This window comes from Mesorhizobium sp. WSM4810 (assembly GCF_055811235.1).
Window position 1 is genome coordinate 1 of the sequence record NZ_JBVVQV010000006.1, and the last position, 194,851, is coordinate 194,851.

Below are 194,851 nucleotides of genomic sequence, written 5' to 3' on the forward strand. Positions count from 1 at the left end.
ACGACCGCACAGCCGATTCGGCGGTCGGGCGTAGGTCGGGATTGCCAACGCTCCGTGAATGTCGGCAAATGGCGCACCTGGCTCATTCCAGCGAAATACACATGACGGCTCCCTACCCGAAATAGCTGCGCCGAGGCAGCCGGGAATTTTAGCTCCGTCGCAGGCGTGTCGACTCTGACGAGCTGGTCGTCGGGGAGGGGCGCTGCAATGTCTTCGCCTCGCTCCATGGCGCCCGCAGTCAGGTGTCGATCTCTTCGGGCATGGTGAGGACCATCGGCATTGCCGTTTCATGGATAGGCATGGCATCACGACGTCGTGGAGCTGTAGTGAAGAACCATACAATTCATCATCTTGCGGCCCGTCCTGGACTTGCGGTCGTCGTGCCAAGGTCTCCAGAGCCCGGCGAAGACGAACGGTGGCCGGCTCTCGTCAAGCGCGAACCAGAAATTTCGCTGGATGCTTGTCTCTGGATCCTTGTCATTGGGCGTCGGGCTGGGCTCGCCAAAGCTGGTCATCGGCGCCAGTGCCCGTAGGTCAGATCCCGAATGCTCGTGGTCCCGCGATCTGCGTTGCCCTTGATGCGTTCAGGGGCGTCGGCGCTCTAGCCATCCAGACCCTTTAAAGCTGAGCCCGGCGAGCCATCAAACAGGCGACTTGCGCTCAGTTGAAGCCACGGACTCTGGCTGCTCAGGTGGTTCTACCTCGGCTTCATTGCCGGGGGCTTCTGCGTCCTTTTCGAACTGCGTTGCGGATGCCAGAGGACTAAGCCAGCTTTCGCGACGTCCGGTCCAGAGCTCGTATTCGGGTGTTAGGTCCGTTGGTACCTCGTCGAGGGCCCCGATCATAACCTCCACTTCGTCGTCGCGGATCGACGGCACGCGTCCGCCGCAAGTCGAGCAGAAGCTTCTGCCCGCGTACGCACTGGTGAAACCCGTCATTTGCTCAAATGCCTCTCGGGGCCACACTGCAAACGCAGAGAAAGTCGACCCGCTGGCCTTGCGGCAGTCTGTGCAGTGGCAAATGCCAACCCGGAGCGGATCGCCGGTCACGCGAAACGTTACGCCGCGGCAAATGCAGCTACCAGTTCGAACTTGCGCGACTTGGTCAACCACGAGCGTTCTCCCGACCGCTTCAACGGCAAGGAGGGCGAAAACGTTCCACCTTCCCCAAAGGGGGCCGCCGACCGGTCTCTCAACCCGGCTCCTTCCGTCGGCGCTCGCTAGTCCCACGACGGTGTTCGCAGTCATTCATGAATTGGCCGTCTGTTGCTCACAGGCGATGTGTAAGCGCCGGCTGAAGCTTACGTAAGCCTAACGACGACCTATTCCCGGCCGCGCGTCCATTGCTGTGCCAGGTTGACCTGAAACTCGAACGGCCAAGCTTTCACGGCGCGCCAGTGGCCAGATAGCGTTCAATCATCTCTAGCGCTCCGTCGGGCGATAGGTGGGCAGTGTCCAACAGTAAGCGCTCCGTTTGCCACGGCTCGTATTCATGTTGTTGGACGGATTGCCACGTCGGAGGGATCAATCCAGCGACGTCGGCGGTCCGCGCCTCCACCCTCCGCCGATGCGGTCGGATCGGAACAGACAACTTCGATATCATCGCGGACGTGGCACGGTCTGCAGTCGAGCAGGGGTCGGACGGCTTCAACGTGATGTTCCCGTTCCCGCCAGCCGGGCTCGACGATGTCCTCGAAAGGTGGTGCCAGAACTTCAACGGCGCGGGCTGTCCCGGCGCAAATATGAGGCGCCGACGCGGCGCGAAAATCTCGGCCTGGCGCGTCCCAGGAATCGGTTTTTCGAATAGCGAACCGGATCATGTCCGGCGATCGAGACGGGCAACTAGCCGGTCGCCGATCCACTGGATGCCGCTAACGAGGATGATCAGCACGATCACCACCGCGACCATGATGGTGGTCTCGAAGCGTTGGTATCCGTAGCGGATGGCGAGATCGCCCAGCCCACCGGCGCCGATCGCGCCGGCCATGGCCGAAGCACCCACGAGCGTGACCAGCGTCACGGTGAAGCCGGCGACGATGCCGGGCAGCGCCTCGGGCACGAGGACTTCACGGACGATCGTCCAGCGGTTGCCGCCCATGGCGCGTGCCGCCTCTATCAGCCCGTGATCCACTTCGCGCAGCGAGACCTCGGCGATGCGCGCGTAGTACGGAGTCGCCGCGATCGACAGCGGCACGATCGCCGCCCATGTGCCGATAGAGGTGCCGACGATCAGCCGCGTCACCGGGATCAGCGCAACCAACAGGATAATGAAGGGAACTGACCGGAAACCGTTGATCAAGGCGCCCAAGACGCGATTCAGCCAAAGTTGCTCGGCGATGCCACCACGATCGGTGGCGACGAGCGCCAGGCCGAGCGGCAGGCCGGCCACCAGCGAGACGAAGCCGGACGCGGCCGTCATTAGCACCGTTTCCCAGAGCGAGCGGAAAAGCAGTTCAATCATTACCGGCGACATAGCCAAGCACCTCCACGCGGGCGCCGCGGCCCTTCAGAAAATCGAGAACCCGCCGCACGTGATCGGCGGCGGAGGGAACACCGAGAAACAGGCTGGCGATCGGCTGCCGCTGCACATGGTCGATGCCGCCGTGAACGAGGCGGAAGGCGCCCGGCACCGCCGCTGCCAGATCGGACAGCAGAGGTCGGCTCGCGGCTTCGCCGGCGACATCCACTCTGAGGATCGCTTCGCGGCCTCCCGATTGCGAGAGGCGCGCGGCGATCTCGCCCGGAAGCTGCGGGCGGATGCCGCCGAGAAGGCTCTGCGTGATCGGCGATTTCGGATCGGCAAATACCGACCACACCGGGCCTGCTTCGACGATGCGCCCGGCGTCGATCACGGCGACCCGGTCGGCGATCGAACGGATCACCTCCATCTCGTGGGTAATGAGCAGGATCGTCACCCCGAGCCGCCGGTTGATGTCCTTGAGCAGCGCCAGGATCGAGCGGGTGGTCTCCGGATCGAGCGCCGATGTCGCCTCGTCCGAAAGCAGCAGCGCAGGCCGCGCCGCGAGCGCCCTCGCGATGCCCACGCGCTGCTTTTGCCCTCCCGAAAGCGATGCCGGATACGCCTTGGCCTTCGCCGACAGTCCCACCAGCTCGAGAAGCTCGGCGGCGCGGTGAAGCCGCTCAGCCTTCGGCCGCCCCTCGATCTTCAACGGCAGGGCGACATTGTCCTCGACGGTCTTTGCCGAGAGCAGGTTGAAGTGCTGGAAGATCATGCCGATGCGGCGGCGAAGCGGCTGCAGCTCGCGTTCGCCGAGCTGCGCAATGTCGCGGCCTTCGATGAAGATCTCGCCGGAGTCGGGTCGCTCCAGCCCGTTGAGGCAGCGGATCAGCGTCGATTTTCCAGCGCCGCTGCGTCCGATAATGCCGAGGATCTCGCCCTTGCGCACGCTGAGCGACACGCCGTCGAGGGCGGCCGTCGTGCCGAACCGGCGCCTGACGTCGGTCAGCCTGACGACATCCACCGGCGTCCGTACATCGGCGACCTGTTGCACAGTTGCGGAGAAATGCTGGTTCACGATGCTCCTTTCCGATCTCCCCGGCGCCTCCCTTCAGATACGACGCGGCGGCCCGCCGTCGATGCGGGCCGCCCGTCATTCGGGAATGCCAATCTGTCCGCTCAATAGGCGCTGAGGCCGGTACCCTTGTAGACGCGATCGAACTCGGCCTTCACCGTCTGGTTCTGGTAGGATTCGACCAGTGTCTTCACCCAGGGCTCGTTCTCCGTCCCGGCCTTCACCGCGATGAAGTTGCGGTAAGGGTTGTCGACGATCGGCTCCTGGGCGATGCGGTTCTCGGGCGTGAGCCCGCTCTTCAGCGCCCAGTCGGTGTTGACGACGGCGGCATCCAGGTCGTCGATCGAACGGCCGACGATGCCGGCATCGAGTTCCTTGATCTCGATGTTCTTCGGGTTCTCGACGACGTCTGCCGTGGTGGCGAGAATGCCGGTGCCTTCCTTCAGCTTGATGAACTTCTCGCTCTCCAGCACCCGCAGCGCGCGGCCCTCGTTGGACGGATCGTTCGGCACGCCGACGATCGCCCCGTCCGGCAAGTCGGCGACCTTGGCATGCTTCTTCGAATAGAGGCCGATCGGCCAGACGCCGGTGTAGCCGACCGGCACGATGTGATAGCTCTGCGTGGCGATCTGGTTGTCGAGGTACGGCTTGTGCTGGAAGGCGTTGGCGTCGATCTCGCCGCGTTCCAGCGCCTCGTTGGGTTGCGTGTAGTCGTTGAACACGACAGTCTCGATCCTCAGGCCGCGCTTGTCGGCCTCCTGTGTGACGACACGCCAAACGTCCTCGTCCTCGCCGGAGATGATGCCGACCTTGATGACCTTGTCCTCCGCAACAGCCGGTTGGGGCCCGGCGAGGGCCGCTAGCGTGACGGCCGAGGCAAAAAGTGCGGCGAGGCCCGTGCGCCGGGTGATCAATCTGGAAACAAAGTGGCGACCAAAGGCAGCCATCGCTTCATCGACAAAGTCCATGTACGCTATGTTGAAAAGGAAAAGCGGCACTGGGCCTCGCTTGAAAATTTTAACTCCCAGCGTATCGCCATCGGCGAGAAATTCTACCGTGACAATGACCGTCTCCTTGAAGGCGGCATCTGGGCGGAGGTCACTCTCACCCACAACGATATCGAGGAAGACAACTACGCCTTCTATATCGAGGATTTGCGTCCCATCCAATTGTCGCGCTTTGATTTCAGCCGCTATACCGCTGGTCGCGGAGAATTTACACGGGACGAGTGGTTAGACGCCATCATGCGCTCGGTCGGTTTAGAGCCGTCCAAACTTTCTCACCGGACCAAGCTGCACTACGTGGCGCGTTTAGCGCCCCTCGTTGAGCCGAACTACAACTATATCGAACTCGGACCACGCGGCACCGGCAAGTCCTATTTCTTTAGCGAATTTTCTCCCTATGCCACCCTGATCTCGGGAGGCCAAGCCACCAAGGCGACCCTTTTCTACAACAACGCTCGTCGCAAGGTTGGTCTGGTTGGCTATTGGGATACGGTGGCATTTGATGAGGTTGGTGGCATCAAAGTCCGTGATCCTGACACGATCCAGATCATGAAGGACTTCATGGCGAACGGCCGCTTTTCGAGGGGCGCCGAGGTTATCGCCGACGCAAGTTTGAGCTTCGTTGGCAACATCGATTTGTCGGTTCAGCAGGTTGTGAATTCGACAGAATATGACCTTTTCCAGCCCCTCCCGCCCGAACTCGACTTGGCTGTCATGGACAGGTTCGCCGCCTACATACCTGGCTGGGAGATGCCGAAAAACAGCAGTGCGTTTCTGACGAACCGCTACGGCTTCATCACAGATTTTCTTGCGGAGGCATTTCACTACCAGTTTAAGCACACCAACAGATACGAGGAGGTGAGCCGTCGCGTGCGCCTCGGAAAGGCCGTCGAAGGACGAGACGAAAAGGGCATTAAGAAAACAGTCTGTGCGTTCTTGAAGGTGCTGCACCCGAATGGTCCACCTAGCGACCAAGAGTTTGATGAATACGTCACCTATGCGATCGAATGTCGCCGACGGGTGAAGGAGCAGATGAACAAGCGCAAGCCCGACGACGAGTTTGCGCGTATCGATCTGTCATTTGTTAATTCTGCGGGCGATGATGTTGTTGTGTTCTGCCCTGAGTCAAAGGACGCCATCGCCACGCAACAGCCGGCAAGGCGTCGTCTGCGCCGAAATGAAGGCGAAGTCGCGCCGAGCGAAACCGGGGAGCCGCAAGTGCAGCCCGCTTCGGAAGCGGATGCGTCGCCTGTTGACGAACCGGTCGCGAGTTCGCCAACGCCCATTGTCGCAGCTGCCGAGCCTGCCGCTCTCAAGGAGCAGCATTTTACGATTTTGTACGGGGATACTGGACATAGTTACGAGTCGATCATGGGCGACTATCTACGCGGCGCCAAGGCGGTCGTCATCGAAGACCCGTATATTCGAATGCCCCATCAGATTCACAACTTCGTTCGTTTTTGTGAAACGGTTCTAAGATTCAGCGTTGCCAAGCGCATCACGCTCATCACAGGTTACGACGACAAGACCCAATTTGCTGACATCTCCGAGAAACTTGAGGAACTCAAACAAAGTCTGCTTGAGATGGACGTTGTCTTAGACATAGTGCTCAACTCGAAAATGCATGATCGAGAAATTCGTATCGACAATGGATGGACCATAAAAATCGGCCGTGGTCTCGATTTCTATCAAAAGCCGGCGGGCTGGTTTGAGGTAGGTTCGCATGACCTGAGTCTCCGCAAGTGTCTTGAGACAAAAGTCGACATTTTCCGTGCGTAGAGCGCCTTAGATCTCGGTGATTCTCGCGTTGCCGTTGGCTCAATCAATGACGCCATGACGGCCGGGCGGGCCGCCCGGTCAACGACCTGCCCGCACCACCCCGGCTGAGCCGGGCCGTGGCCGTACCCGTTTGCAGCAGTGACCCGGCAGCTTGTCCGCCCAGCCTTTCTCCCTAAACTCGTCGCCTGGGACGGCAATGTCCGCAAAGGGCTGCCAGCCCGCACCTGGTCCAAGATGAAAATGCCGATCTCGCGGCGCTGGCCGCCTGGGAATTGACCAGGACCGGCTGGCTTCCGGAGGTGCTGCGTTCCAGCGTTGCCGACGACCCCGCGCTGGCCGCGTAGCCGACACTGCGACCGGCCGTGCCCGTGAGGGGTGCGGCCGGTTTCATTTTATTTGTTTGGAGTTTTTTACCGTTCCCGGCCGGGATCTTCTTCCCGGGTGCGGGACCGATCCGAGCGGCTGATCCTGATAGGGCGCTCGTCTTCGGCGGGGTGATGCCTGTCAGGTGAGCTTCACGGATGGCGGTACGGTCCTCCGTGTTTTCAGCCTCGTCCGGCAGGCCGCCGCCGCGCTCGATCTCGGGCGCGGCCGGGGAAAGCGCGGCCCGCTGCTCGCGCGGCGTCGCTTCCTGCACCGCGGCCAGTGTCGCGGCGCGGGCTTCTAAATCCGCGGGAGCGTTAGAACGGCGGTGATTTCCGGCTCAGTGGCGCTCGGGCCGTCTCCCTCAGGCGGGGCGTCCCAGCTTAGGTTTGTCCGGACACCAGGAGGACGGGCCCGGTGATCGAACGCGATTGGGTTGCCTCCCGGCGCGCTTGTTCTCAACCCGCTGCTGTCTGGCATGCTTCCAAGACCATGCCATGCGATGTATTCGAATACGGATGACCGGCCACAACCATTATTCCAACTGCACCTGCGGGTGGTGCGTCAACTATGGCGGTGCTCGCATTGACCGGTCGCAGGTCGCTGCCGACCTGCGCTTTCGCGATGCGCGCCTGCTGCTTGGAAGAAACCTCGTCCGGACAGTCAGCGCCTGCTACGTCAACCCGAACGCGCGCTGCCCGGTGTGCGGTGCCGCTGTTTTCTTTTACGCCAACCGGCACGGCAGCCGGGTCTATTTCGACGAGCTGGGGCTTCCGTGGACCAAGCATCCCTGTACCGACAACCCGGTACGCAGGATTGCCGCTGGTCCGGCCGTCGTCGCCCCGCCGGTCAGAAGACCGCGGGGACTCGCCCTGGAGCTGGTCGCCGCAGCCGGCACCGCGGGGTTGTTCGATGCCCCCGGAAGTGGACATGCGGGCTGGCGGCTGATGGTGGTGGTTTCGACGGAGAGCCGGGACAAACGCCATTTCGCCGTCGCGGAAGGTGTTGACCGTGACCATGTGCAGGGGGCGTTCCGCTATCTGGCGCCGGACGCGTTGATCGCCGCCGGCGACTTCGTCAGCGTGAAAGGAGACCTGATCTCCTTCCTTCACCCTGAGACCTTGTCGCATGTCACTTTTAAGGACGGCGCGGCCATAGACCCAGCTGTGAATGCCCCCGCCGCCAACCATCGGCCCGCGCCGGAACTGGCGCGTCCGGTGCCGAACACCGTCATCAGCAAGTCGCGGCTCATCAAGAATCCGGCCAGGAGGAGGGACGATGGGCAAGACATGACCGAGGCGGAAACGGTCCACTTCCACGGCCCGAAGATCAATGTCGCGCAACTTTGCGATCAGCTGGGGCCGGTGGTGAAAACCTACGCCCGGTTGGGAACGCGAAAGCCGCGGGATGTGGCTATCCGGCTGAATAAGGACGGGCACAGGACCGCCGCCGGCGTCCCGTGGACGCCGCGCCTTGTCCATTTTCTTCTGGCCCTGGTCTTTTCCGACACGTCTGGGCGTGCTGGCAAAGAAGCGCCGCCGGCACCGCCATCACCGCGCTCGCAACCGCGCGTCGACCGTAGCCTGGAGCCGCTTACCCAGGCCGATATCGCCAGCCGTCTATCGGCTCTTGGGCGTGTGACCGTAAGAGGAAAGTAGGGCGCACTGCCTGTTCAATGCCGCCACGCATTCTACGGGCTTCACGCTGTCAGCCCGAGGTCGGGACACACCACCAAAGCAGGCCCAGACTGTTCGCTGTTTCCGCCGTCGCCCTCGCCTTGGTGAGGCGACGGACGGCTCCAGACGAAGCAGGCTTTTCAGGGATGGCATTTACACGCTACGCAATCGATTGCGACAGGTCGTCGTGTTCGAACGCGGACGCCATGCGGTTTATTTCGGCCTTGCCGATGCCGGCATCGGCAGCGACGCCGCGCCAGTTCGCAACGGCGTCACCGACTTGCCGCGCGATCGCGCGCGCATCCTTTGTCTTGAGGCCGAATGTCGGCAACGGAGAGCGCAAGGTCCAGCGAGGCGGTGGCGTCTTCCCTCGTTGATGGCGGTCGTCAGAATGCCTCCTTCACCTCCACCGGGACAGGGTTCACGTCGTAGACCGGTGAAAGCCGCCAGCCTCCAGGCCCCGCAAACAGGAAGCCATGATTGCGCAGGTGATCGTCGGTGTTTGAAATCAGGATGCTGAACACGATGCGCCGCCAGAGCTCGGCGCCGTCAGCGTCCGGCGCTGCCCGACACTAAATTCCATGTGGGCTATGGAAAATGAACGAAGGGCGATTGCGTCCATTTCCAAAAAACGGATTCAGTGTCGGTAGTTAGCCACTTGCCGCCGCCGCAACGATCTCACGAAACATGGCGAGGGCAGCAGACGCGCCTAGCGATCGAATGATTAATTCAGTTGGAATACTCATGACTTTACAGGATGACGTCTATCGAAAGGCCGGGGCAGCGCTTGAACTCGCCCAGACGCTGGAAGATTCTCTGACGATCCCTATCATGATGCTCTTCTTGATAGAGTCGGGATGGCAGAAAGATTTTGACTTGGACGAAATGGTCAAACGGGCGGAGGATTCTGGCCTCGATCTAGAGAAGCACCTCAAGAGTAAGCCTTTTTACGAAAAGATGAAGCAGAACCTGCGTCTCCAAGTCGGGCAGATTAAACTCCTAGTTCAAAATGGCACAATGGGTGAACTGAAGCGAGCGCTCGGTGCGCGTCTTCACATCAGCCCTGGCGGTCCGTCCCTGCATCTAGATGTCCTGCAAGAAGCCATCGATGCGCGGAACTACCTATGTCATGAGTTCTTCAAAGCGCCCGTAGCCGGTTCGCTTGGGCAGAAGGGCCAGTTCGATCCCATCGCAAAGCTGGAAGAAATCAAAGTTAGCCTTCGCAAGGCCATTTCCTTTGCCAGTGGACTCGCGGAGTCCCTACGCCAGCAATTTCCCCGCACATTTGCAGAATATGAACTCAGCGTGCATTGAACTGTCACGCCTTTGCGCTTCGGTAGCCTCGGCGGGTACGAGATCGCCTATTTGTTCCGCGCGAATCGTGCAAGGAGGCGGGCCCGCAGACGCCCCGGATCAGCTTCCATGATGAGTATCCTGCCGACACTGACCGATGCTGACATCGAGCTGGAACTCAAAAGTCCAGATGCGCTGCGTCTTTATCCGCCCCCGGGAGGAAGCGACGCGCATAGCGTCGGGATCCTATGGGCTCCTTTTGACTATATAAACCGGCATGCCCGGCTGGTGATCATTGGCGTGACGCCGGGACCGAACCAGGCGCGGCGCAGCTACAAGGCCGTGCAGAGGGCGATAGCCAGCGGCAAAGACCCCCAGGCGGACCTCGAACGCATCAAGGCCGAATCGTCATTTCGCGGTGAGGTCATCGAGCCGAATTTGAAATCCCTTCTTGAACATAGCGGCATCGCGGAGCGCGCCGGTATTGAGGACATTGATGAACTCTGGACGGCAGAAGCCTTCAAGGTGCATTTCACCTCGACCATTCGCTACCCCACTTTCATCGGCCGCGAACTCTTCAACAACCAGATCGACTCGCTCGCACACCCAGAGCTGAGAAAACACGTTGAAACCTGCCTTGCCGAGGAGCTGGCCGATGTGTCCGCCGATGCCGTGATCGTCGCGCTCGGGCAAAAAGGGCCGCGGATCGTCCGTCACGCAGCACGGGTTGCAGGGATCGATACGAAGCGCATTGTAGCGCTGCCTCATCCATCAGGCAGCGCCACCGGCGCCGTTCGCGACTTCCTGTCGATGAAAAAGACGGGCAGCATCCGGCCCTGCCGCTGCATGCTTTGCGACCGCGCCCGCATCCCCCAAGGGTGGGACCTGTCCAACCGGTTTCAGATGCATGACGAGACGCACGGCAAGGGCGGAGGAAAGGGCTCCGCTACGATGCCGTCTAGCCCTGCGACCAGCGGGGAGGAGGAAGGCTGCGATCAATGCTCACCCTGGAATTCATTCAGGCCGTAAGCGACTGGCAGCGCGGCGGCGACGCAAAGCAGAAGAAGCGGCGTGGCGCCCGCCTGAAAGAGCTGTCCGCGGGCATCGACGAGCGGTTCCGACAATGCGGCCTTGTCACATATCGGCAGATCGCGCTGGAGCAGGGCTCCATCTGGAATCTCATCGCCGAGCGCAGTCTCCCGGAAACCATATCGGCGTGGACTCTCTCCCCGGCAGTCGCCAAAACATTTAAGCGCGGCGTGCCGCCGGAAGGATGGCAGGGCGTCATCGTAGCACTGAAGCCGCCCCCCGGCAGCGTGATCCTCAATCTCGATACGCTCTACCGGTCACAGGATTTTCTGGACGCGCTCGAACGCGAGAAGGGTAGCATCACCGGGTATGGCGACGGCGCGGGAAGCTACGGCAACACGCAATCCGAAGTCGTCCTTGAAATCGGGACTCTTGCAAACAGTGATATACACGCCCTGGGCGGTTATTCCGCCGAACGTGATACGCTTATCCGTATGATGTTCGATCAAGAACCGACGCCCGATCTGGTCGCGTGGTTTGATCATCACAGCAGCAAGGCCGGCGTTGGCCCCGGACCGATGTGGCTCGAAGGCGATCCGTTGGGGCGAGTCATGGAGCGCGTGCAGCCGCACATCGAGCGGCTGATTGCGATCAAGGCCGCGCAGGCGGCGAGCGCCGGGACTGTTCCGCCTGCGGTTGGCGACAGCAAAGTCTAGACCAGCTCCTAGCCTCAACCGTAAATAGCAGCAGTTTATATAAGAGTGCCCAGTTTCATCTCGTCCGGCGCGCCAAACTTGCGTGGGTCCATTCTGGACAGTCGAAATCCAGTCGCGCCCGCCCATCACCCCTTCGATCTCAGCCATGCTCTGGAACCCAATCCGCCTCGAATGACTTGTTCGTGGTAGATCTCGAAGGAGAAGCCATGTCCGCACCTGACGAAATGGATGTCGTTCTCGAAAAGCTGCCTTTGAGGATCGGCGCCTACGTGCCCGACGACTTGCTGGATGACTGGTTCGCGCCGGGAACGGGCATGAACCCGGTCAGCAAGGAAGCCCTGGCCGCCGCCAAGACTTACGGGTGGCGCTTCGAATGCGAGTTCAAATACTATCCCGAACGGATGGAGGGCGTGTTCTGGAAGTGGGTGCCGGCGATCTGATCCGCGCAATTTGCATCGGCCAGATTCGTCGGCGCTTCGGTGATCGAAATTGCCGCGAAACGTGACCCTTATCCTGACCGCCTCAGCCTATCGGCGTCTTTCCGGTTCCGCCGCATTCGGGGCAGGTGCGGCCGTCGATCATGCCTGTCCCGGCGCAGCGGCGGCAGATAATCACGCCGGCGCCAAAAATGCCTGGCGCGTCGGGATTGGCTTCGCCAATGCCTTGCAGCTGCTTTCCCGGCAGGCCTTCGCCGGATTGGCCTATGGTCTCGTTGCGCGGCCGGTCGTTCGTGCCTGTCGTTATCTTCTGAGCCATGGCGGTACTCTTTTTGCGGTGGCGCAGCTCTCAACTTTGCGGTCGAACGCCTCAGCTCCGCAGAGGTTCCGGTTGGCAATCGTTCGCCGGCGGGCGGGACGGAAGTGGAAACGGCCGGCGAGCTTCTCAAGCATCGGAGATCCCTTCACTGGCGCCGCGCCGCTTTTGGGCCAGCGCTAGGACAGCTGCTCCGACCGCACGTTCACATCGTTGCTCAGCTGCCGCACGACCTCGGCAGTCTTGCGGATATCGGCTTCGTCGAGAGCGACGCCCATGGTCGTGGCGATCGCCAGGAGCTGGGCGTTCAGCTCGCCGTAGCGCGCGGCGCCTTTGCGCGTCAGCTGCACAAGCTTCGAGCGCCGGTGTTTCGGATTGTCGATGAATTCGACCAGCCCCTCGGCCGCAAGCTCATCCGCCAGCCGCTGTATGCGCTGGCGGCTGGTGGGACGCATCTGGGCGATCTGCGGCACGGTGAGCGGGCCAAGCAGCGCGAGGCTTCGCATGAAGCCGAACGCACCGCCGCCCCAACTGGTGATGAGCCCTGTCTTCTGGCCGAGAGCCCGTATCCTGAAGAAGCACTGGGCCACTTCGAGCATCAACTCGGTGATCGCCTCGGCCTTGCTGTCAACGATGGGGTCCGTCCCCGTCGTTCGGTCAGTCCCGTGTCGTGCCGACGCCATCGCTTCAGTTCCCTTTTGCCGGTGCCATTTCGGCGATTGACACCTACGTTGTCAACTTTTAGAATGACACCTTAGTTGTCGTTTCTAGGCGGCTATGGGCTTCGTAGCCCTAGGCATCTGCGGGAGCAGACATGGCAATGGACCAGGCTGGGCAAACCGACAGCGGAACCGCAGGTGTCATCGCGAGACCGCCGCTGCTGTTTCTCGCTGCTTTCCTGATTGGCTTCGTGCTGGATCGCCTGCTGCGCTTGCCGTTCCCCGGTCCGGGGCTGGTTAGCTGGATCATCGGCGGCTCGCTGATCCTGATCGGTTCTGCGCTTTTCGCCGCGGGCATTCGCAATTTCTCCCGCGCGGCGACGCCGGTGCCGACGAATGAGCCGACGCGCGTGCTGGTGACGACCGGCATCCACGGCTGGACGCGCAATCCGATCTACCTCGGCATGTTCCTCATCTATGGCGGCGTCGGCGTGGCCGCGCAGAATATCTGGATCCTTGTCCTCACGCTGCCGCTTGCGATCCTGATCCGCTACGGCGTCGTCGCCCGCGAGGAGGCCTATCTCGAGCGGCGATTCGGCGATGCGTATCGCGGCTACAGGCAAACCGTGCGGCGGTGGCTCTGAGCGTCGCAAGAATGCCGACAGTTGCGCACGTCAGGAAACTGCAACGAGATGACCGTTGCCAAGATCCCTCAGGGCCAGTTTCGGCGGCTCTTCGCCGATTTTTCGGGTCGGGCTCGGAATCTCCTGATCGAGACGCGCGAAACGCGGCCGGCGTCTTGCCGGATCGGGCACCGGCACGGCCTCGATCAAGCGCTTGGTGTAGGGGTGGCGCGGGTTCGAAAAGACCTGGTCGCGGGTGCCCATTTCGACGATCTGGCCGAGATACATGACGGCGACACGATTGGAAATGTTCTCGACCACCGCCATATCGTGCGAGATGAACAGATAGGCGATGCCGAATTCGCGCTGCAGTTCCTTCAGCAGGTCGAGCACGCGGGCCTGGACCGACACGTCGAGCGCCGAAACGCTCTCGTCGGCGATGATGAGTTTGGGCCTGAGCGCGAGAGCGCGCGCGATGCAGATGCGCTGACGCTGGCCGCCCGAGAATTCGTGTGGATAGAGCTCCATCTGATCGGCCGACAGGCCGACGCGCTCGAACAGCGCCGCCACAAGCTGGCTACGCTCTTCCTTCGAGGCGATGCCATGGATCAACAGCGGCTCGGCAACGAGGTCGCCGACGCGCATGCGCGGGTCGAGCGAGGCATAGGGATCCTGAAAAATCATCTGCACATCGCGGCGAACCGCCTTGCGCTGGTCACGGCCAAGGCCCGCGAGATTGCGCCCGCCGATCACGATATCGCCGTGGTAGGGCACAAGCCCGGCCAACGCCTTGGCGGTGGTCGACTTGCCGCAGCCGGATTCGCCGACCAGCGCCAGCGTCTCGCGCGGCGCGATCGAAAAGCTGATGCCTTCGACGGCATGGACACGGCGGTTCACTTGGCCGAAGAAGCCACCGCGCAGGTCGAAGCGGACATGCAGATCGTTGACTACCGCCACGCTTCCGGACATTTCCGCTTCGACCGACTTTTGTTCCGCGGATTTTTGGCGGCCGACGCCGGTACCAATGCGCGGCACGGCAGCGAGCAGCTCGCGCGTGCAGTCGGCTTGCGGGCGGGCAAAAATATCGGCGGCTGTTCCCTGCTCGACCATGCGGCCGTGCCGCATGATGACGACGCGATCGGCCATTTCGGCGACCACGCCCATGTCGTGGGTAATAAGGATGATGCTGGTACCGTGTTCGCGCTGCAGATCACGCAGCAGTTCCAGCACCTCGCCTTGCACCGTGACATCGAGCGCCGTCGTCGGCTCGTCGGCGATCAGCACATCCGGTTTCAGCGCCAGCGCCATAGCGATCATCACGCGCTGGCGCATGCCGCCGGACAGTTCGTGCGGAAACTGTTTTAGCCGGCTTTCGGCTTCCGAGATGCGGACGGCCTTCAGCGCCTCGACGGCGCGCCGGCGCGCCTCGGCGCGAGACAGACCGGTATGGGCCTCGATCGACTCGACCAGCTGCCGGCCAATCGACAGCACCGGATTGAGCGATGTCATCGGCTCCTGGAAGATCATCGCGATGCGGTCGCCGCGAATGCGGCGCATCCGACGCTCATCGAGGACTGCCAGATCGATGTCGCCCCGATCCATGTCGTGAAGCCGGATCATGCCTGACGATATGCGGGCGGCAGGCTGCGGCAAGAGCTGCATGATCGCCAGTGCGGTCATCGATTTGCCGGAACCGGATTCACCGGCGATGCAAAGCGTCTCGCCGCGTGCAATCGAGAACGACAGGTCTGATACAACAGGCCGCTCGCCGTCTTCGCCGCGCACGCTGACGGTCAGGTTGGCAATGTCGAGGATGGGTTTTGTTTCGCTGGTCATTGCAGGCGCAGCCCTGCGAGGGATTTATTCCGTCGCACCCCCCTCTGTCCTGCCGGACATCTCCCCCTCAACGGGGGAGATTGGCCGTCACCAAGGTCGGCTCTCCCCATTGCAAAGCTGGGGGTTGGCGAAATCCTGCGCACAGTCGGATCTCCCCCCTTGAGGGGGAGATGTCCGGCAGGACAGAGGGGGGTGCGGCGTCGACCCGACGTCATTCGAAGACGCAGCACGGGAAGTAGAACGACACCACCCAGTTCGGCATGTCGACGATCTCGCTGATCCGGAGATCGCCGCAGACCGAAACCAGCATGTAGGCCTCGACCGGGTCCATTGCGTAGCGGCCGGCAAGCAGGTCGATCATCTGCGAGACCGCTTCCCTGGCGCCCGTCATCAGGTCCGGTCCGATGCCGGTCGTCACCTCATAGCCCTTGGCGTCGAGATGGCGCGTCACCGGACCCGGCGTGGTGAAGCGCGGTGTCTTCAACCGCGCATTTTTAACCAGGTCGAGCTTGAGCACGACATCCATCGGGCTTTCGATCGCCGTGCCGCACACTTCGCCGTCGCCCTGCGCGGCATGCGTATCGCCGACCGAAAACAGCGCACCGGCCACCTCCACCGGCAGATAGAGCGTGGTGCCGGCCGCGAGATCGCGGATGTCGAGATTGCCGCCGACGCGCCTTGGCGGCACCACCGAGTGGAGGCCCATTTCAGCCGGCGCGTTGCCGATGGTGCCGGCAAAGGGTTTCAGCGGCACGCGGGCCTGCTTGCCGAACAGCGCCGGCTCGAGCGAGGCGGCGTCGTATGTCCAGATGTTCAGCGCCGGCTCCGGAAAATCGTCGGCGAGCAGGCCGAACCCCGGAATATTCGCCGTCCAGCCGAAGCCGGACGGCCTGAACATCTCGATCGTCACCTTCAGTGCATCGCCCGGCTCGGCACCTTCGACATAGATGGGCCCGGTGACGGGGTTCACCTTGGCGAAGTCGAGCAAAGCGACGTCGTCCACAGTGCTGTCCAGCGTCAACTGGCCTCCGGACGAGTCCAGGCACTGGAACTCGATCGTCGAACCGGGCGCCACCCGCTCGGTCGGGACAAAGGAATTGTCCCAGCCGAAATGGTGATGGCGCCCGTGGATGGTGTAGTCGCAGTTATTGCACATCGGTCACATACACATTGTCGTAGTTGATCGGGATATGGACAGGGTCGACATAGAGATTGTCGGCGCCGCCCATCCGGGGCGATTTCATGGTGAAGCGCTGCTCGTTGAAGACCGGCACCCAAGGCGCGTCTTCCATGATCTTGCCGTAGATCGCGCTCCACATCCTGGCACGTTCGCCTGATTTGGCCGGATCGACGATCGAGTCAGCCTCCGCCGCCTTGGCGTCGAGATCCTTGTTGCAGTACCACGACCAGTTCCAGCCGCCCGGAACCGCGCCGGCGCAGCTGAGGATCGGCCCGTAGAAATTCGACGGATCGGGGAAATCGGCGATCCAGGCCATGCCGCCGGACCAGATCATCGGCGCGCCGGCCTTGTCGCCGCCGGCCGCGATGACATTGGCCTGCGCGAGCGACTGGATGCTGGCCTTGATGCCGACTGCCGCCAGGTCCTGCTGGATCGCCTGGGCGATGCGCGGGTTGGGATCGGTGTTCATGGCGAACAGCTGGGTGTCGAAACCATCGGGATGACCGGCCTCGGCAAGCAAAGCCTTGGCCTTGGCCACGTCATAGGGATAGCCCTTGAATTCCTTGTCGTAGCCGGGCATCGACGGCGGCAGCGGCTGGTTGGCCGGCACCCCGCGGTTGTTGATCAGCTGGACGATACGGTCCTTGTTGATCGCCATGTTGACCGCTTGCCGCACCTTCACATTGTCGAAAGGCGCCATGGTGGTGTTCATGGTGATGTAGCCGGTGTGCAACTGGCCGCCCTCGACGACACGGGCCTTCTGCTCGGGATCGGCCATCACCTCCTGGAACTTGGCCGGCGGAATAACGTCGCCGAGCACGTCGATCTCGCCCTTCTGCAGCCGCAGCAGCGCCACGATCGGCTCCTGCCCGATCTCGAAGGTGACCTTGTCGAGATGCGGCAGGCCCTTGTGCCAGTAATCCGGGTTCCGCTCGAAGACGACGCGCTGGCCGAGCGTCCATTCGGCGAACTTGAAAGCCCCGGTGCCGACCGGATGCTTGCCAAAGTCCGCGCCGTGTTTCTCGACCTCCTCTTTCGGCACGACATGCGAGAAGTTGATGGCCATGACATGCAGGAAGGTGGCGTCGGGCCGGGTCAGTTCGAACTTGATGGTGTAGGGGTCGACGACGGTGACGCCCGCCAGGCTTTCCGCCTTGCCTGCAGCTACATCCTCATGGCCCTTGATCGAGCCAAAGAAGCCGGCGCCCGGGCTCTGCGTCTTCGGATTGGTGACGCGATCGAGCGAATATTTCACGTCGTCGGCAGTCATCTCGCGGCCATTGTGGAACTTCACCCCTTGGCGCAGCTTGAAGGTGAAGGTCTTGCCGTCGGGCGCAATCTCGTAGCTCTGGGCGAGGTCGGGCCGCAGATTGGTGGTGCCCGGCTCGTAGTCCATCAGCCCGTCGAACAGGCTCTTGATCATCGACCAGTTCTGCCAGTCATAGCCGATGGCCGGATCGAGCGTGGCGACGTCGTCCTTGTAGGTGATGGTGATCGCGCCGCCCTGCCTGGCGTTCGGATCGACGGCGTGTTCGGCGCGGGCGCTTGTCATGCCGAGCATCAGCGCGAGCGCCGATACCGCAACGGTGGAGGTCAAGAATTTCTTCATCTCATGTTCCCTTTCTCTGGTTGTTACCGGTCTTTTTTTGGCCTTCATCTGAGCTTGATGCGCGGATCGATGAACGGCGCGACGGTGTCGGCCAGGAGATTGCCGAGCACGATGGCGAAGGCCGAAACCAGGGTGACGCCCATGATGATCGGGATGTCGACGCGCTGGATGGCCTGCCAGGCAAGCTGGCCGATGCCGGGCCAGCCGAACACGCTTTCGACCACCACGATGCCGCCCATGAAGATGCCGATGTCGATGCCGATCATGGCGATGACCGGCAGGATTGCGTTGGGCAGTGCATGGCGGAAAATGATGGCGCCGCGCGCAAGGCCCTTGGCGCGGGCGGTCCGCATATAATCCTGGCGCAGGACGTCGATCATCGACGAGCGCATCATGCGGGCGTACCAGCCGGCGCCGAGTATTCCCATGGTCAGGGACGGCAGCACCAGATGGCGCCAGGTGCCGTAGCCGCCGATCGGAAACCAGCCGAGCTGCACGGCGAATACGTAAAGGAGCAGCAGGCCGACGACGAATTGCGGCGCCGAGACGCCGACAAAGGACGCGACCATCAGCGTCTGGTCGGTGGCGGTGCCGCGCCTCACGGCGGCAACAAGGCCCATCGTCAGGCCGATCGCCAGTTCGCAAAGGATGGCGCCGACCATCAGCAGCAGGCTTGCCGGCAGCCGCGAGACGATGAGCTCCGTGACCTCGGAACGCTGGATGTAGGAGCGGCCGAGATCGCCGCTGAGCAGGCTGATCAGATAGTGCCAGTACTGGATGAAGAAGGGCTGATCGAGGCCGAGCTGCCGGCGGATGTTCTCGACCGTTTCGGGCGTGGCACTGCGGCCGGCGATCTGGCGGACGGGGTCGGCGGGCAGCAGGTAGAGCAGTGCAAATGTGATCAATGAGACGCCGAGCAGGATGAGCACGGACTGAATAACGCGGCGGCCGAGATAGGCGATCATGCCCGGCCCCTTTGCGTCGGATCGAGGATGTCGCGCAGCGCATCGCCGATGAGGTTGAAGGCCAGCGCCAGCGCCAGGATCGCCGCACCAGGAAAGAAGACCAGCCAGGGCGCTGCCTGAAAATATGTCTGGTTCTCGAAAATGATGTTGCCCCAGGATGCGGTCGGCGGCTGCACGCCGATGCCGAGATAGCTGAGCGTTGCTTCGAGCAGCACCGTGGTCGAGATGCCGAGCGTGCCCCAGACGATGATCGTCGGCAGCAGATGCGGCAGGATATGGCGAAACAGGATGCGTGGCGCGCTGGCCCCGATCGTACGCTCGGCGTCGATGAACTCGCGCTCGGCGAGCGAGCTGGTCTCGGTGTAGATGACCCGCGCGGTCTGCACCCAGTTCACCAGAGCGATCACCATGGCAACGATCCACAGGCTCGGCTGGAGCACCGCCGCCAGGCAGATGGCGAGCAGCAGCGCCGGAAAGGCCATCATCAGATCGGTGAAGCGCATCAGCGCGCCACCGATCCAGCCGCGGAAATAGCCCGCGGTGACGCCAACCAGCGTACCGATCAAAAGCGCCACGCCGTTGGCGACGATGCCGATGATCAGCGAGGTGCGTGCGCCGAAAAGGATGCGGGTCAGCAGATCGCGACCGAGCAGATCCGTGCCCAGCCAGAAGCTGGCATTCGGCGGCAAGGGCGCGCCTTCAAGCGTCAGCCCGTCGAACATCTGCTCGTTCGGATCGTAGCCGGTCAGCCACGGCGCCAGGATGGCGCCGGCCACGACGACGGCAACGATCACTAGGCCGATCAACGCCAGGGGACGCTTGACCAAGCGCCGCCAGACGCCGGCGCGCGGCCTGGCCGGCATGCGCCCGGTTGCCGGAAGATCAGGCGCGATGGGATTGGTCATCGCCGCCTTCTTCCGTCATCGCCACGATCCTGCGCGCGGCCTCTTCGACACTGATCTGCCAGCTCATCGCCAGCGACCGGAGCTGCGCATAGGCGCGGCCGTCCTCAGCGCCTTTCGACAAGGCCTCCACCGCGCGCACGATGGTCTGGCGCTCTGCGACGCGCAGGCGAAGCGACGATATCTCACTTGCCAAAAGCTTGCGCGCCTCGAAACTCTGCCGTGCGATCAACAGGGCGCTGTAGACGCCGGCATTGCCGACCGGCTTCAGCAACTGGGCGTCGGCCTTGTGCGACAGCGCCCACTCGATGCGGCCCGGCGCTTCGGAGCCGATCAGCGCCACCAGCGGCATCGGCGCCTCGCCCGGCGCCCAGGGGAATTGTTCGTCGAAGCCGAGATCGGCATCGAAGAAAACGAAGTCCGCCGCCAGCGCCTCGGCAGGCAGTTCCGGCCAGCAGCCGACCGTCTCGAGGCCGATGGCCGACAATTGCCGCGTGATCGCCTGCACCGTCGGATGCGGACGATGCAGGACAAAGGCCCTGGCGCCGCCGAGATTCGGGATGCGCGGGACCTTGCTCACGAGACCACCCTCAAGCGTGGCCGGCCGAACGTCTCGGTCCGGTCATAGCGGGACAGATAGGGATCGGGCGCGACACCCTTGGTCAGCGTGACGGTCTTGAACGCGGTCCCCTCGATGCGCCCGATCTGCACCGGCAAAGTGGCGTGCTGGGTTTGCGGATCGATAGAGATGTCGCCCAGCGGGGTTCGAAACGAGGTTCCGGCAAAGGCCTGGGGAAGGTCCGGCCATTGTGCGCCGGGATTGCGAGCGAGGATCTCGGCAAGCGTCCGCACCGAGGCATAGGCCGCGGCCTCGAAGGACGAGGCAGGCATGATGGAGGGCGCCGCCGAATTGCCCTGGCGATCCGCTGCCGAGATATCGTGAAAGTATGGCCCCACGGAAAGGTGGCCATTGCCCGCCCCGTTGATCGCCGGCAACTCGCATTCGGTGAGATTGCAGGACAGGATCGGGCAGCGCTCCGGCCTGAAATGCGGGTCGCGTTCGGCGAGCTCGGCATAGGCAGCGAGGAAGGCGTAAGACGACGAGCCGATCAGGTTGTTCAGGACGAAATCCGGCCGGGTCGCCTGGATCTCGGCGATCAGCCTGGAGACATCGACCTCGCCGAGCGGCAGATAGCGTTCGCCCAAAACCTTGCCGCCGGCGTCGGCGATCAGGTCGCGGGCGACACGGTTGGTCTCCCAGCCCCAGATGTAGTTCGAGCCGAGCAGGAAACCGTTGGCGCCGAAGCGCGGCACGACATGGGCCAGCAGCGGAACGAGATGCTGGTTTGGGCAAGCGTGCATGTAGACGACATGCTCGTTTGCTTCGAAGCCCTCATAGGGACAGGCATACCAGAGCGTGCCGCCGGCGCGCTCGAGGATCGGGATGACCTCCTTGCGGCTCCATGACGTAATGCAGCCAATGATGTGACGCGCGCCGCTGTTGGCGAGAATGTCGGCGCATCCCGTCGCGTAGCCGTCGATGTTGCCTTGCGGGTCGCGCTCCACAGGAACGAATTCGATCGGGATGGCGGGATCGGCATTGATGTCAGCGATGGCCGTCATCGCACCGGAACGGCAGGATTCGGACAGCAGGCGGTAGTTGCCAGACCGCGAGTAAAGGATGCCGATTTCAATACGCCGTCCCAAGCAAATCCCCAAAATAACAATGCCCCGCAGCCGCCGCCGCGGAAGGCGAGGCATACGAGGCATTTTTGCCGCCCGGCGGTCGGAGCCGGTATTTTCTCCATTAGCGTATTCGGTACGGCGGGTCAGTCAAGCGGGAAAGTGGGGGCCGGCCCGACGATGCTGCTCTAGAAGGGGGAGCGCCGTTCGGGCTTCACCAATTGTCGATGTTGGCGCTGCCCCTCATCGCCCTGCCGGGCACTTCTCCCCGTATAGTGACGGGGAGAAGGACGCCGTCACCGAGGATTTCGCCAATCGGCAGCGGTGCAGGAAATCCCCTTCTCCCCGTCACTATACGGGGAGAAGGTGCCGGCAGGCGGATGAGGGGCAGCGCAAACCTGAGGCGATTGCCCGGGACTCGCTACTCGCCGTAGACGTCGAAGGCAAAATACTTGTCGTTGATTTCCTTGTATTTGCCGTTGGCGCGCAGCGCGTCGATCGCCGCGTCGAGTTTTTGGGCCAACTCCTTGTTGCCCTTCTGCAGCGCGATGCCGACACCCGGTCCATGGATGGCCGGGTCTGGCGCCAGGGTGCCGAGCAGTTTGCAGCAGGCGCCCTCGGGCTTCTCCAGCCATTCGGTCAGCAGGATGGAGCCGTCCATCACCGCGTCGAGACGGCCATTGACCATGTCGGTGCGGGCGTCGTCGCCGGTCGGATAGGGCTTTATGGTCGAGCCTGCGTATTTCTGCTCGGCGAAATTCTGGTGGATCGTGGCGCTCTGCACGCCAAGCGCCTTGCCTTTCAGGTCCTCGGGCGAGGTGCCGGTGACGGTCGAATCCTTCGGCACCGCGATGGCCGGCGGCGTCTGGTAGTATTTGTGGGTGAAGTCGACCTTCTCGGCGCGTTCCGGCGTGATGGTGATGTTGATGATGGCATCGAACTTGCCGGCCTGCAGGGCCGGGATCGAGCCGTCGAAATCCTGCACGACGAACTCGCACTCGGTCTTCATCTCGCCGCACAGCGCCTTGCCGAGATCGATGTCGAAGCCGCCCAGCGTGCCATCGGCATTGGCATAGTTGAAGGGCGGATAGGCGCCCTCGGTGCCAAGCCTGAGTTTCTTGTCCTGGGCGGAGGCGGCGCCGGTGGCGAGCGCCATGGCGACGGAAGCGGCAGCCAAGAAACGACCGAAAAGGCGCATGATCCAGATCTCCGTTGTGTAGCCCGAGTCTACGGGGTTTTGTGGGCGCGGCGGAGACGGAAACGACATGGCCTGCGGCGATCACGGCGCGGCAAGGCCGATTGGAGGCTTCGGCGGTCAGCCGGCTGCTCGTGCCCGCCCGGTGGCGGCCTGGTCGATCGCCGACCCGTCCGCGGAAAGAGCGACGCCAAATTTCTCGCCGGCCTGTTCGGGCGTATAGTACCCCAGCCTGACATCCCGCAGCACCAGTTCCGGGTCGCGCTGCAGGGGATCACCATAGCCGCCGCCGCCCGGCGTGCCGACACGCACGCGGTCGCCGGCCTGCAGCGCGATGTCCTGCTCCTTCGAGAGGTGCGGCGGCACATGCTGCGTGCCGTCGCGAAACACGGTCACCGTGTTGACCGCGCCGTCCTTGCCGCCGAGCGCGCCCTGCGGGCCGAAGCGGCCATGGTCCATGACGAAAGAAGCGCGGGCGTCGCCGCGCAGGATCTCGACCTCATAGGCGAGACCGAAACCGCCGCGATGCCTGCCGGCACCGCCCGAGCCTTCGCGCAGGGCATAGTGGCGGTAGAGCACCGGAAACGCCTGCTCCATGATCTCGACCGGCGGCGATTTGGAGATGCCGATGGTCGAGCAGCCATTGCTCAGGCCATCATGACCGGCATTGCCGCCATAGCCGCCGCCGGAGATCTGGTACATGACGTAGTCGCGGCCGCGCGCCGGGTCGTTGCCGCCGAGCGCGAAATTGCCGCTGGAGCCGGCGGGAGCCGCCGTCACCTGGTCCGGCAGCGCCTGCACCATCGCCGCGAACACCGCCTCGGCGATGCGCTGCGAGACCTCGGCCGCGCAACCCGAGACCGGGCGCGGGTATTTGGCGTCGAGAAAAGTGCCTTCCGGCCGCTTTACGATCAGCGGCTCGAAGGCGCCGGCGCTGATCGGCACGTCGGGGAAAATGTGGCGCATGGCGAGATAGACCGACGACAAGGTCGTCGCCAGAACGCTGTTCATCGGCCCGGCGCAAGGTTTTGACGAGCCTGAAAAATCGAAGCTGAGCGTGTCGCTGTGTTTCTCCACCGCCAGCGCGATGGTCAGCGGCTCGTTCACCACCCCGTCGGAATCGACGAAGGCTTTGGAGCGATAAATGCCGTCGGGAATGGCCGATATGTTGGCGCGCATCTGCTCGGCGGCGCGGCGACGCAGTTCGGCGATCGCCTCGACGACCGTTTCGTCACCGTAACGATCCAGGATTCCGGTGAGCCGGTCCTGGCCGATCAACAGTGCCGCCGCCTGCGCGCGAATATCGCCGATGCGCTGGTCGGCAACCCTGATGTTCGAGCAGATGATGGCGTAGATTTCGCGGTCGAGCACGCCCCGCTTGAACAGTTTCACCGGCGGCAGCCGCAAGCCCTCCTGTTCGACCGCCGTTGCCGAGGCGGAAAAGCCGCCCGGCACCGAGCCGCCGATATCGGGCCAGTGGCCGGTGTTCGACAGCCAGCAGAAGATCTTGCCATCGCGGTAGACCGGCATGGCGAACCGTACATCCATCAGATGGGTGCCGCCGAGATAGGGGTCGTTGACGATGTAGATATCGCCTGGCTCGGGCGGCAGGCAGCGTCCGTCGGCGATCATCTCGATCACCGTTTTGGTCGAATACTGCATCACGCCGACGAACACCGGCAGCCCCTGGCTGCCTTGTGCGATCAGCGATCCATCGACCGCCGAATAGATGCCGTCGGAACGGTCATTGGCCTCGGCAATGACCGGCGAAAAGGCAGCGCGCGAAAACGTCAGGTCCATCTCGTCGCAGACCTGCTGCAGCGCCGCCTGGATGACCGAAAGCGTGATAGCGTCGAGCTTTTGCATCTCAGGCCTCACCAATGTCGATGATGATGTTGCCGTCGGCGTCCGAGCGCGCCCGGTCGCCAGGCTCGAGCACGGTGGTGGCGTCCATCTGTTCGAGGATCGCCGGCCCTTCTATGGCGGCGTCGAGCGGCAGATTTTCCCTGCTATAGACCGGCGTGTCGTGCCAGCGCCCGCCATACCAGACCGGCCGGATTTCGCGACGCGCCTCATCAAGTGTTCTGGCGCGGCCAGCCGGGTCGATCAATCGCGAAAGATCTATCGCCGGCCGCACGCCGGTGACCGAGGTGTTGAGGTTGACCAGATTGGCGCGGATTTCCGGCAGCTCGACCTTGAAGCGGGCGAAATAGGCTTTTTCGAACAGTTGCTGCAGTACCGCGCGCGTCACCGAAGACGACGGCAGCGGCACGTTGATGATGTGGGTCTGGCCGACGAACTGCATGTCGGCGGAATGGGTGACGCGGATCGTCTCCGGCTTCACCGCTTCCTTGCCGATCAGCTCCTCGCCTTCGTTTCGGTGCCGTTCCAATATCGCGTGAAGCTGGATTTCATCGAGCCCGGCTACCGGCTGGTTGACGGTGTTGACGAAATCGTGCCTGAGATCGGCGACGACACAGCCGAGCGCATTGGTGATGCCCGGCCGCGCCGGCACCAGCACTTTGGGCAGGCCGAGCTCGCGCGCCAGTGCTGTCGCATGCAGCGGACCGGCGCCGCCAAAAGCGAACAGCGCGAAATCGCGAGGATCGTGGCCGCGCGACACCGAGACCATGCGGATGGCGCCGGCCATCTTGATGTTGCCGAGCCGCAGCACCGCACCCGCCGCCTCGACGCCGGACAGGCCGGTGGGGCGGCCGATCCTGTCTTCAAAAATGCCGGTGACGTGCTCGACGGTGACCGGATTTTCGACGGCAAGCAGCTTTTTCGGCGCCAGCCGGCCGAGCACCAGATTGGCATCGGTGATGGTCGGCTCGCTGCCGCCGCGCCCGTAGCAGATCGGCCCGGGATTGGCGCCGGCGCTTTCCGGGCCGATCTGGATCAGGCCGGCCGCATCGACGCGGGCGATCGAGCCGCCGCCGGCGCCGACCGTGTGCACCGCCACCATCGGCACGTGGATCGGCATCGCATATTCGATCTCGATCTCGTTCGACACCGCCGGTTCGGCGTTGCGGATCAGCGCCACGTCGGTCGAGGTGCCGCCCATGTCATAGGTGACCAGGTTTTCGAAGCCAGCGCGTTTTCCCGTATAGGCGGCCGCGATGACGCCGGAGGCCGGGCCGGACATCACGGTCTTGGCCGATTCGCGGGTGACAAAGCGGGCCGAGATCATGCCGCCATTGCCGTTCATGATCAGGAAGTCGCGGGCGTAGCCTTTTGATGCCAATTCCTTGCGCAGCCGCTCGACATAGCGCTCGAGGATCGGCTGCACCGAGGCGTTGACCGCAGCGGTGACGCCGCGCTCGAATTCGCGCGCTTCCGACAGCAGCGCATGGCCTGTCGTGATGTAGCTGTTCGGCCAAAGCGCGGCGGCGATCTCGGCGGCGCGCCGCTCATGCGCCGGATTGGCGTAGGAATGCAGGAAATGGATGACGAGCGATTCGCAGCCCGCCTCGATCAATTGTGAAACCGCCGCGCGCATCTCGACCTCGTCGAGCGGAATGCGCACCGCGCCCGAGGCTTCGACGCGCTCCGACACTTCAAGCCGCAGATTGCGCGGAATGATCGGGGCGAAGCTGCCGGTCATGCCATAGGCCTGCGGCCGCGTCCGCCGGCCAAGCTCGATGACATCGCGAAAGCCGCGCGTGGTGACCATGCCGGTCTTGGCCAGCCGGCGTTCGAGCACTGCGTTGGTGGTGGTGGTCGTGCCGTGCACGATGAGGTCGATGCCGCGGATGGGAAAACCGGTGGCGTCGAGAGCCGAAACGACCCCAAAAGCCTGGTTGTCGATGGTGGTCGGGGTCTTGGCGATATGCACCTTGCCACCGTGACGGCCGTCGATCAGAAGCAGGTCGGTAAAGGTTCCGCCGACATCGATGCCGGCGACGACGCTGCCCGAGGAATCCAGCGTCTGCGCCGAAAAATTCTCTTCCATTGTCGAAACCCGAAATGTCAGGACTACAGATATGTCTCAGTTTGGAAAGGTGTTTCAGCCTGGCGTCTTGACGCAAATATCATTTGTATACTAATAAATTCCGGACACAAGAGCTTACCGCTTGGCAGTGTGCGAACGGCACGCCGGAACCTGATCGGTTCGGGCGCGCAGCAGAAGATTTGGCGTCAGCGTCCTCGGGTTGGCCAGAAGGTTAGGTTTGATGAACACCACATCCGCGCTCAACACCGCCGGCGCCCGGCCGCTGCAGTTCCCAATTCCGGCCAATGTCTATGCCGAAACCGTCGTCTCGGTGAAGCACTATACCGACCGGCTGTTTTCGTTCCGCATCACCCGGCCGCAGTCGCTGCGCTTCCGCTCCGGCGAGTTCGTCATGATCGGCCTGCCCAATGCCGAGAAGCCGGTGTTCCGCGCCTATTCGATCGCCAGCCCGGCCTGGGACGACGAGCTGGAGTTTTTTTCGATCAAGGTGCCGGACGGCCCGCTGACCTCTGAGCTGCAGAAAATCGAGATCGGCGACACCGTCATCATGCGGCAAAAATCGACCGGCACGCTGGTGGTCGACGCGCTGACCCCGGCCAAGCGCCTGTTCATGATCTCGACCGGCACCGGCATCGCGCCCTTCGCCAGCCTGCTGCGCGATCCCGACACTTTTGAGAAATTCGAGCAGGTCGTGCTGACCCACACCTGCCGCGACAATGCCGAACTGACCTACGGCCAGGAGCTGGTCGCAGAGCTGGAGAACGACCCGCTGATCGGCGAACTGACCGGCGGCCGCGTCACGCTCTACAATTCGACGACGCGCGAAACCTCCGAGCGCATGGGCCGCATCACCGCGCTGATCGGCTCGGGAAAATTCTACGCCGATCTCGGCATCGACAAGCTCGACCCGGAGACCGACCGCATCATGATCTGCGGCTCGATGCACATGCTCAGGGATGTCAAGGAATTGGCCGAAAGCCTCGGCTTCGAGGAAGGCTCGCTGCACCATCCGGCAAGCTTCGTCGTCGAGCGCGCGTTTGTCGGGTAGAGCCTTGACACAGTTCGGTCGAGCGCCACGACGGTGCTGAACCTTTGACGCCGGCAGGACAGAGGGGGGCGCCAAGGATCGCTGCAGATCAGCATTTTATCCTGAGCCGCTGCATTCTCCGGCTGGCGTAACGGCATGGATCCTAGCGTCTGCGCCGCGTCGCTTCGCTCCTTGCTTCGCCCTAGGATGACGAAGGCATGGGGGCTTACGGCTAATCGCAAATGTTGCAGGCCTTTTTGATGCGGTGGGAAGGATCGCTACTGCTTTCATTCTACGCCGCCGCGCTGTTCGGCTGATGTCACAGCAGGCTTTTTCCGCTATGACCGCCTGAAGGACTCGTGAAGCGCTGCTTCACGGTCTATCTTCGACCGCAAGTCGTCGAACAAAGGGGCAGGAGATGAGCAGCACCAGCCGCGAAGCAGAGCGCGGACCTTCGAAGATCATGCCGCTGCCGGCGCGCACCGCTGCCAATGCGCCGGCGCCGCAAGCGCACGGCATTGCCCGCAACCCCGGCATGACGCTCGATCTCGGCTTCATGGAATCGATGCGCAGCGTCAACCGCTCGGCGCTGGAACGGCGTGTCGCCAGCCTGACCAAGCGGCGTTCGATCAAGGCCGACAACCAGGCCGCCTGGCTGCTGCGCGCCGTTGCCTGCATGGACCTGACCACGCTGAACTCGAACGACACCGACGAGCGCGTGCGCCGGCTCTGCGCCAAGGCGATCAATCCGTTCCGCCGCGACATCGTCGAAGGCCTCGGCATTGCAGGTGAAAAGATCCGCCCGGCGGCGGTCTGCGTCTATCATCCCTTCGTCGCCACCGCCGTCGATGCGCTGCGCGGCAGCGGCATCCATGTCGCCGCCGTTTCCACCGCCTTCCCGCACGGCCTCACGCCACTGTCGACGCGGCTGCAGGAGATCGAAGCTTCGGTGAGCGACGGCGCCGACGAGATCGACGTGGTCATTCCGCGCGGCCTGGTCTTTGCCGCGAAATGGCAGGAACTCTATAACGAGATCGTCTCGATGCGCGCCGCCTGCGGCGAGGCGCATCTGAAGGTGATCCTCGGCACCGGCGACCTCGCGACGCTGCGCAACGTCATGCTCGCCTCGATGGTGGCGATGATGGCGGGCGCCGATTTCATAAAGACGTCGACCGGCAAGGAAAGCGTCAACGCGACGCTGCCGGTCGGCCTTGCCATGGTGCGCGCCATCCGCGCCTATTTCGAGGAGACCGGCTACCTCATCGGCTTCAAGCCGGCCGGCGGCATTTCGACCGCCAAGGCTTCGCTCGACTGGCTGGTGCTGATGAAGGAAGAGCTTGGCCGGCGGTGGCTGGAGCCGGACCTGTTCCGCTTCGGCGCGTCGAGCCTTCTGACCGACATCGAGCGCCAGCTCGAGCATCATTTGACCGGTCATTATTCGGCCAATCATCGCCACGCGATGGCGTGACTATCGGGAGCGCTCCATGAACATTCTCGAACGCTATCACGCCATGGACTACGGTCCGGCTCCGGAGGCCCGCAATGAGGCCGATGCCTGGCTTGCCGCTCGTGATTTCTCCAAAGCGCTGTTCATCGGCGGCGACTGGAAGGCGGCCGCCAGCGGCAAGACCTTCGATACCAGCGACCCGTCTTCGGGAAAATTGCTGGCCAAGGTGTCGGATGCCGGAGCTGCCGATATCGACGCGGCGGTTTCGGCCGCGACAAAAGCGCTGCCGAAATGGGCCGCAGCCACCGGCTACCAACGCGCCAAAGTGCTCTATGCTATCGGCCGCGCCATGCAGCGCCACCAGCGGCTGTTTGCGGTGCTGGAATCGATCGACAACGGCAAGCCGATCCGCGAAAGCCGCGACATCGACGTGCCGCTGGCCATCCGCCATTTCATCCACCATGCCGGCTGGGCGCAGGCGCTGGACAGGGATTTCCCGGATCAGAAGGGCGTCGGCGTCGTCGGCCAGATCATCCCGTGGAACTTTCCGCTGTTGATGCTGGCCTGGAAGATCGCGCCGGCACTGGCCGCCGGCTGCACGGTGGTGCTGAAGCCGGCCGAGTTCACGCCGCTTACCGCCATCCTGTTCGCCGAGATTTGTGAGCGCGCCGGCGTGCCGAAGGGCGTCGTCAACATCGTCCACGGCGGGCCGGAGGCAGGTGGGGCCATCGTCAACCATCCCGGCGTCCAAAAAATCGCCTTCACCGGCTCGTCCGAGGTCGGCAAGATCATCCGCAAGGCCACTGCCGGGTCGGGCAAAAAAATATCGCTGGAGCTTGGCGGCAAGTCGGCCTTCGTCGTCTTCGAGGATGCCGACCTCGACAGCGCCGTCGAGGGACTGGTCGACGGCATCTGGTTCAACCAGGGCCAGGTCTGCTGCGCCGGCTCGCGCCTCTTGGTGCAGGAGGGCATCGCCGAGGCCTTCATCGCCAAGGTCAAGGCGCGGATGAGCCGGCTGCGCGTCGGCAGCCCGCTCGACAAGAACACCGATATCGGGCCGCTGGTCGACCTGACCCAGCTCGATCGCGTCAAGGGCCTGGTCGCCGAAGGCGCCAAACAGGGCGCCGTCTGCTGGCAGCCGGACGTGGCGCTGCCGTCCTCCGGCTATTACCATTTGCCGACGCTGGCGACAGGCGTTTCGCCGGCCAACATCCTGGCGCAGGAAGAGGTGTTCGGCCCGGTGCTGGCGACCATGAGCTTCCGCAACACCGAGGAAGCGGTCGAGCTCGCCAACAACACGCGCTACGGGCTGGCCGCCTCGGTGTGGAGCGAGAACGTCAACCTCGCGCTGCACGTCGCGCCGCAATTGAAGGCCGGCGTCGTCTGGGTCAACGGCACCAACATGTTCGACGCCGCCTGCGGCTTCGGCGGTTATCGCGAGAGCGGTTTTGGCCGCGAAGGCGGGCGCGAGGGCATGCTCGAATACCTCTCGGCAAAGCTGCCGCTCGGCCCGGCCATCAAGCCGGCACCGGCTACGGCTCAGTCGATCGAGCGGTCGGAAAGCGATGCCATCGACCGCACGGCAAAGCTGTTCATCGGCGGCAAGCAGGTCAGGCCGGACGGCAATTATTCGCTTGATATAGCCACTGCCAAGAGCAAGCTTGCCGGCGAGGTCGGGCTCGGCAGCCGTAAGGATGTTCGCGATGCCGTCGCGGCCGCACGTGCCTGCAAGGCCTGGCCGGAGGCGACTGCCTATAACCGCAGCCAGGTGCTGTACTATCTGGCCGAAAATCTTTCGGGCCGTGCCGGAGAATTCGCGGCGCGTTTAACGGAGCTGACAGGCGCCACCGCCAAGGCCGCGCGAGACGAGGTCGAGCAATCGATCGAGCGGCTGTTCCTCTATGCCGGCCTGGCCGACAAGTTCGAGGGCCGTGTCCACCAGCCGCCGGCCCGCGCCGTCACTTTGGCGCTGCACGAGCCGGTCGGCGTCGTCGGCATCGTGGCACCCGACAATGCGCCACTGCTTGGCCTGATCTCGCTGGTGGCGCCGGCGCTGGCGATGGGCAACACCGTGGTCGCGGTGCCGTCGGAAAAATATCCGCTGCTTGCCACCGATCTCTACCAGGTCATCGAATATTCCGACGTTCCGGCCGGCGCCATCAACATCGTCACCGGCCGCAGCGCCGAGCTCGCCGGCGTGCTGGCCAGGCATGACGATGTCGACGGGCTCTGGCTGTTCGCCGATGCCGAGACCTGCGCTAGGGCCGAAGCCGACTCCGTCGGCAATCTCAAGCGCGTCTGGACCGGCAACGGCCGCAGCCTCGACTGGGCGTCGGCCGAGGCCGCCGGCGATGCCTTGCTGCGCCGTGCCGTCGAGGTCAAGAACGTCTGGGTGCCCTACGGCGATTGAGCGTGTGTAGATTGTCGACGTCGGCGCCGCCCCTCATTGCCCTGCCGGGCATTTCTCCCCGTATAGTGACGGGGAGAAAGACGCTGCCTCGGCGCCGGGCTTGACGGGCTAATAGATGTTCTTTACCGAGAAAAAACATTTGCCGCCCTAGGCACCCGGGCGGCCACAAGGAGAAAAAAAGCATGGCGGATCTGGGAGGCAAGATCGTTGTCGTCACGGCGGCGGCACAAGGCATCGGCCGGGCGAGCGCGCTGGCTTTCGCCAGGGCGGGCGCTGTCGTCCACGCCACCGACATCAACGAGGTGCTGCTCGCCGACCTCGGCAAGATTGCTGGCATCAAGACCCGCAAGCTCGACGTGCTGAACGACGAGGCTGTGACGTCGGCCTTCGCCGAGATCGGCGCTGTCGACGTGCTGTTCAACTGCGCCGGCTTCGTCCACTCCGGCTCGATCCTCGAGATGAAGGACGCCGATCTCGATTTTGCCTATGATCTCAACGTCCGCTCGATGATCCGCACCATCCGCGCCGTGCTGCCCGGCATGCTGGAGCGCGGCGACGGCTCGATCATCAACATGGCGTCGCTTGCCGGCTCGACCAAGGGCGTGCCCAACCGCTTCGTCTATGGGCTGACCAAGGCGGCGGTCATCGGCCTGACCAAATCGGTCGCCGCCGACTATGTCGGCAGGGGCATACGCTGCAACGCCATTTGCCCGGGCACGGTCGAAAGCCCGTCGCTGGAGGACCGCATGCATGCGCAGGGCGACTACGAGGCGGCCCGCGCCGCCTTCATCGCCCGCCAGCCGATGGGCCGCCTCGGCACAGCAGAGGAAATTGCCGATCTCGCCGTCTATCTGGCCGGCGCCACCTATACGTCGGGACAGGCTTATAATATCGACGGTGGCTGGTCGATCTAAGAGGCCATTTGAAAACTCTGAGTTTGCAAACGGCCTCTGCGCCGCAATCAGGAGAAAAAGAATGAAACTGCTGCGCTATGGCGAAGCGGGGAGCGAACGCCCCGGCCTGCTCGATGCGGATGGGACGATCCGCGACCTCTCCGCCCATGTCACCGACATTGCCGGCAAGGCGCTCGACCCGGCATCGCTCGAAACATTGTCGAAGCTCGATCCGAAATCGCTGCCGGCGGTCTCCGGCAATCCGCGCATCGGCGCCTGCGTCGCCGGCACCGGCAAATTCATCTGCATCGGCCTGAACTATTCCGACCATGCCGCCGAGACCGGCGCCACCGTGCCGCCGGAGCCGATCATCTTCATGAAGGCAAGCTCGGCCATCGTCGGGCCTGACGACGACGTGCTGATCCCGCGCGGCTCGGTCAAGACCGACTGGGAAGTCGAGCTTGGCGTGGTCATCGGCAAAACCGCGAAATACGTCACCGAGGCCGAGGCGCTAGATTATGTCGCCGGCTACTGCGTCGCGCACGACGTGTCCGAGCGCGCCTTCCAGGCCGAGCGCCAGGGCCAGTGGACCAAGGGCAAGTCCTGCGACACGTTCGGGCCGATCGGCCCGTGGCTGGTGACCAAGGACGAGGTCCAGGATTCGCAGAACATCCCGATGTGGCTGAAGGTCAACGGCAAGACGATGCAGAACGGCTCGACCAAGACCATGGTCTATGGCGTCGCCTACCTGGTTTCCTATCTCAGCCAATTCATGTCGCTGCATCCGGGCGACATCATCTCGACCGGCACGCCGCCCGGCGTTGGGCTGGGCATGAAGCCCCCGGTGTTCCTGAAGCCCGGCGACGTCGTCGAGCTCGGCATCGAAGGGCTGGGCATGCAGAAGCAGACGTTCAAGGCGGACGAGTAGCGGCGCTCTGCCTTCTCCCCTTGTGGGAGAAGGTGGCCTCGCCCACGGGTCTTGCCTTCGGCAAGCCCGAGGACAGGCTCCGCGAGGTCGGATGAGGGGTGCTCCAGCTTGGCACCGACAGCACTCCGTCCAACACCCCTCTTCCGTCTCGGCGCTGCGCGCCGATCCACCTTCTCCCACAAGGGGAGAAGGAAAAAGGGGCGCTACTTCAGCACCTTGCCGTCAGTCCCGAACCGATAAGTCTTCGCCGGATCCGGCGTCGCGTAGAGCGTGGCGCCCGGTTCGGCGTTGTAGACGCCAAAAATGCGCACGGTGATCAGCCCGGCCTTCTCGCAGTCGAGATAGAGGTTGGTGTCGGCGCCGAGATGCTCGGCGTGGACGACCGTGCCTTTCCAGGCGCCGGATTTCGCATCGACGGTCAGATGCTCTGGGCGGACGCCGATGGTCTTGGCCGTCTCGCCAAGCCTGGCGCCGTCGACGAAATTCATCTTCGGCGAGCCGATGAAGCCGGCGACGAACTCATTCGCCGGCGCATTGTAGAGCTCCATCGGTCCGCCGATCTGCTCGATCCTGCCCGCGTTGAGCACGACGATCTTGTCGGCCAGCGTCATCGCCTCGACCTGGTCGTGGGTGACATAGATCATCGTCGCCTTCAGCCGGCGATGCAGTTGCGCGATCTCCAGCCTGGTGTTGACGCGCAGTGCGGCATCGAGGTTGGACAAAGGCTCGTCGAACAGGAAAAGCTTGGGCTCACGCACCACCGCGCGGCCGATGGCGACGCGCTGGCGCTGGCCGCCGGAAAGCTCGGCCGGCCGCCTGGCGAGATAGGGCTCCAGCGACAGCATCGACGATGCGATGCCGATGCGGCGGTCGATCTCGGCCGCTGGCGTGCCCGCCTGCTTGAGGCCAAGGCCCATATTGTTTTTCACCGTCAGATGCGGGTAGAGCGCATAGGTCTGGAACACCATGGCGATGCCGCGCTTGGCCGGCGGGGTGGCGGAGACGTCCGCACCGTCGATGACCACACGCCCCGAGGTCGAATCCTCCAGCCCGGCGATGACCCTGAGAAGTGTCGATTTTCCGCAGCCGGAGGGGCCGACGAAGACGACGAATTCGCCATCGGTCACTTCGAGGTTGATGCCTTTCAGCACCTCGACCGGCCCAAACGCCTTCTTCACATTCTCGATATTCAGCGAGCCCACGGCGTTCCTCCGGATTGGAATGTGGGGGCGCTGTAGAGCGCTATCCCTGACGAAATTTCCCCTGTCACAATCGCACCGCCTTCCCGCTGCGGACGCTTTCGTCGGCGGCAAGGCAGACGGCGAGCGACTTCACGGCGTCGTCCATGTGGCGGGTCAGATCAATATCCTCGCGGACCGCCTTGAGCAGAAAGGCCTGTTCGCGATCGCAGAGTTCCTGATGGCCGGGTTCGCCTTCCATCGACAGTATCTCATCCGCCCTGGCGAATTTTCCGTCCGCGCCGGTCGCCGCGCTGTGCAGGCGGAGGGTCGAGGTCCTGGTGTGGGTGTCGATGTCGTCGGATCTGACGCCCTCCTTCATCACGATCGACACACAGCCATTGGGCGAGATCACGTCCTTCACGAAAAAGGCGGTTTCCGAGATCATCGGCCCCCAGCCGGCCTCGTACCAGCCGACCGAACCATCGTCGAACAGCACCTGCAGATGCCCGTAATTGTACATCGTGGGCGCAATCTCGTCGCTCAGCCGCAGCCCCATGCCGCGCACCTCGACCGGCCTGGCGTCGGTGATCTGCAGCATCACGTCGAGATAGTGCACGCCGCAATCGACGATCGGCGACGTCGTCTGCATCAACTGCTTGTGCGTCTGCCAGCTATGGCCGGAGGATTGCTGGTTGAGGTTCATGCGGAACACGTAAGGACCGCCGAGCTTGCGCGCCTCGGCGATCAGCCTGATCCACGACGGGTGATGGCGCAGGATATAGCCGATTACCAGTTTTTTGCCGTTGGCCTTAGCTGCGGCAACGACACGTTTGGCATCCGCCACCGTCGTCGCCAGCGGCTTTTCGACAAAGACATGGCAGCCGGCCTCGAATGCCCTGACGGCATAGTCGGCATGGCTGTCGGAATAAGTAGCGATACAGGCGATATCTGGTTTTTCGTCGCGCAGCGCCTCGTCGAAGGAGCGCCTGATGCCATAGCCGGAAAGCCCGGCCGGCAGCGGCACGTCCGAACGGTTGACCAGCGCGGCGATCTCAAAACCCGGATTGGTGTGATAGGCCAGCGCATGGCTGCGGCCCATATTGCCGAGCCCGGCTACGACGACGCGAAGAGGTTTTTCCGAACTCACTTGACCGCTCCCGAAGTAATGCCGCGGATCAGCTGCCGCGAGAAGATGACGTAGAGGATCAGCACCGGCATGATCGCCAGCGACAGCGCGGCCAGGATGGCGTTCCAGTTGGTGACGAACTGGCCGAGGAACAGCTGGGCGCCGAGCGTCACCGTCTTGGTCTCCTCCGACGGCGCCAGGATCAGCGGAAACCACAGATCGTTCCAGATCGGGATCATGGTGAAGACGGCGACCGTCGCCATCGATGGCCGCACCAGCGGCAGCACCAGCCGGAAGAAGATGGTGTATTCGGACAGACCGTCGATGCGTCCGGCATTCTTCAGATCGTCGGACACCTGCTTCATGAATTCCGACAGGATGAAGACGGCGAGCGGCAGGCCTTGCGCTGTATAAACCAGGATCAGCGCCGTCAGCGTGTTGACCAGCCCGCTCGCCACCATCAATTGCAGGATGGCGACGGTGCCGAGGCGGATCGGGATCATGATGCCGAGGGCGAGATAAAGCCCCATCAGCGAATTGCCGCGAAAACGGTATTCCGACAGCGCAAAGGCGGCCATCGCGCCGAACAGCAGCACGAAGAACAGCGAGGCGACGGTGACGACAAGGCTGTTCTGGAAGTAATGGATGAAATCGCCCTGGCCGATGACGGTGGTGTAGCCGATCAGGTCGAAGGTTTTCGGGGTCGGCGGCGTCAGCGGCGCGCCGAAGATGCCGGCGCGGGATTTAAACGAATTCATGATGACGATGATCACCGGAAACAGCGCGATCACCGTGTAGGTCAACAGCACCGCATGGGCGCCGATGGTGCGGGGCAGGGAGTGGGTTGCCGTGCTCATATCGCCCCCTAAAACTGATAGCGACGCAGGCGCGTCTGGACGAGGAACAGGTAGACGCAGACGCCGCCAAGGATGATCAGGAACATCATCGTGGCGATCGCCGCGCCCATGTTGGGATCGCCGACCTGCAGCTGGAAACCGAAGAAGGCGCGGTAGAGGAAGGTGCCGAGGATATCGGTCGAGTAATTCGGTCCGGCCAGCGCGCCTTGCGCGGTGTAGATCAGGTCGAAGGCGTTGAAATTGCCGACGAAGGTCAGGATCGAGATGATGCCGATCGACGGCAGGATCAGCGGCAGCTTGATCTTCCAGAACTGCGACATGCCGGTGATGCCGTCGCATTCGGCGGCTTCGATCACCTCCTCTGGGATCGACAGCAATGCCGCATAGATCAGCATCATCGGGATGCCGACGAACTGCCACACCGAGATCAGGCTGAGCGTGGTCAGCGCATATTGTTCTTTGCCGAGCCACGGCGTGAACAGGCTTTTGAGGCCGACGAGATCCATCAGGTTTGGCGCCACGCCCCACAGCGGCGACAGGATCAGCTTCCAGGCGAAGCCGACGATGACGAAGGACAGGATCGTCGGCACGAAGATCGCCGTGCGGTAGAAGGCGGAGAATCTCAGCCGCGGGCTGGACAGCAGTGCGGCCAAAAGCACGCCGATCGGATTCTGCACGATCATGTGGATTATGAAGAACCAGACGTTGTTGCGCAGCGCGTTCCAGAAATTGACCGACCAGTTGGGATCGCCGAACAGCCTGCGGAAGTTTTCGAACCCGACGAAGACCTGGGCCTGGTCGATGTTGCGGAACAGCGAGAGCTGCAGCGTGCCGGCCAGCGGCAGGATCATGATCGCCGTATAGACCAGCACCGCCGGCGCCAGGAAGACGACGATATGCCAGCGGAACGGTCGTTTCGGTGCTGCGGCCATGCGTTCGGTCCCCGCCGATCAGGTTCTTGCAATTGCCGCCAAGGGTGCGGCACCTCCCTCCCCCTCGAGGGGAGGGTGCCTCGCGAAGCGAGGCGGGTGGGGTCGGCTAAGGCCGCGCGATCGTGACTTCGACCGCGCCTCCCGGCAACGATCAAGTCGCAGCCTGCCTTTACCGACCCCCTCTGTCGCCTCCGGCGACATCTCCCCCTCGAGGGGGGATAGCGCTCGCTCTTACTTCGCCGGCTTATACCAGCTGTCGAGGCCGTCCTGCAGCTTCTTGGCGGCAGCTTCCGGCGTGACGGTGCCGTTGATGACGTTGGCCGATTCAACCCATGTCTCGTTTTCGAGATTCGGCGTGCCGCGCGACAGGATCTGGTAGGTCGAGCGGATGGTCGACTTGCACTTGTCGCGCCAAGAAACGAATTCCTGGGCCAGCGGGTCTTCCATCTTCACCGGGGTGTTGTTCAGGCTGAAGAAGCCCGGCAGCGCGTTGGCGTAGATGGTGGCGAAATCCGGCGAGGCGACCCAGGTCAGGAAGGTCTTGGCCGCATCCGCATTCTTCGACGCCGCATTGAGGCCCATGCCGATGTCGGTGTGGTCGGAGATGTAGCAGGCGTCGCCGGCCTTCTGCACCGGCGGCGGGAACGCGCCCATCTTGAACTGCGCCTGGGTGTTGAACAGGCCGATTTCCCACGAGCCGGCCGGGTAGATGGCGGCGCGGCCGAGGGTGAACAGGTTCTGGCTGTCCGGATAGGTCTGCGCCTCGAAGCCGTCGCCGAGATAGGGCTTCCACTTGGCGAGTTCGGCAAACGGCGTAACCCACTGCGGATCGGTCAGCTTCTGCTCGCCCTTGATCAGCGCCAGACGGCCTTCTTCGCCCTTCCAGTAGTTCGGGCCGATGTTCTGGTAGCCCATGGTCGCGGCTTCCCAGAGATCCTTGGTGCCCATCGCCATCGGGATGTAGGTGCCGTCGGCCTTGATCTTGTCGAGCGCGGCGTAGAACTCCTCATTGGTCGTCGGCACCTTGATGCCGAGCTGGTCGAAGGCGTCCTTGTTGTAGATGAAGCCGTGGATGACGGAAGCCATCGGCACGCAGAAGCTCGACTTGCCGTCGTCGGTCTGCCAGGCGGCCTTGGCGACGTCGGAAAAATTCTCCATGCCAGGCAGCGTCGAGATATCAGCGAGATTGCCCTTCTTGAACAGTTCCAGCGACTTGTCGAACGGGCGGCAGGTGATCAGGTCGCCGGCCGAGCCGGCGGCGAGCTTGGCGCCGAGTGCTGCGTCATATTCGGTCGGCGCCGACGGCGCGAACACCACCTTGATGCCCGGGTTCTTGGCCTCAAAAGCCGGGATCAGCTTGTCCTTCCAGATGGCAAGGTCGTCGCCGCGCCAGCTTTCGATGTTGAGCGTTACGTCCTGGGCACAGGCCATTCCGGCCGAGCCGAGAATGCTGGTGCCGAGAAGCAGTGCCGTCAGTAGTTTGGTTGTCATGCTCAGTCTCCCTGTTGACCTTTTTCAGGTTCGGTTTTGAGAACAGGGGCTTTCCGCCCCATGCTCCCCTCGATCGCGGAAAGCGCCGGACGCAGCTTCTGGCCGGTGCCTTCCAGTATCTTCTGCGCCGCGTCGGCGCTGGCGGCGCCGGCGGCGAGCAGAATGGCGGTCTTGACGTTGCCGCCGCTGTTCTCGAGCAGGCGCGCCGCATCGTCCCTGTCGCGTCCGCTGATCGCGGCGACGATGCGGGCGGCGCGGTCGCGCAGCTTGATGTTGTCGGCCATGAGATTGACCATGTAGCCGTCATGGACATGGCCAAGGTGGATGGCGGCCAGCGTCGACAGCATGTTGAGCGCGATCTTCTGGGCGGTGCCGGCACCCATGCGCGTCGAGCCGGCGATCAGCTCCGGCGGCGTTTCGAGCAGGATGGCGATGTCGGCCAGCCGAAGCAGCGGCGCATCCTTGTTGTTGGCGATGGCGATGGTCGCCGCACCGCGGCGCCCGGCGTCCTCGATCGCCCTGACCGCATAGGGCGTCGAGCCGCTGGCCGAGACCGCGATCAGGCAGTCGCCCTCGCCGATGCCGGCAGCGGCAACCGCCGCCGAGGCTTCTTCGGTGTCGTCCTCCGGCCCGCCGGCCAGTGTCTTGAAGGCATCGTCGCCACCGGCGATCAGGATGGCGATGCGGTCGCGCTGAATGCCGAAGGTGCCCGGCAGCTCCAGCGCATCGGCCAGCGCCATCAGGCCCGAGCTGCCGGCTGCCGCGTAAGCGAGCTTGCCGCCGCTGTTCAGCCGGCTGGCGATGATCTCGGCGGCTTTGGCGATGGCCGGAACGGCGCCGCGCACCGCCTTGGCGGCCTCGATCTGCGCGTTGGCCAACGAGGAAAGGATGGCGTCCGGAGCCTGGATGTCCAGCCCCTCGGCATTCTGGTGAAGCGCTTCGGTGCGCGTTTCGGCCATTTGCTTTCCCTCCAATCCCCAAAACAATACCAAAAAAATACCACTTGTCCATATGCATTAGCGATTTCCATGCCTCGGAACTGGCCTTTCGTCAAAATGCACAGGTTTTTCAATAAAATACACCTTAATCTTTTTGAAACGAAAATTAAGCCTTGGCTATTGGTATTTTATTGGTATTATCCGCCCGGAGGAGAAATCGTGTGAAATTTGTGCTTGGCATCGATGGCGGCGGCACCAGCTGCAGGGCGGCTCTTGCAACGGCGGACGGCACTGTCGTCGGCCGCGCCAAGAGCGGTGCCGCCAACATCCGCACCGATCTCACCGGCGCCAGGGCCAACATTGTCGAGGCGGCAAGGCAGGCCTTTGTCGCCGCCGGGCAGGATCCCGAACTGATCCCGCAGACGCCGGCCGTCCTCGGCCTCGCCGGCGCCAATGTCGGCACCTACAGGCAGCAGCTCGAAGCGATCCTGCCGTTCAGCCAAAACCGTGTCGAGACCGACGCCGAGATCGCGCTGGAAGGCGCGGTCGGCTCCGGTGACGGCGCCATGGCCATCCTCGGCACCGGCACCGCCTACATGGCGCGCAAAAACGGCAAGTCGCGCGCCATCGGCGGCTGGGGATTCCAGGTTGGCGACCAGGGCAGCGGCGCCCGCATCGGCCGCGACCTGCTCGAGCAGACGCTGCTCGCCTATGATGGCATCCGCCAGGGATCGCCGCTGACGCAGGCCATGCTCGCCATCTTCCGCGACAATCCCGAGGATTTGGTCGAGTTCACCACCAACGCAAAACCCGGCGATTTCGGTGGCTTCGCGCCCAAGGTCTTCGAGCATGCCGAAAAGGGCGACGCCGTCGCCAACTGGATCCTCGACAAGGCAATCGCCGACGTCGAGGCAGCACTTGGCGTGCTCGATCTCGGCGACGACGATCCGCTCTGCCTGCTTGGCGGGCTGGCGCCGCTCTATGCACGACGCCTGTCGGCGCGCTACCGGGCGCTGCTGAAGCCGCCGCTCGACGACGCGCTGGGCGGCGCCGTGCAGATGGCGGTGCGGGTTTTCTCGAGTGCGACGGAGGCGGCGCGATGAGCGAGGCCGCCGACCAGATCTTCGCCACGCTGAAACAGTCGGCGCAAAGCGGCGCGCCGCTCTATCTGCAGCTCAGGAAGAGCATCGAGGACGCGGTCAATCGCGGCCTGATCGGGCCGGGCGACGCGCTGCCGTCCGAGCGCGACATCGCCAGCAAGGCCGACATTTCGCGGGTCACCGTGCGCAAGGCGGTGCAGGATCTGGTCAAGGACGGCATCCTTGTCCAGCGTCACGGCTCCGGCACCTTTGTCGCGCCGCGGATGGAGCGCGTCGAGCAGTCGCTGTCGCGGCTGACGTCCTTCACCGAGGATATGGCGCGGCGCGGCATGGCGGTGCGTTCGGCCTGGCTCGACCGCGGCCTCTATGCGCCGTCGCCGGACGAGATGATGGTGCTCGGCCTGTCATCGAACGAACTGGTGGCGCGGGTGGCGCGCCTGCGCATCGCCAACGAAACGCCGCTGGCGATCGAGCGCGCGGCACTGTCTGCCAGCGTGCTGCCCGACCCGGCGGCGATCGGTTCGTCGCTCTACGCGGCGCTTGAAACGACCGGCCATCGGCCGGTGCGGGCGGTGCAGCGCATCTCCGCCGCCAATCTCGGCGACGACGACGCGCGCCTGCTCGAAGTGCCGCCTGGCATTGCCGGCCTGCACATCGAGCGTATTTCCTATCTGGCGAGCGGCAAGGTGATCGAATTCACCCGCTCGATCTACAGGGGCGACGCCTATGATTTCGTCGCCGAGCTCCGGCTGAGCGGGCCGGGCGAAGAGGGCCGGCCATGAGCGCGACAATTACCCATATGCGGCGCGAGATCGAGGAGATCCCGGAGGCGACCGCGCGCCTGCTCGACGGCTCGGCAGCGGTGCTGACCGAGGCCGGGCGCGGCATTCGCGAGCGCGATCCAAACTTCGTCGTCACCGTAGCGCGCGGCTCCTCCGATCATGCCGCCACGTTCATGAAGTATGCGGTGGAACTGACCGCCGGCCTTGCCGTCGCGTCGGTCGGCCCGTCGATCGCTTCGATCTATGGCGCCAGGCTCAAGCTGGCCGGCTCGGCCTGCCTGGCGATCTCGCAGTCGGGCAAGAGCCCGGACATCGTCGCCATGGCGCAAGCCGCGAGAGCCGGCGGTTCGCTGACCGTCGCCATCACCAACACCGCCGATTCGCCGCTGGCGCGGGCCTGCGACTACGCCATCGACATCCTGGCCGGCCCGGAGCGCAGCGTCGCGGCGACGAAGACCTTCGTCAATTCAGCCGTCGCCGGCCTCGCCTTGATGGCGCATAGCACCGGGGACGACAAGTTGCTGGCGGCGCTCGCCCGTTTGCCAGAACATTTCCGCAAGGCGATCGCCTGCGACTGGATGGCGCTGGCCAGCGCCCTTGAGACGCAGAAGTCTCTGTTCATCCTCGGTCGTGGTCCGTCCGCGGCGATCGCCAATGAGGCGGCGCTGAAATTCAAGGAAACCTGCGCCATGCACGCCGAGGCCTATAGTGCTGCCGAAGTGATGCATGGCCCGCTGGCGCTAGTCGGGCCTGACTTTCCGGTGCTGGCGCTCGCCGCCCGCGATGCTTCCGAGCCGTCGGTCGCAGAGGCCGCCGACAGCCTGGCGGGCAAGGGCGCGGCCGTCTTCGTGACTTCGGACAAGGCGACAAGCGCTCAGCACCTGCCGCATGTCGCCACCGGCCATCCACTGACCGACCCGCTGGCGCTGATCGTGTCGTTCTATGGCTTCGTCGAGGCCTTTGCCCGCCATCGCGGTCTCGATCCGGACACGCCACCCAATCTTCGCAAGGTGACGGAAACCATATGAGCGACCGTTTTGCCCTGACTGGCGCCCGGATTTTTGACGGCGACGACTGGCACGACGACGCTGCCCTTGTCGTGCGAGACGGTCTCGTCGAGGCCATCGTCGCCGCCGGAGCCGTTCCGTCCGGCGTCGAGCGTATCGAAACCGGCGGCGGCATGCTTGCACCGGGCTTCGTCGACCTGCAGGTCAATGGCGGCGGCGGCGTCATGCTCAACGACCACCCCGATGTCGCCTCGATCGAGACCATCTGCCGGGCACATGCGCCGTTCGGCACGACGGCGCTGCTGCCGACGCTGATCACCGACACGCCCGCCATCACCGCAGCGGCGGTTGCCGCCGGGGTCGAGGCCGCGCAGCAGAAGGTGCCGGGCTTTTTGGGCCTGCATCTCGAAGGCCCGCATCTGTCGATCGCCCGCAAGGGCGCGCATGACCCGGCGCTGATCCGGCCGATGCTGGATGCCGACCAAGCGGTGCTGGTTGCGGCGCGGAAAACCCTGCCGGTGCTGCTGACGACTGTAGCGCCGGAATCCGTCGACCCGGAACGCGTTTCGGCGCTGGTCGAGGCCGGCATCGTCGTCAGCCTCGGCCATTCCGACACCTTCTATGCCAAGGCGCGCGCGTTCGCCGATGCCGGCGCAACAATGGTCACCCATCTGTTCAACGCCATGAGCCAGATCGGCAACCGCGAGCCGGGGTTGGCGGGTGCTGCCATCGATACAGGCACATTGTTTGCCGGCATCATCGCTGACGGCATCCATGTCGATCCCGCCACCATGGCCATCGCGCTGCGTGCCAAGCAGGACCCGGCAAAAATTTTCCTGGTCACCGACGCCATGGCGACGATCGGCACCGATATGACCTCGTTCACGCTGAACGGCCGCACCATCTATCGCAAGGACGGCAGCCTGCGGCTCGCCGACGGGACGCTGGCCGGCGCCGATCTCGACATGATCGCCGCCGTCCGCTTCGTCCACCGCATCGTCGGACTGGACCTGTCGGAGGTCCTGCGCATGGCTTCGCTCTATCCGGCGCAGGCGATCGGCCAATCACACCGGCTCGGGCGCTTCGCCAACAGCACCGCCGCCGATATCGTTGCACTCTCGGACGAATTGGACGTCAAGGGCGTCTGGATAGAAGGCAAGAGGGTTTTCGAGGTCGGTGTCGCAAAGGGTGCCTAAGATATCAGCCGTTTGGCCCGCAGCCTGAAGCGGCTGGTTGCTCAACTGTCCCTCTTGTCCCCAATCACCTGGGCTGGCGCCGGAAGCCGCGGTGCAGACGGTCTCGTCGGTTTCGGCAGCAGGCGGCGCACGGCGGGCGCGGCCGCCACATCGTTCCTGGCGGCGAACAGCTCGTGGTTCTTCTCGATGTCGTCGAGCTTGTAGCGATAATTGACCATCAGGCCATGCGCCTGACGCAAGGCGCGGGGCGACAGATCGCCGAAAAGGTCGATGCGCTCCAGCCGCGCGCCATTGCCGAGATGGAAGCGGGCGACCGGGTCGATCACCTTGCCGGAGGCGGTGCGAGCTTCGAGGAAATACTGTGCCGCAAGCGGAAGCAGGGCTTGGCCTGCGCGGTCGCGCACGGCAGCATCTGCACGCCAGCCCTCGTCGGCGACGAGATCCAGCGCCTCAGTGGCGGAGGGGATGGTTTCGGCCTGCTCGGCCAGCCAGCGGGCAAAGCCCGGCACTGGCGACAAGGTGACGAAATCGGTCAGGCCGGGAAGGTCGCGGCGCAGGTCCTCGACCACCTGCTTGATCAGAAAATTGCCGAAGGAGATGCCGCGCAGGCCCTCCTGGCAGTTGGAAATGGAATAGAACACCGCCGTCGTAGCCTGCCGCGGCGGCACCAGCGGCCGCTCGTCGGCGAGCAGCTCGGCGATCGTCGTCGGCATCGCCCGGGTGAGCGCGACTTCGACGAAGATCAGCGGCTCGTCGCCGAGCTGCGGATGAAAGAACGCATAGCAGAGCCGGTCGGCGGGCTCGATCCGGCGGCGCAGATCATCCCAGGTGTGGATGGCATGCACCGCCTCGTAGCGGATGATTTTCTCCAGGATGTTGGCCGGCGTCGACCAGTCGATCCGCCGCAGCACCAGGAAGCCGCGGTTGAACCATGACGACAGCAGGTGCGTGAAGTCGGCATCGACGATGGCGAGATCGGGCAATGTGGGCAGCCGGGCAAGCAGATCCTCGCGCATGCGCACCAGCGTCTCGATGCCGCCGGGCGCCAGGTTCAGGCGGCGCAAAAGCTCCTGCCTGGCCGGCTCGGCGGCGTCGTGCAGGGCAAGTGCCGAACGATCGTCCGGCGCGGCGCGATAGGCATCCACCGCGGCGGCAAGCCTGGTGTGATCGGTGCCGAAACGATCGCACAGTACATGCAGGAAAGCCAGCCTGCCATCGGCGCCGAGAGTTCGCCAGCGATCGAGTATTTCTCTTGCATAGGCGACGCCCGATGCCTCCCCCTGGCTGGAAAGCAGACGGACGCACAAACGTGCCAGGCTGTCGGCCGAAACCGGCTCGTCACCGCGCACGAGGTTCAGCATCATCCGGCCGCGGTCGGCGATGGTGTTCAGCAGGTCAGCGAAGAAGGGGCTGCGATTCATCGATCCGACCGTCGAAGGGGAGCCTGCGGGAGGGTCCGGAGAGGCATCATGGTGAGACAGAGAATATGGATGGTAGTTTTGGATATGCCAATAAAATCGCCAAAAATGGACAAGGCCATTTTGGCTGGGGATCGCATGTCACGAGCGCAGGCGCACCGGCGTCGGCCAACGAATTCCTGACCGGCTGGGGAGAACAGCGCGTGCCGGTGACGTCGCGCCGGCAGCGTCAGCCGGCCACCTGGTCGGCCGCTGTCCTGATCGCCTCGATGTTCGCCCGATAGGCTTCGACGCTGCCGCCCTTGAAGATAGCCGCACCGGCGACCAGCACGCTGGCGCCGGCGGCGGTGACCAGTGGCGCGGTTTCGGGCGAGACGCCGCCGTCGATCTCGATCCGGATCGGCCGATTGCCGATCAGCGCCTTCACCCGCTTCACCTTGTCGATGACCTCCGGGATGAAGGCCTGGCCGCCAAAACCCGGATTGACGGTCATGATCAGGATCAGATCGAGCCGATCGAGCACGTATTCGATCGCCGTTTCCGGCGTCGCCGGGTTTAGCGACACGCCGGCCTTCTTGCCCAAGTTCCTGATCGTCTGCAGCGAACGGTCGAGATGCGGCCCGGCCTCGGCATGCACCGTCATGCCGTCGCAGCCGGCTTCGGCGAACGCCTGCAGATAGGGATCGGCCGGCGCGATCATCAGATGGCAGTCGAAAAAGGTTTTGGTGCGGTTGCGGATCGCCTTGATCACCGGCGGGCCGAAGGTGATCTTGGGCACGAAATGCCCGTCCATGACGTCGAGATGGATCCAGTCGGCGCCGGCCGCCACCACCGCCTCGACCTCGTCGCCGAGCTTCGAAAAATCCGACGCCAGCACCGATGGCGCGATCAGGGTCTTTTGAGCCATGTTCGCTTCCCGTTCTCGAGCCCGCCTTCGCCGTAATCGTCTCAGCGCTGCTTGTCGACAGGAATCCGGTGCCAGCGCGAAAGGAGAGAGGCAGCATCGGCCACCTCTCTCCCCTGTTCAAGCGTCGCGATTTCAGTTCACGGGATGCCGCGGCCTGGCCGGTCGTGGCGGCAACACCTTGCCGCTGCCTTGCTTCACTTTCTGCAGGTTGAGCTTCTTCACAGGGTGCTTGGGCACGCAGTGTCCACGCAGCAGTTTTTCGGTTGCCCGGCAGGCGGTGACGATCACCGGCTTCTTGACGCATGCATTGCCGACCAGATGATAGCCGCGCTTGCAATCGACAATGATGGAGGGCTTGTGCACGCATCTCCCATCGATGCGCTGTTCGTCGCGCTTGCACCTGTCGGCGATCACTGCATTGCGCACGCATTTCAGGCCGACCTGATGGTGACCGGGCAGGCAGTGGATGCTGACCCCAACGCATTTGCCGTCGACACGCTTTTCGGTGCTGCGGCAGGCAGCCACGACCGGCCTGTCGACGCATTTGCCACGGATCAGCCTTTGGCTCGGCAGGCATGTGCGGCCGGCATCGATGACGACCGGCGGAAGTTGCGGTTTGCCGGGATTGGGTCGCGTATCGACCGCCAGACCATCGGCATTCGGATCAAAATTGCGCTTGATGCAGGTAAAATCCTCCGTGCTGTTGTCGACGGTGGCGATCGAACCGTTCTGCTTGATCTCCTGCAGGGTGCACTGGATCGAGCGGGTTCTGACGATGCTAAGTTCGTGTGCGGCACTCGCCTTGAACACACCGCCATTGTTAAAGGCGGCTGTCGTGCCGGTGAAGAATGCGCCGTTCGAGCAACTGATGCGGTAGTGAAACGCACCCGGCGCATCGCGCTCGACCTCGAACGCCACCTGGCCTTTGCGCGGGCAGAGTTTTTTGAAGCCAGCGCTGTCCGAGACGGTGACCTCGCCTTGCCAGTCCGAATGCGCCGGCGGGTTTTCGGGGTTATCCTGAGGTGCGTCGGTGAAGCCGCCCCCACCCGCGCCGGTGCAATGGACGGTGATGTCCTTCCAGCCGTCGAAAGGTTCGAACGGGCCGTTGCCGATGATCTCGGTCTTGTACTGGAAATAGGCGGTGGCGCCGACGTCCTCCCATTTCTCATAGGTGGCGAAATAGCCATTCTTGGTCGCGTCGTATGACGCCCACGCCTGCTGCACCTCGGAGGTGATCGGCCCGTCGTTCTTCTGGCGCCAGATGCGCATCGACACCGGCCCGGCCTGGTTGGCCTGCGCCCGGCTCGTGACCTTCAACGACGGGCAGACCGTACCGGGCGTCGAGCCGGCCTGGTTCGACTGGTAGGTGGTCAGGAACAGCTTGACGTTTTCGACGTCGAATTCGCCGAAATCATTGGCGACGTCCTGAACCGGCGGCTTGATGACGGGGTCGCAGACGATTTGGACGTCGAACGAGCCATGCTCGGCATAGTGCGAGTCGTACAGCGGATGGGGCCAGCTGCCGCCCTGGGCCTCGCTGACCGCATTGTCCATGTCGAGCGCCGTGTCGGTGAGTGCCGAGAAGCTCGCATGAAAACTGTGCGTGAACGAGTAGGATTTTGTCGGCCCATCGGGCTGGAGGTGCTGGTTGCACCTGGCGATGATCTGGTCGCCGTAAGGCACGACGGCGATACCGCTATCTGAGGACAGCGGCATGATTGAGGGGTCGAAGGAGAAATTTTGCTGGTGATCGTAGTCGCGGCTGACAGGCGAGGCGCTCCAGATCGGAGGAAACGCGCCGCACTGGCCCGGTCCACAAACGCCGAGCGCCACGCCGACGTCCTGCACATAGCCTGGCCACCGTGTGTTGAGCTTCATGTGGCCCCAGAACTGGACGTTGCCGCTTTTCAGCGTGTCCCATTTTTGCTTGTCGCTCGAGCCGACATGGATTGTCGTGTTGGCGCTTTCGGTGTTGAACGACATTGACTTGATGTTCGCCTGCTTGGCGAAGGCCGGCGTGGTGGCGAGCGCAGCTGCGATCAGGGCAGCGGCCGCTGCCGTGTTGCGGAAAGCATGTTTGGCTGAAGACATTTTCTCTCTCCCTGAAATGTTGCTTCGGGGAGTTTGTCGCCGACTGCGGCGATAAGGTTCACGCAGCGGCTGAAACACGTCCGACGGACGAAAAAACCCCGCCGGATTGCTCGGGCGAGGTCTTGGTGCTGGGCTGAGCCCGGGACCCTACTGGAGAGCCCGCGGCCTGCGCCTCGGCTGCTGCAGGATGCTCGGGTTCAGCAGCAGGTTCGGATTGATCTGCAGCGTCGGCGCCCTGCGGATCGGAGTGCAGTCTGGGTACCGTCCGACTGTCCCGACCGGGCAGCGCCGCCTGATGATCGGCTGACACCGGCCGTTGATCAGCCCGGAGCCAGGCGCGCACTCCAGCTGTGCCCGGCGGCATGCGCCTCTGATCACCTCGGTCCCGCGCGGGCAGACACAGGCGCCACGTTTGTTGTGAACTTGGCCGCGGATGGTGCACTGTTCAACGGTCGGCTTCGTGACGATCGGCATGCAGGCCCTGCCCCTCAGTTCCGTCCGTCTTGGACAGACGCAATCGCCGCTCTTGGTGCGGATCTGGCCAGGCAGCAGCTTGCACAGGCGTGCCGGCGGCTCGTCGGTCGACACGCACCTGCGGTTATCCAGCTCGGTTCCGCGCTGGCAGACACAACGCCCGTCGGAGGTACGGATCTGGCCCTTGAGCAGCACGCAGCGCTCCTTCGGCTTCGGTATGATGACCGTGCCGCCAGCCGACGAGCACTGGCCGTTGCGGAAAGTGGTGCCTTGCGGGCAGACGCAGCGGCCGGCGTCGTTCATGACGAGGCCCTGCGAGCACGCCTTCTTCACCTGTTTCTTGATGGTGAAGGGATGGCAGGCATAGGCCTTGCCGCGATCGCCCTGCACATTGGCCGACTCGCGGGAGAGCATTTTGCCGGCACCTCGCACCGGCGTATCGGGCGACAGCACGCCGACACAGTTCTGGCCGCTGACGGTGCCCTGCAGATTGGCCAGGCGGCCGTCGTCGGGAATGATCACAGTCACTTGGTGAACGTGGCTTTCCCCGGCGCCGAGCGTCAGGTTGGCGATGCAGGATGCCGGCAAGGTCGCCGGTTCCGGCGCACAGCCGAAGGGCGGGTCGATTGGGGTGATCGCCACGCCTTCCAGCCGGCCAAGGCCTTCGACACCGATCGCATCACCAATGCGAACCGGACCGGAGAAGGCGTTTTTCCCATCATTCGCGATGGTGATCTCGAACGAGCAGGGCTGGCCGACCCGGCACTCGGCATCGCCGGTTTTCTCGACACGGATGGTCGAGGCGCCGCCGCCCTTGGCGCAGGCCCTGCCGATCGGATGGACGACGTCGTCTCCTGGCGCCGGGCCGTAGGAGCCGCGTGCGCAGTTCTCGAATACGCCATTCGCTGCAAGCGCCACGTCGAAGTGACGGCTGGTTCCGGGCGTCATGACGGCGCCGGGAATCTGGCACGACAACGCATTGGCCGGAACCGGTCCGCACGTCCATTCCGCGCCGTCGGGAGTGACGGTCTGGATCTGAACGGGCCTGCCGCCGGGCACCAGCGTCGCGGCATCGTTGACCCGCAGCGGACCGGTGGGGGCACTGGTGCCGGTGCTGATGACGGTGATGCGGCAGGTGACGACCGCAGCACCGGCCAGTGCTCCCCTGCACATCTTGGTGATGCGCATGGCCGGCTTGCCGCTGTCGGGATGACGGATGCGTTGCCTGGCGCAGGCCCTGTTGTTGGTGAGGTTGTTCTCGCCGGGGATGGCTTTCACCTCGGCGCAGTTCTCGACCGTGTTTGGCCGGTAACCGGCCGGCATCACCGCCTTGACGAAGATCGGCGTCGAAGCGCCCGGCGAGAGCACGATGCCGGCATTGTCGCAACGGAACTGGCCGGGGCCGTTCGGTCCGCATGTCCATGGCGGGGTCGGGCCGAAGCTCGACGATGCCGGCACGCCACCCGGATAGGTGTCGGTAACCGTCAGCGGCCCGTCGTAGCGGACGTTGCCGTTGTTGATGATATCGATCACGAAGGTGCAGACACCATCTGCCGTGCAGACCGGGGTGCGGGCACGCTTCTTCAGGATCAAATCGACCTTCTTTTCCACCGGCGGCCGGCAGTCGCGGCCCCGGTCGCCACGCCGGCAGATCGGGATCGAGGCGCAGTCGCGGTCGTTGTCGAGGCAAGGAGGCATGCCGCCGGGCCGCGGAAAATCAGGCGGATAGAAAGGCGGCAGGTAACCGCCGCCCGGTATCTGCTCATTGTAGCCGGCACGGCCTTCGCAGGGATGCCAGACTTCGACGTCGCCGACATGCCCTTCTGCCTCAGGGCCTTCTACCTCGGGGTCTTCGAAATGGCCGTCAAAGTCGACGAACCACGCGCCGAAAGGCGGCACGTTGGCTGGCTTGACCAGCGCCGTCGGCGTGATCTGCACACCGTGCACGGCGAGCGGCCCGCCGCCGGCAAGCCGTTCGGCAAGCGCGGGGTTGTCGCGCAACTTGTCTGCGGTCTTGACCAGCGTCTCGGTGCAGATGCTCGCGTCGAGATTGCCGTCGGCGTCATAGCCATATTGCAGGTCGAGGCCGCCAGCCGACTGCCGGTTGTCTTGCGGGAAGCCGACCGCATAGTCCTGCGGCATTTCCACCCAGATTGATTCCGTCGCCGGATCGTCCGGGTTTTCGCGCCCGTAGCGGAAGACCTCACCCGTGCCGGTATCGGCGAACCGGCTGTAGTCGTAGCGGTTTTCCACCGGGCCGCGCTGGGCCAGGTACATGAAGCCGCTGATGTCGAAAGCGATGTCGGTGACGGCGTGGCCGTTGTCGGCCTTGACCGTCAATTCCCAGCGCGGGTCGCCAGCAAAGCTGCCGTCGCGGGCAACGCCCACCGACCAGAGATCGGCCTTTTCAGCGACGGAATAATAGAGGCGGCCGCCGTGATAGGCGACGGACCAGACGCGACGCTCATCCTGCGTATAACCCCAGCTGTCGGGGTCCTCGCTGTCGAAGGCAGCATCCTCGATGTCCATCACCAAGCCATCGTCGGCAAGCGGGGCCAGCCCGTGCGCCGGGCGTCCGGCAACGCCATGGTCGAACCTGTCGACCAGCGTGCCGTTGGCGTCGATGCGGTGGATGAGACCGGTGTCGAGGTCGCTGGCGAAGAACTGGCGGCGGATAGTGTCGAAGGTGACGTCGCCGATGCTAGGGCCGCTGTTGGTTTCGAGGTCGGCGAATTTGCTGACCTGGCCGGTGATGCCGTCGATCTTCCAGATCGTGCCCGGTCCGCCACCGTTCTCGGTGCCGAACTGGCCGTCCATGAAGGTGGCGCCGGCAGCACCATGACGCTGCCGCTCGGGACGACCGTCCGCATCTTCGTCTGACGTGACGATGCGGGCGCCATGCAGCGAGGTGGCGCCGGCATAGAGGTTCGCAATGCCCGAGGGAGCACCGTCGCGTACCCCGTCGTCATAGGTGATGCCGAACACCTGGCCGATCTGCCCGGCCGTCACTTCGAAGGGCGGCGGCGTGAAGACGAGTTGGCCGGAGGCCCGCCCGCCCAGCCTTGAAACGTCAAAGACGCGCAAGGTTGCGCGCGTCGTGTCGATAAAGGTCTCGTCGACCGGGTCGACGCTGGGCGGCAGGCCCTCCTCAGGATCACGAATGACGGTACCGGAAAATCCGGTCACCGCCATCGAGCCTGGATAGATGATCTGCGTTTCCTGCGCCTGCACGGCACCGCCAAGCCACAGGATGGTGGCGAGCGCCAACGCCGGAAAGCCGCTGGCTGTTTGCATCGCACGGCGCAAACGGCCAGCACGAGAGCGTACGAACGCGCCGTGGTCGCAAGACATGGAATTCCCCCCGCGGGCGACGGGAGAAACATCCGGTGTTTCCGCGCAAACCAGGGCAAGGCGCGACGTTCCGGCACGTTTTCCCTGATCGAATTTGTCTGCTTTCCTCGTGATCACGATATGCCGGCTCTTACGCATGGTCAACGGAACCAGCGGAACGCCTGGCATAGCGACCCCACCCCGAAAGCGGTGGTCGCGCTGAGACTGGATTTCCAGTCATGGCCTTTCCTTTCCAGGGCCGCACCACGCAGCGCATCTGGATGTCAGTGCGAACCGACGCTGAAAGGTTCATGGGCCGGAGAACCCTGGCCGGGCCGAGAAAAGGATGTGTTGGATGCCTTGCGCAGAATGCTTGCGCGCCGCGCAGCCTGTTCTTATATACGCGCCAAGCCGTTCGGCGCCGGAATGCCGGTTGCCGAAGCGGAATTTCTTGTGAACAGGGGCTTTCGGCGGAACGCCTGTATGGGTCCTGAGAGCCTGCTTAGCGGAGAGATTAGAAAAATGGCAAAAGTAATCGGTATCGATCTGGGGACCACCAACTCTTGCGTCGCCATCATGGACGGCAAGGAATCGAAGGTCATCGAGAATGCGGAAGGCGCGCGCACGACCCCTTCCATCGTCGCCATCAACAGCGACGGCGAGCGCCTCGTCGGCCAGCCGGCCAAGCGCCAGGCGGTCACCAACCCTGAAAACACCATCTTCGCGGTCAAGCGCCTGATCGGCCGCCGCTATGACGATCCGGTTACGGAAAAGGACAAGAAGCTTGTCCCCTACCAGATCGTCAAGGGCGACAATGGCGACGCCTGGGTCGAGGCCGGCGGCAAGAAGCAGTCGCCCAGCCAGATCTCGGCAATGATCCTGCAGAAGATGAAGGAAACGGCGGAAGCCTATCTCGGCGAGAAGGTCGAGAAGGCGGTCATCACCGTTCCGGCCTATTTCAACGACGCCCAGCGCCAGGCAACCAAGGATGCCGGCAAGATCGCCGGCCTGGAAGTGCTGCGCATCATCAACGAGCCGACCGCGGCCGCACTTGCCTACGGCCTCGACAAGAAGGAAGGCAAGACCATTGCCGTCTATGACCTTGGCGGCGGCACGTTCGACATTTCGGTGCTCGAAATCGGCGACGGCGTGTTCGAGGTGAAGTCGACCAATGGCGACACCTTCCTCGGCGGCGAGGATTTCGACATGCGTCTGGTCGAATATCTGGCGGCCGAGTTCAAGAAGGAACAGGGCATCGACCTGCGCAGCGACAAGCTCGCGCTTCAGCGCCTCAAGGAAGCGGCCGAAAAGGCCAAGATCGAGCTGTCGTCGACGACGCAGACCGAGATCAACCTGCCCTTCATCACCGCCGATGCCACCGGCCCCAAGCACCTGACGTTGAAGCTGACGCGGGCGAAGTTCGAGAGCCTGGTGGAGGATCTCGTCCAGCGCACGATCGAACCCTGCAAGGCGGCGCTCAAGGATGCCGGCCTGAAGGCCGGCGAAATCGACGAGGTCGTCCTGGTCGGCGGCATGACCCGCATGCCCAAGATCCAGGAGATCGTGAAGCAGTTCTTCGGCAAGGAGCCGCACAAGGGCGTCAATCCGGATGAGGTCGTCGCATTGGGCGCCGCCATCCAGGCCGGCGTGCTGCAGGGCGACGTCAAGGACGTGCTGTTGCTTGACGTGACGCCGCTGTCGCTCGGCATCGAGACGCTGGGTGGTGTGTTCACGCGGCTGATCGAGCGCAACACGACGATCCCGACCAAGAAGAGCCAGGTGTTCTCGACTGCCGAGGATTCACAATCGGCCGTGACCATCCGCGTCTTCCAGGGCGAGCGTGAAATGGCCGCCGACAACAAGGCGCTCGGCCAGTTCGACCTGGTCGGCATTCCGCCGGCGCCGCGTGGCGTGCCGCAGATCGAGGTCACTTTCGACATCGACGCCAACGGTATCGTCAACGTCTCGGCCAAGGACAAGGGCACCGGCAAGGAGCACCAGATCCGCATTCAGGCGTCTGGCGGCCTTTCGGACGCCGACATCGAGAAGATGGTGAAGGACGCCGAAGCCAATGCCGAGGCCGACAAGAAGCGGCGCGCGTTGGTCGAGGCCCGCAACCAGGCCGAGGCGCTGGTGCATTCCTCGGAAAAGTCGCTGAAGGAATATGGCGAGAAGGTTTCCGAGGCCGACCGCACGGCGATCGCCGATGCGATCGCGGCGCTGAAGACCGCTGCCGAAGGCGACGACGCGGCCGAGATCGAAGCCAAGACGCAGGCGCTCGCCGAAACCTCGATGAAGCTCGGCCAGGCCATGTACGAGGCTTCGCAGAAGGAAGCCGCGGAAGCTGACGCCAAGGCGGACGCGGCCAAGGACAGCGACGTGGTCGACGCCGACTTCGAGGAAATCAACGAGGACGACGACAAGAAGAAGTCGGCCTAAGCGGCCTGCCGGCAGGTTTAGGCGCATGACCCCGAAATCGGAATCGATTTCCGGAAAGAATCATGCGCAAAAATCAAAGTGCTATAGCGTCCTTTGCGTGTCCAACAGGACGCGCGGCGCTGTAGTAAAGCCCGGCGTAAAGCCGGGCTTTTTTGCCACTCTGGCCGAAAAAGTGCGTGCCTGATCGAAAAAGTGCGGGCAAGCCCGTATCAACACTGGCATCCCGGCTCCATCGCACCTAAATCGGAACAGCGTGCCGGCGAACGACGCAAAGTGCTTCAAGACGTTGAATATCCGGACTGCGGGAAAAGATGAAAGCTGATTTCTACGAAACGCTGGGCGTGCAAAAGGGGGCCGACGAGAAGGAGCTCAAGAGCGCTTTCCGCAAGCTGGCCATGCAGTTCCACCCCGATCGCAATCCCGGCGATCATGCCTGCGAGCACAAGTTCAAGGAAATCAACGAAGCCTACGAGACGTTGAAGGATCCGCAGAAGCGGGCGGTCTACGACCGTTTCGGCCACGCCGCCTTCGAACAGGGCGGCATGAACGGCGGCGCACACGGCTTCGGCGCCGGCGGTTTCGCCGACATCTTCGAGGATATTTTCGGCGACATGATGGGCGGGCGCCAGCGCCGCTCGTCAGGCGGACGCGAGCGCGGTGCAGACCTGCGCTACAATATGGAAATCACGCTGGAGGAGGCGTTTGCCGGCAAGACGGCGCAGATCCACGTGCCGGCCTCGATCTCCTGCATGGAATGCTCCGGCAGCGGCGCCAAGCCCGGCACCCAGCCCGTCACCTGCTCGATGTGCAACGGCCACGGCAAGGTGCGCGCCACGCAAGGCTTCTTCTCGATCGAGCGCACCTGCCCGCAATGCCAGGGACGTGGCCAGACCATCAAGGAGCCGTGCGCGAAATGCGCCGGCCAGGGCCGCGTCACCGAGGAGCGCTCGCTGTCGGTCAACATCCCGGCCGGCATTGAGGACGGCACCCGCATCCGCCTTGCCAATGAGGGCGAGGCCGGCCTGCGCGGCGGCCCGTCGGGCGATCTTTATATTTTCCTGGCGGTCAAGCCGCACGAATTCTTCCAGCGCGACGGCGCCGATCTCTACTGCAAGGTGCCGATCTCAATGACGACGGCTGCCCTTGGCGGTTCCTTCGAGGTGACGACGCTGGACGGCACCCAGACGAAGGTCAAGGTGCCGGAAGGCACCCAGAACGGCCGCCAGTTCCGCCTCAAGGGCAAGGGCATGCCGGTGCTGCGCCAGCACAATGTCGGCGATCTCTACATCCAGACCGCGGTCGAGACGCCGCAGAACCTATCCCGCCGCCAGCGCGAGCTGCTGGAGGAGTTCGAGCAGCTTTCCTCGAAGGATAATTCGCCGCAGTCGAGCGGCTTTTTCGCCCGCATGAAGGACTTTTTCGAGACCTTCAGCGAGCGCTGATGGCGACTCTCGCCAATCGGATGTAGAATACAACCGAGCGGAAGCTCCCCTAGCGTCATCAACACCTTATACCGGCGTCCGCCTTGCCTTGAAGCCCGTAGCTGCTAAGTAGCCACTCGGGGGACCGTTCAGGAGAACTTGCATGGCACATGGTCCCGGACTGCGAAAGACGCTGGCAGAGAAGTTCGACGACGAACTGAAGTTCTTCAAGGGCTGGATCGACAAGCCGAAGGCGGTCGGTTCGATCGTGCCGACCAGTTCCATCACGGCCCGCAAGATGGCCTCCGTCGTCAACCCGATGTCGGGCCTGCCGGTGCTCGAAGTCGGGCCCGGCACCGGTGTCATCACCCGAGCCATCCTCGCCCACGGCGTAAAGCCTGAAAATCTCTACGCAGTCGAATACTCCCCCGATTTCGTGCGCCATCTGCGCCAGCTCTATCCCGGCGTCAACGTCATCGAGGGCGATGCCTTCAATCTCGATGCGACGCTCGGCGACAAGAGCGGCCTGACCTTCGATTCGGTCATCTCCGGCGTGCCATTGCTCAATTTCCCGGTCGAACAGCGCGTCGCCTACGTCGAAAGCCTTCTCGACCGCATCCCGACAGGCCGCCCGGTCGTGCAGCTGACCTACGGCCCGCTGTCGCCGATCCCGCCCGGCCGCGGCGACTACACGGTCGAGCATTTCCATTTCGTCATCCGCAACATCCCACCTACGCAGCTTTGGATCTACCGGCGCGGGGCGAATTAGGGTGTGCCGATATTCAGGTGAGACCGGCCTGCAAATGGCAGCTTCCTGCGCTTCCGGTGCTCACGTACTTCAAGTACGCTCCGCTCCGGTTCTCGGAACCAACCATTTTCGGCTCGGCCTGACCTGAATCTCAACACACCCTTCACTCATGTGCCCCCAAGATCCCTTTTCGATTTTTGCGCCGGTGCGTTGATTTGACAGATCCCTGGCTGTACCTGTCCGGGAACAAGGGGGCCGATAGCAGTGATCGCGAAAATTCTCGTCTTCGCCGGTTCGAATCGCTCTGGCGCCTACAGCGGCAGGACCGCCGATGTGGCGCAGAAGGAACTCGCCCTGCACGGCGCCGAGGTGACCCGCATCTCGCTTGCCGACTATCCGCTGCCGATCCTCGACGAGGACCTGGAAAAGGAGAAAGGCATTCCCGAGAACGCCATCAAGCTTGCCCGGCAAATCGCGGCCCATGACGGGCTGCTGATCGCGACGCCCGAATATAACGGCTCGATCCCGCCGCTGCTCAAGAATACAATCGATTGGGTGAGCCGGGTGCGCACAGATGACGGGCGGTCGTTCAGGCCGTTCACCGGCAAGCCCGCCGGCCTTTGTTCGTCTTCCAAAGGACATTTCGCCGGGGTACGCTGCATCAACCATCTGCGCGCCGTGCTGGTGCGCTGCCAGATGGAGGTGGTGACGCCGGAGTGCTCTGTCCCGGAGGGCGGCAACGCCTTCGACGAGGACGGGAATTTCAGGGACGAGCGACTGCACAGATCGATGGAGCACCTATGCCGCACGCTGATCGAAACCTCGCGCCTGCTGTCGACGCGGATCGAGGCGTGATCCAGGAGCGCGCCAGCACCATGCAAGACAGGCTGATCGTCGGCCTCGACGTGCCGACGCTGAAGGACGCCGAGACGGTGGTGCGCGAGCTCGACGGGGTCGTCTCCTTCTACAAGATCGGCTATCAGCTCGCCTTCGCCGGCGGCCTCGACTTCGCCCGCGAGCTCGCCAGCGGCGGCACCAGGATCTTCCTCGACATGAAGCTGCTCGACATCGACAACACGGTAGCCAAGGGCGTCGAGGCCATTGCCAGGATGGGCATGACCATGCTGACGCTGCACGCCTATCCGAAGACGATGAAGGCAGCGGTCGCGGCCGCCAGGGGCAGCGATCTCTGCCTGCTTGGCGTCACCGTGCTGACCTCGATGGACGAGCGGGACGTGATCGACGCCGGTTATGAGCATGACCCGCATACGCTGGTGCTGAGGCGCTCCGAGCAGGCGCTGCATGCCGGCATGGGCGGCATCGTCTGCTCGGCCGAGGAAGCGGAGGCGGTGCGCCGGATCGTCGGCCCCAACATGGCCGTCGTCACGCCGGGGATACGGCCCAAGGGCAGCGACCATGGCGACCAGAAACGCGTCGTCACGCCGGCGCAGGCGATCCGCAACGGCTCCAGCCATCTCGTCGTCGGCCGGCCGATCGTCAGCGCCGCCGACAGGCGAGCGGTCGCGGAAGCAATTCTTGACGAAATGCGCTCGGCCTAACAATTCGGAGAACAAGCATGCCGAAGGGATACTGGATCGCCCGCGTCGATGTGCGCGATGCGGAAGGCTACAAGGACTATGTCACTGCCGCCAAACCGGCTTTCGATCGTTTCGGCGCGGTTTTCCTGGCACGAGGCGGTGCGCATGAAAAAGCAGAAGGGCCGGGCCGCGACCGCAACGTGATCATCGAGTTTCCGTCATTGGCTGCGGCGCACGATTGCTATCGCTCGCCCGAATACCAGCGCGCCGTCGCGATCCGGCAGAAGGTGGCCGACGGCGAGATCGTGCTGGTCGAAGGGGTCTAGTTTAGTTCAGCGGCCACTGCCGTACCGTCGCGAACGTGCCCGCGGCGTTCAGATCGAATGCAGGATGTAAAGCTTGCGCGTTTTATCATGGATGGTCCATTCGCCCTCCCAGCCAAGCGGCAGGACGAGCAATTCGCCGGGTCCGACATCTTTGGCTGCGCCACCAGGACCGTGCAGCGTCACGCGGCCGGACACGATGTGGCAAATCTCGGAATTCGTGTCACGGCGCGCGGTGAACCGGCCTTGCGAACATTCCCAGACACCGACTTCGATCTTGCCATCCTCGGAAGTCCAAAGCGTGTTGGCTGCTTCCATCTGATCGCCTTCCAGCGAGGTGGGCTTCGGCTGGGGCTCACCGAGGTCGATATGCGCCAGGTGGGCGAAGGTCTTGAAGTCGATCATTGCTAAATTCCTGAAGTGATGCGGTTCAGTGCCCGGTGATGCGATCGGCCAGGGCGGCCAGCCGCGACGTGCGCGGCAGCCCCTTTGCTTCCCGCTCGTCGGCAATTCGATAGAGCTGATACATCGAATGGACGCCAAGCCAGCGCAGCGGCTCTGGCTCCCACTTGCGCACGGTTCGATTGACCCAGGGAAGCCGCGTCAACTCGGTGTCGTTGCCCAGCAGCAGATCGCGCAGAGTGCGCCCCGAGAGGTTCGAGGTGGAAACGCCGAGGCCGACATAACCGCCGGACCAGCCTATTCCGGTCTGCCTGTCAAAGCCCACCGTCGTGCACCAGTCGCGCGGCACGCCCAGCGTTCCACACCACGCATGGTCGAGCTTGAGCCCCTTGGTCTGCGGCAGAAGCGTCGTCAGGATTTTATGCAGCTTGTCGATCGTCGCCTGCTGGGTGACGCCTCGAACGTCGGTCTTCGAGCCGAACCGATAGGGCACCCCGCGCCCGCCCATGGCAATGCGTCCTTCCCGGGTGCGCTGGGCGTAGCAGTAAGTGTGCGCGGCGTCGCCGAGCACCTCGTAGCCATCCCAGCCGATTTCGCTCCACAGCTTGTCGGAAAGCGGCTCGGTGACCACGATGGCGCTGTTGAGCGCCAACCACAGTCTTTCGTGGCCGGCGATTCCCGCGGTAAAACCCTCGGTCGCCCGAACGATCTTTTCGGCCCGCACCACGCCCCGGTTGGTTGCGACCTTGCCGCTCTCGATCGACAGCACGGTCGTCTGTTCGTAGATCGGGATGCCGAGCCGCTCCACTGCCCTGGCGAGCCCCTGCACCAGCTTTGCGGGCTGAATCCGCGCAACCTTCTTGATGACGAAGGCGCCGCGGGCGTTGTGTACCGCTATGCGCCGACGCATCTCGGCTGCATCGATATACCCGACGCGCTCGTCGGTCAGCGCCCAGGATCTGGCATGGGCATACATCGCCTTGGCGCGCTGCTCCTGCGCCTCGTTGGTTGCGACCAGCAGTTCGTCGGTGCGACGAATGTCGGCGTCGATGCCTTCAGCTTCCGCAACCGATATGACCTCGTTCACCGTGCCCATCATTGCCGCCTGCATGGCGATGACTCCAGCGCGCGAGGTTGCCTCCTCATATTTTTCGCGCGACCATGAGAAGCCGCCGGACAGCCAGCCGCCATTGCGCCCCGAAGCACCGAAGCCGGCGAACTCCTTCTCGATGACGACAATATTGAGATGCGGGGCTGCCTGCTTCAGATAATAGGCGGTCCAAAGGCCGGTGTAGCCGGCCCCGACGATACAGACGTCGGCCACGATATCGCCCTGCAGCGGCGGCCGATAGCCGGGCACGCCGCCGATGTCGGCATACCAGAATGAAACGTCGCCGTTCTTCTTCACGTCCATTGTCGCGATTTTTCCCAGACAGGATTTTAGGTCAGCGTGAAATCGGCATTCTCGTCGTCGGCCAGCAGCTTCACGTCGTTGCCCGCGAATACGAGGTCGACCTCGTCGCCGATGGCGAAGGTTTCGGCCTCCAGCGTCGAGCGCACGATCGCCTTCGAGGTGTCGGCCAGCACGACCTCGTATTTGGAGCCAGATCCGAGATAGATGGCCTCGCCGATGCGCCCGGGCAGGGTGTTTCGATCTTGTCCGCCCTTTCCCCGCCTGGCGAGGCTCAGCTTCTCCGGCCGCAGCAGCATCACCGGCTTGGCGCCGTCGGCAAGGCGTTTGGCGGCGGCCACTTTCCGTCCGGCTACGTCGATGGCGGTCTCGTTGCCGGAGGTGGAGGCTGCACCACGCAGTATCGTCGAGTCGCCGACGAACTTTCCGACGAACAACGTCTCGGGCTCGTCGTAGAGTTGGCGACCGGTGCCGATCTGCTCGATGCGTCCCTGGTTGAACACGGCGATGCGGTCCGAGAGGACCAGGGCCTCCTCCTGATCGTGCGTGACGTAGACGAAGGTGGTGCCCAATTCCCTGTGGATCCGTTTGATCTCGAGCTGCAGCCACTCACGCGGCTTCTTGTCGAGTGCGCCGAGCGGCTCGTCCATCAAGAGCAGCGGCGGGTCGAATACGATGGCACGTGCCAGCGCGACGCGCTGCTGCTGTCCGCCGGAGAGCTCGCTGGGGAAGCGGTGGCCGAAATCGGCCATCCTCACCATGTCCAGCGCCTTGCGCACCCGGGCCGCGCGATCGGGATTGGCGATGCTGCGCAGGGTCAGCGGATATGCGACGTTCCTGCTCACCGTCATATGCGGGAACAGCGCGTAGTGCTGGAAGACGACGCCGATATTGCGTTTGTGCGCCGGTACGCCGATGACGCTTTTGCCGCCGACATCAAGCGAACCCGAGCTGACTTCGGTGAAGCCGGCGATGACGTTGAGCGTGGTCGTCTTGCCCGAACCGCTGGGTCCGAGCAGCGTCATGAACTCCCCCGGCTCGATGCGCAGCGAGACCTTGTCGAGGGCGATGAAGCTGCCATAGTGCTTGCTGACGGATTTGAGATCTATGGCTGCGCCGCGGGTCGATGGTGAGGCCATGTCAACGTTTTCCCTGTCTCGAACCGATCAGCAGCCCCGCCCCGATCACTAGCGACGTCACGATGAAGAGCAGCGTGCCCACTGCCGCAACGGTGGGGTCGGCGTCCCGGGTAATGCTCGAGAATATCTGGACCGGCAGTGTCTTCAGATACGGGCTGGTGATGAACAGCGCGACGATGATCTCGTCGAATGAGGTCACGAACGCAAACAGCAGCCCCGACAGGATGCCCGGGCGCGATCAGCGGCAAGGTCACCGTCCTGAACGCCGTCAGCCGGGTCGCGCCGAGGCTGGCCGCAGCAGTCTCCAGCCGTTTGTCGAAGACTTCCAGGCTGGCGGAGACGGCGATGATGACGAAAGGAACGGCGAGCATCGTGTGGGCCAGCACGAAGCCGGTCATGGTGCCGACCAACCGCGTATCGAGATAGACCGCGTAGATTCCGACGGCGAGCACCACCCCCGGCACGACCATTGGCGTGATCAGCAGCGCGCGCAGCACGCCGCTGACGCGACTTTTCATGCGATCGAGGCCGAATGCCGCCAGCGTGCCGATGACCGTGGCGAACAGCGCCGTGACGACGGCAACCTTGAGCGAGCCGACCAGGCTCGCCGACCATTCGGGGTTGGTGAAAAAGTTCTGGTACCACTGCCAGGAAAAGCCGGATGGCGGAAAGGCCAGCGACTTCTTGTCGTTGAACGACATCGGCACGACGACGATTGTCGGTGCGACCAGCCAGACCGCGACCAGCAGGCAGTACAGACCGAGCAGGATTCGACCGGGCTGTTTCATCAGCGCCTCGAGCCCATCTTGTGCGGTTGACGCGACAGCGGCGCTGCGAGCGCGAGCAGGACGAAGGTGGCGATCAACAGCACCACACCCATCGCACCGCCGCGGCCCCAGTTGAGCAGGCTGAGCACCTGGTTCTGGATCAGGGTCGAGAGCATGGTCGACCGCGGACCACCGAGCAGCGCCGGGGTGATGTAGAACCCGAGTGCAAGAATGAAGACGATGATGGCGCCCGCGTAGACGCCCGGAAGCGAGAGCGGCAGATAGACCTGGGCAAAGGCGCGTGCCGGGCTCGCGCCGAGGCTCCGTGCCGCCTGCATGAGCCGCAGGTCGATCGTCTTCATCACCGAATAGAGCGGCAGGATCATGAACGGCAACAGCACCTGCGCCATGCCGATCACCACGCCTGTCTGCGTGCGGATCAGCTTGACCGGGCTGAGGCCGACTGCCCTGATGACGGAGTTGATCACGCCGGAATCCTGCAGCAGGATGACCCATGCCAGAGTGCGCACCACGCCGCTCACCCAGAACGGCACCAGCACGCACAGGATGAGGACGAGCCGCATCCTGGGTCCGACCGCGGTCATCACATAGGCATAGGGATAGCCGGCGATGAGACATACCAGCGTCACCCAGGCGGAGATCGCGAAGGTCCGCTGAAGCACCGTCAGATTGACCGGTGTGCCGAAGAACCAGGCATAGTTCTGCCATCCCCATTGCGGCTCGGAAAAGCTGCGCAAGGTCACGATGGCGAGCGGCAGGCCCAGGCAGATGACGAGCAGCAGCAGCGCCGGCGCGACGAGCCAGAAAGCCTGTCCACGAAACCAGCGCCGCCGGCCGTCTGCCGCGACAGCCGGAACAGTGTCCCGGCTGTCGATTGCTCTCGTTGCCACGGCGGCGGACCTAATTGCCGGCCATCAACCCATTCCACTTTTCGTTCGCCACCTCGAAGTTCTCCACCCAGAACTTGATGTTCTGCTGATAGCCAAGCTTCAGCTTGTCCGGCGTGTTGGTCATGAACGCCGCGGTGATCTCGTCCACTTCGGGCTTCGCGTCCTTGTGGATCGGGGTATACGAGGTGGTTTTTGCAAGCGTCTCCTGCGCGCTCTTGCCGAGGTAGGCGTTGATCAGCGCATGCGCCGCGTCGGGGTCCTTGACGCCCATCGGAATGGTCATCTGGTCCATCACCACCAGCCAGTCCTGCCACGCCGGCGTGTACTTCGCGCCGTTCTTCACCGCGGTCATGGCACGTCCGGTCCACATCGCGATCATGTCGGCTTCGCCGGATTCGGCGAGCTGCTGGGAATCGGCGCCGGTCTTCCAGAAGATCGTGTCCGGGCCGAGCGATTTCACCTTCTCGATAGCTTTATCGATATCGGCCACCGTCATGTTTTCGACCGACCCGCCGGCGGCGAGCAGTGCCTGCTCGATCATGCCGCCGGACAGATCCCCGCTGCCCTCCAGGGCGCGCGAGCCCGGGAATTTCTCGATGTCGAAGAAATCCTTCCAGCTCTTGGGCGGGTTATCCTTGTACTTTTCGGTGTTGTACATCAGCACCACGCCATAGTTCATGGCCGGCACGCTGCATTCGCTGATCTGGCCCTCCGGAATGTTGGACGTATCGATTTTTGAGAAGTCCAGCTTCTGGAACAGCTTGCCGCAATAGACGTAGGGCGGGAAATCGCCGGTATCGACAACGTCCCAGGTGACATTGCCGGACTCGACCTGCGCCTGCAATTTCGAGATCTCGGTTGGCCCGTCGCTGAGCAGCGTCACGCCTGACTTGTCGACGAACTCTTTCAGCGCGGCGATCTGACCATCCTGATAAATGCCCCCATACGAGACGAAGGTGAGCGTCTTGCCCTTGAGCGAGCCCTCTGCTACCTCGCCCGCCACCGGCTTGCCCTGCGCAAGCGCTGCTGTGGTGATCATCAGCAGCCCGAGCGCGCCACCTGTCCGATCTTGGTCTTCATGTTTTATCTCCCATTTATGTGCGCCCGCATCAGTTCGGTCCGTCCGGCTGCGAGCCTTGTCCGGACGTGTATCGATTGAGTTCCGCCGCGCCACTGGTCGGGGGCGCGATGATCCAGAGCACCTGCGCCGGCTTCTTGCCGACATTCTCTGTACGATGCGGCGTCGAGGTGGCGTATTCGATGCTGTCGCCTTCGTTCATGACGAAGCGCTCGTCTGCCAGCGTCAGCTCGACAGTGCCCTTCAGGACGACGAACATCTCGTGCTTGCCGCCATGCGTGTAAGCTTCGTCGCCGGTCGAGCCGCCGACGTCGAACTCCCCCGAATAAACCTCGAATTCATGGATCGGCCGACGCGACAGCAGCGTCTTTCGGCAACCGTGGCTGATCGGCAGCAGGGGGCGGTCGGCTCTGGTAAGCACCTTGTGGAACCCACCTTCAGTCTGCTCGAACAGCTCGTTGATGCCGAGATCCAGGGCTGCCGCGATCCGCATCAAGGTGCTGGCGCTGGCGCCGCTCAGATTGCGCTCGAGCTGGCTGATGAAGCTCGCCGTCGTGCCGACCATGTCGGCCAGCTGGCGAAGCGAAATGCGTCGGGCCATGCGAATGGCCTTGATCCGGCCGCCGACATGCTTGGCCTTGCCGGCTTCCGTCGTCGCCAGCGCTGCTACCTCCGGGAATGTCGCAGGGTCGACTTTCACCGAGTGCCTCCTTCACTTAACACCCTATTAAGTGAAATCTCGGAACGCAAGCCGTTTGTCGAGGCACGGTCCTGGCCCGTCGGCGCGGCTGCGTACGCGGGCGCTGCTCATTTCGTGGGCGAGGCGAAAAAACGGCTCGCGGCGGTCGCGGCCATCGCATCGGCGAGGCCCATCTCCCATTGCGTGCGGCAATAGGCGCGGAAATCGAAGCAAGGCAGGCCCGGGCAGACCTCGAACTCGATGAGGTGGATGCTATCGTCGGCTTCGATCCGGAAATCGACGGAAAACACATCCCGCAGGCCAAGCCCGGCGATCAGGCTTTGCGCGATCCGTCGGATCCTTGCATTGGCTCGCGGCTGGCTGGCGGCAACCGGCAGCAGCACCGGCTCGGCATATGTTCCCGCCGCCCTGGCAGCCTCGCCGGTGTCGCCGTAGAGCGCCAGGCTGTCTCCCATAGTCTGGAAATCACTTCCGGAATCGACAAAGACGATGCCGAGCGCTTCGACGCCGGTGTCCGGCTTCAGACCGAGAAAACTGGCGCGCGCATTGCGCCCGGTGACGTAGGGCTGCACGACGACATCGTCGCGATAGGCAGCGAAGACGCGCCGGCTAAGCTCAAGCGCGTGGCCGAGATTTCTGCTGCGCGAATCCGGCCAGATGCCGATCTTGGCGCCGAGCCGGTTCGGCTTGACGAACCAGCCGGCTGGCGCAGCCGGTGGCTCGACCAGCCAGCGTCCGTCGCGTGCCAAACCGGATTGCGGCACCGGCAGGCCGAGTGCGCCGAGCACAGCGCCGGAGCGGAACTTGTCCTGGCAGAGCGCAAACAGCGCATCATCGGCGCCGAGCAGCTTCAGGCCGTTCAGCCTTGCCAGCGCCGGCGCCGCACCGCCGCGGAAATAGGCGATGCCGTCGGTCAGCGTCCACACCAGCGTCGTCTTCGGATCCTCACCGGCAAGCAGATTTGCGGCATCGTCGAGCGCCACCGGCGCGAAGGACAGGCCGCGCGTCTGGCAGGCTGCGGCCAGCGCGTCGAACTCAGGGGCGATGTCGGTCGATTGCGCCAGATAGGAGGCGATTTCGGCGGCGCGCCCCGGCACGTGGCCATCGGCAACCAGCCGCTCGAAGCAGGCGTTTTCCGGCTCGTAGACTAGGATCAGCTTCGGCCTGCGGCTTGACATGGCATCAACGATTCCTGGCGATGAACGGGGCCTGGCAGCGCGACTGCCTACCATCGCATGGCGGATGTATCAGGCTTTCGCGAAATCGACGTCAGCCTAGGCAATCAGCACGCGCGGCTCGAAGCGGCCGTTGACCGGAATGTCGAGCAGAAACGTCATGCCGGCTTGCGGGTCCAGCAGGCGCTGTTTCTCATCCTTGCCCGACCAGGCGGAGGTGACCGCCAGCCGGTCGGCATCCCTGCCGACAAAGGCCGGGCAGGACGGCTGCGTCACCGGCATCGCGACCGAACGGATGAGCTTGCCGTCAGGCCCGTAGGCTTCAACGACGCTGCCGCCCCAGCAGGCGTTCCACAGGACACCGTCGCGATCGAGCACCGAACCGTCGATATAGCCCTTGGCCTTGCGGTGATCGACGAAGATTTTTGGCTCGCCAGCCGGCAGGCCGGTCGCCGGATCGCAGCCGACGCGCATCAACAGGCCGGTGCTGGTATCGGTGTAATGGGCAACGGTTCCATCTTCGGAAAAACAGATCGAGTTCGACACCGTTATGTCTGAATAGAGCCGGCGCAATTCACCCCTGAAGAACCAGTAGATCGAGCCAGCGGCCTTTGCCTCGCCCTTGCCCATCGTGCCGACCCAAAAGGCGCCGGAGGGATGGACGCGCGAATCGTTCGAGCGCGTCGCCGGATTGTCGGCCTCGATGGCCGTATGCAGCGTCATTTTGCCGGTCGCCACGTCGCGGACATGCAGGCCGGTTTCGGTGGCGATCAACTGTCTTTTGTCGTCGACGACGGCGATCGCGCTGGCCATTTGGCCAAGCTCGTGGATTTTGACGGCACCGCCGGACAGGGGCTTTTCCAGAAGCTGGCCGTTGACGATGTCGAACCAGTAGAGCGTGTCGGTGGCGGGGTCATAGCTCGGGCCTTCGCCGAGCTGGCAGACATGGTCGGAAAAAACCGAAACGATGTCGTCGCTCATGGCGCTGCTCCAAACGCTGCGTCCCAGGCTACTGTGGCAGCGCGGGCCCGCACGGCCACCTCGTCGACGCTCATACCAGGCTTGAACAGGCTGGAGCCGAGGCCGAAGACGCTGACACCGGCCGCCTTGTAGCCGGCAAAGTCCTTCTCCGACACGCCGCCGACCGCGCCGACCAGCGTCTCAGCCGGCAAAACGGCGCGCATCGCCGCGATCCCGGCCGCGCCGAGCACCCTGGCCGGGAAGAATTTCAGCGCCGAGGCGCCGAGCCGGATGGCCTGGAAGGCTTCGGTCGGCGTGAATACGCCCGGCATCGTCACCATGCCGTAATTCATGGCGCGACCCATGACCTCCGCATCGATGTTGGGGCTGACCAGCAGCCGCCCGCCGGCCTTGTTCAGTCCGTCGACATCGGCTGCGGTCAACACAGTCCCCGCGCCGACCAATGCCGTCGCCGGCAGCGCCTCAACAATTCTCGCGATGGAGACAAACGGATCCGGCGAATTGAGCGGCACTTCGATCGCTTCGATGCCGGCCTCGAAGATCGCCCGGCCGACGGCCACCGCCTCGTCCGGCTTCAGGCCACGCAGGATGGCGACAAGCCCGCGCTCGAGCTTCGGAAACGATGCGGTCTCGGTCATGCGGCAACTCCGCTGTTGTCGATCATGTCTGGGCAATCATGCCATTTTCGCGCGCCGCCTCGATGAGGCCGGCACGCACCGCCTCGTCGGCATCGACGGCTCTCACCGCAAGCCCGGCAAGACCGAGCGCCTCAGTGTAGAGCGTGCCGAGCGCGCCGGATGCGACCAGCACGATCGACGCCGCGCCTTTTCGATAGCGGCGGCTGGCCGAGGCGATCTCGCCGCCGATCAGCAGGCCGGACAGGCAAGCAGCGGCATCGTCGGGTTTCAGGTCCTGCAATAGGCCCGCAGCGCGGATCGAGAACAGCCTCGATGTGACATCGCCGCCCTCGGCCAGCGCGATCTCGCACCAGCGCTGGAAAAACGGATTGCCTGGTGCAACCGGCTTGGGCTGCTCGCCCAGCGAATGGCGCAGGATCGAATGCGCCGCCAGCACCGAAAACAGCTCGCCGGTCGGCCAGGTGCCAAAACCGGCAACGGCGCTGTCCTCGACCAGCACCCATTTGGAGTGGGTGCCGGGCATGCAGACGAGATGGCGGCTTGTTGCCGGCAAACCGGCGCCGGCAAGCTGCGTTTCCTCGCCGCGCATGACGTCAGGCGCGTCGGCCTGGCGCTGGGCAAGGCCCGGCACGATGCGGATGTCGCGGCGCTGGCCGGGAACGCGCGCAGCACCGGCAAGGATGGCGCCGATCGGCGCCGGCACGCTGACATAGGGCGCCTCCAGCCAGCCCTGGCGAGAGCCGGCCATGCCGCAGATGATCACGGGCATCGCTTCCGGCGCGCCCATCGCCGCCAGATGTCCTTCGAGGATGGTCGAAAACCCGGCCGCCTGCGCGGTGATCAGCCCGTCGTCGCCGCGACGCTCGGCGAGGACATTTCCGGCCTCATCGACCAGCCAGACCCTGAGACGGGTGGTGCCCCAATCGACGGCGGCCACAGAAGGCACGTTGCTCGCTGAGTTCACAGGAAGCCCCCGTCGACGATCAGCATCTGCGCGGTCAGCATGCGCGAAGCGTCCGACGCCAGGAACAGCACCGTGCCGACGACGTCTTCCGGCTGCATCACCTGCTTGATGCATTGCTTGGCCACGTGGGCGGCGAGCGCCTGTTCGGTGACCCAGAGCTGCTTCTGCCGCTCGGTGATCACCCAGCCGGGTGCGATCGCATTGACGCGAATGCCGTCGGCGCCGAGCTTGCCGGCAAGCCCCTTGGTCAGGCCGACGATCCCCGCCTTGGCGGCGGTATAGGCCGGCATGTCGGGGTGGTTGATCAGGAACGACGTCGACGTGAAGTTGATGATCGAGCCGCCGCCGGCCCGCTTCATGCCCGGCGCCACCGCCTGTGCGGAGAAGAAATGCGGACGCAGGTTGACCGCCTGGTTGTTGTCCCAGAACTCCACGGTGACGTCTTCCACCGCGTGGCGATCGTCAAGTGCTGCATTGTTGACCAGCACGGTGACGTCGCCATGCGCCTCTGCCGCCCTGGCGGCCGAAGCCCGCAGCGCCTCGACGTCGCGTATGTCGGTCTTGAGATAGAGGGGGCGGCGGCCGAGATCCTTTTCGATGCGGTCGGCCAGCGCCAGGCTCGGGCCGTCGGCGATGTCGATGAAGGCGACCTTTGCCCCCTGGCGGGCAAAACCCTCGGTCAGCGCCGCGCCAATTCCGGAGCCGCCGCCGGTAATCAGCACCGAAGCGCCCTCAAGGTCGGCAAAGCGCGCCGATGGCATCATTTTTTTCTCCCTGCGCGTGGCCCCGAAAATCGATTTCGATTTTCGGAAGGACCATGCGCAAAATCAAAGTGCTACAGCGTCATTTGCGCATCCAAAAGGACGCGCGGCGCCGTAGGCTCGGTCGGCGCGCATCCTAGCCAGACCGGTCGGGGGAGCAAGGGAGAAAACGCAAATTCGCGGGCTTATGTCTGACAAGTCGCTCGTCAGATCGCCTTGAGCGCAAGGTGCCACGGAGGGAATTTCTGAGATAGCCGAGCGTGGCATCGAAACCAACCGGCCCGCCGAACAGGAATCGTTGCTGCCGGCGCAGCCGAACTGGGCAAGGCGCTCCGCCTGCGCCTCAGCTACGCCCAGCAGGCAATCCTCAAAATGTCGCGATTGGCAGATGACCGGGGAGGTTGTAAGGGCAAGCAGCCCATCCGATCCGCCGGAGATCCGCCATGCCTCTGAAAATCGCTGTCCAGATGGACCACATCTCCACCGTCTCGATTGCCGGCGACACGTCGTTTGCGCTGTCGCTGGAAGCGCAGCGACGCGGCCACCAGTTGTTCCATTATACGCCCGACCGGCTGTCGCTGCGCGACGGCAAGGTGTTTGCCGGCGTCGAGGAAATGCAGGTCCGCGACGAGAAGGGCAATCACTATTCGCTCGGCGAGAAAGTGCGCACCGACCTGTCGGAGATGGACGTCGTCCTGCTCAGGCAGGACCCGCCTTTCGACATGAACTACATCACCACGACGCATATCCTCGAGCGCATCCATCCCAGGACGCTGGTGGTCAACGACCCGGCCTGGGTACGCAACAGCCCGGAAAAGATCTTCGTCACCGAGTTCCCCGACCTGATGCCGGAAACGCTGATCACCAAGGACAGCCAGGAGGTTGCCGCCTTCCGCAGGGAGTTCGGCGACATCATCGTCAAGCCGCTCTACGGCAATGGCGGCGCCGGCATCTTCCACCTGCATGAGGCCGATCGCAACCTCGCCTCGCTGCTCGAAATGTTCGGCCAGATGTTCCGCGAGCCCTACATCGTGCAGCGCTATCTGAAGGAGGTGCGAGCCGGCGACAAGCGCATCATCCTGATCGACGGCGAGCCGGTCGGCGCCATCAACCGGGTGCCGGCCGAGCATGATTCGCGCTCCAACATGCATGTCGGCGGCCGCGCCGAAAAAACCGAACTGACGGAGCGCGAACGCGAGATCTGCGCCCGCATCGGCCCGTCGCTGAAAGAGCGCGGCTTCATCCTCGTCGGCATCGACGTGATCGGCGACTACATGACCGAGATCAACGTGACGTCGCCGACCGGCGTGCGCGAGGTAAAACGCTTCGGCGGCGCCGATATCGCCAGCCTGTTCTGGGATGCGGTTGAGGACAAGCGCAAGTAGCACCCATGCTTGCCGGAACAGCGGTTTCCGATCCGTAGCCGATGCGACGCCATCAAGGCACCACGTTCGATTGTTCCCGTAATGTTCTTGCCTTTGCCCAAAATCTGTGGTTGTCTCAGAAGACGCCGTTCGCGGCATGATCGCATGGGCTTCGGGCGGGCCCATGTCCGGGGGCAGAAAAGATGGTTGCGCGGGTCCGTACGGTCGCTTTCCAGGGCATCGAGGCCGTGCCGGTCGACGTGCAGGTGATGATCGCGCCCGGCAAGGTCAACATGCACATCGTCGGCCTCGGCGACAAGGCGGTGGCCGAAAGCCGGGAGCGGGTGCAGGCGGCGCTGCACGCATCGGGCCTGTCGATGCCGTCGAAGAAGGTCACCGTCAATCTGGCGCCCGCCGACCTGCCCAAGGAAGGCAGCCATTACGATTTGCCGATCGCGCTTGGCCTGATGGCGGCGCTTGGCGCCATTCCAGGCGACATGCTGGCCGGTTATGTCGTGCTTGGCGAGCTGTCGCTCGACGGCACCATCGCCGCCGTGGCCGGCGCGCTGCCGGCGGCGATCGGCGCCAATGCCGAAGGCAAGGGCCTGATCTGCCCTTTCGCCTGCGGCCCGGAAGCGGCTTGGGCCGGCAAGGATTTCGACATTCTGGCGCCGCGCAGCCTGATCGCCATCGCCAATCATTTTCGCGGCACGCAGGTGCTGTCGCGGCCGGAGGCCGGCATCCATGCCTCGGCGCGCGACCTGCCGGATCTTGCCGACATCAAGGGCCAGGAGACCGCCAAGCGGGCACTCGAAGTGGCGGCGGCCGGCGGCCATAACATGCTGATGATCGGTCCGCCAGGATCGGGAAAATCGATGCTGGCGCAGCGGCTGCCGTCGATCCTGCCGCCGCTGGCGCCGCGGGAATTGCTCGAAGTCTCGATGATCGCCTCGGTGGCAGGCGAGCTTGGCGAAGGCAAGCTGACCGACCGGCGGCCGTTCCGCGCGCCGCACCATTCGGCCTCGATGGCGGCGCTGGTCGGCGGCGGCCTGCGCGTGCGGCCGGGCGAGGCCTCGCTGGCCCATCACGGCGTGCTGTTCCTCGACGAGTTTCCCGAATTCTCGCCGCAGGCGCTAGATGCGCTGCGCCAGCCGCTGGAGACCGGCGACTGCATGATCGCCCGCGCCAATCATCGCGTCACCTATCCGGCGCGCATCCAGCTGGTCGCGGCGATGAACCCGTGCCGCTGCGGCATGGCCGGCGAGCCGGGCTATCGCTGCCTGCGCGGCGACCGCTGCCGCACCGACTACCAGGCGCGCATATCAGGCCCGCTGCTCGACCGCATCGATCTCCGGATCGAGGTGCCGGCGGTCTCGGCCAGCGATCTGATCCGGCCGGACCGGGCGGAGAAAAGTGCCGATGTGGCGCTGCGCGTGGCCCGCGCGCGGACAACCCAGCGCGAACGTTTCGAGCGGCTCGGCGCGACCTCCGTCACCACCAACGCGCACTGCTCCCCCTCTGTCATCGAGGAGATCGCGATGCCGGATGCATCAGGCTTGTCGCTGCTCAGGGATGCCAGTGAAAAGCTCGGCTTTTCGGCGCGGGCCTATCACCGGGTGCTGAAGGTGGCGCGGACATTGGCCGATCTCGAGGCCAGCGAGACTGTCGGCCGCATCCATCTGGCCGAGGCGATTTCGTACCGCATGAGTTCGGAGCGAATGGCGCAGGCGGCGTGACACGTTCCCCCCCTTGAGGGTCCCTTGAGGGAGGGTGACCGGCCCGGCCCGCCGCGGCAGCTACTTAACCGGGATCATGAGATGTGCGTAGGGAGTGCCCGCCCACATCACATATGGCCTGGACGTGTCAGGTTTGGGGTCAGCCGGATAGCCCTGCATCATATCCATTGCGTTGACGATCATCACGTGCGGTCCAGTCTCCACCCAATTGTTGCCTTCCTCGGGCTTCGTCGCATAAGGATCGGTGTTGCTGCCATCGGTGCCGCCGGCCAGCATATACATGAAGCCGACCTTGCCCTTGGGCGGTTCCTTTTTTCCAATCCACGCCATCGCCCATTCCATCGCGTTGGCATCGCCACACATTGGATCCGGGCCAGGTGTGGCCGGGTTGTCCGGCATGCACCAGAAGCCGTTTGTGCCCTCGCGCAGTGTGCGCATTGCACCCTTCTCATCCATGGCGTGGATCGCAGCGCCGCTTGATACAGCGGGGGGTGCGGCGGATTCAGCGCTCTTGATCATCGCAGCGTCATCGGCGGCTGCGCCTTGCATCGCAACCAAACTGCCCGCCGCCACAAGGGCAGCGACCGTCAGAAGCCGTGTCATGGCCGTTCTCCGGTTTTGAGTTCTTGTGCATGAAGTCGGACCCACGGCCTCCCAGAGCCGTTTGTCGGTGGTTAAATCGTAGCAGATCGCGTGCACCGGGACAACGATGTTTAGCAATTGCTAATATCCGTCGGGTTATACTAGAACTCTGTGCGCGCTATCGAGGGTCTTTCCTTTGCCTTCAGCTCCAACCGCCGCGCGTGCAGCACCGGCTCGGTGTAGCCGTTGGGCTGGACCCGGCCCTTGAAGACGAGGTCGCAGGCGGCGAGGAAGGCAATCGACTTGTCGAAGTCAGGGGCCATCGGCCGGTAGAGCGGATCGCCTGCGTTCTGGCGGTCGACGACGCCGGCCATGCGCTTCATCGTCTCCATCACCTGGTCTGAGGTGCACACGCCGTGATGCAGCCAGTTGGCGATGTGCTGCGAGGAGATGCGCAGCGTCGCGCGGTCCTCCATCAGGCCTATGTCATTGATGTCAGGCACTTTCGAGCAGCCGACGCCCTGGTCGATCCAACGCACGACATAGCCCAGAATGCCTTGCGCGTTGTTGTCGAGCTCGTTCTGGACCTCCTCCGGCGACCAGTTCGGCCGCACCGCTACCGGCACCGACAAGATGTCGTCGAGCTTTGCCTTGGGGCGGCTCTTCAGCGCCGCCTGCACAGCGTCGACGTCGACCTTGTGGTAGTGGGTGGCGTGCAGCGTCGCCGCTGTCGGCGACGGCACCCAGGCGGTGTTGGCGCCGGCCCTGGGATGGGCGATCTTTTCCGCCAGCATCGCCGCCATCAGATCGGGCATCGCCCACATGCCCTTGCCGATCTGGGCGCGGCCGGCCAGCCCGCATTCCAGCCCGGTGTCGACGTTCCAGGCTTCGTAGGCGGCAATCCAGGCGGCCTGCTTCATGTCGCCCTTGCGGATCATCGGGCCGGCTTCCATCGAGGTGTGGATCTCGTCGCCGGTGCGGTCGAGGAAACCGGTGTTGATGAAGACGACGCGATCCTTGGCGGCGCGGATCGCCTCCTTGAGGTTGACGGTGGTGCGCCGCTCCTCGTCCATAATGCCCATCTTGATGGTGTTTTTCGCCATGCCGAGCAGCGCCTCGACACGGTCGAATATCTCGACGGCGAAGGCGACTTCCTCCGGCCCGTGCATCTTGGGCTTTACGACATACATCGAGCCCGCGCGGGAATTGGCGCGTCGTCCGTTCGGGCCGACATCGTGCAGCGCGATCAGCGCCGTCATCGCCGCATCCATTATGCCTTCCGGCACTTCGTTGCTGTCGCGAACTGTAATCGCCGGATTGGTCATGAGGTGGCCGACGTTGCGGATCAGCATCAGCGAGCGGCCAGGCAGGGACAGCGCGCCACCATCAGGCGCGGTGTACGACCGGTCGGGATTGAGTTTACGCGTAAACGTGCTGCCGGCCTTGGTGATCTCCTCGGCAAGGTCGCCCTTCATCAGGCCGAGCCAGTTGCGGTAGACCAAAACCTTGTCCTGCGCATCGACCGCCGCGACCGAATCCTCGCAGTCCTGGATGGTCGTCAGCGCCGATTCCAGCACGACATCGGCAATGCCGGCCGGATCGGTCTTGCCGATCTGGTTGCTGCGGTCGATCACAATCTCGATATGCAGGCCATTGCGGGTGAGCAGGACGGCTTCGGGATTATCGGCGTCGCCGCGATAGCCGGCAAACTGTTTGGGATCGGCGAGCGTGGTGGCGCCGGCGCCCTCGCCCAGCCGCAGCATGCCGTTGGCCACGGCAAGCCCGTTCACCCCTGCCCATTTGCCGGTCGTCAGCGGGACCGATTCGTCGAGAAAACCCTTCGCCCAGGCAATGACCCTGGCGCCGCGCACGGGATTGAACCTGGCGCCCCTCTCGGCGCCGTCGGTCTCGGGAACGGCATCGGTGCCGTAGAGCGCATCATAGAGCGAGCCCCAGCGCGCATTGGCGGCATTCAGCGCGTAACGCGCGTTCATCACCGGCACTACCAATTGCGGCCCTGCAACCACCGAGATCTCGGGGTCGACATTGTCCGTCGCGACGGAGAAGGACGGCCCTTCCGGCGCGAGATAGCCGATTTCCCTCAGGAAATCCTTGTAGGCTTCCATGTCGGCGGGCGCGCCATTGTCGCGATACCACTGGTCGATCTGGCCCTGCAGCGCGTCGCGTTTTGCGAGCAGAGCCCGGTTCCTCGGCGCCAAATCATGCACAATGGCCGAGAAGCCGGTCCAGAAGGCGTCGGCTGCAATGCCGGTGGCCCGCAGCGCCTCGTTCACGACGAAATCATAAAGCTCGCGGGCAATCCGCAATCCGGCGATTTCGACGTGATCGGTCATCGGGGCTTCTCCAGACGAAAGGCTTTGGCCGGGCCTTTGACATGTCAAGGTGGCAGGGTCAATTCAGCTTAGGGTGAAGGGGACGCATTTTGCAGCCGTCTCTCCCCTTGAGGGGGAGATGGCCGGCAGGCCAGTGGGGGTCGCCGCGCGTGGAGCGCGACCCCTTTTTGCACCAAATCGCGTCGCGCTTCATGCGCGGCTACCCCCTCTGTCGCCTTAGGCGACATCTCCCCCTCGAGGGAGGAGATTACCCGCCCTACACCGCGATCCTTGGCCTGCCCGACGCCACCGCCACCACATGCGCCTCGATAAACATGCGCTGGCCCTCGACGGTCGAGACGCGGAATTCGCTGGCGATCTCGATTTCGGCGCTGTCGGTGCCGGCGTCCCTGGCCCGCCCGGCGGCAATGGCGCGGACATCGGTTTCCGCTGCCGCGATCGCCGCCGCCTCGTCATTGAAGTCGCGCACGCTTTCGCCTGAGGCGACGCGAAACAGCCCTTCCTGGGGCTGGCTGACGCGCGCCTCCGCCGAAACCCTGACCTGGCCGACGACGGCGCCGAGCGCATTGGCGACATCGGTATCTTCGGGCACCACGCAGTCATGGCCGACCAGCGGTGGCAGCCCGGCATAATGCAGCGGCGCCGAGGCGCCGAGGCCGATGACCGGGCGGTCGAGCGCGACGCTCAGCCGTGCGATGCCGGGATGGGAATCGACGGCGCGCTGGACCAGCGCGTGCGCCACGGTCGCCGCGCCATCCAGCCCGTCCTCGGCAAAGGCGGTTTCGAGGATGACTTCCGCCGACAGCCGGGTCAGTGTGGTCAGCACCCGTTCCGAGATCGCCTCCGGCGTGGCGGCGATCGCCTGTCCGCGGCCGTCGCGCTTGCGGGCGAACAGCTCGGCACCGAGCCGAGCCGTGGCGGCATCCCAGTTGGCCTGCTTGCCCAGCACATGGGCGGCGTCCGACGGCGTAAAGCCGGCGACATGCACCAGCCCGCGCGACACCAACCGGTTCAAGGTGGCGTTCTGAGCATTTGATGTCAAAAGCCGGTCGACGGCGAGCGGGGTCGCGCCGATCAGCTCATAAAGCTTGGCCTCGGCGCCGGTCAGGCCGGCAGCCAGCCGCTCCGGCACGCCGGTCCTGACCGCCAGCCGGCCATCCATGCGGCTGGGGTTGGCCGCGCGGATCTGGCGTTCCAGTTCGACGGTCACCGCTTCGCCATGCATCATGCCGGCCAGCGCCAGCGGCACCAGGCGGCGCGGCCCGAGCAGGATTCTTGGGTTGAGCGCGCCGTCCTCCAGCGTCACTTCGGAATCGCCGCCGAGCCCAAAGGTGCGCATGGCGACCGCCTCGACCATGGTGCGGAAGCCGCCGACGGTGGCGCCTTCCGGGTCAAGCCTGGGACGGCCCCGGTCGAGCACGGCAACGTCGGTGGTGGTGCCGCCGATGTCGGAGACGACTGCATTGTCGAGGCCGGTCATGTGGCGAGCGCCGACAAGGCTGGCGGCCGGGCCTGAAAGAATCGTCTCGATCGGCCGCTGGCGGGCGAAGGCGGCGGAAACCAGCGCGCCGTCGCCGCGCACCACCATCAGCGGGGCGGCGATGCCGCGCGCGGCAAGAAAGCCCTCGGTCGCCGCCACCAGCCGGTCGATCATCGAGATCAGCCTGGCGTTGAGCAGCGTCGTCAGCGCCCGGCGCGGGCCGCCGAGCTTGGCCGAAAGCTCGTGGCTGGCGGTGACCGGCAGGCCTGTTATGCCGCGGATCAGGTTCCGCGCGCTTAGCTCATGCGCCGGGTTGCGAGTGGCGAAATAGGCGCAGACGGCAAAGCCGGACACCGAGGCGCCGAGTTCCGGCAGCGCTGCCTCCAGCCCGGACAGATCGAGTTTTGCCGCATTGCCGTGGACATCGTGGCCGCCCGGGCAGAACACCACAGGGTCGGTGCCGAGCGCGGTCTTCAGCCCGTCGCGGGCAAGGTCGCCCTCGGAAAAGCCGATCATCACCAGCGCGACGCGGCCGCCCTGACCCTCGACCAGCGCGTTGGTGGCAAGCGTCGTCGACATCGACACCAGTTTTATTGCTGCCGGATCGGTGGCGGCTTTTTGCAGCACCGCATCGACCGCGCCCGAAATGCCGACCGCCAGATCGTGACGGGTGGTCAGCGCCTTGGCCTTGGCCAGAACCTTTCCGTTAGCGCCACCGGCTTCCGACCACAGCACGGCATCGGTATAGGTGCCGCCGGTGTCGATGCCGAGGAACAGGGGGGAGGATTTGGCGGTCATTGGCGGATCCGGGATTTTGCTCCCCGCCCTTAGCCGATACGCGCCGGCGGATAAAGCCGCGAGCGCTGGGCCACGAAGCCTGATCCCCCTCAGCTACGCGCGGACGGCTTCTCAATCGCCCATCTTCAGCGCCTGGATAAACGCCTCCTGCGGGATGTCGACCTTGCCGAACTGGCGCATCCGCTTCTTGCCCTCTTTCTGCTTGTCGAGCAGCTTGCGCTTGCGCGAGACGTCGCCGCCGTAGCATTTGGCCGTGACGTCCTTGCGCAGGGCCGAGATCGTCTCGCGGGCGATGACCTTGCCGCCGATTGCCGCCTGGATCGGGATCTTGAACAGATGGTTCGGGATAAGTTCCTTCAGCTTCTCGCACATCAGGCGGCCGCGCTTTTCTGCCGCCGTGCGGTGGACCAGCATCGATAGCGCGTCGACCGGCTCCTCGTTGACCAGGATCGACATTTTCACCAAATCGCCCTCGCGATAGTCGGTCAAATGATAGTCGAAGGAGGCGTAGCCCTTAGAGATCGACTTCAGCCGGTCGTAGAAGTCGAAGACGACCTCGTTGAGCGGCAGATCGTAGGTCAGCATGGCGCGCTTGCCGACATAGGACAGGTCGGCCTGGATGCCGCGCCGGTCCTGGCAGAGCTTTAGGATGCCGCCGAGATACTCGTCCGGCGTGAGGATGGTGGCGCGGATCCACGGCTCCTCGATGGCCGATATCTTGACCACGTCGGGCATGTCGGCGGGGTTGTGCAATTCCTTGGTCGTGCCGTCGTTCAAAAGCAGCCGGTAGACGACCGACGGCGCCGTGGCGATGAGGTCTAGGTTGAACTCGCGCTCCAGCCGCTCCTGGATGATTTCCAGATGCAGCAGGCCGAGGAAGCCGCAGCGATAGCCGAAACCGAGCGCGGCACTGGTTTCCATTTCAAAGGAGAAAGAAGCGTCGTTGAGGCGCAGCTTGCCGACTGCGGCGCGCAGATCCTCGAAATCGGCGGCATCGACCGGGAATAGGCCGCAAAACACCACCGGCTGCGCCGGCTTGAAGCCGGGCAGGGCCTGTGCAGTCTGGCGCTTGTCCTCGGTGATGGTGTCGCCGACGCGGGTATCGGCGACTTCCTTGATCGAGCCGGTGAAGAAGCCGAACTCGCCGGGGCCGAGCTCGTCTACATTGATGCGGGCCGGCGTGAAGACGCCGGTGCGCTCGACCAGGTACTTGGCGCCGGTGCCCATCATGCGAATGGTCTGGCCCTTCTTCAGCACGCCGTCGATGATGCGGACCAGCACGATGACGCCGAGATAGGCGTCGTACCAGCTGTCGACCAACATCGCCTTGAGCGGGGCAGCAATGTCGCCCTCGCGCGGCGGCGGCAAATCGTTGACGATCGCCTCCAGCACATCGGGAATCCCGAGGCCGGTCTTGGCCGAGATCAGCACGGCGTTGGAGGCATCGATGCCGATCACCTCCTCGACCTGCTCGCGGATGCGCTCGGGCTCGGCGGCCGGCAGGTCGACCTTGTTCAGCACCACGACGATCTCGTGGTTGTTGTCGATGGCCTGATAGACATTGGCCAATGTCTGCGCCTCGACGCCTTGCGAGGCATCGACGACCAGCAGCGAGCCCTCGCAGGCGGCCAGCGACCGCGACACTTCATAGGCGAAGTCGACATGGCCGGGCGTGTCGATCAGATTGAGGATATAATCCTCGCCATTGCTGGCGTGGTATTTCAGCCGCACCGTCTGCGCCTTGATGGTAATGCCGCGCTCGCGCTCGATATCCATCGAGTCCAGCACCTGCTCCTTCATGTCGCGCAGCTCCAGCCCGCCGGTCAGCTGGATCAGCCGGTCGGCAAGCGTGGATTTGCCATGGTCGATATGCGCGACGATGGAGAAATTGCGGATGTTCTTGATCGGCGTGGTCATGTCGGGCGCTTTAGCAGGGGCAGCTTGCCCGGGCAAGCGGCCGGGCGCCGCATGAGCCGCCGGCGATCGCAGCGTCGTTAAACTTTGCTCCATCAGATTAGGGCATAATTCGCGGCATGTTCCGAGAGCGGCTCCTTAGCGCCGATACTCGCCATCATGCTTATCCCGATGTGTGCCGCTCTGGGCCTCTCGGTCGACTATAACGCGGCCATTGCGACCAAGGGCTCGATGCAGAATGGGCTCGATGCCGCGACCCAGGCGATCACCACGCTGCCGACCAGCACGTCATTGGCGGAACGTCAGGTGAAACTGCAGGAGTCGTTTGCGGCCAATAGCGGGCAAGGCACCGCCAAGCTCGACGGCTTCGTCGTCGCCGCCGACGGCACCGCCAGCATCAATGCTTCGGCCAGCTTTGCCATGCCGACGAACTTCATGCAGATCGCCCGCGTCGACACCGTGCAGATCGGCGTCGCTTCGGCGGTGCGCAAGAGGCCGGCGCTGGTGCAGACCACGTTCAAGGTCCAAAAGGTGTCGGGCCATTGGAACAAGACGGTGTCGCTCTACGGCACGAAATTTATCGAGACGGCGGTCAACCCGTTGATGAAGATCACCTATGTCTACAACAACTTTGGTGATCCGAAAGGCTACGGCACGTCGACGGTCTATACGGTCAATGGAGCGACGGAGACGAAGGTCCAGGAACAAAAATGCACGACCAAAACGGTGCAGAATTTCAACAACCTGCCAACCGGGGCGATCACACAGGTTAGCGGCAACAAGAAATACCTGACCACCTGCACCAACACCATGTACCCGGCGAACGGCGCCGGCGCGGTGATCGATGTTAGCCTCATGGATTCACTGTTTCTGCAGATGGATGTGCCGGATGCCGCAAGAGCAAATCCGCCCAAGCCACCCGTGCTCAGATCCAACGATTCGGCGACATCGAACCGGCTGTACATCGACGGCGTCGAGATCGCGAACGGCGAGAAGGTGGACATCTTCACCGCGGTGCCGTGCGGCCAATCCAGCCAGCAGGCCTGGGAGGACGGCGGAAATCCCGTCCCGGCTCCGGTGTCCAACGCCGACTTCTTCTACACCGTGGTCGGGAAATGCGACTTCAATCAACGGCCTTCGCAAACAGTGCTTACCCAGTAGCTGGACGGGAAACGGCGCAACGCTCGACCTTGTCGAAGCAAAGCATTCATAACGCCGCCTGCCACCGGGCGGCGTTTTTATTTGTGGGCCAATTCGAGGAGGGGCGGAGGGGGGAGATCACGAAGCGGTGATGGCTGTAACGAAGGCCCAGGCGGCGGCGAAGAGCTGATGTGATCGCCATTCCGGCGCGCCACCAACTCTGGGAGACCATCATGACCGCCTTCACCCGCCTGACCTTGCCGGCACTTGCCTTCGCGCTTTGCTCGACCGCGCTTTTTGCCGGCGGCATTGCCCGCGCCGATGCGATGAAGCCGGCCAATGCGATGGCGACCAATGCCATGAAGCCGGCGACCGACGCGATGAAGCCCGCGGATCCGATGGCGGTCGAAAAGCTGAAGGGCTGCATGGACAAGGCTGCCATGGAAACCGACGCGATGAAGAAGGACGAGGCGACCAAGACCTGCGACGCAATGGGCACGGCCAAGTAGGCCACGTCCGGAACGGTGTCGGGCCAGCCGACGCACACGCCCGCACGGCAATGTGAAACCGCGACGAACCTAACTGTCGTATAGTCGAAAACCTCATGCAGGAGAGATCAGAGATGGCCGGCATTGAAAGAACCGCCGCGAAACGATTGACCAACGTCGCCTGGGGCGCGCTTGCGGCGCTGATGCTCGCGGCGGCTGGCGCCGCCTTGTGGCAGACGCCGGCGATCTCGGCCGAGGCGGCGGTGGTGATCCCGCCACCGGCGATGGACGAAAAACCCGCCGCCGGCACCGCCAGGGCGATCTTCGCCGGCGGCTGCTTCTGGGGCGTGCAAGGCGTGTTCCAGCACGTCAAGGGCGTGACCAGCGCCGTCTCCGGCTATGCCGGCGGCGACAAGGACACCGCCGTCTACGAGACGGTCGGCACCGGCCGGACCGGGCATGCCGAGGTTGTCGAGATCATCTACGAGCCGTCCAAAGTCAGTTACGGCCAGCTGCTGCAGGTGTATTTCTCGGTCGCGCACAACCCGACGCAGCTGAACTACCAGGGTCCGGACCGCGGCCCGCAATACCGTTCGACGATCTTTGCCGAAAGCGACGCGCAGAAGAAGATGGCCGAGAGCTATATCGCCCAGCTCGACAAGGCCAACGTGTTTCCGGAGCCGATCGTGACCACGCTGGAGACGGGGAAAAAATTCTATCCGGCCGAGGACTACCACCAGGACTTTTTGACGCTGAACCCGACCTATCCCTACATCGTCTACAACGACCTGCCCAAGGTCGAGAATTTGAAGACGCTGTTTCCAGACCTCTACAGGGACAAGCCGGTGCTGGTGCTGGCCGGCAACAAGAGCTGATCTTTTGCCAGTGTGTACTTGGTGCGTCCTAATGGACGCATGTCGGCGTCGGGTGTGGTGAGGTACTAGGTCAGGCCGCGCCGAAAATGGTGGATTCCGAGAACCGGAACGGAGCGTACTTACGGTTACGCGAGTAGCGCCGGTTGCAGGCCGGCTGAATATCAACACAGCTTATTGCACGCCCAGAAACTGCCGGAGCTCCGGCGTCCTGGGATTGGAAAAAACGTCCTCGGGGGCGCCGATCTCATGGACGCGGCCCTGATGCATGAAGACGACGCGCGAGCAGACGTCGCGGGCAAAGCGCATCTCGTGGGTGACCATCACCAGCGTCATGCCTTCCGCCGCCAATTCCTTGACGACGGCCAGCACTTCGGCGACGAGCTCGGGATCGAGCGCCGAGGTGATCTCGTCGCATAGCAGCGCGATGGGCTGCATGGCGAGCGCCCGGGCGATCGCCACGCGCTGCTGCTGGCCGCCGGACAATTCGTCCGGCAACGCATCGAACTTGTGGGCGAGACCGACGCGGTCGAGCATTTTTCGCGCGACCGCCTCGGCGTCCTTCTTCGGCGTCTTCTTCACCACCATCTGCGACAGCATGACATTGCCACCGGCGGTGAGATGCGGGAACAGGTTGAATTGCTGAAAAATCATGCCGACCTTCAGGCGCAGCGCCTTGAGATGCACCTCGTCGGGCAGGAACTGGGCGCCGGCGACGACGATCGAGCCTTCATCGATGGTCTCCAGCCCGTTGATGCAGCGCAGCAGCGTCGACTTGCCCGAACCGCTCTTGCCGATGATGGCGACGACCTCGCCCGGCGCGACGTCGATGGAAATCCCCTTCAGCACCTCGTTGTCGCCGAAGCGCTTCTTCACCTCAGTGATTGCGATGAGCGACATTGAGCTTCCTTTCCAGGAGCTGGCTGGATTTCGACAGCGGCCAGCACAAAGCAAAATAGATGAGCGCGACCAGGCCATAGACGGTGAACGGCTGGAACGTCGCGTTGGTGACGATCGAACCGGCCTTCGACAGTTCGACGAAGCCGATGATCGAGGTGAGCGCGGTGCCCTTCACCACCTGCACCGAGAAGCCGACGGTCGGCGGCACCGCCACTTTCAGTGCCTGCGGCAGGATGACGTAGCGCATCTGCTGGAGATAACCCATGCCGAGGCTGGCTGACGCCTCCCATTGGCCCTTGGCAATGCTCTCGACGCAGCCACGCCAGATTTCGGCGAGGAAGGCTGCGGTCCACAGGATGAGCGCGACACAGGCGGCAAGCCAGGCGGGAACGTCGATGCCAAACAGGCCAAGCCCGAAGAAAGCCAGAAAGAGCTGCATCAGCAGCGGCGTGCCCTGAAACAGCTGGATGTAGCCGCGTGACAGAAACTGCATCCCACGCCGGCCGCCGATGCGCAAGAAAAGCAGGGCCGCGCCGACGATGCCGCCACCGATGAAGGAGACCAGCGAGAGGACAACGGTCCAGCGGGCGGCCAGAAGCAGGTTGCGCAGGATGTCCCAGAAGCTGAACTCGGTCATGGCGCCTGTCTCATCGCGACGCCTTCCTCGGGAACAGCATCCCGCCCAGGCCGGCCAGCAGCTGGCGCAGCAGGATGGCGAGCGCCAGGTAGATCAAGGTGGAGACGATGTAGGTTTCGAAGGCCCTGAAATTGCGCGACTGGATAAAATTGGCGGCGAAGGTCAGGTCCTCAGCGGCAATCTGCGAAACGACGGCCGAACCCAGCATGACGATGACGATCTGCGACGACAGCGCAGGCCAGATGCGCTGCAGCGCCGGGACCAGAACCACGTGCCAGAAGGTCTGGAACGGGGTCATGGCGAGGCTGGCGCCGGCCTCGAACTGGCCGCGCGGCGTGGCCTGGATGCCGGCGCGGATGATCTCGCAGCTGTAAGCGCCGAGGTTGACGATCATGGCGAGGTTGGCGGCGGTCAGTTCCGACATCCTGATGCCAAGCGACGGCAGGCCGAAGAAGATGAAGAACAGCTGGATGAGGAAGGGCGTGTTGCGGATCAGCTCGACATAGGTCGCAACGACGGGTTTTAGCCATTTCGGCCCCAGCGCCCGCACCCAGGCGCAGGCAATGCCCAATGCCACGCCGAACACCGCGCCGATCAGGATAAGCTGCACGGTGATCCGGATGCCCTTGAGCAGCACCGGCAGAGATCCGATCAGCCAGCTGAAATCGAACTGATAGGTCATGGCTTGCTATCCGACCTCCCACACGCGGCGGGCGGCGATCACAGCTCAGCCGGCAGGTCCACCTTCAGCCATTTTTGCGAAATCGCGTTGAGGGCGCCATCGGACCTGGCGGCGGCGATGATCCCGTTGATCTTGGCCATCAACGCCGGCTGCTCCTTGTTCATGCCGATGTAGCAAGGCGAGTTCTTGATCAGGAACTTGAGCTCCGGCCGCTTGGGCGGGTTCTTTTCGAGGATGGCGGCGGCGACGACATTCCCGGTCGCGATCACCTCGACCTGGCCCGAAAGGAAAGCCGAAATAGTGCCGTTATTGTCCTCGTAGCGCTTGATCTCGACGCTCGCGGGCACAACCTTGGTCAGTTCGAGATCTTCGATCGCGCCGCGGGTGACGCCAACGGTCTTGCCGGCGAGGTCTTCCGCTTTTGCGACGGCGACGTCTGCCGGAGCGAACACGCCGTTGTAGAACGGAGCATAGGCTTCGGAAAAGTCGATGACCTTCTCGCGATCGGGATTCTTGCCGAGGCTGGAAATGACCAGGTCGACTTTGTTGGTCTGGAGATAGGGAATGCGGTTGGCGCTGGTGACCGGGACGATCTCGACCTTGGCGCCGAGCTTTTCGCCAATCAGATTGGCGATGTCGACGTCGTAGCCTTGCGGCGTCATGTCGGCGCCGACACTGCCGAAGGGCGGGAAATCCTGTGGAACGGCGATGCGGACGGTGCCGCGCGCCGCGATGTCGCTCAAGGCGTCGGCCCGCGCCTGCGGAGACGAAGCCATGGCCATTCCAACGGCGGCGGCGAAGGCCAGCATGCAGACATTGCGACGGTTCATTATCTTTCCCTTTGACTGGACAAAACCAATTGGTTGCCAGGGCAAAGCAACAGACATGCCAAACCATCGAAATCGCTGCGAATCGGACTTTCCCGGCGGGATTGGCAAGGTGGGATTGGCAAGGCAGTCTTCACGAGCCGCTGCCGCCCGAGCAATCGACTGCCTAAATATTGTGCAGTTCGGCGGTTTGCCAGTCAGTCGTAGGTCAGATCCGTCGCCTTGCCGCCGAAGACGCGGTAGGCATAAAACGAATAGAAAATGATGATCGGCAGCACCACCACCGTGCCGGCCAGGATGATGGCGAGGCTTTCCGGCGCGGACGCCGCCTGCCAGATGGTCAGCCTGTCGGGCACGACGAAGGGATAGAACGACCAGGCGAGGCCGGCAAAGCCCAGCGTGAAGATGGCGGCCAGCGTCAGGAACGGCGTCAGCGCATGGCGGTCGCCGGCCTTGGGCAGATGGAAGGTCTGCCGCCACAGCCATGCGAACAGCACCGCCGACAGGACCGGCAGCGGCGACAAATAGAGCATGGCCGGCCAGACGAACCATTTGTCGAAGATGCGCGGACTGGCGAGCGGCGTGGCCAGCGACACGGCGACCATGCCGAGCGCGGTCAGCACCAGCGCCCGGCGCAGCCATAGCACCGCCTTCTTCTGCAATTCGCCTTCCGTCTTGTAGATGACCCAGGCCGCGCCCATCGCCGCATAGGCGGCGGCAAGGCAGAGCGCCACCAGCGCGCCGAAGGCCATGCCGCCGGGGCCGACATCAAGGCCCAGCACATAGATCCCCAGCATGTAGCCCTGCGCCAGCGAAGCGATGACCGAGCCCAGGAAGAAGATGCGGTTCCAGCGATGCTTGTGACCGGCCGGCACCTTGGCCCGGAAATCGAAGGCAACGCCGCGCAGGATCAGGCCGACAAGGAGCAGGAAGACCGGAATGTAGAGCGCGGTGAGGATGGTGCCGTGCGCCAGCGGGAAGGCGACCAGCAGCAGGCCGACGGCCAGCACCAGCCAGGTCTCGTTGGCGTCCCAGAACGGGCCTATTGCCGCGATCATCGTGTCCTGCTCGGCGTCCTCGGCCGCTGCGAACAGGATGCCGATACCGAGATCAAAGCCGTCGAGGATGACGTAGATCAGGATGGCAAGGCCCATCAGGCCGGCGAAGATGAGGGGGAGCAATGTCGGCCAGTCGAGGGTCATCGCCGTTCTCCTATTTCGCCGCCGGCTGCGACAGCGGAGCGTCGAGAACGCCCGGCAGCGGCGAGGCATCGCCGTCCTTCGCCGCCTTCAGCGCCAGATAGACCAGCACGCCGAGATAGGCGATCAGAAGCAGCGCATAGAGGATGAGATAGACCGCGAGCGACAGCGCGACCTGGCTGCCGGCGACCGGGCCGACGGCATCGACAGTTTTCAGCACGCCGGTGACCAGCCACGGTTGGCGGCCGATCTCGGTGGTGTACCAGCCGGCCAGTGTCGCCAGCCAGCCGGACAGCGCCATCGGCACCATCACCAGCGCCAGCGGTCTCGGCAGGCTGTGCCGGCGCTTGAGGAAAAAGGCGGCCGACCAGGAGACGACGAGCATCAGGACGCCGGTGCCGACCATGATGCGAAAAGCCCAGAACACCGGGAACACCGGCGGGTGGTTGCCGGCATAGTCGTTCAGCCCCGGCACGACACCGCTGGCGCTGTGCGTGAGGATGAGGCTGGCGCCATCGGGGATGGTGATCTCGTATTTGTTCTCCCTTGCCGCCTCGTCGGGAAGCGCGAAAAGGACCAGCGGCACGTTGGGGCCGGTGTTCCAGTTGGCCTCCATGGCGGCGACCTTCTGCGGCTGATGCTCGAGCGTGTTGAGGCCATGCTGGTCGCCGGCGAAGATTTGGATGGGGATCAGGACCGCCGCGGTGAAGACACCGGTGCGCAAGGCTTTCCACATCGATTCCGAACGGTCGCCATAGAGATAGCGCAGCGCCGACAGGCCGGCGATCAGGAACGAAACCGTCAGGCCGGAGGCAAGCAGCATGTGGACGAGCCGGTAGGGCATGGACGGGTTGAAGACGATCGCCCACCAGTCGGTAGCGTGGGCTACGCCGTCGCGCATCTCGAAGCCGACCGGCGTCTGCATCCATGAATTGAGCGCGATGATCCAGAAGGCGGACAGGGTGGTGCCGCCGGCCACCAGCACGGTTGCCAGCGTGTGAATGCGGTTGGAAACGCGGCGGAAGCCGAACAGCATGATGCCGAGGAACGCCGCCTCGAGGAAGAAGGCGGTGAGTATCTCATAGGCGAGCAGCGGGCCGGCGATGTTGCCGACGATTTCCATGTAGCCCGGCCAGTTGGTGCCGAACTGGAAGCTCATGGTGACGCCCGAAACCACGCCCATGGCAAAGGACAGCGCGAACACCTTCACCCAGGTGAAATAGGCGCGCATCCAGGCGGTATCGCCGGTGGCGTTGTAGCGAAGCTTGAAGAACAGCAGCATCCAGCCAAGCGCGATGGTGATAGCCGGAAACAGGATATGGAACGAGATGTTGGCGCCGAACTGGATGCGCGAAAGGATGAGCGGGTCCATGGCGGGCTCCGGCTGCTGCTATGTCAGGGAAGATAGGCCGGATGCGCCAGGCGGTCAAAGCGGCGTGGCGTCACGCGAGGCGGAACGCCGCAGGACCGCGCAGCGGTGGATGCGCCGATGTCCAGAATGTCAGGAGTGCCATTGACTTCCGGCCGCGCGCACCGACATTCAGCGGACTAAAATCAACAGACCTCCTTTCAAGCAGCCGTTTTTCAACCATGCCATCGATCATTTCCATTTCCGGGGTCACCAAGACCTACGCCACCGGTTTCAAAGCGCTGAAGGAGATCAACCTCGATATCGAGCGCGGCGAGATTTTTGCGCTGCTCGGGCCGAACGGCGCCGGCAAGACGACGCTGATCTCGATCGTCTGCGGTATCGTCAACCGCTCGTCGGGCACGGTCAGCGTCGACGGCCACGACATCAGCCGGGATTATCGCGCCGCACGCAGCCTCATCGGGCTGGTGCCGCAGGAACTGACCATCGACGCGTTCGAGAGCGTGTGGGCGACGGTCAACTACAGCCGCGGCCTGTTCGGCAAGCCGGCCAATCACGCCTTTGTCGAGAAAGTGCTGCGCGACCTGTCGTTGTGGGACAAGAAGGACGCCAAGGCGATCACCCTGTCCGGCGGCATGAAGCGGCGGCTGATGATCGCCAAGGCGCTGTCGCACGAACCGAGGGTGCTGTTCCTCGACGAGCCGACAGCCGGCGTCGACGTCGAGCTGCGTCAGGACATGTGGGCGATGGTGCGCCGGCTGCGCGAGGATGGCGTCACCATCATCCTGACCACGCACTATATCGAGGAGGCCGAGGCGATGGCCGACCGCGTCGGCGTCATCAATCGCGGTGAGATCGTGCTGGTTGAGGACAAGGTGCAACTGATGCGCACACTCGGCCGCAAACGGCTGTTGCTGGAATTGCGCAGCCCGCTCGCCACCATACCCGAGAAATTGTCGCGCTACGCTTTGGAGCTTTCGCCGGACGGTGATCGACTGACTTACACCTATGACAACCAGAGCGAGCGGCCGGGCGTCGCCTCGCTGCTGCGCGACCTTGAGACGGCCGGCATCCAGTTCCGCGATATCGACACGCAAAACAGCTCGCTCGAGGAGATCTTCGTCAACCTGGTGAGGAAGGGCGCATGAACCCGCGAGCAGTCTGGGCGATCTACAAGATGGAGATGGCGCGCGCCTTTCGGACCGTGCTGCAGAGCATCGTCTCGCCGGTCATCTCGACATCCCTCTATTTCGTCGTCTTCGGCTCGGCCATCGGCTCGCGCATCACCGAGATCGACGGCATCAGCTACGGCGCCTTTATCGTGCCGGGGCTGATCATGCTGTCGCTGCTGACGCAGTCGATCTCCAACGCCTCCTTCGCCATCTATTTCCCGAAATTCGTCGGCTCGATCTACGAGCTGCTGTCGGCGCCGGTGTCCTATCTGGAGATCATCATCGCTTATGTCGGGGGTGCGGCGACCAAGTCGATCATACTCGGCCTGATCATCCTGGGGACCGCGTCGCTGTTCGTGCCGCTGACCATCGAGCATCCGTTCTGGATGCTCTCCTTCCTGGTGCTGACGTCGGTGACCTTCAGCCTGTTCGGGTTCATCATCGGCATCTGGGCGAAGAGCTTCGAGCAGCTGCAGCTGGTGCCGCTGCTGATCATCACGCCGCTTACCTTCCTTGGCGGCAGCTTCTATTCGATCGACATGCTGCCCGGCACCTGGCGCACGGTGACGCTGTTCAACCCTGTCCTTTATCTGGTCAGCGGCTTTCGCTGGAGTTTCTACGGCAAGTCCGACGTCTCGATCGGCATCAGCCTCGGCATGACCGTGGTTTTCCTGCTTATCTGCATAGCGATCGTCGCGTGGATTTTCAGGACCGGCTACCGGCTGCGGAACTGACTGAACGGCCTGCCCAGGCGACGCAGCGCCAGCATCCGAGCGATGTTCCCGACCCAAGACGACCAAATCTGGTGACGACGCTTGAAAGCGGCCGTGCGATGGCGGCGCTTGATTTCCATATAATGTTATATATCATGTTATCAATTGCCTGGCAGGTTGATTATGGAAGACGTCATAAGGTCCCTTGGCTTCCTGTGCCTGGGCAGCAGGCTGAAGCGTATTGGCGAGCAATTGCAGGCGGATACGCAGCGCCTGCTCGACTGCCTCGATGTGCCGGTTCAGTCGAGCCAATACCCGCTGCTGGCTGCGCTCGACAGGCTGGGCCCGCTGCCAGTCGGGGAACTGGCGCAATCCCTCGGGGTCGCGCAGCCAGGTGTAACGCGGAGCGTGTCGCTTCTGGCCGAATTGGGACTGGTCGAGGTCAGTCCATCGGATGATGACCAGCGGCGCAGGATTGTCTGCCTTACCCTGCACGGCCAGCGGCTGGCCGATATTGCAAAGCACGACGTCTGGCCGCGCATCGAGAATGCCGTCGCGGATCTGTGCGCGGATCTTTCTGGGCCGCTTCTTGATCAGCTGGCCGCCATCGAGGACGGCCTCGCCGCGGCGCCTCTCGACCGTCGTGTAAAGAAGCCGGAAGGTGCCGCGCAATGAAACACCTGCTTGACCGTCCCGTGTGGAGCGCGCTTCGGACGCGACACCACGCCTTCGCGCAAGGTGACGACCTCGCCATGCGGTATCGGCCCTCGATAGCTCCGTTCGCTGCCAGTGCCGCGGACGATGCGGAAAGCCTGCAGGCGCTCGGAAAACTTGTCTCCCCAGGCGAGAGTGCGATCCTGCTTCAGGTGGACGCCATTGCTCTGCCCGCGGAACTTTCGGCGACTTCGACCGCGCCCGGGGTTCAGATGATTGCCGAGCGGCCATTGCAGATGGTCTCCGACGAGCGCGTGCAACGTCTGACGCGGGACGATGCAGCTGAGATGCTCGCCTTGGCATTGGTGACCAAGCCCGGCCCATTCACGCTCGAAGCCTTGAGCCTCGGCGATTTTTGGGGTGTGAAGATCGAGGGCCGACTTGCGGCGATGGCCGGCGAACGCATGAAGCAACCCGGCTATACCGAACTTAGCGGGGTGTGCTCACATCCGGAATTTCGAGGCGGTGGCCTGGGCAGGCTGCTGTCGCTGTTCGTGGCAAACCGGATAGCGGCGCGCGGCGAAGTTCCCTATCTCCACGCCTATGCCAGCAACACCACGGCCATAGGATTATACGAGTCCATTGGCTTCAGGTTGAGAAGCATGATGAACGTGGCCGTGGTTCAGCGCGCAGAATGAGCCCATCAGGCGCATTCCCGCGCATCAGGAAAAGGAAGGATTTCGTATCGACGAAATCCTTCCTTGGCGCTGCTAGCGCCTTGCGGCGATTCAGACCGCGATCTTGCCACCGCCCTGTTTGGTGATGGCGACGACCGACGGCCGCACCGGCATATCGGGCTTGAAGTCAGGCCAGCGGGTCGATAGGTCCTCATAGTAGGAGGGACGGCCAAAAGCCTCCCAGTCCTCGCCGACATCGGCCGGATGCTGGACCGCGACGAAGGCGGTCTGGTCGTCGGGCGTGAACAGCGGGCCGCAGAGTTCGGCGCCGATCGGCACGCGGAAGAATAGCTTCGAGGTCGCCCGCGCCTCGCCTTCGGTGTCGACCGCCCACAGGCCATCGGTGCGGCCGGTCGCCTTCGGGCCCTGGCCATCGGTCGAGACCCAGAGCCGGCCGGCCGCATCGATGGCGCAATTGTCCGGCATGCCGAACCAGCCATTGGCGGTCGTTGCAGTCGAGAAAGTAGCGCCGACTTCGGCCACCGAGGGATCGCCGCATTTCAACATGATTTCCCACTTGCCCTTGGTGGCAGTAAAATCGCCACCGTCCTCGACAATCTCGACGATGTGGCCGAAGGCGTTTTCGGCGCGCGGGTTGGCGGCGTCGACCTGCTCCGTCTTGCGCTTCGAATTGTTGGTCAGCATGACGTAGACCTTGCCGGTCGTCGGGTGGGGCTGAATATCCTCGGGGCGGTCCATCTTGGTGGCGCCGAGAAGATCGGCGGCAAGCCTTGTCCCGATCAGCACGTCGGCCTGGCTGGCAAAGCCGTTCTCGGCGGTCAACGGACCCTGGCCGTGAACGAGCGGCAGCCATTCCAAGGTACCGTCCTCGGCGAATTTGGCGACGTAGAGCGTGCCGTCGTCGAGAAGATCCATGTTGGCGGCGCGGTCCTCGGCGTTGAACTTGCCGGCCGTGACGAATTTGTAGGCATAGTCGAAACGCTCGTCGTCACCTTGGTAGAACACCACACGGCCATCCTTGGCGACGATCGATTCAGCGCCCTCATGCTTGAAACGGCCCATGGCAGTGCGCTTCCGCGGCACCGAGGTCGGATCGTTGACGTCGACCTCAACGATCCAGCCGAAGCGATTCGGCTCGTTCGGCTCCTTGCCGATATCGAAGCGGGCGTAATGCGCAGCCCATTCATAGGAGCCGTCGGGAATCCCCAGGCGCTTGTAGTTGGCGGCTTCCTTGTGACCTTCCTGCAGCTCGCCCGAGAAATAGCCGTGTATGTTTTCCTCGGCCATGATGTAGGTGCCCCAGGGCGTGACGCCGCCGGCACAATTGTTGACGCTGCCGAAGACCTTCGTGCCGGTCGGATCGGCACTGGTCTTGACCCGGTCGTGGCCGGCGACGGGGCCGGACAGCGCCATCTCGGTGTTGGCGGTGATGCGGCGATTGAGCTTGCCGTCGCGCACCACCTGCCATTTGCCTGATACCTTGCGAATTTCGACGATGGTGCCGCCATGCGCGGCTATCTCGATATCGACCTGTTCCTTGCTCAGTGGGGCCTGCTTGGCCTCGCCATCGACGATGCTGACAAGGCCCGGGAACATCAGATGCGGATTGGTGTACTCGTGGTTGACCACCAGCAGGCCGTGCTCGGCCGAGCCGTCTATCGGGAGATAGCCGACATAGTCGTTGTTGTAGCCAAACTGTCTTTCCTGGGCCTGCGCCGACTGTTTTGTCGGATCAAATTCCGGCGAATCGGCAAACAGCGGATCGCCCCAGCGCAACAGCACGTCGGCGTCGTAGCCGGCAGCGACATGGTGCTTGTCGTCGACGCCTGCCTCGACCTCGTCGAAACTGAAGACCGAGCCGCCGCCGGCGCGGGCATCGTCGGCGAGGATCAGCGCGAGCGGGCTGACGGTGGCGGCGATGGCGGTTGCCGCGAGCGATCCCTGCAGAAAACCACGGCGCGAGAATCGCGCGGCGATGATTTCGCCCATCGTCCGGTTGTCAGTGGGATTGGTTCCTGGCCCATCGTTTTCCTCGAGCAGGCTGGTGCGGAAATGGGCGTCGGGGCGATGTTCAGTCATGGGGGCGTGCCTCTGGCTCTTTGGGATGGCTGGAGCGTGTTGCTTGACTGACCGCGTATCGCCAGCAGATCACAGTTTGATGACGTTGCCGACCAATTTCCAGCCCGATTTCATGTCTTTGATCAGGCCGCTTGACCGCGACCGACGCTTCCGAAACAAGATCTGCGGCAGGCGCGCAAGCACGGCGTCAGGAGGAACAAAAAAGTGAGTTTCTGGGGACTAGGGCAGCTCGGCATTTCGACAGTGATCTTCCTGCTGGCGGCGACGGCGGCCAAGCAATGGGGGCTGGCGCCGAGCCTCGGCAAGATCGTTCTGACTCTGGCGCTCTATTCAGCGGGCAATCTGATCATGCTGAGGCTGATCCGTGAATTCGGCATGTCGGTGTCGTTCAGCCTGTCGGCGGTGATCCAACTGGTGTCGGTGAACGTGGTGGCACTGGTGTTCTTCGGCGAGCGCGTCAATTCGTTGCAGGCGACCGGCATCGTGCTCGCCGTCGCAGCGGTGGCGCTGATCACGCTCGGACCCTATCTGCAAAAACTGTAGTTGCGCATGACCCCGAAAATCGGAAACGATTTCGGAAAGGATCATGCGCCAAATAAAGTGCTACAGCGTCCTTTGCGCGTCCAAAAGGACGCGCGGCGCTGTAAGACGATTGGCCCGATGAAGAATACCGCAAACAAGCTGCTCAACTGGATCGAATTCCCGGTGCTTTTTTCCGGACTGGTCATCGCCGGCGGGCTGTGGGGGTTCGAGGAACTGATGGAGGTGGCGCGGGACACCACGCCGCACGCCTTCGACACGGAAATCATGCTCGCCTTCCGCGAAGCGGGCCAGCCCGACAATCCGATCGGACCGCCATGGCTGGAAGGGGCGATGCGCGACATTACCAGCCTCGGCAGCGCCATCGTGCTCGGGCTGATCACAGTGGCGGTGATCGTCTATCTGCTGCTGATCCACAAGCCGGGAGCAGCGTTTCTGGTCTTCGTCGCGGTGGCGGGCGGGCAGGCCCTGTCGAGCACGCTGAAGCTAGGAATCGATCGGCCGCGCCCCGACCTGGTCTCGCATCTCGCCGACGTGGCGACGCTTTCGTTTCCAAGCGGCCATGCGATGCTGTCGGCGGTGACATATTTGACGCTGGGCAGCATGGCGTCGCGTTTCCTGCCTGGGCGAACGACCAAGATCTATGTGCTGGCACTTGCCGTGCTGACAGCACTGCTCGTCGGCATCAGCCGCGTCTATCTCGGCGTTCATTGGCCATCGGACGTGCTGGCCGGCTGGTGCGCCGGCTTCGCCTGGGCGATGCTGTGCTGGCTGGTCGCATGGGCGTTCCAGCGATGGCGCGGGCAGACCACCGGCGCCTGAACCGCCCGTTCCGAACGACGCTGCGCCAATTCTCCTCTAAGTTGCGGCGGCTGGGGCGTGCTGGCCCAGCGGGCGCGCAGGCTCGCCTAGATGCAAACGGCCTGGTGTGCACATGTCTGACATGTGCATGATGATGCTTGATCCATCACAATGATGGTATTATACATGGAATGCAGACTCAGACGGGGGTTTTTAGCCGATGATCACTGCCGCGCAGATGCGCGCCGCAAGGGCTCTGGCCGGCATCGATCAGAAGACGCTCGCCGAGCGCGCCGGGGTTTCGCTTCCAACCATTCAGCGCATGGAAGCGAGCGACGGCGTGGTCAGGGGCGTGGTCGATACGCTGATGAAGGTCATCCAGGCCCTCGACCGGGCCGGCGTGGAGCTGATCGGCGAGAACCAGGCCAGCGAGCGCGGCGGCAGGGGGGTGCGCCTCAAGCCGGTCGTGCCGCAGAACCCGCCAGGCTGAGCCGAAATAGAGTCGCGACGGCGACCGCCGACAGTCCTGCCGACGATCCCGCCGCCTGCTTGGTTTTATGCGTGGCCGCTGTGCACTTTTTGGCGGCATGCATCAGGAGCGGAAGGCAGTCCATGCATCGAACCCAGCGGGCAATTCATCAACCGGCGCAGCCGACATTTTCCGAACTGTTCACGCCGAAGCTGGCGACGGTGCTGCGCGAAGGCTACACATCAGAGCACTTCAAGGCCGATGCCATCGCCGGACTGACCGTGGCCATCGTGGCGCTGCCGCTGTCGATGGCGATCGCGATCGCATCGGGCGTGTCTCCGGAGCGCGGGCTCTACACTTCCATCATTGGCGGTTTCCTCGTCTCGGCTCTGGGCGGCAGCCGTTTCCAGATCGGCGGGCCGGCGGGCGCCTTTATCGTGCTGATGGCGGCAACCGTGGCACGGGTCGGCGTCGACGGGTTGCTGCTGGCGACGATGATGGCCGGCGTCTTGCTGCTCGTCATCGGCTACCTCAGGCTTGGCACCTACATCAAATTCATTCCTTATCCGGTGACCGTCGGCTTCACCGCCGGCATCGCCATCATCATCTTCTCCGGCCAGATCGTCGAGCTGTTCGGGCTAAAACTCGCCGGCAAAGAACCTGGACCGCTGGTGCCGAAGCTGATGGCGATCGGCGAGGCGGCCGGCACGATCAATCTCGCCGCCACCTTCGTCGCTCTGCTGACCATCGTCGCCATTGCCCTGATGAAACGGTGGCGGCCGAAATGGCCCGCCATGCTGATCGCCATCGGTCTGGCGTCGCTTGTCGTGGCGCTGTTTTCTCTGCCTGCCGAAACGATCGGCACGCGCTTCGGCGGTATCCCGCGCAGCCTGCAAATGCCGGCCTTTCCGCCGATCAGCTTCGGCAGGATGATCGACGTCCTGCCGGACGCCCTAGCCTTTGCGCTGCTCGGCGCGATCGAATCGCTGCTGTCGGCGGTGGTCGCCGACGGCATGACAGGAAGGCGGCACCGCTCCAACTGCGAACTCGTGGCGCAAGGCTTCGCCAACATCGCGTCCGCCCTGTTCGGCGGCATCTGCACCACCGGCACCCTAGCCCGCACCGCGACCAATGTGCGAGCCGGCGCGCATGGACCGGTCTCGGGCATGATCCACTCGGCCCTCCTGCTTGCCCTGATGCTGGTGGCGGCGCCGCTGGCCAGCTACATCCCGCTTGCAGCCCTTGCCGGCGTGCTGGCGGTGGTGTGCTGGAACATGTTCGAGAAGCAGGCCTTTGCCACGCTGCTGCGTGCCTCGCGCGGCGACGCGCTGGTGCTGATGGCGACTTTCCTGATCGTCATCTTCCGTGATCTCACCGAAGGCATCGTCGTCGGCTTCGCGCTGGGCTCGATCCTGTTCATCGACCGCATGGCCAAGAGCATTGCGGTTGAGCCGGATCAGGGACTGGTGCAGGACGATGTCGCCGACAGAACCGGCGCCGCCAGCGCATACGATTCCAGCGAGGCCAGCGATGCCGACACCGTCGTCTACCGGATTTCCGGCGCCTTCTTCTTCGGCGCCGCCTCGACCGTCGCCACGGTGCTGGACCGCATCGCCGACCAGCGCAAGAACTTCATCCTCGACTGCTCGGCCGTGCCATTCTTCGATTCAACGGCGGCCAACGTCATCGAGAGCGCTGCCCACAAGGCGAGGCGCGCCTGCGTGCGCTTCATCATATCAGGCGCTTCGCCGCAGACACGCCGCATGCTGATCAACCACGGCGTCAAACGGCCGCTGGTGACATACGCCGCCTCGATCAGGGACGCGCGAGCGCAGTTGAAGAATGCCGCGCCGGGAGAGGTCTAACCCTCTCCTCATCGTCAGCGATGTCGGACGGACGCAAGCACCGCGTCAGGCAGCGGCGCCGGGCGCGCTGGCGTCTTCGTGCGGCGCGGCGGCCAGATCGGTGCGCGCCTTGCGCGCGAGTTTTTTTGTCGAGCGCCTGGGCCTGTCGCCGAACAGATCGGCTGCCGCCGCAAGACAGGTCTTTTTCAGGCTTTTCTCCGAGCGCTTCAACAGCTTGCTCGGCAGTCGCGTTTCCTGGGGAGAGCCGAGCGGCCGGTCGTGGGCCTCGAGAAGCGTGCGCAAGACGAACACATCATGCAGTTCGCCCAGCTTTTCGCCAAGTTCGTCGACCGCCTTGCGCCGTGCCTTGATCGGCGTCGGCCACAGCCTTCCAAGCAGCGACAGATGCATGCCGTGAGTCTTTGCCGCCTTGCGCAGATCGTGGAAATCGTCGGCATCACCGCGGGAGCCCGCCTTGTCCAGCGCCTTTCTGGCGCGACGCAGAGTGATGCGGGCGCCTTCGGCAAGCACATCGGCGGCCTGTTCAGGCTGGTCGAGCAAGACCAGAGTATCGATGCGGCTGATGCCATCCTCGCAAGCGGCAGTCGCGGCAGCTATCGCGGCGCCGAGGCCAACTCCACCATGCAATTGGTGCTGGCGCGCCACCAGCGTGTCGCGAACGGCATCGAGACCGCCGCCGGCGCTTTGCTCGGGAAAGTTTTTTGCCAGCCGGTCGATGGTTTCAACCAGCGCGGTCGCCTCGCGCGGGCCGGCAAGCAGGGCAGCCACCTCTCGGTAGCATTGGTTCTCGGTACTGCAAAATGTTTCGTCTCCGGGACGGACCAGGCGCAGCAAGGCACGCACCTTCTTCAGCCGCCTGCGGCATTTGTGCAGCGCCTGCTCCGGCCTGTCATGCGCCGCGTCCAGATGGACGAGCGCCTTGCCGATCTCCTCAGCGAGGATGCGCCTGACCTCGCCGGTCAACGGCAGGCGCGGATCGATGCGATAGCTCATGCGGCGATCTCCGGAATCCCCTCGAGGGCGAGCGACGCGTTGTAGAACCTGTGCTCGCCGGTGACTTCGCGGCCGAGCCAATCTGGCAGCATTTCGCGCTGCACGTCCTGCGGCGTCTCAAGCTCGGCGACCACCAGACCGCTGAGCATCCCGCCGAAGACATCGACTTCATAGAGATGGCCGCGATGCCTAACATAGTGGCGTGTCTTCTCGATGACACGACCGATTGCGAAGGCCAGCATCTCTTCCGCATCCGCCAGAAGGATCGGATATTCGAATTCGTCGCGTTCGCGGGCCTTGCTGCCGAATTTGAGCGTCAGCTTTGCCGAGGCGCCGTCGTTGATACGCACGCGGACCGAGCGGTCCGGCGCGGCAACGAGATAGAACTGGCGAATGCGGATGTCCGCTTCGACCAGATCCCGCCAGCCATCGCCGGAGACCAGGAACTTGCGCTCGATTTCCTTGACCATGGCTCCACACTAAAGCGCGTGCGGATGGAGATGGCAAGGTGGAGATCGGCAAGGCTTGACTTTAATCATTCGATTGATTAAACTGCGGATCATCAGCAAACCGACAAACGCCAAAATTCCGCGCCGCGAGGCATCCCCCGCCGAGATGACGCGCGCGGCACTTGTTCGCGCAGCGCTGAAGCTGTTCGGACGCCAGGGTTTTGACGGCACCTCGACGCGCGAGATCGCGGCTGAGGCCAGGGCCAATATCGGCTCGATCGCCTATCATTTCGGCGGCAAGGAAGGGCTTCGCACCGCCGCGGCCGACTATATCGTCGACACGATCCAGACCATTGCCGGCCAGGCGATCGGCAATCTGCAGGGCTCAAGCGAATCAGAAACGGGCGAACCAGAAACGGGCGACCCCGAAGCGGCGCGGGCACAACTGTTCACCGCGCTGGAGCGGATGGTGGCTTTCATCGTGGCAAGGCCGGAGGCCGGCGAGATCGTGCAGTTTGTCCTGCGTGAGCTGTCGCATCCGACGGCGGCACTCGACCGCATCTATGACGGCGTGTTCGAGCCGACGCATCGCCGGCTCTGCCTGATCTGGGAGCAGGCGACGGGCGAGGCGGCCGAAAGCGAGGCTACCCGACTCACCGTGTTCACGCTGATCGGCCAGGTCGTCTATTTCCGCATCGGCCGCGAGGCGGTGATGCGCCGCATGGGCTGGCGCGCGATCGGCGACGCCGAGGCCACCAAGATCGCGGCGGCAGTGACGGATAATCTCGGCGCGATTTTGGCTCGGCGTCACTTAACCGACCGGAAGGATCGTAGATCATGAGTTTCCTCTGCTCTGTGCCACTCGCCGCCCTGCTTTTCAGCACCTGCGCACCGGCGGCGCCGCTCGCCGTCGGCTATGTCGAGGGCGACTATGTGCTGCTCGCGCCGATCGAGGTGGCGCAGGTCGAGACGATTTCGGTCAAGCGCGGCGATCGCGTCGCGCCGGGCACGCCAGTGGTGACGCTGGAAAGCGCCGACGCAAAAATAGCCGTCGCGCAAGCCGAGGCGGCCCTTGCCCAGGCCCAGGCGCAACTTGCCGACCTGCAGGTCGGCAAGCGGCCGGAAGAGATTGAGGTGCTCAAGGCGCAGGTCGACATGGCCAAGGCGCAAGCCGCCGACGCCAAACGCAGATACACCCGCGCCAGCGATTTGTTCAAACGCGGCACCGGCACCCAGGCCGATTATGATACGGCTTCGGCGTCGCTGGAAACTGCCAACGCGCAGCTCGGCCAGGCGGAAGCCAATCTCGCTGTCGGAGGCCTGCCGGCGCGGCCCGAGACGATCAAGGCCGCCGACAATCAGGTCAGGCAGGCGCAATCGGCGCTGGAGCAGGCGCGCTGGCGGCTGTCGAAGCGTGTGCTGGCGGCGCCTTCGCCCGGCCGCATCAACGATGTGATCCGCTATCCCGGCGACACCGCCGGGCCGACCGCGCCGGTCATTTCGATTCTGCCGGACGGCGCGGTGAAGCTCAGCGTCTATGTGCCGGAAAGCGCGTTCTCGTCGGTGGAAGTCGGCACGCTGCTCAACGTCCATTGCGACGGCTGCGGGCCGGACGTGAAGGCTCGCGTCAGCTACGTGTCGCCGGACCCGGAATTCACGCCGCCGGTGATCTACTCGCTCGAGACCCGGCAGAAGCTGGTCTATCTGGTCGAGGCGCGGCCGGAGGGCGACGCCGGCGCGCTGCAACCGGGGCAGATCGTTGATGTCGAACTGGCGGATATCGGCAAATGAACGTCATCGACGTCCACGGCCTGGTCAAGCATTTTGGTGACAAGACCGTCGTCGACCATGTGACGATGACCGTGGCCGAGGGCGAGATCGTCGGCTTCCTCGGCCCCAACGGCTCTGGCAAGACGACGACCATCCGCATCATGTGCGGCCTGCTGACGCCGGATGAGGGCGAAGGCACGGTGCTCGGCTTCGACATCCGCACCGACAGTCTGAGGATCAAGCGCGAAGTCGGCTATATGACCCAGAAATTCTCGTTCTACGAGGATTTGACCATCGCCGAAAACCTGGAATTCGTAGCGCGGCTCTATGGGTTGAAGCCGCTCAACGAGCATGTCGCCAGGACGCTGGAGGATCTTGGCCTCACCTCGCGCAAGGACCAGTTGGCCGGCACGCTGTCCGGTGGCTGGAAGCAGCGGCTGGCGCTGGCCGCCTGCATCATGCACAAGCCCAGATTGCTGCTGCTCGACGAGCCGACGGCGGGCGTCGATCCGAAGGCGCGGCGTGAATTCTGGGACGAGATCCATCGGCTAGCCAGCGGCGGGCTGACCGTGCTGGTCTCCACCCACTATATGGACGAGGCCGAGCGCTGCCATCGCATCGGCTACATCTCCTACGGCAGGATGCTGGCCACCGGCACGGTCGACGAGGTGGTCAGGAATGCCGGGCTGACGACCTTCGTTGTGCAGGGTCCGCGCCTCGACCAGGTCGCTGCCGCACTCAGCGGCCGGTCCGGTGTCGACCAGGTGGCGCCGTTTGGCGCGACGCTGCACGTCGTCGGCTCCGACAAGACGGCGCTTCAGGCTGCGCTCGCCGATGTCGAGAAAGACCACAAGGGCGTCACGGTGACGCCGGGCGAGACCAGCCTGGAGGATGTGTTCATCCAGTTCATGTCCGGCTCGAAGGACAATATGGGATGAAAAACGGGATAAACAGCGTCTTTTCCTTCGCCAGGCTCGGCGCGCTGCTGATCAAGGAGTTCATCCAGATGCGGCGCGACCGCATCACCTTCGCCATGATGCTGGGCGTGCCGCTAATGCAGCTGGTGCTGTTTGGCTATGCCATCAACAACGATCCAAAGAGCCTGCCGGCCGCCCTGGTGGCGATGAGCAGCGATCCCTATACGCGAGCCATGGTTTCGGCGCTGCAGACCACCGGCTACTACCGCTTCGACCATGTCGCGCAAAATGCCGCCGAGGCGGAATTCCTGATGGCGCGTGGCGACGTCGCCTTTGTCGTCACCATTCCCGCCGACTTTGCCCGGCGAGTCGAGCGCGGCGACCAGCCGCAAATCCTGATCGAGGCTGATGCGACCGACCCGGCAGTCGCCAGCGGGGCCATTTCGACGCTCGGCACCGTTGCCAACCAGGCGCTGCTCAGGGCGCGCGGCATGCAGGAGACGGCCGCCGAAGCTGCCCGAGGCCAGCTCGAAGTCGTTGTGCACCGACGCTACAATCCGGAAGGCATCTCGCAATACAACATCGTGCCCGGCCTGCTCGGCGTCATCCTGCAGATGACGATGGTGATGATGACCTCGATCGCACTGACGCGCGAGACCGAGCGCGGCACGATGGAAAACCTTCTGGCGATGCCGTCCAGCCCACTCGAAATCATGCTCGGCAAGGTGCTGCCCTATCTGGTGGTCGGCGCCGTGCAAGTGGCGGTGGTGCTGGCGGCGGCCAAGCTGCTGTTTGGGGTTCCCTTCACCGGGTCGTTGTCGCTGCTGCTTGCGGCGGTTCTGGTCTTCGTGCTGGCGCTGGTGCTGCTCGGCTACACCATCTCGACGATGGCGCGCACGCAGATGCAGGCACTGCAGCTCACCTTCTTCTTCTTCCTGCCGTCGATCCTGTTGTCGGGCTTCATGTTCCCCTATCGCGGCATGCCTGGCTGGGCGCAGATCTTCGGCGAGATCCTGCCGCTGACGCATTTCCTGCGCATCATCCGCGCGGTGATGCTGAAGGGCGCCGACCTGCCGGCGGTCGCGACCGAAATCGGCTGGCTGGTCGTGTTCGTGGCGCTGTTTGCCGGCGTGGCGCTGGTGCGGTTCCGCCGGACGCTGGATTAGGATCCAACTCAATAGCTCACGCAATGGCCGAGATGTCACCTTGGATGCATGACCATTCGGATCGAGATTTTATGCCGGTCTGGCCTGATCCGGGACCGGCGGCAATTCAGGCGCATCCAGTCCTTTGAAGGGATCGCGCCAGGCGTCGATCTCTTCAAGCTGGCGATACCAACGACTGACCGAAGGATAATCGTCGAGCGGCAATCTGGCGACATCGTTGAAAGGCAGAAACGTCGCCATTCGAAAGTCGGCATAGGAGACCGAGTTTTCGACCAGCCAGTCTCGCTCGGAAAGCGCGGCCTCAAGTGTTGCAGCGGTCGTGCGAAAGTCTCTCAGCCCCTCCTCAACCCGGTGCTGATCGATCGGGCCAATCCCATAGCGCTGCTTGGTGCCGCGTTCGAAATGCACGACGTCGCAAGCTCTTGCGAAGCTCTCTTTACCCCAACTGAGCCATCGGATCATCTCGGGTTCGTCGTCGCCGGTGCGCCAGAGATCCGAATGCGCGTCGCGTGAAAGCCGGCAGGCTATGGCGTCAGCCTCCCAGAGGCTGTTTCCCGAGCCTACGAGTATCGGCAATGAAAGATTGGGATTCAGCGGGCGATATCGCTCAGCCTGCCCGGGAGCGAAGGGCGATGCGAACTCAAAGTCGAGCTTTGCGTCGAGATAACGTGCCACGGCGACCGCGAGGCGAGGATTGGGATTGCGGCTGAAGAGCAGTTTCATTTCGTGTCAGCCTTTTTTGAATGGTGCCGGTTCGGTCGCCACCTAAGCCGCCGCCATGATCTCCGCATAGGTGCCGAAATCGACATTGCCGCCGGACAGCACCACGGCGACGCATTTGCCTGATAGCTCGATCTCGCCCGATGACAGCGCGGCCAGCCCGACGCAGCCGCCGGGCTCGACCACCAGCTTGAGATGGGCCATGGCGTCGCGCATCGCCTGTCCCGCCGCTCTGTCGGACACGGCAATGCCGCCGGCGAGATTCCTGCGGTTGATCTCGAAGGTGATCGCGCCCGGCTCGGCGGTGAGGAGCGCGTCGCAGATCGAAGTGTGGCCGGGTTCGATCGAAACCCGAGCACCTCTGGCCAGTGAACGACAGGTGTCGTCGAAATGCTCGGGTTCCACCGCCCAGACGGCGGTGACCGGCGAGGCGTCCTTGACCGCGATGGAGATGCCGCTGCTCAGGCCGCCGCCGCCGCAGGGGATGACGACCGCGTCGAGGCTCACCCCGAGTGCTTTCGCCTGCGCCATCAGTTCGAGGCCGATCGTTCCCTGGCCGGCGATGATGGCCGGGTCGTCGAAAGGCGGCACCAGGACCATGCCCCGTTCCATGTACGGGCGAACCACCGCCATGCGATCGTCGCGAAACCGGTCGAACGGAACCACTTCGGCGCCCATTTTCCTGACATTGCCGACCTTCATTGCCGGCGCATCGGTGGGCATGGCGATAACCGCCTTGACGCCGAACATCGCCGCCGACGCGGCGACGCCTTGCGCGTGGTTGCCCGACGAGAAGGCGACGACGCCGCGGCTGCGCTGCTCATCGCTCAGCGACGACAGTTTGTTGTAGGCGCCGCGGAACTTGAACGAGCCGGTGCGCTGCAGCGTCTCCGGCTTGAACAGGATCCTGGCGTCGAAACGCTTGTTCAGTTCCGGTGATTCGATCAGCGGCGTTTCGACGATCAGGCCGGACAATCGCGTTGCTGCGCGGTGGATATCGGCGATGCCGGGAGGGGTGGTCATGGTGAGGTCCTGCAGAATGAAACCGCCCCATGGTGCACGGAAAACCAGGCCGCGCACCACTGGAAAAATGTGACCGAGACAATTCGTGGATTGCGAGCAGAGAGTGGCGCTCCTCGCCGACCGCTCCTCACCCCAAAAGCGTCCGTTGCCGTTTGGCGCCGCCCATCTTGCGCCAGGTGTTGAAGCGATGGGTGGCGGCGGCGAAGGATATCTTCATCTGCTGGGCAACCGAATAGCGCGACTTGCCCTCGTCGAACAGGCGGTAGCAGCATTCGACGCCCTCCTCGGTCAGCTTGCCGTCGGGGGCCTTGTTGTGCGGATTGGCCGGGTCGAATTTCTCGACCTGCTGCTCGACCAGGCCCTTCAGGCGCTGCAGATCGGCCTCGATGCTGGCGATCAGGTCGAGAACCGGTTTCGGGTCAAATGCATGGGTGGGCTGTTTTGCCGGCATCCGGGTTCCTTTCGCTTGGCTTAAGCCCACTATATAGGTGAACATTCGCCAATAATGAAGGGCGCTGGCGGAGGATTCCCGCAACCATAAATTTGAACCTCCGGCTACAAGCGATTGACCAACGGTGCACCAAACCCTAGTTTAGAATAATTCTAAACTAGGGCGGATTTCTCATGCTTTCCCGTGTTTTCGGTTTTGGTCGCCGTCCCTTCGAGTCGCTCTCGGAGCGAGAGATCCTGGCGCTCGCCATCTCTTCCGAAGAGGATGACGGGCGTATCTACCGCGCCTATGCCGACGGGCTGGCGGATAGGTTTCCGCATTCGGCCAAAGTGTTCGAGGAAATGGCGGAGGAGGAGGATGGCCATCGCGACTCGCTGATCGAGCTTCACCGCGAGCGTTTTGGCGAGCGCATTCCGCTGATCCGGCGCGAGCACGTAAAGGGCTATTACGAGCGCAAGCCCGACTGGCTGGTCCGGCCGCTCGGCATCGAACATGTGCGCCAACAGGCCGAGTCTATGGAGCGTCAGGCCTACCTGTTCTATGTCGAAGCGGCGAAACGCACCAGCGACGCCTCGACGCGAAAGCTGCTCGACAATCTGGCGGTGGCCGAACAGGGCCACGAGACGCTGGCGCAGCGGCTGGAGCAAAAGCATGTGCCGGGCGCGGTAAAAGCCGAGGAAGCAGCGGCCGAGCAGCGCCAGTTCATCCTGACCTATGTGCAGCCGGGACTGGCCGGGCTGATGGACGGATCGGTGTCGACGCTGGCGCCGATCTTCGCCGCCGCGTTCGCCACGCACGACACGTTCCAGACCTTCCTGGTCGGGCTTGCCGCCTCAATCGGCGCCGGCATCTCGATGGGCTTCACCGAGGTCGCCTCCGACGACGGCAAGCTGTCGGGCCGCGGCTCGCCGGTGAAACGCGGCATCACCACAGGCGTGATGACGGCGCTGGGTGGCCTCGGTCACGCCTTGCCCTACCTCATTCCGTATTTCTGGACCGCGACAATTCTCGCGGTCGTGGTGGTGTTCTTCGAACTGTGGGCGATCGCCTTTGTGCAGAACCGTTATATGCAGACGCCGTTCTGGCGCGCCACCTTCCAGGTGGTGCTGGGCGGCGCGCTGGTGTTTGCGGCTGGAGTGCTGATCGGGAATGCCTAGCAGCCCTCTTGCCTTCTCCCCTTGTGGGGGCCGAAGGGCGGGCGAGGCCCGTGACTCGCCCCGGGCGGTGGATCGGCGCGCAGCGCCGAGACGGAAGAGGGGTGTTGGACGGAGTACTGTCGGTGCCAAGCTGGAACACCCCTCATCCGTCGCCTTCGGCGACACCTTCTCCCACAAGGGGAGAAGGAAGAGCCGCCCCACTCACCCGTTCGCCGCCCGGCTGTCCTCAGGCGCCTCGGCCCGTTCGGTCAGGCCATAGTCGCGCACGACGTGGGCGATGCGCAGACGGTAGTCGGCAAAGATGCCGCCACGGCCGGCCCTCTGCGCCTGCCTATGTTCCTCCGTGTTCCGCCAGGCTTTCACCGCTTCCTCGTCACGCCAGAACGACAGCGACAGGATGCGGCTCGGGTCGACAAGGCTCTGGAAGCGCTCGATCGACAGAAAACCGTCGATGCCGTCGAGCAGCGGGCGCAGGTCGGCGGCGAGGCCGAGATAAGCGTCGCGCTTGCCCGCTGCCGGCTCGACCTCGAAGATGACGGCGATCACAGTTTCACCAGAGAGGCATGCGGCCCGGATGCGAGTTTCAAAAAAGTCCGATGCTCTTTCAGGATGAATTTTTCACGCCGGGCGAACTCGTAATTGGCCTTGCCGGCCGGGTCGGCGGCGAGCCTGATACGGTAGGCTTCGTAAGCCGCCAGGCTGTCGATGTTATAGGCGGCATAGGCTGTCGTGGCCGAGCCCTCATGCGGCGCGAAATAGCCGATCAGATCGGCGCCGCAGCGCGGGATCGCCTGGCCCCAGTTGCGGGCATACTCCTCGAACGCCGCCTTGCCGAACGGGTCGATCTCGTAGCGGATGAAGCAGGTGATGGTCATCTTTTGTCTCCTTGCTGAATCTGATTTGTTGCGGCGACAGGTCGAGCGGTGTCGAAACCTTCTGTGGTTCTATGTGCTAGGCAATTTTCCATGCTGATCACGCTTGCCAGAAGGATTTCGCGCATTCGCGGCGAACGTCTTGTTGCGTCAGGCCAAGATCGCGCAAAAGATGCTCGTCAATCTCGGCGAGGTCGAGGCGTTGCAGATGGCGGTCATACCACCGCGCCAGCAGCCGCAGATGCGCCCGGCGCGAGATCATGAACGGAGACGGCCGCCGGCCGAAGCGGCTGACAGGCACGGTGTGGGAAGCGGTTCTTGCGGTCATCGTCATCTCCTTGATCTCAGCGCAGGATAGTGGTTATCTGACGCCAATGCTTCGATGAAGGACGAACTATGCGTGAAGGACCAGACATAGCCCGCATCGCCAGCCTGGTCGGCGATCCGGCGCGGGCAAACATGCTGACCGCACTGATGGGTGGCACGGCGCTGACAGCGAGCGAACTGGCGCTCGAGGCCGGCGTGTCGCTGCCGACCGCCAGCTCGCATCTGTCGAAACTGATGGAAGGCGGGCTGCTGACGCTGGCGAGCCAGGGGCGGCATCGCTACTACGGGCTCGCCGGGCCGCAGGTGGCTGGCATGATCGAGGCGATCACCGGCGTCGCCGCCGCGGTCGGACCGCAGCGGGTGCGGCCGGGTCCGCGCGATGCGGCGATGCGCGTGGCGCGGGTCTGCTACGACCATCTCGCCGGCGAGCAGGCCGTGGCGATGCTGGACCGTCTAGTCGCTCGACAAGTGCTCCTGCGCGACGACAAGGAGATCCGGCTCGGGCCGTCGGCCGCCTCGCATTTTGCCGCGATCGGCATCGATGTCGAGAGCAAGGCGCGACGACCGGTGTGCCGGGCTTGCCTCGACTGGAGCGTGCGGCGCTCGCATATGGCCGGCACGCTAGGCGCTGCCATCCTCGATAAGATCCTTCTGGAAAAATGGGCGCGGCGCGAGAAGGACAGCCGCGCGGTAATCTTCTCGCCGATGGGCAAGCAGGCCTTCGAGAGGGTGTTTCTCGCTTGATTGTCAGCCGCGCTTGAGCGGCTTGCCCTGCTTGAAAAAATCCGCCCAGGGATCGGCTTTCGCCAACTGTTTCAGCGTCGTCTTGTCGCCGATCGGAAATGCGTTCGGCGCCAACCCGGCCTCGACCTCGGCCCAAATCGCCGGCATCGATGCCGTGGCGCCCTTCTTGGCGCGCGACGAATAGGGGGCCACCGTGGTCGAGCCGCGGCCGTTGCGCAGATAGTCGACGAAGATCTTGCCGGTGCGCGCCTTCTTCGACAGCGTCGCTGTATACCGATCAGGGGCGGCCTGCTCGAGGGCACGGGCGAAATGATGGGCGAAGTCCTTCACCTCATCCCAATCCGCCGACGGTTTCAGCGGCACGACGACATGGTAGCCCTTGCCGCCCGAGGTCTTGACGAAATTCGGCAATGACAGTGCATCGAGCCGGCCGTGAATTTCGAGCGCCGCCGCGCGCACCGCTTTCACGTCGACGCCTTCGTCGGGATCGAGATCGAAGATGATCTGGTCCGGCTTGTCCAGTTCGTCGATGGTGCAGCCCCAGATATGGATCTCGACCACGCCGAGCTGGACCAAGGCAGCGACACCGTCGAAATCGCGGATGAACAGGATCTCTTCGCCGTCGGTCGGATCCTTCATCTTGGCGATCTTGTCATGCATGCCCGCGGAGGCATGCTTCTGAAAAAAGCGTTGGCCACTGACGCCGTCCGGTGCCCGCACCAGGCTGAGCGGCCGATTGACGACGAATTGTTGCATGCGCGGCCAGACCAAAGCGTAATGATCGAGCAGGCCCTGCTTCGATATCTTCTCCTGCGGCCACAGAAGCTTGTCCGGGTGAGAAAGTTTTATGACGGTGTCTGCCGCCTCCGTGGATTTGACAGCGGCGGATGTCTCGCCCTTGCCGCTGGCAGGCTTTGCCTTGCTGTCGGCCCTGCCAGCGGGTGCTTTCGGCTTTTCCTGCACGACTTCCTCCGCCGGTTTGCCCTCGCGCAATCCCTGGAACGAGCGTGGCGCATTGTACGGTCGAAACCCAGGTACGGAAAGTGAGGCAAAGCCGGTTGTCCGGCGTTGCCTCGATCGAGCTTCTACTCGGCGGCCTGAAGGTTGACCTTGGCTTCCGCAATCTCGGTGAGCTTGCGGTCGGTCGCCTGCTCTTCCTTGATGTTGTTGGCCAGGACATTGGCGCAGTCGGTGCGGCCAAGCTGCTTGGCCCAGGAGATCAACGTGCCGTAGCGGGTTATCTCGTAGTGCTCGACCGCCTGAGCGGATGCGATCAGGGCGGCGTCGAGAACGTCCTTGTCGTCGATGTCGCCGCTGACTTCATCGGCTTCCTCGAGAATGCCGTCGATGGCCGGACAGTTGACCGTCTTGGCCTTCACGCCATGCAGTTCGAACACCTTCTCGACGCGCTCGATATGACCTTTGGTCTGGCCGAGATGCTTTTCAAGGCCGGCTTTCAGCTGCGGGTCGGTCGCCTTGTCGATCATCTTCGGCAGCGACTTCTCGATCTGTTTCTCGGCGTAATAGATGTCGCGCAGCGTGTGGACGAAGAGGTCGTCCAGCGTCTTGATGTCTTTCGAAAAGAAACCCATGGCTTTGCCTTTCCATTGTTCTTGCTGTGTTGGGGGTTCCGGCGGCGGTTCCGCTCGGAAGCCGCTGGGCCGGGGTTGGTCCCGGCTCTCAGCGTCAACGTGCTTCTATCGGACGGGTTCCTGGCTTTCCCGAGTAATCAGGGAAATTTGCGCAAGCACGGAAATTTCGCGGCACCGGCCAAAGTTGAAACACAAGCGCGTCGGAGCGACATCCAAACGAAACATATGTGATGCAAAAGTCACACTAGCCGGAATGCCGACGAACTGCATGGAAAGACCCCGAATCAGCCGCATTCCAGCCACGAACCAAGGCCTTTTTGACCAAAGATTAACATCGTGTTCACCGAGTATTCACGCCTCGACGCTATGATCCCACGCAATTCGGAAGGGACATCCGAAATCGGGACAGGGACAGGGAAAATGAACTTCTTGACGCACCTCATCGGCTACGCTGCTGCCATCCGCGAATTCGTCGCGCCGACCTACCGGCCGGAGCGCTATTACATGCGCGGCCCAGGCCCCGCTTGCGCACGCCGCGGCCACACGCTCGGCATCAGCGCGCACTGATGACCACCATGGAAAGCCGTCACGATAGCCGGATCTGCAGGCCGGCCGCCGATCATCGTGCGACCACCTATCGCACGGAACGTCCTGGGCTCGCCGACAGGCGGCGTGCGACAACGCCAAGGGTCTGAGTTTCCAGAATTTTGAGATTCTGGGGCTTCGAGAATCTGGGCTTCGAGATTCTGGGGCTTATATCTCGCCGCCGGCAAGCTAAGTGCCGTTTGACACCAGGCAGCCGGGACTCGCGTGACCGCCCAGTAGCTGCAAGATCCCTTCCGCCAAGTTGCCTCCGAAAAGCTAGAGCGGGATTGCGGTCGTCTCCTTGGCGGTTCGAATCACAAACATGGTGTAATACCGCGCCACATTCGTCCGATCTCGGAACAGCCGCTCGCACAAAGTGTCAAACTCGTCCATATCCATCAGCCGCAGCATAAGGACAGCGTCGGTCGAGCCGCTCACGCTGTAGGCCTGGATCACCCCTGGTTCCATGGCGGCAAGCTCGAGGAAGCGGCGCATATGCTGCTCGCCGTGGCGCTCCAGCTCGACCGTGACGATAGCCTTCATCCCCCTGCCGGCCTTGGCCGGATCAAGAAGCGCGACAACGCGGTCGATGACACCGACTGACTTTAGCCGCCGTATGCGGCGCAAGCAGCTGGAGGGTGAAAGCCCGACCTCCGCCGCCAGGTCGGCATTGGTTCGCGAAGCGTCTTCTTGCAAAAGCTTGAGAAGCTTCCCGTCGATCCGGTCCATTCCGGTCCTCCGTCGTCGTCTACCGGTCTGCAATTTTATTGCACAAGTCCGCAAATTTTGACCACAAATGCGAACCGTCTCACGGTAGTCATTTGGCGTCAATCACGGAGACAATCGCCATGGCAGTGCAGACCGCCCTCTATCGAAAGACGCTGGAAACGCTTGAAATCTATTGGGAATTGGTTCGGATTATTGTTCCGGTCACGATAGCCACACAGATCCTGCAGGATCTTGGTGTCATCCGGGCGATCTCTCCGTTCTTCGCGCCTCTCATGACGCTGGTTGGACTGCCGCCCGAGCTCGCTCTTGCCTGGCTAACGGGATTGCTGGTGGGAATTTGGGGCGCGGTGGTGACCGTGTTCACTCTGGCCCCGGTTTCGACGTTGAGCACTGCCGACATGACCGTTCTTTCAACCCTTTTGCTATTTGCGCATGCCATTCCGATTGAACAACGCATCATTCAGAAGGTTGGGCCAAGCTTCGTGGTCACTGCAGCACTTCGCATTGGCGGCGGACTGATCCTTGCCATGCTCCTGCACCAGATATTCGCAGCAACCGGATGGCTATCCGAGCCGCTGAAGCCGGCGTGGATGCCAATGGTCGAAGGCACTGATTGGAGCAGTTTTTTTCCAGGCATGCTCAAAACCCTGGCAACCATGCTCGTCATCCTCCTCGCACTAAGCTGGCTGATCGAGCTACTCAAGATGTCGGGCATCCTGGGTTGGCTGAACAACGGGCTTTCACCGCTGTTTCGCCTTGCCGGCATCCAGTCACAAGCGGTGCCGTTCACTGCGGTCGGTCTGTTTCTTGGAATTTCCTATGGCGCGGGACTGCTGATCCGCGAGGCGCGCACGACCAGCGTAGACCCGCGCCAGATCTTCCTCGCTTGCGTGTTCATGGGCTTTGCCCACAGTCTCATAGAGGACACGCTGGTTGTCATCGCTCTGGGTGCAGACTTCACCAGTGTGTTTTTCGTTCGCCTGATCTTTGCCGTGCTCGCAACCGCGTTGATCGCCCGGGCAATCAGGTCGGCTTCCGACATTCTGTTTTTCAAAGCATTCTTCCGCAAGGAAGAAAGTCGGCTCGCTCAGTCGGAATCCGGTTTTGGCGGCTAACGATGGAGCGTCTTTGGTCCGCTTATGTGGCTGTGCCCGGAACTCGACATCCGACAACGCCCTGGAGGACGAGGTCCCGCACCCGCTTGCCGACCGTCCGCTACCGCGGCTGGTACTAACCTTCGCACGGCTCCAGCACCGTCGTGTCGCCTGCCGCCTTGCCCAGTTCGCGGCAGCCCTGAACCGTGCACAGCGTCCAGCCTTCACCGGTCGCGCCGGAGGCCGCGAGCACAAGGCGCCGCTGCGGCGCCATCTTGGGTTTATAGACCCACCAACCGTCCCGCAGCACCGAGCCTTCCGGCGGTTCCATGCCGGCGCCCGAGCCCTTGATCCGTGCCTCGGCGATCTGCAAACCGGAGGGCGTCACCTTCCAGTCCTCCCGCCAATGCGTCTTTTCCACCGAATGCGTCCAGGCGAGCGTGAAGGCGGCCACCGTGAGCGTCACCGTCTTGCCTGCGACGAGGATACAGAGGCTCATGCGGTGCCGGAGGCCTGCCGCGCACGCCAGCAGTGCCAGCCGATCCAGGCGACAGAGAGTGCCCACCCGGCTTCGTCGGTGACAGGCAGTGCGGCAACCAGCAGCACGCCGGCGGCGAAGGCGACGAGACGTTCCCACCAGGCCATGCGCCGGGCCAGGAACCCGACGGCGGCTGCGCCCCACAGGGCAATGCCCATGCAGGCCTTGGCGACGATATAGGCGACCTCGACGGGATAACCGAACTGGGCGGCGATCGGACCGGGGTCCTGCAGCATCAGCGCCGGGGTGTAGACCGCCATGAACGGCACGACGAAGCCGGCGACGGCAAGCTTGGTGGCCTGGATGCCGATCTTGAGGCCGCTCTCCTTGGCCATCGGCGCGGCGGCGAAGGCGGCCAGCGCCACCGGCGGAGTGAGGTCGGCCATAATGCCGAAATAGAAGACGAACATGTGGCTGACCACCAGCGGCACGCCGAGTGACAGCAGTGCCGGCCCGGCCAGCGACGAGGTGATGATGTAATTGGGGATCGTCGGTATGCCCATGCCGAGCACCAGGCAGGTGAGCATGGTCAGCACCAGCGACAGGAACAGATTGTTCTCGCCGATGGAGATGATCCAGCCGATGAAGGTGGAGGCGATGCCGGTGAGCGTCAAGGTGCCGATGACGACGCCGACGATGGCGCAGGCGATGCCGACCGGCAGCGCGTTCTTTGCTCCCTCGGCTAGCGAATCTATGCATATCTGCAGCGTCTCGCGTCCGCCCCTGAAGGTGACGCAGGCGATGACGAGCCCGGCGATGACAAAACTGAGGATGTTGACGCCGAACCTCATGAAGGAGGCGGCGGCAAGCCCCAGCGCCAGCCAAAAGACGATGCGGAAGGCAAGCGGCCCGATCAAAGCCGCCAGCGGCGTGCCGAGGATGAGCACGATGGTCAGCGCCAGCCCCATGGTGCCGGCGAAGATCGGCGTATAGCCGGCAAACAGCAGATAAATGAGCGCGGCCAGCGGCAGCACCAGCGGCCAATGTCTTCTCACCGCGTGCCACGGATTGGGCAGGTCCGCCTTGGCCATGCCCTGCAGGCCGGCCTTGCCGGCTTCCAGGTACACCTGCCAGAAGCAGGCGCCGAAATAGAGCAGCGCCGGGATGATCGCTGCCTTGACCACCTCGGCATAGGGGATGTTCAGCGTCTCGGCCATGATGAAGGCGACCGCGCCCATAACCGGCGGCATGATCTGGCCGCCCATCGAAGAGGTCGCCTCGACCGCGCCGGCGAAAGCCGAACGGAAGCCGAAGCGCTTCATCAGCGGAATGGTGAACTGGCCGCTGGCCACCACATTGGCGACGCCGGAGCCGGAAATGGTGCCCATCAGCGCCGAGGACAGAACGCAGACCTGGGCCGGGCCGCCGCGCCACGTGCCGACCAGGCCAAGCGCGAAATCGTTGAACAGTGCGATCATGCCGGCGCGTTCGAGAAAGGCGGCGAAGACGACGAAGATGAAGATATAGGCGGCCGAGACGTAGACCGGCGTGCCGTAGATGCCTTCGGTGCCAAAGGCGAAGGTGTCGATGAGCTGTGCGAAATCATAGCCGCGATGGATGAAGGGCGGCGGCAGGTGATTGCCGAAGGAAGCGTAGGCGAAAAAGATCAAGGCGATCAGGGCGAGCGGTAGCCCCATCAGCCGCCGCGCGGCCTCGAAGACCAGCACGACCAGCACCGTGCCGACGATCAGGTCCGGGATGGTGAGGAAGCCGGAGCGCCGGATGAGATCGGCGTAGAACACCCAATTGTAGAGGCCGGTGGCAAAGCCGAGCAGGCCGAGCGTCCAGAATGCTGCTTTTGCCGGTGTGCTTGTGGCGCGCAGGTTGGCGATCAGGCCGAAGCCGAGCAGCAGCAAGAAGCCGACATGCATGGCGCGCACCACCTGGCTCGGCAGGCTGCCATAGGCGGCGATGTAGATCTGGAAGACGGAGAAGGCGATGGCGATGAGAAAGGCGGCCTTGCCGGCGATGCCGTCGCCGAAACCCGGCGGCAGGCCTTCGAGCGGGGCTTCGGCCGTGGGGGAAAGAACGGTCGGCGTTTCGGGATGGGCGTTGGTCATTGGCGGGTTCCTGGCGGGGCGCAATCCTCCCCCCTTGAGAGGAGGGTGGACAGCCGCCGAAGGCGGATGGACGGGTGGGGTCGTTGCGGCAGTGCGCGGCCTGAACCGACCCCACCCGCCTCGCTTCGCTCGGCACCCTCCCCTCAAGGGGGAGGGAGCGGCCTTATTTCACCAATCCCTTTTCCTTGTAATACCGCTCGGCACCGGGATGCAGCGGCACCGGCATGCCGTCGAGCGCCTTGGCCATGTCGATCGCCTTGGCGGCGGCGTGGGCAGCAGTGAGCTGGTCAAGATTTTCGAACAGCAGCTTGGTCATTTGATAGCCGGTCTCGTCGGAGACATCGGCGTGGGTGATGAGGAAATTGCCGACGGCGGCGGTCGCGACGTCCTCGGTCTGGCCCTCATAGGTGCCCTTGGGAATGGTCACCGAAAGATAGGGCGAGCCGATCTTGGCGACGTCCTGCGCCGGTACGGCGACGACGTTGATCGGCACCGACGTGGCGAGATCGCGGATCGAGGCGACGCCGAGGCCGGCCGATTGCAGCGTGGCGTCGAGCTGACGGTTCTTGATCAGCTCGACCGATTCGGCGAAGGGCAGGTACTCGACCCGTCCGAGATCCTCGTATTTCAGCCCGGCGGCGGCGAAGATGGCGCGGGCGTTGAGCTCGGTGCCGGAGGCCGGCGCGCCGACCGACAGGCTCTTGCCCTTGAGGTCGGCAAGCGTCTTGATGCCGGACTCCTTGCTGGCAACGATCTGGATATAGTTGGGATAGATGGCGGCGATGCCGCGCAGCTTGTCGAGCTTGCCCGGGAAGCCGGCTTCGGTGTTGCCCTCGGCGGCCAGTTTGACGGCATCGCCGAGCGCGAAGGCGATCTCGCCCTTGCCCTGCTGCAACAGGTTGAGGTTCTCGACCGAGGCCTTCGTCGCCTGCACCTGGGTGCGGGCGCCCTCAATGCCCTTGCCGTAGATTTCCGACAGTGCGACGCCGAGCGGATAGTAGACGCCCGAGGTGCCGCCGGTCAGCACGTTGATGAATTCCTGCGCCTTGGCCGACACCGCGCCAAGGCCCAGCGACAGCGCCAGCGCGCCGGCGGCAATAAATTTCGTCCTGAAATTGTGCATGTGGTCTCCTCCCTGAAATATCTGCCACCGCGCGACCCGAGGCGAGTTTAGACAGCGGGCGGGAAATGCCAACCCGCAATAATATCCATTAGACGAACGGCTGAGTGATGCCGCAACGCATGGCCGCTTGCGCGATGTGCGATCGGAGCCGAAAGATTTTCGCAGAGCCTGTCGAAATCGCGCGAGGCCGCGCGACATAGGTTCGGCTCGCAACGATGCGGCCTTCGAAAATGGAGAAGACCATGCGATACATGCTTTTGATCTACGTGAACGAAGCCGCGATGGCGGCCGCGCCGACGGAGAAGACCTACGAGATCAGCGCAGCCTATGGCGCCTATACCGAGGCGTTGAAGAAGTCCGGCTCCTGGTTGGCCGGTGACCGGCTGAAGCCGACCCAAGCCGCGACCTCGGTGCGGATGGCCAACGGCAAGACCAACGTGCTCGACGGTCCCTATGCCGATACCAAGGAGCAGCTCGCCGGTTTCTACATGATCGAGGCGGAGGACGCCGACGCGGCTATTGCCTGGGCGGCGCGATGCCCAGCTGCCAGCACCGGCACAGTCGAGGTGCGGCCGATCTGGGAACAAACCATGTGATGACGAATGACCTGGAGGTCGCCCGGGCGGCGGCGGAAGCGGCCGCCCGGCAAAGCTACGGCAAGCTCATCGCCTTCCTCGCCGCCCGCACGCGCGACGTGGCCGGCGCCGAGGACGCGCTGGCCGACGCCTTTGCGGCGGCGCTGGAGCGCTGGCCGCAAACCGGCGTGCCCGAGAAGCCGGAAGCCTGGCTGCTGGCGGTGGCGTGCAGACGCCGCGTCGACGCGATCCGGCGGCGGCTGACCAGCGAGGCGGGCCGCGACCATCTCAGACTGATCGCCGAGGAGATGGAGGCCCGCATGATCGATGAAGACCTGCCCGATGAGCGGCTGCGGCTGATGTTTGCTTGCGCCCATCCGGCGATCGAAGCCGGCGTGCGCGCGCCGCTGATCCTGCAGACCATTTTAGGCTTCGACGCAGCGACGATCGCCTCGGCCTTCCTGGTGTCGCCGGCAACGATGGGCCAGCGCCTGGTGCGCGCCAAAAGCCGCATCCGCGAGACCGGCATTCCGTTCCGCGTGCCGGAGCGGGCAGAGCTTGGCGAGCGGCTGGATGCGGTGCTGGAAGCGATCTACGCCGCGTTCGCCGAAGGCTGGGCCGACCCGGACGGCACCGAAACCCGGCGCCGCAATCTCGCGACCGACGGCATCTGGCTCGGCCGGCTGGTGGCGTCGCTGATGCCGGATGAGCCGGAAGCGCTTGGCCTGCTGGCGCTGATGCTGTTTGCCGAGGCGCGGCGTGCGGCGCGGCGCAACGCCGCCGGAGACTATGTGCCTTTAGCCGAGCAGGAGCTTGGGCTGTGGGACGGCGCCTTGATTGACGAAGCGGAGACATTGCTGAAGCACGCCGCGGCCAAGCGCGTCGTCGGCCGCTATCAACTCGAGGCAGCCGTGCAATCCGCCCATACGACAAGGCGGCTGACCGGCCGGACCGACTGGGCCGCGATCAAACAGCTCTATGATGCGCTGTCGGTGATTGCCGGCTCGCCGGTGGTCTCGATCAACCGCGCGGTGACCATTGCCGAGGCCGACGGCGCCGCGGCGGGATTGAGTGCACTTGATGAGCTTGGCGACGACAAACGGCTGCATGATTATCAGCCTTATTGGGCCGCCCGCGCGGGCCTTCTGGCCAGACTCGGCAAAACTCGGGAGGCTACTGGGGCCTATGACCGGGCGATCGGCCTCGAACGCGACCCGGCCGTGCGCCGGTTCCTGCAGGCACGACGGGCTGGGCTCGCAGCCGAAGAATGAGGTCCGGGAAAGGCCGGGGTCAGACATGATCCGATGTTTGCGATCTAAGGCCGAGCGCCGGCGCCGCCCCTCATTGCCCTGCCGGGCATTTCTCCCCGCAAACGGGGAGAAAGAGGCTGGTCGCGGTGTCGGCACTTTTTTCTGCAACGCTGGCGATTGGCGAAGCCGTCAATGAGAGCGCCCCTCGCCCCGTTTACGGGAGAGGATGCCGGCAGGCAGGTGAGGGGCAGCGCCGGCTTCGACAATTAGCGGGCGATACGGAAGCGCAGGAAACCGCAATCGCAGGCCGGCACAAATATGCCCTAAGCCCCCAGCCCTTCGAACAGGATCGTCGACAGATAGCGTTCGGCGAAGGACGGAATAACGACCACCAGGTTCTTGCCCTCGTTCTCCGGCCGCGAGCCGACGACGATCGCCGCCTGCAGGGCAGCGCCCGACGAGATGCCGACCGGCACGCCTTCGAGGCGGGCGACGAGCCGCGCATTGGCGACCGAATCCTCGTTGGAGACCTTGACGATCTCGTCATAGATGGTCGTGTCGAGGATTTTTGGCGCGAAGCCGGCGCCGATGCCCTGGATCTTGTGGGGGCCGGGCTGGCCGCCCGACAGCACCGGCGAGGCTTCCGGCTCGACGGCGACCACATGCACGGAGGGCTTGCGCTGCTTCAGCACCTGGCCGACGCCGGTGATGGTGCCGCCGGTGCCGATGCCGGCGACGAAGATGTCGACTTCGCCATGAGTGTCGTTCCAGATTTCCTCGGCCGTGGTGCGGCGGTGAATTTCCGGATTGGCGGGATTTTCGAACTGCTGCGGAATGATGGCGTCGGGCAGCGTCGCGGCCAGCTCGTCGGCCTTGGCGATGGCGCCTTTCATGCCTTTCGGCCCTTCGGTCAGCACCAGTTCGGCGCCGAGCAGCGCCAGCATCTTGCGGCGTTCGACCGACATGGTTTCCGGCATGGTCAGGATCAGCTTGTAGCCCTTGGCGGCGGCGGCGAAGGCGAGCGCGATGCCGGTGTTGCCCGAGGTTGGCTCGATCAGCGTGGTCCTGCCGGGCGCAATCCTGCCCGATGCCTCCAGCGCCTCGATCATCGAGACGCCGATGCGATCCTTGACCGAGCCGATCGGGTTGAAGAATTCGAGCTTGGCCAGCAGATTGGCGACGACGCCCTTTTCCCCGGCGAACTTGTCGAGCCGCACCAGCGGCGTGTCGCCGATCGTCTCGGTGATCGAATTGTAGATGCGGCCGCGGCCGGGCACAGGCACGGTGGTGGCGGGCTTGTTCATTGGTTTCGCTCCCAAGAGGTCAGATGGGCAAGGGTCAGGCAATCAAGTGAGTCAGGCAACTAAGTCTCGACCAGGCAGGATAAAGCCTTCGGCCGCGCAAGCTAGCCTGCCGTTTGAAAATATCCGACGGGTCGCATGCTGAATGCATCCTCGCCCGCAGGTGACTCCTCAGCGAGGCCAGCGCCGTCCTTTGGCCACCGCAACACCGGTCGGCCCAGACCGTTCGCCGGTCGGCTTGCCGTCCTTGAATTTTTGGGGCTCAGTTCCCGGCGGCGTAGAAATCGTCGTCGAGGCGCTTTTCCAGCGCGACGAGATCGGCCGGCAGCGGCAGACCCATGGCGCGCATCTCCCCCAGCTTTTCGCGCAACTGCTCCTGCACTTCATGCTGATCCTCGGGCTGGTTGATCATCTGCTCGAGCAACAGGCTGATCTGAGCCTTGAATGATTCCAGCGCCATTTTTTTCTCCTTGAGGTTCCCTAAAGCGTGTCGCGTTGGAAGGGATCCGTGCGACACGCTTCGGTTTTTTGGGCGACATGCATTATCGCAGCATGCGGGAAATAAGCTGCGCGGTATAGTCGACCATCGGCACGATGCGTGCATAGTTCAGCCGGGTCGGGCCGATGACGCCGAGCGCGCCGATGACGCGGGCGTCCTTGTCGCGATAGGGCGCCACGACCAGCGACGACCCCGACAGCGAAAACAGCTTGTTCTCCGAGCCGATGAAGATGCGCACGCCGGAGCCTTCCTCCGCGAGGTCGAGAAGCTGGATCAGCCCGTCCTGCGTCTCCAGATCCTCGAACAAATGCCGCAGCAGCTCGATGTCGGCCTGGGCGGTGACATTTTCCAGCAGATTGGCGCGACCGCGCACGATGAGACGCGCCGGCAAGCCGCTCTCGGCGCCTGCCCAGACCGCAAGGCCCTTCTCGACCAAATCCTGCGACAGCGTGTCGAGGGCGGCCCTGGTCTCTTCCTTGATGCGGGCGATCTCGACCCGCGCCTCGGCCAGCGTGCGACCGCGGATATGGGCGTTGAGGAAATTCGAGGCTTCGTGCAGTTGCGAGACGGTGATGCCGGCGGGCAGGTCGACGACGCGGTTCTCGACGTCGCCGTTCTGCGACACCAGCACGGCCAGCGCCTTGTTCGGCTCGAGCTGGATGAATTCGATATGCTTGAGCGCCACCTCGTTCTTGGCGGCAAGCACGAGGCCGGCGCCGCGCGACATGCCGGACAGCATCTGGCTGGCCTCGGTGAGCATGTGCTCCAGCGTCGCACCAGAGCCGGAGGCGCGTACCTGCGCCTCGATGGTGCGGCGCTCCTCGTCGGAGAGGTCGCCAAGCTCCATGAAGGCATCGACGAAGAAGCGCAGGCCGGCCTGGGTCGGCAATCGGCCGGCCGAGATATGCGGCGCGTAGATCAGGCCGAGATGCTCGAGATCGCTCATCACATTGCGGATGGTGGCCGGCGAAAGCGAAGACGGCAGGATACGCGACAGGCTGCGCGAGCCGACCGGCTCGCCGTCCTTCAGATAGGAATCGACAATGCGCCGAAAGATGTCGCGCGAGCGCATGTCGAGCGATTGAAGGGCGGGCGATTGAAGCGCGGGGGATTGGAGCGCTGCCGCCGACTGGGAACCGGGATCGACTGCCTTGGTCATTCGAGCCAAATACCTCCGGCCCAAGGATATAGACATCGGCCGCGCCCGCGCAACTGGTCCATTTTCCTTTGCGCCTCTCGTCGCGTGCGGCTACAAGCCGGCCACGACTCCTAAAACGACAAGAAAGAAGCCTGAATGCGCCCTTCCAAACGCCAGTTCGACGAAATGCGCGCCATCTCCTTTGAGCGCGGCGTCTCCAAGCACGCGGAAGGCTCGTGCCTGGTGAAGTTCGGCGACACCCACGTGCTGTGCACCGCCAGCCTCGAGGAAAAGGTGCCGGGCTGGATGCGCAATTCCGGCAAGGGCTGGGTGACGGCGGAATACGGCATGCTGCCGCGCTCGACCGGCGAGCGCATGCGCCGCGAGGCTTCGGCTGGCAAGCAAGGCGGCCGCACACTGGAAATCCAGAGGCTGATCGGCCGTTCGCTGCGCGCAGTGGTCGATCTGCAGGCACTGGGTGAGCAGCAGATCACCGTCGACTGCGACGTGATCCAGGCCGATGGCGGCACGCGCACCGCCTCGATCACCGGCGGCTGGGTGGCGCTTTACGACTGCCTGCGCTGGATGGAAGCCCGGCAGATGGCCAGCGTCGCCAAGGTGCTGAAGGACCATGTCGCGGCTATCTCCTGCGGCATCCATGACGGCCAGCCGGTCATCGACCTCGACTATCTCGAGGATTCATCGGCCGGCACCGACGCCAATTTCGTCATGACCGGCAAGGGCGGCATTGTCGAGATACAAGGCACGGCCGAGGGCGAGCCTTTCTCGGAAGCGCAATTTGCGGCGCTGATGGAATTGGCCAAGAAAGGTATTACGCGACTGGTCAGCTTGCAGCAGATGGCTGTAGCTTAACCCTGTCATGACTCCTTCCGCCATCCTCGAATCAGCGCTCTACGTCACCGACCTCGATGCCGCGGAAAAATTCTACACCGATGTGCTCGGCCTCGATCTGCTGGGCAAGGTCGACGGCAGGCATCTTTTCTTCCGTTGCGGGGACGGTGTGCTGCTCATCTTCAACGCCGAGGCGACCAAGGTGCCGCCGGCGCCCGATGCCAGGCTGAAAGTGCCGCCGCACGGCACGGTCGGCGACGGCCATCTCTGCTTTGCGGCGAGCGCGGACGAGATCGTGCGCTGGAGAGCGCATCTTGAGCGGAAGAAAATCGCCATCGAAAGCGAGTTCGAATGGCCGCAGGGTGGCCGCTCGATCTATGTTCGCGACCCCTCCGGCAATTCGATCGAATTCGCCGAGCCAAGAATCTGGGGCATCTGATGCATTCGCTTGATGGACATGAGATCGTTGTCGCCAGCCACAATGCCGGCAAATTGCGCGAATTCGCCGATCTGATGGCGCCGTTCGGCATAGAAGCGAAGTCGGCCAAGGAATATGGCCTGCCGGAGCCGGACGAGACCGGCACCACCTTCGAGGAGAACGCCTATATCAAGGCCTTTGCCGCCGCCAAGGCGACAGGCCTGCCGGCATTGTCGGACGATTCCGGCCTGTGTGTCGATGCACTGGGCGGAGCGCCCGGCGTATACACCGCCAACTGGGCCGAGGCGCCGGACGGGGCCCGCGACTTCGGCATGGCGATGCAGCGAGCCGAAGTGGCGTTGCAGGAAGTCGGCGCGGTTGATCCAGCGCAGCGCAAGGGCCGCTTCGTCGCCGTCATCTGCCTGGCCTTTCCCGACGGCGCGGCCGAATATTTCCGCGGCGAGGTCGAGGGCACGCTGGTATGGCCGCCGCGCGGCGAACTCGGCTTCGGCTACGACCCGGTGTTCGTGCCGGACGGTTTCGAAAAGACTTTTGGCGAGATGACCGCAGAGGAGAAACATGGCTGGAAGCCCGGCCAGCCGACGGCATTGTCGCATCGGGCTCGCGCCTTCCAGAAATTCGCGCAGGCCAGACTGGATTTGGCGCGATCGGCGGTGAAATGACCATGTTGCTCGACCGCAGCCCCGGTTTCGGCGTCTACGTGCACTGGCCGTTCTGCGCGGCCAAGTGCCCCTATTGCGACTTCAACAGCCATGTCCGCCACCAGCCGGTCGACCAGGAGCGTTTTGCGCGCGCCTTCGAGACCGAGCTTGCGACGATGCGCAACCGCACCGGACCGCGCGAGGTGACCAGCATTTTTCTCGGCGGCGGCACGCCATCGCTGATGAAGCCGCAAACCGTGGCGACGGTGCTGGACGCGGTGGCGAAGAACTGGACAGTGCCAGCCGGCATCGAAGTGACGCTGGAAGCCAACCCGTCTTCGGTCGAGGCCGAGCGCTTTCGCGGCTACCGGGAGGCAGGCGTCAACCGGGTGTCGCTCGGCGTGCAGGCGCTGAACGACAAGGATCTGCGCTTTCTCGGCCGGCTGCACAATGTCGATGAAGCGCTGCATGCGATTGGGCTGGCGCGTGAGATTTTCCCGCGGCTGTCGTTCGACCTGATCTACGCGCGGCCCGGCCAGACACCGGAAGCGTGGCAGGCGGAGCTCGAGCAGGCGATCGGCCACACCGCCGACCATTTGTCGCTCTACCAACTGACCATCGAGGAAGGCACGCCGTTCCACGCGCTGCATGCGGCGAGGAAATTCGCTATTCCCGACAATGACCATGCCGCCGATCTCTATGCGCTGACGCAGGAGATCACCGCCGCGCATGGGCTGCCGGCCTATGAGATTTCGAACCACGCCAGATCAGGCGCCGAAAGCCGGCACAATCTCACCTATTGGCGCTATGGCGAATATGTCGGCGTCGGTCCTGGCGCGCATGGCCGCTTCGTCGAAAACGGCCGTCGCGTGGTGACGATCGCCGAACGAATGCCGGAAACCTGGGCCAATCTGGTCGAAGCAAAAGGCCATGGTGTCACCGGCGGCGAGATCCTGACGCGCTCGGAAGAGGCCGACGAGTTCCTGTTGATGGGGCTGAGGCTGGCCGAGGGCATCGACCTCTCCCGCTACGAAGCGTTTTCCGGCCGCGGCCTGTCGACGGCGCGGCTGTCGATGCTGCAGGGCGAGGGGCTGGTGGCGCCGATCGGCAATGCCCGCCTGCGCGCCACGCCGGCCGGCATGATCGTGCTGGACGCTGTGGTGGCGGATCTGGCGCGGTAAAGCTTGGGCCAGGAGCTGGCCTGTCCCAGACAATTTGTCGGCTCACGCAAGGATGCTGGAAATTCGGCTTGCTTGGCCAAATGGCCATCCCACTGCCATCCGCAGCCGATAATTACTTGCAAGCGTGGGTCTGACTGGTCAAGCTTCGGTCGGGCGCCGCTAATATGCGGCTGAAGCAGAGCACGGGGCTAAAATGCGCCTCTTCAACATCGCGCTTGCTGTCATTGCTCTGATCGGCGGGCTGGAGGTGGCGTGGGCTGAAAAACGTGTTGCGCTGGTGATCGGCAATTCGAGCTATCAACGGGTCGCTAGACTTCCCAATCCGAACAATGACGCTGCTGACATGGCGGCCTTGCTCTCAAAGGTAGGGTTCAAAGTATCTCGCAAGATGGACTTGGACCATACCGCGTTCAGGAAAGCTCTGCAGGAGTTCGGTCGCGAGGCGGAAGGTGCTGATTTCGCAATAATCTTCTTCGCGGGACATGGGGTTGAGGTTGAGAATAGAAATTTTCTCGTTCCTACAGATGTCAGCCTGAGCGCTGATTCCGACGTCGAGTTTGAGGCAATCCCGCTGGATCTGGTGATGAACGCGTTGTCCCGTGTCTCCGGCGTGCGGGTGGTTCTACTTGATGCTTGCCGGGACAACCCTTTTATCGCGGCCATGCGAAGATCAAATGCAACGCGTTCCATTGGCAGAGGCCTGGCTGCGATTGAACCGGCAGCCGGAACCTTGGTTGGGTACGCTGCGAAGGAAGGTACAACCGCTTTCGATGGAGCGGGACGGAACAGTCCCTACACTGCAGGGCTGTTGGCGCATTTGGGTGAACCCGGGGTAGACATCCAATTCGTGTTCCGCAAGGTTCGCGACACTGTTCTGGCCGCGACAGGCGGCAAGCAGGAACCATTCACGTATGGATCGCTGCCTGGCAGGGATATATTCATTGCCCCTCCTCGTGGCCCAACGGCAGTCTCGCCAGCCAACAACAGCAGCCGAGATGCGAGCCTGACGGAAATCGAGTTGTGGACCTCAATCCGCGGCTCCAAAAGCAGCGGAGCGTTAAAGGATTATCTTCAACTGTACCCGGACGGCCTGTTTGTGCCTCTCGCCAGACTCCAAATTCAACAGTTGGAGAATGCAGATCATCAATCGGACGCCAGCCAGGAAGATGCCCCGAACGAGCTGGCGAAGCGGATACAGCGCGAGCTTGGCCGCGTTGGGTGTAATCCGGGAAAGCCAGACGGCATCTGGGGCGGAAGAACCCGGGAGGCGTTGCGCCGTTTCGCTCGCCACTCCGGCGCTGAGATCGACATGGCGAAACCGACAACAATTGCTTTGAAGGAATTGGAAGGAAGCACAGCGCGCGTGTGTCCGGTGGTTGCCCGGCCGAATTCGATAGAACCCCGCCATGCGAACAACCCGAATACCCGGCCACGACCGACAACGGAACAGAAGCGTGCCGCCGCTGCTCCGAGCGCGAGCAGGCCAGCTCGCGTTTGCAGGGCAGAAACCCACGATGAGTGCAGGGTCCGAGCGCGGGCCGCCGGGGCTCGCCGGGGCAGCGGCTTCTGCCGCGATCGAATTACAATCTGCGAGTGACGTGCCTCGGCAGAACTTGCCGATCTGGCGTCGCTCAGCGGCCACGAGCTGTGTGTTGAAGCCGGCGAGAACCGGTAGCGGCAGCAGAGAGGCATGCTGGCGCGCCCATCTTCGCCCTATCGAAACTCAATAATGTAGCCGTGCGAGCTGTTTTGCGGACCCATATCGTCCCACGTGCTCGCCTTGAGGTCGGCCGTGTCCCGGTTGCCGTCCAGATGAGCATAAAACATCGCAAAATCATCACCCTGCTTGTGCTCGTTGGGGTGGTTGGGAAGCCAATTGTTGTAATTCATTGGCTCGCCGGTCAGCCATCGCCAGCCGCCACGAGGCTCGCGCGCCCCCGGATCCTGCTCCAGGCCGATCCACGGACCCATCTTGTAGGACACACTTCCGTCGAAGCCGGTTTCGAACATCCGGTCATCAGTCTCGAACAGCCCGTAAATAAAGTCGTTCTCCGCCTTTGACGAGATCGACGCCAGATGCGCTTCACACCGCTGGGCAGCAGATTTGGCGGTCTGCCAAGACGAGTGGCGATCGTAAACTGCTACATAGAGGCGGCCCCCAAACTCGCCGTAGATGATTTCTTTGCCCCTGAGGCATTGCGCGGCGCGAATAGTGCGCTCATCGGTTTCGAGCCCTTTCAAATCCTCGGGATCGAAGAGCCGCGCCTCGTCGGCAGATACGGCGGAATCCGTCCTCGTGACGCCAACCAGCTCCAGCCTGTTGGCGACGATGCTATTGACATATCCAGTCTCGGTGAGCCCCAGCGCCTTCTGGTATCGAGAGATCGCCCTGCGAGTCTTTTGACCGAAATTCCCGTCCGCCGCGCCTATGTCATATCCGAGGTCGGAAAGCGTCAGCTGGATTTCCTTCCGTTGAGACTGCGTCAGCTTCATGCGGCTTTCGGCTTCCTGCGGCGACACGAGGCCACCGCCGCCACCTTCGAGCAGGCGCAGCGCAGCGCGCGCGCTGTCGGAGAAAGAGCCGGATTGGTGCTTGGCCAAGTAAAGCTGCCAGCCGCGTGCAGTGGCAATGCGCTCGGCTTTTTCGAAATCTATCTGGGCGAGAAAATCGGATGCGGCGACAGCGGTCGCCGGCGCGCTGGCGTTGAAGTAAAATTCAGCGGCAATGTTCGAGACAATCTGCGGCGATTGGAGGTTGTTTGTCTTTATGCGGACATCGCGGATCACACGCTTGAAAGCCGTACCTACCTCTAGCGAAGGGCTGGACAGATGTTCAACTAAGGCCGTCGTGAAAGGCGAGTTATCGCCGACTCCATCGTAGGCGACCTGGCCAGGCGAAGCGGAGAAGGCGATCATGGTTCCCGAGCCGGTCGAACTCACCGGCGCCAGCCCCTTCAACGCAGCGCCGCGAGTGACGCCTTCGACGCTTGCATTCAGCCGGTCGGCGATCGGATTATTGCGACAAGCATCGACGAAAAGAAGCGAGAGCGAGGCTTTCCGCTCCATAATGCCTGTAATGGAATTCAGCGCGATGGCTTCGGCGTCGACATCAAACTCCGACAGCAGCTCGGCATCGAGCCCGAGCAGAAAATTCTCGCCTTTCAGCTGCATCCCGTGGCCAGCGAAGTAGAACAAGGCGGTGTCGGCTGGACCGATCTTCTTTGAAAAAGTAGAGAGTCCTCTCGCGAAACCAGCCCGGTCGACATTGATCAGACTGTCTACCTCGAAGCCGTTTTCCTTCAGGAACGCTGCAAAGGCGCGAGCGTCGGCGGCGGCGTTCGCCAACGGCGTTGTCGCCGTATAGGCAGAATTCCCGACTACCAACGCAAGGCGCTTACCTTCCGCAGCGCTTAGCGGCGCTGAAAGGCCCAGCAGCATCAGAAGCAGAAAAAATAGAAATGTCTGAAGATTTCTGAACCCCATGGCTGCCTCTTGCGTTTCGACAATTCTCCTGCTGGCGCGCCTATTTTAGGCTGAATACCTCGATCATCTCGGCGCGCCCTTTGACCTCGTGATAGCCGCAGGACTCGAAATAGTGTCGACCTTCAGGCCAGTGCTCGACGAACTGGGCGCTGACCAATAGCGGCTTCTCCAGTTTTCGCGTCAATCCTTCAATACGAAAGGCCAAATTCACGGCATCGCCTAGCGCGGTGTTGATGCCTTTGCCCATAGCGCCGATAGCAACTTCACCCACATGAAGGCCAATGCGGCAGTCGAGTACGATGTCTTGTTGTTCCCTGACCAGTACTCGGGTTGGCGACGTAGCCGCGTCTTCCGCAGCGCGGAGCGCCTGGGCAGCCTGAACCGCAGAGACACAGACATCCGCAGCGGTCTCGTGCCAATAAGCAAATACACAATCACCGATGAATTTGTCGATCGAGGCACCGTAGTGCTTCAAGATCATGTTGCAGTCCATATACCACTCGGCCAGGAGGGCCGCCACCTGTTCCGGGGACAGCCTTGCGCTAATTCCGGTAAACTCCTTCAAATCAGCAACGAACAGAGTGGCCGGCCGGCTCTTGGGGGCTGCCGGGTTGCCCCATTGCGTTTTTGTGTTCGCCACTTGCGAATCTGGATCGGGGGCAGTCGTGCCCTGGTCGAAAAGAAAGATTGATCTGCCGAACTGGACGCGATCGCCGGTGTGCAGCACACGCGCGGTTGTGAGCGCCACGTCATTCACATAACTGCCATTGGCACTGCCGACATCGACAACCCAGTAGTTCGCGCCGTCGCGCCGGATCGTTGCATGCTGGCGCGAAACTTCCCCGTCGTCCAAGCGTATGGTGGCATGTTCGCCACGACCAATCAGGTTGAAATCTCCCAGCCTGTAGGCCTCTCTGTTGCTCAGTGCGGTTAAAGTTGCCGACATGACCCTCTCCCGTACGCTCAAGCGCGCACGCAGGTTCAATATTAGCACGTTATGAACAGAGGCTGGCGACATTCCAGACGACGACGAGTTCATGAACCCAGGTCTGGAGCGTCTGCTGGAAGCGCGCGTCTCGAAGTATGCGGGTTGAATGATGTGGCCGAGCGTTTCCCCCGCGCTTTAGAGAGAAGTGTCTCGGCCAATCGCGAAGGTCGCGGTAGTCAGGCGTCGTGCTTGGGGCGGCGCCTGGCGTGGTCTTTCTCGGCGTCCGCCTCACCGTCGCGAGCCGGCTTGGCGTCGCCCTTGTCGCGGCGGGCGCCGTACCGATCGCTTGTCGGATGTGGGGTCGCTCCATTGCGGGAGCTTTTGGTTTCAAGGCGGGTGATGAAAATGTCGAAGCGATTGGGCATCGTCTGGTCAGTGCTCCATCGTGCTGCCGGTGCCGGTCGAGGGCTCGATCTCGAGCTTGGTTGCCTTTGACGGCCGACGCTTTCGCGGCTTTTTAGCCGAGCCGGCGCCGGCTTTGGCAGGCAGGCCCTTGTCCTTTCGCACGGCAAAGCGCTTGCGGCCTGCATAGTAGGGTTCGAAAACGTCCTGTATCTTGAGGCTGTCCATCCTGCTCCTCCCGAGATCAGGCATAAATCCGCCGGGCACGGTTTTGTTCCGCAGTGTGGCAAAGGCAGGACAGCCGCGTCACTTCGGCATGGGTTTTGCAACCCGGCGTGAGCCGTGCCAAACAGGGCCGAATGCATTCAAAGTCAGAGCCTGACGGGGGACACCGGTGACCGGCGAGTCGGCAAAACGCAGCTACGTGATCGGCCAGACCGAGATACCGGCCCGGCCGCTCGAGCCGGCGCTCTACCTGGTGGCGACGCCGATCGGCAATCTCGCCGACATCACATTACGCGCGCTTGAAACGCTCGCCGCCGCCGACATCCTCGCCTGCGAGGACACGCGTGTCAGTCGCGTGCTGCTCGACCGCTACGGGATCCGCCGCCGCACGTCAGCCTATCACGAGCACAATGCCGGCGAGGCCGGCCCAAAGCTGATCGCAGCCCTGCTGGCCGGGCAGAGCGTGGCGCTGATCTCGGACGCTGGCACGCCGCTGATCTCCGATCCGGGCTACCGACTGGTCGGCGAAGCGATCGACCAGGGCATTCGCGTCGTGCCGATCCCCGGCCCGTCGGCGCCGCTCGCGGCGCTGACGGCCTCCGGCCTGCCCTCCGATGCCTTCCTGTTCGCCGGCTTCCTGCCGGTGAAGACCGGCCAGCGGCTGACGCGGCTGGAAGCGCTTAAAACCGTGCCGGCGACGCTGATCTTCTTCGAATCGCCGCGCCGGCTGGCCGAGACGCTTGGCGCGATGGTCGAGGCTCTGGGTGGCGCCCGCAAGGCCGCGATCGGCCGCGAGCTGACCAAGACATTCGAGGAGATACGGACCGGCAGCCTGCAGTCGCTCGCCGATCATTACGCTGCGGCCGACACGCCGAAGGGCGAGATCGTCATCTGCGTCGGCCCGTCGGAGGCAACGGCCGACGAGCCGGCGGACATCGACCGGCTTCTGCGTTCGCTTGCCGCCGAGATGCCGGCCTCCAAGGCGGCGGCGGAAGCCGCCAAGATGACCGGCGGCCAGAAGCAGGCGCTTTACCGACGGCTGCTCGAACTCAAGGATAGTGGGAAAGACGGCGATGGCTGAACGCCCGGTCGCCAGCCGCCAGCGCGCCTATCGGCGCGGCCACCGCAGCGAGTGGCTGGCGGCTGCGGCATTGATGGTGAAGGGCTATCGGATCCTGGCCCGCCGCCACCGCACACGGTTCGGCGAGATCGACCTGATCGCGCGGCGCGGCGACCTGGTGCTGATCGTCGAGGTGAAGGCGCGCCGCACGCTGGTGGAAGCGATGGAGGCTGTTCGCTACGAATCGGAGCGCCGCATCGAAAGCGCCGCCGATATCTGGCTGTCGCGCCAGTCCGACTATGGCAGGTTGTCGGTGCGCTTCGACATGGTCGCGGTGCTGCCGTGGCGCTGGCCGGTGCATGTCGAGAATGTTTTTTACGGGCAGAGCTAAGCTCAGGCCTCATTGATCGGCGCCAACGGTAGCCGCAACGCCGAGAAGAAACGTGCGGGCGCTACCGCTTGTGGGTGCGCCATTTCCGGACTTTTGCGATCGCAGCGCGAAGGTTTCGTCCCGGGAAGTAGTGCCGACTTTCAAACGCTAGTTGACTTTCGGCGACAGGCGCCGATTCTCAAGTCCAAGGCGGCCTGCCGAGCAACATGCCGCCCGAACGATCAGCACGATGATCGAGAGCAGCTTTGAACCTGGTCAATCCGCCGAGCCTTGTTCTAAACGGTGTCGAGTTCGATTTCGACGCCGGTCTCCTGCACGGCGAGCATGGTGAAGATGTCCCGCTGAGGCCTCAATCGCTTGCGGTGCTGAAGCATCTGGTCGCCAACGCCAACCGTGTCGTGACCAAGGAGGAGCTCCTGGACGCTGTCTGGCCCGGCATCGCGGTGACGGAAAACAGTCTTTCCCAGTGCATCAGCGAAATCAGGAAAGCCATCGGCGACGAGAAGCAGAGCCTGCTCAAGACAGTCGCGCGACGGGGATATCGCTTTGTCCCCGAACGCCAAGCGCCCGGCATACCTCACGATCGCTACCCGCAGGTTCACGGCACTGCCTCTCCTGACCTGCACGAGACCAAAGGCCGGCGAACCCTGATATTGGTAAGCGCTGTACTGGCAATCGTTGCCGCAGTCGCGGCGTTCATCTGGAGGCCTGCATTTGATACGGAAGTGCCGACCTCGCTCTCGATCGCGGTTCTGCCGTTCGCAAATCTCAGCGAAGCCGAGGAGCAGGCCTATCTTGCCAACGGTTTCGCGGACGATCTGACGACAGAGCTGGCGCGCGTTCCCGGCCTGTTTGTCGTCTCGCGCAATGCCGCGCGTGCATATCGCAACAGCGGTCTGCCGCCGGCGAAGATCGCGAAAGAGCTCGGCGTCCGCTACCTGCTGGAGGGCTCGGTTAGACGTCTCGGCGATGAAGTGCGCATCAATGCGCACTTGGTCGATGCCTCGACGGTTGGCCAGATCTGGGCCGAGCGGTTCGAAGGTCCGTTCAGCGATGTGTTCAAGCTCCAGGACCAGGTGACCGGTCAGATTGTCGCCGCGCTGCAGCTAAAGCTGGTCCCGGGAAAAGCAAACCTGGCCGTGTCCGGCGATACTGACGATCCGGAAGCTTACCAGGCTTTTCGGCGCGCTATCGAGGCGCGACGAACGGATACACCATCAGGCACCGTGGACGCATCTCGCTACCTGCGCCAGGCCCTGGCGCTGGATGCCGATTTCGGCGCGGCGGCCGCGGAATTGGCATGGCTCCACTGGGATGCCGACGACGCGAGGAGACGAGCTCTAGGGGTTGGTTGGACTGAAATCGATGACGAGCTCTACGGCAATCTGGCCATCGCTGCCGGAAATCCGTCGCCCGGTTACTATCAGCTGATTTCCGAGCTTCTGGTCCGGGAGCATAGGTCCGACGAGGCGGTGGCTGCCCTGCAAAAGGCGATAGCGCTCGACCCGAGCGATTCCTGGACCTACGAAGGGCTGAGCCAGGCCCTCATCTTCAACGGCAGGCCGGCAGAGGGGCGAACCTTTCTCGAGGCGGCCCTACGCGTCGATCCCGGGTGGACGGAGTGGCGGCACTATCAGGCTGGCTTGGCGGCGTTCGGCCAAGGCCGCTACGAGGAGGCGGTCGCGCAGCTTGAGCAGGTCGATGTTCGGTCGCCCAATCCCTGGACGAAGTTCTACGGCCTGCATGTTCTTGTCGCAGCGCTTGCGCATCTCGATCGCCTGCCGGAAGCGGCCTCAGCCCTGGAGCAGCTCCGAAGCGTGCTGTCGGAAAGGCAGGAGGGTCAGCCGAACCTGCTGATCGCGCAGCAGTTCTTCGTCTACAAGCGACAGGAGGATATCGTTCGCCTGCTCGATGGCTTGAGGAAGGCAGGGGTTTCTGAGCTTCCTGCCGGAATGGAACCCGAATCTGCTGAACGGATGAATGGCGTCGACATCGGCAATCTCATGATCGGACACGAGCTGACGGGACGCCAGGTTCTGCCCGATGTCTTGGCCTACCATTCTGTGATTGCGGCAGACGGCAGCGTGACCCGAACAGTTGGTGAGGAGGTCGTGACCGGTCGGATGTGGGTTCAGGGCGACAGCTTGTGCAGCGCCTATCCGCGTAAACTGACGGGCTGTGGCGCCGTATTCCGCAACCTGAGCGTCACACCCGGAGCCCCGAACGACTACATCCTGCTGTCTCGCTTCAAGCGTTATGAATTCTCGGTGACGAAGTAGCAGCACCTTGCTGCGTTTACAGCGGCCATGAGAGATTGAGGTTCATTTCGCCCTTGCCTTCGGTGACGTACGGACCACAGCGCTTCAATGCATCCGCGAAATCCTTAGCCAAGCCCTTGAACGTCTCGGTCTGCGGCGCAACGTCGATGATTTGGATGGCACTGACTTGACCCTCGCGGGTGAAACTGACGCGGACATCTGCACTGAAGCTGATCCCGCGCATCGCCGTCTGCGTAGGCCAACAGCTTGCTGCCCGTTCGAGAATGTGGCGGCTTAGACCATCACCAGCGGACGCCGTGGTCGCGGTGCCGATCACGAGAACTCCCAAGATGCGGTTGATCATCCTTTATCTCCTCAGTTCGACGCCCGAACCGTGTGGGAACGTCGTGGGAGAGAGGACGCGAGGGCTCGTTCGAAGTCATGATATCGGCGTGAAAAAGTTCTGAAGAGTGGTGAACGCGGTCGACTTGGCTATCGGATGCACGCAAACGGGCGAGAGCGACCCCGCGAGGACGGCTTGGGTTGGAGGGGCGGTCTACACTGGTCGTCCCCCACCATCAGCCGACATTGTTAGGCCAAACGAACAAATAGAGCCCTTGGCGACAAAATAAGCGTGCCGCCTCACCCCCGGACGAACAGCGCCGCAAGGCCGACGGTGCCGATGACCAGCCGCCACCAGCCGAACAGCGAATAGCCGTGGCGCGAGACGTAGTTGAGCAGGAAGCGCACGACGATAAGCGCCGCGACGAAGGCGGCGATGAAACCGGCGGCGATGATGGGCAGATCGGCGCTGGTCAGCACATTGCGGTTCTTGAACAGGTCGAAGGCGAAGGCGCCGACCATCGTCGGCATGGCGAGAAAGAAGGAGAATTCCGCAGCCGCGCGTTTGTCGACGCCCAGAAGCAGCGCGCCGACGATCGTCGAACCGGAACGCGACGTGCCGGGGATCAGCGAAAGGCACTGGAACAGTCCGATCTGCAGATAGAGCCGGAGCGGAAACCGCTCGACGTCGTGATAGAGCGGCTTCGGCTTGAAGCGATCCACCCACAGCAGGACCAGGCCGCCGATGATCAGCATGACGCAGATCAGCCTCGGCGATTCAAACAGCACCGTCTTGATGAAGCCATGCGCCAGCGCGCCGATGACGGCCGCCGGCAGAAAGGCGACGAGGATGCCGAGAACGAAATGCCGCGTCACCCGATCACGCGGCAGGTCGACCAGCATCTGCCACAGGCGATGGAAATAGACGCTGAGGATCGCCAGTATGGCGCCGAGCTGGATCAGGATCTCGAAGGCCTTGCCGGTCGAATGGAAGCCGAGAAAATGACCGGCAAGCAGGATATGGCCGGTCGACGAGACCGGAATGAACTCGGTCATGCCCTCGATCATGCCGAGCAGCAGCGCTTCGACAATGGTCTGGCTTTCCATGGAAACCTCGGCGTTCGAGTGAGAGCTTTGAAGAACGGCTTGCTTGTCATGGCGCGGAACTCCTCCTATAGGTCGCAGCACCCTGACGGCCCTTTGAATCGGGGCGGCCCCCTGAATCGGGGCGGCCAAGACTTACCGGCGCAGCCGGCGATTTGCCAGTGCGCTCTATTATCGCGGGACCATGCTGACGCTTTTCCACCACCCGATGTTCGCCACCTGCCGCTTCGTTCGCCTCGCTTTCGGCGAGTATGGCGAGGAACTGGCGCTGATCGAGGAAAAGCCGTGGATGCGGCGCAAGGAGTTCCTGGCGCTGAACCCGGCCGGCACGCTGCCGATCCTGCTTGCCGAGGGCGACGTGCCGATCGTCGGCGCCATGGTCATCGGCGAATATCTCGACGAGACGCGCGGCGTGCTCAAGCGCGACAAGCGGCTGTTTGCCGAGGACCCGATGGAGCGCGCCGAAATCCGCCGGCTGACCGACTGGTATCTCAACAAGGCCGATAGCGAGGTGACGCGGCACCTGGTGCGCGAGCGCGTGCTGAAGCCGATCATGCCGGAAACGGCGGGCGGCGGCTCGCCCGATTCGGCGGCGATCCGCGCCGCGCGAGCCAACATCCGCCAGCACATGAAATACACCAACTGGCTGGCCGGCACCCGCCATTGGCTGGCCGGCAGCAAGGTCACCTATGCCGACCTCGCGGCTGCGGCTGCACTGTCCGTGCTCGACTATCTCGGCGAGATCGACTGGCGCGAACACGCTGCTGCGCGTGAATGGTATGCACGGGTGAAATCACGGCCATCGTTCCGGCCGCTTTTGTCCGACCGGGTGCGCGGCCTGTCGCCGGTGTCACATTATGCGGACCTCGATTTCTAGAGCGCAAAAGCTGCGCGCGCTGATCGACCGGGAGGCGCGGCGCGCCGGTTTCGATGCCGTTGCCGTCACCACGCCCGATGCCATCCCGCAGGCGCCTGCCCGGCTTGCCGCATTCGTCGCCGACGGCTTCCACGGCTCGATGGACTGGATCGCCGAGACGCTCGAGCGCCGCGGCGAGCCGATGGCGCTTTGGCCCGAAGTTCGCTCGATCATCGTGCTGGCCATGAACTACGGGCCGGACCACGACCCGCGCGCGGTGCTGGGCAAGCGCCAGCGCGGCGCGATCTCCGTCTATGCGCAAAACCGCGATTATCACGACGTGATGAAAGGCCGGCTGAAAGAGATCGCCGGCAAGATCGTGGCGCGCTCTGGGGACGACGTGAAAGTGTTCGTCGACACCGCCCCGGTGATGGAAAAGCCGCTGGCAGAAGCCGCCGGCCTCGGCTGGCAAGGCAAGCACACCAATCTGGTCAGCCGCGAGCACGGCTCCTGGCTGTTCCTTGGCACCATCTTCACGACGGCCGAGCTTGCACCCGATACGCCCGAAGACGACCATTGCGGCTCCTGCCGCGCCTGTCTCGACGTTTGCCCGACCGACGCCTTTCCGGCTCCCTACCGGCTCGATGCGCGCCGCTGCATCTCCTACCTCACCATCGAGAACAAGGGGCCGATTCCGCACGAGTTCCGCGAAAAAATCGGCAACCGCATCTATGGCTGCGACGATTGCCTGGCCGTCTGTCCATGGAACAAGTTTGCCCGGGCAGCGTCCGAGGCAAAGCTCGTCGCCCGCGCCGATTTGCGTGAGCCGCCGCTCGCCGATCTGTTGGCGCTCGACGACGCTGCTTTCCGGTCGTTGTTTAGCGGTTCGCCGGTCAAGCGCATCGGTCGCGACCGCTTTGTCCGCAATGTGCTGATCGCCGCCGGCAATTCCGGCGAACCCTCGCTCGGCAACGCCGTGCGTGCGCTGCTCGGTGACGCCTCGCCGCTGGTGCGCGGCGCAGCGGTTTGGGCGCTGTCACGGCTTGTGCCGACTTCGGAATTCGCCAAGTCGGCCAGCGCTGCGGTGAAAGCAGAAGGCGACGAGGCCGTGCGACGCGAATGGCGCCTGGCGCTGGCAAACCAGATCGAGGCGCATGCATGAGCGAGAAGCAGATCCTCATTTTCGGCGCCGGCTATTCGGGCAAGGCATTTGCCCGCGCCGGCAAGGATGCCGGCACCATCCTTGGCACGACACGCGCAGCGGAGAAATTCGAAGCGCTGCGGCAAGCCGGAATCCAGCCGCTGCTTTTCGATGGCGCGCTGACGCTTGAAATCAGCGACGCGCTCGAGAAAACAACCCACCTCGTCGTCTCGGTGGCGCCGGAAGAGGCCGGCGACCCGGTGCTGAATGCGGCGCGCCAGGCAATCGCGAAGATGCCGGCGCTCGAATGGATCGCCTATCTCTCCACCGTCGGCGTCTACGGCGACCATGGCGGCGGCTGGGTCGACGAGAGCGCCCAATGCAGGCCGCTGTCGAAGCGCTCGATGCTGCGTGTCGCCGCCGAGCAGGACTGGCTGAAGCTGGGTCGCGACATCGGGCGGCCGGTGGCGATCCTGCGGCTTTCCGGCATTTACGGGCCGGGCCGCAATGCCCTGGTCAATCTCGAAAACGGCTCCGCGCGGCGGCTGGTCAAGCCGGGCCAGGTGTTCAACCGCATCCATTGCGACGACATTGCGGGGGCGCTTTGGCATCTGCTCAAGCACACCAGTGGCGGCATCTTCAATGTCACCGACGACCTGCCGGCGCCGCCGCAGGACGTGGTCACCTATGCCGCAGAGCTGATGGGCGTCACACCGCCGCCGGAAATTCCGTTCGAGACCGCCCAACTTTCGCCCATGGCGCGGTCCTTCTATGGCGAGAACAAGCGCGTCGCCAACACGGCTATCAAGGCGGCCGGCTATCGCTTCCGCTTTCCCGACTACCGGTCGGCCTTCGACCATATGTGGATTTCGGGCAACTGGCGCGATGGCGAGGCGCGCAGCCCGATGAAGCGGTCGTGATCGAAATCGCGTGCCGGGCGTGCTATGATTCGACTTAATTTGCAGAGGGGTTCTGCTTCATGACGATGTTGAAGCGATCATTGCGCGGCAAATCGCTGCTGCAGAAGCGCGTCGCAACGCGCTTTAGATCTCTGTTCACGCATGTCGTTGTCCCAAAACCGCTGCGCACTTTTGGGCGACATGCATTGGCAGCACTCGCCGTCCTCGCCGTGGCGGGGCTTGCAGCGCGACCTGCGGCGGCCGAGGAACTGGCGAAAAACCTGTTCGGCGCCAAAAAACTGCCGGCCGTGGCTTTGCCGCAGTCGATCGGTTTTTATTCCAAGGGCTGCTTTGCCGGCGGCGTCGCCATACCCCTGAACGGCCCGAAATGGGAGGTGATGCGGCCTTCGCGCAACCGCCGCTGGGGCCATCCGACGATGATCGCGCTGATCGAGAGACTGTCGCGCGACGCCGCGGCCGATGGCTGGCCCGGCCTTTTGGTGGGCGACATTTCGCAGCCGCGCGGCGGTCCGATGCTGACCGGCCATGCCTCGCACCAGATCGGCCTCGACGCCGACATCTGGCTGACGCCAATGCCCGACCGCAAGCTTTCGCTCGAGCAGCGCGAAAACATGAGCGCCACCTTGCTTGTCGACGAAAAGACCCATTTGGTTAAAGATGCGCTCTGGGCGCCGGCGCATAGGCGGCTGCTGAAGCGCGCGGCAAGCTATGCGGAAGTCGAGCGCATCCTGGTCAATCCCGGCATCAAGAAGAAGCTCTGCGACACGGTGAAAGGCGACCGTGGATGGCTGCGCAAGGTAAGGCCGTTCTGGGGCCACGACTATCACTTCCACATCCGCATCGGCTGCCAGCCCGGCTCGCCCAAATGCAAGGCGCAGGAAAACACCGCGCCAGGCGACGGCTGCGACCAGTCGCTGGCATGGTGGTTCACCGAGGAGCCGTGGCGCCCCAATAAGAACCCGGACAGGCCGAAAGCGCGCGACCTGATGACGATGGCGAGCCTGCCCGCAGCATGCCAGGCCGTGCTCGACGGGCCAAATCCGGCTTCGGCGGAGGCGGTCACCTATTATGGCGACTATCATGGCGACGGGGTGCCGGTCGCGGCTGCACCCGTTCTCACCAAGGCTCCGTCGCCGGCGCGGGCATCGGCAAGCGGCGCGGCAGCCCTCCCGGCCACGGCCAACGCCTACGCCGAAACGCCCGAGATCGGCATTCCGCTGCCGCGACCCCGGCCGGGGTATTGAGGCCAACAACCAACTGTTGGGGTCGGCGCCGCCCCTCATTGCCCTGCCGGGCATTTCTCCCCGTATAGCGACGGGGCTGGCCGCTGCCTTCGCGCCCTGCCTGCGACGCTGGTGATTGGCGAAACCGGTGACAAGAGCGTCCCTCTCCCCGTCACTATTCGGGGAGAGGATGCCGGCAGGCAGGTGAGGGGCAGCGCCAACGCTGAATGAGGTTAGTACGAAATTCGGACCGGAAGTGATTGCTCCGGAACTGACCCTGAAGCGACTTTCCCTTTCCCGGGTCATGCGGTAGTCAACGAAAGAACGGAACGCCACTGGGAACCGGGACGGACGAGAGCATGCCAGACGACGACACCGTGCTGCAGTTTCCGGTCCTGATCGGCGACATCGGCGGCACCAATGCGCGCTTTTCGATCGTGCTCGACGCGGATTCGGAACCAACCGAACCGCAGATCGTCCAGACCGCCAATTTCAACACGATCGACGCGGCGATTCAGGCGGCGGTGCTCGACCGCTCGTCGATGCGGCCCAACTCCGCCGTGCTGGCGGTGGCCGGCCCGGTCGACAGCGACGAGATCCCGCTCACCAACTGCCCGTGGATCGTCAAGCCGAAAAAAATGTTTGCCAGCCTCGGCCTCGGCGACGTCGTGGTGCTCAATGATTTCGAGGCGCAGGCGCTGGCCGTCGTGGCGCTCGGCGAAGAGCATATGGAAAAGATCGGCGGCGATGCGCCGGAGCCGAATGCCGGGCGCGTGGTGCTCGGCCCCGGGACCGGGCTTGGCGTCGCCGGCCTGGTGCACGCGCTGAACCACTGGATCCCGGTGCCCGGCGAGGGCGGGCACATGGATATCGGGCCGCGCTCGCCGCGCGATTTCCAGGTGTTTGCGCATATCGAGAAGCTCGAGGGCAGAATCTCCGGCGAACAGATCCTGTCCGGGCGCGGCCTGGTCAATGCCTACCGGGCGGTGGCCAAGGCGGACGGCAAGCCGGCGCCGTTGACCACGCCGGCCGAGGTCACCGCCGCGGCGCTGGCGAAGTCAGATCCGGTGGCCGAGGAAGCGCTGTCGCTGTTCGTCACCTGCCTGGGGCGCACCGCCGGCGACCTTGCGCTGGTGTTCATGAGCCGCGGCGGCGTCTTCCTGACCGGCGGCATCGCGCAGAAAATCCTGCCGGCGCTGAAAACCGGCAATTTCCGCGCCGCCTTCGAGGACAAGGCGCCGCACTGCGAGTTGATGCGCACCATGCCGGTCTATGTGATCACCCATCCGCTGGCAGCGCTTTCCGGCCTTGCCGCCTTTGCCAGAAACCCATCGCTGTTCGGCGTCCAGACGGCGGGGCGACGCTGGCGGGCGTGACCCCACAGAGTTTTTGCCGGCCTCGGCCATAGGCAAGCCGGCACCGGGGCGCTAAGAGGATTGCCGAATTAACCCGGCCGCGGAGCCGGACCGACATCACGGAACGATCCCGACTTGAACCAGTCGCTAAACCACCAAGCCAAAGCCCGGCCCGGCGAGGTCGTGGCGGTGATCCGCCGCATCCTCGCCGAGAACGGCCGCGACTATCGCTGGTATTATGCTCTGGCCGTTCTGTGCCTGGTGATGGTTGCGGCCACGACCGCCTTCACCGCCTGGATCATGAAGGATGTCGTCGACCAGATATTCTACCAGCAGCGCGGCGATCTCATCGCGCTGATCTGCTTGTTGATCCTGGGCGCCTTCATGCTGCGCGGGCTGGCCACCTACGGCCAGGCGGTGACGCTGGCCAGGATCGGCAACAATCTGGTGGCGCGCTACCAGCGCCGCATCTTCGCCCATCTGATGAAGCTCGGCATCGATTTCTTCAACGACACGCGCTCGGGACGGCTGGCCGCCCAGATCAACGAGAACGTCAACGGCATCCGTGACCTGCTGTCGATGACGCTGACATCGTTGGCACGCGACGCCGTATCGCTGATCGCGCTGATCGGCGTCATGATCTGGCAGGATCCGATGCTGTCGCTGATGTCGCTGCTGATCGGGCCGCCGCTGATCTACACCGTCGTCTACCTGACCCGCAGGATAAGGCGCGCCACCCGCGAAGCCGTGCAGATAAACGCGCGGCTGATCGGCGCCATGCAGGAAGCAACGCAAGGCATCGCCATCGTCAAAGCGTTCACGCTGGAGAACGAGCTGTCGCGCCGCATCAGCGATCTTGTCGCCAGCGCCGAGCAGCGGGCAAACCGCATCGCCCGCGTCTCGGAACGGTTATCGCCGATCTCCGACATGCTGGCCGGCTTCGCCGTCGCCGGCGTCATCGCCTATTCCGGCTACCGGGCAGCCGTCGGCGGCCAGCCGCCCGGCGCGGTGTTTTCCTTCATCACCGCGCTGCTGCTTGCCTACGACCCGGCCCGGCGGCTGGCGCGCATGCAGGTCGGCATGGAACGGGCGCTGGTCAATGCGCGCATGATCTACGAGTTGCTCGACCTCGAGCCGCAGCAGGGCGACGCGCCCGGCGCGGCCGAAGTGAAGATCACCCGGGGCGAGGTGCGCTTCAACCATGTGTCGTTCGGCTATGTCGCCGACGCCCCGGTGCTGCAGGATCTCAGCTTCGTTGCCGCCGCCGGCAAGATGACGGCCATCGTCGGCGCCTCGGGCGCCGGCAAATCGACGCTGGTGGCGCTGCTGCAGCGTTTTTACGATGTCGAGGCGGGCAGCATCGAGGTCGACGGCCAGGACATTTCGCAAGTCACCAAGCAGTCGCTGCGCCGCTCCATCGCCTATGTCTCGCAGCAGCCCTATCTGTTCGAAGGCAGCATTCGTGACAACATTCGCTACGGGCGGCTGAGCGCCAGCGACGCCGAGATCGAGCTGGCCGCGCAACAGGCCGAGGCCGATGGCTTCATCCGCCAGCAGCCGCAGGGCTATGACACCCCTGTCGGCGAAGGCGGCCTGACGCTGTCGGGTGGCCAGCGCCAACGCCTGTCGATCGCTCGCGCCATCGTGCGGCAGGCGCCGATCCTGCTGCTCGACGAGGCGACCTCGGCGCTCGACAACGAAGCGGAAGCGCGCGTCCAGCAGGCGCTGACCCAGATCATGGCGGGGCGCACGACCATCGTAATTGCGCACCGGCTGTCGACCGTGGTCAATGCCGACCATATCATCGTGCTGGACCAGGGCCGGCTGGTCGAGCAAGGCACGCATGCCTCGCTGATGGCCGACCCGCACAGCGTCTATGCCCGGTTCCATCGGGTGCAGGGCAACAAGGGGCTGGGGCTTGTCGACGACGGCAAGCCAATCCAAACTCCGCTGCGGCGCGCGAAAAAGGCGATTGGGAGAAATTTATGAGCGGTACGCCCACAAACGACCCCCCCGTCAGTGAAATGGGCCTGGTGGTGGTCGGCGCGGCCGGTCGCATGGGCCAGGCGCTGATCCGCGCCATCCACACCATTCCGGGCGCCCGCGTCGCCGGCGCGATCGAGCGGGCCGGCTCGCCCCATCTCGGCAAGGATGCCGGCGAACTGGCCGGCATCGGCACTATCGGCGTGGTGATCGGCGACGATCCGCTGCCGGCTTTCGCCAGGGCCGACGGCGTCCTCGATTTCACCAGCCCGGCGGCGACCGTGGAATTCGCCGGCTATGCGGCGCAGGCGCGCATCGCCCATGTCATCGGCACCACCGGCTGCTCGGCGGACGACAATGCAAAGATAGCGGCGGCGGCGCGCCACGCGACGATCGTCAAGTCAGGCAATATGAGCCTCGGCGTCAATCTGCTGGCGGTGCTGGTGGAGCAGGCGGCGCGCGCGCTCGATGCCGACGATTTCGACATCGAGATCCTGGAAATGCACCACCGGCACAAGGTCGACGCGCCGTCGGGCACAGCGCTGCTGCTCGGTGAAGCCGCCGCCGCCGGGCGCGGCATCGATCTTGACGGGAACAGCGTGCGGTCGCGCGACGGCCATACCGGCGTGCGCAAGACCGGCTCGATCGGCTTCGCCACGCTGCGCGGCGGCTCGGTGGTCGGCGACCACAGCGTCGTGCTGGCCGGCACCGGCGAGCGCATCACGCTTGCCCATCACGCCGAGGACCGGGCGATCTTCGCCCGCGGCGCGGTCAAGGCCTCACTGTGGGCGCGCGGCAGGAAGCCGGGACTGTATTCGATGCGCGACGTGCTCGGACTCGCCTGAGACGATCTCATCCACCAAACCTAAGGAGCAAAAATGTCGGGAACTCTCGTGCTCGTGCGCCATGGCCAGAGCGAATGGAACCTGAAGAACCTTTTCACCGGCTGGCGCGACGTCGACCTGACCGAATTGGGCCACGCCGAGGCCAGGGAGGCGGGCGCCAAGCTGAAGGCGCGCGGCATGAAATTCGACATCGCCTTCACCTCGTCGCTGATCCGGGCGCAGAAGACCTGCCAGCACATTCTCGACGCGGTCGGCCAGAGCGATCTCGAGACCATCCGCGACCAGGCGCTGAACGAGCGCGACTATGGCGATCTCTCCGGCCTCAACAAGGACGACGCGCGCCAGAAATGGGGCGAGGAGCAGGTGCATGTCTGGCGCCGCTCCTACGACGTGCCGCCGCCCGGCGGCGAAAGCCTGAAGGACACCGGCGCGCGCGTCTGGCCCTATTATCTGCACGACCTGCAGCCGCATGTGCTGCGCGGCGGCACGGTGCTGGTGGCGGCGCACGGCAATTCGCTGCGCGCGCTGATCATGGCGCTGGACGGCAAGTCGGGCGAGGAGATCGTCAGACTAGAGCTCGGCACCGGCGTGCCGGTCATCTACAAGCTCAACGCCGATTCGACGGTGGCATCCAAGGAAGTGCTGGAGGGGTAAGCCGGCAGTGGTTCGCGCCTTTCAAAAAAGCGCGTTGACACTCATGCCTCGCCCGCTTAATGAGCGCGCACCAGCCCAGATGGCGGAATTGGTAGACGCGCACGGTTCAGGTCCGTGTGCCGCAAGGCGTGGAGGTTCGAGTCCTCTTCTGGGCACCAAATTCCCGTTTCGGACCTTTTATAAGGTTCAGAGACCCCAAGAAAAAAGCCCGGTTTTTGCCGGGCTTTTTTTCTTGGACTGATGTCAAGATGCCAGTCGTTACGGGAGCGTGGCTCGATTGAAACAACATGTGCTTCTCAACGACTTGCTCAGCATCCTGATGGTTGCAGTCCCAAGTGCTTTGCTGGCGCTCATGCTGGTTCGGCCGTGGAACGGAAATCTTGCACTGCGAGATTTCGGGCTGGCCTTCGTCGCAATTCATGGTCCGGGACTGCTCGTTCTCGGTGTCTTTGTTTCGCTTTATTCCCTCCGACCTCGCACCAACCTGGCATGGATGATCGGTTTTGCCGGTTGTGTTTTCCTGAATGTTGTTTTGTGGGGAGGAATGGCGCTCACTTCTCCTCTGCCCCCACCCAATGCGTGGGAGCATTACACCGACTTAACCGGCGTGCTTGCTGTCGCTGCTATTCCAAGTGTCGCAATTTCCGCGGTAGCGGGCGCCTTCTTCAACAGGTTGCAATTCGCAGCCAGCTAAAGTAGCGATAGAAATCGGCGCCCACACTGCGGCATTGGCGCGGTGGAGCAGTTTCTCCGTTTGCGAGAGCGAGTCTCCATGCTGAAAGATCACACTTCAATCCAATCCGCTTGGCGGCGCCTTCTCGGAGCGGAAAGTGACCAATGAGATCATCGGCCCAGTCGGCGCCTGGCGGCCGCGTTGTCAGCATCTTCCCATACGGAATGTCATCGGGTAGCGTGCAGGCGCGGCTGTGACGGCGCTCTCCTTGGCGAATGCACTGCTGCACCTTCAGCAGTTGCCGTCAGACCATTGGGCTGCTGTCACAACCCGGTGCTTGCCGAGACAATTTGTTCCCGTCCCGGTTCATTTCAGCACCGAAGCGAGGGGAAAGAAATGCACAACCGATTGCGGCAGTGCCTGCGGAGAATGTCGCTTGCGGCATTGACGATGCTGGCGGTTCCGGTCCACGCGGCTGATCTCGTCATTGCAATGCCGAACTGGCCGTCGGGCCAGGCGACGGCAAACATTCTCAAGGTCAGCCTGAAGCAACATTTCGGGCTCGATGCCGATGTGCGCGAGATGGGGACGCTCATTGCCTTTGCCGGCCTCGATTCGGGCGAGGTGGATATTCATCCCGAAATCTGGCTGCCCAACCTGGACAATCTGCTGAAGAAGTATGTCGACGGCGCCGGCACGGTAGCCATCAGTCCCATCGGTGTGCCGGCATGGCAGGGCATATGCGCCACCCGCGAAACTGCCGACAAATTTGGCATCCGCGACATTTCGGATCTCACCGACCCGCGCAAAACCGCCGCGTTGGACACGGATCGGGACGGACGCGGAGAACTCTGGATTGGCGCCGAGGGTTGGTCCTCGACGGCGATCGAGCGTGTCCGCGCCAACAGCTATGGCTACGCCGAGACAATGACATTGCTGGAGACGCCGGAGGATGTCGGAATGGCGGCTGTCGATGCCGCGGTTGCCACGGCTCATCCGATGGTGTTTGCCTGCTATGCGCCGCATCACGTGTTTGAACTGCACGAAATTGTCCGGCTTGCCGAGCCGCCTTTTGACCCGGCAAAGTGGAAGATCGTGCTGCCTTCCGAGGACCCGCTCTGGGTCTCGAAGTCCAGCGCGCCGGTGTCATGGGATACGGCACATTTCCACATCGCTTACGCCACCTCGCTGCGCAAGAAATATCCTGAGGTGGTCGCGTTCCTGGAACGGGTCGCCCTCAAGCCCGAGGACGCCACCAAGATGAGTTATGCGCTCCAGGTGGAGCGCCAGGATGCTTACGAGTACGCCAAACAATGGGTCGCCGCGCAGGGCGCTCGGGTGCAAGGGTGGGCAAATCCATGACCGGAAAGCTGACGATCGCGGGACGCACCGCTCTCCAGCGGCGCTGCCTGACGGCAATTGTCGCGGTAGCGCTCGGTCTTGTCGCGGTGGCGGCGCTGGCTGCCGGAACCCAGGTTTTCGATCCGAAAACCCGCAAATGGGTGGACTATGACCGCGCCAAGGCGCGCAAATACTATGCCGCGCATAATCAAGTGCCAGAGGCGTTTCGCCCGCAGATGGTCAAGTTCCGCACCGCGGAAGCGCCCGGTACGATCATCATCGACGGCAACCAGCATTTTCTCTACCTTGTGCAGCCGGGTCAGCGCGCCATGCGCTACGGTATTGGCGTCGGCCGGGAAGGCTTTGGATGGGCCGGAATCGTGCGCGTCGGCCGCATGGCGGAATGGCCGACCTGGACGCCGCCGGCCGAAATGGTCGCTCGCGATCCGAATGCTGTCAAACATGCGGGAGGCATGCCGGGAGGGCCCGACAACCCGCTCGGCGCCAGGGCGCTCTATCTGTATGAGCGCGACCAGGACACGATCTACCGGATACACGGCACGCCGGAGCCGTGGACGATCGGGCTCGACGTGTCATCAGGCTGCATCCGGATGCGGAACGACGACATCACCGACCTGGCATCACGCGTCAAGGTTGGGGCCAAGGTCATCGTTCTCATGCAGGGGGCGGCACTTTATAAGGGTGTGTGAAGCGGCATTCGGAGAGGGACAAGCAATGTCGGCAAAACCTGCAGTGAGAACTTCGATCCGGGCAACAGCAATTGGGTTCCTGGCGGGGGCCTTGAGCGCTTGCGTCAGCACGCCGCCGCCGCCGCCGCCTCAGGACCAGATGTCCAGGACCCAGGTCGAGACGGCCCCGGCCGACCTTCAGCTGCTTTGCGCCGACGCAGCCGCCAAGGCGAGCGGTGCCGACAGCAGCAAAATACTTCCGGTTTCGTCGAGCAAGATCGATTCCATAACCTATCGGGTCGAACTCGATGCCAGCGGCAAGAAGACAAGCTGCCTTGTCGATACCGAAGGCAATGTCAAATCCGTTCAGCCCACCTGATCCGCTCTGGTCGAAGGATTTTGCGGCGATCTGACGATTGCCGCGAACGTGGCGTCGGCTTCGGACGTGACGATTGGTGGCGACCAGCCGCGGCGAGGTTCAGACACTAGGAGAAAAAGCCCGGCCGACGGCAGCGTGTCTCAACCCAGCATCATCATCGCGATTGGCAGGTTCGGGCGTTCGCTGTACCATTCCTGCGCCGGGCGCCGAAATTGCGCGTTCCGGCAAGGGAGAAACGTCCATGTTACGATCAATTTCGCTTGCGGTTTTCCTGGCGGTCATTCCTGCGACAGCCTTTGCGAATTCATGCCCGACCATCATGGCCAAGATCGACGCGGCATTGCCGACCGCGACCATCGCCGAGGCGGACAAGACCAAAGTCAAGGAACTGCGCGCCCAGGGCGAGAAATTGCACGCCGCCGGCGATCATGCAGGATCGGAGGCTGCGCTCAACCAAGCCAAGTCGATGCTCGGCATATAATTGCGGCAAGCCAGCTGAGAGAAGCGCGAGAATGCAGCGGCTCAGGATAAATGCTGATCTGTAGTGATCCTTCGCGCCCCCCTCTGTCCTGCCGGACATCTCCCCCACTTGGGGGGAGATCGGCCGTCATCACCGCCTTCGCGAACCGCCACCGTTGCAGGAGCGAGCGGTGCGCCCAAGCTGCCAATCTCCCCCCTTGTGGGGGAGATGTCCGGCAGGACAGAGGGGGGCGCCTCGCTCCGCCATAAAAGGTTCTGCACCGTCGTGACGCTCTGATGTAACGGCATGGATCCCAGGGTCTCCGCGACGTCGCTTCGCTCCTGCTCCGCCCTGGGATGACGAAGGGAGGGGTGTTTCGGCTAATCCTGGAGGTTTGCGATTGCCACTGAGATTCGCCGCTGAAAGTGCTGTGGACCTTCGCTGCCGGCCAGTCGGGCAGACAAATCTCCAACGCTGGCGATTGGCATAAACCACCACGACTTCGTCATCCTAGGGCGAAGCAAGGAGCGAAGCGACGCGGCGCAGACCCTAGGATCCATGCCGTTGCCTTGCGGCAGTGCTCCAGCGGAGCAGGACCAAACGCTACCTAGGCCGAGTCAGGGCCGCGTGGGTTGGTTCACCCCAGCCCAATCCGCCTGGCGCCCTGCCGGAACATGGCCTCGGCGTCCGGCTCGAAGCGGAAGGTGCCGATGAAATCGTCGGCACAGTAATTCGGCAGCGTCTTGCGGATGGCGGCCGCGAAAGTGCGGGCCTCGTCAAGCCGCCCCGCCAGCGCAAGGCAGTGCGCCGCGATCGCCAGGATGATGGCATGCGCGTTGGGACGGGCGGCGGCCTTCAGCGCCCATTCGGCGGCCTCGTCGAACTGCCCGAGGCGGACATGCGCCATCGCCCTGGCGCCGAGCATGCCGAACAGCAGCGGATCGAACGGACTTAGATGGCGCGAGTGATCGGATGAACCGATCGCCGCGTTCGGATCACCCGACTGCGAGTGGACAAACGAAAGCGCGTAGTGGCCGAGCGCAAAGTTGGGGCTGAGATCGACGGCCCGTTCCAGCTCGATGAGCGAGCCGTCCTGCTCGCCGCGCAACCACAGCGCCCGGCCCATGGCCCAGTGCGCGGCCGGATTGTGATCGTCGACCAGAAGACTTTGGCCGGCGGTCTCGAAGGCGAGCGCGCTTTCCTGGTCGCGGTCTCCCCAGCGCTGAAAGGCGTTCTGCCAATGGGTGAAGGACAGGCCGGCATAGGCGCGGGCGAAGGTCGGATCGAGCTTCAGGGCCATGTCGAAGAAATGCCGGGCCTGCTCGTTTTCCGTGCGGGTGAAGCGATACATGTGCCAGAGACCACGATGGTAAGCCTCCCAGGCATTCAGCGAGCTGGGGGCTTTCAGCATGGCGCGGTTGCGCTCGACCATCTCGATCTCGGCCGAGATCGACGAGACGATGCTGTCGCCGATGTCGTCGAGGACGGCAAAGATGTCGTCGGGCCTGCGTTCGAAGGTCTCGGCCCAGACGATCCTGGCCGTGCGCACCTCGACAAGTTCGACGCTGACCGCGACACGGCCAGCCTGGCTGCGCACCGTCCCGGTGGCGACGTAGTCGACATTGAGTCGCCGGCCGGCATCTTCCGGCGCGATGTTCTTTTCGGCCAGCGCAAAGACCGAGCCGCGGGCGATGACGAAGAAATCCCTGAGCTTGGCCAAACGGGTGATGATGTCGTGGGTCAGGCCGTCGGCCAATCCACCGCGAGAGGGGCCGCCGAGAGGGCCGCCGATCCCGGCTTCCTCGACAAACGGCATCACCGCGAGCGAGGCCTTCGACGTAGCAGTATCGGCATGGGGAAGCACAATTGACGCTTGCGCGGCTGCCGGCAACAGCGCCGGCTGCGCCCGGAGCGTCGCGGCAGGTCGTTCGCTGCGGATCGACCGCCATGCCTCACGAACGCGTCCGAAATCCAGATCCTCCGAAGCAAACAGCTGCGCCGCCGAGGCAAGATGGTCCTCGCAGGCGGCGATCTGCCCGCGTCGCGCCAGGCTTGTCAGAAGAGCCACGTGCGCGCGCTCGTCGAACGGATTGAGTTCCAGCCATGTCTCCAGATGCACGGACATTTCGTCGGCATCCGCCGGCAGCTTGCTGACCAGCTGTTCCAGAATGGCGGCGTGCCACGAGCTGAAGCGGCGGCGTTGCGCGATAAGCCAGCTGTTGAAATGCGGGCTGCGGTCGATCTCCAGCCCGTCGAGGAAGTCGCCGACGAATAGTCTGGACAGGGCCTGCAGCCGCTCAAGATCGAGCGTCTCGATGCCCGTGGCGGCGGCCGAGGCGACATCGAAGGCGTCGACGGAAACGCCCTTCAGATCGAGCGCGACCGTGTCGCCTGATGTTTCGATCCTGTGGCGATCCGGTTCGTCAAAAATGCCCCTGAGCTTGCTGAGGCACCAGCGAAGCTCGCCGCGCGGATCGTTCGGCACATCCCACAAAAGCTCGCACAGACGGCTGCGGCCGACGGCATGCGGCGCGAGCGCCAGATAGGCGAAAAGCGCGCGCAGCTTGCGCGATGCCGGCAATTGCACGGTGGCGCCGTCTCGGGTGACCGTCAGCGGCCCGAGCAGCCGTACGGACAGCCCGGCCGCTGCGCCGTCCAGGCTCGATCGAGCGGATTCCACGTGCGTTTCCACGCTTGCTCCCACGCTGGCCAGTTGTCCTCTGTTTTATCATCGAAAGCGATCGAGTGCATCCGGCAACGAATTTTCCGCGCCGGTTGCCGGCATTGCCACCGTTCCGGGCCGCGTTGGCGGCACCGGAACCGTACTGCGGCAAGGTCTCGAAACCTCGCCGCCCAAGCCGCCGGTTTGTAACCGGCTCGTGACAACGAACACCTCGTGACGACAACAAAAAGGGGAGAGCAGACATGTTGCAGCAACGGAAAATCAGGACCACGGCCGGTCGCGGCCGCCTGTTCGACAGCATTATCGACACGGTCGGCGATACGCCGGTGATCAGGATCAACAATCTCGGCCCCGATCATGTGACGATCTATGTGAAGGCCGAGTTCTTCAATCCGGCAGCGTCGGTGAAGGACCGGCTGGCGCTCAACATCATCGAGGAGGGCGAGCGCAGCGGCGCCCTGAAACCGGGCCAGACCGTCGTCGAGGCGACCAGCGGCAACACCGGCATCGGTCTGGCCATGGTCTGCGCGCAAAAAGGCTATCCGCTGGTGGTGACGATGGCCGACAGTTTCTCCATCGAGCGGCGCAAGCTGATGCGCATGCTGGGCGCCAAGGTGGTGCTGACGCCGCGTGCCCAGAAGGGTTTTGGCATGTACAACAAGGCGGTCGAGCTCGCCAAGACCAATGGCTGGTTCCTGGCCCGCCAGTTCGAGACCAAGGCCAATGCCGCCATTCACGAGGCGACGACGGCGCGCGAGATCATCAACGACTTCGCCGCATCGCGGCTCGACTGCTTCGTCACCGGCTACGGAACCGGCGGCACCGTCGTCGGTGTCGGGCGCGTGCTGCGCCGCGAGCGTCCCGAGATCCGGATCGTGCTGGCCGAACCTGCCAACGCCCAGCTCATCGGCAGCGGCAAGGCCCAGGAGCGCGGCGCCGACGGCGCACCCGCCGCCAGCCATCCGGCCTTCGAGCCGCACCCGATCCAGGGCTGGACGCCGGATTTCATTCCCAACGTCCTGCAGGAGGCGGTCGACGCCAGCCTCTATGACGAGGTCGTGCCGATTGCCGGGCCCGAAGGCATCAAATGGGCCAAGGCGCTGGCGCAAAAGGAAGGGATTTTCACCGGCATCTCCGGCGGAGCGACCTTTGCCGTGGCACGCCAGATCGCCGAAAAAGCTGCACCCGGCTCGGTGATCCTGTGCATGCTTCCCGACACCGGCGAACGCTACATGACGACGCCGCTGTTCGACGGCATCGAAGCCGAGATGGACGCGGAGGAAATGGCTCTTTCGCAGTCGACACCCAGCGGCCAGTTCCCGGCCGAGTAGCGGGAGAGGGAGAAACCACCATGGACGCGACGCCAAAATCCTCCGGCATGGCTTTCGAAGAAACGCTCGACATGCGCCGCCTGCAGCAGGGGGAGTGCGTCGTGCCAATCGCCACCGTGTCCAGCCGGATGCTCGCCGTCACAGAGGAAATGCGCACGGTCATGGATTTTGCGCGAAACGTCCTGGAGGGCGACGGCCTGGGGCCCGATGCCTGCGATTTCATGTTCGGCAATCCGCAGGAAACGCCGTTGCGTGGATTTGTCGATGCATTGATCCGCCACGTCGAGCCACAGGATGTTCACTGGTTCGGTTATAAAAAGTACGATGCGCTGGCGCGCGAAACGGTGGCCCGTTCGCTCAGCCAGGCGCGAAGCCGAAACTACAAGCCAGACGACATTGCGATCACCGCGGGAGGGTTCGGCGCGATAGCGGCTGCGCTGCTCGCCGTGCTCGAGGTGGGAGAGGAGGTCATCTATCCGCGTCCCGGCTGGTTCGCCTATGGTGCCCAGATTCGCGGCGCGGCAGGGACACCCGTCGCCGTCGACCTAGCACCGGGAACCTATGACCTCGATCTCGAAAGGATTGAGGCAGCGATCACCCCGCGCACCCGCGTGGTGGTGGTCAACACGCCGCACAACCCGACCGGCCGCATCTTTCCCCGCGCTCAACTCGACGCGCTCGCCGACAAGCTCGCGGCCGCGTCCGAAAGATTTGGCAAGGTGATTTATCTCCTTGCCGACGAGCCCTATGCGCGACTGGTGTTTGACGGCCATGCGCATATCAGTCCGGCCGAGAGCTATCCGCACACGCTGATCGCCTATTCCTTCGGCAAGACCTTGCTCGCGCCCGGCGAGCGCCTGGGCTGGCTCGCACTCGGGGCGGACATGCCCGAGGCCGATCGCATACTGTTGCGCGAGGCTGTCGACATAGCGCAGGTTTCGCACGGTTGGGCTTTCGCCGGCCGTACCCTGCAGCGGGCACTGCCTGATCTCGAGAAGCTCAGCATAGATGTCGCAGCCCTTGCGCGGCGCCGCGATCGCATGGTCGAAGGCTTGAGGGCAGCGGGATACGACCTGCCGGTGCCTGAAGGTACCTTCTATCTCATTCCACGCTCCCCAATACCGGACGACATGGCCTTCGCGGCACGCCTCGCAACTGACGGTGTCTGGGTGCTGCCCGGCAGCGTCGCCCAATTGCCTGGACGTCTGCGGATCAGTTTGACTGCAAACGACGGCATGGTGGAGCGCTCTTTGCCCGTCTTTGCGCGAGCGATCCGGGAAGTCGCAGCCTAACTCCTCCTGGCGAGCAGGAGCTCACACAAGGGCTTCTGGTCCATCGCTTGAGCGATGGCTGGCGGCCCGTTGCAATCGACTGCTGAATGCCAAATTAATAGGTCCTGATCCTAGTCAGGGATGCTTCAGCGCATCGCAAACCCTTCGCGGTCACGCCGGAATATCTGGAATCGACGCCGCGCGGCCTCGCCTCGGGGCAGTGGCTGCATGATTTTGGCCTGCAGACGTCACGCGGTTTCAGGGCGCTGAAGGTGTGGATGGCGCTGAAGCAGCACGGCATCGAGAAATTCGGCCGGCTGATCGACCAAAACATCGCACAAGGCCACTATTTCTCCGGGCTGATCGAGGCTGAACCGACCCTCGAGCTGACGGCGCCGACCAGCATCAACATCGTCTGTTTTCGCTACCGCGGCGAAGGACTGACGGCAGAGCGGCAGAAGGCGCTCGACACCGAGATCATGCTGCGGCTGCAGGAAGACGGCATCGCCGCCCTTTCGGACACGACGGTGCACGGCCAGCATTGCCTCAGAGTAGCGATCAACAACCACCGCACCAGGCGCGACGATCTGGATTTGTTGGTGCGGGAAACGGTGCGGCTTGGGCAGGAGATTTCAAGGCCTGGCGTCGCCGGCTAAGGATCCTGGCAGTCACCTCAGACAAATCACAGCGCCCAAGCGTGTGGGGTGATCGACTGTTGATGTCGGCGCTGCCCCTCACCTGCCTGCCGGCATCCTCTCCCCGTAGAACGGGGAGAGGGGCGCTTTCATTAATGGTTTCGTTCAATCACCAGCGTTACAGGAAGGGCACCGGCATTGAGGCCAGCCCCTTCTCCCCGTCACTATACGGGGAGAAGTGCCCGGCAGGGCTATGAGGGGCAGCGCAAACCTGAAACGATTGCCCCTGTGCCCCGCAACGAGGATCACGCCTCGAGCCAGACCTTCTCGAAATGCTGCTCCAGAGACTGATGCTGCTCGCAGCCGTGCACGCCCTTGCGGAACGTCCGGTAGACCGAGCGCCAGTAGGGCTGGATGATGATGCCGGAATCGCGCAGATTCCGCTCGATCTTGGCCATGATCTCCTTGCGCGCGCTGGCGTCGGGTGTGGCCAGCGCCTTGTCGAGCAAGGCGTCGAACTCCGGATTGGCGTAGGCGGTCTCGTTCCAGGCAGCGCCCGATCTGTAGGCCAGCGCCAGCACCTGGACGCCCAGCGGCCGGCCGAGCCACTCGGTGCAGGAGAAAGGATATTTGCTCCAGTCGTTCCAGAACGTCGCCGCCGGCAGCACGGTCCGTTTGACCTTCAGCCCGGCGTCGCGCATCTGCGCGGCGATCGCGTCGCCGGTGTTCTTCTGCCAGTCGACATCGACAGAGATGAGCTCGTATTCGTGATCGGACTTGCCGGCCTCGGCAAGCAGCGTCTTGGCTTCGTCGACATTGCGGACGGCCGGGCCGATATCGGCGTATTCGGCATGCATCGGGCCGACATGATGGTTCTCGGCCGGCTTGCCGCGGTCGTCCATGCCGATCTTCAGGATTGCGGCATTGTCGACGGAGAGCTGGGCGGCGCGCCGCACCCTGATGTCGTCATAGGGCGGATTGCCGACGTTGAAGCGCGCGACGATGGTCGAGCCGGTGGCAAGCTCGGAATTGCTCAGACCCATGGCGTCGGTCTGCGAGACGGTATCGGCGGCGGTTTCGTGGTTGGTGTCGATCTCGCCCGATTCGAAGGCCGAAAACATCGCATTGGGATCGGAGCCGTAGTCGACCCATTGGATGCCGTCGAGCCAGAAATCGCCCTTCCACCACGGCTTGTCCTTGCGGCGGACCTCGGCGCCGACCTCGGCGTCCCATGCCACCAGTTCGCAAGGTCCAGTGGTGTTCGCCAAGGCCTTCAGCGGATCGCCGTCGCCGTCGTAGCTGCGGTGCATGATCAGCGCCGGATAGTCGGTCATGCCGGCAATCAGCGAAATGTCGGGCTTCGGCAGATTGAGCCGGACGGTAAAGTCGTCGACACGCTCGATGCCGCCGTCGATCGGCTTCTTGGTGGCGGCGTCGACCAGCGCCCCCATCCGCTCGGCGACCGAATTGCCGGCGACGCCGGCGTCGCACCAGCGCGTCAGATTGTGGACGACATCGTCGGCGTTGAAAGTGTCGCCGTTCGACCAGGTGATGCCCTTGCGGACGTGCAGCGTCAGCACGCGGGCGTCGTCGCTGGTCTCCCAACTCTCGAGCAGCCACGGCTCGAAGGTGAAATCGCGGTTCCAGCGCACCAGATATTCGTTGCAGTGGCGGGCGACATTGGACATTTCGACGCCGTCGAAGGTGCGCGGGTCCTTCCAGCCCTTGACGTTCATGGCGACGCGCAAGACGCCGCCGCGCTTCGGCTCCTGCGCCCTGGCCGGGGAAGGCGCGAGACCGACAAGCGCCAGCGCGCCGGCGACGCTGACGCCGAGTGCTGCCATGGTGGCGAGATATTCGCGCCGGTTCATGCTGCCTTTCTTAAAACCGTCGGCGGCGGGCTCGGCCTGCGGATGCAGCGCTCTGTCGGTCAGCATCAACTTCATCGTCGAATCCTCCCTGTCGGCGCCCGGCCGACCGCTTCGCGGGGGCGGATGCGGTCGCCGGGCGCCCTTGGCCATAGGCGATGATAGTGCGGGATTCAGCGGGGAAGTGTTCGGGTTTCCGCAGGCGTTGCGCGCTGTTCCGCAGAAGCTTGCGCTACTGCGGCGCAGAACCTTTCGAGACGCCGGCGGGACAGCGCCCCTCTGCCCTACCGGGCATCTCCCCCACTTGGGGGGAGATCGGCTGTCGTCCCGGCTTTCGCCAATTTCCAACATCGCAGCAGGAGCGCAGCGCCGAAACTGCCAATCTCCCCCCTCGTGGGGGAGATGCCAAGTTTTGGCAGGGAGGGCAGGACAGAGGGGGGCGCCAAGGATCGCCAGCCTTCCTGGTTCAGAGTTCGTCGTAGAGCCGGGCGGCGTTTTCATAGGTGAAGCGCAAAGGAACCGAGCCCACGACCTGCCACGCATCGACCGTCTCGCCTGCCATCAATCGGCAGGCGCCCTCGGTTGTGGTGACGGCGCCGCCATAGAGCCGGTTGGCAAGGTTGAGGATGGCGGTCTGGTGCATCGCCGTGCTGCCGCTGCCGCAGGCATCCTTGACCAGCAGCACGCGAAAGCCCGATGACACCGCATCCCTGACGGTGGCGTCGATGCAGGCCTCGGTCCATACGCCGGCAACGACCAGCCACTCGATGCCTTCGGCCTTGAGCCGGCCGGCGGCAGGGCCCGCACCGAAGGCGCTGGCCTCGGTTTTGACCAGCATCATCTCGCCGGCAACCGGCGCCACTTCCGGACAGATCGCCGTCAGCGGATCGTCCTTGTCGGAGAAGGCCGACCTGCCATTGGCATCGACCGGATGGAACCGCCGCGCCTCCCTGGTGAGATCGACGATATAGGCCGAATGGTAGAGCAGCACATCGTTGGCCCGTGCCGCCGCCTGCAGGCGCTGGACGTTGGCGAGGATGTCGGCAAAACCCTCGACCAGATAGCGCTTGTCCTGCCGGTGCTCCTCCTGGAGGTCGACGAACACCGCGGCCACCGTGCCGCGTCTGATCGAGACCGGGCCCTTCATGCGGACACCTGAACGAAAGCATGAGCGCTGCGGTTAGTCCCGACGATTTGCGATACCGCACCTCGATTGGTGGTGGATGCTGGGATCAAACTTCTTTCTCCAGAAAGTCGTCCTCATAGGGAAAGCGCGACAGAAGCTCGGTGCCGGTTTCGGTGACCAGGATCTCGTCCTCGAGCTTGACGCCCTCGCGTCCGCCTTTCTCGCCGATATAGCTCTCGACGCTGACCACCATGCCGGGCACGACAAAACCGTCGCGGCCATAAGTCTCGTAGTCCATGGCGTGCGCGATGAACGGCGTCTCGCCATGCATGCCGACGCCGTGCATGACAGACGTGTAGCGCTGGTCGACGAAGCGGTCCGGGATCTTCCAGGCCTTTTCGGCAATTTCGCGAAACGCCATGCCCGGCCTGACGATCGAGATGTTGTGCTGAACCTGGTCGTGGGCCATGCGGTAGAGCGATTTCTGATAATCCGTAGGCTTGCCCGGCCCGCAGCGGAAGGTGCGCGAGAAGTCCGAATAATAGCCGTAGCAGCCGATCGTATCGGTATCCAGCGCCAAAAGTTCGCCCGGCCTGATCTTGCGGCCGCTGGCTTCGTTGAACCACGGATTGGTGCGCTGGCCCGAGGTCAAGAGCCGGGTTTCGATGAACTCGCCGCCCTGGCGGATCACCTCGTGATACATGATGGCGAACAGGTCGTTCTCGGACACGCCGGGCTTGATCGCCTCGCGCACCGCATAGACGGCCGCCTCGGCGCCGGCCATCGATACCTGCAGGCATTTTACCTCTTCGGGCGTCTTGACCGCCCGCACGGCGAGGATCTCGCCCTGGCAATCCCGGACCTCGCAGCCGCGCTTTTCCAGCGACAGCGCCTGCAGATGGCCGCAGCGGTCGAGGCCGAGCTTCATCGAGCCGCCGCCATGTACCTTGAGCAGCTCAGTGATCTCGTCGGCGAAGGGGCCGGCGGTCTCGTCGTCGCGGCCCGACACCGAAGACCACACCAGCTTGGACGGCCGCGCCTCGTCGATGGTGTCGAGCACCATCGAGACATGATAGCTCTGCGGATATTCGAACAGCACGATCGGCCCTTCGGTCGGGATGAAGAAGTAGCGCGTCGAGTTGCGCAGAAAATAACCGAACATGTTGCGCGAGCCGGTGGCGTAGCGCTGGTTGTAGGGGTCGAACAGCACGACGCCGCCATAGCCGGCCTCGCGCATCCAGGCACGCAGCTTCGCCAGCCGGCCTTTGCGCAGCGCGTCCGCATCGATGAAGGACGGCTCGGTGTCGGACAGCCACATGCCGCCGGCCGGATCCGCCGCCGCCGGGTGGCGCATGCGGTTCTTGAAGTCGACGTCCTCAGTGCTGTCGGGGTCGAACACGACAATGCTCATGGGTGCCTCCTGGAAGCCCTGAACATAGCGGTGCACCGCGAAGAGGCTGTGCGGAATCCCGCAGATGTTGTGCCGGATACCGCTTGAAGCCGTTCCGTGATGCTCTACGGCGCCCCCTCTGTCCTGCCGGACATCTCCCCCACTTGGGGGGAGATTGGCAGCTTCGGCGTTCCGCTCATTCCTGTAACGTTGGCGATCGGCGAAATCAGCGATGACAGCCGATCTCCCCCCAAGTGGGGGAGATGCCGGCAGGCCAGAGGGGGGCGCTGTCCCGCCGTCGTTGCGCCGCGTCAGCGCGCGGACGCCTAATGCCTCCGCGCCACCTTCGGCGCATGCCCATGCTCCTCCCGAAACGCCCGCGCAAAGCTCGACATCGAAGCAAAACCGCAGGCCAGCGCCACGTCGCGCACCATCAGCGTCGAATGCGCCAGGAGGTCGGCGGCGCGCTTCAGCCGCAGGCGGCGGTAATAGCCGTTGGGCGAGATGGCCAGCTCGGAGCGGAAGTTGCGTTCGAGCTTGTCGGAGGAGACGCCGAGCTTTTCCGCCAGCGCCGCCATGCCGAGCCGCTCCTCCACCGCATCCTCCATGATGGCGATGGCCGACAGCACCAGTTCGTTCTGGACGCCGGTGCGTAACCGCAGCGGCATCAGCTTGCGGTCGACGCTGGAGCGCAGCGGGCTGTGCACGAACCATTCGGCGACGCCGGCCGCGAGTTCGGCGCCATAGTCTGATGTGATGATTTCCAGCATCATGTCGAGGCTGCCGACGCCGCCGGCCGAGGTGAAGCGCTTGCGGTCGATCACGTAGAGATCGCGCCTGAGCTCGATGTCCGGAAACGCCTCGGTGAACGCCGCCTGGCTGGTCCAGTGCAAGGTGCAGGCATGGCCGTCGAGCAGGCCGGCGCGGGCCAAAAAGAAGGCGGCGTCCGCCACCGCGCCGATATGGGCGCCGCCGCGCAGGCTCCTGCGGATCCAGCTCACCGCGTCTTCGGCCACGAGATGATCGGCATCGCCGCCCGAGCAGACGACGATGCGGTCGACCTTCGGCGCATCGCCGGCGAAAAAGCCGGGCTGGATGACGACCCCGTTCGAGGCCGCGACCGGGCCTTCAGCGGCGCCGACGATGATCCAGCGGTAGCATTCTTTCTTGGCCAGCACGTTGGCCGCGCGCAACGGCTCGATGACCGAACTGAACGCCATCATCGGAAAGCCGGGGAAGACCAGCACCGCGAAGGTGAGCGGGGCGTCGTTTGCCGTCGGCTGGTCTCGCTCTCGAGTAGTCATGACTTCAACCGTGCCTGTGGGCAATTGCAGGGAAGGCCACAATTCCGCCGGATGCCACTCAGGTCAACGGGCGGTTGGGTCAGTTTGAAAATTCCATCGCGCCTAGGCGTGGTCGCCTATCGGCCGAACTCCTAAATGCTTGCCGTAGCATTGGAGATAGTGACGGTCGCACTGCGCGGCCCGTATAAGAAGCGAGTTTAGGTCGCTAAAATTAGCTTCTTGACCTGTTTACGGTCTTCCGGCGACCATTGCTTCGGGTCTTCCCCGTGAGCGATCGCGCCGTGAAGCTCGACATGCTTCATCACTTCCGCCTCGGTCTCTGCCGTGAACATCGCTGGACAGGCCTCGTTTCCCGGATAATCCCTGCAACGATACGAGTAAGCCATGACTTTCCCTCCAGGTTGCCCCGATAGCAAAGCGAGGGTACGTCGCCTTTGTCAATTCACAGTTGGATGCGCCAGTCAGCCGGGAAATTTCAAACTGACGCCACTATCCAACAGGGCACGGACCCCCCTTCAACTCGCCAGCGCCTGATCCAGATCCGCGATCAGATCGTCGCCGTCCTCGATCCCGGCCGACAACCGCACCAGCGAATCGGAAATCCCGATCTCGGCCCGCTTCCCGGCCGGGATCGAGCCATGTGTCATCAGCGCCGGGTGCTCGATCAGGCTTTCGACGCCGCCGAGGCTTTCGGCCAGCGTGAACAGTTGCGTGTGTTCGAGGAAGCGTTTGGTGCCGGCGAGGTCGCGGTCGAGCTCGACCGTGATCATGCCGCCGAAGGCGTGCATCTGCCGCCTGGCGATGGCGTGCTGCGGGTGGCTGGGGAGACCGGGATAGATGACGCGGCGGATGTCGGGACGGCTTTCCAGCCAGTGCGCGATCTTCTGGCCGTTCGACGAATGGCGCTCCATCCTCAGCGCCAGCGTCTTGAGGCCGCGCAGCGCCAGAAAACTGTCGAACGGTCCGGAAATGGCGCCGATGGCGTTCTGCAGGAATTTCAGCCGGTCGGCGAGATCCTTGTTGTCGCCGACCACGGCGACGCCGCCGACCATGTCGGAATGGCCGTTGAGGTATTTCGTCGTCGAATGCACCGCTATGTCGATGCCGAGCTCCAGCGGCCGCTGCAGATAGGGGCTGCAAAAAGTGTTGTCGGCGACCGAAAGCACGCCTTTGCGCCTGGCCAGGGCTGCGACCGCTTGGAGATCGACGACGCGCAGCAGCGGATTGGTCGGCGTCTCGACCCAGAGCAGCCTGGTTTCCGGGCGGATCGCCGCTTCGACCGCGGCCAGATCGGTGAAGTCGACGAAGTCGACCTGGAGATTGGCCGAGCGCTTGCGCACCCGCTCGAGCAGCCGGAACGTGCCGCCATAGATATCGTCGGTGGCGACGACATGGGCGCCGGAATCGAGCAGTTCGAAAATCGTGGCGATCGCTGCCAGCCCCGAGGCGAAAGCGAAGGCGGCTGCGCCGCTTTCGAGATCGGCCACCGCGCGCTCGAAGGCAAAGCGGGTCGGGTTCTGGCTGCGCGCGTATTCAAAACCCTTGTGCACGCCCGGGCTCTGCTGGCCATAGGTCGAGGTCGCATAGATCGGCACCATCACCGCGCCGGTCGTCGGGTCGTGGCTCTGGCCGCCATGGATGGTGCGCGTCGAGAAGGCCAGGCGGTTGCTGCCCGAAACGGTGGCTTTGATGGTCATCTTGCGCGGCGCCTCAGATGGTTGATCAGGTCGATGCGGGTAATCAGGCCGATGAATTCGTCGCCGTCGAAGACGATGGCGACCTCGTTGCGGTCGAACACCGGCAGCAGCGCGTCCAGCGTCTGGCTGGCCTGCAGCGTGTGCAGATTGGCGGTCATCGCCGTGCGCACCGGGGCCTTGAAACGGTCCCAGCGGCTGTCATAGGGGCCTTCGACGTGGGCGAGGATATCGCTTTCGTCGACGATGCCGACGAGCTTGCCGTCGTCCAGCACCGGCAGTTGCGAGACATCCGAACGGCGCATGCGGCCATAGGCGTTGAGCAGGCTTTCGTCCGGGCCGACAGCCACGATGTCGCCGGTGCGGTGCGTGCGCATCACCAGGTCGCGCAGATCGCCATGCTGCTCGTGCTCGGCGAGGCCCTGCTCGATCAGCCAGAAATCGTCGAACACTTTCGACAGATATTTGTTGCCGCTGTCGCAGACGAAGGTGACGACCCGCTTCGGTACGGTCTGCTCGCGGCAATAGCGCAGCGCTGTCGAAAGCAGCGTGCCGGACGACGAGCCGGCGAGGATGCCCTCCTTGGAAAGCAGGTCGCGCACCGCCAGCATGCTTTGCTTGTCGGTGATCGAGTAGGCCTTCTTGACCAGCGACAGATCGGCATTGGGCGGGACGAAATCCTCGCCGATGCCCTCCACCGTCCAGCTGCCGGCCTCTTGCATCTTGCCGGTCTTGATCAGGGGCGCCAGCACCGAACCGACCGGATCGGCGAGAATCATCTCGGTCTTCGGCGAGATTTTTGCGAAATAGCGGCCAAGCCCGGTCAGCGTGCCGCCCGAGCCGACGCCGACGACCACTGCATCGACGTCACCGTCGAGCTGCGAATAGATCTCCGGACCGGTCGTGGTTTCATGGGCGTCCGGATTGGCCGGATTGGCGAACTGGTTGGCATAGAAGGCGCCGGGCAGCTCGGCGGCGATCTTTTCGGCCATGTCCTGATAGTATTCGGCGTGGCCCTTGCCGACATCGGAACGGGTCATGCGCACTTCGGCGCCGAGCGCCCGCAGATGCTGGATCTTTTCGCGCGACATCTTGTCGGGCACGACCAGGATGATGCGATAGCCTTTTGGAATGCCGACCTGGGCGAGGCCAAGGCCGGTGTTGCCGGCGGTCGCCTCGACAATGGTGCCGCCGCGCTTCAGCTTGCCCTGTTTTTCGGCGTCGGCGATCATCGACAGCGCAATGCGGTCCTTGATCGAGCCGCCGGGATTCTGGCTTTCGAGCTTGATGAACAGCCGGCACTTGCCGATGTCGAATTTGGTCAGCTCGACAACCGGCGTCTGCCCGATCAGGTCGAGAACCGATGCATAGGGCGGACGCAGGCGGGACATTGCCCTGTCCGGGAGGGCGATCTTGTGCACGCTCATGCTGATGCTCCATGGTCAAGCGACCGCCTTGGGCAGGCTGTCAGCCTATCTTCTTTTCCAGCCGTTTGCAGTCTGAAAGAAGATAGATCGTGCCAATCCATTGGCCAGACGGGGAATGGGATTCCGTAGGGCCGCTCCGTCACACCAATCACGATAGGTCGCGGGACGGCACCCCCCTCTGGCCTGCCGGCCATCTCCCCCTCAAGGGCCCCTCAAGGGGGGGTGATCGGCAGTTTCAACGTCTCACCTCTTCTTCAACGCTGGAGATAGGCGAAGGCCGATGTGAAGTCCAATCTCCCTCCTTGAGGGGGAGATGGCCGGCAGGACAGAGGGGGCGCCGTAGAGCGCCGATCTCAGCAGCCTCACCCCAGCAACCGCTTCCCCAGCCTTGCGCACTGCACGCGAATATCCGGTATGGCGTCGATCTCGAAGAAGGTGCCGCGGGTCAGCGGCCCGACCGCCAGGATCTTGGCCGAGACGGTGCCATCGCTGGCGATGACCTCGCAATTGTCCGATACGTCGAGGCCAAGGCGCAGCGGATCCGGCCGGGCCAGCCCGCGGTCGACCAGCGACCGCACCACGCTGTTCGACGTTGTCGAGATGTCCCTGGCGATGCCGGTGCAATCGTAGATGCGGGCAACGTCGAACGTCTCGATGTTTTGCGTGTGGCGCGACTGGACCTGCACGCTGAATTCGTCGCCCGCCGTGATGCCGACGACGCGCCCGGCGACAAGCCGGATGCGGCCCGACTGCACCGCCTCGGTGACACGGGCATAGACTTCCGGCGCCATGCGATGGCGGTGGACGTCCCACCACGCCTTGGTGTGCTCGACAAAGCGGCGCTTGGCCGAAGACGGCCAGTTCTGCCAGATCTTCTGGTTGAACGGCCTGAGACCGTCGACGACGTCGCGCCAGTCGATGCCGGCCTTCTGGTTTTCCCGGATCAGGTCGCGGAACCAGCCGACGAGATAGGAGAGCTGGGTGCCGAGCGGAATGTCGGCGACGTCGAGCTTGATCGGATTGCCCTTGCGGTGCGGCGAAGGCAGCAGGCCGCGCCGCGACACCGCAATAATCTCGCCGCGATGGCCGCGTTGCTCGAGCGACAGGAAGGCATCGACCATGCTCAACCCCGTGCCCAGCACCAGGACCCGGGCTTCCCCGTCGAGCCCGGTGTCGGCCTCCGATCCCATCCTGATCGCATGGCCGTTGCCGGCACCTGGCTCCTCGTCATGTCCGGTCGCCAGCACGGCAAGGTGGGCGACGACGCTGGTGCCGTTGGCCAGCGCCACCTCGACCCCGGACCCGGTCGGCGAGATCGACAGGCTCTCCTCGCGGATCAGGCGAAGACGCCCCGTCTCGCGCGCCTCGAGCTCGTCCAGCAGTTCCTTCAGATAGCGGGCGTAGACGCTGCGCGGTGCGTAGACCGGCGCCTGCTCTGGCGTTGCCAGGCCGCGCTCAAGAAGCCAGCGCCAGAAATCGCCGGGGTCGTCGGCATAGGCGCTCATGCCGGCCGCGCTGACATTCAGCACATGCGCCGACAGCAGCGTGGAATAGGCGATGCCTTGGCCGAAATGCGGACGCTTTTCGATCAGCGTGACACGAAGATCGGGATTGGGCGACTTCAACAGATGCGCGGCAAGCACGACGCCGCTGGCGCCACCGCCGACGATAATAATCGAATTCGGGAGGGTCGAATTGGCACGGCCGGTCATGCGCGCACCAAGTACCTGAGGAGCCGTCGGTTCCGGCTCAGGCCTGGATTTTCAACGCAGCCGAAAGCTCGTCGTCGCCGGCGATATCGCGCATCTCGGCGAGGCTGCGCTGATCCAGCACCTCGGCGATCGCTTGCCGGACCTCCAGCATCAGATGTCGGACTTGGCATGTCGCCTCGTTGCAGTCTTCACAGCGCTGATACCGGGTGCGGCTGGCGCAGGGAATTGGGGCAAGCGGCCCGTCGAGCACGCGCACGACGTGGCCGATCTTGATTTCATCCGCCGGCCGCGCCAGGCGGTAACCGCCCTCCTTGCCCTTGCGGCTCTGGACAAAACCGGCATTGCGCAGTTCGCCGAGGATGGCGTCGAGAAATTTCTTCGGGATGTTGTTTCCGGCGGCGATATCGCCGACGAAGGCGAGCTGACCAACCGGCAGCCGCGCCAGATGGACGAGCGCCTTGAGGCCGTACTTGCCCTTTTTTGTGAGCATAGACCGAACGTTTCTCTGTCATGCGATGGCGAAGGGCCACCGGTTGCGAAACGCCTGGCGTGCGTCCCCACCGCGTCCGCGTCCAGGCTTTCAAGACACATAAATTCTAGTGACATGATATACAAGACGGGCACCATTGATTTTGCTTGATTTTCAAGCCGCTGCGACGACTTGCCGGACGTTCTTTCCTCCTGAAGCCGCGAGGCACGCCAATGGCGACAGCCGGCGCTCGGCACTCATGCGGGTGATCGCCGCGATATGGACATCGCTCATCGTTCTCCAATTCCTGTAATGTCGATAAGACTACTATACTTAGCCGCGATACAGGAACCGGTTTTCAAATCGTCGGCCATTCGCAGCATTCATTTGCCGAAGCTGCGCGCAAAACAGGAAATGCGTGTTTGCGGCGGGCCGCGCATTCGCCGGTCGACCGAAACGCCGCCAGGGCCGTTCGAGTGTCAGGGGAGCGAACGGTTCGCCCACACCAGCCCGCCCAGGCCAACCAGCGCGGTGACGATGCCGATATAGAGCCATTGCGACTGGCCGGTCATGAAGCTGCCGCCGACGAGGCCGATGCCCTGCAGCGACCACAGCACACCGATGGCGAGCACAATCAGCGCCAGCAGATTTTTGATCAATCTCATCGTCGGAATTCCTTTCCCAAGTCGATCGCCAAGTCCGCTATGACCGCGATGGCAAGGCGAAAGGAAGCGACCCGATCGCTGTCACATCTACTTGCATAATAAAGCCGGGTCTTGCCGGAAACGCCCCGGTGCTGGTGCGAAGACCGCCAGACATACATCGGCGCAATCCCGACATTCCATGACAGACTGTTTCGCGCCGACTCCAAACGTGTACTATTGTCATGGAACCGCCAGACGACTGCCGCATTTGGTGCCACATTCCATCCGTAACGGCCGGGTCTGTCAAACGGAGTCCCTTGCCGCAGATGAAGAAACCCAACCGGACCGCGCTTGTCGCGGCGGCGATAGCGGCTGGCCTGATGGTCGGCGCATCCACCTCCCCTGCCGCCGCACAATGCGGCCGCGCCTCCTGGTACGCGCTGACCTCAAAGACCGCTTCCGGCGAGCGGATGAACCCGTCGGCGCTGACCGCCGCGCACCGCACCTTGCCGTTTGGCACCAGGCTGAAGGTCACCAACCGCAAAAACGGCCGCAGCGTCGTCGTGCGCATCAACGACCGCGGCCCGTTTATCAAGGGTCGCGTGATCGACCTGTCGAAGGGCGCCGCGGGGCGGCTCGGCTTCATCAGCTCAGGCCATGCTGCTGTGTGCACCGACCGCGTGTGAATGGCCGCGCCGCTTTGCGGCCAGGCGGATGAGGGGCAGCGCAAACCTGAAGCAATTGCCCTTGCTCTCTCCGGCACCTTTCGCAGCTGCACAATAAGCCGGCTGCCGCCGTTCAAAACCGATTTTCAACGCCTTAGACAAAAGTATAAGCATAAATCAATTCAATTGACGTATTGCATCGCAGCAGTTTGTTGTTAACCTTTGCGCGAGAGATTCAAGGCTCGGCACTGCTGTCGTCCCTTCGGTCGCAGCAGCGGAGTTCTCAATGTTCTACCAGCTCTACGAATTGAACCACGCCGCCGTGCAGCCGGCCCGCGTCTATGCCGATGCGGTGCGGATGTTCTACACCAATCCGCTCAATCCGTTTGCGCACACGTCCTGGGGCCGCTCGGTCGCGGCGACGGCCGAATTGTTCGAGCGCACGACGCGCCGCTACAGCAAGCCGCAGTTCGGCCTGACCAGGACCGTCGTCGACTGGAAAAGCGTCGCTGTCACCGAAAAGACGGTGTGGTCGCGGCCGTTCTGCAATCTGCTCCGTTTCGAGCGGGCGGTTCCCGCCGGCCGCCGGCCTGATCCGAAGCTGCTGATCGTGGCGCCGATGTCCGGCCACTACGCGACGCTGCTGCGCGGCACGGTCGAGGCGATGCTGCCGCATGCCGACGTTCACATCACCGATTGGGTCGACGCCCGCATGGTGCCGATCAGCGAGGGCAGCTTCGACCTCGACGACTATATCGACTACATCGTCGACATGCTGCATGCGCTGGGCCCCGACACCCATGTCATGGCGGTGTGCCAGCCGTCGGTCCCGGTGCTGGCGGCGGTGGCGCTGATGGAAACGCGGGGCGACCCGTTCGTTCCCTCGACGATGACGCTGATGGGCGGGCCGATCGACACCCGCCGCAATCCGACTGCGGTCAACCTTCTGGCCGAGGAAAAGGGCACCGACTGGTTCCGCGACAACGTCACCATGCAGGCGCCATGGCCGGTGCCGGGCTTCGGCCGCGAGGTCTATCCCGGCTTCCTGCAGCTTTCGGGTTTCATGAGCATGAATCTCGACCGCCACATCATCGCCCACAAGGACTTCTTCATGCACCTGGTGAAGCATGACGGCGACAGTGCCGAGAAGCACCGCGACTTCTACGACGAATATATGGCGGTGATGGATCTGACAGCGGAGTTCTACCTGCAGACGGTCGACACCGTGTTCGTACGCCATGCTCTGCCCAAGGGCGATATGATGCATCGCGGCGTCGCCATCGATCCCGCCGATATCCGCAATGTTGCGCTGTTCACGGTCGAGGGCGAGAACGACGACATTTCCGGCCTCGGCCAGACCCAGGCCGCGCACGACCTCTGCATCAACATCCCCGCGGACAGGCACGCCCACTACATGCAGCCGGCGGTCGGCCATTACGGCGTCTTCAACGGCTCGCGCTTCCGCTCCGAAATCGTGCCGCGCATCGTCGACTTCATCACCAGCTATGGCCGCCAGACCCGCGTTGCGGTGAGGCCGAAGCTGGTTCGCACCGCCAAAAAGTAAAGATGTCCCGGATGGCAGCCGCCGTTCAAGTCGACCTGTTGCACAATAGCCGCGCTTTCGGCGGCGCGGGTAACCATATCGCAAAACTGGCCGTTGGTATAATTGACAGGGACTGTAGATCGCCCTTAACGTTTCATTAACAACAAGGGACGAGGGGGACAATGATTTCCTCACCAATGGCGAGAGGGCTGCGCGTGTGCGCCCTGTTAGGGCTGGCACTTGCGACAGGCTGGTCTACGGCGGCTTCGGCGGCCGGGCCAATGACAACCGGCGGCCCGACATCGCAGCCGATCGGCCATTACGATTTCTGCAAGACCAGTCCGGCCGAATGCTTGATCCACCCGGGCAATCTCGCCCCCGCCACCATGACAGGCGCGCTCTGGCGCAAGATTCTCAGCGTCAACGCCAAGGTCAACAACGCCGTCAAGCCGATAAGCGACATCGATATTTACGGCAAGGACGAGGTCTGGGCCTACCCAGTCAGGGGCGTTGGCGACTGTGAGGACTATGTCCTGGAAAAGCGCCGCGAATTGAACCGCTTGGGCGTGTCCTATGCCAATCTTCTGATGACCGTCGTGCGCAAGCCGGACGGCGAGGGCCATGCCGTGCTGACCGTGCGCACAAGCAAGGGCGACTACGTCCTCGACAATCTCGACGGAAAGGTCCGCTCATGGGACCGGACCGGCTACCGCTTCCTCAAGCGGCAGGCGATCGACAATACCGGTCGCTGGGTGTCGATCCGTGATGGCCAGCCGGTTCTGGTCGGCGCGGTTCAGTAAGGTTTTTGCAAGCCACCACCGTTCGCGATCAGCCTCTTTCTGCCCGTTTACGGGGAGAAATGCCCGGCAGGGCAATGAGGGGCGGCGCCAACATCGACAATTGATCGCCTCCACACGAGTCGGGCAAACCCTACGTCCGCCCCAGCGCGGCGCGGATCGATGCGGTGATGCGGCGAAGCTCCGCCTCGTCTAGCTTTTCGATGTTTTCGGCCAGGACATTGGCAAGCTCGGTGGCGGCGGGGCTGAGGCCCGACGTGTCGAGTTTTACCCGCGGGTGCGAGGTCTCGGCCAGCCGCGCCAGTTCTTCGGCATCGTCCCAGATGACATTGAAATAGCCGATGATCTTCTGGATCAGCGTCCAGGTCGGCGCGCCGCGGCGGCCGTGCTCCAGCGCCGACAGATAGGCGGCGCTGACGCCGATCGCCCTGGCCATGTCCTTTTGGCTGACGCCGCGTTCGCTCCGCAGGGCGCGAAGCTTTTCGCCGAACGGGGTCACAAGTCCATCCTCGTCGGGTGCACCCTCATGCGCGCATCCGCATCAGCGCGTGCGCCGCAGGCGGATATAGAGCGCGCCCGAGCCGCCATGCTTGCGGGCGGCGTGGTCGTGGCTGGAGACCAGCGGCCTGAATGCGGGCGTCGACAGCCAGGCCGGCACGGCGCGCCGCAAGATGCCGTCGCCGCCGGACGAGGAGCCCTTGCCGGTGATCACCAGCACATAGCGGATGCCGCCGGCATGCGCCCGGTGCAGGAAGGAGAACAAAAGCGAATAGGCTTCGTCCTGGCTCAGGCCGTGCAGATCGACGCGGCCTTCGATCGGCAGCCGGCCCTTCGACAGTTTTTCCAGCGTCGGCTCGTCGAGCGCATGCGAAACATTCTGCGTCCTGGCTTTCGTGGCCGCAGCAGGAGCCATCGCCTGGTCACGCAGCATTGGCTTGGTGTCATCAGCGATGTCCGGGCCAATATCCGGGATGTCGACGGCGGACTTGCCCTTCAGCGGCTTGGCAGTGCGCGCTACCAGGTTCCACAGCACCCGGTCGTCCTCGCTCAGCCTGTCGATCCGCCGGGTCATCGCCCCGCTCCCGGCACAAGCCGACGCGGGATCAGCACGTAGAAATCGGCGGGGTTGCGGACAACGCCGGCGATCTCGCCGGCCGCATCTCCCGTACCAGTGAACAAATCGCCACGCGCCTGGCCGGTGATCGCCGAGCCGGTGTCCTGCGCGATCATCAGCCGCCGGAACGGCTTGTTGTCGAAAGCGGCCAGCGACGGCCCATCGATGTAGAACGGCGTGCCGAATGTATGCAGCAGACGGTCGACAGCGACGGAGCGGCCCGGCGTCAGCGGCACCTTTGCGGCAGCGATCGGCCCGAGTTCCGGGTCGTCGGCCGCCGCCGCCTCGCTGGCGGAAATCTCGCGGAAAAAAATATAGGAGCGGTTGCGCCACAGGATCTCGTCGATGCGTTGCGGATGCGCCTTGAACCAGGCGCGGACCGACTGCATGGTCACCGCTTCCAGCGGGATTTCGCCTAGCTCACTCAGGATCTTGCCCGGTCCGGTAAAGCGCTGGCCGGATTTGGCGGCATAGGTGACGCGGCAAAGCCGGCCGTCGGTCATGGTGAGCCGCGCAGAACCCTGTACGTGGATGAAGAAGGCATCGACCTTGTCGGCGAGCCAGGCGATTTCCAAACCCTTGTCCGCCAAATCCTTGCCAGCGAGCGCGCCGCGCTCGATCTCGCCGCGGTCGAAATACTCGACCGGTCCGTCCGGCGTGGCGCGGCCGAAGGCGAGATAGGGATCCATGCCGACGGACCGGTTGCCGTCGTCGATGTCGACGAGATCGGCCGGACGCGACAGCAGCGGCACCGTAAATCGTTCGGTTCGCACCGGCGAAGCGTCGACCACCGGTTCATAGAAGCCGGTGACGAGGCCGGCGCCGCCGCTTTCCGCCGCTATGTGCGCCGGGATGAAATGCCGCTCGAAGAAGGCGCGGGCTTCGCGCCGGTCGGTTGGCGACACGGTGCGGGCTGCAGCATAGGCCTCGGTGAAGGCATTGAAGTCGACACCGAGCCCGCCGGAGCGATAGGGTTTCGCCAGGATGTGAAAAGCCGAACGCCGGAAAGCGGCGAACGCAGCCAGATGGTCGTCCTCGTCCCAGCCGGGCAGATCGTCAAACGACTTTTCGCGGAACGCCTGAGAAAGCGACACGAGAGACCCCGCCGTGGTCCGGGCTCAGTCTTCTTCTTCGGTGGCGACGAGCTTCCAGTTCGGGTCGCGCGAGCGCGTATCGCGGGCGAAGGTCCAGACGTCCTTGACCTCGGCGACGGTTTCGGGATCGCCGTCGATGACGGCGCCGGCCTTGTCGCGCGTTGCCGAAATCAGTTCGCTGACGATGCGCAGCGTGATATGCGCCTCGCTGCCCTTCATCTCGGCGGAAACGATGTCGGCCTTGTCGATGCCGACGAAGGAGGACTGGATCTTTTCCGACTTCGCCTCGCGGTCGCCGATCGCCGCGACAAAGCCGTCATAGACCTCGCGCGACAGCAGGTTCTTCAGCGTCTTGCGATCGCCATCGGCATAGGCCATGACGATCATCTCATAGGCCATCTTGGCGCCGTCGACGAAGGTCTTGGGGTCGAATGCCGGATCATTGTCCTTGATCGCGCGCAGGCCCTTGTTGAGATCGGTGTCAGGCTTGGCGAAGGCGTCGATCGCCGCATAGGCGTCGATTGCCGGCTCTCCCGGCGCTCGCTTGCGCGGCAGCGAGACCACATTCTCGGGTTTTTGGGCGTCGTCGCGGGTGCGGCCCGCCGTATAGGGATCGAACGGCGGGCGCTCGCTGCCGGTGCGGCGGCCGAGCACATTGCGCAGCTGGAAAAAGATCACAACCGCCGCAACCAGAAAGAAAATCGTGCCGAAGTCGAAGAATCCCATATCTTCCGCCAATCAATCCCTACTCCGGCCGGACCGCCCGGCCAGGCAATGGCTGCGGTCGCATAGCGTTCAACATCCAAAGCATATAGAACGCAAGCTGCAATCATTCAAATTAAAGGCAGCCATACCTATCTAAAAGGTTCAGTGCCAGCGGCGATTGCCCGCCTGCCGGCAAAACATCGAAACGATCGGTCAAGATTTGCGCATTTCGCTGCTTCCCCTGTTCATCCTCGCGCTTCCGCTGCTGGAGATCGCCGGTTTCGTCGTTGTCGGCCGCCAGGTCGGCGCCCTGGCGACGGTCGGCCTGGTGCTGGCTTCGAGCATCGCCGGCGCGCTGTTGTTGCGATACCAGGGGTTCGGCGTCATGTCCCGGGTCCGTGCCGAAATGGACGCCGGACGTGATCCAAGCCGTCAGCTCGCGCATGGCGCCATGATCGTGCTGGCGGCGATCCTGCTCATCATTCCCGGCTTCATCACTGACATTTTAGGCATTCTGCTGCTGCTGCCGCCGGTCCGCGACCTCGCCTGGCGCCGGCTGAAAGGCCGCATCGTGATGGCCACCAGTTTCGGCACCGGCGGATTCCGGGCCCGGCAACGCGACAAGACCATCGACCTCGACGACAGCGACTATTCGCGCGGCGACGAGCACGGCCCCGATCCCAATTCCCCCTGGCGCCGCCTCAAAGACGAGTAGATCGCCTCGAGGACGAGTAGCCCGGCGCGGCTCTCCCTTCTCCCCTTGTGGGAGAAGGGAGAGCCGCGCAAACCTTGTCTTGTCATGCCGGCCATGGTAGCGAACGCCCGATTTCAATCCGGTCAGCAACGCTGCCGAGGCAAAAGGACAAAGGCTTATGGCCAGCAAAGACGACGCGCCGACCGGCGCGGCCAGTGGCAACGGCGACGCGACGCAGCCTTCGCTCAACGTACTTGCCCAATATGTGAAGGACCTTTCCTTCGAAAGCCCCGGCGCGCCGAACTCGCTGCGCGGCCGCGACAAGGCTCCCGGCATCGCCATCAACGTCAATGTCAACGCCAACCCGCTTTCGGACAAGCAGTTCGACGTCAATCTGACGCTGAACGCCAAGGCGTCCTTCGACAAGGAAGTGCTGTTCAACGTCGAGCTGGTCTATGGCGGCGTGTTCGCCATCAGCGGCTTCCCGCAGGAGCACATGCTGCCGCTGCTGTTCATCGAATGCCCGCGGCTGCTGTTCCCGTTCGCCAGGCAGATCATCGCCGAGGCGACGCGCAATGGCGGCTTCCCGCCGCTGATGCTCGATCCGATCGATTTTGCGCAGATGTTCCAGCAAAAGCTGGCCGAGGACCAGGCCGCCAGCAAGGTCAAGGTGAGCTGAGGCGAGTGCTCGCTGACGTCTGAAAAACCCGGCCTCGCGCCGGGTTTTTTGTTGAGAAGTCGGCGGGCAGCGCCCCCCTCTGGCCTGCCCTCTTTGCCAAAAACTCGGCATCTCCCCTTCAAGGGGGGAGATTGGCAGCCCCAGCGTCTCACTCATTCCTGCGACCATGCCGATTGGCGACGGCCGATGTGAAGTCCGATCTCCCCCCTTGAGGGGGAGATGTCCGGCAGGACAGAGGGGGGCCGACGGGGCGCTCCGCCAAAATCGCTATGCCGCAGAACTCGCTTCCCGGGCGACGCGCAGCCAGAGCGCCTTTTCGCCTAATGTGCCGACCATGCTAGCGTGCGCGGCGCGCTCTGCTTCGGTCAGGCGAGACGGCAGCGCTATCGGCCGCGCGCCGATGCTGATGTCGATGTCGTCGACGTTTCTCCTGCCGCCGGCCGGCGCCGTGGCACTGTCGAGGATGAGCGCCGCCTGCTTGCCGCCGATGAGCTCGATATAGACCTCGGCCAGCAATTCCGAATCGAGCAACGCGCCGTGCTTGGTGCGGCGGGCATTGTCGATGCCGTAGCGCCGGCACAGCGCGTCCAGCGAATTGGGCCCCATCGGATGCTTGCGGCGCGCCAGCGCCAGCGTGTCGACGACAAGTCCGGGGTCGACGACCGGATGGCCAAGCCGGCCGAATTCGACATTGAGGAAAGCGATGTCGAAAGTGGCATTGTGGGCGACCAGCTTGGCGCCGTCGATGAAGGCAAGGAACTCCTCGGCGATATCGCTGAAGATCGGCTTGCCCATCAGGTCGGCGGCGCTGATGCCATGAACGGCCTGCGCCTCGGCATGGATCGGTCGTCCCTGCGGATTGATGTAGTGGTGGAACGTGCGGCCGGTCGGGAAGCGATTGACCAGCTCGATGCAGCCAAGCTCGATGACGCGGTCGTCGCGGAAATCGAGGCCGGTGGTTTCCGTATCGAAGATGATCTCGCGCATCGAATCAGTCCGTTGGGTCCGGCGTTGGTCCAGCCGAATCATGATGGGAACAAATTGGCAACATATTAGGCCGGGCGCAAGCGCGTTAAGCAGGCTTGCCGGGCTTATCCCCGACCAGTTTCGCGACGATCGTATTGACCGCCGCGCGCGCCGCATCAAAACCCTGTCCGGTGTCGATGATGAAATCGGCCGCTTCACGCTTTTCGGCGTCGGGAACCTGCCTGGCCAGGATCGACGCCAGTTTCTCCTCGCTCATGCCCGGCCGCGCCAGCACGCGGGCGCGCTGGATGTCGGGCGACGCGGTGACGACCACGACCTTGTCGACGCGGTCGCGGCCGCCGGTTTCGAACAGCAGCGGGATGTCGAGAACGACAAGCGGCGCGCCGGCGGCCCGGTGTCTGGCCAGGAAGGCGTCGGCGTCGGCGCGGACCAGCGGGTGGATGATCGCTTCCAGCCGTTTCAGTGCGGCTGCATCGCCGAGCACCCGCTCGGCCAGCCTGATACGATCGACCGAGCCGGATTTTGCCGTTCCGGGAAACGCCGCCTCGACCAGCGGAGCCGCCTTGCCGGCGTAGAGGCGATGCACCGCCTCGTCCGAATCGTGGACGGGCACGCCGGCCTCGGCAAACATCTTGGCCGTCGTCGACTTGCCCATGCCGATCGATCCGGTGAGGCCGAGCACGATCATGCTTTTTTACTCCCTGGCACCGAGATCGGCGACGATCATCTGCCGCAATTCGGCAGTGACCTCGGGCCTGATGCCGAACCAGCGATCGAAACCGGGCACCGCCTGGTGCAGCAGCATGCCGAGCCCGTCGACGGTTTTCAGGCCGCGCGCTTTGGCGGCGGCCAGCAACGGCGTTTCCAGCGGCACATAGACAATGTCGGTGACGATGGCATGGTCCGGCAGCCTGACCGGATCGGCGGACAGGCCTTCATTGCCGTGCATGCCGAGCGCTGACGTGTTGACCAGCAGGCCGGCATCGGCAAGCAGCTCGCCGGTCGCCGCCGTGCCATGGGCCGAGATCCCGGCGCCGAAGCGGTGGCGCAGCTCCACGGCTCGGGCGAGCGTCCGGTTGACGATGCGGATGTCACTGATGCCGCGCTGTTTGAGCGCATGGATGACCGCACGGGCGGCGCCGCCGGCGCCGAGCACCACCGCCGGGCCGTTTGTGGCCCAGCCCGGCGCATGCTCGTCGAGATTGGCGGCAAAGCCATGGGCGTCGGTGTTGCCGCCGCACAGTTTTCCGCCCTCGAGCCACAGCGTGTTGACGGCGCCGATCTGTTCGGCCGCAGCGTCGCGGCACGCCGCCAGCGCGAAGGCAGCCTCCTTGTGCGGGATGGTGACGTTGCCGCCACGATAGCCATTCGCCTCGAGCCTTTCGACGAATTCGGCAAAAGCCTCCGGCGCAACGTCGATCGCCCGGTAGCTGCCGTCGATAGCGTATTTCGCCAGCCAGTAGGCGTGGATCTTCGGCGACCGCGAATGCGCGACCGGGTGACCGGTGACGAAGGCCTTTTTCGCGGCCTCAGCCATCGATGGCTCCGAACTCGCGCAGCTTGGCCAGGACGGGCAGAAGCGGCAGGCCGACAATGGTGAAATAGTCGCCCTCTACTCTTTCGAACAGCTGGATGCCCTCGCCTTCGATCTGGTAGGCGCCGACGCTGGACAGCGCCTTGGCGCCGACGCGCGCCAGATGGCGGCCGATGAAGGCCGGATCGAGCTTTCGCATGGTCAGGCTGGCGACGCCGACATGCCGCCACAGAACTGCGCCGTTGCGCGCCAGCACCACGGCGCTGTTGAGTTGATGGGTCTTGCCCGACAGCGCCAGGAGATGGCGGCGCGCGGCTTCCATGTCGGCCGGCTTATGAAACACTTCGTCGCCGAGCGACAGCGTCTGGTCGCAGCCGAGCACCAGGGCGCCGGGCTTTCGTTCGCTGACCTCGGTGGCCTTGGCCTCGGCCAGCACCAGGGCAACGTCTTCGGGCGAGATACCGCTGCCCTGCAAGGGTGCTTCGAGGGCGCGCTCGTCGACTTCCGCCGGAACCGCCTCGACCGGCACGCCGGCATGGACAAGCAACGCCTTGCGGAACGGGCTGCCCGAGGCAAGGATGATTTTTTCGGTCATGATGTACGCGCCTAAGGTTGGTTGAGATTCCGATCCGGAGACGGACGCGCAGACAGTCGCTGGATCGCTGCGCTTCTCAGTAACGGCATGGATCCTAGGGTCTCCGCTACGTCACTTCGCTCCTGCTCCGCCCTAGGATGACGAAGGCATAGTGGTGTAAGGCCAATCGCAGATGTCCGAGATTGGCAGTTGCGTCGCGCATACCGGGTGGCGGCTGATGCCAAATCGCAAACCTTCGAGATTGGCTGAAACGCTCCTCACTTCGTCATCCTAGGGCGAAGCAAGGAGCGAAGCGACGCGGCGCAGACCCTAGGATCCATGCCGTGACCTTCGAGCCTTGCAGCGCTGAACGGCTAGACAAAACCTCACCATTTCCTGACTTCTCAGTTATCTTGTCTTTCCCCGCAGGGCAACGATCGCCGCCGCCGTCTCCTCGATCGAGCGGCGGCTGACGTCGATCATCGGCCAGCCATGCCGCGTGCAGATCTGGCGGGCGTAGGCGAGTTCCTCGCTGATAGCCGCGCGGTCGACATAGTCGGTCGGCTCGTAGGCACTGGTGTTGCCGAGGATGCGGTTCTGGCGCACCTGCGAGATGCGCTCGGCGGTGGCGATCAGCCCGACGATCAGCGGCTTCGTGGCGTTGACCAGGCTTTCCGGCACCGGCACGCCGATCACGATCGGGATGTTGGCGGTCTTGATGCCGCGATTGGCGAGATAGATGCTGGTCGGCGTCTTCGAGGTGCGCGAAATGCCGACCAGCACAATGTCGGCATCATCCATATTGGCAGGCAGCTGGCCGTCATCATGCTCCATGGTGAAGTTGAGCGCGTCGATGCGGCGGAAATATTCGGCGTCCAGCACATGCTGGGCGCCGACGCGGCGGCCGGCCGGCGTGCCGAGATAGGACTGGAACACGGTCAGCACCGGTTCCAGCACGGAGACGCAAGGCAGGCCCATGGCGGCGCAGCGCTCGTCGATGCCGCGGGCGAGCTTCTGGTCGACGACCGTGTAAAGGATGATGCCCGGCTCCTCCTCGATGTCCTCGAACACTTTCGTCACCTGCTTTTCGGTGCGGATCAGCGGGTAGATATGCTCGATGGCGCGCGCGTCCTTGTATTGCGCCGAAGCCGCGCGCCCGGCCGCCAGCAGCGTTTCACCGGTGGCATCGGAAATCAGGTGAAGGTGAAAGAAGCTCTGGGGTTTGTTCACAGGGTTACGTTCCAAGCTGTGGGCCGATGTGGATAAGGTCGGTCGGAAAGATCGGCCGGTTCGGGGCGACTGTATCAGATGCCGGTTTGTCCACAATTCGATGCGCTATTCGCTTCGTCGGGCGGCTGGGGACAAGTCCGGGGACGGGCTTTTTCGACTCGGCCTCATCCACAGGGCCATTTTCTCCAGGCGGGCGGTAACGCATTGTTCCCAGTCGGGAATTTCCAACTGTCCCCAAACTCCTCCTATCCGGCAGAAGAAGCGCGCGACAATATGCTGGCTGGCCTTTTCCGGGGCAAGGCGGGACAGGAGACAACCACCGATACCAACAGACTCTTAGAATCATAAGATTCCTAGAAATAGAATATTTAATTATAGAGAAGCCTGGAGAGGCGAGCGCTGAATGCCTGAAAACCGCATCATGCTGGACGTGTTGAGAGGCAAGGCGGTATCTCCGCCGCCGCTCTGGATGATGCGGCAGGCCGGCCGCTATCTGCCGGAATATCGCGAGACACGCAGGCGGGCCGGATCGTTCCTCGATCTTTGCTATAATCCCGATCTTGCCGTGGAAGTGACGCTGCAGCCGATCGAGCGTTTCGGCTTCGATGCATCGATCCTATTTTCCGATATCCTGGTCGTGCCGCATGCGCTGGGCCGCGACGTGCGCTTCGAAGAGGGACGCGGACCGTTGTTGACGCCGATCTCGGCGACGGAGATTGCGGCTCTCGACGGCGAAACGTTTCACGTGAATCTCGAATCGGTCTACGAGACGGTCAGGCGGCTGCGGGCAAAACTGCCTGATCAAACGACGCTGATCGGCTTCTGCGGCGCGCCGTGGACCGTGGCGACCTATATGATCGCCGGCCACGGCACCTCAGATCAGGCCCCGGCCAGGCTGTTTGCCTATCGCGAGCCGGCGGCTTTCCTGCAATTGCTGAACGTGCTCGCCGATCACTCTGCTGCCTATCTGATCCGCCAGATCGAAGCCGGCGCCGATGTGGTGCAGATTTTTGACTCGTGGTCCGGCGTGCTCGACGAAGTTTCTTTCGAGGCGTTTTGCGTCAGGCCGGTGGTGGAGATCGTCAGGCAGGTTCGGGCCGTCCATCCCGACATTCCGATCATCGGCTTTCCCAAGGGCGCCGGCGCCCACTACCGCAGCTATCGCCAAAAAACCGGCGTGACCGGGCTGGGGCTCGACTGGACCGTGCCGTTGACGACGGCGAGGGAACTGCAGCGCGACGGCGCCGTGCAGGGCAATCTCGATCCGCTGCGGCTGGTGGCGGGCGGCAAGGCGCTTTCAGACGGTGTCGACGCAATCCTGAAAGCACTGGGCGATCGACCGCTGATCTTCAATCTCGGCCATGGCATCACGCCGGAAACGCCGATCGCGCATGTCGAGGCGATGGTGAAGATGGTGCGGGCGCATCGATGACCGACATGAACAACGCCAACAGTGGTGCGGGCAGCAGCGGTGGTGCAGCGATGCGTCGAGCACCGATCGCCATCGTCATCTTCCTCGTCCTGGCGGCGCTTCTGTTCCTGTTCGGGCCGGATGATTTCTATCCCTGGGCAAAGGCGATCCATGTCATCGCCGTCATCTCCTGGATGGCGGGCATGCTCTATCTGCCGCGGCTGCTGGTTTATCATGCCGACGCGGAAAAGGGCTCCGTCCAGTCGGAGACCTTCAAGGTGATGGAGCGCCGGCTGCTGCGCGGCATCATCAATCCAGCCATGATCATCACCTGGGTGTTTGGCCTCTGGCTTGCCTGGAAAGGTTTTGGTTTTCAGGGTGGCTGGCTGCATGCCAAGATCGCCGCGGTGCTCGGCCTCTCGGCCGTTCATGGCTATCTGGCCGGCGCGGTACGCAAATTCGCCGAGGACCGCAACGAAAAGCCCGCGAAGCACTGGCGGATCGTCAATGAGATTCCCACATTGCTGATGATCGTCATCGTCGTGCTGGTCATCGTGAAGCCGTTTTGACGATTTGTGTCTGTTTCGGGCGTTGCGCTGCCCCTCACCTGCCTGCCGGCATCCTCTCCCCGTATAGTGACGGGGAGAGGGGCGCTGTGATTGATGGCTTCGCCAATATCCAGGGTTGCAGTATGTGCGCCAAGATTGCGGCCAAGCCCCTTCTCCCCGTCACTATACGGGAGAAGGTCCCGGCAGGGGGTTGAGGGGCGGTGCCGAGATTCGCAATTGATCGCTTCCAAGCGACTTGCTCTTTCAGTCGACCAACGATAAAAGACGGGTCTTCCTTCCCGTCATGCGCCGCCCCATTCATCGCTTCGGCCGCGCCCGGCATTTGTCGCATCCCGCCGATATTTTCCCCATACTTACTCACTCAGAGTCCGTCTAATGATGCAAGAAATGAAACTCACAGAGTTCAAGAACAAGAAACCGCCAGAGCTGATCGCTTATGCCGAATCGCTCGAGGTCGAGAACGCCAGTGTCATGCGCAAGCAGGAACTGATGTTCGCGATCCTGAAGCGGCTGGCGACCCAAGATATCGAGATCATCGGTGACGGGGTCGTCGAAGTGCTGCAGGACGGGTTTGGCTTCCTGCGCTCGGCCAATGCCAATTACCTGCCAGGCCCGGACGATATCTATATCTCGCCGTCGCAGATCCGCCGGTTCTCGCTGAAGACCGGCGACACGGTCGAGGGCCCGATCCGCAGCCCGAAGGAGGGCGAGCGCTATTTCGCGCTGCTCAAGGTCAACACGATCAATTTCGACGACCCGGAAAAGATCCGCCACAAGATCCATTTCGACAATCTGACGCCGCTTTACCCGACCTCGCGGCTGAAGATGGAAATGGACGTTCCGACCTCGAAGGACATCTCGGCCCGCGTCATCGACCTGGTGGCGCCGCTCGGCAAGGGCCAGCGCGCCCTGATCGTGGCGCAGCCGCGCACCGGCAAGACGGTGCTGTTGCAGAACATCGCCCATTCGATCACCACCAATCATCCCGAATGCTACCTGATCGTGCTGTTGATCGACGAGCGGCCGGAAGAAGTCACCGACATGCAGCGCTCGGTGAAGGGCGAGGTCGTCTCCTCGACCTTCGACGAGCCGGCGGTGCGCCACGTCCAGGTCGCCGAAATGGTGATCGAGAAGGCCAAGCGCCTGGTCGAGCACGGGCGCGACGTCGTCATCCTGCTGGATTCGATCACCCGCCTCGGCCGCGCCTACAACACCGTGGTGCCGTCGTCCGGCAAGGTGCTGACCGGCGGCGTCGACGCCAATGCGCTGCAGCGGCCGAAGCGCTTCTTCGGCGCCGCCCGCAACATCGAGGAAGGCGGCTCGCTGACCATCATCGCCACCGCGCTGATCGACACCGGCAGCCGCATGGACGAGGTCATCTTCGAAGAGTTCAAGGGCACCGGCAATTCGGAAATCGTGCTCGACCGCAAGGTGGCGGACAAGCGCATCTATCCGGCCATGGACATCCTCAAGTCCGGCACCCGCAAGGAAGATCTTTTGGTCGCCCGCCAGGACCTGCAAAAAATCTTCGTGCTGCGCCGCATCCTGGCGCCGATGGGCACCACCGACGCCATCGAGTTCCTCATCGACAAGCTCAAGCAGACCAAGACCAACGCGGATTTCTTCGATTCGATGAATACGTAAGGGGCTGGCGCCTCTTGCCTTCTCCCCTGCGGGAGAAGGTGGATCGGCGCAGCATCCCTCTCCTATCCGCGCCGCAACCGACGCTCGAGTTCCTCGGCGTCCGTTATTACCGGCAGGCAGAGCTGCCCCGTGCACAGCCAGGCGCCGGGCTTGCTCGTTGGCGGCAGAACGCCGCCTGGCAGGATCGGTAGGTTTGTCGCCGAGCCGACCGGCACGATCGTGTCGATCCGGCGCGGGTCGGGATTTCGATTCGCTACCGGAACAAGCGTTGGATTCTCATAACTATCCACCAACACCAGCTTCAACGGCTCGAGCACCAAGGCACAGGCGTTGACGATTCCCGCCTGGCCATAGGCCTGATGCGCCGCCCGGCCGGCTGCGTGTTCGGCGATCCTCCAGGTTTTTTCCTGCAATTCGAGATCGCCGGAAAGCGACGACAATCGAACCATGGCCTCGATGACCTGGCCGGTGGCTGAAGGAATGGCCTCGTCGGCATCGCCCCTGATACGGATCGGCACATCGCTGCTGTCCGACGCGGTCAGGTAGTAGCCGGTGTTGTTCTCATCGCTATGCCATTGGTCGAGCTGCGCGATGAATTGGCCAGCCAGTTCGGCATAAGTCGATGTGCCGGTGGCCTCGAAAAGCGAGATCGCGGCGTTGGTCATGGCGCCGTAATCGCTCGCCAGCGCCGGAAACAGCTTCTTGGCGCCAAGCATCGAATGCGGCAGGCGACCGTCTCGACCGGCGCTGGCAATGGCAGCAAAGGCCTGTTCCGCTGCCTCGATCCAGTCGATCCGTTTCAGGGCGCGCCCGGCTTCGGCGAGAGCGGCGATCACCAGGCCGTTCCAGTCGGTCAGGATTTTTCCGTCGCGCCCGGGCCTGACGCGCTGCTCCCTGGCCGCCAGCAGTTTTTCTCTGAGCGGAACGAGCCGGTCGCGATCGGCAACGCTTTGTTTTTGCTGGGCCGCAGTCTGGTGGATGATCGGCTTGCCCTCCCAGCCATGCGGGCCGGAAAGCGTGAAGTATCGGAAAAACAAGGCTGATTCGTCGCCGAGAGCGGTTTCGATCTCATCCTTGCTCCAGGTGTAGAACAACCCCTCCTCGCCCTCGCTGTCGGCGTCCAAGCTGGCAGCGAATGCGCTGCCTTCGACGCGCATCTCGCGCAACAGCCAGTCGACCGTGTCTTCGATTCGTATCCGGCACAATTCATTGCCGGTTGCCGCATAAGCCCAGTTGCACAGCCGGATGAGCTGTGCGTTGTCGTAGAGCATCTTTTCGAAATGCGGCACCAGCCATTCGGCATCGGTCGAATAGCGGCTGAGGCCGCCGCCGACATGGTCATAGATGCCGCCTGCCAGCATCTTTTCGAGGCTGAGCAGGACAGCGTCGCGATGGGCTGTGGCGCCGTCGCGCAGCCAGGACAGCCACAGCGTCTGCATGAACGGCGCATTGGGGAATTTGGGCGCGCCGCGCAGGCCGCCCAGATCCCTGTCGATCATGCCGTCGATGCCGTTGGCGAGCGTCGCGAGCGTGTCACGGTCGAGCACCGCCTTGGCATGGCTGCCGGCCAGCCGCGCCTCGACATGCGTGGTCAGGCCGGCAGCGCTTTGGTTAACGCTTTCTTTCTTCTCCCGCCACGCCTTGTCGACCGCCTCCAGCACCTGTACGAAGCCTGGGCGGCCGTAACGGGCTTCGCGCGGAAAATAGGTGCCGCCCCAGAAAGGTTTTCCGTCCGGTGTCAAAAACATTGTCAGCGGCCATCCGCCCTGCTCGCCCATCGCCGACAATGCCGCCATATAGATCTGGTCGATGTCCGGCCGCTCTTCGCGATCGACCTTGATATTGACGAACAGACGGTTCATGACGGCGGCGACGTCGGCGTTCTCAAAACTCTCGTGCGCCATGACATGGCACCAGTGGCAGGCGGCGTAGCCGACCGAGAGCAGGATCGGCCGCTCAAGCGCCCTTGCTTCGGCGAGCGATGCCGGCGACCACGCCCGCCAATGCACGGGGTTGTCGCTGTGCTGCTGCAGATAGGGGCTGGCCTCTTCGGCAAGCAGGTTTTTCGCGGGCAACGTCACTGTTGATAACTCGGCAATCTGTTGGTGAACAAGCGAAGCTAGGGCGGTTGTGCTGGGTCGGCAAATGATTTCAGGTAATTCCATTGTTGCCCTGTCGAGCGGCCGCCTGCCCGCCGGGGTTGCCGTGATCCGCATTTCCGGCCCGCAAAGTCGATTCGTCGTAGAAACGATTGCTGGCCCCAAGGTCAAGAACCGTGTTGCCGCCTATTGCCAGTTCAGGGCGCCGGACGGATCGGTGCTCGACAGCGGGCTGGTCGTTTTCTTTGCCGGCCCAAACAGTTTTACCGGCGAAGATGTCGCCGAATTCCACGTCCATGGCGGGCGGGCCGTGGTGGCGAAGATGCTGGAGGTGATCGCCGGCTTCGACGGCGTCAGACATGCCGAGCCGGGCGAGTTCACCCGCCGCGCCTTTCTCAATGGCAAGGTCGATTTGGTCGAGACCGAGGCGCTGGCCGATCTCGTCAATGCCGAGACTGAGGCGCAGCGGCGTTTTGCCGTGCAGAATGCCGAAGGCGTGCAGAGCGAGCTCTACCTCGCCTGGCGCCGTCGGCTGATTCATGCGCGGGCGATGATCGAGGCAGAAATTGATTTTGCCGACGAAGACGATGTGCCCGGTTCCGTTGCAGAGACGGTCTGGTCCGACGTCCGCGCGATGATCGGCGAGATCGAGCGTCATGTCCAAGGCTTCCGGGCCGCCGAAATCATCCGTGACGGCTTTGAGGTCGTCATTCTTGGTGCGCCGAATGCCGGCAAATCGAGCCTGTTCAACGCTCTGGCCCGGCGCGAGGCGGCAATCGTCACCGAAGAGCCCGGCACCACCCGCGATCTGCTCGAAGTGGTGCTGGATCTGGAGGGGATGCGGGTAAGAGTGACGGATACCGCCGGCTTGCGTGAAACGCCCGGCAGGATTGAGGCGATCGGTATCGAAAGGGCGAGGAGCAAGGCCGGCACTGCCGATCTGTTGCTGGTGCTCGAGGATATGGCGGAGCCGGTGGCGATCGGCGCAATACCACCTGATGTCCCGGCCTTGAGGATCGGGACGAAGGCCGATTTGCTGCGGGATGAATCGCTTGTGGCGCGCTACGACACGGTTATCTCGACCAAGGACGGCACCGGGCTGGCGGAATTGCTGGCCGAGATCGGCCGTCGCGCCGCAGCGCAGGTCGGCCAGGCCGGCGATATCCTGCCGTCGCGGCTGCGGCACGTCGAACTGCTCAACGAGACGAAGTGCTTCTTGCTGGCGGCAGCGGCAGAGGATGGGCGCGGGCAGGAATTGCGGGCAGAGGAATTGCGGCTGGCGGCGGATCGGCTTGGCCGCATTGTTGGAGCGGTCGATGTCGAGGACATGCTGGACGTCATCTTTGCGCAGTTCTGCATCGGAAAATGACTCACGTGAAACATTGCAGGCTGGCCGGCTTTGGATGATTCACGTGAAACGTCGGCCAAGAACACGGTCGGCACTGTTTCACGTGAAACGATCCACCAGGGCAATCGCCTCATTCTACGCTCCGGGCCGACGTACGGCTCTCCTTCTCCCCTTGTGGGAGAAAGTGGCCTCGCGAAGCGAGGTCGGATGAGGGGTGCTCCAGCTTGGCACCGACGGCACTCCGTCCAGCACCCCTCTTCCGTCTCGGCGCTGCGCGCCAATCCACCTTCTCCCACAAGGGGAGAGAAAGAAGAAGGCGCCTGCTGTTCTTGACAGCGCGCGCCTCCCGGCACATGTGTCGGTCAACCTGAATCTGGAACACTAAAAATGACCGATCACTATGATGTGGTTGTGGTGGGCGGCGGCCATGCTGGTTGCGAGGCGGCCAGTGCTGCCGCGCGCGCTGGCGCGAAGACTGCCCTGGTGACGCTGCGCTTCGAGACGATCGGCGTCATGTCGTGCAATCCGGCGATCGGCGGGCTCGGCAAGGGCCATCTGGTTCGCGAGATCGATGCCATGGACGGGCTGATGGGGCGCGTCGCCGATGCGGCCGGCATCCAGTTCCGTCTGCTCAACCGCCGCAAGGGCCCGGCAGTTCGCGGGCCGCGGACGCAAGCCGACAGAAAACTCTATCGGCTCGCCATGCAAGCGGCGATACGCGAACAGGCCGGCCTCGACGTGGTCGAGGGCGAGGTCCTGGATTTCGAAATCGCCAATGAGCGCCTGGCGGCGGTGCTGCTGGCGGATGGCCGCCGGTTTGGCTGCGGCGCCGTGGTGCTGACCACCGGCACTTTCCTGCGCGGGCTGATCCATATCGGCGAGAAGAAGATCGTTGCCGGCCGCATGAACGAGCAGGCCAGCCTCGGCCTGTCGGCGACGATGAGCCGCGCCGGCTTCAAGCTCGGACGGCTGAAGACCGGCACGCCGCCGCGGTTGGACGGACGAACGATCGATTGGGCGTCGCTGGAGAGCCAGGCGGCGGATGACGACCCGGTGCCGTTCTCGCTGATGACCGACCGCATCGACAATCCACAGATCCATTGCGGCATCACGCGCACGACGGCGGCTACACATGAGCTGATCCGCGCCAATCTGGGCCGTTCGGCGATGTATTCCGGCTCGATCGAAGGGGTGGGGCCGCGTTACTGCCCGTCGATCGAGGACAAGATCGTCAAGTTCGGCGACCGCGAAGGCCACCAGATTTTTCTCGAGCCGGAAGGGCTGGACGACGATACCGTCTACCCGAATGGCATTTCGACCTCGCTGCCCGAGGACGTGCAACTCGACATTTTGAAGACCATCCCGGGTCTGGAACGTGCAACGATGCTGCAGCCCGGCTATGCCATCGAGTACGATCATGTCGATCCGCGCGAGCTCAAGCCGACGCTGGAAACCAAGCGGATCGCCGGTCTTTTTCTGGCCGGGCAGATCAACGGCACCACCGGTTACGAGGAGGCGGGGGCGCAGGGGTTGTTGGCCGGCCTCAACGCCGCGCGCAAAACGTCGGCAAGCGACCAGATCGTGCTCAGCCGCACCGAGGCCTATATCGGGGTGATGGTCGACGACCTGACCAGCCGTGGCATCGCCGAACCGTATCGGATGTTCACTTCGCGGGCCGAGTTCCGGCTGTCGCTGCGCGCCGACAATGCCGATGAGCGGCTGACGCCGCTGGCGATGAAGCTCGGGATAGCCTCGCAGGAGCGGATGCAACGGTTTAGCGATATCGTGCAGAACCTTGAAAATGCGAGGGACCTTGCGCTTGGCTTCACCATGACCCCGAATGAAGCGGCGCGTCATGGGCTGGAGATCAACCGGGACGGGGTGCGCCGCTCGGCCTATGAATTGCTGGCCTATCCCGGCGTCGACGTCGCTTGGCTGGCCCGGATCGCCCCGCAGTTTGCGGGCATTGACAGCAAAACGGCAGAGCGCCTTGAAACGGAAGCGAAATATTCAGTCTATCTCGACCGCCAGCAAGCCGACGTCACGCAGATCAGGCAAGAGGAGAGCCGATTGATCCCGGCGTCGCTCGACTTTGCTTCCGTTCCGGGCCTGTCCAACGAGCTGAAGCAAAAGATGCTGTCGCGCCAGCCGCGCTCGATCGCCGACGCACAGCGTATGGAAGGCATGACGCCGGCGGCACTGGCAATCATTGTCGCGCATGTCCGCAACGCCGAGGCTGCCACGCGAAGGAATGTTGCGTGAGCGCTGCCTCATGGGCGGGCCTGCAATCGGCTGCCGGTCCGGTTTCACGTGAAACATTCGAACGCCTGGTAGAGTTCGAGACGGTCTTTCAGAAATGGAACCGCCGGATAAACCTGGCGGCGCAGTCGACGCAAGGCGACGTCTGGCGCCGCCACATCCTCGACAGCGCGCAGCTGGCGCGAATCAAACCAGACGCGAAGCGCTGGCTCGATCTCGGCTCCGGTGGCGGTTTTCCCGGCCTGGTGCTGGCGTTCCTGCTTGCCGAGCGCGACGGCGCCAGCATCGACCTGGTTGAAAGCAATCGGAAAAAGGCATCGTTCCTGCAAGCGGTCGTCGGCCAGTTCAACCTGCCGGCCAGGGTCGTCGCACGGCGCATCGACGACGCGTATCCGTTTGTTTCAACACCTCAAATCGTTACCGCCAGAGCGCTGGCGTCGCTTCCGGTGTTGCTCGAACTGGCGGCGCCGTGGCTGACGACGGGCACCTGCGGCCTGTTCCACAAAGGCCGGGATTACCGAACCGAATTGGCAGAAAGCGCTCAACGATGGTCGTTCGATCTGGTAGAACATGCCAGCGCGACCGACGCTCATGGCGTCATCCTCGAACTGTCTGATTTGCGCCAACTGACTTAGATCGGCGACCTCGGCATGAATTTCTGGCATAGACCCATGATGAAGAATGGCCCCCGAATCATCACCGTAGCCAACCAGAAGGGCGGCGTCGGCAAGACGACGACCGCCATCAATCTGGCCACGGCGCTGGCGGCGATCGGCGAGCGGGTGCTGATCGTCGATCTCGACCCGCAAGGCAACGCCAGCACCGGTCTCGGCATCGACCGGCGCGACCGCACCGTTTCCTCCTACGACGTGCTGACCGGCGAGCTCGATCTGGAGGCGGCGGCGATCCCGACGGCGGTGCCGGGACTGTCGATCGTGCCGTCGACGCTCGACCTGCTCGGCATCGAAATGGAGATCGCCTCGGCGCCGGACCGGGTGCTGCGGCTGCGCAACGCCTTGAGCGCCTCGGCCGAGCGCTCGGCGAATTTTGGCTATGTGCTGATCGATTGCCCGCCGTCGCTCAATCTGCTGACGCTGAACTCGATGGCGGCAGCCGATTCGGTGCTGGTGCCGCTGCAATGCGAGTTCTTTGCGCTCGAGGGCCTGAGCCAGCTTTTGGAGACGGTCGAGCAGGTCCGCCGCTCGATCAATCCCGAGCTGACCATCCAGGGCATCGTGCTGACCATGTTCGACGGGCGCAACAACCTCGCCAACCAGGTGGTGCAGGACGTGCGGGCGCATATGGGCGACAAGGTCTATGAAACCGTCATCCCGCGCAATGTGCGCGTCTCCGAGGCGCCGTCCTACGGCAAGCCGGCGATCCTCTACGACCTCAAATGCTCCGGCAGCCAAGCCTATCTGCAGCTTGCCTCCGAGGTGATCCGCCGCGAGCGCAAACTGCGCGCCGCTTAGAAGCCGAATTGATACCGAAACGATCTGGACAGACGATGAGCGAAGACCTTTCGAGAAAAAGACTGGGCCGGGGACTGGCGGCGCTGATCGGCGAAATCGATCGTCCGGCAGCAGTGGAAAAGCCGGGCATGAATGCCGACGGCAAGGTGCCGATCGAGTTCCTGAGCCCGAACCCAAAGAATCCACGCCGGCATTTCGGCGACGCCGACCTGACCGATCTTGCCCAGTCGATCCGCGAACATGGCGTGGTGCAGCCGGTGGTGGCGCGGCCATCGCCGACGCAGGCTGGCCGCTACGAGATCATCGCCGGCGAGCGGCGCTGGCGCGCCGCGCAGCGCGCCGGGCTGAGCGAGATCCCGATCATCGTGCGCGATGTCAACGATCGCACCGCGCTCGAACTGGCGATCATCGAGAACGTCCAGCGCACCGACCTCAATCCGGTCGAGGAGGCGATGGGCTACCAGCAGCTGATCGACGATCACGGCTACACCCAGGCCGATCTCGGCCAGGTGATCGGCAAGAGTCGCAGCCATGTCGCCAACACGCTGCGGCTGTTGAAGCTGCCGGACGTGATCCGTGACATGCTGGTCGACGGCGCGCTGTCGGCTGGCCATGCCCGTACATTGGTGACGGCGCAGGATCCGGCGGGCCTGGCCAAGCGCATCGTCGAGGACGGGCTTTCGGTGCGCCAGGCCGAAGCGCTGGCGCAGATGCCGGCGGGTGCGCCGACGGTGAAGCGACAGCCTGCAGCACCGGTGCAAAAGGATGCTGATACGCGGGCGCTGGAAAAGTTCATGACCGACACGCTCGGCATGTTCGTCACGATCGAGCACAACGAGCGCGGCGGCGTGATCAGCGTCGCCTATCGGACGCTGGAGCAACTCGACGAGCTTTGCCGGCGGCTGAAGCAGGAGGGGTAATTAGCCGGCAAAGAGCCTCGGGTCCCGCTTGTTTTAGACGAGGATCGGCGACCTTATAGGCTAGCTGCTCCAGCGTTTGCGCCGCTCCTCACCTGCCTGCCGGCATCCTCTCCCCGTATAGTGACGGGGAGAGGGGGCTGTCATCGACGGCTTCGCCAATCACCAACGTTGCCGATAAGAGGCCGGCAGGGCAATGAGGGGCGGCGATTGCCAGCCCTTCCCTTTTCTAGCGCCGGTGATTGGCGAAATCGTCGAGGCTGCTGATCTCCCTCCCTGAGGGGGAGATGGCCGGCAGGCCAGAAGGGGTCGCCTCACATCAAGCGCCGGCACCTTGCTGAAGCGAAGAAGATGTCGGCGCTCCACGCGCTGCGACCCCCTCTGTCGCCTTCGGCGACATCTCCCCCTCAAGGGGGGAGATCAGGTGCGCGCCAGTCTTGCGCTCTCCACGGCGATGCCGAGCAGCGCCTGCCGGGCCAGCGCGACCGCGAGGTCCGGCCGGCGCCGGGTCTGCAGCACCGCCGTCTGCAGGCGGTTGAGCGCGCGGGCGAGCGCCTCGCTGCTCCAGCGTTCGAGGGCTTTTTCGACCAGCTTGCGCCGCGCGAAAAAAACCGGCGGGCGCGCCGCGGCGACGACCGAAGCGGCGTTGCGGCCGCCGGCGTCCATCAGGCCGCGCATTGCCTGGATCGCCTGCAGCTGCCGCATCGCCGACGACAGCACCAGAAATGCCTGGCCGCCGGACTGGCAGTGACGGGTGAAGGCGATGTCGAAGTCGCCGACCTTGCCGTCGAGCAAGGCATCGACGGCGTCATCGAAGGACAGGCCAGAGACGTCGCCCGACGTCGCCTTGACGTCATCGAGGCCGATTTCGCTCTGGCCGTGGGCATAGAGCACCAGCTTTTCGATCTCGCCGCGCGAGGCCAGCCGGTCACCACCGAGGTTGCGGCGCAGCGCCTGGCGGGCTTCCAGCGTCATCGACATGCCGGCCTTGCGCAATTCGTCGTCGATGACCGTATCGATGTCCCGCGCCTCGTCGGCGTAGCACGGCAGCGCCATGGCAATGTCCGCCGCCTCGACAATGGCGCGCAGCCCGACGCCCTTCTTCAGGTCGCCGGCCTCGATCAGGATGATGGCGTCACGCGGCGGCTCCGCGGTCAGCGCCTTGACGTCGTCGGCAAGCGCCTTCTGGCCGGACGCATTGCGCACCCAGAGCAGGCGCCGGTCCGAAAACATCGGCACGGTGCGGGCCTCGTCGAGCAGGCGGCCCTCGTCGCGATCGACTTCCGAACCGTCCAGCCTGACCACGGAGAACGGATCGTCGAGCGGCAGGCCGGTCTTGCCGGCAAAGGCGCGGGCGCGCTCGGCGACCAGCCCGCGGTCGGGCCCGTAGAGCAGGACGATCGAGACACGCGGGTCCGGCCGCGCCAACCACGAATCGACCTCGTAACCTTTCTTCTGTGCCATGGGTTCTGGGTTAGCATGATGCGGGCGAGGGTGAAACGATAGGTGGGCAATCGCTGCGGACAAACGATGAGGAGCGTGATCTCCCCTCTTGTGGGGGAGATGTCCGGCAGGACAGAGGGGGGCGCTGTCCCGCCGACCTCTCAATCGATCGCAAATCACGCCCCCAGGCATGGTCCCGGTTAATCGCAAATGAACAAGGTGGCGTTCCTTCAGGTCCCCCTCTGCCCTGCCGGGCATCTCCCCCACAACGGGGGATTGGCAGCTCCGGCCGCAGCGCACAGCGCCAATCCCTAATCATTGTCCAATCTGGCGGGAAACCCGGCGCAATCATGCGCCAAATTGCGCGCAGAGCCGGAAGATCGACAAGAAATTTCGCTGACATATCTTCATCCTGACAGGTGCTGCTGGCGGCGCGGTGGTTGGCCGGAAGCCTTGCCCGACGAATTGGCACTGGTCTGCCGGTGTGCAAGTATCTTGGCCGGGCAACATGGGAGGACGAAGGTCATGGCCGATGCGGGAATGTTGCGCTTCCATGTGCCGGAGCCCGAGGTGCGACCGGGCGGGACGCCGGATTTTTCTGATGTGACCATCCCCAAGGCCGGCTCGGTGCCGCGTCCCGAGATCGATGTCGATCCGCGTGATATCCGCGATCTGGCGTTTTCGATCATCCGCGTGCTCAACCGCGCCGGCGAAGCCGTCGGGCCGTGGGCCGGCCTGCTTTCCGACGACGAGTTGCTGGAAGGCCTGCGCCATATGATGACGCTGCGCAGCTTCGACGCGCGCATGCAGATGGCGCAGCGCCAGGGCAAGACCTCGTTCTACATGCAGCATCTCGGCGAAGAGGCGGTGAGCTGCGCCTTCCGCAAGGCGCTGGCGCCGGGCGACATGAATTTTCCGACCTATCGGCAGGCCGGCCTGCTCATCGCCGACGGCTATCCGATGGTCACGATGATGAATCAGATCTATTCGAACGAGGCCGATCCGCTGAAGGGACGGCAGCTGCCGATCATGTATTCGTCGAAGGAGCACGGCTTCTTCTCGATCTCCGGCAATCTGGCGACGCAATATATCCAGGCGGTCGGCTGGGCGATGGCTTCGGCGATCAGCAATGATTCGAAGATCGCCGCCGCCTGGATCGGCGACGGCTCGACGGCCGAGTCCGACTTCCATTCGGCGCTGGTGTTCGCCTCGACCTACAAGGCGCCGGTCGTGCTCAACGTCGTCAACAACCAGTGGGCGATCTCGACCTTCCAGGGCATCGCCCGCGGCGGCTCCGGCACATTTGCCGCCCGCGGCCTCGGCTTTGGCATTCCGTCGCTTCGGGTCGACGGCAACGATTATCTCGCCGTCCACGCGGTGGCCAAATGGGCGGCGGAGCGGGCGCGGAAAAATCTTGGGCCGACGCTGGTCGAATATGTCACCTATCGCGTCGGCGCGCATTCAAGCTCCGACGATCCGTCGGCCTACCGGCCGAAGGCCGAATCCGACGCCTGGCCGCTCGGCGACCCGATCGTCAGGCTGAAGAACCATCTCATCCAGCGCGGCGTCTGGTCGGACGAGCGCCACACCCAGGCCGAGGCGGAAATCCTCGAAACGGTGATCGCGGCGCAAAGGGAGGCCGAGCGCCACGGCACGCTGCATGCCGGCGGCAAGCCTTCGACGCGCGACATGTTCGAAGGCGTCTATGGTGAGATGCCGCCGCATCTCAGACGCCAGCGCCAGCAGGCGGGGGTCTGACCATGCCAAGACGGACCATGATCGAGGCGATCCGCGACGCCATGGACGTCTCGATGGGGCGCGACGAACGTGTCATCGTGTTCGGCGAGGATGTCGGCTTTTTCGGCGGCGTCTTTCGCTGCACCCAAGGCCTGCAGGCGAAATACGGCAAGAGCCGCTGCTTCGACACGCCGATCAGCGAAGCCGGCATCGTCGGCTCGGCCATCGGCATGGCCGCCTACGGCCTGAAACCTTGCGTCGAGGTGCAGTTTGCCGACTATGTTTATCCGGCCTATGACCAGATCGTCTCGGAGGCGGCGCGGCTGCGTTATCGCTCGAACGGCGATTTCACCTGCCCGATCGTGGTGCGGATGCCGACCGGCGGCGGCATTTTTGGTGGCCAGACCCACAGCCAGAGCCCGGAGGCGCTGTTCACCCATGTCTCCGGCCTGAAGGTCGTCGTGCCGTCCAATCCGCATGACGCCAAGGGTCTTCTGATCGCGGCGATAGAGGATCCCGATCCGGTGATCTTCCTGGAGCCGAAGCGGCTCTACAACGGTCCGTTCGATGGCCATCACGAGCGCCCGGTGACGCCATGGTCGAAGCACGAACTCGGCGAGGTCGCCGACGGGCATTACACGGTCCCGCTCGGCAGGGCGGTGATCCGTCGGCCGGGCGCCGCGGTCACCGTGCTGGCCTACGGCACGATGGTCTATGTCGCGCAGGCGGCGGCCGAGGAGACCGGCATCGACGCCGAGATCATCGATCTGAGGACGCTGCTGCCGCTCGATCTCGAGACGATCGTCGATTCGGTCAACAGGACAGGCCGCTGCGTGATCGTGCACGAGGCGACGCTGACATCCGGCTTCGGCGCCGAACTGTCGGCGCTGGTGCAGGAAAACTGCTTCTACCATCTGGAAGCGCCCGTGGTGCGGGTCGCCGGCTGGGACACGCCCTATCCGCATGCGCAGGAATGGGACTATTTTCCCGGTCCGGCCAGGCTCGGCCGCGCGCTCGTCGAAACGATGGAGGCCTGACGATGGCAGGCAGAGTCTCAGACCAATTGCCAATGGTGGCGCCGCCCCTCATCCGCCTGCCGGCACCTTCTCCCCGTGCAGAACGGGGAGAAGGGACTGGCCGCCACGCCGGCGATCCCCCTCTCCCCGTTTTTCACGGGGGTCCGAAGGACGGGCGAGACAAGCGGCTCGCCCTGGAATGGGCAAGGGTGAGGGGCAGCGCAAACGCCTCGGTAAGGGGGACCTGACGATGGGCGAGTATGTGATCAAGCTGCCCGATGTCGGCGAAGGCGTCGCCGAGGCCGAGCTGGTCGAGTGGCAGGTCAAGGTCGGCGATCTCGTGCGCGAGGACGCGGTGCTTGCCGCCGTCATGACCGACAAGGCGACGGTCGAGATTCCTTCGCCAGTCGACGGCGAGATCGTCTGGCTGGGTGCGGAGATCGGCGACACGGTGGCGATCGGCTCGCCCATTGTACGCTTGAAGGTGGCCGGCGAGGGCAATGTGAAGGCAGCTGCGGAGCCGGGCGGCGAGGCGGGCGCCAAGATTACCGACCGCAGTACCCCCACCCCTGGCCCCTCCCCACAAGGGGGAGGGGGACGCGCTTCGGCCGCCGAAGCCAGTGCCAAAGCGGCACCGCACCCGTCCCCGCCCGGAAAAATCACTGAGCGTGAGGTTGCATCGGCGACGGAATCCCCCTCCCCCTTGTGGGGAGGGGTTAGGGGTGGGGGTCCTGCGCCCGTCGCCGCGCCGCGTCCCGAAGGTGAAAGGCCGCTGGCCTCGCCGGCCGTCCGCCTCAGGGCAAAGGAGGCCGGCGTCGATCTCCGACAGGTCAGGGGAAGCGGCCCGGCCGGCCGCATTCTCCACGAGGACATCGACGCCTTCCTGGCGCGCGGACCGCAGCTTGCGAAGGTCTCCGGCCTCGCCCGCAACGAGGCGGTCGAGGACATCAAGATCATCGGGCTCAGGCGCAAGATCGCCGAGAAGATGGCGCTGGCCAAGTCGCGCATCCCGCACATCACCTATGTCGAGGAGATCGACGTCACGGCATTGGAGGATTTGCGCGCGGCGCTCAACAAGGAGAAGCGCGGCGGCGTGGAGCGGCCGAAGCTGACGCTGCTGCCGTTCCTGATGCGGGCGATGGTCAAGGCGATCGCCGACCAGCCCAAAATCAACGCGCTGTTCGACGACGAGGCCGGCATCGTCCACCAGCATGGCGGCGTCCATATCGGCATTGCCGCGCAGACGCCTTCGGGGCTGGTGGTGCCGGTGGTCAAGCACGCCGAGGCACGCGACATCTGGGACTGCGCCGCCGAGGTTTTCAGGCTCGCCGAGGCGGCCAGGTCAGGCACGGCGGCGCGCGACGAACTGTCGGGATCGACGATCACCATCACCTCGCTCGGCGCCATGGGCGGGGTGGCGACGACGCCGGTGATCAATCATCCGGAAGTGGCGATCCTCGGCGTCAACAAGATGATGGTGCGGCCGGTGTGGGACGGCACCCAGTTCATGCCGCGCAAGATGATGAACCTGTCCTCCAGCTTCGACCACCGCGTCATCGACGGCTGGGACGCGGCGGTGTTTATTCAACGGATCAAGACGCTGCTGGAGACCCCGGCGCTGATTTTTGTGGGTTGAGATGATGAACAGGAGATCGCAGGGGCGCAGAATGAGAGCAGTAGCGATCCTTCGCGCCCCCCTCTGTCCTGCCGGACATCTCCCCCTCAAGGGGGGAGATCGGCTGTCATCCCGACTTTCGCTAATCTCCAGCGTTGCAGGACCAAGCGGAGCGCCAAAGCTGCCAATCTCCCCCCTTGAGGGGGAGATGGCCGGCAGGCCAGAGGGGGGTGCTGTCCCGCCGGCTCGACCAACCAGGGTGCCATGATGAAGGAAATATCCTGCAAGCTGCTCGTCATCGGCGCCGGTCCGGGCGGCTATGTCTGCGCCATCCGCGCCGGCCAGCTCGGCATCGACACGGTTATCGTCGAGTTCGGCAAGCCGGGCGGCACCTGCCTCAATGTCGGCTGCATTCCGTCCAAGGCGCTGATCCATGCGGCCGAGGAGTTCGAGAAAATCTCGCACATGGCGAGCGGCAAGAGCCCGCTCGGCATTTCAATCGCCACGCCGTCGATTGATCTCGAAGCGACCATCGCCTGGAAGGACGGTATTGTTAGCCGGCTTAACAGCGGCGTTGCCGGCCTGCTCAAGAAGGCCGGGGTCAAGACCGTGCATGGCTGGGCGAAATTCCGTGACGGCAAGACCGTCGAGGTCCAGACCGAGACTGGCATGCAGGTCGTCCGCGCCGAGATGGTGGTGATCGCGACCGGCTCGGCGGCGGTCGAGCTGCCGTCACTGCCGTTCGGTGGGCCGGTAATCTCGTCCACCGAAGCGCTGGAACTGAGCGAAGTGCCGGAAAGGCTTGCCGTCGTCGGTGGCGGCTATATCGGGCTCGAGCTCGGCATCGCCTTCGCCAAGCTGGGCGCCAAGGTGAGCGTGGTCGAGTCCTTGCCGCGCGTGCTGGCGCAATATGATGCCGAGCTGACCCGGCCGGTGGTGAAGCGGCTCACCGAGCTCGGCATCGAGGTGCTCGTGAACGCCAAGGCCAAGGGCCTGTCGGGCAAGGGCGATGCCTTGCTGGTCGAAACGACGACCGGCAAGAATGCCAAAATCGCCGCCGACAGGATCCTGGTCACCGTCGGGCGCAAGCCGGTGGTCGAAGACTGGGGGCTGGAGCAGATCGACCTCGACATGGCGGGCAAATTCATCCGCATCGACGACCAGTGCCGCACCTCGATGCGCGGCATCTTTGCCATTGGCGACGTCACCGGTGAGCCGATGCTGGCGCACCGGGCGATGGCGCAAGGCGAAATGGTCGCCGAGATCGTCGCCGGCCACAAGCGCAGCTGGGACAAGCGCTCAATTCCCGCCATCTGCTTCACCGATCCGGAGCTGGTCACCGCCGGCCTGTCGCCGGAGGAGGCCAAGAGGCTCGGCGGCGAGATCAAGGTCGGCCTGTTTCCGTTCGCCGCCAATGGCCGGGCGATGACCAAGCTGAGTGAGGATGGCTTCGTCCGGGTTGTCGCCCGCGCCGACAACCATCTGGTGCTCGGCATCCAGGCGGTCGGCCAGGGCGTGTCGGAACTGTCGACGGCGTTCGGCCTGGCGCTGGAAATGGGCGCGCGGCTGGAGGATATCGCCGGCACCATCCATGCCCATCCGACACAGGGCGAGGGTTTTCAGGAGGCGGCGCTGAAGGCGCTTGGGCGGGTGTTGCATGTTTGAGAGCTGGCTGGCCTCACGGCGGATTCGAACCTCGTTCGGTCGAGTTCCTTCGCGCCCCCCTCTGTCCTGCCGGACATCTCCCCCACTTGGGGGGAGATCGGCAGCCTCGCCGTCCCGCCCTACTTTAAGCGTTGGAGATTGGCGAAAGCGGAGATGCCGGCCAATCTCCCCCCAAGTGGGGGAGATGCCCGGTAGGGCAGAGGGGGGCGCTGTCCCACCGATCTCTGGTCAGCGAGCACCTAACCCGCAAGCCGGCTAACCATCTCGTGCTGCGCATAGGCGCGGCCGAAGCGGTTGGCGAGGAACGCGTCGAGCGCGATGTCTTCCTGCTTGATAAAACCCTGCGCCGGCAAGCTGCCGTCGGCCAGCATGTCGAGCACAGCGCAGATGGCGGAGGCGGTGGTGATCTGGATGGCGCTGCGCACCTTGTCGCCGACGCGCTTGGCGTAGATCTTGTTGGCGTAGGTTTCCTGCAGCAGGGGGCCCCGCATTGGGCCGCGGACCGGGGCCAACAGGATGTACACCCCCAGCGGCGGCGCCCGCAGGGGGCGCGGAAAAAATTATTTAAGCAGGGG

General features: G+C 63.8%; 180 protein-coding genes, 1 tRNA gene and 6 pseudogenes. 89 read left to right on the forward strand and 98 right to left on the reverse strand.

All coding sequences use genetic code 11. The annotated features are described in order from the left end of the window. Nucleotides 1–641: 641 nt before the first annotated feature. Entirely contained in the window at nt 642–1,247 is a 606-nt protein-coding gene (locus AC0L3O_RS10925; protein WP_473615543.1) for a GFA family protein, read from the reverse strand. A gap of 377 nt (nt 1,248–1,624) precedes the next feature. On the opposite strand from AC0L3O_RS10925, the pseudogene AC0L3O_RS10930 reads away from it, so the two are divergent. Then, nucleotides 1,625–1,806 (forward strand): annotated as a pseudogene (locus AC0L3O_RS10930) (LLM class flavin-dependent oxidoreductase); the annotation flags it as partial. Between the two features lie 9 nt (nt 1,807–1,815). Here AC0L3O_RS10930 and AC0L3O_RS10935 read toward each other — a convergent pair. The 3 genes from AC0L3O_RS10935 to AC0L3O_RS10945 form a co-directional block, all read right to left on the reverse strand. After that, entirely contained in the window at nt 1,816–2,472 is a 657-nt protein-coding gene (locus AC0L3O_RS10935; protein WP_473615544.1) for a methionine ABC transporter permease, read from the reverse strand. Next, on the reverse strand, nt 2,453–3,481 hold the full coding sequence (locus AC0L3O_RS10940; RefSeq protein ID WP_473615725.1) for a methionine ABC transporter ATP-binding protein: 1,029 nt from the start codon (nt 3,479–3,481) through the stop codon (nt 2,453–2,455). Before AC0L3O_RS10940 ends, AC0L3O_RS10935 begins: the two co-directional genes overlap by 20 nt. Before the next feature lie 155 nt (nt 3,482–3,636). After that, nucleotides 3,637–4,479 carry a MetQ/NlpA family ABC transporter substrate-binding protein gene (locus tag AC0L3O_RS10945; protein ID WP_473615545.1) on the reverse strand — a complete coding sequence of 281 codons (843 nt, stop codon included), beginning with the start codon at nt 4,477–4,479 and terminating at the stop codon, nt 3,637–3,639. Between AC0L3O_RS10945 and brxL the strand changes: the two genes are divergently transcribed. The 3 genes from brxL (at nt 4,459) to AC0L3O_RS10960 (ending at nt 8,336) form a co-directional block, all read left to right on the forward strand. Continuing rightward, the gene (gene brxL, locus AC0L3O_RS10950; RefSeq protein WP_473615547.1) at nt 4,459–6,315 is read left to right on the forward strand and encodes a BREX system Lon protease-like protein BrxL; all 1,857 of its coding nucleotides are present in this window, start codon (nt 4,459–4,461) and stop codon (nt 6,313–6,315) included. The two genes, AC0L3O_RS10945 and brxL, sit on opposite strands and share 21 nt — an antisense overlap. A 508-nt stretch (nt 6,316–6,823) precedes the next feature. Next, entirely contained in the window at nt 6,824–6,982 is a 159-nt protein-coding gene (locus AC0L3O_RS10955; protein WP_473615548.1) for a hypothetical protein, read from the forward strand. A 214-nt stretch (nt 6,983–7,196) separates the two neighbouring features. Then, nucleotides 7,197–8,336 (forward strand): hypothetical protein, encoded by a 1,140-nt coding sequence (locus AC0L3O_RS10960; RefSeq protein ID WP_473615549.1) that lies wholly within the window; start codon nt 7,197–7,199, stop codon nt 8,334–8,336. Between the two features lie 178 nt (nt 8,337–8,514). On the opposite strand, the gene AC0L3O_RS10965 is transcribed toward AC0L3O_RS10960, so the two are convergent. Continuing rightward, nucleotides 8,515–8,685: a hypothetical protein gene (locus tag AC0L3O_RS10965; protein ID WP_473615551.1), complete on the reverse strand. Its 171-nt coding sequence runs from the start codon at nt 8,683–8,685 to the stop codon at nt 8,515–8,517. Nucleotides 8,686–8,740: 55 nt separating this feature from the next. Then, nucleotides 8,741–8,878, reverse strand: a complete 138-nt coding sequence (locus tag AC0L3O_RS10970; RefSeq protein ID WP_473615552.1) for a HipA domain-containing protein — start codon at nt 8,876–8,878, stop codon at nt 8,741–8,743. 220 nt (nt 8,879–9,098) lie between these two features. On the opposite strand from AC0L3O_RS10970, the gene AC0L3O_RS10975 reads away from it, so the two are divergent. The 4 genes from AC0L3O_RS10975 (at nt 9,099) to AC0L3O_RS10990 (ending at nt 11,832) form a co-directional block, all read left to right on the forward strand. Beyond that, nucleotides 9,099–9,668: a hypothetical protein gene (locus tag AC0L3O_RS10975; RefSeq protein ID WP_473615554.1), complete on the forward strand. Its 570-nt coding sequence runs from the start codon at nt 9,099–9,101 to the stop codon at nt 9,666–9,668. A gap of 108 nt (nt 9,669–9,776) precedes the next feature. After that, nucleotides 9,777–10,676, forward strand: a complete 900-nt coding sequence (locus AC0L3O_RS10980; RefSeq protein ID WP_473615555.1) for a uracil-DNA glycosylase family protein — start codon at nt 9,777–9,779, stop codon at nt 10,674–10,676. Then, nucleotides 10,646–11,392, forward strand: a complete 747-nt coding sequence (locus AC0L3O_RS10985) for a hypothetical protein (RefSeq protein WP_473615556.1) — start codon at nt 10,646–10,648, stop codon at nt 11,390–11,392. Before AC0L3O_RS10980 ends, AC0L3O_RS10985 begins: the two co-directional genes overlap by 31 nt. A gap of 206 nt (nt 11,393–11,598) precedes the next feature. Then, the gene (locus tag AC0L3O_RS10990) at nt 11,599–11,832 is read left to right on the forward strand and encodes a hypothetical protein (protein WP_473615558.1); all 234 of its coding nucleotides are present in this window, start codon (nt 11,599–11,601) and stop codon (nt 11,830–11,832) included. A gap of 82 nt (nt 11,833–11,914) precedes the next feature. Here AC0L3O_RS10990 and AC0L3O_RS10995 read toward each other — a convergent pair whose 3' ends face one another. Further along, nucleotides 11,915–12,148 (reverse strand): hypothetical protein, encoded by a 234-nt coding sequence (locus AC0L3O_RS10995; protein WP_473615559.1) that lies wholly within the window; start codon nt 12,146–12,148, stop codon nt 11,915–11,917. 176 nt (nt 12,149–12,324) lie between these two features. Further along, entirely contained in the window at nt 12,325–12,828 is a 504-nt protein-coding gene (locus AC0L3O_RS11000; protein ID WP_473615561.1) for a MarR family winged helix-turn-helix transcriptional regulator, read from the reverse strand. A gap of 131 nt (nt 12,829–12,959) precedes the next feature. Between AC0L3O_RS11000 and AC0L3O_RS11005 the strand changes: the two genes are divergently transcribed. After that, nucleotides 12,960–13,448 carry a methyltransferase family protein gene (locus AC0L3O_RS11005; RefSeq protein ID WP_473615562.1) on the forward strand — a complete coding sequence of 163 codons (489 nt, stop codon included), beginning with the start codon at nt 12,960–12,962 and terminating at the stop codon, nt 13,446–13,448. A gap of 30 nt (nt 13,449–13,478) precedes the next feature. Here AC0L3O_RS11005 and AC0L3O_RS11010 read toward each other — a convergent pair whose 3' ends face one another. From AC0L3O_RS11010 to AC0L3O_RS11055, 10 genes are all read right to left on the reverse strand, one after another. Continuing rightward, entirely contained in the window at nt 13,479–15,263 is a 1,785-nt protein-coding gene (locus AC0L3O_RS11010) for an ABC transporter ATP-binding protein (RefSeq protein ID WP_473615563.1), read from the reverse strand. 211 nt (nt 15,264–15,474) lie between these two features. Further along, entirely contained in the window at nt 15,475–16,419 is a 945-nt protein-coding gene (locus tag AC0L3O_RS11015) for an acetamidase/formamidase family protein (protein WP_473615565.1), read from the reverse strand. Further along, nucleotides 16,409–18,004: an ABC transporter substrate-binding protein gene (locus tag AC0L3O_RS11020; protein ID WP_473615727.1), complete on the reverse strand. Its 1,596-nt coding sequence runs from the start codon at nt 18,002–18,004 to the stop codon at nt 16,409–16,411. Before AC0L3O_RS11020 ends, AC0L3O_RS11015 begins: the two co-directional genes overlap by 11 nt. A 92-nt stretch (nt 18,005–18,096) precedes the next feature. After that, nucleotides 18,097–19,017 carry an ABC transporter permease gene (locus tag AC0L3O_RS11025; protein ID WP_287065098.1) on the reverse strand — a complete coding sequence of 307 codons (921 nt, stop codon included), beginning with the start codon at nt 19,015–19,017 and terminating at the stop codon, nt 18,097–18,099. Then, nucleotides 19,014–19,922 (reverse strand): ABC transporter permease, encoded by a 909-nt coding sequence (locus AC0L3O_RS11030; protein WP_128185641.1) that lies wholly within the window; start codon nt 19,920–19,922, stop codon nt 19,014–19,016. The genes AC0L3O_RS11025 and AC0L3O_RS11030 overlap by 4 nt, the downstream gene beginning before the upstream one ends. Next, on the reverse strand, nt 19,900–20,499 hold the full coding sequence (locus tag AC0L3O_RS11035) for an ANTAR domain-containing response regulator (protein ID WP_065009964.1): 600 nt from the start codon (nt 20,497–20,499) through the stop codon (nt 19,900–19,902). Before AC0L3O_RS11035 ends, AC0L3O_RS11030 begins: the two co-directional genes overlap by 23 nt. Beyond that, a complete protein-coding gene (locus tag AC0L3O_RS11040) occupies nt 20,496–21,626 on the reverse strand; it encodes a transporter substrate-binding protein (RefSeq protein ID WP_473615566.1) in 1,131 nt (376 codons plus the stop codon). Before AC0L3O_RS11040 ends, AC0L3O_RS11035 begins: the two co-directional genes overlap by 4 nt. Before the next feature lie 397 nt (nt 21,627–22,023). Next, nucleotides 22,024–22,800, reverse strand: a complete 777-nt coding sequence (locus AC0L3O_RS11045; RefSeq protein WP_473615567.1) for an ABC transporter substrate-binding protein — start codon at nt 22,798–22,800, stop codon at nt 22,024–22,026. A gap of 117 nt (nt 22,801–22,917) precedes the next feature. After that, the gene (locus AC0L3O_RS11050) at nt 22,918–24,663 is read right to left on the reverse strand and encodes a hydantoinase B/oxoprolinase family protein (protein WP_473615569.1); all 1,746 of its coding nucleotides are present in this window, start codon (nt 24,661–24,663) and stop codon (nt 22,918–22,920) included. Nucleotide 24,664: 1 nt separating this feature from the next. Then, nucleotides 24,665–26,749, reverse strand: a complete 2,085-nt coding sequence (locus AC0L3O_RS11055) for a hydantoinase/oxoprolinase family protein (RefSeq protein WP_473615570.1) — start codon at nt 26,747–26,749, stop codon at nt 24,665–24,667. A gap of 220 nt (nt 26,750–26,969) precedes the next feature. Here AC0L3O_RS11055 and AC0L3O_RS11060 point away from each other — a divergent pair, with 220 nt between their 5' ends. The 5 genes from AC0L3O_RS11060 (at nt 26,970) to AC0L3O_RS11080 (ending at nt 33,454) form a co-directional block, all read left to right on the forward strand. After that, nucleotides 26,970–27,797, forward strand: a complete 828-nt coding sequence (locus tag AC0L3O_RS11060) for a ferredoxin--NADP reductase (RefSeq protein ID WP_091591868.1) — start codon at nt 26,970–26,972, stop codon at nt 27,795–27,797. Between the two features lie 397 nt (nt 27,798–28,194). Continuing rightward, complete coding sequence (gene deoC / locus AC0L3O_RS11065) at nt 28,195–29,244, forward strand: deoxyribose-phosphate aldolase (RefSeq protein ID WP_473534762.1); 1,050 nt, start codon at nt 28,195–28,197, stop codon at nt 29,242–29,244. Between the two features lie 16 nt (nt 29,245–29,260). After that, complete coding sequence (locus AC0L3O_RS11070) at nt 29,261–31,633, forward strand: aldehyde dehydrogenase family protein (RefSeq protein ID WP_473534761.1); 2,373 nt, start codon at nt 29,261–29,263, stop codon at nt 31,631–31,633. A 182-nt stretch (nt 31,634–31,815) separates the two neighbouring features. Next, nucleotides 31,816–32,547, forward strand: a complete 732-nt coding sequence (locus tag AC0L3O_RS11075; protein ID WP_473615571.1) for an SDR family oxidoreductase — start codon at nt 31,816–31,818, stop codon at nt 32,545–32,547. 61 nt (nt 32,548–32,608) lie between these two features. Further along, nucleotides 32,609–33,454 (forward strand): fumarylacetoacetate hydrolase family protein, encoded by an 846-nt coding sequence (locus tag AC0L3O_RS11080; RefSeq protein WP_473615573.1) that lies wholly within the window; start codon nt 32,609–32,611, stop codon nt 33,452–33,454. Nucleotides 33,455–33,657: 203 nt separating this feature from the next. Here the strand turns inward: AC0L3O_RS11080 and AC0L3O_RS11085 are convergent, their stop codons facing one another. The 6 genes from AC0L3O_RS11085 to AC0L3O_RS11110 form a co-directional block, all read right to left on the reverse strand. After that, nucleotides 33,658–34,656, reverse strand: a complete 999-nt coding sequence (locus AC0L3O_RS11085; protein WP_473534758.1) for an ABC transporter ATP-binding protein — start codon at nt 34,654–34,656, stop codon at nt 33,658–33,660. Nucleotides 34,657–34,720: 64 nt separating this feature from the next. Continuing rightward, on the reverse strand, nt 34,721–35,782 hold the full coding sequence (locus AC0L3O_RS11090) for a Gfo/Idh/MocA family protein (RefSeq protein ID WP_473534757.1): 1,062 nt from the start codon (nt 35,780–35,782) through the stop codon (nt 34,721–34,723). Next, entirely contained in the window at nt 35,779–36,618 is an 840-nt protein-coding gene (locus AC0L3O_RS11095) for a carbohydrate ABC transporter permease (protein WP_023801468.1), read from the reverse strand. The genes AC0L3O_RS11090 and AC0L3O_RS11095 overlap by 4 nt, the downstream gene beginning before the upstream one ends. 8 nt (nt 36,619–36,626) lie before the next feature. Further along, a complete protein-coding gene (locus AC0L3O_RS11100; RefSeq protein ID WP_023801467.1) occupies nt 36,627–37,550 on the reverse strand; it encodes a carbohydrate ABC transporter permease in 924 nt (307 codons plus the stop codon). Between the two features lie 231 nt (nt 37,551–37,781). Further along, the gene (locus AC0L3O_RS11105; protein ID WP_287282984.1) at nt 37,782–39,041 is read right to left on the reverse strand and encodes an ABC transporter substrate-binding protein; all 1,260 of its coding nucleotides are present in this window, start codon (nt 39,039–39,041) and stop codon (nt 37,782–37,784) included. Nucleotides 39,042–39,043: 2 nt separating this feature from the next. After that, nucleotides 39,044–40,000: an N-acetylmuramic acid 6-phosphate etherase gene (locus AC0L3O_RS11110; protein WP_287208334.1), complete on the reverse strand. Its 957-nt coding sequence runs from the start codon at nt 39,998–40,000 to the stop codon at nt 39,044–39,046. 200 nt (nt 40,001–40,200) lie between these two features. Here AC0L3O_RS11110 and AC0L3O_RS11115 point away from each other — a divergent pair, with 200 nt between their 5' ends. The 4 genes from AC0L3O_RS11115 to nagA are packed head-to-tail and all read left to right on the forward strand — an operon-like array spanning nt 40,201 to nt 44,064. Beyond that, nucleotides 40,201–41,082 carry a glucosamine kinase nucleotide-binding domain-containing protein gene (locus AC0L3O_RS11115; protein WP_473534756.1) on the forward strand — a complete coding sequence of 294 codons (882 nt, stop codon included), beginning with the start codon at nt 40,201–40,203 and terminating at the stop codon, nt 41,080–41,082. Next, the gene (locus AC0L3O_RS11120; RefSeq protein ID WP_128174772.1) at nt 41,079–41,861 is read left to right on the forward strand and encodes a GntR family transcriptional regulator; all 783 of its coding nucleotides are present in this window, start codon (nt 41,079–41,081) and stop codon (nt 41,859–41,861) included. The genes AC0L3O_RS11115 and AC0L3O_RS11120 overlap by 4 nt, the downstream gene beginning before the upstream one ends. Further along, complete coding sequence (locus AC0L3O_RS11125) at nt 41,858–42,889, forward strand: SIS domain-containing protein (RefSeq protein ID WP_287290142.1); 1,032 nt, start codon at nt 41,858–41,860, stop codon at nt 42,887–42,889. The genes AC0L3O_RS11120 and AC0L3O_RS11125 overlap by 4 nt, the downstream gene beginning before the upstream one ends. Continuing rightward, complete coding sequence (nagA, locus tag AC0L3O_RS11130) at nt 42,886–44,064, forward strand: N-acetylglucosamine-6-phosphate deacetylase (RefSeq protein WP_473534755.1); 1,179 nt, start codon at nt 42,886–42,888, stop codon at nt 44,062–44,064. The genes AC0L3O_RS11125 and nagA overlap by 4 nt, the downstream gene beginning before the upstream one ends. Before the next feature lie 41 nt (nt 44,065–44,105). Here nagA and AC0L3O_RS11135 read toward each other — a convergent pair whose 3' ends face one another. From AC0L3O_RS11135 to AC0L3O_RS11150, 4 genes are all read right to left on the reverse strand, one after another. Then, the gene (locus AC0L3O_RS11135) at nt 44,106–45,485 is read right to left on the reverse strand and encodes a malonyl-CoA decarboxylase (protein ID WP_473615574.1); all 1,380 of its coding nucleotides are present in this window, start codon (nt 45,483–45,485) and stop codon (nt 44,106–44,108) included. Between the two features lie 226 nt (nt 45,486–45,711). Beyond that, nucleotides 45,712–46,389 (reverse strand): ribulose-phosphate 3-epimerase, encoded by a 678-nt coding sequence (gene rpe, locus AC0L3O_RS11140; RefSeq protein ID WP_473615575.1) that lies wholly within the window; start codon nt 46,387–46,389, stop codon nt 45,712–45,714. Nucleotides 46,390–46,521: 132 nt separating this feature from the next. After that, entirely contained in the window at nt 46,522–48,480 is a 1,959-nt protein-coding gene (locus AC0L3O_RS11145; protein WP_023801458.1) for an EB domain-containing protein, read from the reverse strand. 147 nt (nt 48,481–48,627) lie between these two features. Further along, nucleotides 48,628–52,248, reverse strand: coding sequence for a hypothetical protein (locus AC0L3O_RS11150; protein WP_473615576.1), 3,621 nt, complete (start codon nt 52,246–52,248; stop codon nt 48,628–48,630). A 558-nt stretch (nt 52,249–52,806) separates the two neighbouring features. Between AC0L3O_RS11150 and dnaK the strand changes: the two genes are divergently transcribed. From dnaK to AC0L3O_RS11180, 6 genes are all read left to right on the forward strand, one after another. Beyond that, the gene (gene dnaK / locus AC0L3O_RS11155) at nt 52,807–54,723 is read left to right on the forward strand and encodes a molecular chaperone DnaK (protein WP_091591896.1); all 1,917 of its coding nucleotides are present in this window, start codon (nt 52,807–52,809) and stop codon (nt 54,721–54,723) included. A 311-nt stretch (nt 54,724–55,034) separates the two neighbouring features. Then, nucleotides 55,035–56,165 carry a molecular chaperone DnaJ gene (dnaJ, locus tag AC0L3O_RS11160; RefSeq protein WP_473615578.1) on the forward strand — a complete coding sequence of 377 codons (1,131 nt, stop codon included), beginning with the start codon at nt 55,035–55,037 and terminating at the stop codon, nt 56,163–56,165. Between the two features lie 142 nt (nt 56,166–56,307). Next, entirely contained in the window at nt 56,308–56,913 is a 606-nt protein-coding gene (gene pmtA / locus AC0L3O_RS11165; RefSeq protein WP_473615579.1) for a phospholipid N-methyltransferase PmtA, read from the forward strand. A 237-nt stretch (nt 56,914–57,150) separates the two neighbouring features. Further along, a complete protein-coding gene (locus tag AC0L3O_RS11170; protein WP_128174788.1) occupies nt 57,151–57,747 on the forward strand; it encodes an NADPH-dependent FMN reductase in 597 nt (198 codons plus the stop codon). A 20-nt stretch (nt 57,748–57,767) separates the two neighbouring features. Then, the gene (gene pyrF, locus AC0L3O_RS11175; protein ID WP_128174823.1) at nt 57,768–58,451 is read left to right on the forward strand and encodes an orotidine-5'-phosphate decarboxylase; all 684 of its coding nucleotides are present in this window, start codon (nt 57,768–57,770) and stop codon (nt 58,449–58,451) included. 17 nt (nt 58,452–58,468) lie between these two features. Next, nucleotides 58,469–58,756, forward strand: coding sequence for a DUF1330 domain-containing protein (locus AC0L3O_RS11180; RefSeq protein WP_023801451.1), 288 nt, complete (start codon nt 58,469–58,471; stop codon nt 58,754–58,756). A gap of 48 nt (nt 58,757–58,804) precedes the next feature. On the opposite strand, the gene AC0L3O_RS11185 is transcribed toward AC0L3O_RS11180, so the two are convergent. The 12 genes and pseudogenes from AC0L3O_RS11185 to AC0L3O_RS11240 form a co-directional block, all read right to left on the reverse strand. Continuing rightward, a complete protein-coding gene (locus AC0L3O_RS11185; RefSeq protein WP_473615580.1) occupies nt 58,805–59,158 on the reverse strand; it encodes a cupin domain-containing protein in 354 nt (117 codons plus the stop codon). Between the two features lie 25 nt (nt 59,159–59,183). After that, nucleotides 59,184–60,569, reverse strand: a complete 1,386-nt coding sequence (locus tag AC0L3O_RS11190; RefSeq protein WP_473615582.1) for an NAD(P)/FAD-dependent oxidoreductase — start codon at nt 60,567–60,569, stop codon at nt 59,184–59,186. Nucleotides 60,570–60,595: 26 nt separating this feature from the next. Further along, a complete protein-coding gene (locus AC0L3O_RS11195; protein WP_473615583.1) occupies nt 60,596–61,705 on the reverse strand; it encodes an ABC transporter ATP-binding protein in 1,110 nt (369 codons plus the stop codon). A 1-nt stretch (nt 61,706) separates the two neighbouring features. Further along, nucleotides 61,707–62,493 (reverse strand): annotated as a pseudogene (locus AC0L3O_RS11200) (ABC transporter permease). Continuing rightward, nucleotides 62,493–63,383: an ABC transporter permease gene (locus AC0L3O_RS11205; protein WP_473615584.1), complete on the reverse strand. Its 891-nt coding sequence runs from the start codon at nt 63,381–63,383 to the stop codon at nt 62,493–62,495. The pseudogene AC0L3O_RS11200 and the gene AC0L3O_RS11205 overlap by 1 nt, the downstream one beginning before the upstream one ends. A gap of 10 nt (nt 63,384–63,393) precedes the next feature. Next, complete coding sequence (locus AC0L3O_RS11210) at nt 63,394–64,422, reverse strand: extracellular solute-binding protein (protein WP_473615586.1); 1,029 nt, start codon at nt 64,420–64,422, stop codon at nt 63,394–63,396. Between the two features lie 70 nt (nt 64,423–64,492). Beyond that, nucleotides 64,493–65,161, reverse strand: a complete 669-nt coding sequence (locus AC0L3O_RS11215; RefSeq protein WP_473615587.1) for a helix-turn-helix domain-containing protein — start codon at nt 65,159–65,161, stop codon at nt 64,493–64,495. Nucleotides 65,162–65,268: 107 nt separating this feature from the next. Next, complete coding sequence (locus tag AC0L3O_RS11220; RefSeq protein WP_473615589.1) at nt 65,269–66,339, reverse strand: D-alanine--D-alanine ligase family protein; 1,071 nt, start codon at nt 66,337–66,339, stop codon at nt 65,269–65,271. Between the two features lie 96 nt (nt 66,340–66,435). Further along, nucleotides 66,436–67,317: an SMP-30/gluconolactonase/LRE family protein gene (locus tag AC0L3O_RS11225; RefSeq protein WP_473615590.1), complete on the reverse strand. Its 882-nt coding sequence runs from the start codon at nt 67,315–67,317 to the stop codon at nt 66,436–66,438. Further along, complete coding sequence (locus AC0L3O_RS11230) at nt 67,314–67,955, reverse strand: 2-dehydro-3-deoxy-6-phosphogalactonate aldolase (protein ID WP_473615591.1); 642 nt, start codon at nt 67,953–67,955, stop codon at nt 67,314–67,316. The genes AC0L3O_RS11225 and AC0L3O_RS11230 overlap by 4 nt, the downstream gene beginning before the upstream one ends. A gap of 22 nt (nt 67,956–67,977) precedes the next feature. After that, nucleotides 67,978–68,919 (reverse strand): 2-dehydro-3-deoxygalactonokinase, encoded by a 942-nt coding sequence (locus AC0L3O_RS11235; protein WP_473615593.1) that lies wholly within the window; start codon nt 68,917–68,919, stop codon nt 67,978–67,980. Beyond that, the gene (locus AC0L3O_RS11240; RefSeq protein ID WP_287213896.1) at nt 68,916–69,683 is read right to left on the reverse strand and encodes an SDR family NAD(P)-dependent oxidoreductase; all 768 of its coding nucleotides are present in this window, start codon (nt 69,681–69,683) and stop codon (nt 68,916–68,918) included. The genes AC0L3O_RS11235 and AC0L3O_RS11240 overlap by 4 nt, the downstream gene beginning before the upstream one ends. A gap of 440 nt (nt 69,684–70,123) precedes the next feature. Here AC0L3O_RS11240 and gshB point away from each other — a divergent pair, with 440 nt between their 5' ends. Further along, nucleotides 70,124–71,065 (forward strand): glutathione synthase, encoded by a 942-nt coding sequence (gshB, locus tag AC0L3O_RS11245; RefSeq protein WP_473530458.1) that lies wholly within the window; start codon nt 70,124–70,126, stop codon nt 71,063–71,065. Nucleotides 71,066–71,247: 182 nt separating this feature from the next. Continuing rightward, entirely contained in the window at nt 71,248–72,780 is a 1,533-nt protein-coding gene (locus AC0L3O_RS11250; protein WP_023801437.1) for a YifB family Mg chelatase-like AAA ATPase, read from the forward strand. A 60-nt stretch (nt 72,781–72,840) separates the two neighbouring features. Here the strand turns inward: AC0L3O_RS11250 and AC0L3O_RS11255 are convergent, their stop codons facing one another. From AC0L3O_RS11255 to lepA, 4 genes are all read right to left on the reverse strand, one after another. Continuing rightward, entirely contained in the window at nt 72,841–73,383 is a 543-nt protein-coding gene (locus AC0L3O_RS11255; protein ID WP_287068089.1) for a hypothetical protein, read from the reverse strand. 140 nt (nt 73,384–73,523) lie between these two features. Further along, the gene (locus AC0L3O_RS11260) at nt 73,524–75,716 is read right to left on the reverse strand and encodes a malate synthase G (RefSeq protein WP_473615594.1); all 2,193 of its coding nucleotides are present in this window, start codon (nt 75,714–75,716) and stop codon (nt 73,524–73,526) included. Nucleotides 75,717–75,972: 256 nt separating this feature from the next. After that, nucleotides 75,973–77,994: a hydantoinase/oxoprolinase N-terminal domain-containing protein gene (locus AC0L3O_RS11265; RefSeq protein ID WP_473615595.1), complete on the reverse strand. Its 2,022-nt coding sequence runs from the start codon at nt 77,992–77,994 to the stop codon at nt 75,973–75,975. Nucleotides 77,995–78,105: 111 nt separating this feature from the next. After that, nucleotides 78,106–79,911: a translation elongation factor 4 gene (lepA, locus tag AC0L3O_RS11270; RefSeq protein WP_287206326.1), complete on the reverse strand. Its 1,806-nt coding sequence runs from the start codon at nt 79,909–79,911 to the stop codon at nt 78,106–78,108. Nucleotides 79,912–80,052: 141 nt separating this feature from the next. Here lepA and AC0L3O_RS11275 point away from each other — a divergent pair. The 3 genes and pseudogenes from AC0L3O_RS11275 to msrA all read left to right on the forward strand — a co-directional run. Next, nucleotides 80,053–81,069, forward strand: a pseudogene (locus tag AC0L3O_RS11275) (TadE/TadG family type IV pilus assembly protein); the annotation flags it as partial. 212 nt (nt 81,070–81,281) lie between these two features. After that, complete coding sequence (locus AC0L3O_RS11280) at nt 81,282–81,557, forward strand: hypothetical protein (RefSeq protein WP_473615596.1); 276 nt, start codon at nt 81,282–81,284, stop codon at nt 81,555–81,557. A 113-nt stretch (nt 81,558–81,670) separates the two neighbouring features. After that, nucleotides 81,671–82,411 (forward strand): peptide-methionine (S)-S-oxide reductase MsrA, encoded by a 741-nt coding sequence (msrA, locus tag AC0L3O_RS11285; RefSeq protein WP_473615597.1) that lies wholly within the window; start codon nt 81,671–81,673, stop codon nt 82,409–82,411. Between the two features lie 171 nt (nt 82,412–82,582). On the opposite strand, the gene AC0L3O_RS11290 is transcribed toward msrA, so the two are convergent. The 7 genes from AC0L3O_RS11290 to AC0L3O_RS11320 form a co-directional block, all read right to left on the reverse strand. After that, entirely contained in the window at nt 82,583–83,308 is a 726-nt protein-coding gene (locus AC0L3O_RS11290; RefSeq protein WP_027154711.1) for an amino acid ABC transporter ATP-binding protein, read from the reverse strand. Further along, complete coding sequence (locus tag AC0L3O_RS11295; RefSeq protein ID WP_091591934.1) at nt 83,286–83,945, reverse strand: amino acid ABC transporter permease; 660 nt, start codon at nt 83,943–83,945, stop codon at nt 83,286–83,288. The genes AC0L3O_RS11290 and AC0L3O_RS11295 overlap by 23 nt, the downstream gene beginning before the upstream one ends. A gap of 10 nt (nt 83,946–83,955) precedes the next feature. After that, a complete protein-coding gene (locus AC0L3O_RS11300) occupies nt 83,956–84,627 on the reverse strand; it encodes an amino acid ABC transporter permease (protein WP_128169315.1) in 672 nt (223 codons plus the stop codon). 38 nt (nt 84,628–84,665) lie between these two features. Beyond that, nucleotides 84,666–85,436 (reverse strand): transporter substrate-binding domain-containing protein, encoded by a 771-nt coding sequence (locus AC0L3O_RS11305; RefSeq protein WP_128169341.1) that lies wholly within the window; start codon nt 85,434–85,436, stop codon nt 84,666–84,668. A 215-nt stretch (nt 85,437–85,651) separates the two neighbouring features. Next, on the reverse strand, nt 85,652–86,656 hold the full coding sequence (locus tag AC0L3O_RS11310; protein ID WP_287221480.1) for a cytochrome d ubiquinol oxidase subunit II: 1,005 nt from the start codon (nt 86,654–86,656) through the stop codon (nt 85,652–85,654). 10 nt (nt 86,657–86,666) lie between these two features. Beyond that, a complete protein-coding gene (locus AC0L3O_RS11315) occupies nt 86,667–88,025 on the reverse strand; it encodes a cytochrome ubiquinol oxidase subunit I (protein ID WP_473615599.1) in 1,359 nt (452 codons plus the stop codon). 70 nt (nt 88,026–88,095) lie between these two features. After that, nucleotides 88,096–88,257, reverse strand: a complete 162-nt coding sequence (locus AC0L3O_RS11320) for a hypothetical protein (protein WP_156941598.1) — start codon at nt 88,255–88,257, stop codon at nt 88,096–88,098. On the opposite strand from AC0L3O_RS11320, the gene AC0L3O_RS11325 reads away from it, so the two are divergent. From AC0L3O_RS11325 to AC0L3O_RS11340, 4 genes are all read left to right on the forward strand, one after another. Then, nucleotides 88,244–89,170, forward strand: a complete 927-nt coding sequence (locus AC0L3O_RS11325; RefSeq protein ID WP_023801419.1) for an ABC transporter ATP-binding protein — start codon at nt 88,244–88,246, stop codon at nt 89,168–89,170. The genes AC0L3O_RS11320 and AC0L3O_RS11325 overlap by 14 nt on opposite strands. Further along, nucleotides 89,167–89,928: an ABC transporter permease gene (locus tag AC0L3O_RS11330; protein WP_128245696.1), complete on the forward strand. Its 762-nt coding sequence runs from the start codon at nt 89,167–89,169 to the stop codon at nt 89,926–89,928. The genes AC0L3O_RS11325 and AC0L3O_RS11330 overlap by 4 nt, the downstream gene beginning before the upstream one ends. Nucleotides 89,929–90,090: 162 nt before the next feature. Further along, on the forward strand, nt 90,091–90,582 hold the full coding sequence (locus tag AC0L3O_RS11335; protein ID WP_473534732.1) for a MarR family winged helix-turn-helix transcriptional regulator: 492 nt from the start codon (nt 90,091–90,093) through the stop codon (nt 90,580–90,582). Further along, the gene (locus tag AC0L3O_RS11340) at nt 90,579–91,259 is read left to right on the forward strand and encodes a GNAT family N-acetyltransferase (protein WP_023801416.1); all 681 of its coding nucleotides are present in this window, start codon (nt 90,579–90,581) and stop codon (nt 91,257–91,259) included. Before AC0L3O_RS11335 ends, AC0L3O_RS11340 begins: the two co-directional genes overlap by 4 nt. A 90-nt stretch (nt 91,260–91,349) precedes the next feature. Here the strand turns inward: AC0L3O_RS11340 and AC0L3O_RS11345 are convergent, their stop codons facing one another. Further along, the gene (locus tag AC0L3O_RS11345) at nt 91,350–93,338 is read right to left on the reverse strand and encodes a PhoX family protein (RefSeq protein WP_473615600.1); all 1,989 of its coding nucleotides are present in this window, start codon (nt 93,336–93,338) and stop codon (nt 91,350–91,352) included. Between the two features lie 204 nt (nt 93,339–93,542). Here AC0L3O_RS11345 and AC0L3O_RS11350 point away from each other — a divergent pair, with 204 nt between their 5' ends. The 4 genes from AC0L3O_RS11350 to AC0L3O_RS11365 all read left to right on the forward strand — a co-directional run bounded on the left by AC0L3O_RS11350 (nt 93,543) and on the right by AC0L3O_RS11365 (nt 97,013). Beyond that, nucleotides 93,543–93,881, forward strand: a complete 339-nt coding sequence (locus AC0L3O_RS11350; protein WP_027154722.1) for a hypothetical protein — start codon at nt 93,543–93,545, stop codon at nt 93,879–93,881. 117 nt (nt 93,882–93,998) lie between these two features. Next, nucleotides 93,999–94,700 carry a phosphatase PAP2 family protein gene (locus tag AC0L3O_RS11355; protein WP_287225164.1) on the forward strand — a complete coding sequence of 234 codons (702 nt, stop codon included), beginning with the start codon at nt 93,999–94,001 and terminating at the stop codon, nt 94,698–94,700. A 199-nt stretch (nt 94,701–94,899) separates the two neighbouring features. Further along, nucleotides 94,900–95,169, forward strand: a complete 270-nt coding sequence (locus AC0L3O_RS11360; protein ID WP_023801411.1) for a helix-turn-helix domain-containing protein — start codon at nt 94,900–94,902, stop codon at nt 95,167–95,169. Nucleotides 95,170–95,291: 122 nt separating this feature from the next. After that, nucleotides 95,292–97,013, forward strand: a complete 1,722-nt coding sequence (locus tag AC0L3O_RS11365) for a SulP family inorganic anion transporter (RefSeq protein WP_473615601.1) — start codon at nt 95,292–95,294, stop codon at nt 97,011–97,013. A gap of 45 nt (nt 97,014–97,058) precedes the next feature. Here the strand turns inward: AC0L3O_RS11365 and AC0L3O_RS11370 are convergent, their stop codons facing one another. Further along, on the reverse strand, nt 97,059–98,006 hold the full coding sequence (locus AC0L3O_RS11370; protein ID WP_287237761.1) for a CHAD domain-containing protein: 948 nt from the start codon (nt 98,004–98,006) through the stop codon (nt 97,059–97,061). Then, entirely contained in the window at nt 98,003–98,476 is a 474-nt protein-coding gene (locus tag AC0L3O_RS11375; protein ID WP_473615603.1) for a CYTH domain-containing protein, read from the reverse strand. The genes AC0L3O_RS11370 and AC0L3O_RS11375 overlap by 4 nt, the downstream gene beginning before the upstream one ends. A 91-nt stretch (nt 98,477–98,567) precedes the next feature. Here AC0L3O_RS11375 and AC0L3O_RS11380 point away from each other — a divergent pair, with 91 nt between their 5' ends. From AC0L3O_RS11380 to AC0L3O_RS11395, 4 genes are read left to right on the forward strand one after another with little or no spacing between them, the layout of a single operon-like run. Then, nucleotides 98,568–99,296: a CerR family C-terminal domain-containing protein gene (locus tag AC0L3O_RS11380; RefSeq protein WP_128245703.1), complete on the forward strand. Its 729-nt coding sequence runs from the start codon at nt 98,568–98,570 to the stop codon at nt 99,294–99,296. Further along, nucleotides 99,293–100,246 (forward strand): HlyD family secretion protein, encoded by a 954-nt coding sequence (locus tag AC0L3O_RS11385; RefSeq protein WP_023801406.1) that lies wholly within the window; start codon nt 99,293–99,295, stop codon nt 100,244–100,246. Before AC0L3O_RS11380 ends, AC0L3O_RS11385 begins: the two co-directional genes overlap by 4 nt. Beyond that, complete coding sequence (locus tag AC0L3O_RS11390; protein ID WP_473615604.1) at nt 100,243–101,163, forward strand: ABC transporter ATP-binding protein; 921 nt, start codon at nt 100,243–100,245, stop codon at nt 101,161–101,163. Before AC0L3O_RS11385 ends, AC0L3O_RS11390 begins: the two co-directional genes overlap by 4 nt. Before the next feature lie 8 nt (nt 101,164–101,171). Next, nucleotides 101,172–102,308, forward strand: coding sequence for an ABC transporter permease (locus AC0L3O_RS11395; RefSeq protein WP_023801404.1), 1,137 nt, complete (start codon nt 101,172–101,174; stop codon nt 102,306–102,308). Nucleotides 102,309–102,377: 69 nt separating this feature from the next. Here the strand turns inward: AC0L3O_RS11395 and AC0L3O_RS11400 are convergent, their stop codons facing one another. The 3 genes from AC0L3O_RS11400 to AC0L3O_RS11410 all read right to left on the reverse strand — a co-directional run bounded on the left by AC0L3O_RS11400 (nt 102,378) and on the right by AC0L3O_RS11410 (nt 104,502). Beyond that, complete coding sequence (locus AC0L3O_RS11400) at nt 102,378–103,031, reverse strand: glutathione S-transferase family protein (protein ID WP_473615605.1); 654 nt, start codon at nt 103,029–103,031, stop codon at nt 102,378–102,380. Nucleotides 103,032–103,073: 42 nt separating this feature from the next. After that, nucleotides 103,074–104,051 carry a threonine/serine dehydratase gene (locus AC0L3O_RS11405; protein ID WP_473615607.1) on the reverse strand — a complete coding sequence of 326 codons (978 nt, stop codon included), beginning with the start codon at nt 104,049–104,051 and terminating at the stop codon, nt 103,074–103,076. Nucleotides 104,052–104,178: 127 nt separating this feature from the next. Beyond that, on the reverse strand, nt 104,179–104,502 hold the full coding sequence (locus AC0L3O_RS11410; RefSeq protein ID WP_023801401.1) for a hypothetical protein: 324 nt from the start codon (nt 104,500–104,502) through the stop codon (nt 104,179–104,181). 173 nt (nt 104,503–104,675) lie between these two features. Between AC0L3O_RS11410 and mbfA the strand changes: the two genes are divergently transcribed. Then, entirely contained in the window at nt 104,676–105,659 is a 984-nt protein-coding gene (mbfA, locus tag AC0L3O_RS11415; protein WP_473615608.1) for an iron exporter MbfA, read from the forward strand. Nucleotides 105,660–105,860: 201 nt separating this feature from the next. Here mbfA and AC0L3O_RS11420 read toward each other — a convergent pair whose 3' ends face one another. From AC0L3O_RS11420 to AC0L3O_RS11430, 3 genes are all read right to left on the reverse strand, one after another. Continuing rightward, the gene (locus AC0L3O_RS11420; RefSeq protein WP_023801399.1) at nt 105,861–106,205 is read right to left on the reverse strand and encodes an antibiotic biosynthesis monooxygenase family protein; all 345 of its coding nucleotides are present in this window, start codon (nt 106,203–106,205) and stop codon (nt 105,861–105,863) included. Then, nucleotides 106,202–106,534 (reverse strand): NIPSNAP family protein, encoded by a 333-nt coding sequence (locus AC0L3O_RS11425; RefSeq protein WP_023801398.1) that lies wholly within the window; start codon nt 106,532–106,534, stop codon nt 106,202–106,204. Before AC0L3O_RS11425 ends, AC0L3O_RS11420 begins: the two co-directional genes overlap by 4 nt. 97 nt (nt 106,535–106,631) lie before the next feature. Then, on the reverse strand, nt 106,632–106,859 hold the full coding sequence (locus AC0L3O_RS11430) for a DUF1127 domain-containing protein (RefSeq protein ID WP_473615609.1): 228 nt from the start codon (nt 106,857–106,859) through the stop codon (nt 106,632–106,634). A gap of 68 nt (nt 106,860–106,927) precedes the next feature. On the opposite strand from AC0L3O_RS11430, the gene AC0L3O_RS11435 reads away from it, so the two are divergent. Then, a complete protein-coding gene (locus AC0L3O_RS11435; RefSeq protein WP_473615611.1) occupies nt 106,928–107,602 on the forward strand; it encodes an ArsR/SmtB family transcription factor in 675 nt (224 codons plus the stop codon). A gap of 3 nt (nt 107,603–107,605) precedes the next feature. Here AC0L3O_RS11435 and ligD read toward each other — a convergent pair. Further along, nucleotides 107,606–108,627 (reverse strand): annotated as a pseudogene (ligD, locus tag AC0L3O_RS11440) (DNA ligase D); the annotation flags it as partial. A 60-nt stretch (nt 108,628–108,687) separates the two neighbouring features. Continuing rightward, nucleotides 108,688–109,194 carry a YciE/YciF ferroxidase family protein gene (locus AC0L3O_RS11445; protein WP_023801395.1) on the reverse strand — a complete coding sequence of 169 codons (507 nt, stop codon included), beginning with the start codon at nt 109,192–109,194 and terminating at the stop codon, nt 108,688–108,690. A 420-nt stretch (nt 109,195–109,614) separates the two neighbouring features. Between AC0L3O_RS11445 and AC0L3O_RS11450 the strand changes: the two genes are divergently transcribed. Further along, complete coding sequence (locus AC0L3O_RS11450) at nt 109,615–109,761, forward strand: hypothetical protein (protein ID WP_023801394.1); 147 nt, start codon at nt 109,615–109,617, stop codon at nt 109,759–109,761. A gap of 294 nt (nt 109,762–110,055) precedes the next feature. Here the strand turns inward: AC0L3O_RS11450 and AC0L3O_RS11455 are convergent, their stop codons facing one another. Then, nucleotides 110,056–110,508, reverse strand: coding sequence for an Lrp/AsnC family transcriptional regulator (locus tag AC0L3O_RS11455; RefSeq protein ID WP_473615612.1), 453 nt, complete (start codon nt 110,506–110,508; stop codon nt 110,056–110,058). A gap of 119 nt (nt 110,509–110,627) precedes the next feature. Here AC0L3O_RS11455 and AC0L3O_RS11460 point away from each other — a divergent pair, with 119 nt between their 5' ends. Next, on the forward strand, nt 110,628–111,623 hold the full coding sequence (locus tag AC0L3O_RS11460) for a nucleoside recognition domain-containing protein (RefSeq protein ID WP_473615613.1): 996 nt from the start codon (nt 110,628–110,630) through the stop codon (nt 111,621–111,623). Between the two features lie 115 nt (nt 111,624–111,738). Here AC0L3O_RS11460 and AC0L3O_RS11465 read toward each other — a convergent pair whose 3' ends face one another. From AC0L3O_RS11465 to AC0L3O_RS11475, 3 genes are all read right to left on the reverse strand, one after another. After that, nucleotides 111,739–112,101: a DUF1850 domain-containing protein gene (locus AC0L3O_RS11465; RefSeq protein WP_473615615.1), complete on the reverse strand. Its 363-nt coding sequence runs from the start codon at nt 112,099–112,101 to the stop codon at nt 111,739–111,741. After that, entirely contained in the window at nt 112,098–114,200 is a 2,103-nt protein-coding gene (locus AC0L3O_RS11470) for a TRAP transporter permease (RefSeq protein ID WP_473615616.1), read from the reverse strand. Before AC0L3O_RS11470 ends, AC0L3O_RS11465 begins: the two co-directional genes overlap by 4 nt. A 163-nt stretch (nt 114,201–114,363) precedes the next feature. Further along, on the reverse strand, nt 114,364–115,323 hold the full coding sequence (locus AC0L3O_RS11475) for a TAXI family TRAP transporter solute-binding subunit (protein WP_128185148.1): 960 nt from the start codon (nt 115,321–115,323) through the stop codon (nt 114,364–114,366). A gap of 242 nt (nt 115,324–115,565) precedes the next feature. Here AC0L3O_RS11475 and AC0L3O_RS11480 point away from each other — a divergent pair, with 242 nt between their 5' ends. Together AC0L3O_RS11480 and AC0L3O_RS11485 are read left to right on the forward strand one after the other, a co-directional pair. Continuing rightward, nucleotides 115,566–115,919 (forward strand): YciI family protein, encoded by a 354-nt coding sequence (locus AC0L3O_RS11480; RefSeq protein WP_027155901.1) that lies wholly within the window; start codon nt 115,566–115,568, stop codon nt 115,917–115,919. Then, a complete protein-coding gene (locus tag AC0L3O_RS11485) occupies nt 115,919–117,169 on the forward strand; it encodes an RNA polymerase sigma factor (protein ID WP_287206295.1) in 1,251 nt (416 codons plus the stop codon). The genes AC0L3O_RS11480 and AC0L3O_RS11485 overlap by 1 nt, the downstream gene beginning before the upstream one ends. Before the next feature lie 302 nt (nt 117,170–117,471). Here AC0L3O_RS11485 and cysK read toward each other — a convergent pair whose 3' ends face one another. The 3 genes from cysK to hrcA form a co-directional block, all read right to left on the reverse strand. Further along, nucleotides 117,472–118,452: a cysteine synthase A gene (gene cysK / locus AC0L3O_RS11490; protein WP_023803671.1), complete on the reverse strand. Its 981-nt coding sequence runs from the start codon at nt 118,450–118,452 to the stop codon at nt 117,472–117,474. Between the two features lie 259 nt (nt 118,453–118,711). After that, nucleotides 118,712–118,909 carry a hypothetical protein gene (locus tag AC0L3O_RS11495; RefSeq protein WP_023803672.1) on the reverse strand — a complete coding sequence of 66 codons (198 nt, stop codon included), beginning with the start codon at nt 118,907–118,909 and terminating at the stop codon, nt 118,712–118,714. A gap of 82 nt (nt 118,910–118,991) precedes the next feature. Beyond that, nucleotides 118,992–120,107 carry a heat-inducible transcriptional repressor HrcA gene (gene hrcA / locus AC0L3O_RS11500; protein ID WP_027155899.1) on the reverse strand — a complete coding sequence of 372 codons (1,116 nt, stop codon included), beginning with the start codon at nt 120,105–120,107 and terminating at the stop codon, nt 118,992–118,994. 135 nt (nt 120,108–120,242) lie between these two features. On the opposite strand from hrcA, the gene rph reads away from it, so the two are divergent. The 5 genes from rph (at nt 120,243) to AC0L3O_RS11525 (ending at nt 124,796) form a co-directional block, all read left to right on the forward strand. Next, the gene (gene rph, locus AC0L3O_RS11505; RefSeq protein ID WP_128185144.1) at nt 120,243–120,959 is read left to right on the forward strand and encodes a ribonuclease PH; all 717 of its coding nucleotides are present in this window, start codon (nt 120,243–120,245) and stop codon (nt 120,957–120,959) included. A gap of 7 nt (nt 120,960–120,966) precedes the next feature. Continuing rightward, nucleotides 120,967–121,377: a VOC family protein gene (locus tag AC0L3O_RS11510; protein ID WP_023803675.1), complete on the forward strand. Its 411-nt coding sequence runs from the start codon at nt 120,967–120,969 to the stop codon at nt 121,375–121,377. Continuing rightward, a complete protein-coding gene (gene rdgB, locus AC0L3O_RS11515) occupies nt 121,377–122,039 on the forward strand; it encodes an RdgB/HAM1 family non-canonical purine NTP pyrophosphatase (protein WP_128185142.1) in 663 nt (220 codons plus the stop codon). Before AC0L3O_RS11510 ends, rdgB begins: the two co-directional genes overlap by 1 nt. Next, nucleotides 122,036–123,199 carry a radical SAM family heme chaperone HemW gene (hemW, locus tag AC0L3O_RS11520; RefSeq protein WP_128245711.1) on the forward strand — a complete coding sequence of 388 codons (1,164 nt, stop codon included), beginning with the start codon at nt 122,036–122,038 and terminating at the stop codon, nt 123,197–123,199. The genes rdgB and hemW overlap by 4 nt, the downstream gene beginning before the upstream one ends. A gap of 193 nt (nt 123,200–123,392) precedes the next feature. Beyond that, nucleotides 123,393–124,796, forward strand: a complete 1,404-nt coding sequence (locus AC0L3O_RS11525) for a caspase family protein (protein ID WP_473615618.1) — start codon at nt 123,393–123,395, stop codon at nt 124,794–124,796. A gap of 116 nt (nt 124,797–124,912) precedes the next feature. Here the strand turns inward: AC0L3O_RS11525 and AC0L3O_RS11530 are convergent, their stop codons facing one another. The 4 genes from AC0L3O_RS11530 to AC0L3O_RS11545 form a co-directional block, all read right to left on the reverse strand. Further along, on the reverse strand, nt 124,913–126,682 hold the full coding sequence (locus AC0L3O_RS11530) for a caspase family protein (protein WP_287235882.1): 1,770 nt from the start codon (nt 126,680–126,682) through the stop codon (nt 124,913–124,915). Between the two features lie 40 nt (nt 126,683–126,722). After that, nucleotides 126,723–127,628, reverse strand: coding sequence for an FHA domain-containing protein (locus tag AC0L3O_RS11535; protein ID WP_473615619.1), 906 nt, complete (start codon nt 127,626–127,628; stop codon nt 126,723–126,725). 218 nt (nt 127,629–127,846) lie between these two features. Beyond that, nucleotides 127,847–128,035, reverse strand: a complete 189-nt coding sequence (locus AC0L3O_RS11540) for a hypothetical protein (protein ID WP_128185132.1) — start codon at nt 128,033–128,035, stop codon at nt 127,847–127,849. Between the two features lie 7 nt (nt 128,036–128,042). Next, entirely contained in the window at nt 128,043–128,240 is a 198-nt protein-coding gene (locus tag AC0L3O_RS11545) for a hypothetical protein (protein WP_023803681.1), read from the reverse strand. Between the two features lie 166 nt (nt 128,241–128,406). Between AC0L3O_RS11545 and rsmI the strand changes: the two genes are divergently transcribed. From rsmI to AC0L3O_RS11560, 3 genes are all read left to right on the forward strand, one after another. Then, on the forward strand, nt 128,407–129,318 hold the full coding sequence (gene rsmI, locus AC0L3O_RS11550) for a 16S rRNA (cytidine(1402)-2'-O)-methyltransferase (RefSeq protein ID WP_128245714.1): 912 nt from the start codon (nt 128,407–128,409) through the stop codon (nt 129,316–129,318). Beyond that, nucleotides 129,311–129,688 (forward strand): YraN family protein, encoded by a 378-nt coding sequence (locus AC0L3O_RS11555; protein ID WP_128185126.1) that lies wholly within the window; start codon nt 129,311–129,313, stop codon nt 129,686–129,688. The genes rsmI and AC0L3O_RS11555 overlap by 8 nt, the downstream gene beginning before the upstream one ends. A gap of 362 nt (nt 129,689–130,050) precedes the next feature. Then, the gene (locus AC0L3O_RS11560; protein WP_473615621.1) at nt 130,051–131,967 is read left to right on the forward strand and encodes a winged helix-turn-helix domain-containing protein; all 1,917 of its coding nucleotides are present in this window, start codon (nt 130,051–130,053) and stop codon (nt 131,965–131,967) included. 16 nt (nt 131,968–131,983) lie between these two features. Here the strand turns inward: AC0L3O_RS11560 and AC0L3O_RS11565 are convergent, their stop codons facing one another. Then, nucleotides 131,984–132,310, reverse strand: coding sequence for a hypothetical protein (locus tag AC0L3O_RS11565; protein ID WP_128245716.1), 327 nt, complete (start codon nt 132,308–132,310; stop codon nt 131,984–131,986). 278 nt (nt 132,311–132,588) lie between these two features. Further along, on the reverse strand, nt 132,589–133,395 hold the full coding sequence (locus AC0L3O_RS11570; RefSeq protein WP_023803684.1) for an undecaprenyl-diphosphate phosphatase: 807 nt from the start codon (nt 133,393–133,395) through the stop codon (nt 132,589–132,591). A gap of 181 nt (nt 133,396–133,576) precedes the next feature. Here AC0L3O_RS11570 and AC0L3O_RS11575 point away from each other — a divergent pair, with 181 nt between their 5' ends. From AC0L3O_RS11575 to AC0L3O_RS11640, 14 genes are all read left to right on the forward strand, one after another. Continuing rightward, nucleotides 133,577–134,269, forward strand: a complete 693-nt coding sequence (locus AC0L3O_RS11575; protein ID WP_023803685.1) for a glutathione S-transferase family protein — start codon at nt 133,577–133,579, stop codon at nt 134,267–134,269. Then, entirely contained in the window at nt 134,250–135,410 is a 1,161-nt protein-coding gene (gene queG / locus AC0L3O_RS11580) for a tRNA epoxyqueuosine(34) reductase QueG (protein ID WP_128185120.1), read from the forward strand. Before AC0L3O_RS11575 ends, queG begins: the two co-directional genes overlap by 20 nt. Continuing rightward, nucleotides 135,407–136,309, forward strand: a complete 903-nt coding sequence (locus AC0L3O_RS11585; protein ID WP_473615623.1) for an SDR family oxidoreductase — start codon at nt 135,407–135,409, stop codon at nt 136,307–136,309. The genes queG and AC0L3O_RS11585 overlap by 4 nt, the downstream gene beginning before the upstream one ends. A gap of 59 nt (nt 136,310–136,368) precedes the next feature. Further along, entirely contained in the window at nt 136,369–137,553 is a 1,185-nt protein-coding gene (gene mepA, locus AC0L3O_RS11590) for a penicillin-insensitive murein endopeptidase (RefSeq protein WP_287237794.1), read from the forward strand. Nucleotides 137,554–137,891: 338 nt separating this feature from the next. Then, complete coding sequence (locus AC0L3O_RS11595) at nt 137,892–138,908, forward strand: glucokinase (protein ID WP_473615624.1); 1,017 nt, start codon at nt 137,892–137,894, stop codon at nt 138,906–138,908. Between the two features lie 114 nt (nt 138,909–139,022). Next, complete coding sequence (locus tag AC0L3O_RS11600) at nt 139,023–140,876, forward strand: ABC transporter ATP-binding protein (protein WP_473615625.1); 1,854 nt, start codon at nt 139,023–139,025, stop codon at nt 140,874–140,876. Continuing rightward, entirely contained in the window at nt 140,873–141,715 is an 843-nt protein-coding gene (dapB, locus tag AC0L3O_RS11605) for a 4-hydroxy-tetrahydrodipicolinate reductase (RefSeq protein WP_473615627.1), read from the forward strand. Before AC0L3O_RS11600 ends, dapB begins: the two co-directional genes overlap by 4 nt. A 33-nt stretch (nt 141,716–141,748) precedes the next feature. After that, a complete protein-coding gene (locus AC0L3O_RS11610) occupies nt 141,749–142,369 on the forward strand; it encodes a 2,3-bisphosphoglycerate-dependent phosphoglycerate mutase (RefSeq protein WP_029347970.1) in 621 nt (206 codons plus the stop codon). Between the two features lie 73 nt (nt 142,370–142,442). Then, nucleotides 142,443–142,527 (forward strand) — tRNA-Leu (locus AC0L3O_RS11615). A gap of 119 nt (nt 142,528–142,646) precedes the next feature. Further along, a complete protein-coding gene (locus tag AC0L3O_RS11620; RefSeq protein ID WP_473615628.1) occupies nt 142,647–143,063 on the forward strand; it encodes a hypothetical protein in 417 nt (138 codons plus the stop codon). A gap of 408 nt (nt 143,064–143,471) precedes the next feature. After that, nucleotides 143,472–144,404 (forward strand): ABC transporter substrate-binding protein, encoded by a 933-nt coding sequence (locus AC0L3O_RS11625; RefSeq protein WP_473615630.1) that lies wholly within the window; start codon nt 143,472–143,474, stop codon nt 144,402–144,404. Then, nucleotides 144,401–145,093, forward strand: a complete 693-nt coding sequence (locus AC0L3O_RS11630) for a L,D-transpeptidase (protein ID WP_287065731.1) — start codon at nt 144,401–144,403, stop codon at nt 145,091–145,093. Before AC0L3O_RS11625 ends, AC0L3O_RS11630 begins: the two co-directional genes overlap by 4 nt. Nucleotides 145,094–145,232: 139 nt before the next feature. Further along, nucleotides 145,233–145,451 (forward strand): hypothetical protein, encoded by a 219-nt coding sequence (locus AC0L3O_RS11635; protein ID WP_473615631.1) that lies wholly within the window; start codon nt 145,233–145,235, stop codon nt 145,449–145,451. 241 nt (nt 145,452–145,692) lie between these two features. After that, nucleotides 145,693–145,932: a hypothetical protein gene (locus AC0L3O_RS11640; protein ID WP_473534677.1), complete on the forward strand. Its 240-nt coding sequence runs from the start codon at nt 145,693–145,695 to the stop codon at nt 145,930–145,932. Nucleotides 145,933–146,548: 616 nt separating this feature from the next. Here the strand turns inward: AC0L3O_RS11640 and AC0L3O_RS11645 are convergent. Further along, nucleotides 146,549–148,603 (reverse strand): BTAD domain-containing putative transcriptional regulator, encoded by a 2,055-nt coding sequence (locus AC0L3O_RS11645; RefSeq protein ID WP_473615632.1) that lies wholly within the window; start codon nt 148,601–148,603, stop codon nt 146,549–146,551. A 233-nt stretch (nt 148,604–148,836) separates the two neighbouring features. Between AC0L3O_RS11645 and AC0L3O_RS11650 the strand changes: the two genes are divergently transcribed. The 3 genes and pseudogenes from AC0L3O_RS11650 to AC0L3O_RS11660 form a co-directional block, all read left to right on the forward strand. Continuing rightward, nucleotides 148,837–149,925 (forward strand): PLP-dependent cysteine synthase family protein, encoded by a 1,089-nt coding sequence (locus tag AC0L3O_RS11650; protein ID WP_023803698.1) that lies wholly within the window; start codon nt 148,837–148,839, stop codon nt 149,923–149,925. A 20-nt stretch (nt 149,926–149,945) separates the two neighbouring features. Further along, nucleotides 149,946–151,217 (forward strand): aminotransferase class I/II-fold pyridoxal phosphate-dependent enzyme, encoded by a 1,272-nt coding sequence (locus AC0L3O_RS11655; protein ID WP_128176606.1) that lies wholly within the window; start codon nt 149,946–149,948, stop codon nt 151,215–151,217. 110 nt (nt 151,218–151,327) lie between these two features. Further along, a pseudogene (locus AC0L3O_RS11660) lies at nt 151,328–151,852 on the forward strand (pyridoxal phosphate-dependent decarboxylase family protein); the annotation flags it as partial. A gap of 284 nt (nt 151,853–152,136) precedes the next feature. On the opposite strand, the gene AC0L3O_RS11665 reads toward AC0L3O_RS11660, so the two are convergent. The 10 genes from AC0L3O_RS11665 to AC0L3O_RS11710 all read right to left on the reverse strand — a co-directional run bounded on the left by AC0L3O_RS11665 (nt 152,137) and on the right by AC0L3O_RS11710 (nt 163,486). After that, complete coding sequence (locus AC0L3O_RS11665; protein ID WP_473530550.1) at nt 152,137–153,777, reverse strand: ABC transporter substrate-binding protein; 1,641 nt, start codon at nt 153,775–153,777, stop codon at nt 152,137–152,139. Between the two features lie 388 nt (nt 153,778–154,165). Further along, the gene (locus tag AC0L3O_RS11670; protein ID WP_473530418.1) at nt 154,166–154,846 is read right to left on the reverse strand and encodes an isochorismatase family protein; all 681 of its coding nucleotides are present in this window, start codon (nt 154,844–154,846) and stop codon (nt 154,166–154,168) included. An 85-nt stretch (nt 154,847–154,931) separates the two neighbouring features. After that, a complete protein-coding gene (locus AC0L3O_RS11675) occupies nt 154,932–156,236 on the reverse strand; it encodes a M24 family metallopeptidase (protein WP_473615634.1) in 1,305 nt (434 codons plus the stop codon). Between the two features lie 305 nt (nt 156,237–156,541). Then, on the reverse strand, nt 156,542–157,519 hold the full coding sequence (locus tag AC0L3O_RS11680; protein WP_027153611.1) for a GlxA family transcriptional regulator: 978 nt from the start codon (nt 157,517–157,519) through the stop codon (nt 156,542–156,544). Between the two features lie 197 nt (nt 157,520–157,716). After that, entirely contained in the window at nt 157,717–157,905 is a 189-nt protein-coding gene (locus AC0L3O_RS11685; RefSeq protein WP_023802667.1) for a DUF1059 domain-containing protein, read from the reverse strand. A gap of 129 nt (nt 157,906–158,034) precedes the next feature. After that, nucleotides 158,035–159,216 (reverse strand): cystathionine gamma-synthase, encoded by a 1,182-nt coding sequence (locus AC0L3O_RS11690; RefSeq protein ID WP_473615635.1) that lies wholly within the window; start codon nt 159,214–159,216, stop codon nt 158,035–158,037. Further along, nucleotides 159,213–160,640, reverse strand: coding sequence for a pyridoxal-phosphate dependent enzyme (locus AC0L3O_RS11695; RefSeq protein ID WP_287225124.1), 1,428 nt, complete (start codon nt 160,638–160,640; stop codon nt 159,213–159,215). The genes AC0L3O_RS11690 and AC0L3O_RS11695 overlap by 4 nt, the downstream gene beginning before the upstream one ends. 362 nt (nt 160,641–161,002) lie before the next feature. Continuing rightward, the gene (locus AC0L3O_RS11700) at nt 161,003–162,352 is read right to left on the reverse strand and encodes an FAD/NAD(P)-binding protein (RefSeq protein WP_128245750.1); all 1,350 of its coding nucleotides are present in this window, start codon (nt 162,350–162,352) and stop codon (nt 161,003–161,005) included. 37 nt (nt 162,353–162,389) lie between these two features. After that, complete coding sequence (locus AC0L3O_RS11705; protein ID WP_473530415.1) at nt 162,390–162,842, reverse strand: RrF2 family transcriptional regulator; 453 nt, start codon at nt 162,840–162,842, stop codon at nt 162,390–162,392. Nucleotides 162,843–163,300: 458 nt separating this feature from the next. Continuing rightward, entirely contained in the window at nt 163,301–163,486 is a 186-nt protein-coding gene (locus tag AC0L3O_RS11710; protein ID WP_473530414.1) for a hypothetical protein, read from the reverse strand. Nucleotides 163,487–163,791: 305 nt separating this feature from the next. Between AC0L3O_RS11710 and AC0L3O_RS11715 the strand changes: the two genes are divergently transcribed. From AC0L3O_RS11715 to AC0L3O_RS11725, 3 genes are all read left to right on the forward strand, one after another. After that, complete coding sequence (locus AC0L3O_RS11715; protein ID WP_023802673.1) at nt 163,792–164,151, forward strand: septal ring lytic transglycosylase RlpA family protein; 360 nt, start codon at nt 163,792–163,794, stop codon at nt 164,149–164,151. 265 nt (nt 164,152–164,416) lie between these two features. Then, nucleotides 164,417–165,694, forward strand: coding sequence for a polyhydroxyalkanoate depolymerase (locus AC0L3O_RS11720; protein ID WP_473615637.1), 1,278 nt, complete (start codon nt 164,417–164,419; stop codon nt 165,692–165,694). A gap of 161 nt (nt 165,695–165,855) precedes the next feature. Next, on the forward strand, nt 165,856–166,473 hold the full coding sequence (locus AC0L3O_RS11725) for a transglutaminase-like cysteine peptidase (protein WP_473530411.1): 618 nt from the start codon (nt 165,856–165,858) through the stop codon (nt 166,471–166,473). 130 nt (nt 166,474–166,603) lie between these two features. On the opposite strand, the gene AC0L3O_RS11730 is transcribed toward AC0L3O_RS11725, so the two are convergent. The 4 genes from AC0L3O_RS11730 to AC0L3O_RS11745 are packed head-to-tail and all read right to left on the reverse strand — an operon-like array spanning nt 166,604 to nt 169,404. Then, nucleotides 166,604–166,969, reverse strand: a complete 366-nt coding sequence (locus AC0L3O_RS11730) for a helix-turn-helix domain-containing protein (protein WP_287344367.1) — start codon at nt 166,967–166,969, stop codon at nt 166,604–166,606. 42 nt (nt 166,970–167,011) lie between these two features. After that, nucleotides 167,012–167,542, reverse strand: a complete 531-nt coding sequence (locus AC0L3O_RS11735; RefSeq protein ID WP_473615638.1) for a Smr/MutS family protein — start codon at nt 167,540–167,542, stop codon at nt 167,012–167,014. Next, on the reverse strand, nt 167,539–168,678 hold the full coding sequence (gene mltA / locus AC0L3O_RS11740; RefSeq protein WP_473530409.1) for a murein transglycosylase A: 1,140 nt from the start codon (nt 168,676–168,678) through the stop codon (nt 167,539–167,541). The genes AC0L3O_RS11735 and mltA overlap by 4 nt, the downstream gene beginning before the upstream one ends. A 24-nt stretch (nt 168,679–168,702) precedes the next feature. After that, on the reverse strand, nt 168,703–169,404 hold the full coding sequence (locus tag AC0L3O_RS11745) for a Tim44/TimA family putative adaptor protein (RefSeq protein ID WP_023802679.1): 702 nt from the start codon (nt 169,402–169,404) through the stop codon (nt 168,703–168,705). Nucleotides 169,405–169,603: 199 nt separating this feature from the next. Here AC0L3O_RS11745 and AC0L3O_RS11750 point away from each other — a divergent pair, with 199 nt between their 5' ends. Further along, nucleotides 169,604–170,098, forward strand: coding sequence for an FxsA family protein (locus tag AC0L3O_RS11750; RefSeq protein WP_091592440.1), 495 nt, complete (start codon nt 169,604–169,606; stop codon nt 170,096–170,098). Nucleotides 170,099–170,255: 157 nt separating this feature from the next. After that, a complete protein-coding gene (gene secB / locus AC0L3O_RS11755) occupies nt 170,256–170,756 on the forward strand; it encodes a protein-export chaperone SecB (protein ID WP_027153623.1) in 501 nt (166 codons plus the stop codon). A 267-nt stretch (nt 170,757–171,023) separates the two neighbouring features. On the opposite strand, the gene dnaQ is transcribed toward secB, so the two are convergent. From dnaQ to AC0L3O_RS11780, 5 genes are all read right to left on the reverse strand, one after another. Further along, complete coding sequence (gene dnaQ / locus AC0L3O_RS11760; protein ID WP_236384281.1) at nt 171,024–171,743, reverse strand: DNA polymerase III subunit epsilon; 720 nt, start codon at nt 171,741–171,743, stop codon at nt 171,024–171,026. An 85-nt stretch (nt 171,744–171,828) separates the two neighbouring features. Beyond that, entirely contained in the window at nt 171,829–172,431 is a 603-nt protein-coding gene (gene coaE / locus AC0L3O_RS11765) for a dephospho-CoA kinase (RefSeq protein ID WP_473615639.1), read from the reverse strand. Between the two features lie 6 nt (nt 172,432–172,437). Next, nucleotides 172,438–173,280 carry a shikimate dehydrogenase gene (locus AC0L3O_RS11770; protein ID WP_473615641.1) on the reverse strand — a complete coding sequence of 281 codons (843 nt, stop codon included), beginning with the start codon at nt 173,278–173,280 and terminating at the stop codon, nt 172,438–172,440. Next, nucleotides 173,273–173,872 carry a Maf-like protein gene (locus tag AC0L3O_RS11775; protein WP_287121597.1) on the reverse strand — a complete coding sequence of 200 codons (600 nt, stop codon included), beginning with the start codon at nt 173,870–173,872 and terminating at the stop codon, nt 173,273–173,275. Before AC0L3O_RS11775 ends, AC0L3O_RS11770 begins: the two co-directional genes overlap by 8 nt. A gap of 387 nt (nt 173,873–174,259) precedes the next feature. Next, on the reverse strand, nt 174,260–175,081 hold the full coding sequence (locus tag AC0L3O_RS11780) for a pyruvate, water dikinase regulatory protein (protein WP_023802686.1): 822 nt from the start codon (nt 175,079–175,081) through the stop codon (nt 174,260–174,262). 403 nt (nt 175,082–175,484) lie between these two features. Here AC0L3O_RS11780 and hemE point away from each other — a divergent pair, with 403 nt between their 5' ends. The 3 genes from hemE to rho all read left to right on the forward strand — a co-directional run bounded on the left by hemE (nt 175,485) and on the right by rho (nt 178,705). Continuing rightward, the gene (gene hemE, locus AC0L3O_RS11785) at nt 175,485–176,513 is read left to right on the forward strand and encodes a uroporphyrinogen decarboxylase (RefSeq protein WP_128183868.1); all 1,029 of its coding nucleotides are present in this window, start codon (nt 175,485–175,487) and stop codon (nt 176,511–176,513) included. Continuing rightward, complete coding sequence (gene hemJ, locus AC0L3O_RS11790; RefSeq protein ID WP_473615642.1) at nt 176,510–177,061, forward strand: protoporphyrinogen oxidase HemJ; 552 nt, start codon at nt 176,510–176,512, stop codon at nt 177,059–177,061. The genes hemE and hemJ overlap by 4 nt, the downstream gene beginning before the upstream one ends. A 378-nt stretch (nt 177,062–177,439) precedes the next feature. Beyond that, nucleotides 177,440–178,705 (forward strand): transcription termination factor Rho, encoded by a 1,266-nt coding sequence (rho, locus tag AC0L3O_RS11795; protein WP_027153631.1) that lies wholly within the window; start codon nt 177,440–177,442, stop codon nt 178,703–178,705. A 62-nt stretch (nt 178,706–178,767) separates the two neighbouring features. Here rho and AC0L3O_RS11800 read toward each other — a convergent pair whose 3' ends face one another. Beyond that, entirely contained in the window at nt 178,768–180,786 is a 2,019-nt protein-coding gene (locus AC0L3O_RS11800) for a thioredoxin domain-containing protein (protein WP_473615644.1), read from the reverse strand. A 64-nt stretch (nt 180,787–180,850) separates the two neighbouring features. On the opposite strand from AC0L3O_RS11800, the gene mnmE reads away from it, so the two are divergent. The 5 genes from mnmE (at nt 180,851) to AC0L3O_RS11825 (ending at nt 186,803) form a co-directional block, all read left to right on the forward strand. Then, on the forward strand, nt 180,851–182,173 hold the full coding sequence (gene mnmE, locus AC0L3O_RS11805; protein ID WP_473615645.1) for a tRNA uridine-5-carboxymethylaminomethyl(34) synthesis GTPase MnmE: 1,323 nt from the start codon (nt 180,851–180,853) through the stop codon (nt 182,171–182,173). A 366-nt stretch (nt 182,174–182,539) separates the two neighbouring features. Next, nucleotides 182,540–184,414: a tRNA uridine-5-carboxymethylaminomethyl(34) synthesis enzyme MnmG gene (gene mnmG / locus AC0L3O_RS11810; RefSeq protein ID WP_473615646.1), complete on the forward strand. Its 1,875-nt coding sequence runs from the start codon at nt 182,540–182,542 to the stop codon at nt 184,412–184,414. After that, entirely contained in the window at nt 184,411–185,046 is a 636-nt protein-coding gene (gene rsmG, locus AC0L3O_RS11815) for a 16S rRNA (guanine(527)-N(7))-methyltransferase RsmG (RefSeq protein WP_128171034.1), read from the forward strand. The genes mnmG and rsmG overlap by 4 nt, the downstream gene beginning before the upstream one ends. 36 nt (nt 185,047–185,082) lie before the next feature. Next, nucleotides 185,083–185,883, forward strand: coding sequence for a ParA family protein (locus AC0L3O_RS11820; protein ID WP_473536365.1), 801 nt, complete (start codon nt 185,083–185,085; stop codon nt 185,881–185,883). 35 nt (nt 185,884–185,918) lie between these two features. After that, nucleotides 185,919–186,803, forward strand: a complete 885-nt coding sequence (locus tag AC0L3O_RS11825; RefSeq protein ID WP_128245761.1) for a ParB/RepB/Spo0J family partition protein — start codon at nt 185,919–185,921, stop codon at nt 186,801–186,803. 417 nt (nt 186,804–187,220) lie between these two features. Here AC0L3O_RS11825 and holA read toward each other — a convergent pair whose 3' ends face one another. Beyond that, nucleotides 187,221–188,264 carry a DNA polymerase III subunit delta gene (holA, locus tag AC0L3O_RS11830; protein ID WP_287240046.1) on the reverse strand — a complete coding sequence of 348 codons (1,044 nt, stop codon included), beginning with the start codon at nt 188,262–188,264 and terminating at the stop codon, nt 187,221–187,223. 504 nt (nt 188,265–188,768) lie between these two features. Here holA and AC0L3O_RS11835 point away from each other — a divergent pair. The 4 genes from AC0L3O_RS11835 to lpdA all read left to right on the forward strand — a co-directional run bounded on the left by AC0L3O_RS11835 (nt 188,769) and on the right by lpdA (nt 194,276). Further along, nucleotides 188,769–190,001: a 3-methyl-2-oxobutanoate dehydrogenase (2-methylpropanoyl-transferring) subunit alpha gene (locus AC0L3O_RS11835; protein WP_128176560.1), complete on the forward strand. Its 1,233-nt coding sequence runs from the start codon at nt 188,769–188,771 to the stop codon at nt 189,999–190,001. A gap of 2 nt (nt 190,002–190,003) precedes the next feature. After that, the gene (locus AC0L3O_RS11840; RefSeq protein ID WP_027153639.1) at nt 190,004–191,017 is read left to right on the forward strand and encodes an alpha-ketoacid dehydrogenase subunit beta; all 1,014 of its coding nucleotides are present in this window, start codon (nt 190,004–190,006) and stop codon (nt 191,015–191,017) included. 229 nt (nt 191,018–191,246) lie between these two features. Further along, a complete protein-coding gene (locus tag AC0L3O_RS11845; protein WP_473615648.1) occupies nt 191,247–192,632 on the forward strand; it encodes a dihydrolipoamide acetyltransferase family protein in 1,386 nt (461 codons plus the stop codon). 246 nt (nt 192,633–192,878) lie between these two features. Next, nucleotides 192,879–194,276 carry a dihydrolipoyl dehydrogenase gene (gene lpdA / locus AC0L3O_RS11850; RefSeq protein ID WP_473615728.1) on the forward strand — a complete coding sequence of 466 codons (1,398 nt, stop codon included), beginning with the start codon at nt 192,879–192,881 and terminating at the stop codon, nt 194,274–194,276. Between the two features lie 239 nt (nt 194,277–194,515). Here lpdA and AC0L3O_RS11855 read toward each other — a convergent pair. Further along, a pseudogene (locus tag AC0L3O_RS11855) lies at nt 194,516–194,778 on the reverse strand (saccharopine dehydrogenase family protein); the annotation flags it as partial. Nucleotides 194,779–194,851 lie beyond the last annotated feature (73 nt).

What these genes read in the sequence shown, in the direction of transcription:
- AC0L3O_RS11325 (WP_023801419.1), top strand. Translation starts at nt 88,244, where the DNA reads ATGCCATCGATCATTTCCATTTCCGGGGTCACCAAGACCTACGCCACC.
- AC0L3O_RS11335 (WP_473534732.1), top strand. Translation starts at nt 90,091, where the DNA reads ATGGAAGACGTCATAAGGTCCCTTGGCTTCCTGTGCCTGGGCAGCAGG.
- AC0L3O_RS11565 (WP_128245716.1), bottom strand. Translation starts at nt 132,310, where the DNA reads ATGATCAACCGCATCTTGGGAGTTCTCGTGATCGGCACCGCGACCACG.
- mepA (WP_287237794.1), top strand. Translation starts at nt 136,369, where the DNA reads ATGACGATGTTGAAGCGATCATTGCGCGGCAAATCGCTGCTGCAGAAG.
- AC0L3O_RS11390 (WP_473615604.1), top strand. Translation starts at nt 100,243, where the DNA reads ATGAACGTCATCGACGTCCACGGCCTGGTCAAGCATTTTGGTGACAAG.
- rpe (WP_473615575.1), bottom strand. Translation starts at nt 46,389, where the DNA reads ATGGCTCAAAAGACCCTGATCGCGCCATCGGTGCTGGCGTCGGATTTT.
- mbfA (WP_473615608.1), top strand. Translation starts at nt 104,676, where the DNA reads ATGCTTTCCCGTGTTTTCGGTTTTGGTCGCCGTCCCTTCGAGTCGCTC.
- AC0L3O_RS11110 (WP_287208334.1), bottom strand. Translation starts at nt 40,000, where the DNA reads ATGGCCGAAACGCGCACCGAAGCGCTTCACCAGAATGCCGAGGGGCTG.
- AC0L3O_RS11225 (WP_473615590.1), bottom strand. Translation starts at nt 67,317, where the DNA reads ATGAGCGACGACATCGTTTCGGTTTTTTCCGACCATGTCTGCCAGCTC.
- AC0L3O_RS11340 (WP_023801416.1), top strand. Translation starts at nt 90,579, where the DNA reads ATGAAACACCTGCTTGACCGTCCCGTGTGGAGCGCGCTTCGGACGCGA.
- AC0L3O_RS11670 (WP_473530418.1), bottom strand. Translation starts at nt 154,846, where the DNA reads ATGAAGGGCCCGGTCTCGATCAGACGCGGCACGGTGGCCGCGGTGTTC.
- AC0L3O_RS11655 (WP_128176606.1), top strand. Translation starts at nt 149,946, where the DNA reads ATGGACGCGACGCCAAAATCCTCCGGCATGGCTTTCGAAGAAACGCTC.
- AC0L3O_RS11535 (WP_473615619.1), bottom strand. Translation starts at nt 127,628, where the DNA reads ATGTCGGCAACTTTAACCGCACTGAGCAACAGAGAGGCCTACAGGCTG.
- AC0L3O_RS11080 (WP_473615573.1), top strand. Translation starts at nt 32,609, where the DNA reads ATGAAACTGCTGCGCTATGGCGAAGCGGGGAGCGAACGCCCCGGCCTG.
- AC0L3O_RS11120 (WP_128174772.1), top strand. Translation starts at nt 41,079, where the DNA reads ATGAGCGAGGCCGCCGACCAGATCTTCGCCACGCTGAAACAGTCGGCG.
- AC0L3O_RS11735 (WP_473615638.1), bottom strand. Translation starts at nt 167,542, where the DNA reads ATGACCCGGCGGATCGACAGGCTGAGCGAGGACGACCGGGTGCTGTGG.
- AC0L3O_RS11680 (WP_027153611.1), bottom strand. Translation starts at nt 157,519, where the DNA reads ATGACTACTCGAGAGCGAGACCAGCCGACGGCAAACGACGCCCCGCTC.
- AC0L3O_RS11250 (WP_023801437.1), top strand. Translation starts at nt 71,248, where the DNA reads ATGGTTGCGCGGGTCCGTACGGTCGCTTTCCAGGGCATCGAGGCCGTG.
- AC0L3O_RS11495 (WP_023803672.1), bottom strand. Translation starts at nt 118,909, where the DNA reads ATGGCGCTGGAATCATTCAAGGCTCAGATCAGCCTGTTGCTCGAGCAG.
- AC0L3O_RS11190 (WP_473615582.1), bottom strand. Translation starts at nt 60,569, where the DNA reads ATGGACGTGAAGAAGAACGGCGACGTTTCATTCTGGTATGCCGACATC.
- AC0L3O_RS11145 (WP_023801458.1), bottom strand. Translation starts at nt 48,480, where the DNA reads ATGTCTTCAGCCAAACATGCTTTCCGCAACACGGCAGCGGCCGCTGCC.
- AC0L3O_RS11445 (WP_023801395.1), bottom strand. Translation starts at nt 109,194, where the DNA reads ATGGGTTTCTTTTCGAAAGACATCAAGACGCTGGACGACCTCTTCGTC.
- queG (WP_128185120.1), top strand. Translation starts at nt 134,250, where the DNA reads ATGCGGACCTCGATTTCTAGAGCGCAAAAGCTGCGCGCGCTGATCGAC.
- gshB (WP_473530458.1), top strand. Translation starts at nt 70,124, where the DNA reads ATGCCTCTGAAAATCGCTGTCCAGATGGACCACATCTCCACCGTCTCG.
- AC0L3O_RS11075 (WP_473615571.1), top strand. Translation starts at nt 31,816, where the DNA reads ATGGCGGATCTGGGAGGCAAGATCGTTGTCGTCACGGCGGCGGCACAA.
- AC0L3O_RS11480 (WP_027155901.1), top strand. Translation starts at nt 115,566, where the DNA reads ATGCGATACATGCTTTTGATCTACGTGAACGAAGCCGCGATGGCGGCC.
- AC0L3O_RS11540 (WP_128185132.1), bottom strand. Translation starts at nt 128,035, where the DNA reads ATGCCCAATCGCTTCGACATTTTCATCACCCGCCTTGAAACCAAAAGC.
- AC0L3O_RS11845 (WP_473615648.1), top strand. Translation starts at nt 191,247, where the DNA reads ATGGGCGAGTATGTGATCAAGCTGCCCGATGTCGGCGAAGGCGTCGCC.
- AC0L3O_RS11700 (WP_128245750.1), bottom strand. Translation starts at nt 162,352, where the DNA reads ATGACCGGCCGTGCCAATTCGACCCTCCCGAATTCGATTATTATCGTC.
- AC0L3O_RS11400 (WP_473615605.1), bottom strand. Translation starts at nt 103,031, where the DNA reads ATGAAACTGCTCTTCAGCCGCAATCCCAATCCTCGCCTCGCGGTCGCC.
- AC0L3O_RS11485 (WP_287206295.1), top strand. Translation starts at nt 115,919, where the DNA reads ATGACGAATGACCTGGAGGTCGCCCGGGCGGCGGCGGAAGCGGCCGCC.
- AC0L3O_RS11475 (WP_128185148.1), bottom strand. Translation starts at nt 115,323, where the DNA reads ATGCACAATTTCAGGACGAAATTTATTGCCGCCGGCGCGCTGGCGCTG.
- AC0L3O_RS11665 (WP_473530550.1), bottom strand. Translation starts at nt 153,777, where the DNA reads ATGAAGTTGATGCTGACCGACAGAGCGCTGCATCCGCAGGCCGAGCCC.
- AC0L3O_RS11835 (WP_128176560.1), top strand. Translation starts at nt 188,769, where the DNA reads ATGGCCGATGCGGGAATGTTGCGCTTCCATGTGCCGGAGCCCGAGGTG.
- AC0L3O_RS11015 (WP_473615565.1), bottom strand. Translation starts at nt 16,419, where the DNA reads ATGTGCAATAACTGCGACTACACCATCCACGGGCGCCATCACCATTTC.
- AC0L3O_RS11055 (WP_473615570.1), bottom strand. Translation starts at nt 26,749, where the DNA reads ATGGAAGAGAATTTTTCGGCGCAGACGCTGGATTCCTCGGGCAGCGTC.
- AC0L3O_RS11210 (WP_473615586.1), bottom strand. Translation starts at nt 64,422, where the DNA reads ATGATCACCACAGCAGCGCTTGCGCAGGGCAAGCCGGTGGCGGGCGAG.
- AC0L3O_RS11005 (WP_473615562.1), top strand. Translation starts at nt 12,960, where the DNA reads ATGGCAATGGACCAGGCTGGGCAAACCGACAGCGGAACCGCAGGTGTC.
- AC0L3O_RS11150 (WP_473615576.1), bottom strand. Translation starts at nt 52,248, where the DNA reads ATGCAAACAGCCAGCGGCTTTCCGGCGTTGGCGCTCGCCACCATCCTG.
- AC0L3O_RS11050 (WP_473615569.1), bottom strand. Translation starts at nt 24,663, where the DNA reads ATGCAAAAGCTCGACGCTATCACGCTTTCGGTCATCCAGGCGGCGCTG.
- AC0L3O_RS10960 (WP_473615549.1), top strand. Translation starts at nt 7,197, where the DNA reads ATGACCGGCCACAACCATTATTCCAACTGCACCTGCGGGTGGTGCGTC.
- AC0L3O_RS11770 (WP_473615641.1), bottom strand. Translation starts at nt 173,280, where the DNA reads ATGGCTGAGGCCGCGAAAAAGGCCTTCGTCACCGGTCACCCGGTCGCG.
- AC0L3O_RS11450 (WP_023801394.1), top strand. Translation starts at nt 109,615, where the DNA reads ATGAACTTCTTGACGCACCTCATCGGCTACGCTGCTGCCATCCGCGAA.
- hrcA (WP_027155899.1), bottom strand. Translation starts at nt 120,107, where the DNA reads ATGACCAAGGCAGTCGATCCCGGTTCCCAGTCGGCGGCAGCGCTCCAA.
- AC0L3O_RS11220 (WP_473615589.1), bottom strand. Translation starts at nt 66,339, where the DNA reads ATGTCAAGCCGCAGGCCGAAGCTGATCCTAGTCTACGAGCCGGAAAAC.
- AC0L3O_RS11675 (WP_473615634.1), bottom strand. Translation starts at nt 156,236, where the DNA reads ATGAGCATTGTCGTGTTCGACCCCGACAGCACTGAGGACGTCGACTTC.
- AC0L3O_RS11180 (WP_023801451.1), top strand. Translation starts at nt 58,469, where the DNA reads ATGCCGAAGGGATACTGGATCGCCCGCGTCGATGTGCGCGATGCGGAA.
- AC0L3O_RS11310 (WP_287221480.1), bottom strand. Translation starts at nt 86,656, where the DNA reads ATGACCCTCGACTGGCCGACATTGCTCCCCCTCATCTTCGCCGGCCTG.
- AC0L3O_RS11345 (WP_473615600.1), bottom strand. Translation starts at nt 93,338, where the DNA reads ATGACTGAACATCGCCCCGACGCCCATTTCCGCACCAGCCTGCTCGAG.
- rho (WP_027153631.1), top strand. Translation starts at nt 177,440, where the DNA reads ATGCAAGAAATGAAACTCACAGAGTTCAAGAACAAGAAACCGCCAGAG.
- pmtA (WP_473615579.1), top strand. Translation starts at nt 56,308, where the DNA reads ATGGCACATGGTCCCGGACTGCGAAAGACGCTGGCAGAGAAGTTCGAC.
- AC0L3O_RS10925 (WP_473615543.1), bottom strand. Translation starts at nt 1,247, where the DNA reads ATGACTGCGAACACCGTCGTGGGACTAGCGAGCGCCGACGGAAGGAGC.
- rph (WP_128185144.1), top strand. Translation starts at nt 120,243, where the DNA reads ATGCGCCCTTCCAAACGCCAGTTCGACGAAATGCGCGCCATCTCCTTT.
- AC0L3O_RS10995 (WP_473615559.1), bottom strand. Translation starts at nt 12,148, where the DNA reads ATGGCTCAGAAGATAACGACAGGCACGAACGACCGGCCGCGCAACGAG.
- AC0L3O_RS11630 (WP_287065731.1), top strand. Translation starts at nt 144,401, where the DNA reads ATGACCGGAAAGCTGACGATCGCGGGACGCACCGCTCTCCAGCGGCGC.
- AC0L3O_RS11320 (WP_156941598.1), bottom strand. Translation starts at nt 88,257, where the DNA reads ATGATCGATGGCATGGTTGAAAAACGGCTGCTTGAAAGGAGGTCTGTT.
- AC0L3O_RS11195 (WP_473615583.1), bottom strand. Translation starts at nt 61,705, where the DNA reads ATGGCCTCACCATCGACCCGCGGCGCAGCCATAGATCTCAAATCCGTC.
- rdgB (WP_128185142.1), top strand. Translation starts at nt 121,377, where the DNA reads ATGCATTCGCTTGATGGACATGAGATCGTTGTCGCCAGCCACAATGCC.
- AC0L3O_RS11705 (WP_473530415.1), bottom strand. Translation starts at nt 162,842, where the DNA reads ATGCTCACAAAAAAGGGCAAGTACGGCCTCAAGGCGCTCGTCCATCTG.
- AC0L3O_RS11725 (WP_473530411.1), top strand. Translation starts at nt 165,856, where the DNA reads ATGATTTCCTCACCAATGGCGAGAGGGCTGCGCGTGTGCGCCCTGTTA.
- AC0L3O_RS11410 (WP_023801401.1), bottom strand. Translation starts at nt 104,502, where the DNA reads ATGCCGGCAAAACAGCCCACCCATGCATTTGACCCGAAACCGGTTCTC.
- AC0L3O_RS11625 (WP_473615630.1), top strand. Translation starts at nt 143,472, where the DNA reads ATGTCGCTTGCGGCATTGACGATGCTGGCGGTTCCGGTCCACGCGGCT.
- AC0L3O_RS11570 (WP_023803684.1), bottom strand. Translation starts at nt 133,395, where the DNA reads ATGGAAAGCCAGACCATTGTCGAAGCGCTGCTGCTCGGCATGATCGAG.
- AC0L3O_RS11575 (WP_023803685.1), top strand. Translation starts at nt 133,577, where the DNA reads ATGCTGACGCTTTTCCACCACCCGATGTTCGCCACCTGCCGCTTCGTT.
- AC0L3O_RS11000 (WP_473615561.1), bottom strand. Translation starts at nt 12,828, where the DNA reads ATGGCGTCGGCACGACACGGGACTGACCGAACGACGGGGACGGACCCC.
- AC0L3O_RS11435 (WP_473615611.1), top strand. Translation starts at nt 106,928, where the DNA reads ATGCGTGAAGGACCAGACATAGCCCGCATCGCCAGCCTGGTCGGCGAT.
- AC0L3O_RS11720 (WP_473615637.1), top strand. Translation starts at nt 164,417, where the DNA reads ATGTTCTACCAGCTCTACGAATTGAACCACGCCGCCGTGCAGCCGGCC.
- AC0L3O_RS11240 (WP_287213896.1), bottom strand. Translation starts at nt 69,683, where the DNA reads ATGATGCCATCGGCGCGCTTTGCCGACCTTGAGGGCGCTTCGGTGCTG.
- AC0L3O_RS11820 (WP_473536365.1), top strand. Translation starts at nt 185,083, where the DNA reads ATGATGAAGAATGGCCCCCGAATCATCACCGTAGCCAACCAGAAGGGC.
- mnmE (WP_473615645.1), top strand. Translation starts at nt 180,851, where the DNA reads ATGATTTCAGGTAATTCCATTGTTGCCCTGTCGAGCGGCCGCCTGCCC.
- AC0L3O_RS11105 (WP_287282984.1), bottom strand. Translation starts at nt 39,041, where the DNA reads ATGACAACCAAACTACTGACGGCACTGCTTCTCGGCACCAGCATTCTC.
- pyrF (WP_128174823.1), top strand. Translation starts at nt 57,768, where the DNA reads ATGCAAGACAGGCTGATCGTCGGCCTCGACGTGCCGACGCTGAAGGAC.
- AC0L3O_RS11470 (WP_473615616.1), bottom strand. Translation starts at nt 114,200, where the DNA reads ATGACCAACGCCCATCCCGAAACGCCGACCGTTCTTTCCCCCACGGCC.
- AC0L3O_RS11255 (WP_287068089.1), bottom strand. Translation starts at nt 73,383, where the DNA reads ATGACACGGCTTCTGACGGTCGCTGCCCTTGTGGCGGCGGGCAGTTTG.
- AC0L3O_RS11280 (WP_473615596.1), top strand. Translation starts at nt 81,282, where the DNA reads ATGACCGCCTTCACCCGCCTGACCTTGCCGGCACTTGCCTTCGCGCTT.
- AC0L3O_RS11045 (WP_473615567.1), bottom strand. Translation starts at nt 22,800, where the DNA reads ATGCGCCTTTTCGGTCGTTTCTTGGCTGCCGCTTCCGTCGCCATGGCG.
- AC0L3O_RS11555 (WP_128185126.1), top strand. Translation starts at nt 129,311, where the DNA reads ATGGCTGAACGCCCGGTCGCCAGCCGCCAGCGCGCCTATCGGCGCGGC.
- AC0L3O_RS11365 (WP_473615601.1), top strand. Translation starts at nt 95,292, where the DNA reads ATGCATCGAACCCAGCGGGCAATTCATCAACCGGCGCAGCCGACATTT.
- AC0L3O_RS11610 (WP_029347970.1), top strand. Translation starts at nt 141,749, where the DNA reads ATGTCGGGAACTCTCGTGCTCGTGCGCCATGGCCAGAGCGAATGGAAC.
- AC0L3O_RS11010 (WP_473615563.1), bottom strand. Translation starts at nt 15,263, where the DNA reads ATGACCAGCGAAACAAAACCCATCCTCGACATTGCCAACCTGACCGTC.
- AC0L3O_RS11100 (WP_023801467.1), bottom strand. Translation starts at nt 37,550, where the DNA reads ATGGCCGCAGCACCGAAACGACCGTTCCGCTGGCATATCGTCGTCTTC.
- AC0L3O_RS11430 (WP_473615609.1), bottom strand. Translation starts at nt 106,859, where the DNA reads ATGACCGCAAGAACCGCTTCCCACACCGTGCCTGTCAGCCGCTTCGGC.
- AC0L3O_RS10985 (WP_473615556.1), top strand. Translation starts at nt 10,646, where the DNA reads ATGCTCACCCTGGAATTCATTCAGGCCGTAAGCGACTGGCAGCGCGGC.
- AC0L3O_RS11585 (WP_473615623.1), top strand. Translation starts at nt 135,407, where the DNA reads ATGAGCGAGAAGCAGATCCTCATTTTCGGCGCCGGCTATTCGGGCAAG.
- AC0L3O_RS11370 (WP_287237761.1), bottom strand. Translation starts at nt 98,006, where the DNA reads ATGAGCTATCGCATCGATCCGCGCCTGCCGTTGACCGGCGAGGTCAGG.
- AC0L3O_RS11690 (WP_473615635.1), bottom strand. Translation starts at nt 159,216, where the DNA reads ATGACCATCAAAGCCACCGTTTCGGGCAGCAACCGCCTGGCCTTCTCG.
- AC0L3O_RS11405 (WP_473615607.1), bottom strand. Translation starts at nt 104,051, where the DNA reads ATGACCACCCCTCCCGGCATCGCCGATATCCACCGCGCAGCAACGCGA.
- AC0L3O_RS11510 (WP_023803675.1), top strand. Translation starts at nt 120,967, where the DNA reads ATGACTCCTTCCGCCATCCTCGAATCAGCGCTCTACGTCACCGACCTC.
- AC0L3O_RS11745 (WP_023802679.1), bottom strand. Translation starts at nt 169,404, where the DNA reads ATGGGATTCTTCGACTTCGGCACGATTTTCTTTCTGGTTGCGGCGGTT.
- AC0L3O_RS10945 (WP_473615545.1), bottom strand. Translation starts at nt 4,479, where the DNA reads ATGGCTGCCTTTGGTCGCCACTTTGTTTCCAGATTGATCACCCGGCGC.
- msrA (WP_473615597.1), top strand. Translation starts at nt 81,671, where the DNA reads ATGGCCGGCATTGAAAGAACCGCCGCGAAACGATTGACCAACGTCGCC.
- AC0L3O_RS11265 (WP_473615595.1), bottom strand. Translation starts at nt 77,994, where the DNA reads ATGACCGCCAAATCCTCCCCCCTGTTCCTCGGCATCGACACCGGCGGC.
- lpdA (WP_473615728.1), top strand. Translation starts at nt 192,879, where the DNA reads ATGAAGGAAATATCCTGCAAGCTGCTCGTCATCGGCGCCGGTCCGGGC.
- AC0L3O_RS11070 (WP_473534761.1), top strand. Translation starts at nt 29,261, where the DNA reads ATGAACATTCTCGAACGCTATCACGCCATGGACTACGGTCCGGCTCCG.
- AC0L3O_RS11060 (WP_091591868.1), top strand. Translation starts at nt 26,970, where the DNA reads ATGAACACCACATCCGCGCTCAACACCGCCGGCGCCCGGCCGCTGCAG.
- AC0L3O_RS10935 (WP_473615544.1), bottom strand. Translation starts at nt 2,472, where the DNA reads ATGTCGCCGGTAATGATTGAACTGCTTTTCCGCTCGCTCTGGGAAACG.
- AC0L3O_RS11825 (WP_128245761.1), top strand. Translation starts at nt 185,919, where the DNA reads ATGAGCGAAGACCTTTCGAGAAAAAGACTGGGCCGGGGACTGGCGGCG.
- hemW (WP_128245711.1), top strand. Translation starts at nt 122,036, where the DNA reads ATGACCATGTTGCTCGACCGCAGCCCCGGTTTCGGCGTCTACGTGCAC.
- AC0L3O_RS11295 (WP_091591934.1), bottom strand. Translation starts at nt 83,945, where the DNA reads ATGACCGAGTTCAGCTTCTGGGACATCCTGCGCAACCTGCTTCTGGCC.
- AC0L3O_RS11650 (WP_023803698.1), top strand. Translation starts at nt 148,837, where the DNA reads ATGTTGCAGCAACGGAAAATCAGGACCACGGCCGGTCGCGGCCGCCTG.
- AC0L3O_RS11290 (WP_027154711.1), bottom strand. Translation starts at nt 83,308, where the DNA reads ATGTCGCTCATCGCAATCACTGAGGTGAAGAAGCGCTTCGGCGACAAC.
- dnaQ (WP_236384281.1), bottom strand. Translation starts at nt 171,743, where the DNA reads ATGCGCGAGATCATCTTCGATACGGAAACCACCGGCCTCGATTTCCGC.
- AC0L3O_RS11260 (WP_473615594.1), bottom strand. Translation starts at nt 75,716, where the DNA reads ATGACCGATCACGTCGAAATCGCCGGATTGCGGATTGCCCGCGAGCTT.
- nagA (WP_473534755.1), top strand. Translation starts at nt 42,886, where the DNA reads ATGAGCGACCGTTTTGCCCTGACTGGCGCCCGGATTTTTGACGGCGAC.
- AC0L3O_RS11635 (WP_473615631.1), top strand. Translation starts at nt 145,233, where the DNA reads ATGTCCAGGACCCAGGTCGAGACGGCCCCGGCCGACCTTCAGCTGCTT.
- mnmG (WP_473615646.1), top strand. Translation starts at nt 182,540, where the DNA reads ATGACCGATCACTATGATGTGGTTGTGGTGGGCGGCGGCCATGCTGGT.
- AC0L3O_RS11185 (WP_473615580.1), bottom strand. Translation starts at nt 59,158, where the DNA reads ATGATCGACTTCAAGACCTTCGCCCACCTGGCGCATATCGACCTCGGT.
- AC0L3O_RS11525 (WP_473615618.1), top strand. Translation starts at nt 123,393, where the DNA reads ATGCGCCTCTTCAACATCGCGCTTGCTGTCATTGCTCTGATCGGCGGG.
- AC0L3O_RS11530 (WP_287235882.1), bottom strand. Translation starts at nt 126,682, where the DNA reads ATGGGGTTCAGAAATCTTCAGACATTTCTATTTTTTCTGCTTCTGATG.
- AC0L3O_RS11030 (WP_128185641.1), bottom strand. Translation starts at nt 19,922, where the DNA reads ATGACCAATCCCATCGCGCCTGATCTTCCGGCAACCGGGCGCATGCCG.
- dnaJ (WP_473615578.1), top strand. Translation starts at nt 55,035, where the DNA reads ATGAAAGCTGATTTCTACGAAACGCTGGGCGTGCAAAAGGGGGCCGAC.
- AC0L3O_RS11715 (WP_023802673.1), top strand. Translation starts at nt 163,792, where the DNA reads ATGAAGAAACCCAACCGGACCGCGCTTGTCGCGGCGGCGATAGCGGCT.
- AC0L3O_RS11385 (WP_023801406.1), top strand. Translation starts at nt 99,293, where the DNA reads ATGAGTTTCCTCTGCTCTGTGCCACTCGCCGCCCTGCTTTTCAGCACC.
- holA (WP_287240046.1), bottom strand. Translation starts at nt 188,264, where the DNA reads ATGGCACAGAAGAAAGGTTACGAGGTCGATTCGTGGTTGGCGCGGCCG.
- cysK (WP_023803671.1), bottom strand. Translation starts at nt 118,452, where the DNA reads ATGAACAAGCCCGCCACCACCGTGCCTGTGCCCGGCCGCGGCCGCATC.
- AC0L3O_RS11840 (WP_027153639.1), top strand. Translation starts at nt 190,004, where the DNA reads ATGCCAAGACGGACCATGATCGAGGCGATCCGCGACGCCATGGACGTC.
- coaE (WP_473615639.1), bottom strand. Translation starts at nt 172,431, where the DNA reads ATGATCGTGCTCGGCCTCACCGGATCGATCGGCATGGGCAAGTCGACG.
- AC0L3O_RS10980 (WP_473615555.1), top strand. Translation starts at nt 9,777, where the DNA reads ATGATGAGTATCCTGCCGACACTGACCGATGCTGACATCGAGCTGGAA.
- AC0L3O_RS11230 (WP_473615591.1), bottom strand. Translation starts at nt 67,955, where the DNA reads ATGACCGAGACCGCATCGTTTCCGAAGCTCGAGCGCGGGCTTGTCGCC.
- AC0L3O_RS11775 (WP_287121597.1), bottom strand. Translation starts at nt 173,872, where the DNA reads ATGACCGAAAAAATCATCCTTGCCTCGGGCAGCCCGTTCCGCAAGGCG.
- AC0L3O_RS11355 (WP_287225164.1), top strand. Translation starts at nt 93,999, where the DNA reads ATGAAGAATACCGCAAACAAGCTGCTCAACTGGATCGAATTCCCGGTG.
- AC0L3O_RS11455 (WP_473615612.1), bottom strand. Translation starts at nt 110,508, where the DNA reads ATGGACCGGATCGACGGGAAGCTTCTCAAGCTTTTGCAAGAAGACGCT.
- hemE (WP_128183868.1), top strand. Translation starts at nt 175,485, where the DNA reads ATGCCTGAAAACCGCATCATGCTGGACGTGTTGAGAGGCAAGGCGGTA.
- AC0L3O_RS10975 (WP_473615554.1), top strand. Translation starts at nt 9,099, where the DNA reads ATGACTTTACAGGATGACGTCTATCGAAAGGCCGGGGCAGCGCTTGAA.
- AC0L3O_RS11640 (WP_473534677.1), top strand. Translation starts at nt 145,693, where the DNA reads ATGTTACGATCAATTTCGCTTGCGGTTTTCCTGGCGGTCATTCCTGCG.
- AC0L3O_RS11330 (WP_128245696.1), top strand. Translation starts at nt 89,167, where the DNA reads ATGAACCCGCGAGCAGTCTGGGCGATCTACAAGATGGAGATGGCGCGC.
- AC0L3O_RS11545 (WP_023803681.1), bottom strand. Translation starts at nt 128,240, where the DNA reads ATGGACAGCCTCAAGATACAGGACGTTTTCGAACCCTACTATGCAGGC.
- AC0L3O_RS10990 (WP_473615558.1), top strand. Translation starts at nt 11,599, where the DNA reads ATGTCCGCACCTGACGAAATGGATGTCGTTCTCGAAAAGCTGCCTTTG.
- AC0L3O_RS11095 (WP_023801468.1), bottom strand. Translation starts at nt 36,618, where the DNA reads ATGAGCACGGCAACCCACTCCCTGCCCCGCACCATCGGCGCCCATGCG.
- lepA (WP_287206326.1), bottom strand. Translation starts at nt 79,911, where the DNA reads ATGACCACGCCGATCAAGAACATCCGCAATTTCTCCATCGTCGCGCAT.
- AC0L3O_RS11315 (WP_473615599.1), bottom strand. Translation starts at nt 88,025, where the DNA reads ATGGACCCGCTCATCCTTTCGCGCATCCAGTTCGGCGCCAACATCTCG.
- AC0L3O_RS11305 (WP_128169341.1), bottom strand. Translation starts at nt 85,436, where the DNA reads ATGCTGGCCTTCGCCGCCGCCGTTGGAATGGCCATGGCTTCGTCTCCG.
- AC0L3O_RS11125 (WP_287290142.1), top strand. Translation starts at nt 41,858, where the DNA reads ATGAGCGCGACAATTACCCATATGCGGCGCGAGATCGAGGAGATCCCG.
- hemJ (WP_473615642.1), top strand. Translation starts at nt 176,510, where the DNA reads ATGACCGACATGAACAACGCCAACAGTGGTGCGGGCAGCAGCGGTGGT.
- AC0L3O_RS11360 (WP_023801411.1), top strand. Translation starts at nt 94,900, where the DNA reads ATGATCACTGCCGCGCAGATGCGCGCCGCAAGGGCTCTGGCCGGCATC.
- secB (WP_027153623.1), top strand. Translation starts at nt 170,256, where the DNA reads ATGGCCAGCAAAGACGACGCGCCGACCGGCGCGGCCAGTGGCAACGGC.
- AC0L3O_RS11300 (WP_128169315.1), bottom strand. Translation starts at nt 84,627, where the DNA reads ATGACCTATCAGTTCGATTTCAGCTGGCTGATCGGATCTCTGCCGGTG.
- AC0L3O_RS11020 (WP_473615727.1), bottom strand. Translation starts at nt 18,004, where the DNA reads ATGCTCGGCATGACAAGCGCCCGCGCCGAACACGCCGTCGATCCGAAC.
- dnaK (WP_091591896.1), top strand. Translation starts at nt 52,807, where the DNA reads ATGGCAAAAGTAATCGGTATCGATCTGGGGACCACCAACTCTTGCGTC.
- AC0L3O_RS11710 (WP_473530414.1), bottom strand. Translation starts at nt 163,486, where the DNA reads ATGAGATTGATCAAAAATCTGCTGGCGCTGATTGTGCTCGCCATCGGT.
- AC0L3O_RS11025 (WP_287065098.1), bottom strand. Translation starts at nt 19,017, where the DNA reads ATGATCGCCTATCTCGGCCGCCGCGTTATTCAGTCCGTGCTCATCCTG.
- AC0L3O_RS11685 (WP_023802667.1), bottom strand. Translation starts at nt 157,905, where the DNA reads ATGGCTTACTCGTATCGTTGCAGGGATTATCCGGGAAACGAGGCCTGT.
- AC0L3O_RS11135 (WP_473615574.1), bottom strand. Translation starts at nt 45,485, where the DNA reads ATGAATCGCAGCCCCTTCTTCGCTGACCTGCTGAACACCATCGCCGAC.
- AC0L3O_RS11460 (WP_473615613.1), top strand. Translation starts at nt 110,628, where the DNA reads ATGGCAGTGCAGACCGCCCTCTATCGAAAGACGCTGGAAACGCTTGAA.
- AC0L3O_RS11465 (WP_473615615.1), bottom strand. Translation starts at nt 112,101, where the DNA reads ATGAGCCTCTGTATCCTCGTCGCAGGCAAGACGGTGACGCTCACGGTG.
- AC0L3O_RS11425 (WP_023801398.1), bottom strand. Translation starts at nt 106,534, where the DNA reads ATGACCATCACCTGCTTCATCCGCTACGAGATCGACCCGTTCGGCAAG.
- dapB (WP_473615627.1), top strand. Translation starts at nt 140,873, where the DNA reads ATGAGCGGTACGCCCACAAACGACCCCCCCGTCAGTGAAATGGGCCTG.
- AC0L3O_RS11375 (WP_473615603.1), bottom strand. Translation starts at nt 98,476, where the DNA reads ATGGTCAAGGAAATCGAGCGCAAGTTCCTGGTCTCCGGCGATGGCTGG.
- AC0L3O_RS11595 (WP_473615624.1), top strand. Translation starts at nt 137,892, where the DNA reads ATGCCAGACGACGACACCGTGCTGCAGTTTCCGGTCCTGATCGGCGAC.
- deoC (WP_473534762.1), top strand. Translation starts at nt 28,195, where the DNA reads ATGAGCAGCACCAGCCGCGAAGCAGAGCGCGGACCTTCGAAGATCATG.
- AC0L3O_RS11695 (WP_287225124.1), bottom strand. Translation starts at nt 160,640, where the DNA reads ATGAGCGTGCACAAGATCGCCCTCCCGGACAGGGCAATGTCCCGCCTG.